This is a genomic window from Streptomyces sp. NBC_01465, assembly GCF_036227325.1.
In the GTDB taxonomy this organism is placed as follows: domain Bacteria; phylum Actinomycetota; class Actinomycetes; order Streptomycetales; family Streptomycetaceae; genus Streptomyces.
Genome location: NZ_CP109467.1, coordinates 7,942,007 through 8,172,692, shown reverse-complemented (window position 1 = coordinate 8,172,692; position 230,686 = coordinate 7,942,007). Strand labels below are relative to the sequence as shown.

Below are 230,686 nucleotides of genomic sequence, written 5' to 3'. Positions count from 1 at the left end.
ACGCGGTGCAGCCCGCGAGACCCGCGGTGCGATAGCCGTCGTTCGTCGGCAGTTGCGCACCGGGAGCCGTGGCGGCCTGCAGGATGACCGCGCTCAGGGCGCTGCCGGTCGAGTATCCGATGTACTTCACGACCTGATTGAAACTCATCGCACTGCCCGTCTCCTGCGCGGGCACTCCGCCGACGATCAGTCCGGGCGTCACGGCGAAGGTGACGCCGACGCCGAGTCCGGCGAGCGCCATCATCGCGCCGATGCCCCACAGGCTGGAGCGGGCGAGCAGGAAACAGACGAGGGAGGCGAGCGAGAGCAGGCAGCCGAGCGGCAGCATGCGGGCGGGCGTCGCCGCGCGGCCCAGCATCCGCACGAGACGGCCGGTGATCAGGCTGGCCGCGGAGAACGGTACGAGCAGCAGACCCGTGACGACGATGGAGGCGCCGAATCCGTATCCGGCGGACGTCGGAGTCTGTACGTACCGGGTCACCAGGGAGATCAGAAGGTACGTGCCGACGCCGCCGACCATCACGGTGAGGTTGGCAAGGAGCACGCCGCGGTCCTTGACGAGCCGGATGCGCACCAGCGGGTGTGTGGAGTGCAGCGAGTGCACGACCCAGCCGGTGAGCAGGACGACGGCCGCGGCGGCGAGCCCGAGGAGCGCCGCGGAGCCCCATCCCCACCGCCCCCCCTCGGCCAGCGCCACCAGGAGCGCCGCCATGCCGCCGGCGAGCAGCAGTCCTCCGGGGGAGTCCATGGGGGTCGAGGGCCGGTGCGGAGGTGCGGGGACGACGAGCACGGTGGCTACGAGCGCGGCGGCAGCCGTGGCGGCCGCGAACCAGAAGCCCGCGTACATGCCGAGATACTCCGCGAACATCCCGGTGATCGGGTACCCGAGACCGATGCCCGCGGCAGTGGTCAGCGAAAGCGTCGCCACCGCCGAACGCGCCCGCTCGGGCGGCAGTGCGTCGCGCGCGGTGGCGATGGCGAGCGGCACGAGTCCCAGCCCCACGCCCTGCAGCGCCCGCCCGGTGAGCAGGCAGGCGAACCCGAAGGGCAGGGCGGCGAGAAGGCTGCCTGCGAGGACGGCGGCGAGGCCGATGAGGATGACGTTCTTGCGGTACGGGCCGTCGCCGAGGCGTCCCATGACGGGCGTGGCGATGGCTCCGACCAGCATCGTCACGGTCAGGGCCCACTGCGCGGTGGAGACCGGAACGTGGTCCTTGGCGGCGATGGTCGGGATGAGGGGTGCGCCGAGGCTGCTGACGACGGCGACGAGCATGCCGAGCGAGACGAGTACGGGCACCAGGGCGCGTGGGTGGCGGAGCGTGGACGCCGGTATGGAGGGTTGCAAGGGGTTTCCCGATCAAGTCATCAAGCGATGTCATTGCATGATGACATGGTGCAGCCCGTGGCCGGACGGCCAGGTGTCTACTCGCAGGCCATCGTGACCTGGGCACGGAACACATGGCCGAAGTACGGGTCGTCGAACGTCTCGAAGACCTCCGGTTCGCCGACGAGTTCGCAGCGGTACTGCCCCGATCCGCTCGCCGAGACCTGGGCGTCGTCGACCGCGCCCTGGATCGCGCTCTGCGCGGTGAGCCCGCGTCCGGCGCCGCACCACAGGGTCGATAGGTCACGTGCCCAACCGCCGTACGGCGGGAGCCAGTTGCACCTTGGGGCATCATTTCCGCCACCGCAAGGCTTCCGCGGGCCAGCGCACCACGCGGTGACGGAGGTAGACGACCTTCTCGAAGGCGCGCATCTCGACCAGGTCGAGATCCACCCGGCGCTCGCCCCGAGGATGGAACGGTGTGCCACCGCCGACGAGCACCGGGTACACCCCGGCCCGGTACTCGTCGATCAGGTCCAGCGCGGCCGCTTCGGCCTCACTTCAGGTGCCGGGTGAAGAACTGCGCCGCAGCATCACCCGCGGACTGCGGGACGCCGGTGTGCCCGCCCATATTCGCGTTGAGGCACTTCTCCTCGGAGCCGAAGGCGTCGAAGAGGTCCAGGGCCGCCTGCCGGTCGTTCCCTTCGTCGTCCCACTGCAGCAGGACATGCAGCGGAATGGTGACCTGGCGGGCCTCCTCGAACATGGCGCGAGGCACGAAGCTCCCGGCGAAGAGGCCTGCGGCCGCGATGCGCGGCTCGACCACCGCAAGTCGGATGCCGATGGAGATCACTCCCCCCGAGTACCCGACCGGGCCGCCGACTTCGGGCAGTGACAGAAGCGCGTCCAGGGCGGACTGCCATTCCGGGACCGCCTGGTCGACGAGCGGGAGGATGAGGGCGTCGATGATCTCGTCACCCACGGGCTCACCGGCCTGCAGCGCCCGGCGCAGGTCGGTGCGCGCCTGATCGACGACGGCCAGACGCGGCCGGTCGCCGCTTCCGGGGAGCTCGATGGTGGCCGTGGCGAAGCCGTCCGCCGCAGCGTGCCGGGCCCGGGCCACCAACCGGGGGTACATCTTGCCCAGTCCGAGCGTCGGATGGCCGAGCAGGATCAGCGGCGCCGGTGCGGAGGCCGACGCGGATGCGGGTGTCCACAGGAAGCCGGGGATCTCGCCGAGGGTGAATTCGCGTTCGAGGACGCCTTCGTCGAGGCGTTGCTCAGAAGTGAAATGCATGGTCGTGCCTTTCGGGAGTGCACAGAGACGGCGCTCCCGGACGACCTATCGCCCGGCCATGACCTCTGAAGGGAGCACCCATGTCGATACTGCGTTCACGGGTACCACCTCCTCTTTCTGTCGCACGGCCTCGGGGAGAGTAACATGCGGGCGCCGGAACGATCATTGGGGGCTGTGTCGTGGGTGAGCCATTGCTGGCCGGGCGCTACCAGCTGAAGCGACTGGTCGGACGCGGCGGGATGGGCGAGGTGTGGGAGGCGTACGACGAGCGCCTGGGACGCACCGTCGCCGTCAAAGTCGTCTCGCTCCTCGCCGGCGGGGGCAGTGCGGCCGGTGAACTGCGGGCGCGGTTCCTGCGGGAGGCCCGGATCACCGCGGCGCTCCAGCATCCGCGCATCGTCGCCGTCCACGACCTCGGCGAGGCGGTCACGGCAGAGGGCAGCGCGCCGTTTCTGGTGATGGAGTTCCTACGGGGCGAGGGGCTGGAGTCGGTCGTACGCCGCGGACCCGTCCCCGGGCCGGAGGCGGCACGGTGGGGTGCGCAGATCTGCGAGGCGCTGGCCGAGGCGCACGCCGGCGGCGTCCTACATCGCGACATCAAACCGGCGAACGTCTTCATCACGGCGAACGGCGGGGTGAAGGTCCTGGACTTCGGGATAGCCCGCGCCGCGGATCCCTCGGGGACCGGGGAGCTGCTGACGCGCACGGGCACGGTGGTCGGTACGGCCGCTTACATGGCGCCGGAGCAGGCCCGCGGTCGCCCCGAGGAGCGCAGCGATCTGTACGCGGTGGGGTGCCTGCTCTTCGAACTGCTCACCGGCACACTGCCGTTCAGCGCTCCGGACACGCTGTCCTATCTCACCGCGCACCTGAACGACACGCCGCCGGCCCCCAGCAGCGTCCTGCCCGGTGTCCCGGCCGCCTGGGACGAGCTCGTGCTGCGGCTGCTGGAGAAGGAGCCCGGCCGGCGTTACGCATCGGCCGCTCAACTGGCCGCAGAACTCACGGCGTTGAGCGGTGGCGCCGGGCAGCACCTACCGTCGCCGCGCACACCGACGGTGCTGGACCGCGGCGGACCGTCTCCCGATGCCACGACGGCCACATCGGATCCGCAGCCGCCTCGCCCGCCCGAGTTCAGCCGGCGCAACGCCCTGCGGTGGGGCGCCGGGGCGCTCGCCCTGGGGGCGGTCGGCACCGCGGCCGCCGTGTATTTCTCCGAGGACCCCGGCAAGGGCCCGGTCGCCTGGTCGCAGCCCGTGGGTGACGCGCAGAAGCTCGACAGGAACAATCCCACGTCCGTGGTGAGCGACGGCCGCTGGTACATGGCCTCCGGCGACAGCCCGGTAATGGTGCACGCCTTCGACGCGGCAAGCGGCAAGCTCCTGTGGAAGGCCACGCAGAACGCGCCGAACTGGAACGTGGGCGGCAGCCCGCAGTTCGCCGTGGCCGGGCCCGCCGCCATCGTCCGGACCAAGCAGACCAGCGACCGCAACCCCTGGCTCGATGCTTACGCCACCGCCGACGGGAGCCGTTTGTGGCGCCTCGAGCTCGACTCGGAGCGCTGGGACGTGCACCGGCCCAGCGGCCTGGTCGTGGTGTCCGGCGAACAGGACGTGATCGGCGTCGACCCCCGCACGGGCCGTGACCGGTGGAGGTTCGAGTCCGATGTGTCGGGCGAGGCGGTGTACGCCGGAGATCTCGTGATCAGCGGCGGCACGGCGCTGCTCGGCAGCACGGGGAAGACCGTGTGGCACCAGCCGGGCCTCACCGCGACGGGCCCCCTGACGCATCCGCTCGGAAAGCTGTTTCTCTGCTACGAGGCCGGCAAGCACGCCGCCACCGATCTCGTGTGCCGCTCGATGCAGACCGGCAAGGAGGTGTGGCGCCAGGCGTTCAACGACACCAAGGAAAGCGCGGCCTCGGCGGGATCCGCCTGGGAGGCCGTTGTTTCGGGCACCACTGTCTTCCTGCCGCTGGCAGCGGGCGGGCGCCGCCGACCCACGGCCTTCGACGCCACCACCGGCACGGTGAAGTGGACGTACGACGGCCCCTACAAGCGGGCCACCGAATTCGGCGACGACGGCTCGGCCAAGCAGATCGAAGGCGTCCGGGGCGTGCTGGGCGTCGAGGGCGGCTTCGTCCTGCCGACCGGAAACGGCACGGTGTGCCTGGACGCCGGCACCGGCCGGGAGCGCTGGCGCTGCTCCGGGGAGAACGCCGGCCTCACCGGCACGTACCTGCTGTTCACCGGTACCAGCGAACGGCTCTTCACCACCTGGGGGCACCTGACCGTCCGCGATGCCGGGACCGGCCGCGAGCTCTGGACCGGGGACTTCACCACGACCCTCGCCACGGACCCACAATCCGGAGACGGCCGCGTCTACGTCGCGGACAAGGAATCCAGATTGTGGGCCCTGCGGATCTAGCCGGTTCAGCGCAGGCCGGCGAAGAGGTCAGTCTCGGGCAGGGCCGCGCCGGTGGTGTCCTGGACTCGTACGAAGGTCTCCGTGCCCATGAACTCGCCGAACCGCTCCTTGCCCATCTTGAGGAAGAAGATGTTCTCGCCCTGGCTGGCGTGCGCGGCCAGGGCATCGAACTTCTGGCCGCTGAATTCGGTGGCGTCCACCCACGTGGTGATCTCGTCGTCGGGGAGGCCGATCTTGGCCATGGCCTCGGCCTCGGCGGGGTCCGGCTCCGGCATGTCCGGGTGAAACTCGCGGATGAGCTCGCCGAACCGCTGCATCCCCGAGCGGGGCATCGTCGTCCAGTACACCTTCGGTGTCAGGTCGGTCATCTCCACCGCTGCCATCGTGATGCGGTGGGCCTGGATGTGGTCGGGGTGTCCGTAGAAACCGTTCTCGTCATAGGTGACGACCACATCGGGCCGGTAGTGCCGCATGAGTTCCGCGAGCCGGGCGGCGCCCTCCTCAACGGGGGTCTGCCAGAAGGATCCGGGGGCGTCGTTGCTCGCCCAGCCCATCATCCCGGAGTCGGCATAGTCCAGCAGCTCCAGATCGCTGATCTTCAGTACGCCACAACTCGCCTCGAGCTCCTCCCGGCGCATCACGGCGACGGCGGCCGGATCGTGGCCGGGATCGCCCGGCTTGATACCCCCCGGTCCGTCGCCACATCCGCCGTCGGTACAGGTCACGAGCACCGTGCGGATTCCTTCCGCCGCGTACCGCGCGAGGACCCCTCCCGTTCCGGTGGCCTCGTCGTCGGGGTGGGCGTGCACTGCCATGAGCGTCAAAGGCCGGTCAGCCATGAAGAGTCCTCCTGCAGAAATACGTCGTGACCAAATGGGCGGCGGCGCACGGCGCCGGACCCCCGGTCGGTGCAACAGTGCCAGACGGACCGACTGTTCCCGCCGCGGCCGACGGACCTTCAGGCGTCGAGGCGGTGTGTGGCGAGCCGGGTCACCATTTCGGGGTCGTGGTGGTCGAAGAACAGGGAGCTGCCGGTGTCGAGGGTGGCGATCTGTGCCATCTGCTCGTCCGTGAGCTCGAAGTCGAAGACGTCGATGTTCTCCGCCATTCGCTCGGCGCGCACCGACTTGGGGATGGCGACGACGCCGCGCTGGGTCAGCCAGCGCAGCACGACCTGCGCGACCGACTTGTCGTACTCCTTGCCGATCTCGGCGAGCAGCGGGTTGGCGAACAGGTCGTTCTTGCCTTCGGCGAAGCCGCCCCAGGACTGGATCTGCACGCCGTGCTCGTTCATCAGGGCCTGGTAGTCGGCGCGCTGGAAGAAGGGGTGGGTTTCGATCTGGTTGACCGCAGGGGTGATCTCGTTGTTGACGATCAGGTCGATCAGGCGGTCGGGGGGCGAACTCCTCCTCAAGAGCCCCGAGTTCGCGGGCCCTTGGGAGCGCTACGAAGTGACCGGGCGCAAGCCCGCCCACAAGACCTTCCAGCACCCTCAGGTCGGAACGCTCACCCTCACGTCCCAGTCCCTGCACGTGGAAGGGACGCCCGGTCAGCGCATCGGCGTCTACACCGCCGAACCCGGCAGCCCCGACCACGACGCCCTGCTCCTCCTCGACATGACCGCACCCCGGCCGGCGTCCACGTCCGCGCCGGCCGGATGAGAGTCAGCGGCCGCGGGTGCGATCGGCCTCGTACTGCCCGTCGGTGACGTGCTCCAGCCAGGTGGTCTCGGGCCGGTCGTCGTCGGGGGCGGTGCCTTCCCACAGGGCGAGGTGCTGCATGAACCGCTCCTCGGTGGCGCCGTGCCAGTGCTCCTCGCCGGGCGGGCAGGTGACGGTCTCGCCCGGGTGGGCCTCGTAGACGGTGCCGTCGCGGGTGCCGATCAGGGCGGTGCCGGCGACGACGTGGAGGGTCTGGCCGACAGCGTGGTGGTGCCAGGCAGTACGGGCGCCGGGGGCGAAGCGCACCATGTTGGCGCGGATACGGGAGGGCTCCTGGCCTGCGTGAATGACGTCGAACCAGACGTCACCGTTGAACCAGTCCTGGGGTCCCTTGCCGGTGGCCTGGGGCTTGACGAATTCCATGGGGGGCTCCTTCGAACGTAGGGGGTGTGCTTCCGGGTCTCAGGCTGCGTCGTGGTGCGAGAGGCCGGTGCCCAGGACACGCGAGGCAGTGGCCTGCTCGGCGATCTCCCTGCCCTTGGCTTCGATGGCAGGGACGGCGTCGTCACCGGCGACGAAACGCAGCGGCGGCTCGTCCAGGTCGATGACCTTCAGCAGCGCGTCGGCGAGCTTGTCGGGGTCGCCGGCCTGCTGACCGTTCATCGACTGCCACATCTTCTTGGTCTCGGCGGTCCGCTCCGCGTAGTCGTCGATCGACAGCTCCGCCCAGCTGGTGGAGGCGTCCACGAGGAGCTCGGTGCGGAAGAAGCCGGGGTCGACGATCGTGGTGCGGATGCCGTACGGCTCGATGTCGTGGCGCAGGGACTCCATCCAGCCCTCGACGCCGAACTTGGCGGCTGCGTAGGCGACGCAGAACTCCTGGCCGATCACGCCGGCCAGCGAGGAGATCGTGACGACATGGCCCGAGCGGCGGGCGCGCATGGCGGGCAGCACGGCGCGGGTGACGTTCATCGGTCCGAAGAGGTTGGTCTCGATCTGCGCGCGCATCTGGGCGTCGGAGATCTCCTCGAAGTACCCGGCCTGGAAGCTGGCCGCGTTGTTGATCAGTACGTCGATACGGCCGAACCGGTCGACGGTGGCCTGCGCCGCGGCGGCGGCCGCGTCCGGGCTGGTGATGTCGAGGGACAGGGCCAGCAAGTTGTCCTGTTCGCCGCCGAGGGCGTCGAGGACCTTCTGCGGGTTGCGGGCGGTGGCCGCGACCCGGTGGCCGGCGGCCAGGGCCTCCCGGGCGATGTTGATGCCCAGGCCGCGGCCCGCGCCGGTGATGAGAAAGACCTTGCTCATGGGGTGCTGCTTCCGTGTGTGGGGAGGGGGTTCAGACGGCGTTGCGCTCGTCGGCGATCTTCTTGAGCCGACTGATCGCCGTCATGGCGCCCGGCCAGCCCGCGTAGAAGGCGAGGTGGGTGATGGCCTCGGACAGCTCCTCGACGCTCAGGCCGTTGTCCAGGGCCACGCCCAGGTGGTGGCCGAGCTGCTCGGTGCGGTAGAGGGAGGCCAGCACGCTCACGGTGACCAGGCTCCGGTCGCGCGGGGACAGTCCGGGGCGCTCCCAGACGTCGGCGAACAGAACCTCGTCGGTGAGTTCCACGAGCTTCGGGGCAATGGTGGCCAGTTCCTGGGGTGCGGCCTGCTTCGGCATACGACGACTCCTCGATCCAGACGGGGTGGGCTAGCTGATATCGATGAAACCGCAGCTCAGTGAGGTGGAGGAGGGCCTGGGCTGCCAGGTACTGACAGGACCCCCCACCCGGGCGCAGTCCGGCTTAGCCTGGAATGCGTGAGTACCGAGAGCGACATCCGCGCATTCCTGGCCTCGCGCCGCGCCAAGATCACCCCGCGCCAGGCCGGGCTGCCCGCGTACGGCGGCAACCGGCGCGTGCCGGGCCTGCGCCGCGAGGAAGTCGCCCTGCTCGCCGGTGTCAGCATCGACTACTACGTCCGTCTGGAGCGCGGCCACATCGCCGGCGCCTCGGAGGAGGTCCTGGACTCCGTCGCGAACGCGCTGCAGCTCGACGACGCCGAACGCGCGCACCTCTACGACCTGGCCCGCGCCGCCGCCAAACGCCCCGCCCGCCGCACCAAGCGCGCCCGCGGTCCCCTGCCGGACAGCGTCCTGCGCATCCTCGACTCCATGACCGACGTCCCGGCCTTCATCCGCAACGGCCGTCTCGACATCCTCGCCGTCAACCGCCTCGGCCGCGCCCTGTACTCACCACTGTTCACGGACGACGTCCCGCGCCCGGTCAACATCGCCCGTTTCCAGTTCCTGAGCCCGGACGGCCCCGACTTCTTCCCGGACTGGGATCAGTCCGTGAACACGACTGTCTCCCTGTTGCGTACGGAGGCCGGCCGGGCCCCCGGCGACAGTGAGCTGACCGGGCTGATCGGTGAACTGGTCACCCGCAGCGAGGAGTTCCGCACCGCGTGGGCCAAGCACAATGTGCGACTGCACCACACCGGACGTAAATCCTTCCGCCACCCCGCCGTCGGCGAGATCACCCTTGACTTCGACGCCCTGGAGCTGCCCGCCCAGCCGGGCGTCACCCTCACCGCGTACAGCGCCCCGCCCCACACCCCCGACCACGACGCGCTGCGCATCCTCGCCAGCTGGGCCGCCCCCGAGAACACCCCCTCCACCAGCCAGTGACCGCAAGGCGGCGACTCGCGCCTGGCGTTCCGGCGGCCAGCAGGCTGCGTTCAGCTGGAGTACACGCCGTTTCAAGATCGTGTCACCAGAGTCTTGTCCCGTGCCTACCTCACACTCGCGTTCCGGCGTCGCTTCCGTATGCGCCGCGGCTCTGACGCTTTCAGGACTACTCGCCACCGGGATGCTGGCCGCCCAGCCCGCGGCTGCCGCAGACCCGGCCGGCTACCCGAACGTCCGGATCAACGAAGTCACTTCGTCGAACAACGACACGGTGGAGCTGTACAACTCCGGGTCGACCGCAGTGAGCCTCAGCGGCTGGAAGATGTCCGACGACGGCTTCTCCCTCCAGACGTTCAGCCCGTCCGCCGGCACGATCCCGGCCGGGGGCTTCGTCACCTTCAACTCGCCCAAGGGGCTGGGTGATTCGGACAAGGTGGTGATCTACACGTCCGGCGGCACCGTGGTCGACCGCGTCGAGTGGGCGACCGACAAGGCGAAGCCCGCGATGGCCCGTTGCGGCGGCGACGGCACCGGGGCCTGGGTGACGACGACTTCGGCGTCCACGTTCGGCGCCGCGAACGCCGCGGGCTGCCCGTCGTCGGTCCCGGCCGCGAGCCGGATACGGATCAACGAGGTCACCTCGGACGGCTCCGACACCGTAGAGCTCTACAACGGCGGGACGAGCACGGTCAGCGTCGGGTCGTGGAAGTACGTCGACAGCGACACCTCCCACTCCCCCGTGTCGGTCTCGTCCTCCTCGCCGAGCGCGACCAGCATCCCCGCGGGTGGCTACCTCACGTTCAACTCCACCATCGGTCTCGGCGACAACGACGCGGTCGCCCTCCTCGACAGCAGCGGCAACACCGTCGACTCGGCGACCTGGGCGACCGACGGCGCCAAGCCGTCGGACGAACGCTGCTCCAACGGCACCGGCTCGTTCCGGACCGCCACGACCGCGACGCTCGGCAGTGTGAACTCCTGCTCGGGCAGCACCGGAGGCGGAACCGGTGGCGGTGGTACCCCGACCGGCCAACTCCTGGGCGGAGGAGGCTCGCTCACCAGCGGCTGCACCCCCGAAGCGGCTTCCGGTACGGGTTCGACCCCGTCGGGCACTCTGGCGTGGCCGGGCGGCCTGGACGTCACCATCGCGGACAACGTCTGCGCATTCACCACGTCCACCGGCCCGGAAGGCCGGGATCTGAGCGGCCTGGCCTTCGACCCGGCGAACCCGTCGGTGCTCTGGGCCGCCAAGAACAAGAACTGGCTCTACAAGCTGGTCAAGAGCAACGGCAAGTGGATCCCGGACGCGACCTGGAGCGCGACCGGAAAGCAGCTCCGCTTCGCGGGCGGCTCCGGCGAGCCGGACTCCGAGGGTCTGACGATCGGCAGCAACGGCCACCTCTACGTCACCTCCGAGCGCGACAACACCAAGAACACGGCGCCTAAGGACACGATCCTGGAGTTCGACCCGGCGGCGACGGGGTCGACGCTGACGCCGGTTCACCAGTGGGACATGACCTCGCAGTTCCCGCAGCTCAACACCGGCGACAAGGACGACGCCAACCTGGGCTTCGAGGGCGTCGGTTACGTACCGGACAGCTGGCTGACCACGAACGGCTGGAGGGACCCGCTCACCGGTGCCGCCTACAACCCGGCGAACTACCCGCTGCACGGGTCGGGCCTGTTCTTCGCCGGCCTGGAGTGGGACGGCTCGCTGCACGTCTACGGTCTGAACTCGGACGGCACGTTCACCACGTTCGGCACCATCGCCACGGGCAAGGCCTCCGTGATGGACGTGACGTTCGACGCCGGCACCCAGCGTCTCGTCGCGACCTGCGACAACACCTGCGGTGAGACGCACACGTTCATGAAGGTCAACACCTCCGGCGCGATCGTCCCGGACGTGACCTACACGAATCCGGCCGTCATGCCGGCCGACAACCTGGAGGGCTTCGCGATCGCGCCGACCTCGACGTGCGTCAACGGATTCCGTGAAGCGGTCTGGAGCGACGACGGCATCTACGGCTTCGGCTCGGGAAGTTCCTCCTACGGACACGCGCTCTACAGCGGCACCTTCCCCTGCTGATCCCACCTGCCACTGATGGGGCGGCCCTCCCGAGGGGCCGCCCCATTCCTGTCCGTACCGGCCTGCGGACCGGGCATCATCCCCGATGATGGAGATCGCACGGAGTAACGGAACGAGCAACGCGGGGAGTACGTGCATGGTGGCCGAGTCACAAACGCAGGAGGAGCGGGTAGCAGGGCGCGTGTGGACAGTGCGCCTGGACCCGTACGGCCGTCTCTCCGCCGGCACGGTCCGGCTCACCTGCTCCCGCCCGGCCTGTGCCGACCAGCACTTCCCGCAAACGGGCGAGGGACGCAAGGCCGCGGTCGGACACGTCAACTCCCATCTGGCACACATCCGTACGGGTGGTGGCCCGCGAGGCGAGGCGTGGTGCAGCTGCCGCGCCGCCGACTGCGCGTGGCACACCCCCGCCCCGGACACGCGCCCACGAAATCGGCCTGCGACGGGACGCTGCGGCGGCCCGGTGGTCCTCGCGGTGTACGCGGACCGGGCCGGACGGCTGTGGCGGATCGCGGAGATGTGCGCGAGCTGCGCGGCCGCCGTCCCCGGCTGCCGCGTCCTGGACACCGCGCCACCGCCCAGCCGCCCCACGCCTGTTCCCTCCCAGGGCGACCACGGGACAGCGGAGGCCGCCTCCAGTGCGGCGCCCCTGTTCTCGGACCAGCAGCCCGCCCCCTCCGCTGCTGTTCCGGTGCCCGCTGCCCGTAGGACCAGGCGGCAGGGCACGATCGCGCAGCGGATCGTCCCGCCCGACCTCCAGCCCGAAGTGCTGCGGGACGAACTCATCGAGCTCGGCGACGCGTTCCGCGCCTACCAGCAGTGCGCCGAACCCGATCTCGCGCGTCTGGCCACGCTCCATGAGCGCAAGGCCCGCGCGTTCGCGCTGTGGGCCGATCTCACCGGGGACCGCACGCTGCGCCAGGAGGCGGAGCGGGCCGAGAGCGCGGTCCTGACCACCCGGGAGATGCACTTCCAGCGCACCGGGCAGTCCGCGGACGGTACGGGTGGAGGCGCACCGGCGGTGGAACGGCTGCTGACCCGGGGGCAGGCGGTGCGCGCGCGCGAGGTGCTCGCCCACGTGCAGGAGCACGCCCCGTACCCCGACGCCGAAATGCGCCTGGCCACGCTCCTGTTCACCTTGCGGGCCGCCCGTACCGGGGCGGGGAACGTGACCGGCCAGGATCTCACCGGCTGGCTGCTCGGCGACACCGAGGATGTACTGGAACGCCTTGTCACGTCCGGCTGGCTGCAGCTCCCCGGCACCATCCCGGAGGCGCTGGCCTCCCGGCCCGAGGAACCCGCCGTGGTCACGGTCCCTCTGCTGCTCCCCGGAAGCCCCACCGAACTGTCCATCGGCAAGACCAACCGGGCCCGCATCTCCGGCTGGGCACAGAAGGTGGTGGGCGACCGGAAGATCCGGAAGAAGAAACTGGGCGCCGCCACCCGGCTCCTGGCCCTCTATACCGCCGTTCACACCCGCCCGGACGGGCGCCTCGGCACTGCCGAGGACAACGGGCTGCCGCTGGACGCGGTCGCCGCGTTCTGCACGCTGCCCCCTGCTGAGGTGGGCGAGCATGCCGATCTGCTGATCGCTGCCGACTGGCTGGCCGAGGCCGACGTCGACGGAGACAAACTCCGCGGACAACTGGCCGAACGTTCCCTGCCGTTGGGCGGCCTGCTGTAGCTTCCACCATTCAGGCGGGCAGCCAGCCCTTCCGCACCGCCTGAATGCCCGCCTGGAAACGGGTGTCGGCGTTCAGGCTCGCCATCAGGCTGGTGATCCTTCGACGGACCGTGCGTACGTGTACGTCGAGGCGCCGGGCGATGGCCTCGTCCTTCAGGCCCGACGCCAGCATGGTCAGGAGTTCCTTGTCCTCCTCCGTCACGGTCCCGGTCTCGCCGAGACCGATCGGCAGAGCACGCTGCCAGACCTCCTCGAAGAGCGGCATCAGCGCGTTGCCCAGCAGCGCGTCCTTGACGACCATGGCAGCGCCCGTCGGGTCGGCGGCGTCGGTGGGCGGGAGCAGCGTGATCTGACGGTCGACGGTGATGAGTTTGGTCGGCAGGTTGGGTGCCAGGCGTATCTCCACGCCCTGTTCCGCCAGTTCTCCCAGTCCGCGCGCACGGCCGGGGAAGTCCAGGCCCGCCCGGTCGACCACCACCCGCACCCGCACGCCCCGCTGGACAAGGTCCGTGACGGCGAGCGGCGCCGGCTTCCCGCCCGCTGCGGTCGAGGCGTAGGGCGGCCGGTCGAGCAGGTTGACCTCACTCTGCGCCGACGCGAGAAGCGCAGTCACCCGCTCCGATATCGCCCCTCGGCCCCGTACGGTCTCGATACCCACGTTCTGCGGATCCGCCCCCGAGCCGAGGACTTGAGAGGCCAGGCGGTCCGCCGAGGCTGTGAGCACCTCGAGCTCCGACGAGGCACCGAGGAGGTACGCGCGCCGCAGGTGGATCCGGTTCCTGATGGCGGTGGCCGGGCTGACGGCGATCGGCAGTCCGCTGTCACCAGCCGGTGCCGGATGGGCGAACCCGAGCTCGCCCAGTGCGTCAAGGGCTGCGGTCACCTGCGGGACGGTCAGGCTCACGTCCAGCGCGAGTGCCGCCCGGCTCTCATACCGGACGGAATTCAACAGCGCCTCGTAAACGAGGAGTTCCCGCTCGCCGAGTCCGAGGACCCGCCACTGTTCGGCCGCCTGTTCCATGCCCATGCCTTTGCACGCTAGTCAGAGGCCGTTACTCGGGAGTTACTCGACGCCGCGGAGCGATCCGCCCGTCGGCGCGGAGAAGTGGACAAAGGCTCAAGTGCACACCCGGAACGCATTGTTCACACACCCGCACCGGTACTTGCATGTCCGTATCCGATATCCGTTCATGCATCAGTGGCACCGGAGGAACACCGTGCGGAATTCAGCGCGCAGGAGAGCAGCCAGAGCAGGAGGGGTGCCCATGGTCGGGCGCCGGGCCGTCGGCCAGGGTGTTGCGGCCCTGCTCGCCGCCGCCGGCCTGCTGGTGACCGGGATACCGGCGGCCCAGGCGGCCACGGACTCGACGGACACCACCGCCGCCGCGTCCGACGTGACGCCGGGCACCGAGACCGACACCCCGTCGCTCGTCACCGACCTGCACGAGGAGGTGGCCGCCACCGGCAGCGCCGCCGATGCGGCGCGTGGCCACCTCAAGGCGAAGAAGAGCCGCTACCACATCGCGGACACCTCCTCGAAGGACCTGTCGACCGTCAGCACGCAGAGCGAGGGCGGCAAGGAGACCGTCCGTCTGCAGCAGAAGTACAAGGGTGTCCAGGTCCTCGGCGGCGAGTACGTCGTCCGTATGGAGAAGAAGAGCGGCAAGCGCTCCGTCACCGGTACCTCCGGCAAGTACTACACCGACCTGAAGCTCGACTCGGTGACGCCCAAGGTCTCGGAGAAGACCGCGATCGAGCGTGCGGTCGCCGCCGTCGGCACACAGCTTTCCGAGGGCCTGCTGAAAGCGCCGGCCAAGGGCGAGAAGCCCGGCGGGCAGCAGCTCACCGGCACGGCCACCGGCGTCACCATCCTCCCGCAGGGCGCAGGCGTGCTCACCCGGCACATCACGGTCACCGGCATCAGCCCGGTCGACGGTTCGCCGGTGCAGCAGGAGGTGTACATCGACGCGAATGCCGGCTTCCCGGTGATGCAGTACAGCGGCATCCAGACGTTCGGCGCGACGGGCACCGCGACCGGCGCCACCGACGAGGCGCGCGCGACGGGCGACGCCGCCACCACGGCCGCCGACCAGCAGGTCGTCAAGGGCACCGGCATTCGCTACAACGGCGAGAAGACCGAGGTGAACCTGTACAAGGACACCAAGGGCATTTACCAGATGATCGACTACAGCAAGCGGTCGGCCGACTCCCCGTACCAGGGCCCGATGCTGTCCACCTACGAGGCCCGCGGCCGCGAGGTCGCCTCCGCGTCCGGCAACTGGCCCTCCGGCATCAAGACGTTCCAGTCGACCACGCCCGACCTCGGCGCCGACTTCACCGACTCCGGTGCGGTCGACGCCCACTGGGCGGCCGGCAAGGTCTACGACTACTACAAGAACCACTTCGGCCGCGCCGGTCTCGACGGCAAGGACGGCTACATCAACTCCCTGGTCGGCGTCGTCCAGAACGGAAAGCCGTACAACAACGCGTTCTGGGACGGCACCAAGATGGTGTACGGCCAGGGCGGCGACGGCTACCGCACGTTCTCCGCGGACACCGACGTCGTCGGCCACGAGATGACGCACGGAGTCGTCGAGCACACCGCGAACCTGGTCTACGCGGGCCAGTCCGGCACCATGAACGAGGCCCTCGCGGACTACTTCGGCAACGCCATCGACCTCGAGGCCAACAACATCTCGATGGACGACCCGGACGCGGGCCTGCTCGGCGAGGACCTGTGCACCACGCTCGGCCCGCGCGAGTGCGCCCTGCGCGACCTCAACGACGGTCACACCACGTCCAAGGACTTCATCGGCGTCACCTACCGCGGCGACAACGGCGGCGTGCACCTCAACTCCACGATCTTCTCCGGCGCGCTGTGGGACATGCGCCAGGACCTCGGCGGCGACCTCGCCGACAAGATCGTCTACCGGGCCCTGTCCGCGTACATGACCCCGCTCGACGGCTTCACCGAGGGCCGCGCCGCGGTCATCGCCGCCGCGCAGGAGCTGGGCGCCACCAAGGCCCAACTGAACATCGTGAAGCGCTCCTTCGCCGCCCACGGCATCGTGCCGGGCTGGGAGCAGGCGCTCGGTGTCGACACCGACACGCTGCTCGCCAAGGACAATGTGGCCGGCACAGGCGTCGGCGCGGGCGGCGGCAAGTACGCCGTCTCCCGCACCAACGAGGACGCCAGTGAGCCGTACTCGGTGTGGATGGGAAACACCAACGGCAAGGGCACGCCGCAGCTGGTGAGCGGCAACACCGGCGACTACGCCGTGTTCGCGGACACGGACGGAAAGACCGTCGCGTGGGCCGAGTACGGCGCCAGCGCCATCACGATCAAGGTCCGTCCGGTCAGCGGTGGGATGACCAAGACCATCGGCGGCGAGGGCTCCGACATCTCGGGCCTGACGGTCGACGGCGACCTCGTCGCCTACACCGTGATCGACCCGACCACCGGCGTCGTGCACGTCCGCTACATCAACATGAAGACCGGTGAGAAGGCCCTGGTCGACCCGGGCCTGCCGTACATCTCCACGGCCGTGCCCTCCGTCAAGGACGGCAAGATCGCCTACGCCAAGCTGTGGTACGAGGCCGACGGCCCCAAGCTCGGCGTCGAGGTCTTCGACACCGCCACGGGCACCAAGACCCTGATGCCGGTCACCGACGGCAACGTCGGCATCGGCCAGACTGCCATGACCGACGACGGTGTCTTCTGGATCGAGGACAACGACGGCACCGACTCCGGCCAGGCCGCGGTGCGCCGCGCGGACTTCGACGGCAAGAACCCCGTCACCGTCACCCCCGAGTCCGGCACCGGCTCCCTGTACGCGTACTCACTGACGGCGTCGGACGACGCGGTCACCGTATCCACCCAGACGCCGGCCACGGACTGGGCCAACGACTCGCTGCCGAAGCTGTTCCAGGTGGCGCCCGACGGCAAGGGCGGCCCGCAGCGGGTGTCCTGCAACCGCGGCGACCAGGTCTACGCCGCCGCGGACGAGGGCAAGCGCGTCCTGTGGCTGGACGGCACCACCGGCTACACGAACCTCGTGAAGCGGGACCGTCCCGCAGGCAACTGCTGACCTCGCTCTGACATCGGCCCCCGGGACTTTTGCCCGGGGGCCGATGTCGTCGTCTGCTTCAGAACGGCCCCGCAGGACCGGTCACTGCACACCCTGCGGCCGGAACTGGATACTGATCCGGCCGCCGGCGGCCCTGGTCGTCTTGGGGACGGCGTGCTCCCACGTCCGCTGGCAGGAGCCGCCCATCACGATCAGGTCGCCATGGCCGAGCGGACGCCGGACGGTCTCGCCGCCGCAGAGTGGACGGAGCAACAGGTCGCGAGGTGTCCCCACGGAGAGGATGGCGACCATCGTGTCCTCCCTGGCGCCCCGTCCGATGCGGTCGCCGTGCCAGGCCACGCTGTCGCGCCCGTCGCGGTAGTGGCACAGCCCGGCTGTCGTGAACGCTTCGCCGAGCTCGGGGGCGTAGTGCGCGGACAGGGCGCGTCTAGCCTCGTCGAGGACGGTGTCGGGCAGCGGTTCACCGGCGCGGTAAAAGGCGAGCAGACGCGGTACGTCCACGGCCCGGTCGTACATCTGCCGCCGCTCGCTCTTCCACGGGACGTCCGCGGCCAGCCGCGCGTACAGCGCATCGGCACCACGGAGCCATCCCGGCAGGAGATCGATCCACGCTCCTTCGCCGAGAACCGTCCTGCGGATGTCGGACAGAGTCCCCAGACGCACGTCGTCACCCTGATCGAAAAGCGATCCCTGGAGCTGGTGCATTGCCATGCCACCAGCGTACCCATAAATCGAACACACATCCTATTCGGCATGTTCGAGCGGCACGTGCGGGGTGACGTTTGAGTGCGGGAGCCGCGGGGACCCGCGAGGCGGCTGAGCGGCCATGAAGACCGCTGGGGCCGCAGACCGATGCGCCTGCTGCTCGTCGTCTTCGCGGGCACGTCGGCCTCGGCCCTGCCCGCCCTCTTCGGCTACCTGGGGCCGAACAGACTTCGGCCCCACCAGCAGGGGGGGGCGCTGGCGGGGCCGAGAGCCTCGGCCGGCCGGGGGGGGTGGCCGGGCGAGCTCGGGTCTTTGCTCTGGTACCCCCGGATTCACATGCCATGCATCGCAGACGGAACAATTCAAGGAGCGCTGTTGCGACCCACCTTCAGAGCCCAGAGGTTCAGTGGCATCTGGAGGGGCAGTCTCGCGAGCGCGGCGGCCTTCAGGCGGCGCCGGCCGGTGCCTCCAGTCGTACGCCATCTGCACATTCGCCGGGAAGACAGCGGCGAAGAAGGCCGCCGCCGTGGACGCGGACCCGGTGAACCCCACCGCCGACTCCGGCTCCGCGGCCAACTGGTACGCCCGCCACCTGCGGTTGCGCGGCCGGATGTCCCTTGACCAGATCGAGGCCGCCGCATCCGCCGTCCTGCGCGGCGACAGCGACCGCGCCTCCATGGTCAAGCAGGGCCGGGCCGGCTCGCTCAGGCCTTGTCCGCGCGCACTCCCTGCTCGATGCGCTGCCCGATCGATTTGTCGATGTTCGACCAGTAGGCGAAGGCACGGGCGAGGACCGGCTCGCTCACGCCGTTGAGCAGATGACCGACGACGTTGTCCACGAGCCGGTCGCGCGCGGCGTCGTCGAGGACCTCGCGGACCATGGTTCCGGCCTGACCCCAGTCGTCGTCCTCGGCGTGGTCGACGTAGGCGGCGCGGGTGATGTCCCCGTCCGCGTACCAGCTGGGCGGGTTCCCGAACCGCTCGGTGTCGGCCGCAGGGCCGCCCTTGGAATTCGGTGCATAGACCGGGTCCGTGGTCTTGCGGTAGGCCATCGCCCCGTCCTTGGAGTACGTGTGGACGGGCGCGACCGGGGCGTTGACCGGGAGCTGCTGGTAGTTGCCGCCGATGCGGTGACGGTGCGCGTCGGCGTACGAGAACAGCCTGCCCAGCAGCATGCGGTCGGGGCTCGGCCCGATGCCGGGGACCAGGTTGTTCGGCTGGAAGGCGGCCTGCTCGATCTCCGCGTGGTTGTCGGTGGGGTTGCGGTTCAGGGTCATCCGACCGACCTCGGTCAGCGGGTAGTCGGAGTGCGGCCAGACCTTGGTGAGGTCGAACGGGTTGAACCGGTAGGTCGCCGCGTCCTCGTACGGCATGATCTGCGCGTGCAGCGTCCAGCTCGGGAATTCGCCGTCACGGATGTGCTCGAAGAGATCACGCGTGTGGTAATCGGTGTCGGCGGCGCACATCTGGTCGCCCTCGTCCTGGGTGAAGAACTCGATCCCCTGGTCGGTCTTGAAGTGGTACTTCACCCAGAAGCGCTCGCCCTGGGCGTTGATCCACATATACGTGTGGGACGAGTAGCCGTTCATATGGCGCCAGCTGCGCGGGATGCCGCGGTCGCCCATCAGCCAGGTGACCTGGTGCGCGGACTCCGGCGAGAGCGTCCAGAAGTCCCACTGCATGTCGTGATCGCGCAGGTTGTTGTCCGCGCGGCGTTTCTGGGACCGGATGAAGTGCTGGAACTTCATCGGGTCCTTGATGAAGAACACCGGCGTATTGTTGCCGACCATGTCGTAGTTGCCTTCGCTGGTGTAGAACTTCACCGCGAAGCCGCGCGGGTCGCGCCAGGTGTCCGGGCTGCCGCGCTCACCCGCGACCGTCGAGAAGCGGATGACCAGGTCGGTGCCGGTGCCCGGCTGGAACAAGGCGGCCTTGGTGTAGGCGCTGACGTCCCCGGTGACCTCGAATCGGCCGAAGGCGCCGCTGCCCTTGGCATGCGGCTGGCGCTCGGGGATGCGCTCCCTGTTGAACTGCGCCATCTGCTCGATCAGATACGAGTCCTGGAGCAGGATCGGGCCGCCCGCGCCGACAGTGAGCGAGTGCTCGTCGCTCTCCACGGGGGCGCCGGAGTCGGTCGTGGTGGCCGGTGAGATGTCCTCGGTCATGACTCTGCCTTTCGTCGTGGCGTGCAGCCGGTCACATGTCCACGTGGATCGGTTGACCCCTTTCGTCCTCGGCAAACACACCCACGGTGTCACCGCACGACCTTGATCGCAGCTTGTGGCATGCCTCGGAATCGCAGGCAACTCGTGGTGTTTGCGAGGCCCGCACCAGGACACCCGCCCTGGGACCGGAACCGAGCAGTCCCGACGAGAGGATCCGTCATGTTCAGGGCCATAGCCGACGTACTGCGTTCCATCGGCGGTGCCATCGCCACCGTCGTCACCCTCCCCTTCCGTGCCGTCGCCCGACTCTTCGGCGGGGCCTCGGACACGGCACACGGTCGCCACTGACTGTGACGGTGAGTGATGCCGGGCCACCCCCTCGTACATCCACATCCGTGTCGATCTTGTGTCTCTTTGCCGTCAGGGCAACGGAAACCGGGTGAGACCTCCCAACTCGCAACGTATCGACTTCGGGCAGCGTGATAGCACGGAGTAATCACATCCGAAGGAGACGACACCACCATGGGCATCTTCAGCCGTCGCCCGACCGCGATCCTCGAGCCGACACCGGCCGTCGGCCCCAGTACGCCGTTTCCGGCGGGCGCCGGTACCTCACTCGACCCGAAGCTTCGCGCGCTGACCGGGCAGTGGACCATCGACCGCCCGCACAGCCGTATCGGATTCTCCGTACGGCACGCGATGGTGACGACGGTGCGAGGTGCCTTCGCCGACTACGACAGCACGCTGTACTTCGACGGCGCACGGCCCGCCGATTCGCGGGCCGAAATCGTCATCCGGGTCGCCAGTGTCGACACGGGTGTCGAACAGCGGGACGGTCACCTGGTCGGGCCCGACTTCTTCGACGCGCGCCGCCACCCGGAGATGGTGTTCCGCAGCACGTCCACGGTCTACGAGGGCGGGGAAACCTTCCGTATGGCGGGGGAACTGAGCATTCGCGGCATCACCCGGCCCGTCCAGCTTCAACTCGAATACCTGGGTTCGGTCGTGGATCCGCTCGGCTTCGAGAGGACCGGCTTCGACGGGACCACGACCATCGACCGCACCGAATGGGGCCTCGTCTACAACCAGCGCCTGGAAGCGGGCGGCGCCATGGTGAGCGAGAGGGTCCGGCTCCAGTTCGACATCTCCGCGATCCGGGCCGCACCCGGGGCATAGCGCCCCGGACCCGGGTTCAGGACGGGACCACGAGCTGGGGAGGATCCTGGAGCAGCCGGGTCGGGGCCGCCTGGCGCCAGGAGTCGGTGACGATCGCGCGGAGCTCGTCCGCATCTTCGAGTGCGGCGAGCCGTACCCTCACCCAGGCGGACGACGCCTCGTGGTCCGCGACCCAGAACTTCTCCGGCTCGGCGAGGACCAGTTCCTCGCGCTCGTCCTTGGGGCAGCGGACGGCCATCGATGTCTCGTCGTCGGGAATTGTCAGGAACATCTTCCCGGCGACCCTGAAGGTGGGCATGGACCAGGCGACCTTCTCGGTCGTCTCCGGCAGGGAGAGGGCGATCTCTCGGACTTCGTCGGACGTGCTCATGGACCGACCGTACGACAGCCCACTGACAACCCCGGTGCCGTCACGCAGCGGAAGCCGATGTTCCCGGCGCTGCTGTCCGGTGTGTTGGAGCTGCGGGCGGCCACGCGATAGCGGAAGCAGTAGCTGTCGTGGCAGAGATAGGAGCCGCCGCGCATCGACTTGCGTCCGGTGCGCCGGGGCCCGGTCGGGTTGGTGCGCGGGCCGGTGCGGTGCCAGGTGGGGTGGAACCAGTCGGCGCACCATTCCCAGACGTTGCCGCAGGTGTTGAACAGTCCGTGGCCGTTGGGCTCGTAGGCGTCGGCCGGGGCCGTGCCGAGGTGGCCGTCCGCGGCCGCCTTCCGAGTGGGGAAGTCTCCCTGCCATACGTTCATCCGGTGGACGCCGGCCGGCTCGCGCTCGTCGCCCCAGGGGTACCGGGCCTGCACGAGTCCTCCGCGTGCGGCGTACTCCCATTGCGCCTCGGTGGGGAGCCGTTTGCCGGCCCACTTCGCATAGGCACGGGCGTCGCGCCAAGTGACGTGAACGACCGGGTGGTTCATACGGTCGTCGATGCCGGTCCCCGGACCCTCGGGGTGGCGCCAGTCGGCACCGGGCACATCGCGCCACCAGGGAGTGCCTGGTACGGCCGGGGCGGTGCGCAGCCGATCGGGCAGCAGGCCCTCGAAGACGAAGGACGTGCCGAAGCGTTCCGCCAGGGTCACCCAGCCGGTCGCGGCGGTGAACGCAGCGAACGCCGCGTTCGTGACCGTCGTGGTGTCGATCCAGAACGGATCGAGTTCGACCTCTCGCACCGGCCCCTCACCATCTGCCGGGTAGCCGTCGTCCGCGTCCGTGCCCATCAGGAACGGACCGCCGGGCAGGCGCACCATTCCGGTGCTGTCCACCGCCTCCGGCTGCCTCGGACGGTCCTTGAGTGTTCCGAGAGGAGCCGGCGCGGCAAGTTCGCGACTCGCCGCGCAACATGGCCGGGGTACTTCCACGAGGTGATTCATCGCGCGCCCGGCGCGACCGCTGCACCGGTGCTCCGGCTGCGCTGGGCGGCCTCCACGATCGCCACGATCTCCAGTACCTCCGCTGCGGGCACGTTGGGGAGGCCACTGCGGCATGAATCGACAATGGAGGCGAGCAGCCCGGTGAGCATGGGCTCCCCGGCCACGATGGAGAACTCCCGCTCTCCGTACGGGCCGTGGACGCGCCCCGTGGTGAGCGGCGACCACGCCTCCTCCCCGCCGAGCACCGCGGTCCGTCCGCCCGGCCAGGTCAGCATCACGCGGTCGCCAGACGAGGCGTCCACCCTCACGCATCCCGGGCCGAGCGCCGCGACGGCCAGGTCGACCAGATGCACTCCGTACCAGGCCAGGAAGGGGTGGCCGGGTTGTGTCGGCAGTGGACCGGTCAGTTCGATGCGGTCGATCCGTGAACCGTCGACGGCGTGCCGGAACTCGGACGTGAACCGCTTCGGTGATCCGGCCAGTGGCAGACATCCGTGGTCCGCGGCCTCGGCCAACATCGTCCGGGCGTCGCCGGTGGCGAGGGCGAAGCGCGTATCGACGTAGACCGGCTTGCCGAACGGAGCCAGCCGACGGAAGTACGCGGGGTGGGTCCGCGCGTCCGACGCCACGACGAGCAGCACGTCGCATCGCACCGCCACCTCTTCCGGCGTCTCGTACGACGGCACCCCGAGGGCCTGTACTTCCTCGGCGAACGCGTCGATGCGGTCGCGGCCGGGCGGGAAGTCCGCCGCCGCCACTCCCTTCCACGCGGCGACGATCGTTCCGCCCGGCACGGTGCCCGACACCCCGTCGCCCAGCAGGCGGGTGAAGGACGGCGCGTGCGGGGAGTCGACGCCGATGAGTCCCAGGCGCAGCGGCGGACGGCCCGTCATCCCTTCACCCCCGAGGAGGTGATGCCGGCGACGATGTGCCGCTGCAGCACGATGAAGATCACCAGGCAGGGGAGGAAGCTGACGAAGGCCGCGGACATGATGCCCGCCGTCGAGACCGTCTCCGTGTGCAGCGTGGCGAGTCCGACGGTGAGGGTGCGGGCGTGGTCGGTCTGGCCCACGATCATCGGCCAGAGCAGATCGTTCCAGTGCCACAGGAAGACGAAGATGGCGAGCGTTGCCAGCACCGGGCGGATCAGCGGCAGCACGATCCGGGCGAAGGTGCGCCACTCCCCCGCTCCGTCGATCCGCGCCGCGTCGAACAGTTCGTCCGGCAGATCCCGGATGAACTGCCGGATGAGGAACACCGCCTGCGCGTTGGCGAGCGTCGGCATGATCAGACCCCAGAGGGTGTTCGTGCCGTGGATGCGGGCGACGAGGATGAACGTGGGGATGAGAGTGGCCTGCATCGGAACCATGAGCGTGGCGACGATCGCCCAGAGCAGCGCGTTGCGACCAGGGAACCGTTTGCGCACCAGGGCGTACGCGGCCATCGAGGCGGTGAGCAGGATGATCACCACGGAGACGGCAGAGTAGACGAAGGAGTTGAAGAGCCAGAGGGGGAATTCGCCCACTGCGAAGATGCTCGTGATGTTGTCGAGGGTCAGCGAGTCCGGGATCGCGTGCGGCAGGGTCGGGGCGTTCTCGGGCGAGAGGGCGAGGACGAGCACCGCCAGCAGCGGCGCGACGGTGAACAGGCTGATGACGAGGAGCGCCACGGTCGGCAGCCAGCCCCGGCGCCGTGTCCGCCGGGGGCTGCGGACCCCGGGTGTGGCAGTTGTGGTGGTCACTTGGACTCCTTTCCTTCGACGAGGCGCCGCTGGACCAGGGAGAGGACGAGCACGATGGCGAACAGGACCATGCCGACCGCCGATGCGTAGCCGAAGTCGAGGAACTTGAAGGCTTCGTCGTAGAGGAAGTAGATGAGGCTGTGGCTGGCCAGGTTGGGGCCGCCTCCGGTCATCACGTAGACGGTGTCGAAGACCTGGAAGCCGGTGATCGTCTCGATGACAAGGACGAAGAACAGTACGGGCTTCAGCAGCGGCAGTGTCACGTAGCGGAACGCCTGCCAGGTGCCGGCGCCGTCGAGGCGGGCCGCTTCGTGCACCTCGGCGGGCTGGGCCTTCAGGCCGGCGAGGAAGACGAGCATCGAGTACCCGAAGCCCTTCCATACGGCGACGAGCGCCAGAGAGGCCAGGACCAGGAGTTGGTCGCCGGACAGGAAGGGGACGGTGCCGAGGCCGAGGCCGCCGAGCGCCGCGTTGAGCGGCCCGTCACTTGCGAAGATCCACGACCACACGATGCCGGCCATGACGAACGAGCTGAGGTAGGGCAGGAAGAGCACGGCCCGGAAGGTGCCGGAGAACCGTACGACCTTGTTCAGGAGCAGTGCTCCGACCAGCGAGACGACGATGATCAGGGGCACGAAGAGGAGCACATAGCTCACCGTCACACCCAGGCTCTGCCAGAAGTGCTCGTCGTCGAACAGGCGGCTGTAGTTGTCGGTCCCGAGCCAGCTGAAGTCGCCGTTGAGGCTGTACCGGGTGAAGCTCATGGCGCCGGCCCCGGCGATGGGGAGGAACTTGAAGACGCCGAAGATAACGAGCGTGGGCAGCACGAAGAGCACGCCCGTGACCGCTTCACGGCGCCGGCGTCGGCGGAGCGCGGCCTGGCCTTTTGCTGGATCCCGGCCGGCGGATACGGTCGCCGGCCGACGGGGCGGCGGGCTGGCCAGGAGTGTGCTCGCAGATGTGCGCACGGGCATAGCAGCCTCTCAACGGGGCGGAATCGGAAGGGCGGTTCTGTGCGGGGGACCGTCCGGTCAGGTGCGGGACAGTTCCCCGCGTGCCTCTTCGGCGGCCTTCTTCAGTGCGTCCTTCGCCGAGAGATCGCCCTTGAGGGCGGCTTGTACGTACGGCGCGAGCGTCGCCATGACCTGGCGGGCGGCGGCTGACGGTTCGCCGGGGTTGGCGTACCGCAGTGCGTCGTTCAGGGCCTTGAAGTCGGGTCCGCTGCCCGGTGCCCTGACGTCCTTGCGGGTCGGGAAGCTGCCGGCGGCGGCGTTGAGCGCCCGCTGCTGCTCGGGGGAGCTCAGATAGTCGAGAACCTCGTAGGCGGCGTCGCGGTTCTCGTTCTTGTTGATGGAGGTCAGCGAGAGCAGTCCTGGATTGCCGTACGTGGCGCGGACCGCGCCTTGCAGGGGGAGACCGAAGGTGGCGTTCTCCTTGCCCAGAGCGGCGCGCATCTGCTGCAGCTCTGGGAGCGAAGTGACGGGCCGCAGGGCGACCTTGCCGTCGGCGATCGGAGCGCCTTCGATCGCGGGGCCCTCAGTGACGGCGTCGGGAGGCAGACCGCCCTGCTTCTTCAGGTCGACGAGGAACTGCAGCGCGGCCACCCCCGCGTCCGAGTCGAACGCGACGTCCTTGCCGTCCTTGCTGAACACGGTGCCACCGGCCTGCCACAGCAGCGGATAGAACGTCATGTTGAGGGTCTGCTCGGGGCTGCCCGCGTAGTCCATGACGGCGACGCCCCTCTTGGCGAGCACGGGGGCCGCCTTCAGCACGTCGTCCCAGGTCCGGGGTATGCCGAGTCCGGCGTCCTCGAAGACCTTCGTGTTGTACGCGGTGGTGTTGATGTTCTGGAAGATCGGTACGCCGTACAACGCGCCGTCGAAGGTGGCGGCCTTGAGCGTCTCGGGGAGGAAGGACGCGCGCCCGCCCGCGATGGCCCTGTCCACGGGCAGGAGTCCCCCGACCTTGCTGTAGGTCGCGGCCTGGTCGGGTGTGATGAGCACGATGTCGGGCCCGGAGCGCGCGGCGAGGGCGGCCGAGATCTGTGCGTCGCGCTTGTCGAAGGTCTGCAGCTGGATGTGCAGGTCGACATCCGGGTGGGTCTTCTCGAACGCGGCTTCGGTGTCGGCCCAGTACTTCTTGCTCGCCGCCGGGTCCTTGATGACGGGGTACATCCACAGGGTCACGTCGGCCCTGCCGTCGTCCGCCGAGGAGGAGCAGGCGGTCAGCACGAGGCCGACCGCGGCAGCGATCGCCGCGAGGCGAAGTGGTCGGGTTCTCATGCTGATTGCCTCTCTCGGGGTGGGGCGGGGGCGGTGCGGGCGGCACGCGTGAGAGCGGTGACGGCATCCTGGTGGCGGGCCAGCAGGGGCTCGGCTACCAGGAGCGGGTCGCCGTTGTCGTGCATCCAGCCGAGGAGGGCGGCCGCCAGGTGGCCCGCCACGGTTTCGTACGCGGGATCCCCGGCCCGGTTGACCCGTTCGCCGGGGTCGGCCTCGAGGTCGTAGAGCTCCAGTACGGGGCTGGTTTCGACGGTGGATCCCGTCAGGTCGGCGGGGAGGCTGCGGCGCACCCAGGACTGGGTGGGGTCCATGGCCCGGGGCGCGTTGCTGAAGTTGGCGACGAGTTTGTGGGTGGCCGAGCGCACCGAGCGCTTGGGGTCGTAGTAGATGTGGTGGTTGAGCTGCCCGAAGGTGTGGGTGCGCGGGGTGCGGCCGTCCTCCACGAGGCCGGACAGGCTGGTGCCCGGGAGGGCCGGGGACGGCCGGTCGGCAAGACCGACGAGATCCAGCAGTGTCGGGATCACGTCGACATGGCTCACCATGGGCGCCATCCGCCTGCCGTGCCAGGCGTCCCGGCCGGGTACGCGCATGATCAGGGCGACTTCGAGTCCGGGATCGTAGAGCGTGCACTTGGCCCGGGGCAGCGCCAGCCCGTGGTCGGTGGTGAACACCACGACGGTCTCGTCGCGCAGGCCCAGCCCGTCGAGGTGGGCCAGGATCTGGCCGACGCCCTCGTCCATGTGCCGTACGGCGCCCTGGAGTTCGGCCATTTCCTCGCGTGCGCCGGCGTCGTCGCGCAGGTACGGGGGCACGGTCAGTCCCCGGGACGTGTCGGGGCGCACGGCGTCGCCGAGGAAGCCCATGACGCCCGGCCGGTCCCGGGCGGACGGGGTGCGGTGCGGCTCGTGGAAGCCGACCTGGAGGTAGAAGGGCTCGTCGCGGCCCGCGACCCGGTCGAGGGCTTCGGTCGTACGCGTCACGACGACATCGCGGTCGCCGCCGGTGCGCACCCGGTCGAAGCCCAGGCGTGCGGCGACCTGTTCGTCCGGGAGAACCCTGGACTCGTGGTGCACGCCGATGAGTTCGGTGTAGTAGCCGGCGGTGCGCAGTCTCCTTGCGAGATGGGAGCCCGGGTCGTCGAGATCCCAGCCGAAGGGGTCGTGGGTGAGCCCGAGCACCCCGCTTCTCTGCGGGTACATGCCGGTGAACAGCGAAGCGCGCGCCGGGCTGCAGTGCGGGGCGGTGGCGAAGGCGTTCTCGAACAAGGCGGACTCCTCCGCCAGTGCGTCGAGGTGCGGAGTCACCACGGTGGGCACGGCGTACGCGCCGAGGAAGCGGCCGAGGTCGTGGCAGTGGAGCAGCAGGATGTTGCGGGGCGTCGGAGCGGTCATCCCATCCTCCCCAACGCCTCGCGGGTCACTGCGTGTTGCAGGGACTGCCCGGCGAGGAATCGGCGGATCTCGTCGACGACGATCCACCCGGCGCGACGCCGCGAGTCCGCGGTGGCACCGGCGATGTGCGGGGTGAGGAGCACGTTGGGCAGGGCGCGCCAGCGATCGTCCACGGGCAGCGGCTCACTGTCGTACACATCGAGCGCCACGTCGATGCGGCCCTGTGCGGCCGCCTCGTACAGAGCGTCCATGTCGATGAGCGCGGGGCGGGCGGTGTTGACGACGAGGGCACCGTCCTTGAGCGCGGCGATCTCTGCCGCACCGATCATTCCCCGGGTCTCGGAGGTGTCGGGGGCGTGCACGGCGACCACATCGCTCCCGGCGAGCAGTTCGGGCAGCCCGCAGGTCAACGCGGCCAGTGGATCACCCGCACCGACATAGGGGTCGAAGACCTGCACGTCGGCGCCGAGCGCCCGGCACATGTCGATGTACTGACGACCTGTGCGGGAAGCGCCGACGACTCCGATACGAGCTCCGCGGATCTCCCGCGCCCGCTCGACGCGCCTCGCCGACTCCCAGTCCTGGCCGACGCGCAGCGCGTGGTCGAAGCGATGGGTGCGGCGCAGCAGGGACAGGGTGAAGGCCAGGGAGAGCTCCGCCACGGCGGGGGCCATGGCCGCTCCGGCCTGGGCAACGGGCAGGCCGCTCGCCCAGAAGTCGTCGCTCACGAGCCCGCGGATCGAGGACGCCGAATGCATCACGAGCCGCAGATCGGGCGCCAGGGCGAGTCGGGCCTCGTCGAGCCGTGGGAAGCCCCAGCCGGTGATCAGCACGTGCACGCCCTGGAGCGCCTCGCCGAACGCCTTCACCGGCTGAAGGACCTGCGGTTCCCACTCGGTGACCCGGCCGATGCTGTCGAGGGCCGCCCTGGTCTCCGGGGGGAAGAAGGCGCCCTTTTCGGCCGGCGGGACGCTCAGCAGGATCCTCGTTCCCCCGGGGCCGGGGACGCCGTCGGGCCATTCATTCGGTTGGCTCATGCAGCGGAAACTAGCCAGCACGGTGTATTTTTGTCAATGACCGAATTAAAGATGGCGTGCCAGAATGCGGACGCCAGATGTCCAGAGCTCGCCCCCCACCACGAAGGGATCCGCACGCGATGAGGCCTCGCGCCGGCAGCAAGGCCCTGATCCGCGAGATCAATGAAGCCCTGATCCTCGACGTCGTACGCGCACACGCCCCCGTGGCGCGGGCCGCGATCTCCACGCGCACCGGTCTCAGCCCGGCCACGGTCACCGGCATCACGACCAGGCTGCTCCAGGCAGGACTGCTCACCGAGACGGACATCGCGCCCAGCCCGCGCGGCCGTCCCGCGCGGCTCCTCGAACTCGGCAGGGACACGGTTCTCGCCGCGGGCGTCAGACTGTCGGCCACCGAGGCCTACGCGGTTCTGGTCAACCTGCGCGGCGAAGTGGTCACCTCCCACCGGGAACCGCTCGCGTCGACGACTCCGCAGGACGCGGTCCGAGCCGTCGTCGCAGCCGTGCGCACGGCTGCAGCGCGCAAGAAGTCCGCGGCCCTGACCGGCGTCGGCGTCGCCGTGTCGGGCGTCGTCGACCACGCCGGGGGCGTCGTACGCCACAGCGGTTCACTGGGCTGGAAGGACGTCCCGTTCCAGGCACAGCTGGCCGCGGCCCTGAACACGCCTGTGTCGGTGGACAGTTACGTCAATTCCGTGGCCTCGGGCCTGCTGCTCTTCGACAGCCGGCTGGCCGGCCGGGACCTGCTGGTGTTCAGCGTCGGGATGAGCCTGGGCGCCTCGATGGTGGTGCGGGGCCGGATTCACCGCGGCTACAACGGCACGGCGGGCGGATTCGCCCACACGCACGTGAACATGGGGGCGGACCGGCCCTGCCACTGCGGCGCCGCGGACTGCCTCGAGACGTGGAGCAGCCGCTGGGGAATCGACCGCGAACGCGAACGCCGCGCCGCCGCGACCGCATCGACATCAACATCGGCATCCGCGCCGGCCTCGGACGACGACCTGACCACAGCGGCAGGCGAGGTACTGGGTACTGGCATGGCGAACGCCGCCAAGACGTTCGGCCCGGAACGAGTCGTGGTCGCCATCGGCCGCGAGATGGACCTCCCGGGCCTCCCCGCCCTGACGGCGGAGGCCTTCCGCCGCCAGTACGCGCACGAGCACTCCCCCGCGCCCGCATTCGAATCGGCTCCGGCCGATGAATCCGCCCTGGCTCAAGGTGCTGCGTACACCGTCCTGGCCCGTATGTTCACGACCGACATCGCACAGCCGGACGATGGAGCTGGGCAGCCAGGTCAGGGTCCGGTGCGATGAACGCTGACGGCGTAGCCACCGCCGTCGTAGACGTCCGCGTCCCACGTGGCGAAACGGTCGACGAAGGCGAGGCCCGCCGCCGTGCAACTCGCGTCGTACTCCGCCAGCGTGATGCCGGGCGGCACAGGCAGGTGGGCGGCGTCCAGGCCGAAGCCCGCGACCAGCAGCCCGCCCGGACGCAGGACCCCGGCGAGGCGCTTGACCACGCCACCCTCGGTCCCGGCTGCCAGCAGTGGGAAGACATTGCCGGCAGCGACGACGAGATCGAAGTCCGCGGCGATGCCGAGCAGCGCCGGATCGAACTCGGCGAGATCGGCACGGAACCACGGCAGATCCGGTGCGTGAGCCCGCGCCACGTCCAGCATCGACGCGTCGAGGTCGATCCCGACGCAGTCGTACCCCAGCTCCGCCAGCCGGATCGCGACCCGCCCGGTACCGCATCCGGCGTCGAGCACCCGCGCGCCGGCGGGCACCAGGGCCGCGCAGAAGCGCGCCTCGCCATGCACGTCCTTCCCGCTGCCGGCCAGTGCGGCGAAGCGCGCGGCGTACTCGTGTCCCGACGTGCCACCGGTCAGTTCCTGCCAACGACTCATGAGATCGACTGTACGGGAGCCCACCTGCGCGAATGCTGGACCGGTTCAGTGCTTGACGGTGAATCCGGCCCGCAACAGCGACTCCTCGCGGGAGGACGGGCCGACCAGGAGCTCGAAGGCGCCGGCCTCGACGACACGCTCGCCTTCCGCGTCCACGAGCGTGCACGCCGCGACCGGCAGATCGATCAGGACTTCGCGTGACTCCCCCGCCGCGATCGCCACCTGCTGGTACGCCTTCAGTTCCTTCTCCGCCCACGTCACCGACGTGACGGTGTCGCTGACGTATGCCTGCACAGTTTCCAGGACGGGACGCGTGCCCGTGTTGGAGACCGTGACCCGTGCGCGGACCGTGTCGTCCACTCCGAGCTGTGCGTCGGGGATGTGAAGGTTCGTGTACTCCACGGTCGTGTAGCTCAGCCCCTCGCCGAAGACGAAGGCGGGATTCTGCGTCAGGTCCGCGTAGCGATGGCCGTGCTGGCCGCGCACCTGGTTGTAGTACGTGGGCTGCTGCCCCGCGTGACGGGCGAAGGAGATGGGCAGCCGGCCGGTGGGCTCGATGAGGCCGAGGACCAGCTCGGCGATCGCCTGCCCGCCGCGCATGCCGGGGTTGAAGGCGTGCACGATCGCCGCTGCACCGTGCGCGGAGGGCGGCAGGACCAGTGGTTTGGAGCTGATGACCACCACCACCAGCGGCTTGCCGGTCGAGGCCAGTGCGTCGAGGAGGGCGACCTGCCCTCCGACCAGTTCCAGGGTTGCCGTCGACCTGCCCTCACCCACCAGTTCGACACGGTCGCCCACGACGGCGACGACGTAGTCCGCTGCCTCCGCGTGCGCCACGGCTTCGGTGATCATCGTCGGGGAGGGTTCCGCGGGGAGCACGACTTCGGGGCGGGGCTGTCCGTCGGGGAAGAACGCGCCCTCCGGGTCGGCCTCGACGGTCAGGATGTCCGCACCCTGGGCGTACGACACGCTCCAGCCCTCGGGAACATGCGCCCGGAACCCTTCGAGCACTGTCGTGATCATCTCGCGGGGCTGGCCGTCGGGGAGCCAGTCGGCCTGGCCCGAGGAGCCGGCCCAGTCGCCGAGCTGGGTCTGCGCGTCATCGGCGTTGGGCCCGATGACGGCGACCGTACGCGGTGCGCTTCCCGCGACGGCAACGGCACGGCCTTCGGCGTCCGCCGCACTGCCGTCCGCCAGGGGCAGGGTGCCGTCGTTGGTGAGCAGGACGAGCGAGCGGCGGGCCGTCTCGAGATTCAGCGCGGCGTGCTCCGCGCTGCCGATCACCTCGGCCTGCCGGGCGGGCTCGGGGCGGCGCGGCCGTTCGAACAGCCCGAGTTCGAACTTCAGGGTCAGTACGCGGCGGACCGCCTCGTCGATGTCCGCCTCGTCGAGCGTTCCCTGCTCGACGGCCTCCTGCGCACCGCCGAAGAATTTCGGCGTCGTCATGACCATGTCGTTGCCGGCGCGGACCGTCGCCGCGGACGCCTGTGCGTAGTCGCTGTGGATCCGCTGCTCCCACACCATGCGGCCGACGTTGTCCCAGTCGGTCACGAGCGTGCCCGTGTATCCCCACTCACCGCGCAGCACGTCGTTGAGCAGCCAGTTGTTGACGGTGATCGGGACGCCGTCCATGGACTGGTAGCCCAGCATGAACGTACGGCACCCTTCGCGGGCGACGCGTTCGAACGGGGGCAGGAACCAGGAGCGGAGTTTGCGCCGCGAGATGTCGGCCTCGCTGGCGTCCCTGCCGCCCTGGGTCTCCGAGTAGCCGGCGAAGTGCTTGGCGCAGGCGAGGATCGCCGTAGGGTCGGAGAGCCCGTCGCCCTGGTAACCGCGGACCATGGCGGAGCCCAACTCGCCGATGAGGAAGGGATCCTCGCCGAAGGTCTCACTGATCCGGCCCCACCGCAGATCCCGTGCGATGCACAGGACAGGCGAGAACGTCCAGTGCACGCCGGTCGCCGACACCTCGACCGCCGTCGCCCGGGCAACCCGCTCGACGAGGTCCGGGTCCCAGGTCGCGGCCATGCCCAGCTGGGTCGGGTAGATCGTCGCACCCTCCCAGAAGGAGTGTCCGTGGATGCAGTCCTCGGCCACCAGCAGCGGGATGCGCAGCCGTGACCGCTCGGTGATTTCGGCCGCCTGGAGGAGCCGCTCGGGCGATGCGTGGAGGATGGAGCCCGCGTGCATGTCCTCGACGAGGTGCACGCCGTCCTTCGCATTCAACTGCAGCATCTGGCCGACCTTCTCGGGCAGCGTCATACGCCGGAGAAGATCCTCGACCCGCTCGGTGACACTCAGAGTGGGATCGAGGTAGGGCGAGAGCGAGGGCACGCGAGTTCCTTTCACAGCATCCGGCCGGATCCGAGGTCGAGGCACATCCGAGGCACACCCTACGCGCGCTCCCACCAGGGGCGGACGGCGTGCAGGGCTGTGATCACTTCCGTACGGGAGCGGCGGGTCCTGCGTGGCGGAGGCAGCGCGGCCATCACATGCCGGCTCCCCTCCGCTCAGAGCTTGTTGCGAAGGGGAGCCGGCATGTCGGGGACGAACGTCAGCCGTCGGAATCCGGCGACGGCAGATAGGCGCCGGGCACGTCATCCGGTCCGTAGAACTTCGTCTCGCCGGGGTACGGCTTCGTGAATCCGTAGGTCTGGTACCACGTGAAGTGGTTCATCTGCGCGGGGTTCGCGTAGTCGGCCTTGGCGTGAATGCCCGTCAGTGGCTGTTGGGACTGCCACTTCTGCCACTGCGCCGCGAGCTGCTTCTTGTCCGCGGGCACCTTGCCCGACGGTACGGCGGCCGCCTTCGGGTCCTGCGGAGCCGGGGTGTCCTCGCCGCAGGACGGCGGGGTCTTCAGGCCTGCGGTGAGCGAGGTGCGGTTGGGCACGGCGTTGAACGGCGTGTAGTCCGGCTTGGACCTGAACGCCCCGGTCATCGGGGTGGCCGCGCTGTCCTTCTGGTTCATCGGGTGGATCCCGAGGATCTGCTCGATGGTGCGGACCATGGTGATCTGCGAGTAGTAGTGGCTGTCGACCTTGCCGTGCTGGGCCCAGGGGCTGATGATCTGGATCGGCGCACGGTGGCCGTCGACGTGGTCGAGTCCGGCCTGGGAGTCGTCCTCGACGACAAAGATCACCGAGTCCTTCCAGTACTTGCTGTGCGAGATCTTGTCGACGATCTTGCCGGTGGCGAGGTCGTTGTCGGCAACCTGGGCAGGGGCGTTGGCCGGGCCGCCGGTGTGGTCGCTGGAGAGCCAGAACATGTTGAGGTCGGCGGGGCCGTTCTTCTCGAAGTCCTGTTTCCAGATCTGGTAGCGGTACTGGTCGGGGATGCTGGTGTCGAATTTCGGGAAGCCGGGCACCGACACGCTGTTGAGCGAGGGGATCGGTGAGGACGAGGTCAGCTTGTAGGCCGTGTCCGTGCCGGTCGTGTCCATGGTCTTGGCGTCGCAGTACAGGTTCTGCCAGCTCGCGTCGGCGGGCTTGGTCAGGAACTGGTGGAACTCGCCGAAGTCGCGCACGGACTTGCCGACCGCCTGGGCGCCGCTCCAGATGAACCCGGTGCGCTGGTGGCCGAGGGCGTCGTCCTCGGTGTCGTAGCTGCGCTGGTACTCACCGGCCGAGGACTCGGTGTACTCGGGGTTGTCCGACTGCATCAGCCAGTTGTGGCCCTCGGCGGAGTTCGTGCCGATGTCGTAGGTGTTGTCGTAGAGCCCGAACTGTTCGGCCATCGCATGCTGATTGGGCGTGACGTTCTCGCCGAACTCGGTCAGCGCCGGGTCGCCGTCGCCCTGCGGCATGTCGCCGAAGAGTTGGTCGTAGGTCCGGTTCTCCTTGACGATCATGAAGACGTGCTTGATCGTCGACGGGTCGCCGAGGCGCGCGGGGACGGGCACCGGCTTGGCGTGTCCCTTGCCCGCCCTGACCGCGCCCTTGGTCCAGCCGTTCTGCTTGAACACCTTGGCCGTCTGCGACTTGACGGTCCTGTCGTCGGGGAGCGTGAAGTGCGTGAGGCTCGACGTGGTGTCGTGGGTGGCGTGCCCGGCCTTGGTCGTGGGGCGGCGGGCGTCGATGCCACGGGTGTTGGAGACGATCACCTGGTCGCCGACGGCTGCGATCTCCGCCGGGAAGTAGTCGGTGGGCAGGAGTCCTACGTAACCGACCGGTTCCTGCGCGGACTTGTAGCGGTAGACGGCGATCGCGTTGGCGCGGCCGAGCGTGACCAGGAGCCGGCCGTCGTCGGTGAGCGTGACCGCGTCGGGCTCGTAGCCGACCTTGGCCTCGGGCCACGGCTGGGTGGCGATGGTCTGTACGACCTTGTCGTTCGCGGTGTTGATGACCGAGACGTTGTTGGATGCGGTGTTCGTGACGAACAGTGCGCCCTTCTTCGCGTACAGAGCCGTCGGGTGCAGACCGACGTCGATGCTCGTGGGCGCGGCGGAGGGCGTGGCCAGGTCGATGACGCTGACGGTGCCTGTCGTGGTGGCACCGGTCTTGGGATCGGCCGGCACCTGCGTGTTGTAGGAGTTGATCGTGGTCTCGCCCGGTCTGGCCGGGCGGCCGCCCTCGTTGCTGACGTAGAGCTTGTCGCCGACCGCGACCATGTCGCGCGGGGCGTTGCCGACGGCCCAGCTCTGTTTGACGGCGCCGGAGGCCGCGTCGAGCGCGACGACCCGGTTCTGGCCGTTGACCGCCGAGTAGACGGTGGAGCCGTCGGGCGAGAACACCGCCTCGCCCGACAGCGCGTGCTTGGCTCCGTCCGCCGGGATCTTGATCGCCGTCGGGTCGGCGACGCTGCCGTCGGGATTGACCGTGAACCGGGTGTAGCCGTCGGTACGGCTGAGCCACAGCTGCTTGCCGTCGGGCGAGTACGTGGGGCCTTCCTGACCCACGTCGTTGCCGTCGAGCTGGAGATTCGCGGCGGCGGACTTGCCGACGAGCTGCTGCACCTTCCAGTTCTTCAGGTCGATGACCGACAGCGCGCCCGGGCCGTCGGTGATGGACGCCGCGAGGTGGGTGCCGTCCGGGCTGACCGTGGACGACATGATCTTGCCGTCGTTGTCGACCAGGCGTTCGCCGTACGGGGCCAGATACTGGTCGCTCGGCAGAACCTGGCCCCGGTCGGTGATGTCGCCGACCTTGTCCGTGCCAAACTGGTGCGTGGCGGCCATCGCGGTGCCGGTGGCGACGAGGACGGCGACTGCGGTGACGCCTGCCGTGATCAGGGGTGTACGGCCGGCGTATCTGCCGAACAGGCCGGTGGGTGCCTGCTTCGCACGCCGGCGGCGTATGACATGCATGGAGAGGGTCATCCTTTCGCGGTGGCAAGGAGCGCGACGTTGCCGTCGAACTGCCAGAGGGGGTTGGGCGTATCCCCTTGGGGGGTGCTCAACAGGAAGTAGCCGTTGACTTCCTTCGGACCGTCGCCGTCGGCGACGTAGCGCCCGTCTGCCGCGAGATCAAGCTGGTAGACGGCCTGTCCGGTGGCAGCGACGCCGGGCAATTGCCAGGAGACGACGCAGCGCCAGCCGTTGCCCGGGCCCACGGGCGAGGCCTTCGCGTCGCCCTTCGTACAGACCGCCGAGGTCTTCAACTGCGCCTCGGTGACGGCAGGACGGTGCAGTTGCTCGGTCTGCATCCGGTACAGGTGAGCGAAGGCCGTTGCCACCGAGCGCTGCACCTTCTCCTGGTCGATGCCGGATCCGGTGGCACCGTGCACCGTGGTGAGTGCCGCGATCGTGACGGCCAACAGCCCGGCCAGGGGCAGGGCGCCGGCGGTGACCGCACGGCGGCCCGTGCCTTCGACGTTCGGGTTGGTGAAGTCGCGCCGCAGGAAGAGCAGATACGCCAGGACCGTCGCGAGCACCGCCCACACCAGGCCCACCGTCACACCGATCAGGAGCGGGCCGAGCTGCGCCGGGGCGGTGAACAGGCCGTTGAAGGAGATGAAGGCGTATCCCGGCAGGGCCAGGCGCACGGCGACCGGCAGCGGCATCAGCTGTACGAGCTGCATCGCGAGCGCGACGAGCGCGGGGAGGAGCAGCCCCATCGGCGACCGGCCGAGGGCGACGGAGCCGAGAAGGCCGATCGCAGCGAGCGCCAAGGTGGGCGCGAGGGCGGCCGCCCAGGCAAGGAGGACACGGACCGCGGTGTCGCCGGGTGTGAGGAGGTGTCCGTCGAGGCCGACGAGCGGCTGGTTGCCGACCGCCAGAAGCCCGCCGACCGTACTGGAGAGGGCAAGGCCCACCACGAGGAGCAGGATGACGCTGAGGCTGGCCAGCGCCTTCGCCACGAAGATCCGCCGTGGTGAACGCATCGCGACGAGCAGGTGGCGCCAGGTGCCGAGCCGGTCCTCTGCGGCGAACGCGTCACCGGCCACCACCGAGGTGAGCAGCGGCAGCGCCCAGGAGCCCGCGAATCCCAGCAGGACGAGCGGTCCGGCCCAGCCGGTGGCGTGCATCCAGCGGCCGAAGAGCGTGTCGGTGGGCAGGGTGCTCTGCTCGCTCACCGCGGCGACGAACAGGCCGGGCGCGAGCCAACAGGCCAGTGCGAGAAGCCGGATCCGCCACTGCGAGACCAGCTTGACCAGCTCGAATCGGTAGCCGCGGAACATCGGGACGGCGGATGCAACGGTGGCGGGGGCGGCAGCGGGAACCACGGGCGAGGGCGCGGTGATCACGATGCCTCCTGATGCTGGGTGAGGGCGAGGAACGCGGCCTCCAAAGGGGAGACGACCGGGGCGAGTTCGCGCAGTGCGATCCCCTCGCCCACCAGGCGCACCACGAGGTCGTCGAGGGCGGGTATCAGCGCGCGCACGACGAGCGCACCGGCGTCTCCCGGCGCACCCGCGTCGTCCACGACACGGATGCCGTCGGTGTCCGCGGCGATCCGGCGGGCGGCATCGGGGTCCGAGGTGCGCAGCCGGTAGTCGAGTTCGCTGCTCTCGGCGGCGAGTTTGCTCAGGGGCCCCGAGAAGACGGCACGCCCTGCGGCGAGGATGGTGACCTCCGAGCACAGCGCCTCGAGGTCGTCCATCCGGTGACTGGAGAGCACCACAGCAGTGCCGTCGGCCGCGAGGCGGGCAAGGACGCCGTGGACGTGCTTCTTGCCTGCCGGATCCAGACCGTTGGCAGGCTCGTCGAGTACGAGCAGCCGGGGCTTGGTGAGCAGCGCCGCGGCAAGCCCGAGCCGCTGGCGCATGCCGAGCGAGAAGCCGCGCACCCGCTCGTCGGCGACGTCGGTGAGCCCCACCTGTTCCAGTACGTCGTCAACGGCCGTTGCGCGCCGGTCCAGACCGCGCAATGAGCCCAGGGCGGCCAGGTTCTTGCGGGCGGTGAGCGAGGGGTAGAGCCCGGGGCCGTCCACGAAACCGGCCACGCCGTCGGGTACGGACGATGCCGTGCCGGACGACGTACCCAGGATCTCCAGGCTGCCCATGTCGGCGACGGCAAGCCCGAGCAGCAGGCCGAGGAGGGTCGTCTTCCCTGCGCCGTTGGGTCCGACCAGACCATGGATCCGCCCCTGCGGCACATCCAGGTCTATGGCATCGAGGGCGACGACGTCGCCGAAACACTTACTGAGCCCGCGCGCCCGGATGGCAAGGAGTGTGTCCATGGGTCCCCAACTCTTGAAGCCTTTGGGGACCCTAGGGACAGAACACTGCGTACGCGTCGACGGTTGATTGAACGTACATGGAACGTCAGGTCATGGAATTGCCATGTCCATGGAGCACCAGACCCACTCCCGGCGCACTCCTGCTTCCGCCGGCCCATCCGCGGTGGAGTGACTGTACGTACGAACTCGCCTCCCTCACCGCCCACGGGGCGGTAACTTCCTGTACTGCACCGACAGTTGTTCCCAACCCATTGCCGTCTCGCGTGTCGCGCCTCCGGCTCACACGCCGTTCTCGGGGAAACCGATGCCGAACAAGATCGTCAGTTACACCCTCGATGACGGCTCCGAGGTCCGGTTCGAGATCGAACCGGATGGCGGACCTCATCAGGTGGGTCATGGAGGCTCGGTGGGCCGCATCGCGGAGGCTGTGCAACCGGCCGTAGCGGCGGCGCAGGTGGTGCTTCAGCAGGTCAGGAGCCTGCAGCCGGGCGAGGTTACGGTGAAGTTCGGCGTGAAGGTCTCCGGCACGGCGAACTGGCTGGTGGCCAAGGCCGCCAGCGAGGCGAATTTCGAGGTCACCATGGCCTGGCGGCCCTCCGGAACAGATGGCGCCGGCAGTCTCAACCGCGCCGCCGACAGCGCGGAAGGCGGTGAGGGAGATACGAGCGGCAACGACCAGGACGAACCACCGCAGTCATGAACAGGGAACCGGCTGACCTGACCTGGCTGGCCGCAGTGCACGAGCAGGCCGAAGGGGCGGATTCGCCTGTCGGATCCGGCTTCCTCATCGATGAGAACCGAGTGCTGACCTGTGCTCACGTCGTGTACAGAACGCTGGACAACACCGACCCCCACGAACAGCTGTGGGTCGCCTTCCCGCGTAACCGTGCCCTGGGAGATCAGCGCCTCCGAACCTCCCGCATCGTCCTGCCGCAGCAACCGATGCCCTACCGCGACCGCAGGAGTGGGCGGGACTTCCTCCTCAACGATGTCGCGGTGCTCTTCCTGGCCGAACCGCTCGACGCGCACTGCGCCGCTCCGCTGCGGCACCCCGAGGACAACGACCTGGCGGGCCGGACCTGGTGGGCGTTCGGGTTCCCCGACATGTTGGGAGACTCAGCCGCCGGGACCGTGGCCAAGGAGCTCGGCCACGACTGGCTGAAGCTGAAAGTGACCGAGGACACAGTCGAGGACGGCTTCAGTGGCACCGCGCTGTGGTCGCAGGAGTACCAGGCCGTCGTCGGCATGATCAGTCACAGCACCGGGCAAGGCGGCACGGCGGACGCGCTCAGCCTGCGCCGCATTGAACAGGCCCTGCCCGAGGAGAAGCTCCATCTGCTCTCGGCCGGCCGCCACTTGGAGGCCGCCGGCACCGATGCCCTTGCGCACTGGGGCTGGCAGCTGACCGACGACCCGGAAACCGGTCGGCACTGGCACCCACGCGCTCGCGGCGTCACCACCGACGCGGACCGCGGCCACCGCTTCCGCGGGCGCAGCAGCGCGCTCACTGCCGTGCGGGACTGGCTGGACGGGCAGGGCGCCGGCCGGCGTGTGCTGGTGGTCACCGGCTCACCGGGAGCGGGCAAGTCCGCACTCCTGGCACGGATCATCACCACCGCCGATCCGCAGCTCGCCGACGAGCTGCCACCCGGCGACGACGCCGTACGCGCCCTTCCCGGATCGGTCGCCTGCGCAGTCCACGCCAAAGGCAAGACCGCCCGTGACGTCGCCCGCGAGATTGCCCGTGCCGCCTCGGCCGAACTCCCCGAACGCCCCGAGGACTTGCCCTCCGCGCTTCGCCGGGCCCTGGAACGCGACCGCCGCGACCACCGGTTCACCGTCATCGTTGACGCCCTGGACGAAGCCGCGACCCCCGCCGAAGCCCGCGCGATCATGCGCCACATTGCCCGCCCCTGCGCCGAAAACCTCGACGCCCTCGGAGTACGCATCGTCGTCGGTACCCGGATCAGCGACAACGCAGGCTCTCTGCTGAACGAGTTCGCGCCCAGCCTCACCATCGATCTCGACGACCCCGCGTACTTCGACCGCGACGACTTGGTCGCCTATGCATGTGCCACCCTGCGTCTCGAGGGCAGCGAGCGCCCAGGAAATCCCTACAACGACGACACGGCCGCCCGCTCGGCCGCCGACCAAGTGGCCAGGGCCGCCGGCCGGAACTTTCTGGTCGCTGGACTGATAGCCCGAGCCCACGGCCTGTACGACACCGAACCGGTAGGCGCTTTCGCCCCCGTGTTCCCCGGCGGACGCGAGAGTATGTCCGGAGTGGACGCTGCGGGCCGTCCGTTCGGCGCACCCGGCGATACCGTCCGCTCCGTGGATTCCGCTCTCGACGCCTACCTGGAGCGGATACCCGCCCAGGACGGCGTTCCTGCCAGAACCCTCCTCACCGCACTGGCCTACGCCGAATCCCCCGGCATTTCGGCCGACTTGTGGTCAGCCTTCATCCAGGCGCTGGGCGACGTGGCCCTTCCGCCCGCACGCATCCGGGACTTCGCCCGTACGGACGCCGCCAACTTCCTCGTCCAGACCAGCGACGACCATGGTCAGGCGTGCTACCGGCTCTTCCACCAGGCACTCAACGACGCCCTGCGCCGCGTCAGCGACGTAACGGACGACCAAGCGCGTCTCGCACGCGACTTGATTGCGCGGGGCAGGGCAGCCGACACATGGCGGAGCGCACCGGGCTACCTGCTGCGCAACTTGCCGACCCACGCCGTCCACGGCAATGCCATGGATCTGCTTCTCGCCGAGGACCACTACCCCCTGTACGCCGACCTGCGCGCCTTGCTGCCCGCTGCACTGACGGCTGCCTCCAGCCCCGAAGCCCGCGAACGCGCCCTCCTGCTGCGCCGCACGCCTCTGGCCATCGACGAGAGCCCGGGCACACGCGCAGCCCTGATCAGCCTCAGTGAAGTGACGTACGGGACGGGGACGTTGTACCAGTCGGACACCTCACCGGCACCTCCGTGGCGGGCCCTGTGGTATCGCGGCGAGCCGCGTACGGAGGTTGCCGTCCTGGACGGCCACACCGGCTCGGTGAATTCGATCTCCGCACTGCCGCAAGCCGACGGCAGCACGCTCCTGGCCACGGCGAGTTCCATGGTCACGGGCGGGGGTGAAGGCGACGGCACCGTTCGGATCTGGGACCCCGCCACCGGGGCGCTCCACCACACCATCGACGGGCACATCGATTTCGTGGCGTCGGTCTGTGTGCTGCCGCAAGCCGACGGTAGTTCCCTCCTTGCCACCGGCCAGGGAGGGCTTGAGGGCAGTTTCGAGGACGAGGGCGAGGGGGTCGTCAGGATCTGGGACCCGGGCACGGGGGAACTCCGTCGGACTCTCGCAGAGGGGACGGGCTGGGCGCGCTCGGTCTGTGCATTGCCGCAAGCCGACGGCAGCACGCTCGTAGCGGTCCTTGCGGGCATCTCCGACACCACCATGACCAGTTCGGTTCGGATCTGGGATCCGGCTACCGGGGAGCACCACACCTTGGAAGGAGACAGCAACGAGTGGGGCTCGATGTACGGGGTGCCGCAGGCCAATGGCGGAACGCTCCTGGCCGTCGGTGGGCCCGAGGGGTTCGTAGAGATCTGGGATCCCGTCACCGGGAAACTCCGCCGCACGCTGGAGGGGACCGGCTGGGCAGAGGCGTTGTGCGTACTGCCGCAGACCAACGGCAGCACACTCCTGGCCGTCAGTGGGCGCGAGGGGATCGTGCGGATCTGGGATCCCGTCACCGGGAAACTCCGCCGCACGCTGGAGGGGACCGGCTGGGCAGAGGCGTTGTGCGTACTGCCGCAGGCCGACGGCAGCACGCTCCTGGCCGTCGTCGTGAACGATGTCCGAGCCACCAATACGAGCACCGTTCGGATCTGGGACCCCTCCTCCGGGGAACTACGCCACACACTGCCGGGCGGCACCCATGCGGAGATCGTGGTGTGCGTAGTGCCGCAGGCCGACGGCAGCACGTTTCTCGCCACCGGCATCGGCAGGGACGAGGACATAATCGACCGTGAGGGCGAGGGGATCGTCCAGATCTGGGATCCGGTCACCGGGGAGCTCCGCCACACGCTGGAGGGGCATATCGGCTCGGTGTGGTCGATGTGCGGGGTGCCGCAGACCGACGGCAGCACGCTCCTCGCCACCGGCGGCGACGATCACACCGTTCGGTTCTGGGACACCGTCACCAGGAGAATTCACCGCCCGGTGGAAGGCCAGGACAGTTCGGCGGTGGTGGTGTGTGCGCTGCCGCAGGCCGACGGCACCTCACTCCTCGCCATCGGCGGATCCGACAAAGTCCGGATCTCGGATGCGGTCACGGGGGAGATCCACCGCACCCTGGAGGTCGACTTCAAGTACTTGGGAGCGCTCTGTGAACTGCCACAGACTGACGGCAGCACGTTCCTCGCAACCGGGGCCCGCGACGGAACGGTTCGGGTCTGGGACCCGCTCACCGGGAAGCCCCGCCACACCCTCAGAAAGAGCACCTGCCCAGTGAGGGTGGTGCTTGTGCTGCCGCAGGCCGACGGCACCACACTCCTCGCCATCAGCGACGAACGCGACAACCACTGGGTCTGGAATCCCGGCACAGGGAGAACCCGCAACCTCAAGCAGGCTCGCTGGGGGAATACGGCGTGTTCGGTGCCGCAGGCGTGCGGAAGCACACTTCTCGCCACCCGTAGGGACGGGGGATCGATCGAGGTATCGGAACCGGTCGCCGGGAAGTTCCGCCACACCCTGGAGGGACGTTTCGATTATGTGGGGACACTTTGCGCGTTGCCGCAGGCCGACGGCACCACGCTCCTCGCAACAAACAGCGACCACCGCACCATTCAGATCTGGGATCCGGTCACCGGGGAACTCCGGCACACGCTGGAGGGTCATCGTGAACGGGTGACAGAGATGTGTGCCGTACCTCGAGCCGACGGCACCACGCTCCTCGCAACGTACGGCAATCGCGCCGTCGTACGGATCTGGGATCTCCACGAGAAGGAATGCGTGATGTGGATACCCGTATCCATGCAAGTGAGGTCCCTGTGCTGGATACCGAACCCGGGCGCTTTGGCGGTGGGCAGCGAGCAAGGAGTACTGGTGATCGACGTGGGGACGGCTGTTACAGGACGGAAGAGGCCCGGCTGATCGAAAGTCCCTACGGCGCACCGGCCCGTCTGACGAGCCATCACCGAATAGCGAACCGCCCTTCAAACACGCGCACGTCGCCGCAAGTCGGGACGGTTCAGATTCTTTTCGCGCATGCCCGTGCGGGTGGGAGCCGGGATGGGAGCAGAAGAAGGGCCGTTCGAGAACGACCCTTCACCTGCGACGTTCGATTGAACGAACTGTCGGGACGACAGGATGTGAACCTGCGACCTCTTGCCCCCAGCGCTGCGGTCGCTCCTAGTTCAGAGTCTCGAACGCCGCATTTCGGGCATCCGCCGGCACGGCGGCAGGCACGATCATCTGCGCCGGAGTTCGTGTCCCGCCTCCGGTGGACGTACTCCAGGTGACAGGAGTCGCTGCGGCGAGTCCCCTCAGGTGCGGGTCCAGTGTTGGTTGCTGCCGTTGGAGCAGGTGTAGAGCTGGATCAGGGTGCCGTTGGCAGTGCCGGCACCGACGGCGTCGAGGCAGAGACCTGACTGGACGCCGGCGATGGAGCCGTCGGAGTTGAGACGCCATTTCTGGTTGTCGGCGCCCCAGCAGCTGTAGATCTGGACCCTGGCACCGTTGCCGGTGCCGCCGGCGTCCAGGCACTTGTTGCCGTACACCCTGAGCTCACCGGCTGCGGTGTACGTCCACTGCTGGTTGGTGGAGCCCGAGCAGTCCCACAACTGGACCTGGGTGCCGTCGGCAGTACTGGCGTTGGGCACGTCCAGGCAGCGGCCCGACCCGGCCCCCTTGACCGTTCCGCCGCCCGTAGGGGGCGTCGTGGTGGAACCGCCGTTGAGCGCGTTGAGGACGGCGGTGTATGCGGGCTTCTTGCTGCCGTCGCCGTTGAACAGCAGCGGCGTGTCTCCCGATCGCCAGGAGTCGGTGTCGCGCACACCCCAGACGGTGATGCCGAGGCAGCGCGAGACGGCCAGGCAGTCGTTGGTCACGCCGGCGTACGTCGTGGACGAGGCGCCCTGGATGTCGAGTTCGGTGATGGCCACGTCGACGCCGAGGGCGGCGAAGTTCTGCAGGGTGGTGCGGAAGTTGCTGTTGTACGGGCTGCCGCTGTTGAAGTGCGACTGGAAGCCGACGCAGTCGATCGGCACGCCGCGCTGCTTGAAGTCCTTGACCATGTTGTACATGGCCTGGGTCTTGGCCCAGGTCCAGTTCTCGACGTTGTAGTCGTTGTAGCAGAGTTTGGCGGCCGGGTCGGCGGCGCGTGCGGTGCGGAAGGCGACCTCGATCCAGTCGTTGCCGGTGCGCTGCAGGTTGGAGTCGCGCCGGGCGCCCGAACTGCCGTCGGCGAAGGCCTCGTTCACGACGTCCCACTGGGCGATCTTGCCCTTGTAGTGGCCCATCACGCCGTTGATGTGACTGATCATCGCCTGGCGCAGATCGCTGCCACTGAGGCTCTGCATCCAGCCGGGCTGCTGGGAGTGCCACGCCAGGGTGTGACCACGCACCTGCTTGCCGTTCTGCACGGCCCAGTTGTAGACCCGGTCACCGGAAGTGAAGTTGAACTGGCCCCGCTGCGGTTCGGTGGCGTCGGGCTTCATCTCGTTCTCGGGCGTCACCATGTTGAACTCACGGCCGGCGATCGACGTGTAAGCCGAATCGCCCAGCCTGCCCGAGGCGATGGCGGTGCCGAAATAACGGCCGCTCTGCGCCGCGGCGGCGCCGAGCGTGCTCTCGGCGGCGTGTACGGGCGGCGGCGCGATCAGCGTGCCGGCGGAAACGAGGATGCCGATGAGCACCGCCGGCAGCAGACTTCGGATCTTCTGGCGGGTAGCAAGTCCGGGAAGGGCATATGAGCCCATGGCTGTGCCTCCTAGGTCGAAATCACGGAAAGACTGAAGCGCGGGAAATCTGCGCCGTTCCCTCCCTCTCGGCAGACGGACGGAGCGGGCCGGAACCCGGGCGGCATGGACCGCCCAGGGTGGACGTCGTTCGGCATCCCGAACTCCGGCCGGTGTCTCAGACAGGGATGATTGAGGCGTTGACGAGGACTCGTCAATACTTCCCGCAGAAATAGTTTCCGTTTCTCATCCGAAAATTTTCGGAACCCCAGCGGGCCGGCCGACGAGCTCGCGGCACCATCACCAACGGATACCACAGGGCCCGGGACGTGCCTTTTCCAGGCGACACGGCAGCCCAACAAGCCCAAGAGGAAGGACTGTTTGCGGACAGATCGGTAACAGGCCTTGACCGAAGGGCTCCGCATTCCTACCTTGTGGCATCGGAGAATCCGGGAAATCTCCGAAAACTTATCGGACTGCTCTCTGCCCCGACAGAGCCGCTCTGCGGTTCACCGGGGCGACCTCACCCTCCGCCCCCACCAAGGAGGCCTCTGATGCAGACGGCGCGAACATCACCTAATGGCTGTCCCGTGACGATCTTGGAGGCGGGGGCAAGGTCTGTTGCCGCACTGTCCGTTCGGCCTGTCCGACGACTGTGAGGAACCTCGCGTGAGACTGGGCCTGGGTTGCGCCATGCTCCTCTGTGGGCTCGTCCTGATAGCTAGATCGCGTTGGACCCGTTGGAACGGAGTGCACCAACGCTGGCAGGGCGGACTCAGCCCGGGATCCACCGACTGGCGTTGGGCGGTGCCAGGGATAGTTGCAGCCCTGGCCGGAATCGTGATCCTTGGTTGAGGGCTGTCCCATGATCGAGCTTCGAATCGATACAGACGTGGGCCGGTCGCGCGAGAAGGCCCCTCGTTCCCGGCCCACGGCCGGACCGGCGGACCGGGGTCTCCCAGGTCGGTGGCCGTGCGGTCACGGAGGTCGTCGGTGAAGCGGGCGACGCTGGGGCGGACGAGGTGCGGAAAGGCGGCCCCGGAGCGGACCGGACTCATATGATCACCGCATGTCTGACATTGCGATCGAGAGTGCGACCGGCTGGCTGTCCGACGACGAGCTGGAGACGACCCGTGAACGTATGCCGATCCTGTACGTGGAGGCCATCCCCGTACGCGTCGACGAGCACGGCGAGGTGACCCACGTCGGGCTGCTGCTGCGCATCGACCCCGAAGGCACGGTGAGCCGCAGCTTCGTCTCCGGCCGGGTCATGCATCACGAGCAGCTGCGCGCCGCGCTCCTGCGCCACCTGGAAAAGGACCTCGGCCCGGTGGCGCTCCCCCGCATCCCGGTCTCGACCCAGCCGTTCACGGTCGCCGAGTACTTTCCGACGCCCGGAGTGACACCGTTCCACGACCCGCGCCAGCACGCGGTGTCCCTGGTCTACGTGGTCCCGGTGAGCGGCGACTGCCGCCCCCGGCAGGACGCCCTCGACCTGGTGTGGTTCACCCCTGGGGAAGCCGCCTCCGCATCGGTCCTCGACGAGATGCAGGGCGGCCGGGGAGCCCTCCTGCGCCAGGCCCTCGCCCACGTCGGCGCGGCGACCTGACCGGCGGTCACAGCCCTCACAGCCGGACCACCCGTGCCCACGAGCTCGAGGACCTGACCGATGACCAGTCGTCGCGGGCATGGGCGTGCCTGTCGTCCTCTCAGCCCGCCCGGCAGAACGGCCTCTTGCCCATGGCGGATTCGATACCGCCGAGGATCAGTTTCTGGAACTGTTCGGCGCCGGCGTATGAACCGTCGGTGGAGAAGTCCTTGGCGTCGTGGCCGAGTGTGGTGAGCCAGGCGCGGCCGCCGTCGTAGTACTGGCACCAGGCGACCGGGTGCACCTTGCCGTGGCCGGGGTGGCCGTAGTTGCCGGTGACCCCCTTGGCGAGCGTCGATTCGTCGACCGTGGCGAGGAGGCGTACCTCGGTGGGTGCGGGGACCAGGTTGTACCACTCGTCGGTGAAGGCCCAGCGGGCCGGGAGGTTCGCGGTGGAGGTGTCCTCACGGTTGGTGGTGACGACGGTGCCGGGCTGTTCGGGGCCGTGGTCGTAGAAGTTGGCGCCGCCGAGGAGGCCCTCGTACCAGGGCCAGTTGTACTCCGTGCCGAATGCGTTGTGGATGCCGACGAAGCCTCCTCCGCCTCGGATGTACTGGCGCAGTGAGGTCTGGGCGGCATCGTCGAGCGCGTCGCGGCTGGTGGAGAAGAAGATGACCGCGTTGTACTTGAACAGCTGGGCGGGGGACGACAGTTGGGCGATGTCCTCGGTCCAGTCGACAGTGAAGCCGTTCGCCTTGCCCATCGCGATGAGGGCGTTCTGTACCACGTTGGCAGCGGTCAGTGCAGGGTCGAGGCCGCCTGCGAGTGCGGGACCGAGGTCGGCGTGACGGGGGCCGGCGGTGCGGGTGTAGAGGAGCACCTTGTAGCCGGTGGCGGACGGGGTGAAGTTGCCCCAGTCGTGGTAGCAGGACGGGCTGGTGCCGCGGCAGACGCCGTAGTCGGGGGCGCCGAGCTGCCTGGCACCGGTGGACTGCGGTCCGGCGTGGGCGGAGGCCTGGAACTGGCCGCCGAAGAAGGCGGCCAGGGCGATGAGCGCGATGGTCATCGCCAGGGCGAGCGGGGCGCGGGTTCGGGGTCTTGGCGTCATGACGGTCGGTCCCTTCACTGGACGACGATCTTGCCGGTGGACTGGGGGAAGACCGGGTCGTTGTAGAAGTACTCGCCGGTCTTGGTGAAGGTGTGTGCGTACGACTGGCCTGGCATCAGCAGTCCGGTGTCGAACTCGGCATCGAAGAAGGCCGCCGCGCCGTGCGCCTGCTGGTTGTCGGCCGGGTTGACGAAGGTGACCGTGGTGCCGGTCGGGACCGTCAGGTTCTGGGGTGCCATGGCCGTCTGGGCGACGGTGTTCTCGGCGGTGCCCGGTGCGCCTGTCCTCGTGTCCCAGATCCGGCCCAGGGTCACGGTGTTGTGCGCGGCCTCGCCCGTGACGGCGGTGGTGCGGATCTGGTTGCGGCGCGAGGGCGGGGTGGGTGCGGTGGCGGGCGGGAGTTTGCCGCCGAGTTTGAAGGCCCAGAGATGGTCGCCCTTGGGGATATCGGGAAAGGGCAGTCCGTTTCCGCCGGCGAGCACGGCGACGTACTGCTCGCCGTCGATCTCGTAGGAGACCGGGATGGTGTTGACTCCGGCCCCGCACTGCCAGGTCCACAGGGTGCTGCCGTCGGTGTCGTCCATCGCTTCGAGTACGCCGTCGGGGCGGCCCTGGAAGAGAACGCGGCCCGCCGTGGTGAGAATGCCGTTGCCGTGCGCCAGCGACCAGTCGCCCTCCTTGCGCCAGGCGACGGTGTTGGTGCGCGGATCCATGGCAACCAGGCCGCCGCCGAAGAGTTCACCGAGCGGGCGGGCGGTGTTGACCCGGCCTCCATGGGTGTTGGAGTACGAGGAGTTGACCAGTCCGTAGCCGATGTAGACGTAGCCGGTCTTCGGGCTGAAGGACGGGAAGCCCCAGTCGCCGCCGCCTCCTGCGCCCGGGAAGATGATGGTGGCGCGGTCCCAGAAGACCGAGTACAGGCCGCCGGCCGGGTAGAAGGGGACCGGCCTGGTGGGTTTGTCGAGCCGGGGGAAGGGGTCGGTGAAGGGCTCGCCGCCGGGGAAGGGCTGAGTGGGAGAGGTTTTCTGCTCGGCCTGCTGGGGAACGTCACGCTCTTCCATGCCGTGGATCGCCTCGCCGGTGCGCCGGTCGAGTATGTAGAAGTGGCAGGTCTTGGAGCCGTAGACGACGACCTTGCGTCTGCGTCCTTCGATCAGGAGATCGGCGAGGACCGGCGCCATGACGTTGTCGGCGTCCCAGATGTCGTGGTGGACGGACTGGAAGTGCCAGCGCCGTGCGCCGGTCTTGGCGTCGATGGCAACGATCGAGTTGGCGAAGAGGTTGTCGCCGCCCCGGGACGATCCGTCGGTACGGGGGTAGGGGTTGCCGAACGTCCAGTAGACCAGGCCGAGTTCGGGGTCGACGGCGGGATGGATCCAGGGGACGGCGCCGCCGGTTTTCCAGGAGTCGCCCTCCCAGGTGTCGTGCCCGTACTCGCCCGGTCCCGGTGGCCCCCAGAAGGTCCAGGCGACGTCTCCGGACTTGGCGTCCAGGGCGTAGCCGCGGCCGCGCGCGCCCGCTGTGGAACCCTCGGTGCCGATATAGATCAGCCCGTCGAAGTGCACGACCGCGCCTGCGAGTCCCCCGCTGTTGCCGCCGCACTGGCCGCTGTTGTCGTCGCAGCCGTCATCGCCTCCGTTGTCCTCGACGATCAGGGGTTTCTGCCAGACGACGGCCCCGGTTCTCTGGTCGAGGGCGTAGACGATGTTGGCGCCCGAGATGGAGAAGACCAGGCCACCGGCGACGGCCACGCCCCGCATGTTGGTCGTCTCGGTGCCGAGGCTGGTCTTCCAGATGACCTCACCGGTGCGCCCGTCGACGGCGAAGACGTTCTGCTGCGTGGTCTCCACATACAGCACGCCGTGCTGCACGACGATCGTGCACTGCTGGTACTGGGCGGTGGAGCCGCCCTCCAGGTTGAGGTGCCAGGCCCCGCCGAGTTTGGCGATGTTCTTGGGTGTGACGGCGGAGAGTGCGGAGTGGTTCTGGTTGCCGTAGTTGCCGCCGGCTTTGGGCCAGTCACGGGCGCTCACGCCCAGGGCCGCCGACTGTGGTGGTACGGGAAGCGCGAGGCCGGGAGTCCTGCCGGAGGCCTCTGCGGGGCCGGCCAGGGAGGTGGCCGCGGTGGTGCCGGTCGCTGCGGCTGTCAGGAGGAAAGTACGCCGTTCCATCGATCCCTCGATTCGATCAAGGTCCGCCAGGTGGTTCGTACGATCCGCAGAATGGTCACGCGGACAGGGGGTCACGCTAGGGACGCCGCTACGCCCGTGGCAAGACCTGCGGCAAAGGAAACTTGTCCGGGCGACAGTTCAACTTCGGGTCAGGAATGCCCAGTTGGTACCACCAGGTGGACCGGCACCATGCTGGGCGGCATGGGGCTCTTGTTGCGGCGCCCCTGACCGCTCTCCTCCCAGGCGTGCGCCAGGATGCCGACGCTGCGGCTGAGCACGAACAGGCCGCGGGCGAGCGGCGCCTCGAAGCCCAGCTCGGCATAGATGACGGCGGTGGCACCGTCGATGTTCATCGGGACGGGCTTCTTCCCCTCGCGCCCCTGGTTGAGCTGCGCCTCCACGGCGAGCGCTGCCCGCAGGTGTGCGCCCTCCACCAGCCCGTCGGCCACGGCACGGTCCACCAGGGCGAGCAGCGGATCACGGCGTGGATCACGGGGATGGAAACGGTGCCCGAAGCCCGGCAGGTAGCGGGAACGGGTTCGCCATTCGCCGATGACCTCGGTGACGACTGCATCGAAGTCGCGGCCCTCCCGGTGGCGTTCGCCGATGTCGCTGAGCAGTTGTACGCACTGCTGCCCGGCCCCGCCGTGGACGTCACCGAGCATGTTCACGCCGGTCGCCATCGCACTGTTGAGACCGATCCCGCAGGTGGCGGCCATCCGGGCGGCGGCGATGGAGGGCGCCTGCGGTCCGTGGTCGACGCCGGCGACCAGGGCCGCCTCCAGGAGCCGGGCCTGCTCGGCCCTGGGCAGGGTGCCGCGGAGCATCAGCCAGATCGTCTCGGCGAAGGTCGCGCGGCCGATGAGGTCCTGGACGGGGTGTTCCCGCAGTTCGATGATGCCGGGCTCGACACGGCTCACCGCGGTGGCCCACCACTGAGCGACCAGGCCGTCCTGCGGTCCGGTGTTCTGCCCGTCGCTCATGACCCCAGCACCCCGGAAGCCCGGCTCTCCGCGCGCCAGCGGGCAATCAGCCGGTGACGCTCCTCGTTGTGCTCGCCCAGCAGCGGCGGTGGCTGGTCCGGGTGCGGGGGCCGTCCGTCGACGAGCACGCCGTTCCCACTGATGCGCAGGGTGCGGCCGGATCCGTCCGGGTAGGGCAGATCGGTGAAGAAGCCGCGATGGCCGAGCTGTTCCAGCTCCACGGCCTCGGGAACGCTCAGTACGCGGGCGGCGGGGACCCCGGCGGCGGAGAGCGTCGTCTCCCACTCGGCGGCGGTCTTCTGCCGCAGCGCAGCGTTCAGCTCGGCGTTCAGCTCGGCGCGGTGGATCTTGCGTGCCTCGCGCTCGGCGAAGCGCGGGTCCTCCAGCAGGTGCGGCAGCCCGGCCAGTCTGCAGAGCGTCTCGAACTGCTCCTGCCGGTTGGCCGCGATGTTGAGCCCGCCGTCGGCCGCCTCGAAGGTTCCCGAGGGCGCCGCGGTCGCGTTCTGGTCGCCCATCGGCTCCGGATCCACCCCGCTGATCAGGTAGTTGGACACGGCCCACCCCATGGCGGAGAGGGACACCTCCAGCATGGAGACATCCAGGTGGGCCCCCTCCCCCGTCCTTTCCCGCCCGAGCAGGGCCGCGCTGATGGCGAGCGCCGCCCCGAGCCCGCCGAGCGAGTCGCTGACGGGAAATCCCACCCTGAGCGGCGCGGTGTCGGTGGTGCCGGTAATGCTCATCATTCCGGACAGACCCTGGATGATCTGGTCGTAGGCGGGGGCCGAACTCATCGGTCCCGACTGCCCGAAGCCGGTGATGGCGCAGGACACCAGCCGGCCGTTGAGCTCCCGCAGCCGCTCGGGCCCGTATCCGATACGGTCCAGGACCCCGGCCCGGAAGTTCTCCAGGAGCACATCGGCGCCGCGCACAAGGTCCTCGAAGTCCGCACGGTCCGCAGGGTCCTTGAGATCGAGTACGAGAGACTTCTTGCCGGCGTTCTGGGCGAGGAAGGAGGCGCCGATACCGGCCCGGTTCAGCTCGGGGTCGGGCCCGAGGCTGCGGGCGAGGTCGCCCCGGCCCGGCTGTTCGACCTTGACGACCTCGGCGCCGAGGAGCATGAGGTGATAGCTGCAGTACGGTCCTGCGAGCACATTGGTGAGATCGAGTACGCGGATTCCTGAGAGCGGTCGTTCCGTCATGCACCGGCTCCTTCTGCGGTCGGATCACATCGTGGGGCTGAGGGGGTGGGCGAAGCCCTGGTCCGACATCCGCCGGGCGACCTCCTGCAGAGCTCCGGCGAACCGCTGGACGGTCTCCTCGGGAAAGCGGTGGCTCGGCCCGCTGAGCGAGAGCGCGGCCACCACGGCTCCGCTCCGGCCCAGGACCGGTACGGCAACGGCCGTCAGGCCCTCGTCGCGCTCGCCCCGGCTGACCGCGAAGCCGTGTTCGGCGGCCGTGTCCGCCCACACCCGCAGCTGCCGCGCGTGCAGTTCGCCGTACGGGGAGCCCTGTGCGATCCGGTGGAGCAGGCTGTCCGGGGCCGTACCGAGAAGGATCTTCGACGAGGCACCGGCCCACAGCGGCAGTTCGTCGCCCACGCCCACAACATGGCGCAGCGCCTGAGGGCTCTCCTGCTGCGCCACGCAGACGCGGTGCTCGCCGCGCAGCATGAACAAGTTGACAGTTTCCCGCTGTTCCTCGGCGAGTTCCCGCATCAACTTGCGTGTCTCGCGCGGAAGTTCCCAGCTGGTGTGGGCCAGATGCGCCCAGCGCCACAGGCCGGGGCCCGCGGTGTAGCCGGCCGGGGTGTCCCAGAGCAGGCCGCACTGTTCGAGCGTCTGCACGAGCCGGACGGCCGTCGTCTTGGCGAGACCGGTTGCGTCGACGATCTCCCGCAGAGTGACGGTCGGCCGGTCCTCGCTCAGCAGCCCCAGGATGTCCAGCGCCCTGCGCACACTGCGCACCCCCGTCGCCTCTGCGGACCGCTCCTGCTCGGACCGTTCCATCGGCTTCCCCCTTCGCTTGAAAACTTCCTCGAACTGCCCTCTTGCCAGGGCGAGTTCGGCGCCCGTACGTTACACGCCGACCCACAGAGCAGTCCACCGGTACCACTGAGCGGTTCTTCGGGAGATCTCATGCTGGAATCCCTCCTCAAAGCGGGCACCGAGGCCACGGTCGCCGAAGCTCCCGCATTCATCGCCGGCGCGTGGGGTGGCGAGGGTCCTCCCCTCATACGAACAGGGCCGTATCTGCGCCGTGTTGTCAGCCGGACGACCACCGCGACCGGCGAGGAGGTAGCCCGGGCTCTGGCCTACGCCCGTCCCGCTGCCCGGGCCGTGGCCCGTCTGACTCCCGCCGCCCGTGCGGAGATCCTCGAGCGCGCCTCCCGCGCGGCTTCCGAGAACCGCGAGGGCCTGGCCAGGCTGCTCGCCCTGGAACTGGGCAAGCCGCTCAAGGACGGCCGCGGCGAGATCGACCGGGTGGCGGACACCTTCGCGGTGTGTGCGGCCGAGGCCCGCCAGATCGGTGGTGAGATGCTGCCCGTCGCCGGCTGGGCGCGCGGGGCCGGAAACACAGCGCTCACCTACCGTGCACCGGCCGGAGTGGCCCTCGCCATCACCCCCTTCAACGCCCCGGCCAATCTCCTTGCGCACAAACTCGGCGCGTCCTTCGCCGCCGGCAACACCACCCTCGTCAAGGCACCACCGCAGGCCCCGGCCTCCAGTGCCGCGATCGTCGCCCTGCTTCTGGAGGCCGGACTGCCGCCGCAGGCGGTGCAGTTGCTGCACGGAGGCGGCGAGGTCGGTGCGCTGCTGTGCGCGGCCGACGAGGTAGCCGTCATCAGCTTCACCGGCAGCGGGGCCACCGGCCAGGCGGTGGCCCGCGCCGCCGGCGCCAAGCGACTGGTGCTGGAGCTCGGCGGGAACGCCGCCACCGTCGTCTGCGAGGACGCCGACATCGCGCAGGCCGCGAAAGAGTGCGCCCGTACCGGATACAGCAACTCCGGGCAGAGCTGCATCTCCGTCCAACGGGTCTACGTCCACCACTCCCGCTACGAGGACTTCCTCACCGCCTTCGCCCAGGGCGTCGACGCCCTGAAGGTCGGCGATCCGCTCGACGCCGCCACCGACGTGGGTTCGATGGTCGACGACGACGCGGCCGAACGCGTGGTCCGCTGGTCGGCCGAGGCGGCTGCCGCGGGCGCTCGTGTCCTGCGCGGCGGCACCCGCGAAGGCGCCACCGCCGCGCCCACGATTGTGGCCGGCCCCACCCGCGACGCCCAGGTCGTGGTGCAGGAGATCTTCGGCGCACTGGTCACCGTGCTCCCCTACGACGACTTCGACGCCGTCATCGCCGAGTGCAACACCAGCCGCTACGGCCTCCAGGCCGGGCTCTTCACCCGGGACATGGGGCGCATCATCACCGCCTGGCGGGACCTGGAGACCGGTGCGCTGATCGCCGGAGGTACCTCCAACTACCGCCTGGACCATGTTCCGTTCGGCGGAGTCAAGGACTCCGGGTTCGGCCGCGAGACACCCCGGTCGATGATCGAGGACTACACGGTCGTCAAGACGCTGATGCTCCGCGGCATGTCCGTATGGGGCGCATCGGCCTCGCTCGACGAGGAGTCGGACCGATGACCGTGACTGCCGCGGAAGCCCTGGTCAGCCAGCTCGAGTCGTACGGAGTCGACCACGTCTTCGGTACGTGCGGACACACCAACATCGCCCTCCTCGATGCGTTGGGCCCTTCCTCCATCACGTTCGTGATCGCCCGTCACGAGCAGGCCGCCGCACATGCCGCCGACGGCTACGCCCGCGTCTCCGGCAAACCCGGCGTCCTCCTCACCCACGTCGGCCCCGGCATGATGAACGCGGTCACCGGGGTGGCCACCGCCGCCCTCGACTCGATCCCGTTGGTCGTCATCTCCGGCGACATCCCCTCCTATTACTACGGGCGCCACCCGCACCAGGAGGTCAACCTCCACGCCGACGCCGACCAGAGCGCCGTCTACCGGCCGTTCACCAAGCGCGCCTGGAACGTGCACCGGGTCCAGGACCTGGCCCGCACCTGCGAGCGCGCCTTCTGGACCGCGACCTCCGGCCGCCCGGGAGCCGTCCTGATCAATGTCCCCATGGACCTCTTCAACCGGCAGACCGACCCGTACGAAGGCCAGAACCCCCTGCCCGGCGGCTCGGCAACACCCGGCCTCGACGAGGTCACCGCCGAGCGCGTCGCCCAGGCGCTCCTCGCCGCCGAGCGCCCGCTGATCTACTTCGGCGGAGGACTGCGCGAACCGGCCGCCAGGGAAGCGTTGTTGGAGCTCGCGGAACATCTGGACATTCCCCTCACCCACTCCCTGATGGGCAAGGGCCTCCTGCCCGACAGCCACCCCCTCCTTCTCGGCATGCCGGGCTTCTGGGGCCTGGAGACCACCCACGCGTACACCAAGGGCGCCGATGTGGTCCTCGCCCTGGCCACCCGCTTCGCCGAGACCGACGCCAGTTCGTGGGATCCCGCCTACACCTGGACCTTCGGCGACCGGCACAGCCCGCCGAGCCGGCTCATCCAGATCGACATCGACCCGGCCGAGATCGGCCGCAACTACCCCGCCGACATCGGTGCCGTGGCCGATGTGGGCCTCGCGGTGCGGGCCATCGGCGCTGCTGTCAGGGCCGTGCGGCCCGAGCCGCTGGTGCGTTCCGGACTGCGCGACACCATCACCACCGCCCGCAGGAGCGTTTTCGACTCCGCCCGCGAGGCCGGGCTCAGCGACAGCTTCCCGCTCCGCCCGCAGCGCATCCTCGCCGATCTGCGGGACGCGATTCCCGACGACGCGATCCTGGTGACCGACGTCGGCTGGAACAAGAACGGTGTGGCCCAGTGCTACGAACTCCCCGAGACCGGACGGTTCATCACCCCCGGCGGAGCCTCCACCATGGGCTTCGGCCCCGCCGCGGCCATCGGCGTGCAGATCGCGCAGCCCGAGCGCGTCGTGGTCGCACTGGTCGGCGACGGCGGGATGAGCGCCCAGCTGCCCGCGCTCCCCATGGCCGTGGAACAGGGCCTGCCCGTGGTCTTCGTGGTGATGAACAACCGCGCCCACGGCACCATCGCCGACCTCCAGACCTCCTCCTTCGGACGCTCGTACGGCTGCGAGTTCACCGACCCCGAAGGCAGGCCCTACAGCCCCGACTTCGCGGCCCTCGCCCAGTCCTGCGGCGCCGAAGGACACACCGTCACCACCCCTGCCGATCTGCCCAAAGCACTCGCCGAAGCGATCGCGCGGCGCAGGCCCGCGGTGATCGACGTACCCATGGTCAACGAGCCTGTGCCGACCCCCGGCCACTGGAACATCAAGGACATCTACCGCGGGTCATTCACCGACTGACGGCACGGAACGCATCCGACCTTCCTTCTCCCTACGAGGTGACCCCATGCCCCGCACTCCGCGACCAAGCATCCTCACTCTCTGCGTGACCTCCGCACTAGCCACGGCCCTGGCCGCGTGCAGCGCCCCCGGTGACTCCGGAGACAACGACAAGGCCACCACCGGCCCCATCAAGGTCGCGGTGGTGAACGCGCAGAGCGGACAGCTCAGTTCGCTCGGCGACTGGGAATACAAGGGCGCCAAGCTCGCCGTCGCCGAATGGAACAAGAAGGGCGGCATCGACGGCCGCAAGATCGAGCTGAAGCTCTTCGACGACCAGGGCGATCCGACCACCGGCACCAATATCGCCCGCAAGCTCGCCAGCGAGAAGTACGTGGCCATGCTCGGCACCGCCGAGAGCGCGGTGACCGTCGCCATGGGGCCCGTGCTCCAGCAGGAGAAGATCCCCAACATCACCTCGGGCCAGTCCAACGCGTTGGTCGCGCTGAAGAGCCCGTTCCTCTTCCTCAACGGGCCGACCTCCACCACCTACGACACGACGCTCGCCCAGTACCTGGTGACAGCCAAGGGCCACAAGAAGATCGCCATGATCACCAACAACGGCTCGTTCGGGAAGGGCGAACACGACGCCTTCCTCAAGGCCGCCAAGGACCTCGGTGTCACCCCCTCCACCGACCAGGTCGTCACCACCGACCAGAAGGACTTCAGCGCCGCACTCACCACCATCCGCGCCAAGAAGCCCGACGTGATCTTCATCGGCTCGGAGGAGGTGGAGGCCGGACTGATCGTCAAGCAGGCCCGGGACCTCGGCATCACCGCACCGTTCGCGGGCGCCGCACCGCAGGGCACCCCCGTCTTCATCGACACCGCGGGCAAGGCCGCCGTCGAGGGCACGATCGTCAGCTCGCCGTACCTGAGCAACGACACCAGCGACGCCTCGAAGGCCTTCGCCGCCGCCTACAAGGCCGCGTACGGCAAAGAGGCCGAACTGCACGGCGCGAAGGCCTACGACGGGGCGAACATCCTGCTCACCGCCCTCAAGACCAGCAAGGGAGCGACCGGCCAGAAGCTCGCGGACGCGATCCGCGCCACCGCGTACCAGGGCCTGCTCGGCACTTTCCAGTACGGCGAGGACGGCGTGGGAATCACCAAGACCACCATCGGCGTGATCCGCGACGGCAAGCTCGTCCCGCAGAATTAGGCCCCGGGGAGAACACCGTGCAAGAGACACTGCAGACACTCGTCGGAGGCCTCAGTCTCGGGGCCGTCTACGCCCTGGTCGCCATGGGATTCTCCCTCGTCTACCGCACCATGGGCCTGGTCAACTTCGCCCACGCCGACATCGCCATGATCGGCGCCTACGCCGCCTCCACCTTCTACCTCACCTCGAAGCTCCCCTTCGCCGTCGCCATGCTGGTGGCGATCGCGGTCACCGCGGCCATCGGGCTGGTCATCGAGCGGGTCCTGCGCCCGCTGGAGAACAAGGACTTCGACCTGATGCTGATCGGCACCATCGGCTTCGGCATCGTCCTCCAGGCCGTCGCCATCCTCATCTGGGGCACCACCGGAAGGGCGGTTCCCTCCCCGCTGCGCTCCGCCCCCCTCGATCTCTTCGGGGTGCGTGTGCGCACATACGACCTCCTCGTCATGGGCGTCGCCGCACTCGCCGTCATCACGCTCGCCTGGTTCCTGGCGCGCACCAAGCGCGGGGCCGCCATGCAGGCCGTCGCCATGGACCACGAGGCCGCCACCGCGGTGGGCATCAACGTCGGCCGCAGCAACGCGCTCGCCTTCGCCATCGGCGCGGGACTTGCCGCGCTGGCCGGCGGTCTGGTCGGACCGATGCTGTACGTCGACGCCTCGCTCGGCGGCGCCCTGGGCATCAAGGGATTCGCCGCGGCCATGCTCGGCGGCTTCGGATCCATCCCCGGCGCCGTCGTCGGGGGCCTCGCCATCGGCGTCCTCGACTCGTACGCCGCAGGGCACTTCCAGGGCTACTCGGTGCTGGTGACGTTCCTCGTCTTCACCGTCGCCATCATGATCCGCCCGACGGGCGTCTTCGGCGAGAGGACGGTGAGCCGCGCATGAGCAGGCGCTACCGGCTCTCCGGACTCGGCGCACTCGCGGTGGCCGGCTGGCTGCTGCCGTACGGTCTGGGCAGCTACACCATCCACGTGGTCAACATCGCAGTGATCTATGCCCTGTTGGCGATGGGAATGGGCCTGGCCATGGGGGTGTCCGGGCAGATCAACCTCGCCCAGGTCGCCTTCTTCGGCGCGGGCGCGTACACCGTCGCCATCCTCACCACCCACTACGGCTACGGATTCTGGGCCGCCGCCGCCCTCGCCCTGCTCGTCACCACGGCCGTAGGACTCCTCGTCGGCATCCCCGCCCTGCGCATGCAGTCCCACTACCTGGGCATCGTCACGCTCGGCCTGGCGCTCGGCTTCATCAACTGGATCACCAACGCCACGATCACCGGCGGCGCCGACGGCATCTCCGGCATTCCGCAGCCCACCCTCCCCGGCATCGACCTCTCCAGCGAATACCTCTACTACTACCTGGAGCTGGTCCTCTTCGCGGTCAGTCTCGGCTTCGGCCTCTTCGTCGTCCGCACCTCACTGGGCAGGCGGCTGCGCGCCATGCGCGACGACCCCCTGGCAGCGGGCGCCATGGGCGCGGAGATCCCGCTGCTGCGCATGACAGCCTTCCTGCTCTCCAGCCTCTACGGGGGACTCGCCGGAGTGCTGTACGCGGGACTCATCCGCTACGTCGCCCCCGAGACCTTCTCCATCGCCAACATGTTCATCCTGCTCGCCATGGTCGTCATCGGCGGCCGGCGTTCACTGGTGGGCTGCGTCGTGGGCGCAGTCGGACTGACCCTGATCCGTGAATGGCTCTCCGACTTCTCCACGTACGCACAGCTCGGATACGGCGTCGTGGTCGTCCTCATGGTCGTCTTCGCGCCCACCGGACTCGCCGGAATCCCCTCCCGTACCGCTGAGTTCGTGAGCCGCCGGCGCGGCCGTGTCGGCGACCGCGCCGAACTCCGCCCCTTCCAGCCCTACGACAGGGCGCCGGCCGCCACCGGCGGCGATCCGCTGCTCGACATCCGCTCCGTGACCAAGGACTTCCGCGGCCTGCGCGCCCTGGACGGTGTCTCGCTCAGCGTCGCCTCCGGAGAGATCCGCGGCATCGTGGGCCCCAACGGCTCAGGGAAAACCACCCTGTTCAACGTGATCAGCGGCTTCAACCGGGCCACCTCAGGCGGGGTGCGCTTCACCGGTACCGACACCACGGCCACCCGCACCTACACACTGAGCCGCCTCGGCATGGCGCGCACCTTCCAGAACCTGCGCCTGTTCGGCCAGTTGACGGTCCGCGAGAACATCCTTGTCGCTCTCGACCGCACCCGCACCCATACGATCTGGCAGTACGCCCTGTGGCAGCCCGGCGTCGTACGCCGCGAGCGCCGGCTGCACCGCGAGGCCCGGGAGACCCTGGAGCGTTTCGGCCTCACCGACTTCGCGGAAGCCGCCCCGAGCTCGCTCCCGTACGGCATCCAGCGCCGCATCGAGATCGCCCGCGCCATGGCCTCACACCCCCGGCTCCTGCTCCTCGACGAGCCGGCCGCCGGACTGAACGGCGAGGAGGTGCAACAACTCGCCCGCATCGTGCGCTCCATCCGCGACAGCGGCACCACGGTGATCCTCATCGAGCACAACATGGGCCTGGTCATGTCCCTGTGCGAGCGCGTCACCGTGCTCTCCAGCGGAAAGATCATCGCGGAGGGCGCCCCGGCCGAGGTGGTCACCGTTCCCGAGGTGATCGAGGCCTATCTCGGCGACTCCGCCCTGTCCCACGTCCCGCTCCCGGAGCCCACCGCCCCGGCCCCGGCGCCCAAGGAGGCAACCCGGTGAACCAGGCGCCCACCGTACGAACAGTCTCCGCGGCTGCGCTCGCCGTCGACGGCCTCTCGGTCCACTACGGAGGCATCTGCGCGGTCCGCTCGATCAGCTTCGACGTGGCCCCCGGCGACTCGGTCGGCATCATCGGAGCGAACGGCGCGGGGAAGACCTCCACGCTCAAAGCGCTGATGGGCCTGGTGCAGCGCAGCGGCGGGCGCGTCACCCTGGGCGAGCACGACCTCACCAGAGTCCGGGCCCGCGACATGGTGCGCCACGGCATCGGCTACGTACCCGAAGGCCGCCATGTCTTCCCCGGCCTGTCCGTGGAGAAGAACCTTCTCCTCGGTGCGTACGCCCGCCGCTGGAACGCCGAGACCCGCGCCACGCTGGAACAGGAGGTGTATGCGCTCTTCCCCGTACTGCGCGAGATGAGCGGACGTCTGGCCGGCGCGCTCTCCGGAGGCCAGCAGCAGATGCTCGCCATCGGCCGCGCCCTGATGGCCAGACCCCGCATTCTGCTGCTGGACGAGCCCTCCATGGGGCTGTCGCCCAAGCTGGTCGGAGAGATCCTCGAAGTGCTGCGACGGCTGCGCGAGGAAGGCCTCAGCCTCCTCCTCGTGGAACAGAACGCCACCCTCACGTTCGGCGCGACCAGCCACTGCCTGGTGATGGAGAACGGCTCCGTCGCCATGACCGGCACCTCGGAGGAACTCAGCAACGACGCCCGCGTCCGCCGTATCTACCTGGGCCTGTGAAGGGAGGTACGGCCATGCCCCAGCCCTCGTATCTCGTCGGTCTGATCGGCTCAGGTATCGGCACGTCCTTCAGCCCCGCGCTCCACGAGCGGGAGGCGGACCGCCAGAACCTGCGCTATCTCTACCGGCTGATCGACATCGAAACCCTGGGTGTCGCCCCCGGCAGAGTCGGTGAACTGGTCCGCTGTGCAAGGGACATGGGCTTCGACGGCCTGAACATCACCCACCCCTGCAAACAGCTCGTCCTGAAGCACCTGGATGCGCTCGCCCCGCAGGCGGAAGAGCTGGGAGCAGTCAACACGGTGGTGTTCGAGGGCGCGCGGTCAGTGGGCCACAACACCGATGTCACCGGATTCGCGGCCTCATTCGACCGATTCCTGCCCGACGCCCGAATTCAGCGGGTCGTTCAGCTCGGAGCAGGCGGAGCGGGCGCGGCCGTCGCCCATGCCCTGCTCGCCCGGGGCTGCGGGCACCTCACCGTCCTGGACACGCTGCCCGGGAAGGCGGCCGGGCTCGCAGCATCCCTCACCCGGCACTTCGGGACAGGGCGTGTGTCCACCGCGGAACCACACCAGCTGACAGCCCTCCTGGCCCACGCCGACGGCCTGGTCCATGCCACACCCACCGGGATGGCCACCCACCCCGGCCTCCCCCTCCGGGCCGAACTGCTCCGACCCCCGCTGTGGGTCGCCGACATCGTGTACCGGCCACTGGAGACGGAACTGCTGCGCACCGCCCGCGCGCACGGCTGCGCCACCCTCGACGGTGTCGGCATGGTCGTCCTCCAGGCTGCCGACGCCTTCAGGCTCTTCACCGGCCACGAACCGGACCGTACGCGGATGTTCACCGACGCCGCCGAGCTCGCCCACGCCACCGAAGGGGAACCCCTGTGCGTACGTCCATCGCCACCGTCTCGCTCAGCGGAACACTGACCGAGAAGCTGTCCGCAGCGGCCCGGGCGGGCTTCGACGGCATCGAGATCTTCGAGAACGACCTCCTCGCCAGCCCCTGCACCCCGGAGGAGATCCGGGAACGCACCGCAGATCTCGGCCTGACCATCGACCTCTACCAACCGCTGCGGGACATCGAAGCCGTGCCCGAGGACGAGTTCGCGCGCAGCCTGCGCCGCGCCGAGCACAAGTTCCGTCTGATGGGGCGGCTGGGAACGGACCTGGCCCTGGTGTGTTCCAACGTCTCACCGCTCGCCGTGGACGATGACGCTCTCGCGGCCCGCCAACTGCACCAACTCGCCGAACTGGCAGCCCAGTACGGCATCCGCATCGCCTACGAAGCACTCGCCTGGGGCCGCCACGTCAGCACGTACGACCATGCCTGGCACATCGTCGAAGCCGCCGACCACCCCGCCCTCGGAGTCTGTCTCGACAGCTTCCACATCCTCGCCCGGGGCAGCGACCCCAAGGGCATCGAGTCGATCCCCGGCGAGAAGATCTTCTTCCTGCAACTGGCAGACGCCCCGCTGATGCAGATGGACGTACTCCAGTGGAGCAGGCACCACCGCTGCTTCCCCGGCCAGGGCGGCCTCGACCTCACCGGATTCCTCACCCATGTACGGGGCGCCGGATACCGCGGGCCTCTCTCCCTCGAGGTGTTCAACGATGTCTTCCGACAGACCGACGCGGGTCCCACCGCAGTCGATGCCCAGCGCTCGCTGCGCCTGCTTCAGGAGAGCACCGGGGTCCGGCCACCGTCCGCTGCCGCGGTGGAGCCCACCGGGTTCGCCTTCGCCGAACTCCTCACCGGCGATGCCGAACCGGCATCAGCACTTCTTCACGCGCTCGGCTTCGCCCGCACTGCCAGGCATCGCGGCAAGCCGGTGGACCTCTGGGAACAGGGCGGGGCCCGCATCCTGCTCAACACCGCCTCCGACAGCGGGCGCGCCACGCTCTCCCTGACAGCGATCGGCCTGGAATCCCCGGATCCTGCCGCAGCGGCGCTGCGCGCCGAATCCCTGCTGGCGCCCGTACTGCCACGCCGCCGCGCCCCCGGCGACGCCCCCCTCGACGCGGTCGCGGCACCCGACGGCACCGAGATCTTCTTCTGCGCGCCTCCCGAGCCCGAAACCCCAGGCTGGACGGACGACTTCGCGCCGGTCCCGCATGAAAGCCCCGCAGGAACGGACGTCCACGGCATCGACCACATCGCCCTCACCCAGCCCTGGCTCAGGTTCGACGAAGCAACGCTCTTCCAGAGCGGCGTGCTCGGGCTGCTCCCGCACGAGAGCGTGGACGTCGCCGACCCCTACGGCCTGCTCCGCAGCCGCGCCGTGACCAACACCGACGGCAGCGTGCGCATCGCCCTCGCCGTCGGACCCGCCCCGGAGCACGAAACCGGCGGAGCACAGCACGTCGCGCTCGCCACCGCCGACATCCTCGCGGCCGCACGCCGTTTCCGTGACGCGGGAGGCGAGTTGCTGACCGTACCCGCGAACTACTACGACGACCTCGCCGCACGCCATGAGTTCGGCGACGCCGAGCTGGAGACCCTTCGCGAGCTCGGCATCCTGTACGACGAGGACACCAGCGGCACTTTCCGGCACTGCTACACGCGGACAGTCGGCCGCGTGTTCTTCGAACTCGTCCAGCGCGACGGCGACTACCGCGGCTACGGCGCCCGAAACGCACCCGTACGACTCGCCGCGCAGCACGCACAGCATTGAATCGTTGCTGGGCTGCGCGCCACCGCTCCGATTTGACCGGAGGGTACCTCCGTTTTATGCTCGAGAGCATACGGAGGCAGCATCCGTTTTGATGCGTGCCCGTACTCACCGGAGAGCAGGAGGACGCATGGCCGCCGGCGGACACCAGGGGCGCAAGCCCCGTGCGGACGTCCAGCGCAACCGCGCGACTCTCCTCGAGACCGCGCAGCGCCACTTCCTGCGGCACGGGGTCGGCACCTCCCTGGAGGCGGTGGCCAAGGAGGCGGGAGTCGGGCCCGGCACCCTGTACCGGCACTTCCCCACCCGGGAAGCACTGCTCGCGGCCGTGCTGCAGACCCGCTCCGAGGAACTCGTCGCCCGCCAGGCGGACATCGAGCAACTCGGCGACCCGGCCGAGGCGTTGGAACAGTGGCTGCGGGCAATGGAGGAGTACCTCAGCGCCTACAGCGGCCTTCCGGAACCGCTCATGGCCGCGACCCGGGCGCAGGATCCGGACAGCCCACTCACGATTCCCTGCGACACCCTCATCACCGCCACCGACCAATACGTGCGAGCGGCGCAGCGCGCCGGGCACGTGCGGGCATCGGTGCAGGGGTACGACCTGTTCCTCGCGGCCTGTTCCGTTGCCTGGATCAAGGGCACCGGCACCGACGAGGAGTCGCTCGGCCGGCTCCGCACGCTCCTCGCGAGCGGCTACCGCGAACACAACGCCCAGGCGTAACCGCCGCACGATCCGGTCCGGCCGCAGCCATCACATGGCGCCACCTTCACAGGTGGCGCAGCACAACCCAGCAAAGGACACATCATGAAAATAACGGTCATAGGCGCCGGTGCCATCGGCGGGAACCTCGCCTCCAAGCTCAGCACGGCCGGTCACGAGGTCCTGGTGGCCAACGCCCGTGGCCCCGAGACCGTGGCGGCCGAGGTGCTGGAGTCCGGAGCCCGCGCGGTGGCCCTTGAGGACTCGGTCCAGGGCAGGGACGTGATCGTCCTCTCGATCCCGTTCGGCGTGGCGGGCCAGCTGTCAGACCTGTTCGCATCGGTGCCCGACGAGACCGTGGTCATCGACACCTCGAACTACTACCCGGGCATGCTCAGCGAGCCGATCGAGGCGGTGGACAACGGCCAGGTCGAGAGCGTGTACACCGCCGAGCTGCTCGGCCGCCCCGTCGTCAAGGCATGGAACGCCGCACTGGCCGAAACCCAGCGCACGAAGGGCGTCCCGGCGGGAACCCCCGGCCGGATCGCCATCCCCGTCGCCGGTGACTCCGACGCGGCGCGGAAGGTGGCCATGAGCCTGGTGGACGACACCGGCTTCAACCCCTACGACGCCGGCGCACTGGCCGAATCCTGGCGCCAGCAGCCCAACGGCCCCGCCTACTGCACCGAGTTGACCATCGACGAGCTGCCCGCGGCCCTGGCAGCAGCCGACCGCGACAAGGACACAGCCATCCGCGACAGCCTCCCGCAACGCTTCGCCGCCCTCCCGGCCAACCCCACCGTCGACGACGTCGTCGAGATGAATCGCGCAGCCCACCGCTGAACCACGCCCTGGCGAGGCCACCGGGCAGTCACGCAATGTCCTACCCCTGCCGCTTCCCTCTGCGCCGCTCAGCCACCGCCACGGCGGTGGACATGGACGGCCAGCAGCCATCTTCTGTCGCCAACAGGGCAGGAGATCTCGCCGGCGGTGCCGAGCCGGTCGATGGCCCGGCCCGTTGCGGCCTGGCCGCGGTCGAGTCCTCCGGGGGCACGTTGGCTCCCCCATGGCTGCTCCGGAGCGGGGATACGCATGGCTCGTCACTCGTTCGAGTCTGAGATCCCACAAGCCACTTCGCTTCAGTGCATGGCGGCGTAGCTTCGGGTGGTTGGCTCGGGCCCCGGTCCCTGGTGAGGGCTTTCACGTCCCACCCATTCGTGCACCTCTCCAGGGATCGAGGGCGTCATGCCCAACCCTCCGCGCACATCACTACTCGACACCCAAAGTCGTGGACCCGGTGTCGTCGCCACGCTGCACGGCGAGATTGATCTGCTGACGGCGCCGGCGCTCGGCGCCCTTCTGGCGCCACTGACCGCGTGCGTTCGGCCGGATGTTCTGGTCGACCTGAGGCAGGTCGCCTTCATCGACGGAACGGGCCTCGCGGTCCTCGCGGTTGCCCGCAATGCCGCTTCGGCGCACGACGGGCGCCTTCGTTTGATCTGCACGCACCCCCTCACCCTGTGGATCTTGCATCATCCTGCGCTGGGACTCGACTTCGATGTCCTCGAGGGCCTCCCTGCAGCAGCTTGATCAGGCAGGGAAGGAGTGCCGTGGGAAGGGGTCCTGCTCAAGGGGCGGGCAGGGGCCGAGGGCACGAGGTCAGACCAAAGCCGGGCGCCTTGCCCACGACTGGGCGCACCACGCCTCGCTCGACGCGGGAGGTGATCTGGCGGAGCGGGTCTATGCCGGCGCGCCCGCCCTACGCCATCGAGACGACGACCTTGCCGGCCTTCGCCCGGCCCTTCTCGACGTACTCCATGGCCTGGAGGGTCTCGTCGAACGGGAAGACGCGATCGACGAGGGGGCGGATCTTCCCGGTGTCGATGAGGGGGGTGAGTTCGCGCAGCTGGACGCCGCTGGCCTTCATGAACAGGAAGGAGTACGTCACGCCGAGGCGCTTGGCCTGACGCCGGGTCCTGGCACTGAGCGCGGTCATGGCCAGGCGAAGAACCGGGTTCGCGCCGAGTTCGCGGGCGAAGGCCGGGTCGGGCGGGCCCGCGACGCTGATGGCGATGCCGCTGGGCTTGAGTACACGCAGGGATTTGGCGAGATTGTCGCCGCCGAGGCTGTCGAGGACGACGTCGTACCCGTCGAGGAGCTCCTCGAAGTCCTGGGTGCGGTAGTCGATGACCTCGTCCGCGCCGAGGTCCCTGACCAGGTCGACCTTGGCGGTGCTCACGGTGGTGGCCACGTGCGCGCCCAGCGCCTTGGCCAGCTGGACGGCGATGGAACCGAGGCCGCCGGCACCCGCATGGATGAGGACTTTCTGGCCCGACTGTACGTGGGCCCGCTCGGCCAGGGCCTGCCACGCGGTCAGGGCGACCAGGGGAAGGGAGGCGGCCTCGGGCATGGTGAGCGTGGCCGGTTTGAGTGCCAGGTCGTCCTGGTGGACAGAGACGAGTTCGGCGAAGGTGCCGATGCGGTCCTTGTCGGGCCGGGCGTAGACATCGTCGCCGACCGCGAAGCGGGTGACGGACGCTCCGACTTGGGCGACCGTACCGGCGAGGTCGTTGCCCAGGACGAGCGGGAGACGGTAGGGCATGAACGCCTTGAAGTCGCCATTGCGGATCCTGATGTCCAGCGGGTTGACGCCCGCCGCGTGGATCTTGACCAGGACGTCGTCGGGCCCCACCTGCGGGTCGGGTACCTCGGCGGCGCGCATGGTGGTCGCGTCACCGTACTTCTCGACCAGGAAAGCCCTCATCGTCGTCTCCGTTCCATGTCCCGTCCGTGGAAGGACGAGGTCTCCGCTCACCCCGGGCTTCTCCCAGTACGAGCTAGTTTGTGTTGTTCTTCTGGGTGCGGCGCGGGCGCACTGCACCCTCGTCCGCGTCCGGCGATCAGGCCACTGGCACGATCCGGTCGGCCGCGCCTCCCTGCAGGGTCGCGCTGGGGTGGAGAGAGGTGAGCGTCAGCCCGCGTTCGGCTGGGGTGCCCCGGACAGGCTCTGCTTGACGTACCGGCTGGTCTCGTCGGCGAGGATCTCGGGCAGGCCGGTCTCGATGCCGTGCAGGGCCTGGGCTGCGACGTCGGCGGCGGCGACCTTCTGTTCGGCGGGCACGCCGGCGGCCATGTCGGTGTCCATGTAGCCGACGTGCAGCGCCGAGACGGCGATGCCGCGCGGTGCCAGCTCCTCACGGGTCGCGTCGCTCAACGCCCAGGCGGCGGCCTTGGAGGCCGCGTAGGAGCCGAGGCCGGCCGGGTGGAACCAGGACAGGGCGGACAGGACGTTGAGTACGGAGCCGCCGCCGTTGCTCTCGATGACGGGGGCGAAGGCCCGGGTGGCGGCAAGCGGGCCGAAGAAGTTGGTCTCCATCTCGCGACGTACCTCGTCCAGGTCGCCGCCGATCAGCGTTGCGCCGGTGGAGATGCCCGCGTTGTTGATCAGCAGCGTCGCATCGGAGGCGATGCGGGCGGCCTCCCGTATCGACTCCGGGTCCGTCACGTCGAGGCGCAGCGGGGTGACGCCCGGCAGGTCGACCGTCTCGGGGCGGCGGGCCGCCGCATAGACCTTCGCGCCGCGCTCGACGAGCTGGGCGGCCAGGTGCCTTCCGAGTCCCCGATTGGCTCCGGTGACGACCGCGACCGCGTTCTTGAGTTCCATGCCTGCTCCTGGTCCTGGCGGGTGCCGTCGGCCGCCCGCAACACGTTAGATTACGACTCCAATCTAAACACGGGCCTATGATAGATGCCAGTCGACATCCAAACGGGAGGTGGTCATGAGCCGCGTATCGCAGGCACAGGCGGAGGAGAACCGAAGGCGGGTGGTGGATACGGCATCGCGGCTGTTCCGGGAGCAGGGCACCCACGTCAGCGTCGCCGACCTGATGAAGGCGGCCGGTCTGACCCACGGCGGCTTCTACAAACAGTTCGCCTCCAAGGAGGCGCTCGTCGACGAAGCCACGGCCCATGCCTTCGATGAGCGCGCTCGGCGCTACGCGGTCGAGCTCCAGCGGTACGACGGGCGGCGGGATGCCGCTCAGCGGACCCTGATCGACGCCTACCTCTCCGTCGAACACCGTGACGACGCGGCGGACGGCTGCCCGGTCGCAGCCCTCGCCGTCGACGTCGCACGCGGGGGTGAGGATCGCGAGGCCCGCCGCGTCTACACGCAGGGCGTGGTCGACTTCGCCGCGTTCCTCGCCTCCGTCGGGGACGAGGAAGGGGACGCGGGCGGGGACGGTACCGCCCGGCTGTGCACTTTGTTCGGCGCGCTGGTCCTGTCCCGGGCCACCAAGGGCTCCCCGCTCTCCGAGGAGATCCTCGCCGCCGCGCACGCGGCCCTGACGGAAGCCGGCTGACCGCGCCCCGCCGGCCGTAGCGCTGCCGATGGGGGCGTCGCCACCCTTGTGGCCCACCCCGACAGTCAAAACAGTAGATCAGGCCCGGCACTGAGAAATCAGTACCGGGCCCGATACGCGTCAGGGGCCGTTCTGGGAGCGGCCAGGCTCTTGGCGAGGCCATCGAGGACGTCTGGTCCGCAAACGCGTGTCGAGACGGGTTACGGCTCACGGAAACGCTCCCCGTCTCGTTTCCTCAGGACAAGAACGGCAGGGGGAATGGTGCGGCAGCAGGTAAGCGTGGTGCTCAGCGCGTGGTGGGACACCTGGGGCAGAACCAGCCGAGGCAGACGACCAGTTCGTCGTCGGTTGCACTGTCGCCCCGATGTTCGGCCAGTTCGCGCAGGACAGCGCGCGGGACTGCTGCGGCCGACAACAAGCTGGCTGCCTGGATGCCCTCGCCCATGCCATTGGTGACCCCCGCACGGGTGCCGTATGGCGGAGTTAGACCCCGGCCGACGGGGCAGAAGTACGGTTCACGAGACCAGAACTTGTCCTCGACGGGAGTTCAGCACATGGGTCAGCTCTATGTCATGGAACGGCGAACCGACCGCGTGCAGCGGACGACCCACCCAGCCACGGCGACCCAGGCGCGCGAGGACATGCGTGAGTTCTTCGCCGAGCTGTCACCCGCCCCCACGCCCGAGTGCCTGGACAACGCCGTTCTGGTGGTCTCCGAGCTGGTCACGAACGCACTGCGGCACGCGGGAGGGCTCACCGCTCTGCGACTGGCCGCGGACCGCACCACGCTGGAGATCACCGTGCGCGACCCCAGCCGCGCCACGCCGCGCGAGCGCTCGCCGGACCTCACCGGGGCCAGGGGCGGATTCGGCTGGCCCCTGGTCCGCTTCCTCGCACGTACGGTTACGATCAGCCGCTGCCCCCAAGGCGGAAAGAACGTACGCGCCGTCCTCACCCGCTGACGCGGCCGGGCGGCCACACGGGGCGGCACGCAGCGGGTACGGCGGTGACAGCCAGAGAGCCTGTGTGCGGCATCGCTCCGCCATGGGGTCCGTCGGCCGACGGCTCCACCCACCGGCCGGAGCCGGCGCGGCTGGCCGAGTTCCCCCTTCGGGCCGGCCCACCCCCACGCGCTTCGACCGAGAGATGCCCCAGAGTCAGATCGGCGAGGAACTCGGCGTCTCTCGGATGCAGATCTCCCGGCTCCTCTCCATGCCGTGACCAAGCTCCGCACCGGAACGTCAACGGAGGACAGCACCCCAGCCCAGTCCTGAACCGCCTCAGCCGCAACGTACAGAGCGCTCCCCTCGACCCGCATCACCCGGCCCCGGCGACACTCGTATGGGCGCGCGTCCGAGCCTCCATGGCGGGAAGGGGACGCTGATGAAGATGCTCACCACCCTGGAATGCGCCATGGAGCGTTGGACCGATGCCCTGTGGGCGCTGATGATGCCGCCCGTACGGAAACAAGCGGAAGTGGCGGACGCGCTCCGTCGGCAATGCGATGACCGCGCCCTGATCCTGGACCGCCGGCGCACTGTGGTGCCCAATGCCTTCGTCGTCGAGCTTCCTGCCGAAACGCACAGCCAACTCGGGCCGAGCGAAAGCCAAGTGGTGATCCAACTCGCGCGAGGGGTGCGCCGCTACGCGGCAGAGCAGGGGTACACCTTCGCCGGACCCGTGGCAGTGCGTCTCGCCGCAGCCCACGGCGCCGACGTCGGCCGCTTCCGCGTACGAAGCCGCATCGCACCCGCACAAGGTGAGCCGCGGGTCCGGGCCGTTTCAGGTTGAGGTCGTGGGTTTTGCCGCTTCGGCGGTGCGGTGATGTTCGGCGTTGATACGCCGTGCTTCCTCGAGCTGGTCCTCGAGGATGACGATCCGGCAGGCGGCCTCGATAGGCGTGCCCTGGTCCACGAGTTCCCGGGCGCGGGCAGCGATGCGCAACTGGTAGCGGGAGTAGCGGCGGTGGCCGCCCTCGGAGCGGAGCGGGGTGATGAGGCGGGCTTCGCCGATGGCGCGGAGGAAGCCCTGGGTGGCGCCGATCATCTCGGCGGCCCGGCCCATGGTGTAGGCGGGGTAATCGTCGTCATCGAGACGGCCGAACGAATCGTCTGCTGTCATTTGCACCTCTCTGTGGAACGCGTGGAGGGGCCTTGGTGCCATATGGCACCAAGGCCCCGAAGGAACTGCTACACCATCTGCCGGCCCTCGTACTGCACCGGCCTTCTGTATCCGCATGCCCACCCGGGAGAGGGCGGGAACTGCGGGGATCGCGGTTGCTTGACCGGAGACCACCTCACTATCGATGTCCTGCGGTACCCGGGCTCAGCGATTCCGCCCGGGCGATCCTGATGGCGCTCAACTCCTCCGTTCTTCCCTCTTGATCAACATTTACCGAAGGGGTACTGCGCACTGCTGGTGATGCGAACTGCTGGTGACCTGAGAAAGCGCCACGCTCCGGCAGCCAGCCCCGTCGCCGCTCCTGCATCCGCTCTGGCTTAGAACCCCACTGCCGAACTTCCCGGTGCGCGCGCCCGCAGCCGACGCCTTCACCGAGGTGCTGCTCACTCAACTTCACTGCCGGGTAATGCACTTGCGGTACTGCGGTACTGCTCGCGGCGGCCCCTGATCACTGCGGGCCACCCGGTCCGGTCGTCAGCCCCGTCGCCGTCCTGCAACAACCCTGGCTTCGAAACTCCACCACCGCACCGCACTGCCAACTTCATCTACTGCGTGTACTGCTGCCTGGCAGTTCGTGTCTGCCAGGCCCTGCGGTCCTTCTTGGCTACGAGAGAAACCATAACCACACCACCGCCCAATGTCTACTCCGGCCGACACAGGTTTCCGCGTGTCCGACAGAGAGGTAATCCAGCCGCGTCGAGCCAAGAGGGCGGGAGGTGGGGCGGACGGCCAGGCAGGAGCGTGACGGAGCGGCTCGATCAGTGCCATCCGGCGTCGGGTCATGCCGGAGGGACAGCGGGCCTGCGGCCTTGACCCCTCCCCGCAGGCCCGTGACATAAGCCGGGAAAGACGCAGGCGCACGTGTCCGTACGGCCCGGGAGCCTCGGCCTCGCAGGCCAGAAAGTCGGTTTCGGAGTCACCCCACCCGCCCATGCGGCGCCCGCCGTCATCACCGACGCGATCTTGCCGTGCCTCGCCTCAACCTCCTCCCGAACGCCGAAGGGGCAAGTCCAGGAGAAGGACAACGACAGAAGGATGACTCAGGAGGCGGACGGCTCGATCTCCCCCGCGAAGACGATGACCTGGTCGATGAGACTCCGTCGCAGATGGACGACATCTGTTCCCGCCAGGCGGGGGCCTCCATCAGGCGTCGTGAAGACCCACTGGTACCGGGCCCACTCGTCAGGCATGTCCACCGCTGAGCAGCGCACCATCGTGCCGGTCCCCGCCGGGTGGCGCCGGATGTCCAGCACGAACCGCTCGACCGCCTCGATCCCCTCACTGCGGCCCAACGGTCCCCAGAAAACCACGTCTGAGGTCAGGGCTTGGGAGAGCAGCGCAGTCACATAGCTGTCGTCCGAGGCGTTGAACGCGGAAATGAACGTGTCGATCGCGGAGCGTGCCGTCTCTTCCTGCATGCCCCAGTAATATCAGTCGTTTCGCGTGCGCTCGTCCTTCCGATCACGGTGAACCATCCCGGTCACAGCACTGGACGCCCAACATGGCACGCATGGCCGCAAGTTCCCTTCCCCCAATGACCGAACCTCACTGCCACAGCACCGGGTCGAGCCGTCAACTCGCTCTCGGATGCAGGCCGTTCGGGAACGGGCGAAACAACTAGCCGGGTGATCCGGCGATGCAGATACGGGTGCACGGGGCCCTCCCCGCCATCAGCCGCGCGTCCTCCAGCCGGTAGCTGCGCTCGTCAGCGGCATGGGCCACGGTCCTGATCCGGCCCGAGGTGATCAGGCCGACTCCCAGGCCATCCGCGCCCACATCCTCCACACACGCCGTCACAGCAGGCGGCAATACCACCGCACGATCGGCGGCACTGGGTCACCCGCCGGGCCGTCGGCCGCAAGACGGTGAGCGCCCGACTTCTCCGGTAGCACCGCAGCACGCTGCCCCAGCAGCTGGCCGGTCGGCGAATATAATCTTCCGCATGTCGAAGCCTGACGAGTTGCTCGTTGACGTCGCCGCCCTGGTGGAATCCGAGCAGAGCAACCAGATGTCCCTGACCGTGGTCACCGGTGGTGCTGTCATCACCGGCCGTCTTGCCCCCGAAGCGGTGTGGAGGCAGAGGGTGTCGGAGGTGCTGACGGACTCGGACCGCCTGGCAGAGTTCTCCGCCGTCTTCGATGCTCCCGTGAAGAGGGACGGGCCGCCTACGCATCTGCACTTCCACGTCGCCCGGATCCTGCAGGGCACGGTGGGGATTCCCGAGACGGGTGGGATGTACCGCGTGGCGATCGAGGACATCAGCACCTGGACCGTGGGCGATTTCAGCTATTCCGACCACTGAGCAGCCACTCGGCACCAACCCTGTTGAGCGCAGTGTGGGCCCGACCGGCATCTACCGGTCGGGCCCACATGACGGTCCAGTCGCCGCGCTGTTCGTGCTTCCCAGCTCAGGCGGGTACGGGAGCGCCGAGCATCGCGGAAGCCTGCTCGAGCGAGGTGAGGTTGTGCACAGGTACGGCAGTGGGGAGGTCGCGGCAGGTGAAGCCGAGTTGCGCCATGGCCCGAAGGACTTCGGCGGCGCTGAAGTCACGGCGGTCCTGGCGCGTGATGACCTGGCCGACTTGCTTGACCGGGTAAAGGCGGCGGCCGATGATCACCGATGCGCCGCTGCCCGGTTCGGGTTTGATGCCCTTCATCGCTTCCAGCACGCCGTTCTTGGTGAGGTCGAAGGGGAAGCGGGCGATGACACAACGCATGTGGCCTCACAGAGACAAGGAGTGAACGGTCCGACCTGGGTGAGCGGCTCAGTGGGAGAGGGAAGGGACGCCAAGGCCGCTTCCTCGCCCCTCGATCGCCGGCAAGATGCCAAGCCGGCGGGAGCGCATCGAGTGGTCGGCATCGGGGGCGACGCTCATGGGCGAGATGGGCGCCCCGTGGTCGCCGATGATGTCGCGCAGGCGGACATGGTCCGTGTAGGCGGAGTGCTCGCGAGCGGCGGTCAGTTCGGCCCGGGTGACCAGGCCGGTGCGCCGGCCGTCCTGGTCGCAGACGACCAGCCGGCCCGTGCGGGCGGCGGTCATGACGGCGAGCGCCACTTCCACGCTCATGTCGTCCCAGACTTGCGGTCCGCCCACGACCCTGGTCTCGGCCGTGTTGTGCGCGGGGCCGGCGCTCGCCGTACGGGGCCGCATCTGAACCAGCGTCAAAAGGTGCCTCCTGCAGAGATGGGTCAGCTTCCTGGTCACGAAGGTTCTAGGCCGCCGCGTCGCTGACGGGCCGGCGTGCGGGTGCGCGCCGCGTTGCCGAAGCGGGGCGGCGTCGGCCTCGGGACGAGGAGGCGCTGCGCTGGGGGCGTTCGGTTACCGGTGCGGTGATGACGACCGGGATGCCGGAGGGGGTCTGGGCGCCGGTGATCCGGCTCAGCGCCTCCTCGCCCGAGCGGACTTGTGTGGTCTGCGGCCGGATTCCGGCGTCCGTCATGAGGCGGACCATGCTCCGGCGCTGGCTGGGTGTGACGAGGGTGACAACGCTGCCGGACTCGCCGGCGCGGGCGGTACGGCCACCGCGGTGGAGGTAGTCCTTGTGGTCGGTGGGCGGGTCTACGTTGACGACGAGGTCGAGGTTGTCGACGTGGATGCCGCGCGCCGCGACGTTGGTCGCCACCAGCACGTTGACGTGGCCCGTCTTGAACTGCGCCAGTGTGCGGGTGCGTTGCGGCTGGGACTTGCCACCGTGCAATGCGGCGGCTCGGACCCCGCTGTTGAGCAGGTCCTGGGTGAGCCGGTCGACGGCGTGCTTGGTGTCCAGGAACATGATCACGCGGCCGTCGCGAGCGGCGATCTCGGTCGTGGCGGCGTGCTTGTCGGCGCCGTGGACGTGCAGGACGTGATGCTCCATCGTGGTGACCGCACCGGCCGACGGGTCGACCGAGTGCACGACGGGGTCGGTCAGGTAGCGGCGTACGAGCAGGTCGACGTTACGGTCCAAGGTGGCGGAGAACAGCATCCGCTGGCCCTCCGGGCGCACCTGGTCGAGCAGCGCGGTGACCTGCGGCATGAAGCCCATGTCCGCCATCTGGTCGGCCTCGTCCAGGACCGTGATGCCCACCTGGTCCAGCCGGCAGTCACCGCGGTCGATGAGGTCCTTGAGCCTGCCGGGCGTGGCGACGATGACCTCGGCCCCGCCTCGCAGCGCGCCGGCCTGGCGGCCGATCGGCATCCCGCCCACCACCGTGGCCAGCCGCAGCTTGACGGAGCGGGCGTACGGCGTGAGCGCATCCGTTACCTGCTGGGCCAGTTCACGCGTCGGTACGAGGATCAGTCCCAGCGGCTGGCGGGGCTCAGCACGCCGCCCAGCAGTGCGGGCCAGCAGAGCGAGGCCGAAGGCGAGGGTTTTCCCGGAGCCGGTGCGTCCGCGGCCCAGGACGTCACGGCCCGCCAGCGAGTTCGGCAGCGTTGCGCCCTGGATGGGAAACGGTGCACTCACGCCCTGCCTGCCGAGTTCGGCCAGCAACTGCGAGGGCATGCCGAGATCGGCGAAGCCCTCAACGGCGGGCAGCGCGGGGGTGATCGTCCTGGGGAGCGCGAACTCACCCTGCACCGCGGCGGGCCGACGGCCGTAACCGCCGGATCGGCGCGGCGCCTGTGAACCGAAGCGGCTGCCACCCCTCCCTGCGTTGGCAGTGCCGTTACTGGTGCGGGCAGAGCGGTCGTTCGTGCGTGTGCGGTTCATGCGGAACCTTCCTCGATGCGGCACATATCAAGGAATTCCCGCAGCAATGAGCCGCGTGGAGAATTACAAGTATGGACCGAAGAAAAAACAAAGCACATCTGGCCGACAGAAAACCATGCGGGCACGGGTGCCGAAATGTGTGACGCAGTAGGGACGTAATATCCGGGCGTCGACTGCGGAGTTGCTTTCAGGATGCGTCTGCACTGCCGAGGGAGAACCCGCACGGGGTGAGACCGCGGATTCCTCCGCGTCGTCCCGCAGGTGAAAGCACCGCGGGAAATGCGTGTAGCTGGGGCCCGCACCCCGAGGGATGCGGGCCCCAGCTACACAGTCAGCGTCAGGCCGGAACGATGTTCTCGGCCGTCGGGCCCTTCTGGCCCTGCGCGATGTCGAAGGTCACCTTCTGGCCTTCGAGCAGCTCGCGGAATCCCTGGGCGGCGATGTTCGAGTAGTGGGCGAACACGTCAGCGCCGCCACCGTCCTGCTCGATGAAGCCGAATCCCTTTTCCGCGTTGAACCACTTCACGGTACCAGCAGCCATGTCATATCTCCTTTGGGGCAGTACATCGGAACCCACACTGCGCGGACACCGTGTCGCCGCGATGATTACCCCGCCCGGAAAATGACCGGAAATACAAAGTGCTCCCACCGGAAAAAACCGGGTGGGGGCACTTGAAGCTTTGGGAACCACAACTGCAACTGAGATGGACAGTAGCACGCTGCAACGACCTGCGTGCGTTGCGCAATTCCATTCCGCTCACCACGGCATAAACTCTCACTGCGCGTTCCATCAAACCTTGATCTCTCGGGCACAGATATTGGTTCACCCGGAGTGCAATGTTTCCGAAGAGTCGCACGTCCCGGTTCATCCGCCGAGCGGTGGGGGCAGTCTCGACCCGACGCGCGCTGCGGTCTCCCGCAGCCAGATATGAGCGGCGTCGTGCGTGTGGACCGGGTGCCACCACAGGGCCTCCTGCAGGGGCACAGCCTCGTAGGGAGGTTCCACGACGCGGACGGCGGCGATGGGTGCGAGCAGTCGGGCGAGCCGGGCCTGGACCATGGCGATGCGCCGGGTGCCGGCCACCAGCTGCGGCAGCAGCTGGAAGCTGTCGACGGACACCTCCACGCGCGGCTCGACGCCAAGCATCCCGAGCTGGCGCACGGCGGGCGCGTCGTAGGTGCGTTGGTAGGTGACCCAGGGCAGTTCCGCGAGGTCTTGTCGAGTGAGTCCGTCCGAGATGGTCGGATGGTCGTCGGCGACCACGAAGACCCAGCGGTCGTCGTAGAGATCGGTGGCGGGGAAGTCGCTGATGACACCGTGCGGCATGAGCAGTCCGTCGACGGTGCTGAGCAGCGTGGCGGTGTCGTCCACCACGGTGGGCGGCGTCTGCGCGAACCGCAGCCGAATGCCAGGGGCCTCCTCGTGGACAACGCGGGCGAGTTCGGCGCCGAAGACGGCGACGGCGTAGTCGGAAGCCACCAGCTTGAACTCGCGGCTCTCATGTGCCGGGTCGAACGTGGCCTGGCTGGAGAAGAGCCGTTCGATGACGTCGTAGGCGGTGGAGGTGCGGTCGAGGAGAACCTGCCCGAGGGCGGTGAGTTCGTAGTGTCCACCGACGCGGGCGAGCAGGTCGTCGTCGAAGTGGCGGCGCAGCCGGGAGAGGGCGGCGCTCATGGCGGGTTGGCTCAGTCCGACGCGCTGCCCGGCACGGGTGACGTTGCGCTCCTCCAGCAGGGCACGCAGGGCCACGACGAGGTTGAGGTCCAGGCGGGCCAGATTCACGTTCTTCCCCCTTGCTGTACGGCGCCGGTACGGCGCTGACCAGGAGAAATCCATCGAGTGGATAGCTTCCATCCATGCAATCTATTTCCCTGATCGTTGGTGGCGGGTCCAGATTAGTCCCACCGCAATCAGGAGGACATGTCCGTGAAACCCGCTCCCGCATCCGCGCCCTTCGCCGGCCCGTTCGCCCTCGCGACACTCTCGGCCCCGGACAGCCCGGCGTTCCCCGCCCTGGTCACGGCCGACGAGCGCGTCGTCGACCTGCGCGACGCCCTCGGCGACGAGCAGTTGACCGTCCGCCGCCTCCTGGAGGACTGGCCGGCGGTACTGCCCCGCCTGCGGTCGCTGGCCGACGACGATTCCGTAGAACGCAGCCCGCTGGCGCAGTTCCGGGTACACGCTCCCGTCGAACCGCGGCAGGTCTTCCAGTCCGGCGCCAACTACCGGCAGCACGTCATCGATCTGCATGTGGCACACCGCGCGCCCGGTGACGACCGGCCGGAGGACGAACGGCGCGCCGAGGCGGCGGAGATCATGGACCGGCGGGCGCAGGAGGACCTGCCGTACGTCTTCATCGGCCTGCCGAGCGCGATCACCGGACCCTACGACGACGTCGTACTCCCCGAATGGGCCGAAAAGCCGGACTGGGAACTGGAGTTGGCGGCCGTGATCGGCCGCCCCGCGCACCAGATCTCCATCGACGCGGCGCTGGAGTACGTCGCCGGGTACACGATCGCCAACGATCTCACCGACCGCGCGACCGTCTTCCGCCGGGACATGCCGCAGATCGGCACCGACTGGCTGCGCAGCAAGAACGCGCCGGGGTTCACCCCGCTCGGCCCGTGGATCGTGCCCGCCGAGTCGATCGCCGGCCCCGGCGACCTGCGCCTGGTGCTGAAGCTGAACGGCGAGACCATGCAGGACGAGTCCACCAAGGACATGATCTTCAACGTGGCGCGGATGGTGTCCTACGCCTCACAGTCCGCTCAACTCCTCCCCGGCGACCTCGTGTTGACGGGTTCCCCGGCCGGGAACGGCATGCACTGGGGGCGCCTGCTGCGCGACGGAGACGTGATGGACGGCTCTGTCACCGGGCTCGGTGCACAGCGCACCCGCTGCGTGGCTGAGGTGGCGTCGTGACGGCTCCGGACCGGACCGACCCGGAAGGCGCGATCGCCGAGGCCGCCAAGGCGTACTCGAACTGGGGGCGTTGGGGCGAGGACGACCGTATCGGCACCCTCAACTTCATCGACGAGGCCAAGCGCCGCGAGGGCGCCGCGCTGGTGCGGCGGGGCGTCAGCTTCTCCCTCTCGCAGCGCTTCGACATGGACGGGCCACAGAAGGGCTGGCGGCGCCGGACCAACCCCGTGCACACGATGCTCGACACCGGCACCGATGCCGCCCTCGGCAACCAGGGCTTCCCGCACGGGATCGGCGGCGCCGACGACGTGATCGCCATGCCGCTGCAGTGCTCGACGCAGTGGGACGGGCTCGGCCACATCTTCGACCACGGCAGGGCGTGGAACGGCCGCCCGGCCGAAACGGTCGTCACCTCCGACGGTGACCTGGTCACCGGCATCGAGCACATGGCCCCGTACGTCGCCGGGCGCGGCGTCCTTCTCGACGTGGGTCAAGTGGTGGGCGAGGACGGCGAGTTGCCGGACGGTTTCGCGATCACCGAGGAGCATCTGAGCGCGACCGCCGACGCCCACGGGGTGCGGATCGGGCGCGGCGACATCGTGGTGGTACGCACCGGTCAGCTCGCGCGGGCCCGGCGCGACGGCTGGGGCGAGTACGCAGGCGGCTCGGCCCCCGGCCTCTCCTTCACCACCGCCGGCTGGCTGCACCGCACCGAGATCGCCGCGATCGCCACCGACACCTGGGGCTTCGAGGTCCGCCCGAACGAGTTCGAGCACGCCTTTCAGCCGCTGCACCAGGTCGCCATCCCCAACATGGGCCTGCTCATCGGCGAGATGTGGGACCTGGACGCGCTCGCCGCCGACTGCGCACGCGACGGTGCGTACGACTTCTGGCTCACCGCCGCTCCCCTGCCGATCACCGGCGCCGTCGGCTCCCCGGTCAATCCGATCGCCGTCAAGTAGCACGCCCCCAACCTGCCAAGTCACCAGCGGAACGAAGGAGTTCCCCTCATGAGCACACCCAGCACGGTTCTCGTCATCGGCGGCGGCGCGGCCGGCAACGCCGCGACGATCCTGCTGCGCCGCGCCGGGATCGCGGTCGACCTGATCGAAGTCAAGGACGACTGGAACGCCACCGCAGGATCCGGCATCACGCTCCAGGGCAACGCCCTGCGTGTGCTGCGCGAGCTCGGCGTGTGGGAGAAGGTGGAGAGGTCCGGCTACGGCTTCGGCGCGGTCGGCATCACCGCGCCCGACGGCACCGTCCTGCACGTCGCCGAGGATCTGCGCACCGGCGGCGACGACCTGCCGGCCACCGTCGGCATGCAGCGCCCACAGCTCCAGCGCATTCTGATCGACACGGTCCGCGCGAGCGGTGCCACCGTACGGCTGGGTGTTCGCGCGGAGTCCCTGCAACAAGACGGTACTGGCGTCACCGTCGCCTTCGACGACGGTAGCCAGGGCCGCTACAATCTGGTGATCGCCGCCGACGGCCTGGGCTCCACGACGCGCGCGGCCATCGGCATCATGGACAGACCGGAACCCACCGGCATGGCCATCTGGCGGATCGCCGCCCCACGCCCGGCCGGCCTGACCCGCACGGACCTCGCCTTCGGCGGCCCCGCCTACATCGCCGGCTACTGCCCGACCAGCGAGAGCACGCTCTACGCGTACGTCGTCGAGGCCAAACGCGACCGTGCCTCCATCCCCACCGCCTCCTACGCCGACGAGATGCGTGCCCTCGCACAGCACTACGGCGGCCACTGGCCCGAGATCACCCGGCACATCACCGACCCGACGCAGGTCAACTACACCTGGTTCGACCGGATGCTGGTCGAGGGCTCCTGGCACCGCGGCCGCGTCGTCCTGGTCGGCGACGCCGCGCACTGCTGCCCGCCCACCCTCGCCCAAGGCGCGGCCCTGTCGATGGAGGACGCCTGGGTCCTCGCCCAGATGCTGACCGCCTCCGACACCTGGGACGACGCCCTGTTCCAGGCGTACTACGAACGGCGGATCCACCGCGTGCGTCCCGTCGTCGAAGCGTCCGTACAGATCGGCCAGTGGCAGCTCGACGGAGTCCGCGACGCGGACATACCCGGGCTGATGGGCCGCACCATGACCATGCTGCGGGAACTGCCGTGACGACACCGCCCACCGTCGACGTGCACGCCCACGTCCTGCTGCCCGAGGTCGAGGCGCTGGTGGACGGCCTGCCGGGCCTTGCCGAGGCGAAGGGCCTGGACGCCCGCCGCAACGGACCGGCTGCCCTGAAGGTCAACGGCCCGATGATCGGCGAACGCATTCCTCGCCTCACCGATCCGGCCGTCCGGCTCGCTGCGATGGACGCCGCGGGCGTGGACGTCCAACTCGTCAGCCCCTCCCCCTCGCACTACCACTACTGGGCCGACGAGGAGACGGCCGAGAAGGTGTACCGGCTCGCCAACGAGGCGACCGCCGCGCACTGTTCGGCCGCCCCCGACCGGCTGCGCGGCCTCGGCCTCGTACCCCTGCAACATCCACAACAGGCGGTGCGCGCGATCGACCACGCGCTTGAGCACGGCCTCTCCGGGGTGGAGATCTCCAGCCACGCCCCGGGGCGCGAACTGTCCGACCCGGCCTACGAACCCTTCTGGTCGCGCGCCGAAGAGACAGGAGCGCTCGTCTTCCTGCACCCCTTCGGCTGCACCCTCGACGAACGCCTCGACCAGTGGTACCTGTCCAACTCCGTCGGCCAGCCCACCGAGAACGCCGTCGCCCTCTCCCACCTCATCTTCTCCGGCGTCCTGGACCGCCACCCCGACCTGAAGATCATCGCGGCGCACGGCGGCGGCTACCTGCCCACCCACATCGGCCGCGCCGACCACGCCTGGGCAGCCCGCTCGGACGCGGGCGCCGGCTGCACCCAGCCGCCCAGCAGCTACCTCAAGCACCTCTACTTCGACTCACTGGTCCACGACCCGCACGTGCTGCGGGAGTTGGTGCGCGTGGCCGGAGCAGACCGGGTGCTGCTCGGCTCCGACTTCCCCTTCGACATGGGCACCGACGACCCACTCGGCGCCCTGCGCTCCGCGCACCTGCCGGCCGCCGACTTCGACGCCATCCGCGGCGGCACCGCTGCCGCACTCCTCCGCCTCCAGAAGGGCTGACCACCATGAACGGACGTCTGCTCACCCACCTGCGGCACGTCGACCTGGCCGTGCCCGACTACGACAAGCAGCTCGACTTCTACGCCGGTGTCTGGGGCCTGACCAAGGTCGCCGAGGACTCCGGCATCTCCTTCCTCGCCGCCGAGGGTTCCCCCGAGCAGTACGTCATACGGCTGCGGAAGGCCGGCGAGAAGCGCCTCGACCTCGTCTCCTACGGAGCGGCCTCACCGCAGGACGTCGACACCCTCGCCGAGCAACTCCTCGCCGGAGACGTGCAGTTGATATCACGTCCGGGCAAGGTCGACACCCCTGGCGGCGGCTACGGCTTCCGCTTCTTCGACATCGACGGCCGCACCATCGAGGTCTCCGCCGACGTCGAGGTACGACAGCACCGCAAGATCGAGGAGAAGGAGGCCATCCCGGTCAAGCTCTCCCACGTCGTCCTCAACTCCCCCGATCTCAACCGAACCCGGCAGTGGTACGAGCGCCACCTCGGCTTCGCCCTGTCCGACACGCTCTCCTCCCCGCACATGGGCGAGGTCATGCACTTCATGCGGATCTCCAACCAGCACCACTCGATGGCGATCGCACAGGGCCCGCACACCGCACTGCACCATGTCTCCTTCGAGATGCGCGGCATCGACGAGTACATGCGCGGCTCCGGCCGGGTGATGCGGGCCGGCTTCAAGAAGGTCTGGGGGCCGGGCCGGCACATGGCGGGCGACAACACGTTCACGTACTTCCTCGACCCGCACGGCAACACCGTGGAATACACCACCGAGCTGGAGTGCCTGGACGAGGACACCTGGCATCCGCACGTCTACGACTTCTCCAAGCCCGAGGTCACCGACCAGTGGGGCACGGCGAACGCGATGAACGAACTCGTCGCCAAGGAGTCCTTCAACGACCCCGACCGCGGCGTGTTCGTCGCCCCGCCGGTCTGACCACCCCGAGTCCCGGGGGCGCGACGGCCCTGTCCATGCCCTGACTCCGCCCTCCGCGCCCCCGGCCCCTGTTCGCGCCAGGAGCCCCCATGCGATTCGCCACCTACGCACACCAGCACCGCACCCGCGTCGCCGTCGTCGAGGCGGACGGCACCCTCTACCCGCTGCCCGGCACCACATCTCTCACCGAGCTGATCCACACCTGCGGCGGTCTGCCCGCCCTCCTGGATGCCGGGGCATCCGCGCTCGACGTACCACCGGGACCGCACGTCTCCCAGGTCCGGCTGCTGCCCCCGCTCCAGCCGTCCTCCGTACGGGACTTCGTCACCTTCGAGGAACACGTCGAAGGCGTACGCAAGGCCGTGGACGGCGTCGCAGGAGTGCCCGAGCAGTGGTACGCCGCGCCCACCTTCTACTTCACCAACCCGCACGCCCTATTCGGCGCGCACGACGACATCCCCATGCCCCCGGGCTCGACCGCCCTCGACTACGAACTCGAAGTCGCCGCTGTCATCGGCCGCGAGGGCAGCGACCTCACGCCCGAGCAGGCCCGCGACCACATCATCGGCTACACCGTCTTCAACGACTGGTCCGCCCGGGACCTCCAGTCCGCCGAGATGAAGGTCGGCCTCGGCCCCTGCAAGGGCAAGGACACCGCCACCACCCTCGGCCCCTACCTCGTCACCGCGGACGAACTGGAGCGGTACCGCGACACCGACGGTTTCCTGCGCCTGGCGCTGACCGCCGAGGTCAACGGTGAAACGATCGGCAAAGACCTTCTCTCCAACATGAGCTGGACCTTCGAGGAGATGGCCGCCTACGCCTCGCGCGGCACACGCGTCGTCCCCGGCGATGTCCTGGGCTCCGGCACCTGCGGCAACGGCGGCTGCCTCGCCGAACTGTGGGGCCTTCGCGGCGAGCAGACCCCACCGCCGCTGAAGCCGGGCGACACCGTCACCCTCACCGTCGAAGGCATCGGCACGGTCTCCAACACCGTGATCACCGGCGCCGCCCCGACCGCCCTGCCCTCCGGCCGGCGCCGCTCCCGGGAACGGCCGTGAACTGAGGGAGTCGTACGGGCCTCGCCCGACGCACGAGACACGGGTCCCGCGATGCCTGTTCGCATCGCGGGACCCACTGGAATGCTCGTCGCGTCCCTCAGTGGCCGGCCGCCTCCGGGTTGCGCCGTATACCGGCCGCGGCGAGCAGGACGCCATCACCATGCCGACCCCCGGTCAGCAACAGATCGGCGCTACACCGTGCCGCTCGCGGTGGAGGGGATGACGACGACAGGGCAGGGTGCGTGCTGCACGCAGTGCTGGCTGACCGAGCCGAGCATGATGCCGGTGAAGGTGCCGTGGCCACGGCTGCCCAGGACCAGGACCTGCGCGTTGCGGGCCGCGTCCATCAGCACTTTCACGGGGTGGCCCTCTGCCACGCGGAGGGTCACTGCGGCGGGTCGGTCGAGCTGGTCCCGTACGTTGGCCACGGTTTCCTGCAGGGCCCGCTCGGCGGCTTTGGCGAAGACACCGCCCTCGGGCATCGACGGCACCCACCCGTAGGTGTATCCGTACACCTCGGGGTACTGCCACGCGGCAACGGCTTCAATGGTGCTGCCGGTCAGTCCGGCCTGGGCCAGGCCCCACCGCAGCGCTTGTTGTGAGCAGGTCGAGCCGTCCACGCCCACGACGACGGGCCGGGGCTTCGAATCGTTGTGCTGAGCCATGTCGTTGTTCTCCTGCCGATCGGTTGTGAACGGGGAGCCGACTTCACGCTATGCACCCGCGCCCAAGCCGTGACCGGGCCATCCGGCCCTGGCTTCACGGCCCGATCGGCCCCTGCCCGCGCCGCGCGCAGCGGGCCATGCTCGGGGGACGGTACGAACTGCGGAGCCCGGCCGGGCCCGCCACTGCGGGTCTCCACTGTCCGCTTTGGTACAGGGGTTCAGTCCGGCTCCTGTGCCCGTCGTGCTCCGGCTGGAGTGCGCAGGGCCGGAGGCCTCGTGCCCTAGCTGAGGAGCAGCACATGGGCGTGCTCATTTTCCTGATCGTCGTGGTGGCCCTGCTGGTCGTCGTGGCGTTCGCCATGGCCATCAAGGTCGTCAAGCAGTTCGAGAAGGGGGTGCTGTTCCGGTTCGGCCGGCTGGTGGGTCCCCGCTCCCCCGGCCTGCGATTCATCGTTCCGTTCGTCGATGTCCTGCACCGGGTCTCGCTGCGGATCGTCACGATGCCCATCCAGTCGCAGGGGATCATCACCCGGGACAACGTCAGCGTCGATGTGTCGGCGGTGGCGTACTTCCGTGTCGTGGACGCCGTGAAATCGGTCATCGCGATCGAGAACGTGCATGCCGCGATCAACCAGATCGCGCAGACCACGCTGCGCAAGGTCGTCGGACAGCACACGCTGGACGAGACGCTGTCGGAGACCGACCGCATCAACCTGGACATCCGCGAGATCCTCGACGTCGCCACCGTCGAGTGGGGCGTGGAGGTCACCCTCGTCGAACTCAAGGACATCCAGCTGCCCGACAGCATGAAGCGTGCGATGGCCCGCCAGGCTGAGGCCGAGCGCGAGAAGCGCGCAAAGATCATCAACGCTCAGGGGGAATCACTGGCCGCAGCGGCGCTCGGGGAAGCGTCCGACATCATGATGGAGCATCCGCTTGCGCTCCAACTGCGCAATCTGCAGAGCCTGGTGGAGATCGGCGTCGACAAGAACACCACCGTCGTCTTCCCCGCCCCGCTGATGAGCACGATCGGCGAGCTCGGCTCCTTCCTCGCCCGCGAGACCGCGGCCGCCGCGTCCAAACAGCGGCCCGGCGAGGTCGCCAAGCCGGAGATCCTCCCGCTGGCGAACGGAGCACGGGAGAACGTCTGAGCCCGCAACGACGTGCCCGGCCCCCTCCACGGAGGGGGCCGGGCACGTCGTTGCGGGCTTACGAGTGCCGTACGGGAGGCGTGGCGGCTGCATCGGCGGGCAGTTCGTGGACGGCGACGACGCCGTCGACCGACTGGCACAGCCGCAGCACGGTGGAGTGCAGTGCGGGCTGCTCGATGCGGCCCCTGAGTGTCACGATCCCGTCGGACACCGCGACATGCAGCGTCTCCGGGCTGATGGCGAGGGTTCGGTGCAGGACGTCGTAGGTGATCTCCTCGCGGATCACTGCGTCACGGCGAAGGAAGATTCGCAGGAGGTCGCTTCGGCTGACGATGCCGACGAGTTTCCCGGTCTCGTCGACGACGGGGAGACGTTTGACCTGGTGCCGGTCCATGGTCCGCGCCGCCTCGACGACATTCCACTGCGGCTGTGCGCAGACGGCTGGTGAGGACATGAGCTCGCCCGCCGTCTCGCCCTGCCCGCCTCCCCCATCGTGCGGCCTGCCCGCCGTGGCGGAGTGGCCGTCGGGATCGGGCTGGACTGCTTCACGGCGGAGCAGGTCTGCCTCCGAGACCACGCCGAGGGGGCAGTTCTGGTCGTCGACGACCGGCACGGCGGCGATCGAGTTCTCGGCCAGTTTCGCGGCGACGTCCTTGAAGGTGGTGTCGGTGCGGACGCTGATGACGGCGTGCGTCATCAGGTCGGCAACAGTGCGGTGTCGCATGGTCATTGACCCCTTCCGGGCGGAGCACGGGCAAAGCGCACAGTGGCCCCGCCACCCCCACCTTCGCTCCGATCGCGAACCCCGGGGCAGGGGACAAAGGTCCCTCGTTTCAGATAAGAATCCGCACGTCAGGTGTCATGGAGAAGGCCGGAGCTTCAGGGGCGGCCTTGTGCCCTGTGCGGCACGGCGCCCGAGGGTGCCGCGGAGCACTCCCTCCAGGCTGCCGGGGCATGGGACAGTCCGGCGTCGGTCTGCTCCGAGGGACTGCCCCGCTTCGAAGTCCCCTCTCCCTGGCGTTGAGTTCAGCCGGTCCAGGTCCAGTCGGCGACCTCTGGGAGGTCGGTGCCGTGTTCGCGGATCCAGTCGTGGTGGCGCAGGCGGGTGTCCGACAGTTCCTGGCGGATCGTGGCGGCTCGCTCGGCGAGGCCGGGGACTCGGTCGATGACGTCCATGGCCAGGCGGTACCGGTCGAGGTCATTGCGTACGACCATGTCGAAGGGCGTCGTCGTGGTGCCCTCCTCCTTGTAGCCGCGGACATGGAGATGGGCGTGGCCGGAGCGCCGGTAGGCGAGGCGGTGGATCAGCCACGGGTAGCCGTGGTACGCGAAAATGACCGGTTTGTCCGGGGTGAACAAGGCGTCGTACTCGGCATCGGGCATGCCGTGCGGATGCTCCGCCGTGGGGAGGAGGCGGGCGAGGTCCACCACGTTCACCACGCGCACCGCCAGCTCGGGAAGGTGGCGGCGCAGCAACTGGGCCGCGGCCAGTACCTCCAGCGTGGGAACGTCACCGGCGCACGCCAGAACCACGTCCGGGTCCCGGCCGCCGTTTTCCGTGCTTGCCCAGTCCCAGATCCCGGCTCCGCGGGCGCAGTGGCCGCGGGCCTCCTCCAGGGTCAGCCAGTCGAAGCACGGCTGCTTGCCGGCGACGACGACGTTCACGTAGTCGCGCGAGCGCAGGACATGGTCGGCCACCGCGAGCAGCGTGTTGGCGTCCGGGGGGAGGTAGACCCGGACGACTTCGGGGGATTTGTTGAGGACGTGATCGATGAAGCCCGGGTCCTGGTGGGAGAAGCCGTTGTTGTCCTGGCGCCAGACGTGCGAGGTGAGGAGGTAGTTGAGGGAGGCGACGGGACGGCGCCAGGGCAGGCGGCGGGCGGTGCGCAGCCACTTGATGTGCTGGTTGACCATGGAGTCGACGATGTGGACGAACGCCTCGTAGCAGGAGAACATCCCGTGCCGGCCGGTGAGCAGGTAGCCCTCCAGCCAGCCCTGGCAGGTGTGTTCGGAGAGGATTTCCATGACCCGTCCGTGCCGGTCGAGGTGCTCGTCCACCGGCAGGGTCTGCGCCTGCCACGCCTTTCCGGTGGCGCGGTAGACGGATTGCAGGCGGTTGGAGGCGGTCTCGTCCGGGCCGAAGAGGCGGAAGTCGCGCCGCTCGGCGGTGTTCTCCATGAGGGTTTCCAGGAGATCGCCCAGTACCCGGGTGGGTTCGTGCATCGTCGTGCCGGGCTTGTCGACCTGCACTGCGTAGCGTTCGAGCGGCGGGAGCGGCAGGGCACGGACCAGGAGTCCACCGTTCGCGTGCTCGCTCGCGCCGAGGCGCCGCACGCCCTGTGGCACGCACTCCAGGACCTGGGCGCTCGGCCTGCCCCGGTCGTCGAACAACTCCCGCGGCCGGTAGGAGCGCATCCACTGCTCCAACTGGCGCAGGTGGTCCGGGTTTTCGCGTACGCCGGCCAGCGGGACCTGATGGGCGCGCCAGGTCCCCTCGACCGCAATCCCGTCCACCTCGGCCGGTCCGGTCCAGCCCTTGGGCGTACGGAGCACGATCACCGGCCAGGGGCGCCGCTCGGTGACGCCCTCCTCGCGCGCGCCGCGCTGGATGGCGCCGATCAGGTCCAGGGCCGTGTCCATGGCGTGCGCCATCGCGTCGTGCACCTGGAGCGGATCGTCGCCCTCGACATGGATCGGTTCGTGGCCCAACCCGCGCAGGAAGTCGTCGAGTTCGGTCTCGGGGAGCCGGGCGAGCACGGCCGGGTTGGCGATCTTGTAGCCGTTGAGGTGCAGGATCGGCAGGACCGCTCCGTCGCGGACGGGGTCGAGGAACTTGTTGGAGTGCCAGGAAGCGGCCAGCGGTCCCGTCTCGGCCTCGCCGTCGCCGATCACGCAGGCGACCAGCAGATCGGGGTTGTCGAACGCGGCGCCGTAGGCATGGGAGAGGGAGTAGCCGAGTTCGCCGCCCTCGTGGATCGAACCGGGCGTCTCCGGGGCCACATGGCTGGGCACCCCGCCGGGGAAGGAGAACTGCCGGAAGAGACGAGCCATACCGTCTGCATCCCGGCTCACGTCCGGGTACGTCTCGGAGTACGTGCCCTCGATCCAGGAGTTGGCGAGTACCGCGGGCCCTCCGTGGCCGGGACCCCAGATGCACAGGATGTCCTTGCCGCGGTCTGTGATCACACGGTTGAGGTGGGTGTGGACGAGGTTCAGCCCGGGCGACGTCCCCCAGTGACCCAGCAGCCGGGGTTTGATGTGCTCGGGGCGCAGCGCCTCGTCGAGCAGCGGGTTGGCCATCAGATAGATCTGGCCGACCGCCAGGTAGTTCGCCGCCCTCCAGTGCGCATCGAGCGCGGCCAGTTCCTGCGCGCGAAGATAACGTGCCGATTCCTGCTGGATGTCGGGCATCTCGCACTCCCTGCATAGACCGCCGAGCGGGCGTCATCGCCGGCATGGGGTCCGGCCGTCTGGGGCCGGAGCCTCGTTTCGCAGCCTAGGACCACGCCCGAGCAAGCAGCAGGTGCCGGATGGCCCTGTCCCCGGACCGGCCTGATGCCTGTCCCGGGCCGACTGGCGCTGTGCAAGGCCGTATCCGGGGACTAGCGTGGGTGATGCCGCCCTGGCCCCCGGCCGCGCCGCTTTCACCGCGATGTCGCACCGGAGCACTCCGCACCATCTGCCGCAGGGTCCGCGTCTCCCTATCTCCACACGGGCTCCTGAGCACCCCCGGTGCGTCCAGCGGGGCATGTCGTCCGGCCCCGCGCCCCTTGACAGTGCACCGAGATCCCGGCGGTAGGTCATGTACGCACTGTTCCTCCCCGCTGCGCTCCCACTGGCCCTGCCCGGCACGGTGATGGGGCTCTCCTGCCCGGAGGACCTCCTACTCCCACCCCGCCGTATCCGACAACACCCCAGAGAGCCGAGGGAATCATGAACTGTTACGACTGCCTCCAGCGCGGCATCACCACCGCTGCCACCGCCGTGTGCACGCGCTGCGGCGCCGCCACCTGCCTTGAGCACACCAAGACCGGCGCCGCCGAAATCCACCGCGAGGAGGGCACGGGACTCACCACCCTCAAGATTCCCGCTCGCCGCCTCACCTGCCTCACCTGTCATGACGCGGAGCACCAGTTCTGACGTGGCGGCACCGCCCTTCCAGGCCGGCCGAGCGAGCGGAGACCACAGTTGAACGCCGAGGAACCCGCACTGTCCGAAACCGTGCCACGGCTGCGCCTGGATGTGCTGCTCGAAGAACTCCAGGCGCAGATCCGGGCGGTCCTCAGCACTCGAGGGCGTCTGCACAGCCTGTTGGAGGCGGTCCTGTCGGTGGGACGCGAGCTCGATCTCTCACAGGTGCTGCGGCACATCACCGAGGCCGCGGCCATCCTGGTCGATGCCGAATACGGCGCACTGGGAGTGATAGGGCCGGATCAACGCCTCGCCCAGTTCGTCACGGTGGGTATCAGCGACGCCGAGCACACGCAGATCGGGGCACTGCCCGCCGGCCACGGGCTCCTCGGCGAGCTGATCAGCCATCCCGAGCCGCTGCGGCTGAGAGAACTGTCCGAGCACCCGGCCTCCTACGGTTTCCCCCCGCACCATCCACCGATGCACTCCTTCCTGGGCGTGCCCGTGAGCGTGCGCGGAGTGGTGTTCGGCAACCTCTACCTCACACAGAAACGAGGGGGTGCGCAGTTCGACGCGGAGGACGAGGCCGTCCTGTCGACCCTGGCGGTTGCGGCCGGGGTGGCGATCGACAACGCCCGCCTGTACGCGGAGGCACAGGTGCGGGGGCGTTGGCTGGCGGCCGGCGCCGAGCTCACCAGCGGTCTGCTCTCCGGCGCCCCGGAGACGACAGTCCTGGAGCTGATGCTGGACCGGGCGCGGGCCATCACCTCGGCCGACCTGGGCGTGGTCGACCTCTTGACCCCCGATACCCAGGAGTTGCGCGGGGTACTCGCGCTCGGTGAGGGGGCCGCGGTGCACCGTGGGATGCGGATGCCGCGCGAGGGAACCCTGACGGGGTCAGCGCTGGTCGCAGGACAGCTGATTGTCACCGCGGATGTGGCGACGGACCCGCGGGTGACCTACCGTCCCGAGCGCTGGAAGGGGCTGGGGCCCGCGCTCGCTGTTCCGCTGAGTACGAGGGACGGAGCTCGTGGGGTCCTCCTGCTGGCCCGCGCCGCGGGACGCACACCCTTCACCCCGGAGGAGATCGCACCGCTGCCCGGCTTCGCCGGACAGGCCGCCCTCGCGCTGGAACTCGCCGACCGGCGCAAGGCCGCGGAGCAGGTGAGCGTACTGGAGGACCGCGACCGGATAGCGCGCGATCTCCACGACCTGGCCATCCAGAGGCTGTTCGCCACTGGACTGACCCTGCAGAGCGCGCAGCGTTTCGTCGAAAACCCGGAAGCAACCGAACGGATCGGCAGGGCGGTCGACGACCTCGACACCACCATCAAGATCATCCGCTCCACGATTTTCGGACTGCGGGCCCACGGCGCGACCGCAGTCGGTCCCGGCCTGCGGGCCAACGCCTCCCGGACCGCCGAAGAAGCCGTCCCCGCACTCGGATTCACCCCGTCCCTGCGCATGGAGGGACTGCTCGACAACGACGTCCCGCACACCATGGCCGACGAGGTGGTGGCCGTACTCAGCGAGGCGCTGGCGAACGTCGTCCGCCACGCACACGCGTCGTCCGCGGAGATCGCGCTCATCGTCCGCAAGGAGCAACTCACCCTCACGGTCACCGACGACGGAGTTGGCATCGGCGCAGGCGGACACCGCAGCGGGCTGCGCAACCTCAGCGAGCGGGCGCTGAACCTGGGCGGCGACCTCACGCTGACCGCGCCGACCGAGGGCGGCACCCTTCTGTGCTGGACCGTACCGCTTCCCGATCGCCGCTAGCGGTTCCGTGCCAGCCCTCACGATGAGCGCGCACGTGGGGGCGACTGTTCCCCCCGGATACGTCGCCCCCACGTGCGGTGTCCTCAATCGACCACAGGGGTGCGGGAGTTCCCCCTGCCTCGAGCGGCCGCGAGGACGGAGGCTGGAGCCGTGATGTCGGCGATACGGCTCCGGCCGGCCTCGATCAGCTCAGGGGCAGGGAGCCTCGCTCTACGGAAAGGGAGGAGATCCCTTCCCTTCACCTTGAGCGTAGAGCGTCTCCACACCGGGCGGTAGGGCGCGTTGGACCACACCATCCACCCTCTCACACCACGGTGCCGGGTCCGTGATTGCGATACCCGCCAGGGCAGGGCTCCGTCGGCTCTGCCGAGTCACGCATCCCTGCGAGGCAGAGGTTCCATCCGGACGGCCAGGACCGCCGCCTGCACCCGGCGTTCGACGCCGAGCTTCGCCAAGAGCCGCGAGATGTGGTTCTTGACGGTCTTCTCCGACAGATAGAGGCGTTTGCCGATCTGCCGATTGGTGGGCCCCTCGCCGATCAGATCCAGTATCTCCCGTTCGCGCACACTCAGCGCATCCAACTGCCCTGCCTCTGAGGGAGGTTGCACGGGAACGGCGGGTCCGCGGAGACTACTCATCAGGCGCCCGGTGGTCGCCGGGTCGAGCATCGACTGCCCCGCCGCCACCGTCCGCACCGCCGTGACCAGATCCGAGCCCTTGATCTGCTTCAGGACATACCCGGCGGCCCCAGCCATGATCGCGTCCAGCAGGGCGTCGTCATCGTCGAACGACGTCAACATCAGACAGGCCAACTCCGGCATGCGGTCTCGGAGTTCGCGGCAGACGGTGATGCCGTCGCTGTCCGGGAGCCGGATGTCCAGGATCGCGACATCAGGGCGCAGCGCCGGACCACGGACCAGGGCCTGCGCGCTGGTTCCCGCTTCGCCGATCACGGTGATGTCCGGTTCCGAGTCGAGGAGGTCGTGCACGCCTCGTCGTACGACCTCGTGATCGTCGAGCAGGAAGACCCGGATCGGCGATTCCGCTGAGAAGACGCGTTCCTGGCTCACATTGCCCTCCGGGCGTCGAGTGTCGTCAGCGCGGTGGTCCACTGCCGGCGGGCCCGTAAAGATCCAGCAGGCGGATTCTGGTGGAGTGGAGCCGGTGGGCGAGCACCTGGGCAACCCACAGCCCCACCGCCGCTCCCAGTTCCGGTTCGCTCCGGCACAACTCCCGCACGGCAGCGGCGTCGAACTCCGCAGCACCCACCGGCCGCAGCGCCGTTGCCCCCAACTGCCACACATACGGCGCGAACAGCCATGACCATCCTACGAGTCGACCTGGCCCCAGAGTCTCGATGACTGCTGGAGACCGCCCGGGAACATGCAGGTCGAGAGCGACCGTACCGAACCGAACGACCCAGAACCGGTCGGCATGCTGCCCCTCGTTGAACAGGCGTGCCTGGGCAGGGAAGGACACCTCGTGCGCAAGATCCGCCACTCGCGTACGGTGCTCGGTGGGAAGCCCGCTGAGGATGCTGGTCAGGACAGACATGGATTCTTCCCTTCATCGCAACTGTGCCTCTGCGGCGCACTCCTCGGCGATACCCGTGGCCCACGCGGCGATCCGGTCGAAGTCCCGGTAGTCCCCGCCGCGTCCGGACTCGACGATCATGCGTGCCATGCGGCCTTGCGCCCCGGCTTCGAGCCGGCCGCCGAAGGTCACATGCCGGCGGGCGTCGAGATGCGCCGCCGCCCGGCGGGCGCCCCGTACCGGAGGGATGTCCCGCTGTGTCGCCGACGCGTCGAGCGGACCGCTGCTGAAGAGCCACACCGCCCGCTCCAGCAGCGCGGCACGATGCCGGCGTGCGAACCGCACGGCATCCCGGTGCCAGCGCCCCGCGTACAGGGCGCCGCCCAGCACCACCAGGTCGTACGGGCTCACGTCCTCGACTTCGGATGCCGGATGTACCTCGGTCTCAACCGTGTGGGTTCGCAAGGCGGCTGCGACAGCCTCGGCTATCCCCTGGGTCGAACCGTTCTTCGTTCCGTACGCAACAAGTGCTCGCCGTGCCATGGCCGGTCCCCTGCCGTCAGAGTTTGTCGATCCAGGCATCCGCGACGTCCTTGAGTTCCGCGTCCACCGTTTCGCCGACGCTGTCGTCGATACGCCAGGTCAGTTCGGAGACGACATCGATGACACCGTCGATCTGCTGGGCCATCCGCTGAGCGACCGTGGCCTCGATGCGCCGCTCCACCTCACCCGCGAGGCTCACCACCCCGTCGTGGACATCGACGGAGACAGCCGTGAGCGGCAGGCGCAGCGCCCCGTCCAGGACGTCTTCCACAACGTCACGGTGCAGGTCCGCGTCCGGACGCAGGAAGAGCTGGAGAAGATCCCGCCGGGTCACGATGCCCACCAGGCGGTCCTCCTCGTCGACGACCGGCAGCCGCTCCACCCCGTGCTGCGCCATCATCCGCGCAGCCACAGCGACGGTGTCCTCGGCATGCACCGTCACGGCCGGCCTCGACATCAGCTGACCGGCCGAATGCGCCTGAACGCTGACGTTCCTGTCCCACTGGCTCCGCCCCTGGGGCAGGAGCCGCAGCCGTGGCCGCTGCCGCGGCTCGGGGGATGGTGCGGTGCGGGCCTGGTCGCGCATCAAGTCGCTGCCGGAGACGACCCCCATCACTCGCTCGTCGCCGTCCACGACGGGCAGACCACCGATCCGATGGTGGGCGAGGAGACGGGCCACTTCCTTGAACGGGGTGCCGAACTCGGCGCACACCACGTCACCCGTCATCACCGAGCCGATCTTGCTGTGCCGCATGAGGAGTGCCCTCTCAGCTCAGCCAGCGGTTGTCGCGCACGATCGCTATGCGCTCCCAGCCGCGGCCCAGGCCCCAGACGCGGCCGGCGTGGCCGAGTGCGAGCGCGATGAGGATCGCGGCGTACAGGACGTGATAGTCGACCAACGGATTGGACGACATGCTCGGCTGACCGTTCGAGAGGTGCTGGGCCGGCGGCCACTCGGCAGCCCACATCAGCGCCATCATCACGGTGCCGGCCACCGCGGCGAAACGCAGCGCCAGACCGGACATCACGGCGACGCCGATGGCCAACAGCCCCAGCATGAACAACCAGTTCACCCAGGCATCTCCGGCCATGCTGTGGAAAGTGGACTGGAGCGGACCTGCGGCAACTCCGCTGAGGAAGCCCTTGGTCGGCGAACCGCCGTCGATCCAGCCCTTGCCCGAAGCCGTCGCGTAACCCCAGCCGAACGTCTTGTCGAGGAAGGCCCAGAGGAAGACGAACCCGGTCAGAATCCGCACGCCCGCGAAGACCGTGGCGAAAGCCGTCGAGCGGGTGGTGTCACGCGCGGCAACCGATGCCGCTGAGGCCGGTGCCTTGCGGTGCGAGGGGAACCGTAGGCCGGCCCGCCCGCTCGAATGATCGTGAACTGCCATGGCGAACCCGTCTTGCCGACACTGCTACCGCGAATGCGGTGGCTTCTTCAATGTCGCGCGCCCACAGTGGTGGCGCTGTGGGCCGAAGGACCGTACAGAGGGCCAACCGGCCCTAAAACGTGGCCTTTCAGGTTCCGAACCGAAGCGGCGGGTGCGGTGGACTCCTGAAGTGCCACCCTGCAGCATCTACCGCACAGTGACGGCCCTCCATGGAAGCAGGCGCGTTCAGATGAACGACCGAGCGGACCCGCAGCAGCACCATCCCGTCGTTGCTGCACACCGGTCCAAGCGCGCGGGCGACGTCCAGTTGCGCATCGCTGACGGGCTTCCTGCTCTGGATGCTGTTCGTGGAGTCCAACCCGTGGCCCATGCTGACCCTGGTCGTATCCCTTGAGGCGATCTTCCTGTCGACCTTCGTCATGATCGGGCAGAACCGGCAAGCAGAGTTCCAGCAGGCGAAGGCCGACCACGACTTCGTCGAGCAGGAACTGGAGCTCAAGACGAACACCGAACTCACCCGGGCCATCCACGCCATGACCACGGAACTCCACCACCGGCTGATGGAAAATCCTGACCCGCGGTAGCGCGCCCGGTACGGCAGGAGAGCGGCAGCTCGCCCGACGAAGGACAGCGGCCTTTGAGAGCTGTGATTCTGACGGGGGACGAGGCTCTCGCGGCCGAGGTCCTCGAACTGCGGGCCGAGAAGGACCAGTTGCTCAGGACGCTGTCGACCCGCGCGGTGATCGACCGGGCGCGCGGCATGGTGATGGTCCTGGGGCCGTGCTCCAGCGAGACGGCTCTGGTCGGCTCGGCGCAAGATCAGCCGCTCCCCGAGCAGATGCACCGCGAGCTGCGCCGCGCACTGAAACTGCGGACGGCACCGGGAGCTGTGACCTCAACTCGCCGGTGCCTTCGTCCGAGCCGACCGTCGGACGCTCCTGTCGAGTAGCCGGCCACGCGGAACCCAAACACAGGCCCAACGGCGACTTGGCCCTTCTTACTGGTCAAGGGTCATGGATGGTGGAGGAACAAGTCGATGAGCAGGGTGAGGTCGTCGATCGGGCGCCGTCGAATCCATCCCACCAGGAGCCGTCGCGCGCCACCGGGGCTCCGTATACGCACCCGGTGAGCGCCTCCGATTCGGCGACCAGCATGTCGAAACCCGGCAGCTGTACGTCATCCGCCAAGCGGTGCAGAAACTCCTCCCGCCCGTGGAAATCCTCACCGGGCGGAGCAGGGGAGGATTCGACGTACAAATCCGCCAGATCCTCTGACCTGGAGACGAGCCGGCAGTGCACCGCCGGGTTCTGGGACGTCTCCCCGCAGCATAGTCCCGGATCGGCATGGGGTTGCCGTCCGTCGGCGGCACGAGAACACTGCGCTCAGCGGGCCCGCTTGTGCGTGGGGCGGTCACGGCGGCGGCGCGCCCGGAAGCGTCCGCGACCCCCGTCGCGATGGTCGTGCCGGTCGGCCGGGGAGGCCGGCGGGAGAGACCCAGGAAGCGGCGTGCCGGCGCCCCTCAGCTCTTCGGCGGCCCAGCGTCCTGTAGGGGGACGAATGTAGGTGCGCAAGGTGGTCCTTTCGGCGTGCTGGGTACTGCGGCGGTGGGTCACATACGCGGCGATGGTGATCAAGAGCAGGACGGCGGCGGTGAGTGCGGCGCCCATGGCGGTTACCGCCCCGCGGCCGTCGCAACGGCACGAGTGGAGGCCGCACCGCCCTCGTACTCCCACCATGCCTGCGCACTCTGCAGCCGGTCGCCCTCGGCGACATCGTGGTGACGTGCGGTCTCAGCGGCGATGAAATCCGTGGCAGTCAGCGCGGGCCCGTCCACGGCGCAGGCGGCGGCCATGAGCCGGGCTGCAGCCGCGGCACCCGTCTCGGGCGGGATCACCAAGAGGTCCCACCGGCCGGTCGAGTAGGACAGCAACAGCAGCTTGTGCGGGTCGAGTTCAGGAGTGAACCAGCCGACCTTGAGCACGCGGTCGCGGATGGCCACCTTGCGCGGGACGACGGGCCAGAACATGGGATTGACGGCGACGCGGGTGATGCGCCCCCACAGCGGATCCAGCACGTCTGCCAGGGCGGGGAGTTCGGCGGCCAGGTCGCGCGAGCGGGGCCACCAGGCGCCGTCGAGCAGGCCGCTTCCCGTCAGAGACTTCAGCGCCAAGCGGGCGACGGGAGTCACAGGAGGAAGGGTGGTGCGGGTGGACGTGGTGGTCGCGGTCATGATGCGATCCCGCCTTCGGAGCGACGCGGCGGCCGCCCCCGATGCCAATGCTCGCCGAGGACGAGACCCGCGTGGATGCCGGAGTACGAAGTGCCCTTGGTGCCTTCACGGTACTCCTGCGGAGGAGATCGGCCACGAGCATCGCCGTACCTCTCGGTGGCCCGTACAGGCCACCACCCCCAGGTGCTCCGACGGTCACCTCACCCGGCCTGAACCTCGTCCACACCCACCTCAACCGCGTCATCCAGGAGCGCGGCATCGACGCGCTCTCCGTGTGGGGCCCCGGCCATGTCGCCCCCGAGACGCCCGGCTCGATCCACGAGGGCGGCGAACTCGGCTACTCCCTCGCCCACGCCTACGGCGCCGCGCTCGACAACCCGGACCTGCTGGTCGCCTGCGTGATCGGCGACGGCGAGGCCGAGACAGGACCGCTCGCCGCTTCCTGGCATTCCAACAAGTTCCTCGACCCCGTGCACGACGGCGCCGTCCTGCCGATCCTCCACCTCAACGGCTACAAGATCGCCAACCCCACGGTGCTATCCCGCATCCCCGAGGGGGAACTCGACGCTTCCGTGCACCTGCGGACGGACACACTCAGCAGACGAGGACTCCTCATCAGCTCCCTAAGAGCCTTCAGGTCCGGGCCAGATGCCGTCCGGTTCATATCGCCTACCAGCGGTGCAGCCTCGCGACCTGCAGCACGTCAAAGCCGGGCCGCGGAGCGCCAAGTCAGCGTGATGCTTCCTCCCGTGCCCCCTCATCGTCGGCCGTGGCGGGGATGGCGTTGTCGATGAGGACGGCGGCGATGGCGGCGGCGGTGGGGAAGGCGTCGGCGTTGAGGACGCGGGTGCGAGCCGCGGCGCCGTCGATGAGCAGGGCGAGCTGCTCGCCGAGCTGTGCGGGTGCGATGCGGCTTCGTACGCGGAAGCGGCCGACGTCGGCGCCGTGGGCTGCGGCGAGACGCACTGCCACGGGTCCGGCGAATGTGTAGCCGCGGGTCCGGGCCGTCTCAGGTTGAGGTCGTGGGTTTTGCCGCTTCGGCGGCGCGGTGATGTTCGGCATTGATACGCCGGGCTTCCTCGAGCTGGTCCTCGAGGATGACGATCCGGCAGGCGGCCTCGATAGGCGTGCCCTGGTCCACGAGTTCCCGGGCGCGGGCAGCGATGCGCAACTGGTAGCGGGAGTAGCGGCGGTGTCCACCCTCGGAGCGGAGCGGGGTGATGAGGCGGGCCTCGCCGATGGCCCGGAGGAAACCCTGGGTGGCGCCAATCATCTCGGCGGCCCGGCCCATGGTGTAGGCGGGGTAATCGTCGTCATCGAGACGGCCGAACGAATCGTCTGCTGTCATTTGCACCTCTCTGTGGAACGCGTGGAGGGGCCTTGGTGCCATATGGCACCAAGGCCCCGAAGGAACTGCTACACCATCTGCCGACCCTCGTACTGCGTCGGCCTTCTGTATCCGCATGCCCACCCGGGAGAGGGCGGGAACTGCGGGGATCGCGGTTGCTTGACCGGAGACCACCTCACTATCGATGTCCTGCGGTACCCGGGCTCAGCGATTCCACCCGGGCGATCCTGATGGCGCTCAACTCCTCCGTTCTTCCCTCTTGATCAACATTTACCGAAGGGGTACTGCGCACTGCTGGTAATGCGAACTGCCGGTGACCTGAGAAAGCGCCACCCTCCGGCAGCCAGCCCCGTCGCCACTCCTGCATCCACTCTGGCTTAGAACCCCACTGCCGAACTTCCCGGTGCGCGCGCCCGCAGCCGACGCCTTCACCGAGGTACTGCTCACTCAACTTCACTGCCGGGTAATGCACTTGCGGTACTGCGGTACTGCTCGCGGCGGCCCCTGATCACTGCGGGCCACCCGGTCCGGTCGTCAGCCCCGTCGCCGTCCTGCAACAACCCTGGCTTCGAAACTCCACCACCGCACCGCACTGCCAACTTCATCTACTGCTGCCCGGCAGTTCGTGTCTGCCAGGCCCTGCGGTCCTTCTTGGCTACGAGAGAAACCATAACCACACCACCGCCCAATGTCTACTCCGGCCGACACAGGTTTTCGCTTGTCCGACAGAGAGGTAATCGAACCCCGGCACGTGAACAGGGTGGGACGCGGGACGAATGGCCAGGCAGCACGCCCCGCATCGAGCGACCTCTGTCGAGACTGTCCCTCTCGCGCTCGCCAAACCAGGCTCAGCCCGCTGCGGAGGGTTCGGTAGTTTCGGCATCTCGGGTGGCGGCCCAGGACGCGAGGAGGCGCAGCCCCTCTTCGGAGGGTGAGCCGGGTTCGGCGGTGTAGACGGTGAGGGTGAGGCCGGGTTCGGCGGCCATTTCCAGTCCTTCGTAGGCGAGGGTCATCTCGCCGACGGCGTGGTGGTGGAAGCGTTTGGTGCCGGTGCCGTGGTGGCGGACGTTGTGGGCGCCCCAGCGGGTGCGGAAGTCGTCGCTGCAGGTGGAGAGTTCGCCAACGAGGTCGTGCAGGCCCTTGTCGTGGGGGTTGCGGCCGGCTTCTGTGCGCAAGATCGACACTGCGATGTCGGCGGCCTGGTCCCAGTCGGGGTAGAAGCGCCGTGAGGCGGGGTCCAGGAAGTTGTAGCGGGCCAGGTTGGCCTGGTTGTGGGGCGTGGCGTAGACGTCGTCATAGAAAGCACGGGCGAGCTGGTTGGTGGCGAGGAGGTCCATGCGGCCGTTGCGCACGAAGGCCGGGCCGGCGGTGACGGCGTCCAGGACCCACTGCAGGCTGCGGTGCGCCTTCCACTGCGGGGGACGCCGCCGGGGGCGGGTGAGGGCGCCGGAGCCGTCGGCTGCCTGGGCGAGGTTCAGCAGGTGAGCGCGTTCGGCGTCATCCATCTGGAGTGCGCGGGCGAGGGCGTCCAGGACGGCCGGGGAGGCGCCGGCGAGGTTGCCTCGTTCGAGTTTGGAGTAGTACTCCACACTCATGTCGGCCAGGGCGGCGACCTCGCTCCTGCGCAGGCCGGGAACCCGGCGTCGGCTGCCGGAGGGCAGGCCCGCCTGCTCTGGGGTGATCTTCGCTCGCCGCGAGGTCAGGAACTCGCGGACCTCTGCTTGGTTGTCCACGCCTTCGACGGTACGTCCCGCCCGCGACGGAAGGGATGTACGGGCAGTACACCCTTTGACCGTGCCTCGCTCCGCGCGCCCGGAGCGGGTTACCTGGATGACGTGGTGCTTTTCGCCCGGCTGTGAGTCGGCTGGGTGGAAATCCACCTGGCCCTGCACTCGGCGACGGCCGCTCCCCTGGTACGGCGCCTCGGCTCGCAAAGGAACCCCTCATGCGCGGCGCAATGATCTATGCCCCCGGCGACATCCGCTTCGAGACCCTGGACGACCCCAAGGTCCTCCACCCCACCGACGCAATCATCCGCACGGCGGTGACGTGTGTGTGCGGCTCGGATCTGTGGCCCTACCGCGGCGCCGAGCCGACCGATGAGCCGCATCCGATGGGCCACGAGTACGTCGGCTTCGTCGAGGAAGTCGGCTCCGAGGTCACCTCGGTCAAGCCGGGCCAGTTCGTGATCGGCTCGTTCGCCACCTCGGACAACACCTGCGTGAACTGCCGAAACGGCTTCCAGTCCAACTGCCTGCACCGCGAATTCATGTCCACCTGCCAGGCCGACTACGTCCGCATCCCCAACGCCCAGGGCACCCTGGTCGCCACCGACCAGGTACCGGGCGAGGAACTGTGGCCGAGCCTGCTAGCGGTCTCCGACGTCATGGGCACCGGCTGGTGGGCCGCGGACGCGGCCGAGGTGAAGCCAGGCTCGACCGCCGTGGTCGTCGGCGACGGCGCGGTCGGCCTCTGCGCGGTGATCGCCGCCAAGGAGATGGGCGCGGAGCGCATCATCGCCATGTCCCGCCACGCCTCCCGGCAGCAGTTGGCCCGCGAGTTCGGTGCCACCGACATCGTCGCCGAACGCGGCGAGGAAGGCATCGAGCGGATCAAGGAGCTGACCGGCGGAATCGGCGCCGACAGTGTGCTGGAGTGCGTCGGTACCGGTGAGGCCATGCGGCAGGCCCTGAACTCCGCCCGGCCGGGCGGAAACGTCGGCTTCGTCGGCGTCCCCCACGAGGTCGCCGTGGACGGGCAGGAGCTGTTCTTCTCCCACGTCGGCCTGCGCGGCGGTCCTGCCCCCGTACGCCGCTACCTGCCCGACCTCATCGGCCTCGTCCAGTCAGGCCGTATCGACCCGGGCAAGGTCTTCGACCTCACCCTGCCGCTCGACGAGGTCGCCGAGGGCTACCGGGCGATGGACGAGCGCCGTGCCATCAAGGCCCTCCTGAAGCCCTGACCCACACCTCACCACCGCACACGGGACCGCGCCTCGCCCTCGGGGCGGTCCCACGAAGGATTCGTCATGACCACATTCGCTCTCATCGGTGCCGGCCCCGGCCTGGGGCTGGCCACCGCTCACCGCTTCGGCAGGGCCGGGCACAGCGTCGCACTCATCGCGCGCAACGCCGATCGCCTATGCCACCTCGGCGGCAAGCTGCACGGGGACGGGATTCAGGCCCGCGGCTACACCGCCGACGTCCTGGACGCCGCCTCACTCACCCTGGCCCTGAAGACGGCAGCCGCCGAGCTGGGGCCGATCGAGGTCCTGCAGTACAGCCCGGTACCGCAAGCCGACTTCATGAAGCCCGTCCTGGACACCACCGCCACCGGCCTCGACGCCCCACTGGCCTTCTCGGTCAAAGCCCCGGTCGCCTGCGTGAACGCGGTCCTGCCCGGCATGCGGGCCCTGGGCCGCGGCACCCTGCTGTTCGTCAACGGCTCCAGCGCAGTGCGCCCGAACCCTGCGGTGGCCGGCACCTCGATCGCGTTCGCCGCCGAGAGCGCGTACGCGGCGATGCTGCACGACGCACTCGCGCCGGAAAACATCCACACGGCCCAGCTGATCATCCCCGGTGCGATCCGCCCCGACGCCGAGCACTCCAGCCCCGCCGTCCTGGCCGAGCGCCTGTACGCGATGCACACCGAACGCGACGGGTTCCGGCACTACGCCGAATCCCTGCCCGAGTGAAGGGACGGACCACGCCGATGCCCTCCACACTCCGGCGGACTCTGCTTCGCGCCGCCCCGGCCGCCGCCCTGCTGCTGGCGCTCGCCGCGTGTTCCAACGACGCACCGGACGCGACCTCGCCGTCCGAGTCCTCCTCTACGGCTACGGCGGGACGGCAGGAGACCACGGCGTTGCGCGCCCCCTCCGGATCCGACAGGAACACTGCCATGGACATCCGTGTCACCCTCGACGGCCAGCCCGTCGACGCGACCTTGAACGACAGCCCCGCCGCCCACGACCTGGCCACCTTGCTCCCGCTCACCGTAGATCTGAAGGACTTCCACGGCACCGAGCGGATCGGCGACCCGCCACGCAAGCTCACTACCGACGACGCCCCCGAGCCGTCTGCGCCCAGGGTCGGCGACATCGCCTACTACGCGCCGTGGGGCAACCTCGCCCTCTTCTACCAGGACGGCCCCTCCGCCTCCTCGGACCTGCTCGTCCTCGGTCATATCGACGCCGACGCCGGACAGCTGGCCAGGGCCGAGCGGATCACCATCGAGATCGCCTCCTGACCGCACCCACCACTCGTACGGAAAGAAGTCTTCGATGCCCGCCGCAGCCAAGGCCGCCCCCACCAAGCTGCCCTTCGTCGTGTGGGTGCTCGCCGCCGGCACCTTCCTGATGGGCACCACCGAGTTCGTCATCGCCGGCATCCTCCCGGACATCGCCCCCGACCTCGGCGTCAGCGTCTCCCACGCCGGACTGCTGATCACGGCCTTCGCCGTCGGCATGATCGTCGGCGGTCCGACCATGGCCCTGGCCACCCTTCGCATGCCCCAGCGCCTCACTCTCGTCCTCGCCCTGGCCGTGTTCGCCGCCGGGCACGTCGTGGCAGCCCTCACCAGTTCCTTCACCGTCGTCTTGGCCGCGCGGTTCGTCACCGCGCTGGCCACCGGCGCGTTCTGGGCCGTCGGCTTCGTCATCGCCACCGCCGCTGCCGGGCCCGCGAACGCCACCCGGGCGGTCAGCGTGATGATGGGCGGCCTGACGCTGGCCAACGTCGTCGGCGTCCCCGCCGGGTCCCTCGTCGGACACGCCACCGGCTGGCGCGGACTGTTCTGGGCCCTGGCCGTGCTCGCCGCCCTTGCCGCCGCCGTGATCGGGCGCTTCATCCCCCGAACGGAGCAACCCACCCAGGTTTCCGTACGGGACGAAATCCGGGCACTGCGGCAGAGCCGCCTGTGGCTGGCACTGGCCTCGGCCGTGCTGATCATGGGCGGTGTGCTGGCCGTCTACACCTACATCACGCCGCTGCTGACCGACCGTGCGGGCATCCCGACCGGTGCCGTGCCGCTGGTGCTGGTCGCGTTCGGCGCCGGCGCGCTGGGCGGCACCGCGATCGGCGGCCGGTTCGGCGACCGCCGCCCGATGGCCACCACGATCCCTGCCGCCGCAGCAACCACGCTGATCCTGCTCGCGCTGATCCCGCTGTCCACCACCCCGGTCGCCGCCATCACCCTGATCTTCCTCATGGCCCTGGCCGGGTTCACGATCAACCCGGTCGTCACCGCCCTCGCCGTCCGCGTGGCCGGCGACGCCCCCACCCTGGCCTCCGCGCTGACCACCTCCGCCTACAACACCGGCATCGCCGCCGGCTCCGCGCTCGCCGGGCAGGCCCTCGCCTCCCCTCTCGGTGTCACCGGCCCCGCCCTGGTCGGTGCCGTCTTCGCGGGCCTGACCCTGCTGCCGCTGATCACCCTGGCCGTCACAGCCAAGCGCGGCACGACGCGCACCGTCGCACTGGGCGGCGCCGACACGCCCATCCCGACAGCACGCAAAACCGCTGAAGCGACGTCGGCGCGGAGCTGAGCCGGTCCGGCCTCCCGGGCCACCCCCATGGTCGACGCCATGGTCGAAGGCGGTGAACTCGACCGCACCCAGGCCGAGACCGGCCAGGCCATCCACCGGCTCGGCACCGCCGACGAGATCGCCCAGGCCGTCCTGTGGCTGTCCAGCCCCGGCGCCGGCTACGTCACCGGCATCGCCCTGCCCGTCGACGGCGGCTACACCGCCCAGGAGCCGTCCCGTTTCCACCGCACTATCAGACCGTCGCAGAACCAGGAGACCCTCCATGCCCGAGCAGTCCGCCCCCGAAGAACTAGAGACATCGCCCCCAAGCTCGTCGAAGTCACCAACGACGTCCTCTTCGGTCACATCTGGAAGCGCCCCGGTCTTACGCCCCGCGACCGGAGCCTGGTGACCGTGAGCACGCTGGCCGCCCTCTACCGCAGCGAGCAACTCGACTACCACCTGGGCGTTGCACTGGACAACGGGCTGAGCGTGCAGGAGCTGTCTGAAGCCATCACCCATCTCGCCTTCTATGCGGGCTGGCCCAACGCCATGACCGCGATCAACAAACTCAAGAAGATCGCCGACCAGCGCGACTCCTCCTGAACCTGCCTCCTCTCTCCCCCTAACGCCCCCACCTGACAAGGATGACGACCATGGAGCACATCACCTCGACCCCGACGGCCAAGGCGCCCGCCGAGCGGTTCACCGGCGACGTCTACCTCAACATGATCGAGGCCCCTACCGACCCTGCCCGCCTCGCCGCCGCTCTGGTCCGCTTCACCCCTGGCGCCCGCACCAACTGGCACAGCCACGCCAACGGCCAGACCCTCTACATCACCGACGGCATCGGCCTGGTCGGCACCCGCGATGGCAACGTCGTACGCGTCAGCGCAGGACAGATCATCAAGTGCCCGGCCGGTGAAGAGCACTGGCACGGCGCCACCGACACCAATCTCATGGCACACATCGCCATGGTCGTCGGCGGCGGAACTGGCGACGGCACCACCTGGCTGGAGCCCGTCACCGACGAGCAGTACACCCACGCTCTCAACAGCACCAGCTGATTCCGAGACCTACCCAGTCCTGAACCACAGCGGGTCTGGGTGCATTCACCGAACGGACACTCCCACTCGCTCTGCCCACAGGGGGCGAAACTGAACTCCAAGTGCTCGCCGCCGGGGCCGCCACCGAGGCCCCGTCCGCATGCGCCGAGCACACCCGAAACCCCTGAACGCCCTCCGACCCAAACCCAACCTCCCCATCCCGCACAAGGAGCCTCCACGATGCACACGCGTACCCTCGGCCAGGGTCTTCAGGTCTCCGCGATCGGCCTGGGCTGCATGGGCATGTCCCAGAGCTACGGCCCCAACCCCGGCGACCGCGGCGACATGATCAGCGTGATTCGCACGGCCGTGGACCGAGGCGTCACGTTCTTCGACACCGCCGAGGTCTACGGCCCGTACGCCAACGAGGAATTGGTGGGTCAGGCGCTGGCGCCCGTACGCGACCAGGTTGTCCTCGCGACCAAGTTCGGCTGGCGCATCGAAAACGGCACACCGGTCGGCCTCGACAGCCGGCCCGAACAGATCAAGCGGGTCGCGGACGCCTCGCTGCGCCGCCTGCGCTCGGACACGATCGATCTCTTCTACCAGCACAGGGTCGACCCGGACGTCCCGATCGAGGACGTCGCGGGCGCGGTCGCAGAGCTCGTACAGGCAGGAAAGGTACGGCACTTCGGCCTGTCCGAGCCGGGCGCGGCGACCATCCGCAGGGCGCACGCCGTGCACCCCGTCAGCGCCGTCCAAAGCGAGTACTCCCTGTGGACCCGCGACCCCGAGCCCGAGGTGCTGCCCACGCTCGCCGAACTAGGCATCGGATTCGTGCCCTTCAGCCCGCTCGGCAAGGGCTTCCTCACCGGCACCGTCGACACCACGACGGCGTTCGCCAAGGGTGACATCCGTTCCACCATCCCGCGGTTCGACGAGGACAATCTCGCCGCCAACCAGGCCCTGGTCGACCACGTCGCCGCGCTCGCCCGCGCCCATGGCGCCACCCCCGGCCAGGTCGCCCTGGCCTGGCTCCTCGCCCAGCAGACCTGGATCGCGCCGATCCCCGGAACCCGCAGGGCCGAGCGTTTGGAAGAGAACGCCGATGCCACGCAGGTCGCCCTGTCCGCCGACGACGTCGCGGACCTCGACGCCACCGCGGCCCGCATCGGCGTGCACGGCGACCGCTACAACGAGATACACCTGGGCCTAGTGGGCAAGTGAGCCGACCTCCTCTACCCGAACACTCCGCGCGGCTCCCGATACCAGCAGAGGAGCATCGACCCGCCCCACCGCGCAGCCCAGGATCGCGCGGGCGGACGGGCTCCTGGGACGGCTTGCTGCCACGACGGACGCGCTGGGCGAACACCGCACAGACCAGAGGGAACCGACCGGCCAGTGGAAGCACTTCTAGGCGTGCGGGAGGAAGGTGAAGACATGATCGAGGCCCGCGATTCTCAGGATCCTGAGAAGGTTCGCGGGGACCGCGGCCAGGGCGGTGTCTGCACTGTGCGCTCTGGCCACACTGCGCACCCCGAGAAGAGCATTGATCCCGCTGGAGTCACAGAATTCAAGGCCGGCCAGATCCATGACCAACAACTGCCCGGTCCGCAGGGTGAGTTCGCTTGCAGACTCCCGGAGTTCGGGGGCAGTGAAGTAGTCGAGGTCACCGACAATCTGCAGGACGGGTCCGGTGGACGTGTTCTGAGTGACGATGTTCAGCGGGCTCATGTCTGTTCTTCACGCGTCGAGTGGGGAACGCCCAGGGCGAGCAGCGCGGTGTCGTCGTCGAGGCCGGTGCCGAAGCGGGCGAGGAGTTCGGTCAGGGCGCCTATGAGGGCTTGCGGGCCCGCTGCGGGACGGCCGTTGACGAAGGTGCGCAGGGCGTCCTCTCCGTACAGGTCGCGTGCGGGTCCGGTGCGGGCCTCGGTCAGGCCGTCGGTGTAGAGCAGCAGGGTGTCGCCGGGCAGGAGCCGGGTGTGGGCGGTGGTGAACTGTGCGTCTGGCAGTACGCCGATGAGCATGCCCCCGGGGGTGGGCAGGTAGTCGGCGGTGCCGTCGGCACGCTGGATGAGTGCGGAGGGTGCCCGCCGGAAGCGAGGTCCACGCCCACATGGTCGTCTCTGAGTGTCAGGACACCATAGATGGCGGTGCAGTAGCGGGCGTTGCCGCTGGTGTATCGCTGGTTCAGTACGGTATTCAGGGTGTTGAGCACGGTGACGGGGTCGGAATCGTTCACGGCTGCGGCGCGCAGCGTGTAGCGGGTGAGCGAGGTGACCGCGGCGGCCTGGGGGCCTTTGCCGCAGACGTCGCCGAGGAAGAACGCCCACCGGTCGGCGTCAAGGGGGAAGAGGTCGTAGAAGTCTCCGCCGAGGAGGTCGGGCGAGGCCGTGTGGTAGTGCGAGGAGGCTTCCAACCCTGGGACGGGAGGGAGTTCGGCGGGAAGCAGGCTCTGCTGGAGGACGGTGAGGGCTTCTTGGAGACGTGCCCGGTCGGCCTCGGCCTGCTGGCGCGCCTCGTCGGCTTCCCGGCGTTCACGCAGCAGTTCGGTCTCGTAGGAGCGGCGGGCTCGGGCGTCGAAGACGGTAGTGCGGATCAGCAGCGGTTCACCGGCGTCGCTGGTCTTCACCTTCGAGGTGACGAGCACAGGTATCCGTTGACCCGCTGCTTTGATGTCCAGAGCAACGCCGCTGACCTCACCGTGCATCTGCAGTACCGGGGCGAAGTGCGTCTCGTGGTAAAGCTTGCCGCCCACGGTGAGCAGATCGGTGAACCGCATGCGGCCCACGACCTGCTGGCGGTCCAGGCCCAGCCAGTCCAGCAGCGTCGTGTTGATCTTCGCGATGGTGCCGTCCAGCAGGGTCGAAAGGTATCCGCACGGAGCCTGTTCGTACAGTTCCTCCGCGCTGTCTTCCAGCAGTGCGCTGAAATCCGCCCCGGTGCCGTCTTCGGGGTGCTCCACGCCAGGGAGCGGGCTTGCCGGTGAGCCTTGTTCCCGGTGCGGGTCCTGGCTGGTGCACATCACCTGGGCGTCCCGAGGAAGTCAGTGATTGCCTCGGCCGTGGCTTCCGGTGCGCTCAGCTGTGGGCAGTGTCCGGTCGCGTTCAGCGTGATCAGACGGCTGCCGGGGATCGACGCGTGGACGTATGCGCCTACTTCAGGAGGCGCGATGACATCCTGTCGGCACTCCAGGATCAGGGTGGGGACCTTGACTGTCTTGAGGTCCTCGCGGCTGTCGGAGAGGAACGTCGTGCGGGCGAATACCCGGGCCATGGCCGGATCCGTCGCGCAGAACGACAGGGTGAGTTCCTGGCCGAGCTCGGGCCGTTCCGCGTTGCCCATGATCACCGGGGCCATCGCCGCCGACCAACCCAGGTAATTCGATTCCAGCGACTCCAGCAGTTCACCGATGTCCTCCGCGCTGAAGCCGCCCCGGTAGCCGTCCTCGTCGACATAGCGGGGTGAGGGAGCCACCATCACCAGGTGCGAAATGCGCTGCGGTTCCCGGGCCGCGGCGAGAACACCGACCATGGCACTGACGGAATGCCCCACGAAGGCCACATCATGCAGGTCCAGCTCCGCACAGACCTCCAGCACGTCATCGGCGTAGCCATCCAGCGAGCTGTAGCGCTGCTCATCCCAGGCTCCGGGGTCCGCCTTGCCGGAGCCGACGTAGTCGAGGAGGACCACCCGGAAGTCCTTGGTCAGCAGGGGAAGCACCAGACGCCACATGTTCTGGTCACAGCCGAACCCGTGCGCCAGCAGGAGCACCGGTCCGTCTGCCCGTCCGGTGACAGTGACGTTGTTCCTCCGCCGGATGTCCATGATCTCCCATTTCTCGGCCCAGAATAAGTACTTCCGCTCTCACGGAGATACCTGACGAAGCAACCGCTTCTCCAGGCATACACAGTGTCGGATACTTAGACATCTAAACCGTCAGTCGATATCCGCTTCCGGAACAGTAGCGATATTTTCAGCGATAGGACTCTTGGGTCCGTGCGCGATATCGAAAGTGACTTTCTGACCTTCGATCAGCGCCCCGGCCGCATCGTTGGCGATGTTGGAGAAGTGGGCGAACACGTCGGAACCTCCGTCATCCTGTTCGATGAATCCAAAACCCCTCGCCGCGTTAAACCACTTCACGGTGCCGGTTGCCATGTCTCATCCTTTCTGGGCCGCAAACCGGCCCGCAGGAAAACCCGCTACGGAAAACGCATGTAGCTGGGGCCCGCACCCCGAAGGATGCGGGCCCCAGCTACAAGGTGTGCGTGAGCGTCAGGCGGGAACGATGTTCTCGGCCTGCGGGCCCTTCTGTCCCTGCGTGACATCGAAGGTGACCTTCTGGCCTTCCTGAAGCTCACGGAAGCCCTGGGTGGCGATGTTCGAGTAGTGGGCGAACACGTCAGCGCCGCCACCCTCCTGCTCGATGAAGCCGAAGCCCTTTTCTGCGTTGAACCACTTCACGGTACCAGCAGCCATGTCATATCTCCTTTGGGGCAGTGCACCGGAATGCGCGCTATACGAATTCCGTGTCGCCGCGATGATTACCCCGCCCGGATATAACCGGAAATAAAAAAGCGCTCCCACCCGGATGAAACCGAGTGAGGGCACTTGAAGTTTCGGGAACCACAACTGCAACTGAGGTCGACAGTAGCATGAACGCAACGGACCGCGTGCTCTGGATAATCGCGCCTTCCTCACCGCAGCAAAAACCCTCACCGCACGATCCGCCAAACCCTCACCTCACGGGAATAGATATTGATTCGCTTGGAGTGCAACATTCCACCCATCGCATGCTGCAACCCGTCGCCACATGCAGACCCTGTCGGCCACGGGGTTGGCGCAACTACAGCCCGCGGCCCTGGACGTACGGATCGCCGAGCTCCTGCGCAACGCCGTAACGGAACCGGCCGTCGAGGAGCGGGCGCTTGGCTGGCGACCGAGATCAGCCCATCCGGGCTACTGTGCATGCAGGCCAAGTTGGAGCTGGCGCGCGCCTTCCACCGCGCGGTCCGCGACGAACAGGCAGCCGTTGTCGCGTGCATCACCGCACGCCAGAGCCTGCTGCGCTCCGGGCAGTAGGGCAGCGCCCCTCCCCCGCTGGCGCCCATGCGCGAGCGGCTGCTCAGATCTGGCGTCCTTCCGTACTGCAGGAGCGAACCGCGGGCACCTCGAGCGAAGCCGCGCCACCGGCTCGTGGGTGACTCGTTGGTCGTATCGAGGTGCCGCCCGCACCGGATGCAGCGCGCGCGGCGAAGGTGCCGGCCGTGTTCTCCCAAGCTGCGCCCGGGGAGCTGCTTGCACTGGTCGAGGAGCACGCGCGGCGCGGCGGGTGTTTCCTGCACGAGGCGTTGATGCTCCGTCACCGGACCCACCGGTATCTGAGGACGCCCGATGCTGACCGCTACATAACGCAGGAGGCGCTCGATCTCCTGGCCGGTCTCCTGGGCGACCCCATCTCCAAGCGAGCATGATGCCCGCCTCGGTAAACCGAGGCGGGCGTCACGGAGTTGGACAACTCAGGCGGGAGTGATGTTCTCCGCCTGCGGGCCCTTCTGGCCCTGGGTGATGTCGAAGTTCACCTTCTGGCCTTCCTGCAGCTCACGGAAGCCGGAGGCGTTGATGTTCGAGTAGTGGGCGAAGACGTCCGGGCCGCCGCCGTCCTGCTCGATGAAGCCGAAGCCCTTTTCCGCGTTGAACCACTTGACGGTTCCGCTGGCCATGTTGTCCTCCAAGGGACTCGAAGTCGCCTCCCGCACTTTGCGGGAGGCGGAGGTGGTCGTCCTGGTCCTCAGAGGCGCTGAACAGCAAGCTGCCCGTGAACTCGCGTCCACGGGCGGTACTTCGGAACCACGACTGCCGGCCCGGACGCTACACGGCCCCGTGCGGTCGAAGCTACGGACAACAGGAGTGCCCTGCCCATAGCTTCGACAGACCACGACCGGAACGGACAGTCAGGCTGTGTGCACGTCGTCCCCCGCAATCTCCTTCGCGGTCCCGCAAGAGGGCTGCTGGCCTAAATCTGGCTCTGCTGGTCAGGGGGCAGCCCCGCGTCGCACACGAGGAGACCACGCCAAGCACGCCGCGACCTGGCCGCGCACTTGCCTCGCCGCCGCGCACCGGGCGGCGAGCCCCTGGGGCATCGGGCCCGCTGGCAGCCCCCGTCACCGCACCGTCCCTGCGGCCGGAGTTGTACGCGAACACCGGCATCACGCCCCTCGACGCCAGGGCGCCCCGGACTTGTGGCGCGCCTCCCCTTATCAGGACATGTGCAGTGCGGGGGTGGTGCGGTCGGCCTCGTCCCGAGCGAGCAGGGCCAGCAATGACGCCACGCTCACGTCGGCCTCGGCGGGGTGCCGCAGGATCTTCGAGGGATCGATCTCGTAGACGTTGCCGCGACCCTGGCGCATATGGGAGAGGTAGCCGGCCTCTTCGAGGTCGGTGATGATGCGCTGCACGGCCCGCTCGGTCAGCCGGCAGTGCGCGGCCAGATCCCGCATACGGGCGTGCCGGTTGTCGGCGATCGCGGCCAGGACCCGGGCGTGGTTGGTCAAGAACGTCCATCCAGCGGGGGACGTGGTCTGTTCCTCCATGCGACCAGTCTAGAACGTGATCCACCACATGAAACACGAATCGTGTTTCTGGTATCAGTTGACGTGATTCAAAGTTCGTATCAAGCTATGGGGCGCCAAAGGACCGAGCGGGAGGTGGGGGCAATGCTCGACGGCACGGAGCCTGCGATCTGGACTGCGCTGTGGATGAACGGGGATGCCCGGTCCCTGCGCATCGCCCCCTGGGCCCCTCTCATCGAGACCTACGAGCGCGGTGAGCGCACCCGGGTAGTGGTGCACGGTGACATTGACATCGATGTCACCTGCGCTTTCCACGAGGCACTGCGCGCAACCCTGGACCGGTCGGTCGCAGGGCTGGATCTGGAACTTGCGCCCCTACGGTTCTGCGACGGTGCCGGCCTCAGAGTGCTGCTCACGGTTCGCGAAGCAGCGCTGGAAGCGGGCAAGACCGTGCACAGCTCGGCCAGTTCCCTCGTCGCGCGGCTGCTGCACATCACACGCACCGACACCCTGTTCAGCGCGACGGCAGCCACCGGGACGGCAACAGGCCGCTCACCCATCGAGGCGGGCGTGCCCGCCCACCGCCGTGCCACCCCGTGTGCGGCCAACTCCCGCACCGACAGAGCACCTTGAGGCAGCACGCAAGAGCCGGCAGTCCCAACGCAGTCCGATTAACACTGCACTCCACCACCACGACCGCCCAAGGGGGACATCCTCATGAACACCGTGACGGCACCCGAGCACACCCATCACTCGGCGGCACGGACCCAGCACGACCTGTTCGAGCGCGCCTACGCGGACCCCGCCTCGATCGCTCCGCGCGACGCCCGCGACGTGGGCAAGCACTTCTTCGACCGTCTCGCCCGGCTCGAGGAGGGAACCCACGAGTACCAGTACGTGCGCAACGCGCTGATCGAGATGAACCTCTCCCTCGTCAAGTACGCCGCCTCCCGGTTCAAGCTCCGCGGGCCGCAGGAGATGGAGGACATCGTCCAGGTCGGCACCATCGGCCTGATCAAGGCGATCGACCGCTTCGAGCTGTCCCGCGAGGTCGCGTTCACCTCCTTCGCCGTCCCTTACATCACCGGCGAGATCAAGCGGTTCTTCCGCGACACCACCTGGGCCGTCCACGTACCGCGGCGCTTGCAGGAAGCCCGCGTCGAACTGTCCAAGGCCACCGAGGAGTTGCGCACCCGCCTGGGCCGCTCCCCCTCCACGGCCGAGCTCGCGGAACTGATGCAGCTCGACCCGGCAGAGGTCACCGAGGCTCAGAAGGCGTCCAACGGCTACAACAGCATCTCCCTCGACGCCGCGATCAACGGGGCCGACGACGAGTCCGAGACACCACTCACCGACTTCATCGGCATAGACGAAGACCGCTTCGAACTCGTGGAGAACTTCCACTCCCTCGCCCCGTTGATCGCCGAGCTGGAAGATCGCGACCGTCGCCTCATCCACCTGCGGTTCGTGGAGGAGCGCACCCAGCAGGACATCGCCGACGAACTCGGCTGCTCGCAAATGCACGTCTCCCGCCTCATCGCCCGCGTCGTAACCAAGCTCCGCACCGGGCTGATGGCAACCGAATAGCCCTCCTCCGCCCCTGTCACCGAGTACGGGACCAACTCACCAAGACACTGAAGTCGATGACCGTCGCGTCCAGGGGAATTGAGCCCGACGCGATCGGCACCGTCGCCCTGCTCAACGCGACGCCCAGGGCAAAGACTTCAAGAAGAAGCTCTGAACTGTCCCGGGTGAAGGCTGTGCCGGGAGTCAGGCGGCGGGTATCCAGATACGGGCTTCATGACCTCCTACTCGAGGAGAGCCACACCCCTCTCCACAGGGGAACGGGTAGGTGGCGTGGGCCGGATCCGGTCGAGACTTCGCTCGACGGGTCCCCCGTGGACGCCCAGCCCCGGCGCGACGCCGCACTGGCCGCCGCACGGCCGACCCGACCGGCTTGGGAGGGGCGCTCGCGGCTGCGTCGCATAGGCTCACACCCACGATGAACAGCAGCGATCCATCCGCCACCCCGCTCAAAGCCGACAAGGCGACGGTACGCAGACACAACCTCAGCCTTGTTCTGCGCACCGTTCACAGCGAGGGCGAGGCGACCCGGGCCGGGGTCGCGGGTCGGGTCGGGCTGACCCGGGCCGCCGTCTCCTCACTCGTCGACCAACTCATCGCCGATGGCTTCCTCACCGAATGGGGCAAGACCTTGAGCGGTCAGGTGGGCCGCCCCGGTACAGCCCTGAAGGTGGCGCGTACCGGTCCTGCCGGGCTCGGCATCGAGATCAACATCGATTACGTCACCGTGTGCGTGGTCGATCTGGCGGGCACCGACCGCGTACGCCTCGTGGAGCGGAAGGACAACCGGGGTGCCGCGCCCTCCACGGTCCTCGCCCAGGCGGCACAGATCGCGGCGCGCGCCTTGGAGTCGGCGGCCGAGCAGGAACTGCACCCGGTCGCCGCCGAGTTGGCGCTGCCCGGACTCGTGTCGGGCGGCACGATGCGGCAGGCTCCGAACCTCGGGTGGAGCCGGGTGCCGGTCGAGGGGCTTTTCGCTCAGGCGCTCACCGCGCTGCGGCCCGCGCACCGTGCACTGCCGGTCAGCGCGGACAACGAGGCGAACCTGGCGGCGATGGCCGAGCTGTGGTTCGGCGGCTGCGCGGGCGACGGCGGACGGGACCGGGTGAACAGCTTCATCTATCTCACCGGCGAGATCGGCATCGGTGGCGCGCTCGTTCTCAACGGTCAACTGCTGCGCGGAGCCCATGGATTCGCCGGTGAGATCGGGCATGTTGTGGTTGATCCGGACGGTCCTGACTGCCGGTGCGGCGCACGTGGATGCCTGGAACAGTACGCAGGGCAGGCCGCCCTTCTGCGCGCGGCGGGACTCGACGAGGCAGCGGGGGCCGCAGGCATCGATGAGCTGGAGACCCGGGCACGCGCGGGCGACGATCGCGCCCTGAGCACGTTGGAGAGCGCCGGACGGCGTCTTGGCCAGGTACTGTCCGGCGCGGTGAATCTGGTCGATCCGGACGCGGTGATGCTCGGCGGAGTCTTCCGCCGCCTGACACCATGGATGGCGCCCGCCGCGGACGAGGAGCTGACAGGCCGTGTGGTCTCGGGCCTGTGGTCACCCGGCAACGGCCGGCTGCGCGCGTCGTCCTCGTCAGGCGACGCGGCGCGCGGCGCGGCCGCCCGGGTCGTCCGCGAGGTCCTGGCCGACCCGGCGCCGTACGCCAAACACCGGGTGGTCTGAAGGCAGCGGTGCGTCACACCCGGTGCGCCGCGATCAGCTTCCGGTACCAGTGGTAGCTGTCCTTCGGCGTGCGCCGCAGCGTGTCGTAGTCGACGCGGATGATGCCGAACCGCTTCGCGTAGCCGAGGGCCCACTCGAAGTTGTCCAGGAGCGACCAGACGTAATAGCCGCGCACGTCGACGCCCGCGTCCATGGCGGCGCGCAGGGCCGTGAGGTGCTCGTGCAGGTAGGCGACGCGGTCGGCGTCGTGCACCGCGCCGTCCGCGGCGACCTCGTCGTGCTCCGCCGATCCGTTCTCCGTGATGTGGATCGGCGGCAGCGCGTCGCCGTACGTCTCCTTGAGCGAGGTCAGCAGGTCCGTGAAGGTCTCGGGGACTACCGGCCAGCCCATTGCCGTGTGGCGCACGCCCGGATACTTCCCCTCCGCGTACCGGTTGTCGGTGGCGACACGCAGCGCGGGGTCGGGTTCACGGTGCGGGGCGTCGGCGATGACGATCGGCCGGTAGTAGTTGACGCCGAGGAAGTCCATTGGCTGGGCGATGAGTTCGAGGTCGCCGTCGCGCCGGAAGTCCTGCCGGGTGATGAGCTCGCCCCAGGTGTCCTCGTCGGTGGACGGGTAGCGGCCCGCGAGGAGCGGCTCGGTCCACACGAGGTTGTGCTGGGTGTCGGCGCGGACGACTGCGGCGCGGTCGGCGGCGGAGTCGGTGGCGGGGACGTTCCGGTCGAGGTTGAGGGTGATGCCCGCCTCGCGCACACCGGCCGCCCGCAGCGCCTTCATGGCCAGGCCGTGGCCGACCAGAAGATGGTGTGCGGCGGCGAGCGCACCGGTTCCCTCCTTCGCGCCGGGCGCATGGCGGCCCACGGAGTAGCCGAGGAAGGCGCTGCACCAGGGCTCGTTGAGGGTGATCCAGCGCGGGACCCGGTCGGCGAGGTGCTCGGCGACGATCGCGGTGTACTCGCCGAATCGCTCGGCGGTCTCACGGACCCGCCAGCCGCCCCGGTCCTCCAGCGCCTGCGGCAGGTCCCAGTGGTAGAGAGTGGCGGCCGGTTCGATGCCCGCCTCCAGCAACTCGTCGACCAGACGGGAGTAGAAGTCGAGGCCCTTCGGGTTCGCGGGCCCCTGCCCGGTCGGCTGGATGCGCGGCCAGGCGATCGAGAAGCGGTACGAGTCGACGCCGAGTCCGCGCAGGAGTGCCACGTCCTCGGGGTAGCGGTGGTAGTGGTCGCAGGCCACGTCACCGGTGTCACCGCTGTCGGTGCGTCCGGGGGTGTGACTGTAGGTGTCCCAGATGGAGGGTCCGCGTCCGTCCTCGTCCGCGGCTCCCTCGATCTGGTACGAGGCGGTGGCCGCGCCGAACACGAAGCCGGACGGGAACGAGGGGAAGGGGGTCGAGTCGCTCATGAGCAGCCTTACTTGACGGATCCGCCGGTGATGCCGGCGGCGATGTACTTCTGGGCGAGGACGAGCAGTACGGCGGCCGGGATCGCCGACAGGACGGCGGCAGCCATGACCGAGCCCCAGTCGCCGACGTGGGCGCCGATGTACTGGTAGATGCCGAGCGTGACGGGCTTGACGTCGTCGGTGGTGTTGAGGGTGAGCGCGAACATGAAGTCGCTCCACGCGTACAGGAACGAGAACAGCCCAGCGGTGATCAGGGAGTTGCGGCTCATCGGCAGCACGACCTGGACGAAGGTGCGCAGCTTGCTCGCGCCGTCGACCTCGGCCGCCTCGATGACTTCCTTGGGGATGGCCACCATGAAGGAGCGCATGAGAACGATGGCGAAGGGGATGCCGAGCGAGGCGTCGGCGAGCATCAGGCCGAAGTAGGAGTTGACCAGGCCGAGATCGACGTACGCGCTGTAGAGGGCGTTGGCGATGACGATGCCCGGCACCATCTGGGTGATGAGGGTGCCGAAGACGATGGACTTGGTGCCGGGCAGCTTGAACTGGGCGAGCCCGTACGCGGCGGGCGCGGCGATCGCCAGACAGATGACGACGGCACCGAGCGCGACGGCGAGGGAGGTCAGCAGATGGCCGCCCTGCTCGCTGAGGGCGGAGGTGAAGCCCGACAGGTCCAACGAGTGCGGTACGGGCGAGACTTCGAGGAGCCCGGACTCGGGCTGCAGTGCCGTATTGATCATCCAGTACAGCGGGAACAGCATGACGCACAGGATGACCGCGCCGGCGACGGTGGCGCCCCAGCGGCGCCTCGGCTTCTGCGCGACGGACGGGTGGGTGGTCGTCATGCCGGTCACTTCCCCTCGGAGCGGTTGGCCCGCAGGTAGAACACTGCGAAGACGGCGGAGATCAGGATCAGGACGTTGCCGACGACGGCGCCCGCACCGAAGTCCAGCTGCACGAAGGAGTTCTGGTAGGTGAGCGTGCCGAGCGTCTGCGTGGAGTCGGCCGGGCCGCCGTCGGTCAGGGCGAGGATCAGGTCGAGGATCTTGATCGTCGACATGAAGCCCAGCACGAGGACGACGGTGATGACCGGCTTGAGCAGCGGCAGCGTGATGGAACGGAAGGTGCGCCAGGCGGAGGCTCCGTCCAGGGACGCGGCCTCGTACAGCTCCTTGGGGATCTCCTGGAGTCCGCCGTAGAGGATCACCATGTTGAACGGGATGCCGATCCAGATGTTCACCAGGATCACGGAGAACAGGGCCATGCCGGGGCTGGTCAGCCACGGGGTGTGACCGCCGAGGCCGAGGGTGTCGGCGAAGGAGTTGAGAACGCCGGTGTCCTGGTCGAGGATGCGGCGCCACACGATGCCGGAGACGACCATCGGGACGAGCCAGGGCAGCAGGATGAGGGAGCGCAGGAACCCGTTGAGCGGGAACCTCTTCGTGAAGAAGACGGCGAGCGCGAGGCCGACGCCGAACTGACCTATCAGGGAGCCGATCGTGAAGACGATGGTGTGCCACAGCGCCTTGCCGAAGAGGTCGTCCTTGAAGACCTTGCTCCAGTTGTCGGTGCCGTTGAAGGGGGCCTTGCCGTCGAAGAAGGTGGACGGCGAGTAGTGCTGGAAGCTCATCACGACGTTGCGGACGAGCGGGTAGCCGAAGAACAGCAGCATGAAGACGACGGCGGGGGCAATGAAGCCCCACTGCGAGAGCCTGCGGCGGCGCCGGGCGCGCAGCGGGTCGGTCTTCTTGCCGCTTACGGCCCGCCGGGCAGCGGGAGCGGTGACGGTGGTGGTCGACATGGTCGTGGTTCCCCTCAGTTCCCGCTCGTGGCGCGGGCCTGCGCCTTCTTCAGCGCGGCCTCGCTGTTCTGTCCGGTGAGTGCGGACTGGAAGGCGCTCTGCAGGGCCAGTGACACGGAAGTCCAGCGGGCACCGACCTTGGTCGTACGCGAGCGGGCGGTGGCCACCTGGTCGGCGAGCGCGTCCAGTTCGGGCACTTCCTTGCGCCAGATCGCGGCGGCCTTCTCGTTGGCCGGGACCATCCAGCTGTTGCGCGCGTAGCTGATCTGTTCCTTCTCGGAGGACATGCACTGGACGATCTTCGCGGCGGTCTTCTCGCGGGCCGTGTCACCGGTGTTGGGGATGGTGAGGATGGCGCCGCCGAGTGGGCCGACGGAGGCGTCGCCCGCCTTCGGGACGGGGATCCGGGCGATCTGCCAGTGCAGATTCTTCTTGGTGTTGAGAGTCTCCACCTGCCACGGCCCGTTGATCATCATCGCGGCGTTGCCGGCCATGAACTGGTCGTTGACGTCGGCCTGCGTCCAGTTGACGGTCGACTTGGACAGCGAGCCGTCCTTGAGGAGGCCCTTCCAGTAGTCGAGCGCCCCGGCGACGTTCTTGGTGGCGAGGTCGGTCTCGTCACCACCGTTGGACCACATGAACGGGGTGAACTGGAAGACGCCGTCCTCGGCGCCGCCCGCGCTCAGGGCGATGCCGTACTGCTTGCCCCGAGTGAGCTTCTTCGCGGTCTCCTTCATCTCGGCCCACGTGGTGGGGACCTGAAGGCCGGCTTTGTCGAGGATGTCCTTGTTGTAGAAGAGGGCGAGGGTGTTCACCGTGCGCGCGGCGCCGTAGTACGTGCCCTTGTACGAGCCGAAGTCGACGATGCCCTTGGGGATGTCCCTGGTGGACAGGCCGAGGGAGCGCAGGTCGACGAGGCCACCCGCCTCGGCGAACGTCGGCATCTCGGAGGCGTCGAACTGGATGACGTCCGGGAGTGACTTCGACGATGCCATGCGCAGCGACTTGGTCATCACCTGCGCGGCGGGGACGCTCTGCTGCTCGATGCTGATGCCGAGTTGCTTGCTGCAGCGCCCCAGCGTGGCGGCGTCCCAGCCGTGGTACGAGTCGTCCGTCGAGGAGTTGAGGACGGTGTAGACGTTCGCGTCGCGCTGCTGGCCGCAGCCCGCAAGGGCGGCGCCTGCGACGAGTACGGAGACGACGGTCAGCGGGGCCATGGCCCGCCGGCCGGAACGTGGACGCCTGGCGCGCGTCGCGTCCGGAGGGGAAGCTGCTGTCACGGTGGTTGCCCTTGACTGGGAGGGGTGGCCGGTCCCGGCGGAACGCCTGTGTCCCGTCGGGGTGTTCGCGGTGGCCCGTACGGCGCCGGCCTGCGCCGTACGGTCTGATGCGCGAAGGGGCCGGCGTCAGCGGACGCCGAGCAGGTGCTCCATGGCGAGCTGGTCGAGGCGCTCGAACGCCATGGACTTCTCGGCGGCTGCGGTCACGTCGAAGTCCTCGAACGCATCCTTGTCGGCGAGGAGTCCTGCCAGGCCATCGGCTGCAGTGGGCTGCGCGAGCTGGTCGAGCCGGGAATCGAGCAGCGCCTGCTGCACCTGGGGGTCGGCGCGGAAAGCGGCCGCACGCTCCTTGAGGATCAGGTAGTTTCGCATGCAGTTCTTGGCGGACTCCCACACCCCGTCGAAGCCGTCGGTGCGCACCGGCTTGAAGTCGAAGTGGCGCGGGCCCTCGTATCCGGCGCTCTCCAGGAGGTCGACGAGCCAGAAGGCCTGGCGCAGGTCACCGGCGCCGAAGCGCAGGTCCTGGTCGTACTTGATACCGCTCTGGCCGTTGAGGTCGATGTGGAAGAGCTTGTCCGCCCACAGGGCCTGCGCGATGCCGTGCGCGAAGTTGAGCCCGGCCATCTGCTCGTGGCCCACCTCCGGGTTGACGCCCACGAGTTCGGGTCGCTCCAGACGCTCGATGAAGGCGAGAGCGTGGCCGATGGTCGGCAGGAGGATGTCGCCGCGCGGCTCGTTCGGCTTGGGCTCGATCGCGAACTTGAGGTCGTAGCCCTGCTCGGTCACGTAGTCGCCGAGGAGGTCGAAGGCCTCCTTCATACGGTCGAGCGCGTCGCGCACGTCCTTGGCGGCGCCGGACTCCGCACCCTCGCGCCCGCCCCACGCCACATAGGTCTGGGCGCCCAGCTCGACGGCGAGGTCGATGTTGCGGATGGTCTTGCGCAGGGCGAAGCGGCGCACGTCACGGTCGTTGGCGGTGAAACCGCCGTCCTTGAAGACCGGGTGCGTGAACAGGTTCGTCGTCGCCATCGGCACGACGAGGCCCGTCTCGTCGAGGGCGGCACGGAACCGCTTGACGATGGCCTCGCGCTCGCTGTCGCCCGCCCCGAAGGGGATCAGGTCGTCGTCGTGGAACGTGACGCCGTGCGCACCGAGCTCGGCCAGGCGGCGCACCGACTCGACGGGGTCCAGGGCGGGGCGGGTGGCATCGCCGAAGGGGTCGTTGCCTCGCCAGCCGACGGTCCACAGACCGAAGGTGAACTTGTCGTCGAAGGCGGGAGTGAAGCGATCGGACATGGTGCGACCCTTTGCTGCTTGCTGCGGGTGGCGGCTACTGCGGCTGCTTGAGGCTGCGTGCACGCGCAGCCGCGTGCCGACCCGGCGTCCACCGGGTGGTTTGTTTTCTGACATGACTAATACGCCATGCATCGTCGATGCGCTAGCCCCCCAGACGTAGACACCCTTTAGGAAATGCCCTCCCACCTGGTGTTATAGAAATCGAAGCGCTTCGACAGATGACCGTCTTGCACCCCTTGCCCTTTTGTTTTTCATGCGATCAAATGGCGGCATGAAGTTCACCGACGGCTTCTGGCTGATGAGCGACGGGGTCCAGGCCTCGTACGCCACCGAAGCCCGAGACATCCGTACAAGCACCGACCGATTCACCGCGTACGCCGCAACCAAGCGCGTCGAGCGGCGCGGCGACACTCTCAACTCACCCCTGCTGACCGCAGATTGCTTCTCCCCCGCCGAGGGCGTCATCGGCGTCCGCATCACGCACCACTCGGGCAAGCGCCGCCCCGGCCCCGACTTCGTACTGCCCGGAGCGCACGCCCCCGCCGGGCAGGTGCGCCGCGATGGCAACGTTGTCGAGCTGACGAGCGGCGCCCTGTCCGTCCGCCTGGACGCGGCCGAGCCCTGGACGCTTTCATTCCGCGACGAGCACGGACGTGAGGTGACGCAGGCGGGCCGCAAGGGCACGGCCTTCTTCACCACCGCCGACGGCACCCACCACATGGCCGGACAGCTCGCGCTCGGCGTCGGCGAGCAGGTGTACGGCCTCGGCGAGCGCTTCACGCCGTTCGTGAAGAACGGCCAGGTCGTCGACATGTGGCAGGCCGACGGCGGCACCAGTAGCGAACAGGCCTACAAGAACGTGCCGTTCAGCCTCCACCTCTCCCCCGCCGGCGCGTACGGAGTATTCGTCAACCACCCCGGCAGGGTCGGCTACGAGATCGGCTCCGAGTCGGTCGGTCACATGCAGTTCAGCGTCGAGGACCAGACACTCGAGTACTACGTCGTCGCAGGCCCCACCCCCAAGGACGTACTGCGCCGCTACACCGCGCTCACCGGCCGCCCGGCTCTGCCGCCGGCCTGGTCCTTCGGTCTGTGGCTGACCACGTCGTTCACCACGCAGTACGACGAGGAGACCGTCACGTCCTTCGTCGACGGCATGGCCGAACGGGACATCCCGCTGAGCGTCTTCCACTTCGACTGCTTCTGGATGCGCGAGTACCAGTGGTCGGACTTCCAATGGGACCCGGCAGTCTTCCCCGACCCGGAGGGCATGCTGGCCCGCCTCAAGGAGCGCGGCCTGCGAATCTCCGTCTGGATCAACCCGTACATCGCTCAGAAGTCCGCCCTGTTCGACGAGGCCGCGCAGCAGGGGTATCTGGTGCGGCGGCCGAACGGCGACATCTGGCAGTGGGACCTGTGGCAGGCCGGCATGGGCCTGGTCGACTTCACGAACCCCGACGCCTGCGCCTGGTTCCAGGGCAAGTTGAAGGTGCTCCTCGACCAGGGGGTCGACTGTTTCAAGACGGACTTCGGCGAACGCATCCCCACCGATGTCGTGTGGCACGACGGCTCCGACCCGGAGCGTATGCACAACTACTACACACACCTGTACAACCAGGTCGTCTTCGAGCTGCTGCAGAAGGAACGCGGCACCGGCGAGGCGGTGCTGTTCGCGCGCTCGGCCACGGCGGGCGGCCAGCAGTTCCCGGTGCACTGGGGCGGCGACTGCTGGTCGTCGTTCGGTGCGATGGCGGAGTCCTTGCGCGGCGGGCTCTCTCTGTCTCTGTCCGGTTTCGGCTTCTGGTCGCACGACATCGGCGGCTTCGAAGGCACGCCCGACGCGGCCGTCTTCAAGCGCTGGCTCGCCTTCGGCCTGCTGTCGTCGCACAGCCGCCTGCACGGTTCCAGCTCGTACCGGGTGCCGTGGGAGTTCGGCGATGAAGCAGTCGATGTGACACGGAAGTTCACTCGGCTCAAGCACCGCCTGATGCCGTATCTGTACGGAGCCGCGGCCGAGGCCCACCGTGACGGTGTGCCTCTGATGCGGCCGATGCTCCTGGAGTTCCCCGAGGACCCGACGTCCCGCACGCTCGACCGGCAGTACATGCTCGGCCCGGACCTGCTCGTGGCGCCGGTGTTCACCGAGGACGGCGACGTCGAGTTCTACCTCCCCGAAGGCACCTGGACGCATCTGCTGACGGGCGAACGGGTGCAGGGTCCGGCCTGGCGCCGTGAGACCCATGGCTTCGACAGCCTGCCGCTGTACGTCCGCCCGGGCGCAGTGATCCCCCTCGGCGCACACGAGCAGCGCCCCGACGGCGACTGGGCCGACGGCCTCACCCTGCTCGTCGCGCCCGGAGTGCACGACGCGACCGTCAGGCTTCCCGACCATGAAGGCTGCACGGCCGCGACCTACCAGGTGAGCCGGGACACGGGAGGCGGCGTCGTGACGGTGACGGCGCCGGACGGGGGCGCGGTGCCGCACGTCAGGGAGCTGTGAGCAGCTGATCCGAAACGCCGGGGGTGGCTCGGGGGGCGACCGAGCAGCGTTGGCCTGCCTGATCGGCGCTGATCGCGATGCGGTCGGTGCACCTGTCCGCCCTCCTCAACCGGCAGTTGAGGAGGGCGGAGCTGTGACCGAGTGGTTCCCGAGTTCACTGTGATTCGGTGGCGGGGGCCGCCGGGGCGTTCGGTCAGGAGACGGTCCACGTCTCGGTGTTGGCGCTCGCGCTGCCGCCGAGTTCCTGGTCCACCGCAGCTCCCTGGACGGTGGAGCCCGCGACGCCGATGTGCAGCCCGCTGCCGATGCCCACCAGCATGTAGTTACTGCCGGTGTAGCTTCCGGTCAGGTCGAGCGCCCACTGCTGGTTCGGCTGGCCGTTGCAGGTCCACTGGTGCAACTGGACGCCGGTGGTGGTCGACTTGCTCGGGACGTCCAGGCACAGGCCGCTCTTGACGCTCTTGAGCGTGTAGATGTTGTCCGCCACCCGCGTGAGGGTCCACTGCTGGTTCGCAGCGCCGTTGGACGCCCACTGGATGATCTTGGAGCCGGTTGTCGTGGAGCCACCGGCGACGTCCATCAGCATCGAGCTGCTGACGTTCTTCAGAGTGTGGACGCCTTCCGACGGGATCCCGCTGCCGGCCGTCCACGTGCCCGCATCCACGTCGAGGGACCAGGTCGGGTACTGGCCGAGGTTCACCGTCGTGCCCCGGATGGTCAGCGGCAGCCAGATCAGCTTCGACGCACCCAGGTTGGTGGTGTCCCAGCGGTCACCGGCGTAGATGTACGTGGTGCCGGAGGTGCCCTGGACCGTGATGACGTTCGCCGTCTGGCTGCCGTAGGTGCGGGTGCCGGGGGCGGCGAAGTTCCGGAACGCCGACCACGGGCCGCTCAGTGACGTGGCGGTGGCGTAGACGTTGTCGTTCAGGCTCCAGCCCGTCAGGTGGGAGCCGAAGACGTAATACATCCCGCCGATCTTCACCATGGCGGGCGACTCGACACTGCCACTGCTGCCGGCGCTGCCCAGCACCGCCACCGCGCTGTCCACGGAGAGGTAGTCGGCGGACAGCTTGTAGATGCGCAGGCCGTTGTTGCGGTCTTCGCTCAGCAGGTAGCCGGTGCCGTCGGTGTCCTGGAACAGGCCGATGTCCCGGCTGAGATTGCCCTGCGGCCGGAAGCTTCCCCGGTACGTGTACGGGCCGCACGGGGTGCTGCTGGTGGCCACACCGACCTTGGCCTCGGCGTAGTTGGTGCTGTCGATGTGCAGGTACATCACGTACGTACTGGTCGACTTGTTGTAGATGACCTTCGGACGCTCCACGATGCGGCTGGGGCCCAGGTCACCGTCGGCTTGCAGACTCAGGGCCTGGCCCCGGTGGGTCCAGTTCGCCAGGTCGGTCGAGGAGTAGCAGGCGATGTCCTGGAACGACGTGTCGCCCCCCGTCCTGCCGGTCTTGTCCTCGCCGAAGCCGAACCAGGTACTGCCCACCTTGACAATGCCCAGACCGTGCAACTGCAGGGTGTTGCCGTTCTGGTCGGTGCGGTCGGCGCCCGTCGTGAACGCCACCGGGGCCGCTTGTGCCGGTGTGGCGGGGACCAGCAGGGCGGCGAGGCCGCCGAGCAGGGTCAGGAGCGTGACGAGGGCAGTCCGCCACCGGGCGCGCGCCGGCGGTGTGCTGTGCGATGTGGTGCCTGGCATGGTCTTGCCTTTCCGTTGAGGTCCGGGGACGGAGCGGGGGCACATCCTGGAGCCGCTCACGGGGCGAGCGGGATGGTGATGGTGTTCCAGGACATCGGTGGCAGCAGCGCGGCCAGCCGTCCGCCGTCCACGACGGTGCCGGTCATCTGCTTCGGCGTCACGCGGTCCTGATGGTGGAGCGTGTTGGCCGCGTGGCGGTCGGAGTCGGCCAGAGCGGTGTGCGTCACCTGCCCGGCCACCGGGCCGAATGCCCGCAGGTCTGCGGTGAGTTCGAGCGGTCTCGTGGTGTCCCGGTTGACGGCGAAGACGGTGAGCGTCCCGTCCTCCTGCTGGACGGCGGTCGCGTGCAGCAGGGGCACCTCGCCGTAACGGACGGTGTCGTGGACGGGGCTGTCCAGGGCGAGCCGGAGCACCTGGCCGCGGCCATAGCGGGCCGCTTCGGCGAAGGGGTGGAAGATGGTCTGCCGCCAGGCCGGGCCGCCGGGCTCGGTCATGATGGGAGCGATGACGTTCACCAGCTGGGCGAGGCAGGCCGCGGTGACGCGGTCGCAGTGGCGCAGCAGGGTGATCAGGAGGCTGCCGACCACGACGGCGTCGGTGACGGTGTAGACGTCCTCGAGCTGGCGCGGGGCCACGCTCCAGTCGGGGGTGTCGGTGTTGTTGACCGGCCGGCTCTGGTACCAGACGTTCCACTCGTCGAAGGAGAGGTTGATCCGCTTGCCGGAGTGACGCTTGGCTCCGATGTGGTCGGCGGTGGCGACCACCCCGTCGATGAAGGCTTCCATGTCTGCGGCCGAGGCGAGGAAGCTGTCGACGTCGCCGTCGCTTTCCTCGTAGTAGGCGTGGCAGGAGATGAAGTCGACGAGGTCGTAGGTGTGTTCCAGGACCGTCGCCTCCCAGGCGCCGAAGGTCGGCATGGAGCGGTTGGAGCTTCCGCAGGCGACCAGCTCCAGACCGGGGTCGACATCGCGCATGGCCTTTGCGGTGACGGCGGCGAGGCGTCCGTATTCCTCGGCGCTCTTGTGGCCGAGCTGCCAGGGGCCGTCCATCTCGTTGCCCAGGCACCACAGCCGGATGCCATGCGGTTTGTCCACGCCATGCGCGCGGCGCAGCTCGGAGATGGCCGTGCCGCCGGGGTGGTTGGTGTACTCCAGGAGGTCGAGTGCTTCCTGGAGCCCGCGGGTGCCGAGGTTGACTGCCTGCATTGGTTCGACGGCGGCCTTGGCCGCAAAGCGCATGAACTCGTTCAGCCCGAACTGGTTCGTCTCGACGGTCTGCCAGGCGCCGTCCAGTCGGCGCGGCCGCTGCTCCGCCGGGCCGACTCCGTCTTCCCAGCGGTAGCCGGAGACGAAGTTGCCCCCGGGGTAGCGGACCATGGTGACGCCCAGTTCCCGGATCAGGGCCAGGACGTCGGTGCGCAGTCCGTCCTCGTCGGCGCTGGGGTGGTCCGGTTCGAAGACGCCGGTGTAGACGCAGCGGCCGAGGTGCTCGACGAAGGAACCGAACAGTCGCGGATTCACCTCGCCGACGGTGAAGTTCGGGTCCAGATGTATGGCCGCTGCGAGCGGCGGGTGGCTGACGGGGTTGGTCATGGGTCACTCCGAGGTGGATCGGTGCGAAGAGTGGCGTTCGGTACGGCTACCGGGACGCTCTGCGGTCAGCCCTTGATGCCGGTCTGTGCGACGCCTTGGACCAGGTATCGCTGGAGGAAAAGGAAGACGAACACCAGCGGCAGGATGGACACGGTGGCGGCGAGGAACAGCTCGTGGATGTTGACGGTCTGTGCGGTGGTGAAGGTCGACAGGGCCACCTGCACCGTCCAGCTGGACTGGTCCTGGCCGATGACCAGCGGCCACAGGAAGGCGTTCCAGTTGGTGATGAAGGTGATCACCGCGATGGCCGCGAAGAAGCCGGTGGAGTTGGGGACGACGATCCGCCAGTACGTGCCCCAGCTGCCGAGACCGTCGATCCGGGCGGCCTCCTCCAGTTCCTTGGGGAAGCCGAGGAAGTACTGGCGGAAGAGGAAGGCGGTGAAGCCGCTGAACAGGCCGGGCACGATCAGACCCTGCAGGCTGGAGACCCAGCCCAGTGACGACACGAGGACGAAGCTGGGCACGAAGGTGACCGCGCTGGGGATCATGAGGGTGGTCAGCACCGCGTAGAAGATCTTGTTGGCGTGCCGGTACGGGATGCGGGCCATTGCGTAGCCGGCCAGGGAGCAGACCAGCAGCTGCCCGGCGGTGCCGAGCACTCCGACGACGAGCGAGTTCCACATGCTGTGCGCCATGGGTACCGCGGGGTCGTTGAACAACTCGGAGATGTTCTCCCAGTGCAGCGAGGTCGGAAAGAACTTCCACTTCGCCCCCGTGAGGTCGGCGTCGCTGGCCAGGCTGTTGCGGATCAGCAGATAGAACGGGACCAGGAACAGCAGCGCCGCGACGGCGGCGACGGTGTAGACGGCGACGCTGCCGCCCCGTCCGCGCCTCGCGCGTGAACGGCTGGGGGCATGGGTGGTGGTGGAGGAGGTGGCCATCAGCTGTCCGCCTTTCCGAAGCCGAAGATCCTGCCCTGCAGCAGCGTCACCATCGTGATGAGCGCCGACAGCACCAGCGCCCCGGCGCTGCCGTGGCCGAAGTCCTGCCCCTGTCCGAGTGCCGTGTAGTAGAGGTAGACCAACGGCGGCCGTGCGTAAGGGGTGTTGGGCAGCAGGTTGTAGAACTCGTCGAACGCCTGGTAGGCCGCGATCAGCAGGAGGAGCACCACGGCGACCGAGGTCGTGCGCAGTTGCGGCAGGGTGATGTGCCGGAAGGTCTGCCAGCCGGGCCGGGCACCGTCCGTCCAGGCAGCTTCGTACAGCTCTTTGGGGATCTGCTGGAGGGCGGCCAGGAAGAGGATCATGTAGAAGCCGAGCTGGAGCCAGAGCCGTACGGTGACCAGCACCAGCCAGTACCAGGGCGGGGAGACGGTGCCGATCCAGGCGACGGGTTCGATCCCGAACCAGCTCAGGACGGTGTTGGCGAGACCGAAGCGCACCCCGTTGAAGATCGACAGCTTCCACACCATCGAGGCCACGACGTACGAGCAGGCGGTGGGTATGAAGAACACCGAGCGGAAGAAGGCGCGGGCGACGCGGATGCGGTGGACGAGCAGCGCGAGCGCCAACGCCAGGGCGTAGGTGAGAGGGACGACGATCAGTGCGAAGAGCGTGAAGGTCCACAGGCTGTCGGTGAACGGTCCCTCGGTGAGGATGTCCTTGTAGTTGTCCAGGCCGACGAACTTCGTCGGGGCGACCGTGTTCTGGGCCTGGAAGAGGCTCAGGTAAAAGCTCCAGCCGACCGGAACGTAGACGAACAGCAGGAGACCGGCGAGGAAGGGACCCGCGAAGAGCCAGAAGGTGAGGGTGCTGCCTCGCGCCCCGTGCCTGGCACGTATCGCCTTTGCCGCAGGGGCGGTTGGCGCGGTGGCGCCCGGCCGGGTGCCACCGGTGGTGGTGGTTGTCATGCTGGTCGGGGCCCCTCAGGCGATCTTCTTGAGTTCGGCCTCGACCCGGGTGCGGGCCTTGGCCACTTCGGACTCGGGGTTCTTGCCGCTGACCACGGCGTTGTTCACCATGTCCTGGGAGATCGTGGCCATGCCCTGGGTCCAGTACGGGTCGTCGTAGTGCCCGTTGGAACCGAAGAGCTGCACCGCCTGGGCGGCGGTGCCGCTCTGCAGCTTGGTGGCCTTCGCCGCCAGGCTCTTGCGCGGGGGGATGTGGAAGCCGTAGGAGGTGCACCAGTCCTCCTGGAGCTTCGTCTGCTCGATCCACAGCCACTTCACGAACGCCTTGGCCGCGTCGACGTCCTTGGCCTTGGCGCTGACGTACGTGGACCAGCCGCCGTTGTAGACCACCGGGCGGCCGGCGCTGCCGATGCCGGGCAGTGGGACGATGCCGAAGTCGTCGCCCAGCGCCTTCTGGATGCCGGGCATCGCCCACAGGCCGCACCACTGCATCGCCGTCAGGCCCTGAATGAACGCCGACGGGTCCCACCAGTCGGTGGGGGCGCCGAGCAGCAGTGTCTTGCTGGTGTAGAGCTCGCGCATCTTCTTCAGGCCCTCGACAGTCGCCGGGGTGTCGAAGGCGACCTTGTGGTCGGCGGTCAGCAGTTCGCTGCCGGTGGCCCAGACCAGGGGGCTGGCCAGGATGTCGCTGCCGGCCTTCAGGCCGAGGTACAGGCCCTTGACCCCGTCCTTGTTGAGCTTGCGTGAGGCGTCCATCAGCTCGTCGAAGGTGGTCGGGGGCTGGACGCCTGCCTTTTCCAGCAGGCTCTTGCGGTAGTACAGGAACTGCGGATCGTCGATCATGCGGATGCCGTAGACCTTGCCGTCGACCGAGTTGGCGGCCAGGTCCTTGTCCGTGAAGTCGGACTTGACGTCCGCGATGATGTCGTCGAGGGGCACGATCTGCCCGGACTTGGCCATCTGGACGTCGGGGTGGAACTCGAAGACGTCGGGGCCGCTGCTGGAGACCAGGCCGCTGGAAAGCTTGGAGGCGTAGTCACCGGGGATCCACTGCACCGACACGTCGGCCTTGGTGTACGCCTTCGCGTACCGCAGCGCCGCCTGCTGGGTGCCTGCCTCGCCGTACTGGTGGTACCACTGGCTCATCGCCGCCTTGCCGCCGCCGCGACCGGTGTTCCCGCCGCACGCGGCGAGGAATCCCGCCGCCGCCACGGTGCCGGAGGCGCGCAGGAAGGACCTGCGGCCGAGGGATCTGCTGGGGTTCAGCTCAGGAGACATGGGCTTCCTCTGCTGTGAAGGTACGGGTGTGGGTCCGGCCGTTGGGGACGAGGCCGCGACCGGCGGGTGATGGCGCTGAGCACGGCCGCACAGTGCGGCCGGTAGGAGCGCGACGCGAAGCCCGCGGGGTGGGGGCACGCGGTCGGAGGGGGGAAACCCTGCCGCTGACGGGGTCGTAGCGAGCCGAGCGAGACGCAGGTTATGCGCGCTACACCCCTTCGTCAACAAGTCAGAAAAAGTCTGTGCACGACAGTTCCGGCGGCGTGCAACCCGTGGATACGATCGGGCGCCCCAGCCCCATCGAGCACAGGACAACGTCGTTGAAGCGGACGTACCAGGACATTCGACGGACCAACCGTTTCGCGGTGATGCGGCATCTCATCGCCTCGGCGCCCGTCGTCAGACGCGACATCGCCGCCGCTACGGGCCTGTCGGTGGCCACCGCCTCCGACATCGTCAGCGAGCTGCACGAGCTGGGGCTGCTGGCCGAGATCGGACAGCAGGCTTCGGGAGGCGGACGCCCTCGGAACCTTCTCGCGCCCGCCCCCGAGGGCCCCCGGCTCATCGGCGTCGACATCGCCGAGACCTACGTCCACGTCGAGGTCTTCGATCCCGCTCTGCGGGTTCTGGCCAGAGCCGAGTACGAACTGCATCCGCACGCCAACTCGCCGGAGTACGTCGTGGGCCGCATCGTCCGCGGAGTCGACGACGCGATCGCGCAGGCCCAGGTGGAGCGCGGCAGGATTCTCGGGATCGGCGTCAGCATTCCCGGCCAGGTTCGGCCGGACGGCACGGCTTCCGTCTTCGCCGCCAACTGGCGGTGGAGTGACGTGCCACTGCTGGCCCTGCTCACCGAGCGGCTCCCCGATGTGCCGGTCATCCTGGACAACCCGCTGCGTGCGAGTACCGTCGCCGAACTGTGGTTCGGTGCCGCTCGCGGCCACGACGACGTCGCCGTTCTCACCCTGGGAACCGGCGTCGGCGCGGGCCTTGCCGTCCAGGGGACGCTCTACCGCGGGGCCACGAACACGGCCGGCGAGTGGGGCCACACCAACCTGGTCATCGACGGCCGTACGTGCCGCCGCGGATGCGTCGGATGCGTGGAGACCTACGTGGGCGCACCCGGCATCATGCAGCACCTCGCGGAGACCGACGCGGACAGCCCGCTCCTGCACCCCGACGACCAGATGGCGACCATCAACGCCCTGGCCACCGCCCACGCGGCCGGCGACCCCGCCGCACAGCAGGTGATCGCCACGACCGGCCGCTACCTCGGCATCGCCGTCGCCAACCTGATCAACATGTGCAACCCACAGATCATCGTGCTCACCGGCTGGGTCGCCGACAGCCTGGGAAGCACCGTCCTGCCGCACGTACGGGCCACCGCCGCCCGCTACGCACTCACCGAAGCCTGGGAAGGCACCGAGATCAGTCTCTGCCCCATCGACCGCAACCCGGTCAGCCTCGGCGCGGCGACCCTCGTCCTGGAAGGTTTCCTTTCCTGACCTTCCCCGGCGTTCCCAACTGCATCTGACACCAGGCGCGTTGGGTCTTGTTGTGCTGCGCTCAAGTCGAACTACCCGCAACGGAAAGGTATACGTGTCATGGCAGATTCAGCGAGCCACGCCCTGCCCGAACAGCCGTCGGCCGGTGCTCCGGGAGGGCTCTCACGGCGCGGACTCCTCAAGGGCGCCGCGGTCACCGTGGGAGCCGCGGCGCTGGGTGCGGGCGCCGCCGGGACGGCCGCGGCGGCCGACGCCTCGGTCACCGCGACGGCCCCCGACGGCAGCAACACCCTCACGATGTCGCTCACTTCGGGCACGCTCAGCTGGTCGGCGAAGCGAAGGGGCCTGACCGTGGTCGGCCCTTCGGCTCTCGGGCTCGAGCTGAGCGACGGGACGTCCCTCGGGACCGCCGGCACGGTGATCACCAACTACCAGCACTGGACCGTCGACCACACCTGGACTCCGGTGTACGGCCGCAACGCGACCGTCCGCGACCGGTACCAGGAGATGCGCTGGAACCTCCGGGACACCGCCTCGCACATCAACTTCAGCATCCAGATCCGTGCGTACCCGACGGGCGTCGCCTTCCGGTACGTACTGCTCGACAAGGGCACCGCCACCATCTCCGACGAGCTGACCACATTCGCCTTCCCCGACAGCACCCTGGTCTACAGCGCGCGCGACGAGGACCCCTACAACCCGGTCGCGCCCGGCTCGATCCCCTCCACGGGCACTGCGACCACGGACACCGGTCCGCTGACCGACCTGCCACTGACCGCCACGTACGCGAGCGGCAGCCTGATAGCCAGCATCTGCGAGTCCTCCCGTCTCAACTTCCCGCGGCTGATGCTCAGTTCGGTGTCCGGGCAGCCGGGCACCCTCGCCGCCCACCTGATGGAGTACACCGCCCGCGGCGCGGACACGGTCCAGACGATCTCAACGGTCACCACGCCGTTCGCCACACCCTGGCGGGCGGTGGTGACCGGCTCCACCCACGCCGAACTGGTCGACAACGCCGAGCTGGTGCTCAACCTGGCCCCCGCGAGCGCGCTGACCGACACCTCGTGGATCAAGCCCGGCAAGGCCTTCCGCGTACAGCTGACCACCGCCGCCGGGATGGCGGGCGTCGACTTCGCCGTGGCGCGCGGCCTGCAGTTCATCGAGTACGACGGCGGCTGGTACGGCGACCCCGACCACAGCACCGACGCGACGAAGCCGATACCGGGCATCGACCTGTCCTCGGTCATCTCCTACGCCACGAGCAAGGGCATCGGCGTGATCCTCTACGTCGACCGCAGAGCGGCCACCGCCGACCCCGAGGGCCTGTTCAGCCTCTACAAGAGCTGGGGCGCCGAAGGCGTCAAGCTCGGATTCATCAGTGACGGCACCCAGGCGATGACGAACCGGATCGCGAACTGGGCCAGAACGGCGGCCAAGCACCACCTGCTGATCGATATGCACGACGACGTGCGCCCGTTCGGCCACGAACGGACGTACCCGAACTGGGTCAGCATGGAGGGCGTGCGGGGCAACGAACAGTTCCCGACCGCGAGCCACAACGTGACCCTGCCGTTCGCCCGCAACATCGGCGGGCCGATGGACTACACGATCTGCTACGGCCAGTCGCGGGACCGGACCACCAACGTCCACCAGATGGCCATGGCGGCGGTCTTCTACCAGCCGCTGAACTTCCTCTACTGGTACGACTCACCGTCCAAGTACGCCAACGCGTCGAACTGGCCGGGACTGCCCTGGTTCGATGCCGTCCCCACCTCCTGGGACGAGAGCCGCACCCTCGCCGGATCGATCGGCCAGTACGTCGCCGTCGCACGCCGCCACGGCGACACCTGGTACCTCGGGGCGATGACCGACGAGACGCCCCGGACCCTCTCGCTCCCGCTGACGTTCCTGGGCGGCGGCACCTACACGGCGACCGTCTACGCCGACGGCACCCCGGGCACCAGCCCCTTCCGGACGCCGGTCGTGGTCAGCACCCGGACGGTCACCGCAGCCACCACGCTGGACGTGGCGATGGCTCCCGCGGGCGGCCAGGCGATCATCCTCAAGCAGACCTGACAGGCGTGGCTGCCATGACGGTTGCAGCCCCCGTCTCACCGACGCTGGCGAACCCAGCCCGCCCGAGGCGATGGCGGTGCCGAAGCAGCGCCCGGTCCGTGCCGCGGCGGCGCCGAGCGCGCTCTCGGTCGACTGTGCCTCCAAGGTAGAAATCGCGGAAGGACTGACGCGCAGCTCAGATGACTCACCGCCACCGTGGTTCGACATCTCGAACCACAACCGGCTGTTCAGACAGTGATGATTGAGGGCTTGACGGTGAATCGTCAATAGTCCTCACAGAAGAAATTCCCGTTTCCCGTCCGACACTTCTCGGAACCCCGATCTGGCGGGCCACTGAACTCCGCCGCTGCTGACGGCAGTTGAGAGACGCTGTTTATGGACAGGTCAGTGAAAGACCTTGACCGGAACGCCTTGCCTTCCTAGCTTGTGGCGTCAGAGATTCCGGGAATCTTCCGAAAAGTTTTCGAGATGGATCTCTTCGGCGTGTGCGGCCGCCTCACACTTCTCTTCCCCCAAAAAAGGAGACCCTCTGATGTGGTTTCGCCATCCGTCCCCCGTCCGGCTGAGACGCTTGCTCGCCGCCCTCGCACCTTTCCTGCTCGTGGCGACCTTCCTCGGCGCCCAGCCCGCCGCCGCGGCGACCGTCGACCCCAACGCGTCGTATGTGCTGGTCAATCGCGGCAGCGGCAAGGCGCTGGACGTGTCCGGTGCGGACACCGGCAACGGCGCTGCTGTCCAGCAGTGGAGCCGTACCGACGCCGCCAACCAGCGGTTTCAGTTCGTGGATTCCGGCGGCGGCTACTACCGGCTCAAGGCACAGCACTCGGGCAAGGTGCTGGACGTCTACAACTACTCCACCGCCGACGGGGCAGCCATCGTCCAGTGGAGCGACCTCAACGGCACCAACCAGCAGTTCAAGCTCACCGATTCCTCTGACGGGTACGTCAGGTTGATCAACCGCAACAGCGGCAAGGCCGTCGAGGTACAGGGCGCTTCCACCGCGGACGGCGGCAAGGTCGTGCAGTACGCCGACTGGGGTGGCGCGAACCAGCAATGGCAGCTCGTCAAGGTCGACAGCGGCACCCCCGGCGCGTGCGATCTTCCGTCGGCATACCGCTGGACATCGACGGGCGCGCTGGCACAGCCCAAGCCTGGGTGGGCCTCGCTCAAGGACTTCACCGTCGTCCCCTACAACGGCAAGCAGCTCGTCTACGCGACGACGCACGACACGGGGACGAGCTGGGGTTCGATGAACTTCAGCCCGTTCGGCAACTGGTCGGAGATGGCGTCGGCCGGCCAGAACACGATGTCGTCCGGCACCGTCGCGCCCACCCTCTTCTACTTCGCGCCGAAGAACATCTGGGTGCTCACCTACCAGTGGGGCGCGACCGCCTTCTCCTACCGGACGTCGAGCGACCCCACCAACGCCAACGGCTGGTCCGCACCGCACGAACTCTTCTCCGGAAGCATCGGCAGCAGCGGGACCGGACCCATCGACCAGACGGTCATCGGCGACGGGACGAACATGTACCTGTTCTTCGCCGGCGACAACGGCAAGATCTACCGGGCGAGCATGCCGATCGGGAACTTCCCCGGCAGCTTCGGCACGTCCTCGACCGTGGTCATGAGCGACACGACGAACAACCTGTTCGAAGCCCCGCAGGTCTACAAGCTCCAGGGCCAGAACCGCTACCTCATGCTCGTCGAGGCGATCGGCTCGCAGGGCCGCTACTTCCGCTCGTTCACGGCCACCAGTCTCAACGACTCATGGACACCCCAGGCCGCGACCGAGAGCAATCCGTTCGCCGGCAAGGCCAACAGTGGCGCCACCTGGACCAATGACATCAGCCATGGCGAACTGATCCGCACGAGCGCCGATCAGAACATGACCGTCGACCCCTGCAATCTGCAGCTGCTCTACCAGGGACGCAGCCCCAGCTCCGGCGGCGACTACGGCCTTCTGCCCTACCGTCCGGGCCTGCTGACACTTCAGCACTGACGGCGTGCCCGCGTCCGGCTCCGGCGGGAGCCGGACGCGGGCTGCCCGGCGAAAGCCCGGCCGACTCCCCCCGCTGACCACCTCGACACCTTGGAGCCGCTCATGCCCCCCACCTCTTCGTTACGCCGCCACAGACGCCTCTCCGCCGCTCTGCTGACGGGATCCCTCCTCGCCGGCGGCCTCCTTGCCGTGCCGGCCGCGGCAGCTGTCACCTCCGCGGCGGCGACCACGGCCGTACGCGTCAACCAGGTCGGCTATCTGCCGGACGGTCCCAAACGCGCAACCGTGGTCACCACGGCGACGCAGTCCCTCACCTGGCAGTTGCGCGACGCGTCCGGGACGGCGGTCGCTTCCGGTGCGACCGCCCCGCACGGCGCGGATGCCCCCTCCGGACAGTCCGTCCAGGTGGCCGACTTCTCCTCGTACAAAGGATCCGGCTCGGGATACGTCCTGTCGGTGGACGGCCAAGGCAGTGCGCCCTTCGACATCCGCGCGAACCTGTACGACACCCTGCGCTCCGACTCGATGGCGTTCTTCTACCACCAGCGCAGCGGCATCCCCATCGACGCCTCCCTGGCGGGCGCGGCCTACGCTCGCCCGGCCGGACACCTCGGCGTCGCACCCAACAAGGGCGACACCTCCGTCCCCTGCCAGGCCACCGTGTGCGACTACACCCAGGACGTACGGGGCGGCTGGTACGACGCGGGCGACCACGGCAAGTACGTGGTGAACGGCGGCATTTCCACCTGGCTGATGGTCAACTCCTTCGAGCGGGCCAAGCGCGCGGGCAAGGATTCGGCGCTGGGCGACTCGACCCTGCGCGTCCCCGAGCGCGGCAACGGCACACCCGACGTCCTCGACGAGGCGCGCTGGGAGCTCGACTTCCTGATGCGGATGCAGGTGCCCGAGGGCAAGCCGTACGCGGGCATGGCGTTCCACAAGGTCCATGACGCGGCCTGGACCGGAATGCCGCTCCGCCCCGACCAGGACCCCCAGCCCCGCGAGCTGCACCGCCCGTCCACTGCGGCCACCCTCAACCTCGCGGCAGCCGCCGCGCAATGCGCCCGGGTCTTCCGGCCGTACGACGCCGCGTTCGCCGACCGCTGCCAGTCGGCCGCCCGCCGGGCCTGGACGGCAGCCCGGGCCAACCCCGCCCTGTACGCGTCCGCTTCGGACAGCACGGGCGGCGGTGCGTACGAAGACGCCCAGGTCACCGACGAGTTCTACTGGGCGGCGGCCGAGCTGTACGCCACCACCGGCGAGAGCGGCTACCGGGACGCAGTCACCTCCTCGCCCTGGCACACCTCCGCAACCGCCTTCTCCCCCTACGGGTTCGGCTGGGCGGACACGGCCGCGCTCGGCCGGCTCACCCTGGCCACCGTCCCCAACGGGCTCCCGGCCGCGGATCTGGCCCGTGTCCGTTCCTCGGTGACCTCGGCCGCCGACGGTTATCTGTCCCGGATGGCCGGCCAGGGCTACGCGGTGCCCGTCCCGGCGGACGGCTACTTCTGGGGCTCCAACGGCGAAGTGGCCAACGACGCGATCGTCATGGCCGTCGCCGGGGAACTGACCGGCGACGGGCGCTACCGCACGGGCGCGCTGGAGACGATGGACTATCTGCTCGGTCGCAACGCCATCGGCCAGTCCTACGTAACCGGCTACGGCAGGACGTTCTCGCAGAACCAGCACCACCGCTTCTGGGCCCACCAGTTGGACGCCTCGCTGCCCCACCCCCCGGCGGGGTCACTGGCGGGCGGCCCCGACAGCGGGCTCGACGACCCGGTCGCGAAGGAGAAGCTCCCGGGCTGTGCGCCCGCCGCCTGCTACATCGACGACATCGGCTCCTACTCCACCAACGAGGTGGCGGTCAACTGGAACGCCCCGCTGGCCTGGCTCTCCGCCTACGCCGCCGAGCGGACCACCACCGGCGAACCGCCGGCCGCCGGTGCCTGCGCGGTGACGTACAAGACCGACAACGTCTGGAGCAATGGCTTCACCGCGACGGTCACCGTCAAGAACACGGGCACGGCCGCCGTGGACGGATGGCAGCTGAAGTGGGCCTACCCGGGCGGCCAGCACGTCACGAGCGCCTGGAACGCGACCGTCACCCAGAACGGCACCGACGTCGTCGCCCGCGATGCCGGCTGGAACGGGACCGTCGCCCCCGGTGCGACCGCGAGCTTCGGAGTCCAGGGGACGCACAGCGGCACCAACCCCTCGCCCACGGCCTTCACTCTCAACGGCAGCACCTGCACCTGAGCTACGGGCGGCCGGGTCCGGGGCGCACGATCCACCCCGGGCCCGGCCGCCCCTCACCTCCCAAAAAGGATCGCGTTGACCCTCGCACCCTCCGGTGTCACAATCGGGGACTTCGACCAGCCGTACGACGTTTGGCATTTCGAACCAGTCGGCGTCGTGTGCGCACCTCCCGCCCCCCGGAGTCGTACACATGCGTCACCAGCGCACCATCCGTTACCGCTCAGCCCGCCACGCGACTCTCCCCGCCGTCCTCGGGCTCCTGGTCTCACTGACGCCGTGGCACAGCGCGTACGCCGCGTCCGGCAGCGGCGACATCACCGCCGAGATCGTGGCGGGCCGCGATGTGACGCTGACCGGCGACGCGGTGGTGCGCGTCCCGGCGGGGACCACCACGTACGGGGGCGTCATCCACGGCGAGGGCACCCTGCGGATCGCCGGCAGCGGCACCCTTGTCCTCACGAAGGACAGCGACTTCACCCTGCCCAAGGCGCGGCAGCGGCAGTCCGTGAAGACGCTGGGCGGGAACCATCCCTACGTCACCGTCAGCAACCCCGATCAGCCCGCCGTCACCGTCGATCGGGGCGCCACGCTGCAGTACGGGACGGGCGGCGGCGCCGGGCTGATCGGCCGATTCCCGTACAACACCCCCGGCTTCGCGCTCAATCAGGACAATATCCGCGTCGACGGCACCCTGCGCCTCTCGCTGCAGCGGACCTTCAACCTGGGCACCCTCAGCGGCGCCGGCCTGATCACCCAGCCCCGCGCCATGTGGGGGACGCTCCAGCTGGCCGGGACCCACCCGTTCTCCGGTGTGATCGACAACGGCACGGGGGCGGCCGCCGGGGCGCCGGAGTTCCCCGTGGCGCTGCCGAACGCCCGCGCCGTCCTCAACCAGGGCACCTGGACCGTCGACACTCCGCTGAACCAGACCATCACGCTGCGGCAGAACTTCTACCAGCGCGAGTACGGCAGCGACATCAACGTCCAGTCCCGGCCCGGCAGCAAGGTGATCCTGACCGGCCAGTACAGCTATACCGACCAGGGCGGCGACACCCACCCCACGCTCAGCGACCCGGACATCAACTGGCATCCGGTACCGAAGAACGTCAACAAGCGCGGCACCAACATCAAGGGCGCGAACGTCCAGTGGGGCGACGGCACCACGGACAAGATCTTCATGCCCGGCACCGCGCAGACCGTCTACATCAATCTGCTGGCGGCCAGGTCCCGTTCCACCCTCGCCTTCGCCTACAACGGCCCGGTGACGCTGGGTGCCCCGATCGGCGGCGGCGTATTCCACGACACACTGTCCGCGCCGGGGCAGGGCGACATCGTCATCAAGGGCGTACACGGGAACGACGTGACCTTCGCGGCCGTCCAGTACTACAACGGCTCCACGACGATCGAGAAGGGCGCCACCCTGCGGCTCGGCAGCGGGAAGGCGAGCGGGGACGGCGCTCTGCTGACTGACGCGCCCCTCTACCAGGTCGTCGACAACGGCGCCCTGATATCCCGGAACACCGCAAAACCCCTCTCCCTGTCGAAGATCAGCGGCAGCGGCTCCTTCACCCAGGCCGGCGCAGCCACCACCAGCCTGACCGGAGCGCTCTCCTACACCGGGCCGACGAAGGTCACCAAGGGCACCCTCGCTCTCACCGGCGGCAGCCTGAAGTCGTCCAGCGCGGTGTCGCTCACCGCGGCAGGCACCGCGCTGGACCTGGCCAAGGCCGGTGACCAGACGCTGCGGAACGTCGGCCTGGTGAAGGGCGCCACGATCCGCTACGGGAGCAAGGCGACGCTCACCCTCTCCGGCACCTCTGACGCCGACGGACTGTCCGGCACTTTTCAGGGCGGCGAACTTCGGTCCACCGGAAGCACGGCGGGAGCCTTCACGGTCAAGGGCGACTACACCCAGACCCGCGAGGCCGGGCTCACCGTCCGGGCCGACGGCAAGCCGCTGCACGTCACCGGCAAGGTGACACTCGCCGGACAACTGCGCATCGACCCGAAGGCGACGCCGCCCACCGGCGGCACAGAGACGGTCATCCTCGCCAACTCCGGCACCGACAAGATCTCCGGCACCTTCACCGGGCTCGAAGAAGGCGCGAAGGTCACGGTGCACGGCACCGAGTACGCCCTCACCTACAAGGGCGGCGACGGCAACGACGCGGCCCTGGTCGCCACCCATTCCTCCGGGGCACCCGCTGCCGCAGCCAAGGGAGCGCCGAAGGCAGCCGGCGGCTCCTCCGGAGGCTCTTCCTTCCCCTGGTTCGCCACCGCCACCGCCGTCACGGCCCTCGCGGCCGCGGCATGCGCCCTGCTCTTCGCCGGCCGCCGCCGTCGCGGCCGGCGCCGTCGCGGCAGCCATCGCGCCGGCTGACGACTCGGCAGCGGACCGCGGCGGCTCATCTCGACCGTACGCTCGAGGACTACCGGCGGGAGATCCGGCGCCGTCTGTTCGGACAGCCCTCCGCGAATCCATCCCATGCAAGCGCTTCGACAGTCAGTACGCCGGCCCAGGCAGCAACCTAAAACTCATCGCCAGGAGAAGGTGGCACCGCTGCGTGGATCGAAGGCCCACACTGTGGTCTACGCGCGCCGAACTGCCCTCATGGCACCCAGACTTGGCGCATCAACCCTGTTCAGGGGCGCGCCTCCCGGGAGTCCAAGCGGTCCCGACCCGGCTCGGCACGAGGGAGCGCCGGCCCTGCTCCACCGCGCCGGTCTACGAGAATCAGCCATTGAAGCGATTCCGCGCCAAGGTTGCGGCAACCGCGATCCGGCCCTTGACGCCCCGCAGAGATGGGACCACCGTCTCCTCCGAAACCTCTCTGCAACCCCACTGCAATAGCGGCACCTCCAAGCGCTTCCGACTCCTCAGCGCTACCCGCAGGACCCGACTGGGTTACGCCGGCAAGGGAGATCCGATGGGAATCACACATGCAAGACACCGCCAGCTCTTCGGGCGTGATGGCATCAGAGCCCTGCTCGCGGCGGTCGTTCTGATCGCCGGTGCACTGATCGGTACCAGCGCCACGACCGGCACGGCCCAGGCCGCAGGGTCCGGGCCGTGCGACCTCTACGCGGCAGGCGGTACGTCCTGCGTGGCGGCACACAGCACGACGCGCGCGTTGTACGCCTCGTACAGCGGGCCGCTCTACCAGGTCCGGCGCGCCTCGGACCAGTCCACCCGGGACATCGGCGTCCTCAGCGCGGGCGGGTACGCGGACGCGGCCGCACAGGACTCGTTCTGCTCTGGAACGAGCTGTGTGATCACGATCATCTACGACCAGTCCGACCGCCACAACAATCTCACCCAAGCGCCCGCAGGCGGCGCCGCGGGCGGCCCCGACGATCTCGCGAGCGCGACCGCCGCGCCCACAACAGTGGGCGGTCACAAGGCCTACGGGGTCTTCGTGGCACCCGGCACGGGCTACCGCAACAACCACACCAACGGCATCGCGACCGGGGACAACCCCGAGGGCATGTACGCGATCTTCGACGGCACGCACTACAACGGCGGCTGCTGCTTCGACTACGGCAACGCCGAAACGGACAGCAACGACGACGGCAACGGCACCATGGAGGCCATCTACTTCGGCAACATCAAGGTCTGGGGCTACGGCGCGGGAAACGGTCCATGGATCATGGCCGACCTGGAGAACGGCCTGTTCTCCGGGGTGAACCAGCACTACAACGCCAATGACCCGACGATCAACTTCCGGTACACGACCGCCATCGTCAAGGGCGGCCCGAACCACTGGGCGATCCGCGGCGGCAACGCGCAGTCGGGCGGCCTGTCGACCTTCTACGACGGAGTCCGGCCCAATGTCGCGGGCTACAACCCGATGCGCAAGCAGGGCGCCATCATCCTGGGTATCGGCGGCGACAACAGCAAGGGCGCCCAGGGCACCTTCTACGAGGGCGTGATGACCTCCGGCTACCCGTCGGACGCCACCGAGAACGCCGTCCAGGCCAACATCACGGCGGCCGGATACAGCAATTCCTCCGGCGGTACGAGCACCGGTGCCCTGCACGCGGTCGGCGCCGGCAAGTGCCTGGACGTACCCAGCGCTTCCACCACAGCCGGTACGCAACTGCAGATCTGGGCCTGCAGCGGCGCCGCCAACCAGACCTGGACCAGCACGTCGTCCCAGCAGCTGACCGTCTACAGCGGCAACAGCCAGCTGTGCGCGGACGCGTACAACAACCAGACCACCGCCGGCGCCAAGGTCGTGACCTGGCCCTGCAACGGCGGAGCCAACCAGCAATGGCAGCTGAACTCCAACGGCACCATCACCGGCACCCAGTCCGGACTCTGCCTCGACGTCACCGGCGCCTCCACCGCCAACGGCGCCCTGGCCGAACTCTGGCCGTGCAACGGCGGAACCAACCAGCAATGGAACCTCAGCTGACCTGAGCGGCTCACGGCCGCGGCCGGCCCTCTCCACGCCACCCCCCAAGGATGACGATGTCCAGACCCAGAGTGCTCCGCGGCCGCTGGGCCGCACCCCTGGCACTGCTCGCCCTTCTCGCCGGCAGCGTCGCCGCGGCCGGGTCCGCGAACGCCGTTCCGCCCGTACACCGAGCGGCGGCAGCGGTCGCCGACCTGTACGTGACGCCGGGTGCGGCTCCCGGCGGGAACGGCTCGGCCACGCAGCCGTACGCCACCATCGACCAGGCGCAGCAGCCCGCGCACCGTCTTTCGGCCGACTCGGACGTCGTGGTCCACCTGGCTGGTGGCACCTTCCGGCTGTCCAAGCCGCTGGCCTTCGGCACCGACGACGGCGGCCAGAACGGCCACACCATCACCTACCAGGCCGCGTCCGGGCAGCAGCCGGTCGTGTCCGGCGCCCAGCAGATCACTGGTTGGCAGGTGCATGACCAGTCCAAGAGCATCTGGTCGGTCCACGTCGGCACGGGCATCAACACGCGCCAGCTCTACGTGAACGGCAAGGACGCACCGCGGGCGGCGATCCAGGTCCCCCGCTCCGGCTTCACCTTCACCCAGACCGGCCTGACCGTGAACGACTCCTCCCTCGACTACCTGGCCGGCCTCTCGGACCTGAACCACATGGAAGTCGAGAGCCTCAACTCCTTCACCGACCGCTACGCACCGGTCCAGTCGATCAGCGGCAGGACCATCACCATGCGGCAGCCCGCGTGGAACAACAACTCCTGGGGCTACGACACCATCAACGCGCCGTTCGCCGGCGGGACGATGTACCTGGAGAACAACTACGCGTTCCTGCAGCAGGCCGGACAGTGGTATCTCGACTCCTCCGCCGGCGACCTGTACTACCGGGCGCAGACGGGGCAGAACCCGAACAGCCTGGACGTCGAACTGCCCCGACTGCAGAGCCTGTTGGGAGTCAGCGGCAGCTACGGCTCACCGGCGTCCAACCTGGGCTTCGCCGGCATCCGGTTCACCGGAACGTCCTGGCTCGGCCCGAGCGGACCCGACGGCTACGCGGACCAGCAGAGCGGCGCACACATCACCGGTGCCTACTCGATGCCCGCCAACTGGCTGAGCACCTGCAAGTCGGGGTGCACACAGTTCGAGGCAACCCGTAATCACTGGACGCAGATGCCCGCGGCCGTGCAGGTCTCCGCCGCCCGCGGCATCACCTTCTCCGGCGACACATTCTCCGAACTCGGCCAGGCCGGCCTCGGCGTGGGCAACGACGGTGTCGCCACAGCCTCCGGGACCGGACTCGGCGCCAACGGCGTCACCGTCACGGGCAATACGTTCACCGACCTCGCAGGCAGCGGCATCCAGGTCGGCGGGATCCAGCCGGACGCGCACCACCCCGGTGACCCGCAGATGACCAACCAGAACATCACCATCAGCAACAACAGGGTCAGCGGGGTGGGCACCGGCTACAAGGAGACCGCCGCGATCCTGTCCACGTACGTCACCAACGCGACGATCACCCACAACCAGTGCGACCACCTGCCCTACGACGGGATCGACATCGGATGGGGCTGGGGCGTCAACGACCCCGGCGGCAGCCAGGACTACGTCAACCGGGGCACGTACAACTACCAGCCCGTCTACAGCACCCCCACGACGCTGAAGAACACCACCGTCACGCACAACCTGATCTACGACACCAAGAACGCGATGTTCGACGGCGGCAGCATCTACAACCTGTCCGCGAACCCCGGCTCGGTGATCTCCGACAACTACATGTACGGCAACCACCGCACCACCGCGCTGTACCTCGACGAGGGCTCCCGGTACCTGACGGTGTCGCACAACGTGGTGCAGGACGCGGGCAACTGGGCCCTCACCAACGCCGGCGCCAACAACCACACCGACGACAGCACGTTCTCCGGCAACTGGTACAACGGCGGCAACACCTACGTGGCCACCGGACCTCCCCACAACAACGTACTGACGGGCAACGTCCAGGTCAGCGGCACCAGTTGGCCGCAGGGCGCCCAACAGGTCATCCAGCAGGCCGGCGTCCAGACGTCGGGCGGTGCCGGATTCCCCGCCGGCTACCACCACTTGGTGATCGGCAACGACAGCCTGTGCCTGGATGTGTACGGCGCCTCCGGCAGCGCGGGCGCCGCGATCGACCAGTGGACCTGCAACGGGCAGAACAACCAGCAGTTCCAGTTCGTGCCGGTCGCCGGGGGTTACGGGCAGCTGCAGGCACAGAACTCCGGCCTGGTCGTGGCGGTGGCGGGCGGCTCAACGACCGCCGGCACCCCCGACATTGTGCAGCAGGCCCCGGGCGGGGCCGCCGCCGGGCTGTGGCTGCCGGTCGAGCAGTCCGACGGCTCGTACTCCTTCCAGAACCAGAACAGCGGCCTGTGCCTGGACGTCTACGGCGGCAGCAGCAACGCGGGGCAGCAACTCGACCAATGGCCCTGCAAGAACACGGCCGGCAGCAACCAGGACTTCACTCCGCGCTGACCGGCTCACGCTCTCGTTCTCCCCCACCCACTGTCCCGCACCAGTGAGGAACACCGATGAAAAAGTACGCGTTACCCCTGGCCGCAGCGCTCACGGCCGCACTCGGCATCGGCACCGCGTCACCCGCGGCGGCCTCCCCCGCCACCGCGCCGGAGCAGACCGCCGTACGGACCGCCGCCGCGCCCACCGCTCTGCGGCTGATGCCCTTGGGCAATTCGATCACCTGGGGGGTGGGCAGCCCGTCCGGGAACAGCTATCGGAGCTTCCTGGGGAACCAGTTGTCGGCCGAGGGACACTCTCTGGACTTCGTCGGCTCGGGCCGCAACGGCACCATGTCCGACCCGGACAACGAAGGTCACTCCGGCTGGCGGATCGACCAGATCGCGGGCATCGCCGACTCCGTTCTGGCCCGCTACCGCCCGAACGTGATCACCCTGGAGATCGGCACCAACGACCTCAACGGCAACTACCAGATCCCCACCGCCCCCGACCGGCTCCGCGCACTCATCGACCAGATCACCCGCGACGCCCCGGACGCGACCGTCCTCGTCGGCACCGTGATCGTCTCCACCAGCGCCACCGAGGAGGCCAACCGGCCGGCGTTCAACGCCAGACTCCCCGGAATCGTCCAGGCCGCGCAGGACGCGGGCAAACACGTACGCCTGGTGGACATGAGCGCCCTGACCGCCGCGGACCTGTCCGACGCCCTGCACCCCAACGACAACGGCTTCCGCAAGATGGCGGACGCCTTCAACGCCGGTGTCCAGGCGGCGGACGCGGCAGGCTGGATCAAGCCTCCGGTCTCCACGGGCGGCCAGGTGCGCTCCGGCATCGCGGGGAAGTGCCTGGACGTCAACGGCGGCAACAGCGCCAACGGGACCGCCGCGCAGCTCTGGGACTGCAACGGAGCCGACGCGCAGGTGTGGTCCGCGCGCTCCGACGGCACCCTGAGGGCGCTCGGGAAGTGCCTCGACGCCACCGGCCCCGGCACCGCCAACGGCACCAAGATCGAGATCTGGGACTGCAACGGCGGCAGCAACCAGACGTGGCAGGCCTACAACGGCGGCTATCGCAACCCGGTCTCCGGCCGCTGCCTCGACGACCCCGGCTCATCCACCACCAACGGCACCCAGTTGATCCTGTGGGACTGCAACGGCGGCGTCAACCAGAAGTGGACCCCGCTGCCGGTCGCCTAGCCCATGCCTCAGCCCCTCCCCCGTCTGCACAAGGAGATCGATCCCGCATGCCCTGGCACAACGCAACGCACCGTCCGCGCAAGGTCCTGACTCTGGTCGCCGGTCTGACAGCCGGCACGGCACTGGCCCTGGTCGGCCCGGCGAGCCCCGCCGCTCACGCGGCCTCCGGCACGCTGGGCGCGGCCGCGGCCGACAGCGGCCGCTACTTCGGCACCGCCGTGGCCGCCGGGAAACTCGGTGACTCGACGTACTCGACCATCCTCGACCGGGAATTCAACATGATCACCCCGGAGAACGAGATGAAGTGGGACGCCACCGAACCGTCCCGCGGCAACTTCAACTTCGCCCCCGCCGACCAGATCGTCAATCACGCCACCGCGCACGGGCAGCGGATGCGCGGCCACACCCTGGTCTGGCACTCCCAACTGCCCAGCTGGGTCAGCTCCATCAACGACGCGAACACCCTGCGCAGCGTGATGAACAACCACATCACCACCGAGATGAACCACTACAAGGGCAAGATCTACGCCTGGGACGTGGTCAACGAGGCGTTCGCCGACGGCGGCAGCGGCCAGCACCGCAGCTCCGTCTTCCAGAACGTCCTCGGCAACGGCTTCATCGAAGATGCCTTCCGCACCGCCCGCGCCACCGACTCCTCGGCCAAGCTCTGCTACAACGACTACAACATCGAGAACTGGACCGACGCCAAAACCCAAGGCGTCTACAACATGGTCAAGGACTTCAGGGCACGCGGCGTCCCCATCGACTGCGTCGGCTTCCAGTCCCACTTCGGCGCCGGCGGCCCGCCCTCCAGCTTCCAGACCACCCTGTCGAACTTCGCCGCACTGGGCGTCGACGTCCAGAGCACGGAGCTGGACATCGCGCAGGCGTCACCGACGGCATACGCGAACACGGTCAAGGCCTGCATGAACGTGGCCCGCTGCACCGGCATCACGACGTGGGGGATCAGGGACAGCGACTCCTGGCGGACGGGCGAGAATCCGCTGCTGTTCGACAACAACGGCAACAAGAAGTCCGCCTACGACGCGACTCTGTCCGCTCTCGGCGGAGGGACGGGGAACCCGGGAGGCGGCATCGTCTCGGGGACGGTGTATTCGCTGACCGATGTCGCCGCGGGCCGGGTCCTCGACGTACCGGCAGGACAGACGGGGAACGGCACACCCGTGCAGGTCTGGGACGCCAACGGCACCGCGGGCAACCAGCAGTGGCGGGCGAACCAGAACAGCGACGGCTCCTACACCCTGACCAACATCGCCGACGGGCGCGTTCTGGACGAGCCGGGCGGTCAGACGGGCAACGGCACGCGGATGGAGATCTGGGACTCCAACGGCGGCGCCAACCAGCACTGGCGGGCGAGCCGGAACGGCGACGGTTCGTACACCCTGATCAACGTCGCGTCCGGCCGGGCGCTGGAGATCCCCGGCGGCCAGACCGCCAACGGCTCTCCCGCCCAGGTGTGGGACTCCAACGGCGGCGCCAACCAGCACTGGAACCTCAAGTGAGGTGACCGACGCCCGGCACCGGCGTCCGCCGCTCCCCCAACTCGGCTCAGGAGTCGATGACTTATGCCCACGTCCACCAAAGCCCTGCGCAGAACCCTGGCGCTCGGCTTCTCGGCCGCGCTGCTCACCGCGGCTCTCCCCCTCCTCTCTCTCGGTACGGCGCAGCCCGCCATGGCGCTGGGCAACGGGCTCGCGCCGACCCCGCAGATGGGCTTCAACGACTGGAACGCGTACGGCTGCGATGTCTCGGAGTCGCTCATCAAATCCACCGCCCAGGCGATGCACACCAACGGCATGCAGGCGGCGGGTTATTCGTACGTCAACATCGACGACTGCTGGATGACCCACAACCGCGACTCCAGCGGCCGCCTGGTGCCCGACCCGGCGAAGTTCCCCGACGGCATCAAGGGCACCGCCGACTATGTGCACTCGCTGGGTCTGAAGCTGGGGATCTACGAGGACGCGGGCACCGCGACCTGCGCCGGATACCCGGGCAGCCTGGGGCACGAGACCACCGACGCGCAGTCCTTCGCGTCGTGGGGCGTGGACTATCTGAAGTACGACAACTGCAACAACACAGGGGCGCCCGCGCGGTCCCGGTACACCGCGATGCGTGACGCCCTCGCGGCCACCGGCCGGCCGATCCTGTACAGCCTGTGCAACTGGGGCCAGGACAACGTGTGGACCTGGGGCGCCGATGTGGGCAACAGCTGGCGCACCACCGGAGACATCAGCCCGACCTTCTCCAGCATGCTGTCGATCTTCCACAGCAACGTGGGACTGGCCTCCTACGCCGGCCCCGGCCACTGGAACGACCCGGACATGCTGGAGGTCGGCAACGGCTCGATGACGACGACCGAGAGCCGCAGCGAGTTCAGTCTGTGGGCCGAGATGGCCGCGCCGCTGATCGCGGGCACCAACATCCCCCAGGCGAGCGCGGACACCTTGTCCACGCTCACCAACTCCCGGGTGATCGCCGTGGACCAGGACCCCTTGGGCCGACAGGGCACCATGGTGTCGTCCTCGGGCGGCCTGGACGTACTGGCCAAGCCACTCGCCAACGGGGACGTGTCGGTGGCGCTGTTCAACGAGACGGGTTCGACGGCGACCATCTCCACCACAGCGGCCGCGATCGGCAAGTCGGGCGCGTCCTCCTACGCCCTGACCGACCTGTGGTCGGGCGCGTCCTCCACCACCTCCGGCACGATCAGCGCCTCGGTCCCCGCGCACGGCACGGTGATGTACCGGGTCGCGGGCGGCACCAGCGGCGGCACCGGTGCGACCGGCGCGCTGCACGCGGTCGGCGCGGGCAAGTGCCTGGACGTACCGGACAACACAAAGACCGCGGGCACCCAGGTGGAGATCTGGAGCTGCAACGGCGGTGCCAACCAGACCTGGACGCACACCGACGACCAGCTCTCCGTCTACGCCGGCAGCAGCCGGATGTGCCTGGACGCCTACAACAACCAGACCACGCCGGGGACGAAGGTGGTGATCTGGCCGTGCAACGGCCAGCGGAACCAGCAGTGGTCGCTGAACTCCAACGGAACGCTCACCGGCGTGCAGTCCGGTCTGTGTCTGGACGTCACAGGTGCGGCCACGGCCGACGGAACCCTCGCCCAGCTGTGGACCTGCAACGGCAGCAGCAACCAGCAGTGGGCCCTGAGATGAGGCGGCCCTCCCTCGACTCCCCCGAGAGGCTCATATGACTTCCTCTTCACTCCCGATCAGCCGGCGCCGGCTGCTGGCGGCGACCGGCGCTGCCACGGCCCTGGGCCTGCTGCGGTTCGCCCCCGAGGCGGCCGCCGCGACCGACGGCCCCGGAAGCTACACCGCGAGCTGGCCCTCCGTGGACCAGCACCCTCCGGCCCCGGCCTGGTTCCAGGACGCCAAGTTCGGCATCTACTACCACTGGGGCGTCTTCAGCGTCCCCGCGTTCGGCAACGAGTGGTATCCGCGCAACATGTACATAGGCGGCTCGTCCGAGAACCAGCACCACACCGCCACCTATGGCGACCCCTCGGCCTGGCCGTACAACAACTTCATCGACGGCGCCCGCGACAAGGCCGGCAACCATGTGCAGTTCGCCCCCAAACCGGTCTCCCAGGGCGGCAGTTGGGACCCGAACGCGTGGGCCCGGCTGTTCAAGGCGGCGGGCGCCAGATTCGCAGGACCGGTCGCCGAGCACCACGACGGCTTCTCCATGTGGAACAGCCGCGCCAACCCGTGGAATTCGGTCCAGCACGGCCCGAAGCTCGACCTGGTGGGAGCGCAGGCGCAGGCCATCCGCGGGCAGGGGCTGAAGTTCATGGCCTCCCTGCACCACGCCTATCACTTCAACGGCTTCTACGACCATGTGCCGTCCCAGTCGGACCCGGCGCTCCGCGCGCTCTACGGTCAGCAGGGCTCGGCCGCCGAGAACAAGCTCTGGTTCGACAAGCTGGTCGAGGTCATCGACGGCTACCAACCGGACCTGGTCTGGCAGGACTTCGACCTCGGCCTGGTGCAGGAGTCGTACCGGCTGCAGTTCCTCGCGCACTACTACAACCAGGCGGTCGCGTGGAACAAGGACGTGGTCGCGACCTACAAGGACGGCCTCAACAACAAGGGTGAGGTCTTCGACTTCGAGCGCGGCGGCCCTGCAGGGCTGCTCACCCCGTACTGGCTGACCGACGACAGCATCTCCTCCTCCAGCTGGTGCTACACGGAGGGCATCGGCTACTACTCGACGCAGGCCCTGCTCCACTCGCTGATCGACCGGGTCAGCAAGGGCGGCAGCATGCTGCTGAACATCGCCCCGATGGCCGACGGCACCATCCCCTCCGGCCAGCAGTCCATCCTGCTCGCCATGGGCGACTGGCTAGGCCGCTTCGGAGAGGCGGTCTACGCCACCCGCTCCTGGAGCAGTTACGGCGAGGGCCCCACCAAGATGGGCGGCGGCTCGTTCAGCGGACCGGTGGCAGGCAAGCCGCAGGACGTCCGGTTCACTCGCAGCCGGGACAACAAGGTGCTCTACGCGACCGCGCTGGGCTGGCAGGGCGGCACCATGACCGTCACGACGCTGAACTCGAACCAGATCAACCTCAGCAGCCTGACCGGCGCGCAACTGCTGAACAACACGGCCGGCACCTACACCAACCTGCCCGCACCGACCCAGGATTCCTCCGGCCTGCACTTCACCATGCCCTCGTCCAATCCGCCGTTCAGTGCCCTGGCGTACACGGTCAAGCTCACCTTCTCCGGTGAGATACCCGTCCTGGGCCCGCCGGGCGGCTCCACGACCTGGGTGAAGATCGCCAACGTGGCCAGCGGGCTGGTGCTCGACAGCGGAGGCAACGTCGCTTCCGGCTCCGACCTCAAGCAGTGGAACTACGACGGCAGCTCCAACCTGCAGTGGCAGCTGATCGACGTCGGCAACGGCTACTACCGCCTCATGAACCGCACCAACGGCATGGCCGCCGACAGCTGGGGCAACTCCGCCAACGGCGCTCCCGCCCGCCAGACGGCGTGGAACGGCGGCAACAACCAGCAGTGGTCGCTCACCAGCCTCGGCGCCAACCGCTACCAGATCGTCAACCGGGGCACCGGCACCGCGCTCGACGGCAGCGGCAGCACCGCAGCGGGCTCGACGACCGTGATGTGGACGCCGAACTCCAGCACCAACAACGAATGGACGATCACCGGCGTGTGAACCACCCGGTCACCAACGCTCCGTCCCCATCCCCACGCACGGAAGAAGGAGTGCATGAGACGCACACCGCTCTTGATGTCCATCGCAGCCGCGCTGATTCTCGTCCTGTCAGCCGCGGGCTCCTCGTTCAGCAGCGGCCTCGGCGCGAAAGCGTCGGCCACCACCACAGCAGCAGCCGGGCCGACAGCCGGCTGTGGCAAAGCCCCGACGCTGACAAGTGGGACACACACGATCCAGAGCGGCGGCCAGAACCGGAGTTACATACTGCGGGTCCCCGTCGGCTACGACAGCAACCACCCCTACCGGCTGGTCTTCGGATTCCACTGGCGGGGCGGTACGGCAAACGACGTCGATTCAGGTGGAACGGACGGCTACAACTGGTCCTACTACGGCCTCCGACGCCTGGCGGACAGCGCGAACAACGGCACGATCTTCGTCGCACCCCAGGGCATCGGCAACGGCTGGGCCAACTCCGGCGGTCAGGACGTCGCCTTCGTCGACGCGATGGTCAGCCAGATCGAAGCAGGTCTGTGCGTCGACACCACCCAGCTGTTCTCCGCGGGCTTCAGCTACGGCGGTGCGATGTCGTACGCCCTCGCCTGCTCCCGGGCGACGGTCTTCCGCGCGGTAGCGGTCTACTCCGGCGCGAATCTCAGCGGCTGTAACGGCGGCACTCAGCCCATCGCCTACATGGGTCTGCACGGCTTGAGGGACAACGTGCTGCCCATCGCGTCGGGACGTGAACTGCGCGACACCTTCGTCCGGGCGAACGGCTGCACCCCACAGAACCCGCCCGAGCCGGCCAACGGAAGCCTGACGCACATCATCACCACCTACTCCGGATGCAAGTCCGGATACCCCGTCGTCTGGGCCGCGTTCGACGGAGCGGGACACGACCCCGGTCCCATAGACGGCTCGACCGGCGACGGCTGGCAGACCTGGACATCGGCAGCGGTGTGGCAGTTCTTCAGCCAGTTCGGCTCGAGTACGCCGCCGCCCTCCGGCAACCAGGAGATCGTCGGCCAGCAGTCGGGGCGCTGCCTGGACATCAACAACTCCAGCGCGGCCAACGGCACGCAGGCACAGCTGTGGGACTGCAACGGCGGCTCCAACCAGCGGTGGACCTACACCGCGGGAAAGCAGCTCGTCGTCTACGGCAACAAGTGCCTGGGCGCCTCCGGCCAGTCGGCGGGCAACGGCACTCCTGCGGCGATCTGGGACTGCAGCGGGCAGGCGGACCAGCAGTGGAACGTCAATCCCGACGGCACGATCACAGGAGTGCAGACGGGGCTCTGTCTGGACGCCAACGGCCGGGGAACGGCCAACGGCACGAAGGTCCAGCTGTGGAGCTGCACGAGCGGGGCGAACCAGCACTGGAGCCTGCAGAACTGACACCGACCAGACCTGGACAACGTCTTTTTCACCCCGCACATGGCCCGCTCCGTCGGCAACGACCTGCACCGGTCTACCGAAGGGGCGGGACCGCGCCGGAGCGCAGGTGTTCTCTGAGCCACTGTTCCGTGGTGTTCACATGCAGCAGTGCGGCGGCCTGGCTGAGGGCCGCGTCGCGGGCGGACAGCGCGTGGAAGATCGCCTCGTGTTCGGCGAGGGTCCGGCCCGAGGCCTGGGTGTCGACCAGACCGCGCCAGATCCGGGCGCGCAGAGTACGGCCGGAGATGCCCTCCAGGAGGGTGAGCAGGGTCTCGTTGCCCGTGGCCGAAATGACGGCACGGTGGAAGGCGGCGTCGTGAAGGTTCAGCAGCTCGACGTCTTCGCGAGCCTCGCGCATGGAGTCCAGATGCCACTTCACCTCGGCGAGCTGCTCGGTGGAGATCCGGGTGGCAGCCAGGGCAGTGGCGACCGGTTCGAGGAGACGCCGCACCTCCATGAGGTCACGCAGGGCCGCGGAGTCGCCCTGCAGCAACTCCACCGCTCCGCCGAGACCTTCCAGGAGCAGGCTCGGCTGCAGACTGGTCACATAGGTGCCGTCACCCCGCCGGATCTCCAGAATCCGCGCGACGGCCAGCGCCTTGACCGCCTCACGGGCCAAGTTGCGGGACAGACCCAACTGGGCTGCCAGCTCCGGCTCCGGCGGCAGCTTGGAACCCGGAGGCAGCGCACCGCTGCGGATCAGCTCGCGGATCTGCGCTATGGCCTTGTCCGTCAGAGACACTGCGAACTCCTTCCAGGATGGTGCTCCATGGGCCCGTCCGACCTGATCGGTCCTCGGGCACGGAGATGATCGCAGAGATCTTCAGCCGGCAGGTTCGTGCCGTGCGCCGCGTCGCGTGGCCACGGCCAGGTCGGCGCCTTTCATCGGCCGGGCCATCCGCCGTCGACGGCGGATGGCCCGGATGCGCTCCAGGATCTCCTTACTGGCGTACGCCTCAGCCGGGCGGCAACACCGCGGCCAAGGCGGTCGACGGAGCCACCGCCACCCCCAGTACGCGCCAGGTCCGGACGGCCGTGTTCCAGGCCTAGGCACGGTACGTCCGCGTCACCGGGCTGCCCGCCGGGGTGTACGCGTCGATCCGCAACCTGGAGGTCTACGACCGCCCCCTCACCGCGGACCTGGGCACCTACAAGGTGGTCAACCGCAAGAGCGGCAAGGCGCTGGACGTCGCCGACGCCTCGACCGCAGACGGTGCTGTTCGGCTGAAGGCCGGACTGAATAGGACGGTCAGGGCGTGCTCAACTCGAAGCTTTCCACCAGCACTTCGCCGCCGAGAGCCCGGGTGGCGTGATTGAAGACGGCGAAACGGTAGCCCAGGAAGAACTCCCACGCGTTGGTCATGGTGAAGGCCGGGCCGAGCGGGGTGAAGGTGGTGCCGTCGGTGCTGTAGGAGAACGTCGCCTGGCGGCCCGGCCCCGGGCTGATGTCGGCGGCGGCGCGCAGCCAGACGCGGCTTCCGGATGCGGGGAGGTCTGCGCCGGCCTGTTCGGTGCCGGTGCCGCTGGTGTTCCAGGCGGTGTCCATGGTCAGGCCGTCGAACATCACCAGCCTGCTGACCCCGTCCTGCCGCGTGACGCCGATCCAGGCCGAGGAGTCCCGCAGCATCGCCAGTCCGGCCCGGTCGCCGTCCGCCATCCCGGAGCAGTCGAGTACGACGGTCGCGGTGGAGGCGGGGCCCTGGATGCGGCGGGTGAGGGTGTTCCGGGCGTTGTACAGGTCCTCGGTGACGGTGGCGGCTCTGAGGGTGAGCCCGTTGTCGACGGTGAACGCGGCGGTGTCAGGGTTGTGGTTCCACTCCCAGTACGGCGCCAGCGCCGTCCCCTCGAAGGTGTCGGCTCCGGTCATGGGCGGGAGCGGGTGCGGGGTGACCGGGTAGGGGTATGTCTTGCCCCACGCGCCGTCGACGGTCTGGAGCTCGGGCCACCCCTCGGCGTTCCAGGTGACCGGGGCCAGGGCGGGGACGCGGCCGCCGGGATAGGCGTCGATGAAGCCCATGTAGTACCAGTCGCCGTTCGGGGTGTCGACCAGCGCGCCCTGGTGCGGCACACCGCCGCCGGGGATCGGGCGGGGCAGGTCCCACAGGACCTCCCGCATCTCGTACGGGCCGAAGGGGCCCGAGGTGGACTTCCAGATGTACTGCCCGGCGGTGCCGTCGGCCGGGCGGGTGACGAAGATGTAGTAGTTCCCGTTGATCTTGTAGAAGCGGGAGCCCTCCATCAGGCCGAACTCGTCGGGCTTGGTGAGCACATGCTCGGACCTGACCTCGGTGCGCATGTCCGGGGCGAGCTGCGCGACGTGGATTTCGTTGCTGCCGTACGCCACGTACGGGGTGTCGTCGTCGTCGAAAAGCAGCCCTGCGTCGTAGTAGATGCTGCCGATCTCGGCGTGCCGGGTCCAGGGGCCCGCCGCGGCGGGGGCGCTGTACACGTACGACCGCTGGAAGCCGATCTGGCCCACCCAGTAGAAGGTCTCGTCGCTGGGGCGGTGGCGCATCGAGGACGCCCAGATACCCCCGACGTACGCCCGTCCGCCGTTGAGGTCGTACGCGTCGCCGAAGTCGAGGACCGGTACCGAGTGGCCGATGAACTCCCAGTTGACCAGGTCGTAGGAGCGCAGGACGGGCGCGCCCGGCGAGTAGTGCATGGTCGAGCCGGTGTAGTAGTAGGTGTCGCCGACGCGGATGACCTCGAGGTCGGCGAAGTCCTGCCAGATCACCGGGTTGGTGAACCGCTCGTGCGGGGCTGTCGTGCTCGCCGCTGCGCGCGTCGCCGGCAGCGTGGCGGCCGCAGCCAGGCCGGCGGTGGCCGCCATGACTTCCCGGCGGCTGTGGGGCTGTTGGAACCAGGACATTCGGGATCAGCTTCCTCACGTGTGGGGGACCGAGAGACGGAGTTCGAAATATCGGACAGAATTCCGAATGTCAGACGGGGATATAGAGCCCGCGTCACACCATCGGCTAGTGCTGCAGTGTCAGCACGCCCGGCCGGTAGGGCAGGAGGCCGTAGTCCGTGCCGTCGGTGCCGGGGTCGCGCCCCTGGTAGAGGAACTGCAGGTTGCAGGGGTCAATGGTCTTGGTCTGGTCGGGGTTGGTGCGGACCAGATCGCCGTGGCTGATGTCGTTGGTCCAGGTCGCGCCGCTGTTGGCCTTGCCGGCAAAGGGGTTGGTCACGGTGTCGGCCTGCGGTGTCCAGGTGCCGTCGAGGCTGGTGGCCGTGAACGAGCGGAAGTAGCGGCCGTACCCCGTGTAATTCTGGGCCTCGACGATCATGAGGTACTGGCTCTGTCCCTGGACCTTGTAGACCTCGACGGCCTCGAACAGGTTGAGCGGCGTGTCGCTCATGATCTTCGTGAACGAACCGAAGGTGCCCGGGAAGTTGCCGATGGGCATGCTGGCGCGCCAGATGCTGCCCTCGTCGTCAGCGAAGAACATGTACATGTTCGTGTCGTCGCCGATGAGGGTCACGTCGAGGGGCCCGCCCTTCGGGAGGGTGCCCGTGAACAGCTCCTGCTGCGCGGACCAGCCGTTGGGATCGGTGGGGTCGCTCGAGGTGCGGTAGCCGAAGCTGTATGGCCAGGCCCCGTTGTAGGCGAGCACCCAGAGGTTCTTCGGGGCGAAGTAGAACAGTGTCGGCGCGATGCCGTCGAAGGGAATCGTGTTCTGGGTGGCGGTGGCCATGTCGGACCAGTTCGTGAAGGGGCTGAAGGTCGTCAATCCCCAGCGCCCATCGTCACCGGCGAGGGTGTTGTGCGTCGTGGCATAGACGACGTGCTTGCCGTTGGAGACGACGCTGGTGAAGTCCTTCAGCGAGGCCCACCCCGCCTTCGGCTCCGCCAGCGGGGCCGACGAGGTCCAGTGGTAGGTGGACGGGAGAGCACATGCGTTGCTCGCCCCGGAGAGGCCGGTCCACTTCTGGTTGGCGCCGCCCTGGCATGACCAGAGCCGTGCCTGCGTGCCGTTGGCCTTGCCCCAGCCTGAGGCCTCCAGGCACAGTCCGGACCGCACGCCGACGATCGTGCCGTCGGGGTTTGCCCGCCACTGCTGGTTGTCGCTGCCGTTGCACGTCCAGATCTGCACCGGGGTCCCGGGCGTGGTGGCGGCGCCCCGGGCATCCAGGCACTTGTCGCCGTACACGGTCAGCTGGCTGCTGTCCGTCAACGTCCACTGCTGGTTGGTCCCGCCGTGGCAGTCCCAGATGTGCACGTTCGCGCCGTCGGTCCGACTGAAGCCCTCCACATCGAGACACCGGCCGGAATCCACACCGCGCACCTCGCTGGTGGTGGCCGCCTGAGCCGGGCCGGCGACAAGCAGCGACACCAACGCGACCAGGGCCGCGGCCGCGGCGGCGAGCACCACCGACGGGCGTCTGAGGCTGAAACTACGTCTGCGCATAAGGACCTCGTCATCCTTGAGTTAGCGACTCCGGTCTGGCCCGTCAGAGGCTGCCCGGATGCCGGTTTGGTACGACCCTGACCGTCCGACTTGTCGAACAAGGGTCGAAGTATCGAGCAAGTGGATAACCTCGCCGGCGATTCCCTCCAGAGCGATCAGTTCGCGATTCCCAATTGGCAGCCGAGTCGTCGTGGGGTGTCAGGCGGCCAATCCACGGAAGCCATAGACGGCAGAAGACGTAGAGCCACACCCGACACCCCTGGGCGGGTCAACCGAACGAGTTCGGCGTCATTGTTCAACCCTTCGTGACGCGACGCTTCGAAGCGCTTCGATGTTGCAGCGAGGTTAAGGGACCGCCTGTGGGGCCACAAGGCTCGCGTCAATTTCCCCTGAGGCCATTGGAGAGTGGCAGGTTGACGGGGTCTGCTGCGGATCGGTGTGAGCTTGGGTGAACGCCTTGACGTCTGGGTCGGGGCGACGGAACATCGAAGCGCTTCGAACCTCGACTCATCTGCTCCTGCACCACCTCCAGCTCGGCCTCCAGGTCTTCTTCCTGCTTCGCATCCTGCTTCTCCTCTTCAAGGGATCTGAGTACGTGACCGAAAGCTCGCCGCCCTCCGCTCCGTGCAGGAGGCCCTGCACGGAGCGGCCTGGATGGGGCCCGGCGGCCGTCTTCCCGCAGGCGGTGGGGCTCAACGTGTGGGCGCCGACGGTCAGTCTGCTGCGGCACCCGTTGCGGGGCAGGAACGAGGAGGGCTGCGCCGAGAACCCGCACCTGACGGCGGCGAACGCCACGGCGTACACCTGCGGCCTACGCGGCGACGACCCGGCGTACTGGATGACGGCCCCGTCCTCAAGCGCCGGCCGGCCCACAACAACGAAACGGACAGATCGACTTCGTCCTCCTCGGTACGGCCGAGGGTCCTCCACTAGTCCGACATGCTCGTCAACGGGCGGCCGAACAATGTCTCGCCGTACCTGCGGGAACACCTTCGGACCTGGACGGACCAGGAAACTGCAGCCTCTGGGCAGACGTGGCCCTCCGATCAACACAGGCATCCACGGCAACCTCATCCGCGACAGCGGGGGCAAGCCGGCCTGGTAACCGGCCTCGGACGGCGTGCCCATGTTTGCCAATGAGCACGGGTCGGTCGCGTCAACCAGTTCCTCGACAGCTGTCTCGAAGGCTCTGTACGGGGAGGTGCTCAGCCGCCCTTCACCCCGGTCTCTTGACGGCCTCCCCTCCAGGCACCCCTCAACTCTCTTACCGGTACAGAATTCTCCCGAGCCTCTTGGAGCCCCCATGTCCACCGTTACCGCCATCGTCGACCTCGACATCGAGGGCCCGACGATCAGCCGACATCTCTACGGTCACTTTGCCGAGCACCTCGGCCGCTGCATCTACGACGGCTTCTGGGTCGGGGAGGACTCGACGATCCCGAACGAGGGTGGCATCCGCCTTGACGTCGTCCAGGCGCTGCGTGCCCTGAACATCCCCAACCTCCGCTGGCCCGGCGGCTGTTTCGCCGACGAGTACCACTGGAAGGACGGCATCGGCCCGCGCGAGGAGCGCGCCCGGATGGTCAACACCCACTGGGGCGACGTCGAGGAGAACAACCACTTCGGCACCCACGAGTTCATGGCGCTGTGTGAACTCCTGGGCACCGAGCCCTACATCAGCGGCAACGTCGGCTCGGGCACCGTGCAGGAGATGAGCGAGTGGGTCGAGTATCTGACCCGCGACGGCGACAGCCCCATGGCCAGGCTGCGCAGGGCCAACGGCCGCGACGAGCCCTGGCGGGTGAAGTTCTGGGGTATCGGCAACGAGACCTGGGGGTGCGGCGGCAACATGCGTGCCGAGTACTCCGCGGACCTGGCCCGGCAGTACGCCACGTACTGCCGCGACCACGGCGACAACAAGCTGTACCGCATCGCCTCGGGCGCGGCCGGCGACGACTACAAGTGGACGCGCACCCTGATGGAGCAGATCAACTGCTTCGGCTGCGTGGCCACTCCACGCACGTTCTTCCAGGCCATATCCGTGCACCACTACACGATGATCGGCACCTGGGAGTCGAAGGGCAGTGCCACCGGCTTCGACATCGAGGGCTACTACCGCACCATGGCCTCGGCACAGCAGATCGACCGTATCCTCACCGGTCACTCCACCGTCATGGACATCTACGACCCGGGCCGGAAGGTCGGCCTGGTCCTGGACGAGTGGGGCACCTGGTGGGACGTGGAACCGGGTACCAACCCGGGCTTCCTGTTCCAGCAGAACACCATGCGCGACGCGCTGGTGGCCAGCACCCACTTCGACATCTTCCACAAGCACGCGGCACGCCTGTACATGGCGAACATCGCGCAGACCGTCAACGTCCTGCAGGCCATGATCCTCACCGACGGCGACGCGCTGGTCCTCACCCCCACCTACCACGTCTTCGAGATGAACAAGGGCCACCAGGACGCCACCTCCCTCGCCGTGCACCTGCGCACCGAGGATGCCCGGCGCCGGGTGGGCGACGCCGAGCTCGACACGCTGTCCGCCTCGGCCAGCGTCAAGGACGGCGAGGTGCTGATCTCAGTGTCCAATCTGGACGCCGAGGAACCGGTCGAGGTGACACTCGACCTGCGCGGGGGAACGGTCGGCGAGCCGACCGCTCGTCTGCTGACCGCGGACAGGCTCCAGGTCCACAACTCCCCGGACTCGCCCGAGGCGGTGGTTCCGCGCCCGTTCGACGGCGTGAAGCCGACAGGTCAGGGGCTCGTTCTGACGCTGCCTCCCCACTCGTTCGTCACCGTCGAGGCCCCCGTGGACCGCGCGCACTGAGGCGCCGTCATGACGTGCCGGACGCCCGACACCGCCGTGGGGACGGTGATCCACGGCGACACCGTGGCGTCCGGCACCGCCAACTCGTCCCTGGACACGAACTCCGAGCGCATCCTGCGCTACGACATCGACATCTCCGCCGCCCCCTGGCTGACCTGGAACGGCTCGCCGTCGCTTCCCGAGATCGCACCGAAGCTGGGCTGGATGATGGAGTCCGTCCAGATCGACCCCTTCGACTCCGGTCACTTCATGGGAGACCTCGATCGGCTGCGTGATCAGCCCGCCCGCCGGTCCGGCGCACCTCTTCTCGGGCGTGGGGGACGTCGGCGGCTTCCGGCACACGGATCTGAACAAGGCCACGCAGATGTACGACAATCCGACCTTCGTGACCACGCCTGCCCTGGACTACGCGGAGCTGGCGCCCCACACCATCGTGCGGGTCGGCAACCCCGCCGGCGGCTGGACCCAGCACTTCGGCATCTCCACCGACGGCGGCGACACCTGGACGCCCTCGCGCAGTGAGCCGTCCGGCGTCACCGGACCCGGAGTCGACGACCAGGCCGTCGCCATCAGCGCCGACGGCAGGCGGATCGTCTGGTCACCGGCGGGAGCTCCGGCGGGCTGGTCCGACGACCACGGAGCCACCTGGACGGCGTCGGAGGGGCTACCGGCCGGGGTTTCGGTGCGCTCCGACCGGGTGAACCCCGCGAAGTTCTACGCCTACGGATCCGGCGTCTTCTACCTCAGCACGGACGGCGGCAAGAGCTTCAAAGCCACGGCGGCTTCCGGCCTGCCCACTGCGGGGAACGTCCGGTTCAAGGCGGTGCCGGGCCAGGAGGGCGGCATCTTCCGGTCCGACGACGCGGGCCGGACGGGGATCCGTATCAACGACGACCGCCACCAGTACGCCTGGACGGGCAACACCATCAGCGGAGACCCCCGGATCTACGGCCGCGTCTACTTCGGGCCCAACGGACGGGGAGTCATGTACGGAGACCCGAAGTGACGTCCGACTCCGGTCACAGCGATCCGCACCTGCCGTGACCGGATGGTCCGTACCGAGAATGAATGGCTCCGCACCTCCCCGGTGCGGAGCCGTCGCTCTTTGTTCTCTCGGTTCACTCCGGGCGGGTGGAGAGACGGAGCAGCACCGCCGAAGGGGCCGACGGGAGGGAGACGTCGAGCGTTGCGGCCTCCGGGTCCCACGTGGCTTGCGCCTTCGTGGTGGAGGGGTACAGCACGTCGACGCCGGCCCGGGCGCCGCGAAGGGTCGGGAACGGGAGAACGGCCGACTCGTCGGAGTCGTCACCGGGACGGCGCCACACGGTGACGTACGTGGTGTCGGGTGTGTGCAGAGCCAGGGCGATCCACGGGTCGTACCAGCCGGGGAGGCCCAGTGGCCAGGCGGGGACAGCGGTGGCCAGGTCACTGCGGATCGCCTTGTGGACGGCGACCGCCTCGTGCGTCAACGCGAGGGCATCGGGGGCGAGTTCGGGGAGGAGGCCGGAGAGGTGAATGCGGCCGAGAAGGGCGCTGGCCATGGTGAAGGCGACCTCGTCGAGGGAGTCGTCGGGCAGCGGGTAGGCCCACACCGCCCCTTGTTCCGGGGTGACCGCGGTGGGTGCGGCCGCCGCGATCGGGGCGTACAACTCCAGGTTCTGCTGGTCGCTGGTGGAGTGCAGCTGGACGCGCGAGAGCAGGGCGTAATCGGCGCGCTTGCCGCCGGAGGCGCAGCTCTCCAGGACGAGGCCCGGGTGGCGGTCCAACACACCGTCCAGCCAGTCGAGGAAGGCGCGGTTGTGGCCGAGCAGGCCGTCCGCCGGGGCCTCACCGGGGTGACTGCTGGTGCCGGAACCAGCGTCCACGTTGTAATCGAGCTTGAAGTAGCCGACGCCGAAGTCGGCTACGAGCCGGTCCACCACCGCGTCCAGGTGGGCGCGGGCGGCGGGATGGCGCAGGTCGAGGTGGAAGCGTCCGTTCGCGTTGACACGAGCGCCGTTGCGGCGGAAGAACACCTCGTCGGGCAGGGTGTCGGCGATCGGGCTGTGCACGCCCACCACTTCGGGTTCCAGCCACAGTCCCGGCACCATGCCGCGCTCCCGTATCCGGTCCATGACCTCCCCCAGGCCGCCCTCGCCGGGAAAGCGGGAGGGGGCGGGCTCCCACGCGCCGACGGTGGTCCACCAGCCGCCGTCCCCGTCGTCGTACCAGCCGGCGTCGATGACGAAATACTCGGCGCCCGCCTCGGCGGCGGCATCGATGTGCGGCAGCAGGCGGGCCGTGGTCGGGTCGCCCATCAGGCAGTTCATGTAGTCGTTGAAGATGACGGGGAGGTTCTGGTGGTCGGGGTGCGGGCGGCGGATCGCCCGCCGGTAGCTGGTGAGCGCGGCGAACGCCCCGTCGATGCCGCCGGTCTCGGCGAGGGCGAGGGCCACGGGGACGGTCGTGAAACCCGCCCCCGGCTCAAGACGGTGCGACCAGCCGTGCCGGACGTTGGTGGGGCCGGACAGGGACAGGAATCCCGTGTCCATGTTCTCCCCGCAATCCCACTGCCAGCCGCCGCCGTTGGTCTCCAGCTGCCACAGCCAGGTCCGCCCCGTCTCGCGGTCGCTCAGCGCGCCCATCGGCAGGTGACCGCCGCTGGAGCAGGAACCCTTCCCGGCGACGGTGAAGGTCCCCATGCGGTAGGACTGGTGGACGCGGCCGCTGATGTGCGGGACGGCCTCGCGCAACGGGCGCCGCTGCCAGCGGTGCTCGTCCATCCAGTCGCTCTCCGCCCACAGCAGGTCCGCGGTCGCCAACTGAGCCGGGTCCGTGGTCAGTACGCCGAGGACGAGGGAGGTGACCGACTCCAGGTCGAGCGGGTTGCTGCCTCCGTTGCGCAGCTCCACGTGTGCGCGCAGGACCGGGATGCCGTCGGGCGAGCGGTAGACCACGTCAGCGGCGAGGTCCGTCTCGGGGTCGTGCAGGCGGACGGTCAGCTGGTGCCAGTCCCCGTCGCGCCGGGCGTCGTGGCTGAGGTAGCGCAGCCGTTCGCCAACACTGTCGACCAGGCGCCGGCTCGACGGATCCGGACCCCGGGCACCCACGACGGACCCGACCAGCGGCAGCGACTCCCTCGAACCGGCCGGCCTGGGCACGGCATCGGGGGCGCCCAGGTGACGGAGTCGCGGACGGCCGTCCTGGTCGGCGTCGATGATCAGGCGCAGGGCGTCGTGGCCCCAGTCGAGGAGAACGCGGGTGTCCATCATAATGCGTGTTCCTTCGCTTCTTCGGTGTCAGCGGCCGGTGTGCGCGGCGAACGCCCGGCCCGCGTGCGCCGGTACGGCAGCGGGCCGCACGGGGGTGCTGGTGATGTGGACCGACTGTCCGGCTTCGGCACCCGCACGGGTACGTCCTCCCAGTCCTTGGTCTCCGCGCCGGCCCGGAAGAGGCGCACCGGGCCGTCGAAGTGGTTGGGGTCGGGGACGGACAGCGAGCCTTCCGTTCCGTAGATCTCGATGTGCGGCAGGCCCGCTGCCCAGACGTCGAACGACATCACCAGCGTCGACAGCGCCCCACTCGCGTGCTCCAGAACGCCGGCGACGTGGGTGGCCACCTCCACCGGGAATGTGGTGCCCGCGCGCGGACCGTGGCCGACGGTGCGCTCAGACCGCGAGGCGGACGTCATGCCGACCACCTTGCGCACCGGACCGAGCAGGGTGACGAGCGCGGTGATGTGCGAGCGGCGGCCGGCCAGCGCCTTGGCGCCGGCGTTGGGGTGGTAGCCGAGCTCGACCATGGAGCGCTGCACACGGCGCCGGGCCACGTCGGCGATGGTCGCCATGGTGGTATCTCGGCTTCCTTCCTGTCGGCCGGGGCGGCCCTTCCCCGAGGGAGAGCGCGAGAGTGTCGAAGCGCTTCACTTCACAATGCAAGCTAATGAGGTCTTTCCAGCGAGACAAGGGGTTGGGCTAAAAGAAGCTTTCTTCATTTCGGGCATTGACACCCGATCAGGGGCGATGGCAGCGTCGAAGCGCTTCACCACTGCTTTGGTGCAGCGCGTCGACGAGTGGGTTGGCAAGATCGGGCCGTCGAGAGATTCGGCCTTCGCCGAGAGAACGGATCCGAACCCCGTGACCGAGCCGCACACCCCCTGGTCCCCGGTGGACATCGCGTTCGAAGCCGCGAAGGACCACCAATTCCCGTACACCGAGGTCGAGTTGGAGGCCGAGTTCAGACACCCCGCCAGCGGAACGGTCGTCCGCAGGCCGGCCTTCTGGGACGGCGGCCGCCGCTGGGCCGTCCGCTTCGCCTCACCAGGACTGGCCGGTGAGTGGACCTGGCGGACCGTCAGCAGCGTGGCGGATCCGGGACTTCACGGCCGTACGGGAACCCTGACCATCGGCGAGACGGACCCCGCCGCCGCCTCCCCCTTCCGCCGCCACGGCTTCTGGCGGATGTCACCGGGCGGCCGCAGCCTCGTGCACGCCGACGGCGCGCCCGCCCTCATCGTCGCCGACACAGCTTGGGGCCTGCCCTGGCGCGCCACGGCCGAGCAGGCCCGCACGTACGCCGCCGACCGCGCCGCCAAGGGCTTCAACGCGGCGCTCCTGATGAGCGTCATGCCCGACATGGACGCCCGCGGCCCGCGCGACCGCACTGCCGACGGCGGCTTCGACATCGCCTTCGAGGACCTGCGGGACGGGGGGCTCGACCGAATGGTCCCGGCGTACTTCCAACGCCTGGACGAACTCCTCGGCATCCTCGACGCGCACGGGATCGTGCCCGTCCTCCAGCCCGTCTTCCACGGCTTCGGCTGGAAGGGCCTGCGGGTCGCCGGCCCTGTCGTGCCGCCCGCCTCGTACGCCCGCTACTGCCGGTATCTCGTCGCGCGGTACGGTGCCTCGCCCGCCGTCTGGCTGGTCGGCGCGGACGGGCGCGGCGACGAACCACAGATCGCCGCCGGTGGCCGCGAGATCGAAGCCTGGGACGGCTACCACCAGCCCACCGGCATCCACTACCGCCCGCACGGCCCCAACAACGCCTCGCAGGAGGCCAGTTGGCTGGACTTCCAGTGGTGCCAGACCGGTCACCGCGGCGAGCATCTGCCCGAGCGCGTCGCCGACATGTGGCGCAACCTCCCCGTCAAGGCCGTCGCCAACGGCGAGCCCAGCTACGAACACACCGGTGGGCGAGGCGTGGCGGCCGGCTGGTGGCAGGGGCACGAGGCGTGGAGCAACCTGTGCGCGGGCGGCACGATGGGCGTCGTGTACGGGGCGGGCAGCCTGTGGCAGTGGGTGCAGCGCGTGGACGAGCCTGGCCAGGCCCCGTTCTTCATGGCGCCGGGTGCGAGTTGGCGCGAGGCCCTGGACTTCGAGGGGTCCACGTACGTCGGCCTGCTGCGCCGCATCCTCGACGGCGTCCCGACCACCGACATGGCCCCCGACTGGCAGACCTGCCTCGCCACCCGCGGGCTCCTCTCCCCCGGCCGCCTCTTCCTCGCCTACAGCGAGCACGGCGGGACGCTGCAGTTCAGCCCCGACGCGGGTGACACGGTGCCGCTGCCGTACCGCGTGATGGACCCGCGCACGGGCAAAACGATCGCCTCCGGCGCACGCACCGGACCGCTCGCCCCCGTCGAAGCGCCGGAGGGGGAGCCGCTGGTCTATCTGTGCTTCGAGGGGGCGGACGCGTAGGGGGCTGCGTCAGGTTGCGGCCGGCGGGAGAGCGACTGTACGGAACCGGGCGTTGCCCGTGCCGGACGCTCGCCGCCGGCGTCGCGTTGTCGCGCCGGTCCCGTGACGTGATCACGGGAGTCGGCAGGGAGAACAGGACCGTCGCGGCCGCGTCTCGGAGAAAAATGATTGAGGCGGCAACCTTTCTGCTCCGGGTGGCCACTTGGGGGTGTACCGACGAGGGCGAGCCGTGGTCAGCGGCGCTACGCCCTCTGTGTCAACACCCGATCGGAGCCCCCCACATGTCACCAAACGACCCGAGAACCGCCGAGCAGCCGATGCCCTGGCGCCGCACGCCTCGCCGTAGCCGGTTGCGTCGGCGCTTTGTCGCGGGGGCGGTGGCGGTGCTCGCCGCCTCGGCCGGTGTCGGCGTCCTGGCGCCGAGCGCGGGCGCCGCGCCGACCGTCGACATCCGTGTGAATGCCGGTACCTCCCTGGGCACCGTGCCCAGCAGTGGTACCGGCCTCAACACGGGCGTGGGCGACGATCACATGGGCACCGCCAAGGTGTCATCGCTGATGAAGGCCGCGGGAGTTCGGCAGCTGCGCTATCCCGGCGGCTCCGGCGCGGACGTATACCACTGGAAGACCCACACCATGGACGACGGCTACAGGAACCCGTCCAACACCGACTTCGACCACTTCATGGCCACCGCGAAGACGGTCGGCGCCCGGCCGATCGTGACCGCGAACTACGGTTCCGGCACCCCTCAGGAGGCCGCCGACTGGGTCAAGTACGCCAACGTCACCAAGGGTTACGGCGTGAAGTACTGGGAGATCGGCAACGAGGTCTACGGCAACGGGTACTACGGCGACGGCAAGGGCTGGGAAACAGACAAGCACGCCGACAAGAGCCCGAGGGAGTACGCGAAGAACCTGGTCGCCTACGCGAAGGCGATGAAGGCCGTGGACCCGAAGGCGAAGATCGGAGCGGTGCTCACCACCCCCGGCGGCTGGCCGGACAAGGAGAAGGCTCCCGGTGACAGCGCCGACTGGAACAACACGGTGCTCTCCATCGCGGGAAGCTCGATCGACTTCGCCATCGTCCACTGGTATCCGGGCGGCACCACCACGGACGACCTGCTGAAGACCCCCTCCCGGATCGCCGGTGTCACGTCCGAGCTGCGCTCACTGATCGCCAAGTACACGGGCTCGCACGCCGCTTCGGTGGAGATCGCGGTCACCGAGAACGGCGCCGTCGGCTCACCCGCCCAGACCAGCCAGGCCGCGGCCCTGTTCGCGTCGGACACCTACATGACCTGGTTCGAGCAGGGTGCCACCCACGTGGACTGGTGGAACCTGCACAACGGCACGGACCAAGCACCCACCACCGTCAACGGCCAGATCGACTACCAGGACGGGGGCATCCTCTCCGCCGGCACCTGCGCCGGGGGGAAGTGCGAACCGGCACGCGACACCCCCTTCCCCATCTACTGGGGCATCCGCTCGCTGACCGCACTGGCAAAGCCCGGCGACACCATGGTCAAGGCGTCCTCGGGCAACACGTCGGTCGCTGTGCACGCGGTGCGCAGCAGCAACGGCGCTCTGAACGTCATGCTGATCAACAAGAGCCCGCAGAACGCGGCGCCGGTATCGCTCTCCTACGCCGGATACACCCCGGCCGCAGGAGCGGTCACGACCGTTTCCTACGCCCAGGGAGACACCGCCCTGACCACGACGAAGAGGGGCACGGCGGCCGCACAGACGCTGCCGCCGTACTCGATCACGACCCTTCAGCTGAAGCCCGCGCCGGGGACCGCCGGCGCCGCCAAGCCGACACCCGCCCCCACTCCGACCGTCGCCGCGCCGGTCGTCTCCGGCACGACCGGCACCCGCGCGCAGGGTGAGATCGGCGCACGCGTCGACGGGACGACCCCGAGCAGCACGTCCGGCGACCTGGCTTCCACCGGGGCGAGCACCACTGTCACGTACAGCGCCGTCGGTGGCCTGCTGGTCATCGCTGCCGGCGGCATGCTGCTGCTTCGCGGACGTCGCAGCAGGGCTCTGCACAGGAAGTGAGACCGCGTAAGTGACTGACGGCCCGGCAGCAACGCCACCCACCGTGACATGCGCGCCGGGCCGTCGGCCTCCGCCGTGGTCGACGAGTTCGGCAAGCTCCACCACGGCGTCCGACCGGCTTCCGCAGGTGCCGACCGTCTCGCTCCCACGCGGTATCCGAAGGTTGTGGTCGAGCCACCCCGCCGTTCCACCCCAAGGGCCCCGACCTTCCCTGGCCGGGGCCTCAAGAGATCACAACTCCACGCAGACCCTAATGCCCCACTGCCTTAAGTGGGTTGGCCCTGTCACTGGATCGTCCAGGCCTGGTTGGACTGGTTCAGGGCCATCCACTGTGCGATGGCGGCTCCGTTCGCCGTCGATCCGCTGCCCACCTCCAGGACCTGTCTGCTCTCGAAGTTGCGGATGAGATACCCGCCGCTGGTCGGCTCGAAGTACCACAGCTGGTTGTTGCCACCGCCGTAGGTCCGCTGCAGCGCCGCGGTCCCCTTCCAGTGGCTGGAGAAGTTCATCTCGAGGGCCTTGCCGCTGTTCCTGTTCACGATCCTGTAGAGCTGCCCGGTGACCGGAACGACGGTCCACTGCTGGTTGGCGCCACCGGTGCTCGGCCACTGGACGACGCTGCCGCCGTCGGCGGTGGACCCTCCGTAGACGTCCATCATCTGACCGCTGTTGACGTTCTTGATCGTGTAGAACGTCGACGGGTTGATGGTCGGCCTACCGGTCGCGTCCTCCAGCGCCCCGTCGGCCCGCTGCACACTGAAGTCCGTGATGTAGAAGTAGGCGCCGTCGGTCTTGGCGACCCGCACGTAGCGGAACTGCTGGCGGACGTCGACGTTGCTCGTGAGCGTCGCGGCGAACGGCAGGGTGTCCGTCTGACGTCCCAGGACGGTGTAGCTGCCGAAGGAGGGGTCGTTGGAGGCCCGGATCTCGAAGTTGCCGCGGGTCTCGGACTGGTCCAGGTTCTGGCGGGTTGTCAGTGAGAACTGACCGAGCTGGTAGGCCTGCCCCAGGTCGACCTGCCACCACGCCGACGAGTCGCTTCCGGTGGGCGACCAGCCGGTTGAGTTGTTGTTGTCGACGGCGTTCGTGGCCGGCGTGCCGGAATCGTAGACCGACGAGGCGGACGCCGACTTGTTGTAGGCGAGGTCGAGCTTCGTCGCCAGCCCCTGGTAAGCGGACTCAAGACCGGAGGCCTTGATCACCGAGTCGCCGGATGTCGTGTTGTTGGTGAGCGTGACATTGGAGCCGTTGCGGTTCTGGTTGATGAATCCGTCGGTACGCGACAGCACGTTGTTCGAAAGGGTCATGTTGTCCGACCCCTCGTCCAGGTAGACACCGTGCACGGCGTTGCCGCAGGCGGACGGGGCTCGTATCGCGTCGTGGACGTAGTTGCCGCTGATGACCGTGCCCGGGTCGTTCGAGAGGTGGTAGATACCGGCGGAGTCGCACAGCCGGTTCATCACGTTGCCGATGCGGTTGTAGCTGATGCTGTTGTTGCCTTCGGCGTTGGCCGCCGACTGCCAGCCCCAGCCGAGCGAGATGCCGGCCCACGGAGTGTCGGAGATGTCGTTGTGGTCGATGGTGGTGCTGTTGACGAAACCCGCGTTGATGCCCGCGGTTCCCAGGTAGTCCTCCCCGATCCGGGTGATCAGGTTGTTCTTGACGGTGACGTTCTTGACCACCTCCCGGGCGTCCTCACCAGGCGGCGAGCTGGGCGGGTTGTAGACGGTGTGGTACTCCACGGTCGGGTCGGAGAACTTGCCGACCATGATGCCGTTGCCGGCGATGTCGTGGATCAGGTTTCCGGTCACGGTGCTGTCGTGCACGCCGTGGTGCAGGTCGAGCGCGGTGGCGCCCATCTGCGTGAAGGTGTTGCCAGTGAAGGAGACGCGGTCGGCGTACGAGGCCTGGACCCCGGCCGGCGGACGGTCGACGTACTGGTTGTTGGAGTTGTCGGCCGAGAGGTTGTAGTTGCCGCCCTGGGCGTCGAGGTAGCCGTTGTCGGTCGCTTCCATCCAGGTGGTCTGGGTGAAGGCGATCCCGGAGAAGCGCAGGTCGTGGACGGGACTGCCGAGGTTCGTGCCCTTGATGTCGAACAGTGTCCTGAGCGTCGGCGCCTGCACGGTGGCCGTGGACATGTCCTCGCCGGGACGGGGTTTGTAGTAGACGGTCTGCGCGGCTGTGTCGACGTAGAACTCGCCCGGCTCGTTGAGGAACTCGTGGGCGTTCTCGAAGTGCAGGGGAACGCCGTCGGAGAGCACCGGGAAGGGGCGCTGGAAGAGGATGCCTGCCTCGTGGTCCTGGATCGACACGTTGGCGGTGCCGTTGCTGGAGCTGATCGACTTCAGCCGCAGGAAGCTCTCGCCCCACTGCGTTTCCAGCATCATCTCGACCTTGCTGAGCTGGTTCCAGTCGGAGACCTGTGAACTGAGCACCTTCAGCAGCTTGTTGGGCTTGTCACTGCCCTGGAGCTGGAAGTCCGAGCCGATGTCGGGGAAGCGGGACCGGGTGGCGCGGACCCCGTTGACGTACAGCTGCCGGAAGTTGAAGGCGCCCACGGGCGCCTTGTACTCGCCGTTGGCAGCCGCGGTCCAGCCGGCGATCGCCTTGCCGCTGGTGATCACGGGCTTCTCGCCGTTGTAGGCCTGGTAGACGACCGTGTGGCCGTTCGTGCCCGAGTCGCTGGCGCCGAAGGTGATCGGGGCAGTGAGGGGGTAGGTGCCTCCGCGCAGGTTCACGACGATGTCGTCGGACATGCTCGCGTTGACGGCTCGGACCGCGGCCTTCGCGGCCTGGACGGTCTTGAACGCCGCGGCGGTGCTGGTTCCCGAGTTGCTGTCACTGCCATTGACAGGGTCGACGTAGAAGTTCGTCGTGGCCGCGTAGGCGGGTTGAACGGGCAGCACGGCCGCAAAGACGACAACTGCCGCTGCGAGCGCCTTGACCGTCCCCGCGCAGATGCGCATGGGTCTCATCTGGTGGTGTCCTCCTCCATACCCCCGCTGCTTATGAGTTGCATTTATCGAGGCATGAGGACATCTACGTCAAGACGATAGGCGTACTTATTTTTCATTGGTGCAACATCGATGACATGCGGACGCATCAAGGATCGATGCCCTGAGCGCCACCCGCAGCCAAGAAAAGTGCCAGGTCGGGACACCATCGGCTTTGCCGATCGGCACCCTTACCGCGCCCGTCCAACCCGTCCAGCGAAACCACCACCTCGAAATGAATACTACTTATTTCAGGGTGAGTTATCGCCGTCTATGCGGCTCAGTACCAGACGGAGAACGTGGCGTCAGCCCTGCCGCCGGCGGTGGAGATCGGGTCGATGCGCAGCACGTAGTCGTAGTGCCGGATGTAGCGGTCCGGGTAGTTGTACGAGCGGAACGACGACCAGGAGGGGTCGGCGAGCCCGGCGGTCTTGTAGAAGGTGGCGTCCTTGGCGAACGTCGTGGTGCCGTCGTTGACGTCCAGTCGCAGCTGGTAGTAGGAGTGCCGCAGGTAGCGGGGCGAGTTGTCGACGGACTGGAAGGAGACGCCGGAGGGGTCGGCCAGCCCCGGCACCACCTTCCATTCGGAGTCGGTGTACGGGTCGAACGGGTACGGGTCGATGCGGCCGATGTCATCGGCGTGCCGCCAGTATCTGTCCGGGAAGTTGTAGGACTTCAGCCGGTTCCAGGCGGGCTTGCCCCACTTGGCGACCATGTTGTCGTACACCGCCTGGGGCATCGACTGGATGGTGGCGTGTTTGGAGTTCAGCGGCTGGGTGTAGGTGCGCCGGTCGGTGGCGGTCCAGGTGCCGGTGGACAGGTCGCTGGTCTGCCAGGCGTAGAACACCGCGTTGGCGTCGCCCCACAGGTACCAGGTGCCGGAAGGCTGGGACTTGACGAGGATCGGTGCCTCGATGCCTCCTTGCGGCGCCAACCCCGAGGTGAAGACGGTGAAGCTCCCGGGATCGAGCGAGGTGGACTTCGCGCCCACGAGGCTGTTGCGCGCCTTGAAATACAGGTAGTTGACGCCGTTCACGTTCATGGCCAGGGATCCGTCGATGATGTCGTAGCCCGGGTCGAAGAAGACCTGCGGCGACGTCACCGTCTTGAAATCCGTGGTGTAGTTCACCATGATCACGTTGTGTCCGCTGCTGTTGACGGACGAGTAGATGATGGCGTACTGGCCGCGGGAGGCGTCCCAGAAGGCTTCGGGCGCCCAACTGTGGGTGGCCATCGAGTGCAGCTTCAGCAGGCGGTAGTTGTCGAAGGAGCGCAGGTCGGCGGAGTCCCAGACGTGGATGTACTGGCTCCGCAGATTCCAGTTGGTTCCCTTCAGGTCGGTCGCCATGACGACGTAGGTGCCGTCCTGCTTGGGCAAGATGAAGGGGTCGCGCAGACCGCCCGTGCCCCCGGTCGGGGTCACGACGGGGCTGTTCTGATTCAGCGGCATCCATTGCAGCGCGTCGGTGCTGACGGCCAGGTGCAGGCCGTAGTCGGTACCGAGGCCGTTCCGCGACTCGGTGAAGTAGCCCATGACGAACGGGGAGCCGGTCGCGGCCGCCGCGGACTGGCTACCGATGGTCGACGCGCCGGTCACGGACAGCGGCATGGCAGCGGCCATGCCGAGGAACAACCGGCGTGACGGGAGGGGGGTTGCGCTCATCTGGTGTCTCCAGGGGGTACGCAGAGCCGGGGTAGTGGTCGCATCGAACGAGTTGTCGGCGGGGATTGCTTTGACGCCTCAGCGCCCCGGCGCCGACCGCGGCGTCTTGCAGTTGCTCGCCCTGTGATGCGGGCTACGACAGAGCCCACTTCTGACTGTTGCTGCCGTTGCAGGTCCACAGGACCAGCTTGGTGCCGTTGGCGGTTCCCCCGCCGGTGGCGTCAAGGCAGAGGCCGGCGTTCACGTTGGTGATGGTGCCGTCCGCGTTGACGTTCCACTGCTGGTTGTTCTGGCCGTTGCAGTCCCAGATGACGACCCTGGTGCCGTTGGTCGTGCCACGGTTGTAGGCGTCCAGGCACTTGTTGCCGTAGACCACGAGCTGCTTGCGTGAGGTGTTGTTCCACGACTGGTTCTCACCGCCGTTGCAGGTCCACAACTGCGCGTCGGTGCCGTTGGTGATGGTGTTGTTGTTGATGTCGAGGCAGCGGTTCGACTGCGCTCCGACCGCCTGGGCGCCGTTCGCGCCGGGCAGCGGGCGGACCTCGATGGCGTCGAAGTCCGGTGTCCAGGCAGATGAGTTGGAGAACGTCAGCGTGTTCGACGAGCCCTTGGCCAGGGACACCTCGACCGAAACGGTGCCGGGCGTGGTCCACGAGCCGGTCGGCGGGAAGGACACCGTGGTGGCCTGCTGCCCGTTGACCTGGAGGACGGCCGTACGGGCCGCGTTGCTGCCGTTGGTGTAGGCGACGTCGACGACCTTGGCGCCCGTGGCGTCGGCCGTGACGTTGTTGAAGCGGAGGGTGTTGGCGGCGCCGTCGCCGACATTGCCCACCTTGGTGGCGCCGGAGCAGTTGGCGCAGGTGGCGTTGGCCGCGGAGCCGCCCTTGGTGTTGGCGGTGGCCTCGGCCTCGTACGTGGAGCTCGCCGCCTCGGTGCCGCCGGTGACCGTGAGCATCACGGAGTCCTTGGCGGGGACGGAGACGGTGTAACTGGTGCTGAAACTGCCCGCGTTGGAGCGCGTCCAGAGGTTGCGGACCGTGGCGGAGGCGCCGGTCAGGCCGAGGTCGGACCAGCGGACGGTCATGTTCTGCGCGGTGGAGGTGCGGTTGAGCAGGACGACGGCCCGTTTGCCGGTGCCGGACAGGACCTTGCCGTAGACCTGCAGTCCGGTGGTGTCCTCGGCGACCTTGACGCCCTGGAGGCCGCGCGGGTCCTGGTCGACCGCGACGACCTCGGGGTTCGTGAGGATGTCACGCGTCTGCGTGCTCATCGTGGCTATGTTGTTGCCGGCGAGGAGCGGGGCGCCCGAGATGGCCCACAGGTTCATGTGGCTGCGGTTCTGGGCGGCGGTGAAGCCGTCCATGCCGACCATGAGCATGTCCGGGTCGTCGTAGTAGCCGGTGTGCTGGGCCGAGGGGTGCACGTTCGTGTCGAAGTTGGCGAGCATGCTGTCCCACGACGGCGACTGGCCGTAGAAAATGATGTCGGTGTTGGTACGCCACAGGGACGACATGCCTGCGCCCCAGTTCCAGGGGTTCTGCTTGCCCCAGTTGCAGATGGACAGTTTCAGCTCGCGGCCGGTGGTCGCCGAAGCCTTGGCGGCGGCGTCGCCAATGGCCTGGTACGTCGTCTTCGCGTCGAGGCCCTCGACGTCGCCGCCGCACCAGTCGACCTTGACGTAGTCGAAGCCCCACTGGGAGAACTGGAGCATGTCCCGCTCGTAGTGGCCCTCGCTGCCGCTGCCGGGCGCGGCCGGGCGGCCCGTCGGGTAGTAGTAGCCGCAGCCGTCCTTGCCCGCGTCGGTGTAGATGCCCGCCTTGAGGCCCTTGCTGTGGATGTAGTCGGCGATGGCGCTCATACCGCCGGGCCACTCGGACTCGTCGATGGTGATGTTGCCCTGGCTGTCGCGGGTGCCTTGCCACCAGCCCTCGTCGAGGTTGATGTACTTGTACCCGGCCTGCGGCAGTCCGGCCGCGACGAACGCGTCGACCTGCGCCTTGATCACGTTGTAGTCGATTTTCGCGGCGAAGGTGTTCCACGAGGCCCAGCCCATCGGCGCCGGGGGTACCGCGACCTGATGGGACGTCACCGCGACCGGTTCCGCCCGGCCCAGTTCGGTGGCCTGCTGGTTCTGGAGGCCGACCAGGGCACCGGCGGCCATCGCGAGCACCGCGGTACGGACGAGGACGGCTCTGCACAGGCGCCTTGTTCGGGGGGCGAAACGCTGAAGGGGCATACGGGTTCCTTCCAGGGCGTACCAATCGAACACCGAAGATTGTTCGAGATGTCGAACAATGCACGGGTTTCCGAACAGGTCTCGCCGAAGCTAGGGTTCCCGTTGCGCAGAAGTCAACGGATCGTTCTGGCTTTTCTGAGGCGTCTTGGCGGCACGGGACATCCGCGACGCACCGAAGGGTGCGTCCGCGTCGATGCGCCGGCAAGACGAGCCCGGGGCGTGCGCTGGCGCGGCGGCGCTACCCGAACAGGCGCCGCTGGATCTCGCGCCGGTAGTCCTCCAGGGTTCTGTCGAGGTGTGCCGCGGTGGCCTGCGCCGCCTCCTCGGGGCGGCCGTCACGGATCGCCCGGTAGATCGACTCGTGCTCCTCGACGGCCGCCGCCGTGTTCTCTCCGAGCGTGTCGTGGATACCGATGGCGCTGGACTGGCGCTGCAGTCGTCGCGCGTCCCGCACGGCGCTCACGAGGAAGGTGTTGTGCGAGGCCGCGGACACGGCCGCGTGGAAGTCCTCGTCAGCCTGATTGAACACGTCGACCTGGTCATGGACGAACCCATGCCGGCACTCCTCCATGGCCACCTCGATGGTGCGCAGTTCCGAAGGAGTGGCGCGGGTGGCCGCCAGACTGCTGGCGGACATCTCCTGGACCCTGCGGAACTCGAACAGCATCAGCACGTGGTCGATGTCGACGGGACGGAAGAAACCTCCCCACCGGCTGGTGACGAGCATGCCCTCGTCGTCCGCGACGAACAGGCCCCTCCCCTTGTGGGCCCGTACCCGGCCCAGTGCCGAAAGGATCTTCACGGCTTCCCGCACCACCGCCCTGCTGGTACTCAGAATCTGGGCCAGGTCAATCTCGGTGGGCAGCCGGTCACCCGCCACCAGCCGCTCCTCGGCGATGTATTCGAGGATCCGCTCCGCCACGATTTCGTACCCGGGACGGTAGTCGCGCCGCTCGTCCGAGCCGCTCACTGCCGCCGGCGCAGTGGGAGGGACCTGAACCGGCAAGGCCCCTTCGATCGCTGGCGTGTCGTCCATCTGTGCTGCCTCCCGGGTAACTGCGGCGTACGCGACTGACGTGCTGTGGAGCCGACAGGATCGTAGCGCAGGCGAACTATAAGTCCTACTCATTCCGACCAGGCCCTACGACGCATGCTCGGGATTTCCAGGCACACAAATGCCCTTTAACGGCCATAACCGCGCGTGAACGCTCTGTCATCGCCCCCAAATTCCGCAAGTAACGCCGTACACACCCTTGACGGATCCCTTGATGAGGCGGCTAATTTCTTCCACATCGGTAGCAGTACAGCCACCTCAATTTCCGACGCTCGCCCGGGACGGCCCGGCGTCGACCCATCCCCGCTCCCCCCGACCCGCTCGGGGCACCTGCAAACCCAGTGGAGTCATTCATGACCGTCAACAAGCCTTCGTCCAGTCCGAAGAGAGCGCTCGGCAAGAAGCGTTCGGCGTTGCTGACCGGGTGTGCTGCCACGGTGCTGCTGACCGTTTCCGCCTGTGGCGGCGGCACCGCCGCCACGACCGACAAGGACGGCTTCGCCCAGGCACCGCAGAAGGACGGCGCGTTGACCGTCTGGGTGGACGCGACCCGCATGGACGCCGCGAAGCTGTACCAGCGGCAGCACCCGGACGTGAAGATGCACATCGTCAGCTACGACGGCGACGCCAACGGCTCGAACTACCTCCAGACCAAGGTCCAGTTGTTCAACCGCACGCACAAGGGCTGGCCGGACGTCGTGTTCAGCTCCCAGAACAACGAGGCCAGTTGGGCGGTCGACGCCGGCTTCGCCGCACCGCTCAACAAGGGTCTGATCCCGGACGCGACCCTCGGCGGGTTCGCCAAGGGTGCCAACGACGTCTGCACGGTCAACGGCAAGCTCTACTGCCTGCGCAACGACCTCTCCCAGGCCGTGCTCTGGTACAACGCACCATTGCTGAAGCAGTTCGGCTACACGGCGCCGACGACCTGGGAGGAGTACCAGCAGCTCGGTGAGAAGGTGGCCAGCGAGCACCCGGGCTATCTCGTGGGTGACGCCGGTGACTCCTTCGCCCCCGAGATCTACCTGTGGGCGAGCAAGTGCGGCGCCAACCACATCACCGGTCCGAAGGCCGTCTCGGTGAACACCACCAGCGAGGCCTGCACCAAGATGGCCAAGCTCATGGACGTACTGATCAAGAACAAGTCCATGTCCATCACCGGGGTCTTCAGCACCGACTTCGGCAAGAACAAGGCCAAGAAGGTCCTTCTCATGCCTGGCCCTGCCTGGTTCGGCGGCGCCGTGTTCAGGGACACTTTCAAGACCCCGGCCAAGCAGATCGCGGCGGCTCCGATACCGCAGTGGCAGGGAGACAGCGCGACCTCCACCGGCAACGTCGGCGGCGGTACCTGGCTGCTGTCCCAGCACTCCACCCACATCAAGGCGGCGACCGACTTCCTGAAGTGGGTCACCACCGACAACGCCTACCAGGGTGGGAAGGCTCCGGGCTACCCGGCCTACGCGCCCGCGGCAGAGGTCTGGCTGAAGGGCCAGGACACCTCCGGCTACTTCGCCAGCGACCTGAGCGCGCTCAAGACCGCCTCCTCCCAGGTCTGGTCGGAGTGGGGTTCGGGCCAGTTCAGCCAGGAGGCGATCTGGGCCGCCACCGTCAAGCCCGGCATCACCCAGGGCAAGTCCATCGAGTCCCTGCTGCCCGCCTGGCAGGACTCCATCGTCAAGTACGCCAAGTCCAACGGATACAAGGTCTCCCCGTGACCCTCACGCGCTCATCAGCCGGCTCCACCACCCGGCGCTCTCGCGGCGGCTCCCGGCAGAGCCGGGCCGGCGTCGCCTTCGTCGCCGGCTACGTTGTCCTGCTGATCGCGTTCGGCATCCTGCCCACCGGGTACGCCGTGTACTTCGCGTTCACCGACGCCGGCGGCACATTCAGCGGCTTCAGCAACTTCATCACCACGGCACAGGACTTCCGCTTCATGGACGCCGTGGGCCATGTCGCGCTGTACCTGCTGTTCTGGCTGGTCTCACTCGTGGTGTTCGTGGTCGGCCTGTCGCTGCTGCTGCACCGCATCTCCTCGGGCACCGTCAGCAAGAGCCTTCGCTTCTTCTACTACATCCCCGGAGCCCTCGCCGGCGCCGCGAGTGTGCTGGTGTGGCTGTTCATGCTCGATCCTTCGGTGAGCCCGGTCAGTTCCCTGCTGGGCACCCTGGGATTCCACACCTTCGGTGAGGTCATCGCGCCGGGCAACCTGGCCCTGCTGTTCACGATCATCGCGTTCTGGACCGGGGCGGGCGGCTGGATCGTCGTCATGTACGGCGCCCTCAACAACATCCCCAAGGACGTCATGGAAGCCGCGCGCATCGACGGCGCGAACGCCTGGCAGACCGCATGGCGCGTGCAGATCCCGATGCTCCGCAAGTGGATCGTGTACATGGTGATCCTGGCCTTCGCGGCCGGTGCCCAGCTGTTCGTGGAGCCGCAGTTGCTCTCGCTCGCCAGCGTGGGCGTCGCCGGACGCGACTACTCGCTGAACCAGCTGACGTACGACTTCGCCTTCCAGATGAACAACATCAACGGCGCCGCCGCGGTCTCGGTGGAGCTGCTGGTCGTCAGCGTGTCGGTCGCCGGGGTCTTCGTCGCACGGTCGGGGTTCTTCGATGCCGACTGAGACCGCTGCCGGACCGGCCGCCGCCACACCATCCACGAAACAGGGACCGAGCTTCATGAGCCGAACACACCTCCAGGCCCCTGCGCGGCGAAGTCCCTCGCATCATCTGGTGCCACGCCTGCTGACCGGCTCCGTACTGGTCGTCTTCCTGGTCTTCTTCGTGCTGCCGGTACTCTGGCTCGTCCTCGCGGCGACCAAGACCGACCAGCAGCTCGTCCATGGAAACCCGCTGTCGATCGGCTCCTGGCACGCCTTCAAGGCCAACTGGGACGCTCTCACCGCGTTCCAGGACAACACCATCATGCAGTGGCTGGGCAACTCCACGCTCTACGCGGTGATCTCGCTGGTCATCACCCTGTGCGTGACCATCCCCGCGGGGTACGCCCTGGCGATGACGGAGTTCCGTGGGCGGCACAGCCTGCTCGTCGCGACGCTGGTCGTGATGCTCATGCCGACCGCCACGCTGGTGGTGCCGCTGTTTCTCGAGGTCAACGCGGTGCGTCTGATCGGCTCGATGTGGTCGATCATCCTGCCGTACTCGTTCTACCCGTTCGGCGTGTACCTGACGTACATCTACTTCAGCACCGCCGTACCGAAGGACCTGTTGGCGGCGGCACGGATTGACGGTTGCTCGGAGCTCGGCGTCTTCCGGCACATCGCGCTGCCGCTGGCGACACCTGTCATCGCGCTCGTGGGCTTCTTCAGCTTCGTCGCCAACTGGACGAACTACTTCCTGCCCTACGTGATGCTCCCCGAGAGCGACCAGATGCCCATCCAGGTCGGTGTCGGCAGCCTGCTCAGCAACGTGCCGTCCTTCAACCCGGCCGTCGGCACGACCGCGATCGAGCGGCCGCAACTGGCGCTGGCCACGCTGCTTGCCATCACACCGGTCCTCGTCGTCTTTCTCTTCGCCCAGCGCTTCCTGGTCAGCGGGATGCTCGCCGGAGCCACCAAGGAGTAGGCCGGTCCGACGGCCCGCGGCAGCCCGCGCTCGGCCGACGCCCGTCCACCCGCCCGCTGTACCCGGCGTGCGCTCCGCGCCGCCGCCCCGAACGGAGATCTTCGCCATGCCCTTCAGCCCTCCCGGCAGCACGCCGGGCGACGATGCCGCGGCCGCCGCCCGGCCGGCACCGCCCGAGGTCCAGGCCCAGGTTCCGGTGCTCGAACCACCGGGCTGGGCTGTGTCCCAACGAGCCCTGTTCGACCTGCTCGACCACGCGTGGCGCCGCTTCGACCGTGACTTCACCGGCCCGGACGGACGCCTGAATTACACCCAGCCGCTCACGTCCCGCGATGGTGTGGACGACTTCTACGAAGTGTTCTTCAACTGGCCCCAGTTGTACCTCCTCGGCGGCGCCGACGATCTGCTGCCCGCCAGCGAGAAACACTGGGAAGGCGTGACCCGGCAACTGACCGAGCTGGACATGCTGCGCGACGAGTACGAGCGCGGCTACGACTGGTTCCACCAGGGCGAGAGCCTGCTCCTGCTCTTCTTCCTGTGCATGGCCGCCCCCGACCGCTGGTCCGAACGCGCCCTGCGCTTCGCGGAGTTGTACGTCGACCCGGCCAAGGGCAACTACGACCCCGAGCACCGCATCATCACCAGCCCCCACAACGGCAGCGACCCCGACCGCACGGGCCTCTTCGACGGCGACGTCTACCCCTGGCTGCAGAAGGAGGCCGACACCTACGGGTACCCGCTCGAGTGGATCCCCGAGGCCGCGGGCGGTCCGTTCCCGCTCTCCGCGGATCCGCGTCTGGGGGCGCAGATGCGGGACCGGATGGGCGTCGGTGACACCGCGCTGAACCTCGGTGCGGCCGGACTGGTCCTCAACGCCTGGATCCTGTCCGGCGAGGAGCGCTACCGCGACTGGATCGTCGAGTACGTGGGCGCGTGGCGTGAGCGTACGGAGGCGAACGACGGTCTCATCCCCGACAACGTCGGCCCGGACGGGGTCGTCGGCGGTCTGCTGGAGGGCCGTTGGTACGGCGGCCACTACGGCTGGTCGTGGCCGCACGGCTGGCACAGCATAGGGAGCGCGGCCTGCGTGGCGGCGCTCGCGGCGGCGACGGTCACCGGGGACGACGACTACCTGTCCATGGTCCGTACCTCCCTCGACGCCCTCATTGCCCGCGGCAAGGTGATGCCCCACACCGCGGCCGACTCCAGTCTCCCCTCCAAGTGGCGAGCCGAGCTCGGCCCCGACGCCACCACGCCCACGCTCCACCTTCCGTTCCGGCACAACGACACGGGCTGGTTCGACTACAACCCCGCCACCCCGCCCGTTCCGGTGGCCCTGTGGCACCACTCGTCCTCCGACGCCGACCGCAAGCGGCTGGAGGAACTGCGCGAAGCCGAGGCAATCGACTGGCGCACCGTCCGGCCGTTCCGTGCCAAGGAGGAGTCCGGGCACGAGAAGGCGTGGTTCGCCTTCCTCGCCGGCGACGACCCCGAATACCCGGAACGCATCCTCGCCACCGCCCAGGCCCAGATCCGACACCGGCTGCGGCGCATCGACCGCTACCGCGAACTGGACGTCCCCGAGGCCGACATCCACGTGTGGCAGCAGTCCAACCCCGTCGCCACCGAGGCCCTCGTCCAGCTCACGTGGGGCGGCCCCCAGGTGCTGTACAACGGCGGCCTGCAGCAGGCCCGGCTGCGCTACCACGACGCCGAGGCCCGCCGCGCCGGCCTGCCCCCGGAAGTGGCCGCGCTGGTCACCTCCATCGACCCCGAAGCGACCACCGTGGAACTGGTCAACCTCTCCCCCGAGGCCGAGCACACAGTGATCGTCCAGGCGGGCGCCTTCGCCGAGCACACCATCTCCGCCGTCCGCTACACCACCTGCCAGGACGACACCTGGATCGGGGACATGTACGACTACGGCCACACCGAGCCCGTCGTCACCGAGTCGGAGCAGGTCTGCGACAGCACTTTTCTGACGGTACGGCTGCCCGCGTCCACCCGCATCCGGCTCATCCTGCGGCTCCGTCTGCGCACCAACACGCCCAGCTACCGCACCCCGTTCGACACCCGGGACGACGAGCTCTCCCCGGACACGGAGGAGAACACGGCATGAAACGCATGGCCCAGACGATCAGACTCCGCCCCGAACACCGCGAGGAGTACCTCAGACTCCACTCCGCCGTCTGGACCGGCGTCGAAGCGGCTCTGCACCGGGCGAACATCGGCAACTACAGCATCTTCCTCCACGGCGATGCGCTGTTCGCCTACTTCGAATACCTCGGCGACGACTTCGAGGCCGACATGGCCACCCTCGAAGCCGACCCCGAAACCCAGGAATGGTGGAAACTCACCGACCCCTGCCAGGAACCCTGGCCCGACCGGGGCGACTCACGCCAGTGGACGGAACTGACCGAGATCTGGCACCTCGACCCGACGTGGAACCTGCCATGACCCCCGCCCCCGCCCGCGTCCTCATCGATGCGCACCACCATCTCTGGGACCTGGACCGGCGTCCGCAGCCCTGGCTCGACGACCCCGGCCTGGCATCGATCAGCCGTACCTTCACCCCCGGCGACCTGCGCTCCACCGCGACCCGTCCCATCGCGGGCCGTCACCTGCACAGCACGGTGACCGTGCAGTGCATGCCGGACGTGCCCGAGACCGAGGACCTGCTCGCCCTCGCGGAGCAGGAGCCACTGATCGAGGCCGTGGTCGGCTGGGCAGACCTGACGTCGCCGGCGATCGGTGAGGTGCTGGACCGGATGATCGCCGGACCGGGCGGCGCGTATCTGCGCTCCCTGCGCCATCTCGTCCAGGGCGAGACGGACCCGGGCTGGCTGCAACGCCCGGATGTTGAGCGGGGGTTGGCTGCGGCCAGAGACCGCGGGCTCTCCTACGACGTACTGGTCCGCAGCCACCAGCTCGACCAGGCGATCAACCTGGCCGAACGCTTCCCCGACCTGCCCCAGGTCCTCAACCACGCCGGCAAGCCGGACATCGCCCGGCGCGAACTGGCGGACTGGCGACGTCAGGTGCACCGGCTGGCCGCGCACCCACAGGTGGTCTGCAAGCTGTCGGGACTGATCACCGAGGCCGACCACGACCACTGGACCACCGCCGACATCCGCCCGGTCTGGGACATCCTGCTCACCGCCTTCGGCCCCGACCGGCTGATGTTCGGCTCCGACTGGCCGGTCGCCAACCTCGCCGGCGGCTGGAACCGCTGGGCCGCCACCGTCGACGAACTGCTCGACGGCTGTGCCGAACACGAGATCCACGCGCTCCTCGCCGGCACCGCGACCACCTTCTACCGCCTCCCCGCCCGCAGCTGACCGTCGGCGCCCGGGCTGAAGGAACTCTGGAGAACACGATGACACTCGCCGTCCGCTATACGGCCGCCCGCGCCCTGGACACGGCTCCCGCCGAGACCCGCTCCCCCGGTCCCGGTGAGGTGGAGCTGGCCCCCGCCTATGTCGGTATCTGCGGCACTGATCTGCACATCTTCCACGGCGACATGGACGCCCGGGTACGTATGCCCGCAGTCCTGGGGCACGAGATGTCCGGCCGTGTCCTCCGCGTCGGCGGGGGCGTGGACGGCTGGCAGCCAGGCGATGCGGTCACCGTGATGCCGCTGCGCTGGGACGACACCTGCCCGGCCTGTCTCCAAGGCCATCAACACATCTGCCAGCACCTCGACTTCATCGGTATCGACTCCCCGGGCGCCATGCAGCAGCGCTGGATCGTGCCCGCCTCGACGCTCGTCCGCCTGCCCGAGACCCTGCCCCTGGACCGCGCCGCGCTCGTCGAGCCGACGGCGGTCGCCGTGCACGACGTGGGCCGGGCCCAGGTCACCGAGGGCGAGAAGGTCGTCGTGGTCGGCGGCGGCCCCGTCGGCATCCTCATCGCGCTGGTCGCGCGGGCCGCGGGCGCCGAGGTCCGAGTGGTGGAACTGAGCGCCCACCGAAGGCTGCTCGCCGAGGAGTTGGGGCTGACGGCCTGGAATCCGGCCGACGTCGACGTGCCGGCACTGGTGGGGCAGTGGACCGGGAACGCGGGGGCGGACGTCGCCTTCGAGGTGTCCGGCGCGGCGGGCGGCGTGGAGACCGCGGTCGACGTGCTGGGTGTACGCGGCCGTCTGTGCCTCGTCGCCATCCACCCCCGCCCCCGCGAGGTGAACCTGCACCGCTTCTTCTGGCGCGAACTCACCCTGGTGGGAGCCCGGTTGTACGACCGCTACGACTTCGAGCGGGCCGTGGCCCTGGTCGCCGACGGCACCATCCCGGCCGAGCGGCTGATCAGCAAGGTCGTCCCCCTCACGCAGGCGCCCGCCGCTTTCGAGGCGCTGGAGGGCGGCGGTGACGTCATGAAGATCCTCGTGGACTGCACCGACACCACCAGCACCACTGACGACACTCAGGGAGTCACCGTATGACCGCCTTCGACCTCACCGGGAAGCTCGCCGTCGTCACCGGGGCCCGGCGCGGAATCGGCCGGGCCATGGCCCGCGCGCTCGCCGAGGCCGGAGCGGACGTCATCGGCGTCAGCGCGAACCTGGAGGGGGCCGGCAGCGATGTGGAGAAGGACGTGCGTGCCACGGGCCGCAGCTTCGAGGCGATCCGGACCGACTTCGCCGACCCCGCAGCCGTACGGGCTCTGGGCGCGGACCTCGCCGGGCGTGAGCGGGCGGTGGACATCCTGGTCAACAACGCGGGCACGATCCGCCGCGCCCCCGCCGCCGAACATACGGACTCCGACTGGGAGTTGGTGCTCCAGGTCAACCTCAACGCGCAGTTCACGCTGACCCGTGCGGTCGGCGGGGCGATGGTGACCCGCGGCCAGGGAAAGGTCATCTTCACGGCGTCGCTGCTCAGCTTCCAGGGCGGCATCACCGTCCCCGGCTACACCGCCGCCAAGCACGGCATCGCCGGACTGACCAAGGCGCTGGCCAATGAGTGGGCCCCGCACGGCGTCAACGTCAACGCCATCGCCCCGGGCTACATAGCCACCGACAACACCCAGGCCCTCCAGGACGACCCTGCCCGCAGCAAAGCCATCTTGGACCGCATCCCGGCCGGCTGCTGGGGCCAGGCCGACGACCTGGCGGGTGCCACGGTCTTCCTCGCCTCCGACGCCGCCGCCTACGTCCACGGCGTCGTCCTGCCCGTCGACGGCGGATGGCTGGGCCGATGACCGTCGGCATCCACGAGGAGGACGTCATGCAACGCCGGAACATCCACCACACCTCCGTCGAACTCACCGAACTCGGATTCGGCGCGTCGGTCATCGGCAACCTCTACCGGACCACCTCGGCGGCCGACGCGTCGGCCGCCGTCGACGCGGCCTGGGACGCGGGCATCCGGTACTTCGACACCGCACCGCACTACGGCCTCGGACTCTCCGAACAGCGCCTCGGGGCGGCCCTGCGGCAGCGCCCCCGGGACGAGTACGTCGTCTCCTCCAAGGTCGGCCGGCTCCTCGTCCCCAACGAACGTCCGCAGGGCGTCGACAGTGAGGGCTTCGTCGTACGGGACGACCTGCGCAGACAGTGGGACTTCAGCCGCGACGGCGTCCTGCGGTCCATCGAGAACACCCTGGAGCGCACCGGCCTGGACCGGCTGGACGTCGTCTACCTGCACGACCCCGACGACCACTGGCGGCAGGCCGCCGACGAGGCCATGCCCGCCCTCGCCGACCTGCGCGACCAAGGAGTCGTCGGCGCGATAGGCGCCGGCATGAACCAGTCCGCCATGCTCGCCCGCTTCCTGCGCGAGACCGCCGCCGACGTGGTCATGCTCGCCGGGCGCTACACCCTCCTCGACCAGTCCGCCTTGGACGACGTCCTGCCCGCCGCGCAGGAATCGGGCAAGAGCGTTGTCGCAGTCGGCGTCTTCAACTCCGGCCTGCTCTCTCGTGAGTGGCCCGACGAAGGCATGAAGTACGACTACCAGGACGCCCCACCGGAACTGGTCGCCCGTGCACGGGCGATCGCAGACGTCTGCAAAGAACACGGCACCAGCATTCCCGCCGCCGCCATCGCCTTCCCTGCCACCCACCCCAGCACCGTCAATGTCACGCTGGGCATGCGCGATCGCTCACAAGTGACACGGAATGCGGAGCTCCAGCGAAACGCCGTACCCGGGGCGCTCTGGGACGATCTCCTGCACCAGGGGCTGATCAGGTCCGACGTAGTGATCACCAGCGGTACTCAGGGGACGGCTGACCTCCCCGCACCCGATGGACGGTCCGCGGCACACGATGGCGGCACTCGCGGGGGTGGTCCCCGATGCCCCTGATCGACAAGGTGACCACCACGGGCAGCCACCTGAGCGAACTGCTCCACAACCTCGCAGAGGACAAGATCAACGCGCTCACCACCGGCGCCGCGACCGCCTTCTGTCGCCCCCATACGCGAGGTTGTGCCACTCACCGACGCTCCTGAGTCCTCGGGCCACCCAAGGGCTCGGGCCGATGAAGATGCACGTCAACCACACTGACAACACACCCTGGAGCCGCCCCGTGAACGCGTTCCCGACCGCCCGGACCAGCAGGAGGGGCAGACGATGAAGCCCGTCACCTCCACCATCGGCAAGTTGCCAGCGGTGCTTGCGATGGCTCTCTCCACCGCGCTGCTGACCTCCCTCACGACACCGACCCCGGCTTCGGCCGCGACCCAGGCGACCTACTACGTCGCCCCCGGCGGAAACGACGCCAACGCCGGGACGATCACCGCGCCGTTCAAGACCCTGCAGCACGCCCGGGACGTCGTGCGCACGGTCAACAGCAACATGACCGGAGACATCAACGTCTATCTCCGCGGCGGCAACTACCCGGTGAGCAGCACCATCACCTTCACGCCGGCCGACTCCGGAACGAACGGCCACCATGTCGTGTACGCCGCCTACCAGAGCGAGAAGCCGGTGCTGAACGGAGGCGTTCAGGTGACCGGCTGGACACAGCACAGCGGGAACATCTGGAAGGCCCCGCTGGACCGCGACAACAAGCTCCGCGCTCTCTACATCAACGGCAAGCGCGCCCAGATGGCCTCGAAATCGATCAACTCGGCCGGGTGCTACGGCAACTACAGCATCACGGCCGGCCAGGCTCCCTGGGCCTGGGAGTCGGGATCGCAGTGCGACGGAGCCAAGTACAGCCTCTCCGATCTGCCCGCTGTCGCCTCCAACCAGGACGACGTCGAGATCAAGTCGGCAACGACCTGGACCACGGCCATCGTGGGAGTCCGTCAGATCACAACGAGTTCGGACGGCGCCAATCGCGTCGCCCTGTTCCAGCAGCCGGGTGCGGCCATCGCCCAGGGGCCGCCGAACGGCAACTTCAACGCCGCCGGCGGCACGCACACCTTCATGAACGCGTACGAATTCCTGGACCAGCCGGGCGAGTTCTATTTCAACAAGACGAACCACACGCTGTACTACTACAAGTCCGGCTCCGAGGACATGACGTCGGCGCAGGTCTTCGCACCGAACAACGTGTCCACCCTCATCAAGATCGCCGGAACGTCCACGACCGACCACGCGCGGAACATCACGTTCTCCGGGCTCACGGTCGAGCACTCCGACTGGAACCTGACCAATGTCGCGGGCTCCGTCTTCCGGCAGGGCCAGCAGGGCAACTCCAGCTCGACCGTGTACGCGAAGAAGAACTTCCACGCGTACACCTACCGCAACGTCGACCTGCCGCCGGGGATCATCCACATCGAGAACGCCGACGGGATCGTCCTCCGGCGCAACACGGTGCAGCATTCCGGCGCCGACGGAATCAACATGGTCAACGACGTGACGGACTCGCAGTTGACCGGCAACGTCACGAATGACATAGCCGGATCCGCCATCACCGTGGGGCACCCCCAGCACGTGTACATCGGGGACTACACCTCGACGAACAACGAGAAGTACCCGGTAAACGTCGAGGGCGTCTGCAAGAACATCTCGATAACGGACAACTACCTCTACGACAGCGCAGTGCTGTTCCAGGGGTCCAGCGCCGTGTCGGCATACTTCGTCGATTCCCTGTCCGTGCAGCACAACCGGGTCGAGAAGTCCCCGTGGGCGGGCATCACCCTCGGTTGGGGATGGTGGAACTTCGACGGTTCGGCGAACTCGATCCGACCGGGTGTGCCGACCACCACAGCGAAGAACAACACCATCAGTCACAACCAGCTCGTCGACACGATGCAGGTGCTCGGCGACTCCGCCCCCATCTACACGCTGGGCAGCCAGCCGGGAACCGAGATCAGCAACAACTACATCCAGGGCGTTCCGGCCGGCCACAAGTACGGACTCCACCCCGATGAAGGCTCCGCCTACATCAAATTCCACGACAACGTTCTCGACGTCGACCCGAACGTGGCCTACACCATCAACTCCGGCACCTGGGGCCGACAGCACGACCTGAGCATCACCAACACCTACGGCACCGTCAACAAGATCGCCGACAAGAACGTCCCGAGCAGCACCATCGAGGACGTGCACGCGTACGCGGACAACGTGTGGCCGTCACAGGCGTACAGCATCGCCATGAACTCCGGCCTGGAATCCGCCTACAAGGACATCGTCCCCTGGAGCCACCTGAGCCGGCAGGACTACGCCCTGCCCGCCGGCACCTTCACCGACAAGGGCGAATCGTCCATCCCCGTCCGCACCATCGGTGACGCGACCAGGACTCTCTGGCTGGCTCCCTCCGGTACAACGACGTTCACCGTCGGCCCCACGATGACGAAGGCAGCCGGAACCGCGACGACCATCAATGTCCCGCCGACGGTCGGCGACTACCGTCTCTACGTCGTGGACGCGCAGGGGAACGCTTCCGCCGCGTCGAAGTCGCTCGTACGCCGGCTTTGGGCCTACGTCGACGACAAGGACGCCGGTCTCACCTATTCCTCAGGCTGGTCGAACTGGAACGACTCGCAGGACTTCAAAGGGTCTGAGAACTACACCGCCAGGGCGGGCGACTACGTCCAGTACTCGTTCACCGGCCAGGGCATTCGGTATCTCGGCATGAAGCAGCCGAACATGGGGAAGGTCGACGTCTACATCGACGGCGCCCTGACCCAGACGGGCATCGACGCCTATGCCTCGACGGTGACGAAGCAGGTGCCGCTGTTCGAGAGTACGGAGCTCGCTACGGGTCCTCACACGATCAAGGTCGTGTGCGCCGGGACGAAGAACCCGGCCTCCTCCAACACGGTCTGTGCGCTGGACGCGTTCGCCTCCAACCCCTTCTCGGCCACGAACACGATCTCCAAGGTCCTCAACAAGAACAGCGGCAAGGTGATCGACGTCTCGGGCGGATCGACGAGGTTGTCCCGCAGGACCGGGTAACGCAACTCCACGCTCCGGGCCCTGCGCCAAATTCAAGCGCACCCGCCCGGGGCGTGGGTCCTATCTGTTGGATGCCGTGCCGACCGGGTGCCCTCTTCGCGGCAGCGGGGGCGTCCGGCAGACCGCCGGCGCGCAGGCCCCGCAAGAAGATGGAAGCCGTCCACCGGGCGTGGACCTCGAAGCCGTCCGGAGCGGGCTCCACGGTCGATTCGGCCTGTACGGGAACTTCCCGGACACCGCCAAGTCCCTCGGCCGCACCGAACTAGACGCTCTGCGCGGCTCGTTGCTGCCTGCGCCCTTCGGACCGCGGCCGGATCAGCGATCACGGGGTTCAGCGCTACCGCCCATCCGGCGCCGCTGAGCTGGGCGCCTTGGTGCGCCCGGCTCACCGAAGGCCGCCCCTCAGGCAACGAGATTCCCGGTCACGGCATGGTCCCCGGACACCGCGATGGACTCCGTCTGCGGCCTGCGCCGGCGCAGGTACGCGATCAGGATGAGCGCGGCCCCGATGACGACCAGAACGAGCGGCGCGATGTCGCTCATGAGTGTCAGCATCAAGCCGGCTGATGCCGCTTTGTCACCGAGCTCGCTCATGCTCGCGGGCGTGATCTTGAAGTTGAAGGCGGACACCGGCAGCAGAGCGGTCCGGCTCCCTCCGAGGACGGTGTTGGCGATGACCTGCTGGTCGATCGTCTGGTCGATGGCGATGCCGGTCTGCTGGTCGACATAGGCCAGGATCGTCGTCCGCCCCGAGTAGGTGAGCGGCACCGGATCCGGCAGAGCGGCGACCGCGGCAGGCGTGAACTTGGCCTGGGTGGCCGCAGGCAGGCTCGGTGCCAGGCCGGCGGCGAGCTTCTTCGGGAGGGCCTTCGGCAGTGTCCTCAGCATCGTGGGGTCCTTGACCGGACCAGTGGCCGTGATCTTGTACACGTTCACCGAGCGTCCCGCCCGCTTCGCGCTCCCCGCGTAGTGGGTGGGCACGATGGCGCGGGTGGTCGAGTCGTAGAACGAGTAGGAGTCGTCCCTCTTGCCGTCGGCAGGGAAGGCGGAACTCAGGGCCCCCCTTGACGGCTCCACGCTTGTCCCGGACGGCGGCTTCGAACCGTTCATGTCTTTCCGGTCGATGGCGTACGTATGGGAGCTGGCGAGGTTCTGATTACTGGCATGTACTGTCAGATCGTCCTTGATGATTGCCGTGTCACCGTGTGTCGAGGTGACCCGGAGTCGCCGGTCGACGGTGATGGGCACGTTCGAGTTGATGGCGTGCGCGGTGTCTCCTGATTGCAGGGCCTGGCCGTTGAGCATCGTCGCCTTGCCGGAATAGCGCACAGTTTCATCCGTGTCGCCAGGCAATTTTGTGGCGATCGGAACGACGACGTAGCGGACCAGCACCCCCAGGACGACCAGGACGAGACCCACGGCTGCGAGCACGATGGATGAGCGGCGAATGGACATGATGTCCTCCTCCGTAAGGTGGGAAGCTGCACGCCGATTGCATGACATGGAAGTCAGGAGACCGGCGGTTCGGAGTGTGGAGCGCTGAGGACGGATCGGGAGCGGTATGCGCGGCATCGGCCGTCGATTGCTCGGGTTCGACACAAGCAGGTCCTACGGTTGACGCTTTTTGCCCAACCCTCGGGACCGGTGCATTCAGCACCTTCCGCACCCCCGGTCACACAGCCGGGTCGAGCCCGGGGCACAACTGGCAGCACGGTGATGTCGTGATGGCCCAGCTCCCGAACGGCTTGGAGAGCCTGGCCGCCCACGCCACCGTTCTGTTGCGAGGCGCCGTCCTGCGACCCGCCGTGAGCATCCCGATTGGCGATCGCGACAAGAACACGGAGATACTCGCCCTACGCCACCAGATCACCGTCCTGGAACAACAACTCGGCACGGATCGCATCAAGTTCACGCCCGCAGACCGGGCGTTCCTCGCCGCTCTGCTGATCCCCCTGCCACACCAGGCCCTGCGTCGGCTCCGGTTACTGGCCCGGCCGGACACCGTGCTGCGCTGGCACCGCAACCTGACCAAGCGACGTCACGCCCCGCGCTCACCCAGGCGTTTCGCCTTCGAGCGCACTCCCTCGACCTGTGACGGCACCAACGAGTCGAGCCCAAGAGCCGCCGCGATGCCCTTGGCCCGCACCGGCTCGCCGCCTGGCCGGTCCTGCAGCACGTTCAGGATCCGCTGATTGTCCAACGAGAGCAGTGACACCGGCAGTTCCTCCCGCCAGGTGGCACGGTCACACCCGGAACCGGCACGGACACCGGCCCGGGAAGAACGATGGGCGCTACATCTTCTCCGCCCTCGGCTTCCGTCGCGGCAGTACTCTCGGTGGCGGACGCGGCCAGGGCCTCGACGAGCTCCTCTCGTGCGATCACCCGCCGCTCCAGCTCGACCTCGCGGGCCTCCAGGGCCGCGGCCGCGCGGGCCCGACGGTTCAAGCCGAGAGGAAAGGTGCCTGCCCGAGCGCCCGCGCGCGGAATGCGGCCGGAGTCGTACCCGTCCGGCGGCGGAAGAACTTCGTGAAATCGCTCGCGTCCTCGAAGCCGGCCTTCCCTGCGATGTCCTTTGCCGGCAGGGTGCTGTGCTGCAGGAGGCGCTTGGCCTCGAGAAGAACCCGCTCGTCGATGAACTTCTTCGCGCTCGCGCCGGTGACTGCCAGCGTCGCCCGCGACAGCGTGCGAGGGCTGTAACCGAGCGCGGCCGCGTAGTCCTCCACCCTCCGAGTCACCGCGTGGTCCCGCTCCACCGCGTCGTGAAACCGGCGGAACACCTCGCTCACCGGGCCCTGACGCGGCGCCGAGCCCCGCTCCGACGCCAGACGCAGCAGTAGTACGGACACCAGGTGCCGCAGCACCTCCACGTGCGACTCGAGCGGCAGTGAGGCCATTTCGCTGTATTCGTAAGCGAGATGGTCGAGGGCCCGTTGCAGCGCCTGAGCGTTCTCCCCTTCCGGCAGCAGCGGCTCCTGCTGGTACGGGGGGTCCATATGCGCCGCCGCCACGGTCGCGGGCGGCAGGAATCCGGGCTGGAACAGGACGATCACCCCGTCCGCGGCCACCAGATCCCGTCCGAAGCGCTGCACCTGCCCCGGCCGGATCCACAGCCAGGAGCCGGGCGGCAGTTCGTACTCGACGAAGTCCACTGCCATTCGCAAGGGCCTCGAACGCGCTGCGATCAGCTGGTGGAAGGCGGGACGCAGAGGCGCGTACGGGTCGTTGCCGTGCCGTCGCGAGCGATCGAAAAGGCTGCCCAGCTCGACCACCTCGACGCCGGTGGGCGCACCCACCGCCGCCGTGTACTCCAGGTCCCTGACATCAAGGTGTCCGTTTTTCCCCATCGCAAGTCCCAAGCGTACCCCTGCCCCTCGCGATCATCCTCTTAGCGTGGAATCAGCAGCGCGCAGCACAAAGGCGCAGGTGATCCAGGTGCGAGGAGTGGGCAAGTGCGACTGATCGTGGGCATGACCGGAGCTACAGGGGCACCCATCGGAGTGCGGCTCCTGCAGAATTTGGCGCAGCTTCCGGGCATCGAGACCCACCTCGTCCTGTCCCGCTGGGCCCGCACCACCATTGAGCTGGAGACCGGCCTCTCGGCCGCCGAGGTGAGCGCGCTCGCCGATGTCACCCATCATCCCGACGACCAGGGCGCCACCATCGCCTCCGGTTCGTTCCGCACGGACGGCATGGTGATCGTCCCCTGCTCCATGAAGACGCTGGCCGGGATTCGTGCCGGATACGCGGAGGGGCTCGTGGCTCGCGCCGCCGACGTCGTCCTCAAGGAGCGACGCAAACTCGTCCTCGTACCGCGCGAGACACCGCTGAGCGAGATCCACCTGGAGAACATGCTCGCCCTGGCCAGGCAGGGCGTGCGGCTGGTGCCGCCGATGCCCGCTTTCTACAACCACCCGGCGAGCGTCGACGACATCGTCGACCACATCACCGCCCGCGTCCTCGACCAGTTCGACCTGCCCGCGCCTGCCGCCAAGCGCTGGGAGGGCATGCGCGCCGCCCGTGCCTCCGCACTACGGACCGCCTCCTGAAGGCTATTGCCCCATGTCCACTGCACCATAAAGGAGTTACTCATGGCCCACGACGATCTGCGCAGTTTCCTCGACACCCTGGAGAAGGAGGGACAACTGCTGCGCATCACCGAAGAGGTCCTTCCCGAGCCCGACCTGGCAGCGGCCGCCAACGCGACCGGACGCATCGGCGAAAACGCCCCCGCCCTGTACTTCGACAACGTCAAGGGCTTCACCGACGCCCGCATCGCCATGAATGTGCACGGCTCATGGGCCAACCACGCCCTTGCCCTCGGCCTGCCCAGGAACACTCCGGTCAAGGAGCAGGTGGAAGCCTTCGCCGCCCGCTGGGACGCCTTCCCCGTCGCCCCCGAGCGCCGCGAGGACGCCCCCTGGCGACAGAACTCCCAGGAGGGCGCCGAAGTGGACCTCTTCTCCATGCTGCCCCTTTTCCGTCTGAACGACGGTGACGGTGGCTTCTACCTGGACAAGGCCGCAGTCGTCTCCCGCGACCCCGAGGACCCGGAGAACTTCGGCAAGCAGAACGTCGGTACGTACCGCATCCAGGTCATCGGCAGCAATCGTCTGGCCTTCCAGCCCGTCCCCATGCATGACATCGCCCAACACCTGCGCAAGGCCGAGGAGAAGGGCGAGGACCTGCCCATCGCCATCACTCTCGGCAACGACCCGGTGATCACGATCGTGGCCGGTATGCCGATGGCGTACGACCAGAGCGAATACGAAATGGCGGGAGCTCTGCGCGGGGCGCCCGCGCCCATCGCCACCGCGCCGCTGACCGGCTTCGACGTGCCGTGGGGCAGCGAGGTCGTCCTCGAGGGCGTCATCGAGTCCCGCAAGCGTCAGATCGAGGGCCCCTTCGGCGAGTTCACGGGCCACTACTCCGGCGGTCGCCGCATGCCTGTCATCCGGGTCGACCGGGTCTCGTACCGCACCGACCCCGTCTTCGAGTCTCTCTACCTGGGCATGCCGTGGACCGAGGTCGACTACCTCGTGGGTCCCAACACCTGCGTCCCCTTGCTCAAGCAACTGCGTGCCGAATATCCCGAGGTGCAGGCTGTCAACGCCATGTACACGCACGGTCTGATGGTCATCATTTCCACAGCCAAGCGCTACGGCGGCTTCGCCAAGGCAGTCGGCATGCGCGCGATGACCACCCCGCACGGCCTCGGTTACGTATCCCAGGTGATCCTTGTCGACGAGGACGTCGACCCCTTCAATCTGCCGCAGGTCCTGTGGGCCATGTCCGCCAAGGTCAACCCCAAGGACGATGTCGTCATCATCCCCAACCTGTCGGTCCTGGAGCTCGCTCCCGCCGCGCAACCGGCAGGTATCACCAGCAAGATGATCATCGATGCGACGACCCCGGTCGCCCCCGACGTACGCGGCAACTTCTCGACGCCGGCCAAGGATCTGCCCGAGACGAAGGAGTGGACGGCAAAGCTCCAACAGCTCATCGCGGGCCGCCAGTGACCTGCCAGCCCCGCCCGTTCCCTGCTTCCCGGAAGGAAGTCCCGTCGTGACTGACGACCTCACCATCTGCCCGCGCTGTGCCTTCAAGACCATCGACAAGCTCGCCACCTCGCCCGTGCCCGGCGTCTGGGACGTTCTCCAGTGCCGTCAGTGCCTCTACACCTGGCGCACCATCGAACCCGCCCGCCGCACGCAACGCGATGCCTACCCCGAGCAGTTCAAGTTGACCGTCGCGGACATCGAGAACGCGATCGAGGTCCCGGCCGTCCCGCCGCTGCGCAACGTCGGCTGATCCCGGTTCTCCTGAGGCGCCCAGCGTGGTCTCGCCAGTAGGGGCCGGTCTTCGAGCAGCCGGTGTGCCGGGGCTGCCTCACAGGATTCTCCGGGAATCTGCCCAATATCAGCGACCAGAGGCCTGCTCTGTCGCGTCAACCCGCCCCACCCGCACGGAAACCGTCGTTGACGCCCTGCCTTCCGTCTAGACCGGCGGCTGGAATGCCCAGACCAGCGGCACCAGCGCCATCGCGACGACCAGGTACCAGAGAAGGATCGGGGCGCCGAACTTCCAGTAGTCGCCGAAGCGGTAGCCTCCCGGTCCCATGACCATCATGTTGGCGGCCGTCGCCACGGGGGTCAGCAGCGCGGCCGCCGCGGCCACGGCCACACACATCAGGACCGGTAGCACCGAGATCCCCGCGTCGTGGGCGGCGGAGACCGCGACGGGGGTGACGATCAGGGCCGTGGCCATGTTGCTGATGAACTGTCCGAGCACCGAGGTGAGCACGAAGACCGCGAGCAGGAGCAGATAGGCGTTGCCGCTCGCGGCGGAGACGACCACATGCGCGATGTCGTCGGCGGCACCGGACTCCTGGATGGCGACGGAGAGCGGGAACATGCCGCCGACGATCACCAGGGTGGTCCAGGAGATCCCGTCGTACGCCTCGGTGACGGTCACCACCCGGCAGGCCACGATGGCCAGCGCGGCGAGCAGCCCGGAGACGGGCGGCGGGACCAGTCCGGTGGCCAGCAGCACGACCATGGCGGTGAGGATCATGGCGGTCCGCCAGGCGTCCGGGCCCAGTCCGGTTGCTTCGCGCCGGATCTCGGTCGGATGGTCGACTGCCAAGAGGTCCCTGCGGGCCTGGGTGCGCTGCACGGCCTGCCAGGGACCCTGCAGCAGCAGGCTGTCTCCGGACTGCACGACGGTGGGTCCGGGGCCGGTGTCTCGTCCGCTGCGGCGAGCGGTGATGATCACGAGTTCGCCGTCGGCACTGTTCATGCCGGGGAAAACGGTGGTGCCGATCAGGGGTGAGCGCGGGCTGACGACCACTTCGACCAGTCCGGTGTCGCTGTTCAGTACGGCGTCGGCCAGGTGGGCCCGCAACGGCGGCGGCAGCGCCACGAGGCCGGTGGCGCGGGCGAAATCCTCGACCCGCGCGAGGTCCCCGCGCACGATCAGGACATCGCCGGGCTGCAGCGGCGCGTCCCCGCGGGAGTCGTGGCCGTCCGCGGTGAGCGCGCCGACGACCAGGAGCCCGGCAGGAGCCAGGGCGGTGACGTCCGGCGGCGGGGTACCAACGAGCGAGGAGTCCGGGCCGAGTTGCAGGCTCGCCGCGTCCCGCTCCAGGCCGTAGTAGGTGACGAGGGTGTGCGCATGGCGGCTGAGGTCGGGCGGGATGGCTTCGGGTTCGCGCCGGGGCAGCAGCCGGGGCCCGAGGAGCAGTGCGATCGCCACGGTTCCGGCCAGGATCGGCACTCCGATCAGGGCGAACTGAAAGAACCCGAAGGGCCCAGCCCCGCTCTCGTCGGCCGCCTCGGAGACGATGAGGTTGATCGGCGAGCCGATCAGCAGGAGCAGTGATCCGGCGTGGCCGGCGAAGGCCAGCGGCATCACCAGGCGGGATGGTGTCTGGCCCGACCGGATGCCGAGCATGACGACCAGGGGCAGCAGGGCGGCGACGGCTCCGTTCACGGTGATCAGCGCGGCCAGCGCCCCGGCCAGGAGCATGGTCGCCGTGGTCAAGCTGCGCGGTCCCGTCCCGACCTGTGCGGACAGTCTCCGTCCGGCCCACGCGGTCAGGCCGGTCGCCTGCAGCGCGGTGCTGACCACGAACAGCGAGGCGACGAAGACGACGACCGGGTCGCCGAAGCCCGCGAAGACCTGATCGGCCGTCAGCAGGCCGGTGGCGTAGAGGACGACCGCAGATCCCAGTGCCACCAGCTCCACAGGGAGCCTGTTCCACACGAAGAGGCCCACCACCACACCCAGCAAAGTCAGGCACAGCGCCGCGTCGCTCACCTGTGAGCCTCCTCGCTGGTCGTACGGGACAGTCCGGGGTCAATGAAGTTGGACGGGTGCTCCCGGGCCCAACGGGATGCCGATCAGGTACCAGGCGATGAAGAAGATCAGCCAGGTCACGGCGACGATCAGGGTGTAGGGCAGCATCATGGACACGACCGTGCCGACGCCCGCTTCCTTCTTGTACTTCTGGGTGAGCAGCACGATGAAGGGGATGTAGACCATCAGCGGGGTGACGATGTTCATCGGTCCGTCGCCGACGCGGTAGGCGGCCAGGATGGTCTGCGGAGCGACCCCGAGCCGGATGAACAGCGGGACGAAGATCGGCGCGAAGATCGCCCACTTGGGGATGACGCCGGGGATGATGATGTCCAGCACCAGGGTGACCAGGACGAACCCGATCAGCAACCAGACCGCCCCGACGTTCGCCTGTTCCAGCGCATCGGCGAGCTTCACCGCGATGACCGTGGCCATATTGGTGTAGTTGAAGTAGGCAATGAACTGGGCGATGATCAACAACAGGAAGATCAGCCCGCCCAGACCGGAGAAGGTCTTGGTGATGGCAGCCATCGCGGCGGCGCTGCCTTTGAGGGTTTTCGCCCCGGCCCCGTAGCACAGCCCGGTGACCAGGAAGAGCAGCATGATGATGAAGATCAGGCTGTCCATGAACGGGGAGTCGTCGAAGACGCTGCCGGTGTCCGGGTTGCGAAGCACCGCGCCGGACGGGGCGGTGAGCAACACCAGCAGCACGAGGACGGCGAGCAGGCCGTAGACCGCGAAGCGCAGGCCACGGGCCTCGGCATCGGGGCTGAGAGCTTCCTTCTCCGCGTCCGCGTCCTCGCCCTTCCCGTGCGGGACGTAGACGCCGAGGCTGGGTTCGATCAATTTCTCAGTGACGACGGTGATGACGATCGCCAGGAAGAACGTCGAGGCGATACCGAAGTAGAGGTTGGACGTCAGGTCGATGGTGCGGGTCGGGTCGACCAGGTGGATCGCCTCGTTGGTGATCTCGGTGACGATCCCGTCCACCGGGGTGATCAGCACGTTCACCCCGAAGGTGGCCCCGACCGCGGCGAAGCCTGCCGCGAGTCCGGCCAGCGGGTGCCGCCCGACGCTCTTGAACGCGACCGCCCCCAGCGGGATCAGTACCAGGTAGCCGGCGTCGGAGGCGATGCTCGAGAGGATGCCGATCAGCACGATGATGAAGGTCAGTGTCGCCGGTGGTGAGACGGCCACGAGTTTTCGGATCAGCGCGCCGACCAGTCCGGCCTCCTCGGCCAGCCCGACGCCGACCATGGCCACCAGGATCACTCCCACCACGCCGAAGTTGGTGAAGTTGTCGACGGCGGAGGTGAAGATGAAACGGATGCCCTCGGTCGTCAGCAGCGACTCGACGTGTGTGGTCACCTCGTGCATCTCCACCGGGGGGTGGTGCAGCGCGTCGGGCGGGTAGCTGACGGAGGGTTCGGTCGTGCCCTGCGCGTACTCGATCTCCCCGACGACCGGTCCCGGGGCGGCCGACTCGTAGGTGACGTGGATGTCGATGGCCGACAGGATCGCCGACAGGACGATCACTACGGCGATCAGCAGCAGAAAGATGACGGCCGGGTGCGGGACCTTGTTTCCCGCCTTCTCGATCCCGTCGAGCAGCCGCTGGGTGAAGCCGCGTTTGGCGGGCACGGGAGCGTCGGTGGCGGTGCTCATGCGGAGGCTCCCAGGCCGGAGGGACGGGTGAAACCGAGTGCGAGTTCGGTGAGCAGGCGCGCGCCGAAACCGGTGCAGCCGCGGGGACGCCAGGAGGCGGATACGTCGTTCTGGGCGGGGCCCGCGATGTCGATGTGCGCCCAGGGGCGGCCGGCGACGAAGTCCTCCAGGAACAGGGCCGCGTGGATCGCGCCCCCGTTGGGGCCGCCCATGTTCTTGATGTCGGCGATGTCGGAGTCCAACTCGGCGCGGTAGCGCCGGGCCAGCGGCAGCTGCCAGGCGGGCTCGTCCGTGAGCCGCGCGGCGGCGAGAACCTGGTCGATCAGCGGCTGCGCGTTGCCGAACAGCCCGGCGATCTCCGCGCCGAGCGCACGCAGGCTCGCCCCGGTGAGAGTGGCGATGTCCACGATCGCGTCGCAGGACTCCTCGGTGGCCAGGACCAGAGCGTCCGCCATGACCAGGCGCCCCTCGGCGTCGGTGTTGATGACCTCGACGGTGGTGCCGCCGCGGATCGTGAGCACATCACCGAGTTTGGTGGCGCTTCCTGACGGCATGTTGTCGGTGCACATCAGCCAGCCGGTCACCGCAGTGGGGCAGTCCAGTGCCTTCAACGCGGTCATCGCCGCCAGGATCGCCCCGGCGCCGGACATGTCGTTCTTCATGGTGGCGTGCACCGCGTCGCTCGGCTTGAGGCTGATGCCACCCGAGTCGTACATGATGCCCTTGCCCACCAGGGCGAGGCGGGCGGCCTGGGCTCCTGCCGGCGGGGCATAGCCGACCTTGATCATCCGCGGTTCGTCCACACTGCCCGCGTTGACCCCGAGCAGGCCGCCGCAGCCCAGCTCTCGCAGCGCCGCCCGATCGAACACCTCGACCTCAAAGCCGGCCTCCCCGGCCAGCGCCAGGGCACAGTCCGCCATCACCGCGGCGGTCATCAAGCTTGGTGGACAGTTCGCCAGATCACGGGCCAGGCACTGGGTCCGGGCCAGGATCCTCCCGCGCTCCGCTCCGCGCTCCACCTCGGCCAGCCGGGCCGCAGGCGCCAGCAGCACCAACTCCTCCAGCGCGGGCCGGCCCTCCGGATCGTCTTTGAGTACCGGATACCGGTAGCGGGCCAGCAACACCCCCTCGACGAGGGCCTGCGCGGCCGACTCCGGCGGCACCGCAGTGTCCTCGGGCAGAACCAGGACGAGCCGGGAGTGCCGGGCGGCGGCTGCGAAAGCGGCGGCCGCGTCGCGCACCCCCGCGGCGTCAACTCCGGCCTCGGCGCACGCCGCTCCCACTCCGTACAGGACGACCGTGGCGCCGGCCGGTCCCGGGTGGACCAGCGTCTGACCCACTGTGCCGTCAAGCCCCGCCGCTCGCAGGGACTCCGCGGTCAGACCAAGCCCGTCAACGGACTCCGCGGGGCTCAGAACCGGGATGCCCAGCGCGACACCCTCCTGCGCGGCCTGCTGCCAGTCCCCAGGCAGGACCGACACCGACACCCGCACCTCCCGCCCCCAGGACGGAATCAAGTCGAGCACGTCATCACTGACAGCCGTCATGCGGTGGGCTCCTCACAGCCAGGGGCACAGGGCATCGGCGCTACCGCCACACCCTCACAAGTGGCCCCTGTATCGCATATCGCACCTCCCACCGGCATGCGGGCACGCCCCACAATCACCCACACGGCTGGAGGGGTAGGACCGAATGGGCAACGGCTCAGCAGCGCCTGACCCGGACGACCGAGGGCGCCGGGCCGGGGGTGTCGAAGGATGAGGCCAACCCGCACTGGCGCTCGCGCCCGCTGGAGGCCGCGGTCGCACAGGCGCGGATCCGGTGACCCGGCACCGGTGGGCAGCCATACGGTCAGCGAGTTTCCTGCTGGGGCAGGTGCTGATCAGCGGAGCGTACGAAACGTGACAACTTTCGTGCCCACCGAGAGCGACTCGACCGCGGGTCGTCGGCTGTGACGATGTGGCCCTCGGAACGGAGGAATCCACCCTGTCACGTCCAGCGCGGGTTGCTTGTCCCATGGGCGTCACCGACACCGAAGTCGGTGCCCAACCTTGGGAGATCGAGATGAGCAAGGGCCACGGCGCCGACGTTGATCCCGCACACCACGAGCAGCCGCCCGTGCGCCCTCGCCAGGTCTCCGCGAGCGCCTGCCCACCCTCCCAGAACAGCGAGCCGCCCGCATGGCCGCGCTCGACCTGGCCCATCACGAGGCGCACACCGACGTTGCCCCAGCGGTCGAGCATGCGCGGCACGAGCGCGGGACGGCGGCTCTTGGCCGGAGCCTTAGAGGACGCGGCCGCGCCGAGCCGCACCGCACGAAAGAAGGGCCCGCGACCGTGCACCTGATATTCGGCCTCGGGGCTGAACAGGTCGAGAACCGCGTCGCATCCGAGACGGTCACAGGGGTGGAAGGAGCCGGCACTGAGCCGGGCCGGCGACCAGGCCGGGCTGCCGTCAAGAGCCCTCCGCCACACCGGAAGCCACAGGGGCCCCGCACCCTTCACTGTCCCCGCCGGCCCGGGCGTGCGGCATGATCAGTGGGCATGGCCGTGGGCCGACGATGATGGGTGGCGGGACCGTGGATGAGCAGGTGGAGATCACGACGGCGAAAGACGCCGCCGACCATGAACTGGTGCTTGCCTTCGGCCGGTTGCAGGGAGCGGCTAACCGGCTGGAGTACATCCTGGGGCGTTCCCTGGAGCGGGAGTGCGGCATCAGTCACCTCACGTACGAGGTACTGCTCATCCTGGGCCGGGCCGATGAGCCGGGCCTGTCGATGCGGGCCATCGCGCAGGAGCAGGTGCTCACCACGGGCGGTGTGACGCGCCTGGTGGACCGGATGGCGGCAGCTGGGCTCGTCGAGCGGGTCGAGGACCCCGGCGACCGGCGTGGACGACTCGTACGCCTCACCCGGAAGGGAGCGGAGACCGCGGTCGCTGCGTCGCGCGTGCATGTGGAGAACATCCGGCGCTTCTTCCTGGAGCCGATTCCGCCGAAGGACCGGGAGCGGTTCGCCGAGGATCTGCGGATCCTGAGCCACTCGGCGCGGGATGAGCTGCCTCGCCTGCCCTGACGTCGAGTCGCGGCCCGACGGCACCGCGGCTGTAATGGCAGGAAGGCGCATGTCCGGACGCGAGCGCGAGGACATTCGCCCACAGGGAAATATCTGACACGTCAGATACTGTTGTGTCAGATGAACCGCTTGCATCCGGCGAGCGCCGCATCCCATCGAGGTCCCCCGATGAAGCTCGTCCATGTCTTCGACGCCTACTGCGGCTGGTCGCACGGGTTCTCCGACACCCTGCGCGAGGTCGTCGCCCGCCACCCGGAGCTGGAGGTGGAGGTGGTCTCCGGCGGGCTGTTCACCGGGGAGCGCCGGGTGCCGGTCCGAGAATTCGGCTACGTCCAGGGCGCCAACGCCAAGATCAGCGAACTGACCGGTGCCGCGTTCGGCGACGCGTACGACCGGCTGATCGCCGACGGGTCGTTCGTGATGGACTCCGAGGACGCCGCCCGCGGCATAGCCGCCCTGCGCCAGGCAGCCCCGGACCGGGTGGCAGAGCTGGCCCCCGCCCTCCAGCGCGCCTTCTACGTCGACGGGCTGAGCCTGTCCGAGCCCGCGACGTACCGGAAGGTCGCCGAGGCGGCCGGCCTGGACGCCGACGCGGTCGTCGCCGCCTTCGAGGCACCCGGGTCGCGGGCCGCCGCCGAAGCCGACTTCCGCCGCTCCGCCCAGCTGGGCGTGACCGCCTTCCCCACCCTGCTCGCCGTCGACGACGACCGGGTCACCGTCCTGGCGCGCGGCCATGCCACTGCCAACGAAGTCGACCGGCGTCTCGCCAGTCTCGTTGCCTGATCCCCCTCGCCCCCACTGCGCAAGGAATCCCCATGAGCACCCTGTCCTTCAAGATCCTCGACCTGGACTTCCCCGCCGGGTCGAAGAACAAGACCGCCACCCTGGTCACCGGCGAGAACGAAGCGCTGCTGGTCGACGCTGCCTTCACCCGCGCCGACGGCCACCGCCTGGCCGCCGAGATCCTCGACTCCGGCAAGACACTGACCACCGTGTTCGTCAGCCACGCCGACCCCGACTTCTACTTCGGCGCCGAAGCGATCGCCGACGCCTTCCCGGACGCGACCTTCGTCGCCACCCCGATCATCATCGACCACATCAAGGCGTCCTACGAGGGCAAGCTCAAGGCCTGGGAGGCCCTCGGCCCCAACCTGCCCACCCGCCTGGTCGACCTCAATCCGCTGACCGGCGACCTCACCCTGGAAGACCACCGTTTCGAGCTCAAGGGCGGCCCGGCCGCCCTGCCCGACCGCCACTACCTGTGGCAGGCCGAGCACCGCGCCCTGCTCGGCGGCGTCCTGCTCTTCCAGCAGGAACACGTCTGGGTCGCCGACACCGCCACCCCCGAGTCCCGCTCTGCCTGGGTGAAGCTGCTCGACGAAATGACCGCGCTGAGCCCGGAGTTGGTCGTGCCCGGCCACCGTCTGCCCGACACCGCGGCCGACGCCACCGCCATCACCGCCACCCGCGACTATCTGATCGCCTTCGAGGAAGAGCTGGGCAAGGCCGCCGACGGCGCCGCCCTCACCGAGGCGATGGTCAAGCGATACCCGGACAACGGCATGCTGATCGCCGCCCAGCTCGGCGCGAAGGTCGCCAAAGGTGAAATGAAGTGGGGCTGACCCGTCCCGGCCACGGCCCGGTGGGCGCCTCTCTCGCCGGGCGCCGACCGGACGGTGCACGCCGAGCCTTGCGAGAGCCCGATGAGCGCCACCGCCCGCGACACCCGGACCCGCCGACGCCGGATCCTCCGTCCAACGCGCCTACCCGCTCTACGAGTTCGCCCTGACGACGGCGCTGCTGACCGTGTTCGGCGTGATGGTGGGCGTGGTGGTGTTCGATGGCGCGACGAACCCGGCGCACCAGTTCAACCCCGCGCTGCTGTGCTGTCCGGGACCTACGGATACCTCGCGGTGCATCCCATCAGCGCCATCCTCGCTGTCCCCCAGCACCAGATCCGAACCCACTTGGAACCCAAGAAGGGCCCCATCACATGTGCGAGACCACCGACTTCGCCACCTCCACCGCCCCCGCTGACGTTGTACGCCGCCAGTACCTCGCCTCCGCCGCCGGCGACCTCGAAGCCCTGCGCGCCACCCTCGCCGACGACGTCGAGTGGACCGAGATGGCCGGCTTCCCGCTGGCCGGCACCTACCGCACCCCCACCGGCGTCACCTCCGCCGTCATGGAGAACCTCGGCAAGGACTGGGACGGCTGGACCGCCCACGACGACACCTACGTCGTAAACGGCGAGAACATCGTCGTCCTCGCCCGCTACACCGCCACCAACAAGGCCACCGGCAAGGACATCAACGTACGCGTGGCGCATCACTTCGTCGTACGTGGCGGCCGCATCGTCCGTTTCGAACAGTTCGTCGACACGGCACTGGTCCGCGACGCCATGCAGCCCTGACACCGCCTCGTCGCGCACATGCTCCGCTCCTTCGCCGCCCCGCTGCCCGAGGCACCCGGGCGCAATGCGGTTACCGAGGGGCAAGAGCGCAACCGGGAGCGGATCATCGCAACCGCACGCACGGTATTCGGGCGCGACGGACTGAGCGCGTCAATGGCCTCGATCACGCGGCAGGCCGGGATCGGGATCGCCACCCTCTTTCGCCACTTCCCCGGCAAGGAGGAAACTGGTCGCCGCAGTCTTCGCGGACCGCATGGAGGCGTACGCACGGGCCACCGCCCAGGCCCTGGCCGACCCGGACCCGTGGATCGGCTTCGCCGGCTACATCGAGAAGCTCTGCGCGATGCAGGCCGCCGACCGCGGCTTCGCCGACATTCTGACCGTGAGCTTCCCCTGCGCCGAGGCCATGGAGACCCGGCGCACCGAGGCGTTCCACGGCTTCCTCGAACTCATCGGCCGCGCCAACGACAGCGGGCATCTGCGCGAGGACTTCACCAGTCGGGATCTCGTCCTGCTGCTGATGGCCAACGCCGGCGTCCTCAGCGCCACCGGTGACGCCGCCCCGGACACCTCCCGCCGCCTCGTGGCATGGATGGTGCAGTCCTTTCAGGCCCCCACCCGCGGCCCGCTCCCGGATCCGCCCGACGACGCCGCACTGTACGAGGCCATGCGCCGCGCCAGCCACAGCGTCAACTCCTCCGAGACCGGGAAGCGGCACTGAGCGACCGGCCGGTGGCCCAGCGATTGCCACGGTGTCCCGCCGACCAGCCGACGCGGTCTGCGTCAGGCTTACGCGCGGCCGCCACCTCCTCTGCCAGACGCCGGGCCCGCCACAGCGTGCGCCAAGACGACGGCCGACCCGACACCAGCCGCACCGTCACCGTCCTCGAACCCGCAGCCAACCAGCCCCCGCTGCCCACCACTTCGCGAGACGACCGGCACACCCACCGCACACCGCACAGCCGCCGCGAACACGTCCTGGCCCTGCTCCTGGCGGACCCGCAGCGACACTGGCGCAGCCACGAACTCGCCCACCACCTCGGCGATATCACCCTCGCCACCATGTACCGACAACTCACCAGCTGGGCCCGGGCCGGACTACTCCGCAAATGCGGACCCGGCGTCTACACCGCCAGCACACGCTCCGGTTGCGCTTGCGTACGCGGACACCCAGCTACCGCAGCACCACAGAAGGCACCGCGCCCCACGTACCCAACTGCATTACCCCGGCGAGGACTTCGATGTCGCCATGACGGCGGTCGCGGCCGCCCTCCACGGCGACACCATCGGCATGGCCCCCTCCGCGCCACCCCCTGCGCGGGGTCCGCGCCCCCTCAGGGTTCGTGTCACACAGGGGGTGGCAAGGTCGCCAAGCACCAGCGGCGTCATCTGATTGTTATGGGCGATAACAAATGGAACCTTCCCGCATCTGGCACTCGAGCCGAGGGGCGCCGTAAGTTGCCGCTCACAACATTCAGCCGGTGGGCAGACGACAACCGGCGGTCTCCCGAGTGCGCACTCGCCCCCTCTCGTCAGCTTCGTGCGTCCGGTCGTCCGGCCGTAACACCAGAAAGGACCCTGCACATGCGCAAGGGACTCCTCCTCACCACGATCTCGGTGGCCCTGGTCAGTTCGCTCACCGCCTGTGGCAACTCTTCCTCGAGCGGCAACGACTCCGCTTCCAAAACCACGCCGAAGGTCGGCGTGATCCTCCCGGACAGCAAGTCCTCGGCCCGCTGGGAGACCGCGGACCGCAAGTACCTCTCCGAGGCGTTCAAAGCGGCGGGCGTCAAGTACGACATCCAGAACGCACAGAACGACAAGCAGGAATTCCAGACGATCGCGGACCAGATGATCACCAGTGGCGTGAACGTACTGGTGATCGTGAACCTGGACAGTGGCACCGGCAAGGCCGTTCTCGACAAGGCGAAGGCGCAGGGCGTGGCCACCATCGACTACGACCGGCTCACCCTCGGCGGCTCCGCCCAGTACTACGTGAGCTTCGACAACACCGAGGTCGGCAAGTTGCAGGGCGAGGGCCTGAGCAAGTGTCTGAGCGACATGAAAGCCAAGAAGCCGATCGTCGCCACGCTGAACGGGTCCCCGACGGACAACAACGCCACCCTCTTCGCCAAGGGTTACAACAGCGTCCTGGACCCGAAGTACAAGTCGGGTGAGTACGTCAAGGGCCCCAACCAGTCCGTCCCCGACTGGGACAACACCCAGGCCGGCACCATCTTCGAGCAGATGCTCACCGGCGAGCCCAAGATCGGCGGCGTGCTCGCCGCCAACGACGGCCTCGGCAACGCCGCCATAGCCGTCCTGCGCAAGCAGAACCGCAACGGCGAGGTCCCGGTCACCGGCCAGGACGCCACCGTGCAGGGCCTGCAGAACATCCTCGCGGGCGACCAGTGCATGACCGTCTACAAGGCGGTCAAGAAGGAGGCGGATGCCACCGCCAAGCTCGCCATCGCACTCGCCAAGGGCCAGAAGAGCGAGACGAACACGACCGTCGATGACCCCGTGGGCAAGCGCCAGGTGGCGTCCGTGCTGGAGACCCCAGTGGCCATCTACAAGGACAACGTGAAGGACGTCGTGGACGACGGCTTCGTCACCAAGGAAGATCTGTGCGCAGGAAACTACGCCGCCCTGTGCGCCAAAGCCGGCATCAAATAACTCCCCCGACCGGCCCGTTGGAACGATCCTGACTGTTTCCAACAGGCCAACCGCGGGCCCTGTGGCCCTGACGCCCTGGGGCCCGCGGCCCCACGGTCCGAAAGGATCCGTCTTTCATGACAACGAAGCCGATCCTCCGACTGCGCGGGATCGACAAGAGTTTCGGCCCGGTGCAGGTACTGCACGACGTGTCCCTCGACGTCCACCCGGGTGAGGTGACCGCTCTCGTCGGCGACAACGGCGCCGGCAAGTCCACCCTGGTCAAGTGCATCGGCGGGATCCACCCGACCGACGCCGGCGAGTACTGGTTCGAAGGTGAGCAGGTCCAGGTGCACAGCCCTCGTGACGCGGCAGCTCTGGGCGTCGAGATCGTCTATCAGGACCTGGCGCTCTGCGACAACCTCGACATCGTCCAGAACATGTTCCTCGGCCGGGAGAAGCGCCGGGGTCTCGTGCTCGACAATGCGACGATGGAGGAGATGGCCGCCAACACCCTCGAAGGGTTGTCCGTCCGCACTGTCAAGTCCATCCGCCAGCAGGTCTCCAGTCTCTCCGGCGGCCAGCGGCAGACCGTGGCCATCGCCAAGGCCGTTCTGTGGAACAGCAAGGTGGTCGTCCTCGACGAGCCGACCGCTGCGCTCGGTGTCGCCCAGACGGCGCAGGTCCTCGAACTGGTCCGGCGACTGGCAGACAACGGCCTCGCCGTGGTCCTGATCTCACACAACATGAACGACGTCTTCGCGGTGTCCGACCGGATCTCCGCCCTCTACCTGGGCCGAATGGCCGCCCAGGTCAGCACGTCGAACGTCACGTACTCCCAGGTCGTCGAGCTCATCACCGCAGGCCGCAGCGGGAACCTCGGCCTCGCACACAGCAACGGAGACACCGTATGACCGCCGCCGTCGCGCACGAAAAGCCGGGCGACCGCGGTGGATCGAAGAAGAACGGAACCGCCGGGGTCAAGAGTCTGCGTTCCGTCGCCCGTCTATACGTCGAACGCGTACGTGGGGGCGAGTTGGGCGCCCTCCCCGCTGTCCTCGGCCTGATCGTCCTGTGTGTGTTCTTCGCTGCCCTGCGCCCGGTCTTCCTGTCCGAGCTGAACTTCGCCAACCTGCTCACCCAGGGCGCGGGCAGCATCGCCATCGCCATGGGGCTCGTCTTCGTGCTCCTCCTCGGCGAGATCGACCTGTCCGCCGGGTACGCCAGCGGAGTCTGCGCCGCCGTCCTGGCCATCTTGCTCACCGATCACGGATGGCCCTGGTACGGCGCGGCCGCCGCTGCGATTCTCACCGGCACGGTGATCGGCTTACTGCTCGGCCTGCTGGTGGCGAAGGTCGGCATCCCCTCCTTCGTGGTCACCCTGGCCGCCTTTCTGGGGTTCCAGGGAATCGTGCTGATGCTGCTCAAGGAAGGCACGAACATATCCATCCAGGATCGGACGATCCTGGCCGTCGCCAACAACAACCTCTCCCCCGCGCTGGGTTGGGTGCTGCTCGCTGCCGCTGTCGCGGTGTACGCCGCGACACAGTTGCGGCAGAACCGCAACCGGCGGCAGCGCGGGCTCGTCACCGCTCCGTTCACCCTGCTCGCCGTAAGGATCGGCGGGCTGGCGGTGCTCGGCGCACTCGCGGTCCACCTGCTCAACCAGCAGCGCAGCCGCAACGTCATCGTCGACTCGCTCAAGGGCGTACCGATCGTCGTGCCCGTCATCGCCGTCCTGCTCGTCGCGGGTACCTTCCTGCTCCAGCGCACCTCATTCGGTCTGCACATCTATGCAGTCGGCGGCAACGCCGAGGCGGCCCGCCGGGCCGGCATCAACGTGGCGGCCATCCGTATCTCCGCGTTCGTCATCTGCTCGTCCCTGGCCGCGGTCGGCGGCATCATCGCCGCCTCGCGCGGCAACTCGGTGGACCCCAACACCGGTGGCAGCAATGTGCTTCTGCTGGCGGTCGGCGCTGCGGTGATCGGCGGGACGAGTCTGTTCGGCGGGCGCGGCAGGGTCGTCGACGCGGTCCTCGGAGGCATGGTGGTCGCGGTCATCCAGAACGGTATGGGCCTGATGGGGTACAGCTCAGGGGTCAAGTACGCTGTCACGGGTTCGGTCCTGCTGGTGGCCGCAGGCGTGGACGCGCTCTCCCGTCGCCGGGCCGTACAACGATGAGGTCTTTGGCTCCATGAAAGCCGGTCCCTCGCAGGAGGAGATTCGTCGGCACAACCTCGGCACCCTGCTCCGTCATCTGCACATCGGCGGCGCCATGTCGCGGGCCGTCCTGGCCGAGCGCATGGGTCTCAACCGCAGCACCATCCTGGGTCTGGTCAGCGAGTTGGCCTCGGTCGGCCTGGTCCGTGAGGAACTGCCCCGTGACACCGGCCGGGCGGGCCGCCCGTCCCTGGTCGTACGGCCCGAGTCCGACCGTGTGTACGTCCTCGCCTTCGACGTGGGCGTGGACCGGCTGGCCGCCGCGCGCATCGGTTTGGGCGGGGTCTTCCTCGACCGCAGGGAGATCCCCCTGCCTCCCGGCTCGCGCGATGCGGACACCGTGGCCGGGCTCCTCGCCGGATCCGCGCTGGAGATGGTGGACACGGCGCCGGAAGGAACGTACTGCGTCGGCGTGGCCGCCGCCGTCCGCGGGATGGTGCGCCGCCCCGACGGTCTGGTACGCGCCGCCCCCTACATCGGATGGCAGGATGAGGAGTTCGGCGGGGACCTCATGCGCCGACTGGACCTCGGCCTTCCCGTCTCGGTCGAGAACGAGGCCAGCCTGGGTGCGCTCGCGGAGCATCTGCGCGGGGCGGGGACCGGCTGCCAGGACCTCGTGTACCTGCACGGCGACATCGGTATCGGCGGAGGTGTCATCACCGGCGGCCAACTGCTGGGCGGCGACCAGGGATACGGCGGGGAGATCGGGCACATGCTCGTCAACCCGCACGGCGGCCGGGCCTGTGGCTGCGGGGCGCGCGGCTGCCTCGAAGCCGAGGCCGGCGAGCGGGCCCTGCTGGAGACTGCGCACCGCGATCCCTCGGCCACCGGCCGAGACGCCGTACGCGCCGTCGTCGAGGCAGCCGACCGGGGCGATATTGCCGCCCGCGCCGCCCTGCACGACGTCGGCGACTGGCTCGGCATCGGCGTCGCCAACCTGGTCAACGTCCTCAACCCTCGCGCCGTCATCTTCGGCGGAACGCTCCGCGAGGTGTTCCTCGGCTCGGCGGCCCAGATCCGCAGCCGTATCAACCTCCATGCCCTCGCCGCCTCCCGCGAGAGCCTGCGGCTGCGCGTGGGGGAACTCGGCGACGACGCGGTGCTCATCGGCGCCGCCGAACTCGCCTTCTCCGAGATCCTGGTCGGCCCTCTGGAGACACTGGCCCGCGCCGGTTCACGGGGCGCTACGGCGACGCGAACGGTACGAAGGCAGGACCGCGGCGAGTACGTGGGCGACGCGATGAGCCATGGACTGACATCGCGGTCATGAGAGCGTCGGCCGACGGGGGTGCCCTGCCGCAGGTCACGGACCTGTCGTTGATGTCCGGCCTATCTATTCCCGGCCTCGGAACGGCACCCGGACGGGCCCGCCGGCACCCTGATACGCCTAATAGGCGCTGTGGGTTGGCCGTTTGGCCCGCTCTGGCAGGGGCCGGGTCAGACGTCTGGTCGATACGCAGCGCCTGGAGCGCTTCGACAAGAGGGACGCAGACCGGCCCCTCGAAGTGTTCCGCCAGGTTCGGTTCTGCCAACCAACCCTGGTGGAAACCGCGATGGGGCGCCAGACACTCGCCCTGCTCGCCCAGCTCGACGCCGCATGCCGAGCCTGCGAGGACCTCGCACGCAACACTGAAGAGCTCTTCCTCCAGCATCCCGACGCCGAGATCATCACGAGCTTCCCCGGCCTGGCCACACTCACCGGCGCCCGGATACTCGCCGAGATCGGGGACGACCGCACCAGGTTCGAAACGGGCCGGGACCTCAAGGCTTACGCCGGAAGCGCCCCGGTCACCCGTGAATCCGGCAAGAGCAGACGCGTCAGCCACCGCCGGATCAAGAACAGCCGCCTGGCCGCGACCGGACGACACTGGGCATTCGCCGCACTCACTGCCTCACCCGGAGCCCATGCCCACTACAACCAGCGACGAGACACCGGCGATCGGTACCACGCAGCCCTCCGCCGCCTGTTCAACCGCATGCTCGGCCAGCTGCACCACTGCCTGGCAACCCGCCAGAAGTTTGACGAATCGATCGCCTTCGCACCACCCGCACCGCCCCCTCTCACAGCAGCTGCTTGACCCGATAGCTGCATGGGATGTCTTGTCGGCCCAGCATTTGAGGTCTGCTTCGGCGAGGGCTTCGATGATCCGTGCCGCCGCGCGGCGGTGAGGTCGTGGCTCGATCCGGGCAAGGCGGGCGAGGGCGGCCAGTACCTCGACAGCCTCGCGTATGCAGCGGAAGACGGTCGCAATCCCGACACCGAACCCTGCTGCGAGCTGCGCATAGACGTCACCGCACCGCAGGTGGGCCAGGGCAAGCAGGGCTTGGCGGCCAGCCGTCAGCCGACGCCACCGCGTCCCGATCTTCTACGACGGGTAGACAAGCACGCGAAGCTCCTGGCAGACACGGGTGATCTTGGTCGAGAACCCATCTACCAGGAGCATCGTCGTTGCGCAGGACCGTCCAACTTGCCATCAGCACCAGCAGGCTGGAAATGGCTCACGGAATCGAGTCTCGACCTCACCCGGGGCGGTTCACCAATCCCTGCCCGGTGCCGTGAAGTGCCACAATGGCCCAGGCAGACAGGCCGGGCCTGTCCGGCAAGGGCGGCGGTCGTGGACGCACCGGCGTGAACCAGGAGGCGAATGTGACGGACAAAGGCGAGGGCGAGAACCCGGCCGCTCCGGGCGACACCCTGAGCTCCATCACGATCGCCTGCATGACCGATCCCGCCGACCTCCCGGCTCCGACCCCGGCCCCGCAGCCGCCGACGCCGACACCGTCGGACGACCACCACGCCCTGCCGGAGCGCACCCGCGCCTGCGTGGAGGAACTGCTGCGGCACCACGGCGCCGACCAGCCGGGTGACAACAGCGAGCTCGTCGAGCTGGTCTTCCACGAGCTGACGAACATGTGGAGCGAGGAGATCCTGCACGGTATCGAAGCCGTCGCGCGGGAGCAGCGGGTCGGGCTCGTGGTGAGCGGATTCGCGGCCCGTTCCGGTGAGCTGCTGCCCCTGCGCGCCGGAGCCCCCTGCCTGTCGGTGCGGCCCCTCCCGGCCTGGGCGCTCGAGCGGCTGACGGCGCGGGGCATCCCCTTCGTCGTCTACGACCCGATCACCGAGCTGTCGCAGGGCACGCCCTATGTCGGCTCCACGAACTTCCGCGGCGGCCAGGCGGCGACGCGGCACCTGCTGGGGCTCGGGCACCGCCGCATCGCCATGATCAACGGCCCTGACCACCCCTACTGTGTGGCCCGGCAGGCCGGCCACCTCGCCGCGCTGGCCGAGGCCGGCCTGTCCCCGGAGCCCGGGCTGACGCCCCAGACGCCCATCACCTTCGAGGACGGCCATGCGACCGCACGGCAGCTGCTCTCGCTCCCCGACCCGCCGACCGCGATCTTCGCCGCTTCCGACATGCAGGCGCTCGGCGTCTACCAGGCCGCCAGGGAGCTGGGGCTGTCCATTCCCGGCGATCTGAGCGTCGTAGGCTTTGACGATCTGCCGGTCGCGGCGCTGCTCGATCCTCCGCTGACCACGGTGTACCAGCCGCTGCGGGAGATGGCAGCCACCGCCGCCGGCCTGGCGCTCGCGCTGGGCCGGGGCGGGGAACTGCCCCAGACCGGGGTGGAGATCGCCACCGCACTGGTGGTCCGCCAGAGCACCGCGCCTCCGCGGCAGCACGGCGGCACGACGAACGGGGCGGCATGAAGGCGACGGACGACCGGGCGGAAGCGGGCGCGGAAGCGGGCGCCGTCACGATCGCATACATCGCGGAATCGGCGGGCGTCTCCATTCCGACCGTGTCCAAGGTGCTCAACCGGCGCGGCGGCGTCTCGGACCAGACCCGCGCGCGCATCGAGGAACTCATCACCCTCCACGGCTACCGCAAGCCGATCGGCAATCGCAGCAACGTCGTGGAGCTGGTCTTCCGTGAGCTCGACAGCCTGTGGGCGGTTGAGGTCATCCGCGGGGTGGAGCGGGCAGCGCGCAAGCACAGGGTCTTGGTGATGGTCTCCGAGGTCCGCAGTGACGGCCCACCGGGGCGCTCGATCGAGGAGACAGCCGGCCGCAGGCCGAACTGCGTCCTGGCGGTGAACCGGCTCTCGCCGGAGGAACGCGAGCAGCTGACCGCGGCGGGCATTCCCTTCGTCATCATCGATCCGCTCGACGACCTCCCCGACGAGGTGCCGTTCGTCGGTTCCACCGGCTTCCGCGGCGGGCAGGCCGCGATGCGGCACCTGCTGGACCTGGGGCACCGCCGCATCGCCATGATCAGCGGCACCGGCCAGCCCGTCATCGTGCCCCGGCAGTCGGGCTTCCTCGCGGCGCTCGCCCAGGACGGACTGGCGCACGATCCCGAGCTGCTGGCCGTCTCCCCCTTCACTCGCGAGGGCGGCCGGGCCGCCGCGCTCGAGCTGCTCGCCCTCCCCGAGCGGCCCACCGCCTTCGTCACCGTCTCCGACCCGCAGGCGCTCGGCGTCTACCAGGCCGCCGGAGAACTCGGGCTGTCCGTCCCCCGCGACCTGAGCGTGGTCGGCTTCGACGACCTGCCGATCGCCTCATGGGCCGAGCCGCCGCTGACCACGGTGCACCAGCCCCTCAACGAGATGGCAGCCGCCGCGACCGAACTGGCGCTCGCCCTCGGCCGTCGCGAGGAGGTCCAGCAGGGCGGCACCGAGATCGCCACGACGCTCACCGTCCGCGGCAGCACGGCCCGGCCGAAGCGCTGAGCATGTCGTAGTGGTCCTCCCAGCCATGTGCCGGGAAGGCGGGGGCGTCAGGCCGGTCCGGCCAGCACCCGCACGTCCCAGGCGTCCAGACGCAGGGCCGTGCCGAGGGCTACCTCGGCCCCGGAGAGGACGTCCGTCAGGTCGGCCGGAACCTGGACCTCCACGGGCTGCCAGCCCCAGTTGTGGACCACGTGCACGCGGCGGCCGTCGGTTGCGGTGCCGGTCGTCGCGGTGGCGGAGACGGGCAGACCCGTCCATCCGCTGCGGGGGACGGGCGCGAGCCAGGCGGCCAGCGCGCGGGCGAGTTCGCGGTCGGGGACGGTCCCGACACAGGTCACCCGGCCCGTTCCGTGCCGACGGGTGGTGACGGCGGGCCAGCGGCCGAAGTGCGGGTGGTTGTAGCCGGCAAGCACCTCGGTGTTCTCGGCGTCAGTGACGGTCAGTCCGTCCACCCAGCGGGTCGCGGTCGCGGATCCGGAGAGCGTCAGCGGGCCGTCGGTCGCCGCGTGCACCGGCAGGGCAGTGGGGAGGTTGCTGAACTCCTCGTAGTGGACGCCCGCAGCCTCGGCCAGACGGGCAGGTGCGGGCTGGTGGCGGGCCCGTGCCTCCTGGTCCGCGTAGCCGGTGCGGGGACCGAGCACCAGATGTCCCCCGGCCTGCGCGTAGGCGGCGAACCAGTCGAGCAGGGAGTCCTCGGCAAGGTACAGGCCGGGCACGACCAGCACCGGGTGCCGCTGCGCGGCGGCCTCTGGCGCCATGCCCTCCCGCTCGCCCCTGGCGTCGTGCAGCTGGCGGGCGTGCAGGATGCGCAGCTGGCGCCCCGCCTCGAACGCGCCCCGGTAGAAGGGGTCGAAGAGCCCGTGGTACGAGCTGCCGTCCGCTCCCCCGCCGGGCGTCGCCAGCGGCGGATACTTCTGCATCAGCCATTTGCTGGGCATCGAGTACACCATCGTGATGTCGGCGTCGGGCTCTATCCCGGCGACCAGCTCTCCCGCTGTCGCGAACTCCGCTCCCAGTCGCGCGATCTCGGCGTACATCCGTCCTGGCCGACCGCTGTGCGGCAGGACGCCGCCCCAGTAGGTCTCGGTGCCGAAGTGCAGGGTGTGCCAGTGCCAGTACTCGACCATGCGCGCGCCCCGGGAGACCAGCGCCCAGGCGGCCTGCCGCCACTGGCCGTCGAAGGCGGGGCGGTTCTCCTCCGTGCCGCCGATGGCCTGGGCGTTGGTCTCGGTGACCAGGAACGACTCCTGCCGGGAGGAGAACATCCGGTCGGCACTCTGGTACAGGGCCCAGACTCCGGCGGTCTTCCAGCCCTGTGCATGGCCGTCGGGCGTGGGGTCGGGCAGCGCGAGGGCGTCCTGCATGTCGTAGTAGGGGTTGCCCGACGTGACATCCAGCCTGTCCGTCAGTTCGTCGTCCTCGACCGCCGGGTGGCCGTAGTGGAGGCAGGTGGTGACGAACTGCTCAGGACGGGCGTACTCACGCACGATCTCGGCCTGCCAGGCGATGAACTCGGTGGTCTGCCGGGCCTGGAAGGCCCGCCAGGCGACGTCGTACTGCGGCTGGGCATTGCCGTCGGGGGTCCACAGGTCCTCCCAGGCGGTGAGCCGGTGGGACCAGTAGACCAGGCCCCATTCCCGGTTGAGCGTCTCCACGTCGCCGTACTTCTGCCGCAGGTCGTCGACGAAGCGCTGGAAGACGCCCCGGTTGTACGGCAGCCGGCAGCCCGGCTCGTTGTCGACCTGGTAGCCGATCACCGCCGGGTGCCCGGCGTAGCGCTCGACGATGCGCCTGACCACCCGTTCGGCGTGGAACCGGAAGCCGGGGTGGGTGAAGTCGACCTCCTGCCGGCCGCCCCAGTGGGCGCGCTGTCCGGTGCCGGTGTCGGCGACGATCTCCGGGTACAGCCGGGCGAGCCACGGCGGCACGGCGTAGGTCGGCGTGCCGAGCACCACCGAGATGCCGCGCTCGTGAGCGGCGTCCAGCACCGGCTGCAGCCAATCCAGGTCGAACGTGCCGTTGGACGGCTCCCAGGTGGACCAGACCGACTCGCCGACCCTGATAACGGTGAACTTCGCTCCCGCCATCAGGTCGAGGTCTGCCTTGAGCCGGTCGTACGGCTGGTACTCGGGATAGTAGGCGGCGCCGAAGAGGACGCGCGGGGGCAGGGCGAACATGGGAACTCCTCGGGACATGGGGAGTCCCGGCCGCCGGGAGTTACCGGCGGCCGGGACGGTGAGGACGAATCGATCAGCCGACGGTGCCGGTAACCGTGCTGCCGTTCTTGGTGACCTTGTAGGTGGCGGTCTGGCCGCTGTAGAAGTAGAAGACCAGCGTGGCCGTGTCGCCGTCACGCAGCGAGTTGAGGAACAGGGGGGTCAGCACGATCGTGCTGTTGGGGTAGTCGGGCGAGAACGACTCGTTGAACGCCTGGTAGGGGGTCCAGTTGATCGGGCCGGCGTTGGTGCCGTCGGCGTAGGTGGCGTGCATGGTCGCCAGGTTGTTGCCCCGGTACTGGGTGGGGATGGTCAGGCCGTCGGTGGTGCCGGTGGCCGCCGCCACCGTCGGGTTGTCGTTGGTGACGATGTCGATGTTCCACGGCACCCCGGTGGAGAACCGGGCCTGGAGCGTGGCGTCGGTACCGTAGGCGCGGTCGCCGACCAGGCGGGTCAGCGCACTGGCGGTGAAGGTCAGCGTGGTTCCGGAGACGGTGTAGTCCCGCCCCGGGAGCAGCTTGGTGTTGCCCTGCCACACGCCCAGGAAGTGGGTGCCGTTGAGGTTCAGGGTGAGCGACTCGGCAGTGATCGGGGCGGACTTGGAGACGAAGACCTTGTCGAAGGAGGCCGTGCCCGAGCGGGTGGTCCAGCTCGACTTGATCACCGCGAAGAGGCCCGGGTCACGCCACTGGAGCGTTTCACGGTTCAGGTAGTTGAAGGCGTCCCACAGGGCGGTGGTGACGCCGTACTTGCGCGCCGCGTATCCCAGCTGCTCGTAGTACTTCAACTCCTCGCCCCGCTCGACGGTCTCGGGCCAGAAGTAGTTGGGGCTGGTCATCAGGCCGTACTCACCGAGGTAGACCGGGATGCCCTTGGCGACGAAGGTGTCGTGCATCCACTTGAAGGAGTCGTCCGTGTACTTCTGGGCGATGTCGCCGTACAGGGTGCCTCCGGCGAGGTTCATGCTGAACGGGTAGTAGCTGTAGAAGTGCACGGTCGCCACCAGCTGGCTGTCGTGCAGGGAGTTGATGGTGGTGGACAGGTCGTCCAGGAGGGGCTGGGCGCCATCGCCGCCCTGGGTCGGCAGGACGAGCATCCTGGTCGCGTTCGCCCCGCCCGAGGCACGGACCACGGTGTGGAAGGAGACGTTCAACTCGTTCAGGAGCGCGGTCTTCTGCGCGGCCGTGACGTCGTTGAACCGCGGTTCGTTGACGCTCTCGAAGAGCAGCGTGCGCGGCTCGGACTTGAATGCCTCGGAGATCTGCGACCAGGTGGAGTCGAAGCGGGCCATGATGTTGTCATGGTCCGTGACGATGTTCGAGACCCATACCTCCGAGTCGTGGTGGATGTTGATCACGACGTACAGACCGTCGGCCTGCGCCCAGTCCACGACCTGCTTGACCCGGGCCATGTAGGTGGCGTCGATGGTGTACGGCGCGGTGGCGGACTGGTGGTCATTCCAGGTCACCGGGATGCGGACACTGCGGAAGCCAGCCGCGGCGATGGTGTCGAAGGTCGCCTTGGTGGTCAGGGCGTTGCCCCAGGCGGTTTCGTCGGGGATGGCGTCCAGGGTGTTGCCCAGGTTCCAGCTGGGCTGCATCTGCGCCACGGCGTCGATGGCCTTGGCCGGGACGCTGACGACCGGGTGCAGTGCCTTGCCGTGGACGTCGGTGGCGCCGAACGCGGCGGTGCCGGACAGCCCCAGCATGACGGCCAGGGCCGTCAGCAGGGCGGCCAGGCGGCCGAGGCCGCGGCCTCTGGCGCGCCGGTGCGCGGGTGGCTGGATGTCGCTCATGCCATGTGCCTTTCTCGAGATGAGTGGATCTCTGGCGCAGTGCTGGTCAGGAAGTCTGTGCGGGGCGGGCCGGCTGCCGGAGGCGCAACAGCACGGCGGACGGTGCCGCCGGCAGGGTCACGGTGAGCTCGGCCGCATCCGGATCCCAGGCGCAGTGCGGTCGCCCGCTGCTGGGGTAGAGCAGGTCGGTGCTGACATCGGCTCCCCGCAGCCGGGGCAGCCGCAGGACTGCGGTGTCCTCCGCTCCGGGGCGGCGCCAGACCGTGAGGTAGGTGGTGGCCGGGGTGTGCAGGGCCAGGGCGATCCATGGGTCCTCCCAGGCCGGCAGGCCGAGCGGCCAGGCGGGGACGGCCTGCGGCAGGTCGGCGCGGATGGACTTGTACACCGCCACCCCCTCATGGACCAGCGCTCGTTCTCCGGCCCCGAGCTCGGTGATCTTCCCCGAGAGGTGGATGCGGCCCAGGAGGGCGTTGGCCATGGTGAAGGCGACCTCGTCGGGGGAGTCCTTGGCCTGCGGGTAGGCCCAGACCGCACCCTGTTCGGGGGTGACGGCGGTGGGCGCGGAGGCGGCGATCGGCGCATAGAGCAGCAGGTCCTCCTGGTCGCTGGTGGAGTGGAGCTGCAGCCGCGAGAGCATGGCGTGGTCGGTGCGCATGCCGCCCGAGGCGCAGCTCTCGATCACCAGGTCCGGGTAGCGGTCCAGGACGCCGTCCAGCCAGTCGAGCAGGGCCCGGTTGTGGCCCAGCAGCCCGTCGGCCGGGGCCTCCCCGGGGTGGCTGCTGGTGCCGCGGGCGAAGTCGGTGTTGTGGTCGAGCTTGAGGTAGCCGACGCCCCACTCGCCGACCAGGCGGTCCACGACCTGGTCGAGGTGGGCCCGGGCGGCGGGATGGCGCAGGTCGAGGTGGTACCGGTTGCCGCCATCCCCCTCACGCTGCCCGTCGCGGCAGAAGAACGCCTCCTCCGGCAGGGACTTGGCGACCGGGCTGGACACGCCGACCCCCTCCGGTTCCAGCCAGATGCCGGGCACCATCCCCCGCTCCCGGATGCGGTCCAGGACCTCGTGGATCCCGCGCGGCCCGGGGAAGCGGCTGGCGGCCGGTTCCCAGGTGCCGACGGTGCTCCACCAGTGGCCGTTGTCCTCGTCGTACCAGCCGGCGTCGATGACGAAGTACTCCGACCCCGCCTCGGCCGCAGCATCGACCAGCGGCAGCAGCTTGGCCGTGGTGGGGTCGCCCATCAGGCAGTTCATGTAGTCGTTGAAGATCACCGGCAGGTGGAGGTGGTCCCGGTGCGGGCGGCGGGTGATCCGGCGGTATCGGGTGAGCACGGCGAACGCCTCGTCGGGGCCGCCGTCCGCAGCGAAAGCGAGCGCCACCGGCACCGTGCGGAACTCGGCCCCCGGCTCCAGCAGGTGCCGCCAGCTGTGATTGGCGTCGGTGGGACCGAACAGCGCCACGTAGGCCGTCTCGTCGCGGACGCCGCACTCCGAGCGCCAGCCTCCGCCGTTGTGCTCGATCTGCCACAGCCAGGTGCGACCCGATTCACGGTCGGTCAGGCCCCCCATGGGGAGGAACCGGCTGCTGGACCGGACGCCCCGGCCGGTCATGACCCGGCCGTTGAGGGCGGGCGAGGAATCCCGCAGCTGCTCCCGCTTCCAGCGGAGCTCGGTGAACCACTCGTTATCCGCCCACATCAGGTCGGCGGAGTCCAGGCCCGCTGGTCCGTCCTGGGTGAGGCCGCCGGTCACCAGCGAGCTGACCGACTCCAGTTGCAGCGCAACCGGCCCATCGTTGCGCAGGAGCACCTCGCTGCGCAGCACCGGCAGGCCGTCCGGGGAGCGGTAGCGGACCTCGGCGGTGAGCCCGGTGCCGGGGTCGTGGAGTTCGACGCTCAGCGTGTGCCAGTCGCCGTCACGGCCCGCGCGGTGGGAGCGGTGCCGCAGCCGCGAGGCGAGGTCGGTGCCGATGAGGTGCCGGCCCTGGCCCCCCGCCGTCACCTCGACCAGCGGCAGCGGTGCGCCGGGGCGCCTCGCGCCGACCGCCTCCCCGGGTGTCCCGAGGTGGCCGAGTCGGGCGGCGCCGTCCTCGTCCAGGGCGATCTCCATGGCCAGGGCCGGGTGGCCCCAGCGGATCGTCTGCGCTGTGCCGTGCATCACTGGGATATGTCCTCTCGGGTAGCCCCGGGCGCCAGTCCGCGCTCGCGCAGCCAGGCCAGTTGGATCCCGGGGGTGGAGCCGTAGCCGCCGCCGTGGTCGGCGAACGGCCAGACGGTGATGGTGCGGTCCACGCCTGCGTAGTGGTTGAAGGCGGCGTAGACGGTGGACGGCGGGCAGATGGGGTCCATCAGGCCGACGCTGAACAGCGCAGGGGCGGTGGCCCGCTGGGCGAAATGCACACCGTCGAAGTAGTCGAGGGTGGCAAAGGTCGGCTGCACCTTGTGGCGGCTGTGCCAGCGCAGGTACTTGACGAGCTCCTGGTAGGGCCCTTCGAAGGCGATCCGGGCGCCCTGGCGGAAGTGGCACAGGAAGGGCACGTCAGGGAGTACAGCGGCAATGTGATCAGTCATCAGACCGGCCACGGCGAGGGAGAGTCCGCCGCCCTGGCTGCCGCCGGCCACGATGATCCGGCCGCCGTCGATCCCGGGAAGCTCGGCGACCGCGTCCACCGCGCGCACGCAGTCGGTCATCAGCCGCCGGTAGTAGTAGTTCTCGGGCGAGTCGATGCCCTTGGTCATGAAGCCCTCGGACCACTGCGTGCCGTCGCCCATCCCCCGGTCCGGGGTGTCGTGGCCCTGACCTCGGGTGTCGACGACCAGCTGGGCGTACCCGGCAGCCGACCAGAACAGGTGCTCGGTGGGCAGTCCGCGGCCGCCGCTGTAGCCCTGGTAGGTGACGACCACGGGCAGCGGGCCCTCCACCCCGCGCGGGCGTAGCAGCCAGGCGGCGACCGGCTCGCCGTTCCAGCCGGGGAAGTGCACGTCGTCGACCTCGACGGTGCGCAGTCCGTACTGCTCGGTGACCCGCTCGGTCTTCACCGCGCCGCCCTGGGCGCGGGCCTCGGCGAGGGTGCGCTGCCAGAAGGCGTCGAAGTCGTCGGGGGCGGGCGACTTCGGACGGTAGCCGACCAGGTCTTCGGGGCCGAGGTCAGTCAGGGGCATGTCGTGTTCCTCACGTCCTGGATCGGGGGTGGGCCGGTGTGAGTCGCTGCGCTTCACGGCAGCCGGAGCACCGCAACGCCGCCCGGAGGCAGCGTCACGCCACCGTCCGCTGCCTGACGATCCGTCAACAGCTCCCAGCCGACGACCGGGACGTGCCAGGGCTCACGGCCGTGGTTGAGCAGGAAGAGCCAGGAGCGGCCGTCGTCGGCGCTGCGGCGGACCGCCTCCACGCCGGGCGGCAGACCGGGAACGACGGGTCGGACCTCGGCTTCGGACAGCAGGCGGCGCACCAGTGCGGAGTAGCCGGCATCGTCCAGCCTGGTCGAGAGGTACCAACCGGCGCCCTCGCCGTAGGCGGCGCGGGTCAGTGCGGGGCGTCCGTCGGCGTAGGCGGCGATGGTGTCCGCGCCCTCGGTGCGGAGGTACTCGCTCCAGGCGCCTGCCGCCATGCCGTCGGACAGGTTCAGCACAGCCCCCGCCGCCAGCGGGCGGTGCTCCTCGACCCGGATGCCCAGCGCCTCACGCAGCGGCTCGGCCGGGTAACCGCCGGTCCTGGCCCGGTAGTTCTCGTCGACGACGCCGCTGAAGTACTGCAACAGCAGGGTGCCGCCCTGCTGGACGTAGCCGCGCAGGTTCTCGGCCGCGGCGTCGGAGAGCAGGTGCAGTGCGGGCGCCATGACCAGCCGGTACGCGGACAGGTCGGATTCGGGGTGGGCGAAGTCGGCAGTGACGCCGGCGTCCCACAGGGCGCGGTGGGCGCGGCGCAGGGTGCCGGGATAGTCGAGATCCTTGGACGGCAGGCCCTGGCTCTCGAGTCCCCACCAGGAGTCGGTGTCGTGCAGCACGGCGGCCTCGGCGACGACCTTGGAGCCGGCCAGCTCGGCCAGTCGCGCGACGGCCTCCCCGGTTTCGCAGACCTCGCGGAAGATCCGCGAGTCCGCCCCGGCGTGCGGGACCATCGCCGAGTGCCAGATCTCGGCCCCCGAGCGGGACTGGCGCCACTGGAAGAACAGCGCGCCGTCGGCGCCGTGGGCCAGGTGCTGCACCGAGTGCCGCAGGATCTCGCCCGGCTCCTTGGGCAGGGTGGCGTTCTCCCCGTACACCGTGGAGGTTCCCTGCTCCATCAGCAGCCAGGGCTTTCCGCCGCCGAAGGAACGCGCCCGGTCGCCGCCGAAGGCGGTGTCGGCGGCGGCGTCCACGCCCGGCGCGATCGGGTAGTGGTCGATGCTGACGAAGTCCAGCTCACGGCCGAAGGCCCACAGGTCCAGGTTCTGGTAACCGGGCAGCATGAGGTTGGTGGTGACCGGCAGGTCGCTGTGGACACGGATGGCGTCACGTTGCTCGCGGTAGGCGGCGAGCGCCTCGTCGGACCAGTAGCGGCGGAAGTCGAGCACCTGGGCCGGATTGTGGTGCCACTGGGTGGCCCGGGGCGGCAGGATCTCCTCCCAGCTGCCGTAGCGCTGGCTCCAGAAGGCGGTCCCCCAGGCCGCGTTGACGGCATCCAGGCTGCCGTGGCGCTCGCGGAGCCAGCGCCGGAAGCCGGCGGCGGCGTGATCGCAGTAGCAGACCGTGGCGTACTCGTTGTGGACGTGCCACAGGGCGAGCGCCGGGTGCTCGCCGTAGCGGGCGGCCAGGGCGGTGGCGATCCCGCGCGCGGCCCGCCGGTAGGCGGGAGCGGCCAGGCAGTAGGTGTCCCGGCTGCCGTGGACGAGCCCGGCTCCCTCGGCGGTGACCGGCATCGCATCCGGGTGCGCCAGGGTGAACCAGGGCGGCGGGGAGGCGGTGGGGGTGGCCAGGTCCACGGCGACGCCGTAGCTGTGCAGCCGGTCCAGTTGCTGGTCCAGCCAGGCGAACTCGTACCGGCCCTCCTCGGGTTCCAGTAGCGCCCAGGAGAAGACGCCGAGGGTGGCGAGGTTAACCCGCGCCCGGCTCATCAGGGCGTCGTCCTCCTTCCAGGTCTCCTGGTCCCACTGCTCCGGGTTGTAGTCGCCACCGAAGGCGAGGCCGCCCAGCCGGGCGGTGAGTCTGCTGGTGCTCACTTCACACTCTTTCGGGTAGGGGCGAGGCCGGGGACGGGCTGCGTGCGCGGTGCCGGACCGGTGACCGCGGTGAGCCGCGGTGAGCACTGCTCGGCCAGGGCCTCGGGGCACAGCGCCACCACCGAGACGTCCTCGGGGACGACCCGCCCGGAGGCCCGCAGCAACGAGAGCAGCGGCTGGATCGCGCCCTCGTTCTGGACGACGAATCCGGTGGTGTCGGGACGGTCGGCCAGGATCCGGCTGACCACCCCGGCCACGAACTCGAAGGTGCCCTCGCAGGGACGGTGCAGGACCCGCAGGCCGAGGGCCGCGCCGCGTCCTGGAAGCCGGTCAGGGTCCGTTCCGCGTAGCCGATGAACGCAACGTCGTGATGCCCCAGCTCGGCCAGTGCTCGTCGCAGAGCGCGCCGGCGTGGGCGAAGTCGTGGTCCACGCAGGCGAGTCCGACGGGGTCGCTGGGCAGGCCGATCAGGGCGGCGGGGATGCCGGTCTCGCACAGGACGGCGATGCGGCGGTCGTCGAGCTGGACGTCCATGAGGATGACGCCGTCGGCGAGACCGCTGGCGGCGACGCTGCGCACCCCTGCCGATCCCTCGTCATGGGTGAGTAACAGGACGTCGTAGCCGAAGCGGCGGGCCGCCGTGGTGACCGAGATGGCGATCTCCATCATCACCGGCGCGTAGATGTCGGTGCGCAGCGGGACCACCAGCGCGAGGATGTGCGAGCGTCGTCCGGCCAGCACCCTGGCACCGGCGTTGGGGTGGTAGTCGAGGCGGGCGATCGCCTCCTCGACCCGCTTCTTGGTGGGGGTGGAGATCGCCCGCTTGCCACTGAGGACTTCTGCCAGTGTCACCATGCCGGTCAGCCCTTGATCGCGCCGGTGAGCATGCCGGTCTTGAAGTGCTTCTGCATGAAGGGGTAGACCATCAGGATCGGCACCAGGGTCAGCACGACCACCGCCATCTGCAGGGAGAGCGGCGCGGTCTGGGTGTGCAGGGAGCCGAAGCCGCCGTTGGTGGCGCCTGGCATGGTCATCCCGTTGTTGACGTACTGGAGCAGCACGTACTGCAGTGGCCATTTGGTGCTGTCGGTGGGCATGTAGAGCATCACGTTGAAGAAGGAGTTCCAGTAGCCCACCGCGTAGAAGAGCGCCACCACCGCGGTGACCGCGCGGGAGGTCGGCAGCACGATCGACCACAGGATGCGCCACTCGGTGCAGCCGTCCATGCGGGCGGCGTCGATGAGGTCGGAGGCGGTTCCGGAGTAGAAGGAGCGCAGCACCAGGATGTTGAAGACGGAGACCGAGCTGGGCAGGATCAGCGCCCAGTACTGTCCGTAGCCGCCGAGGGTGGTGACGACCAGGTAGGTGGGGATGAGGCCGCCGCCGACGAACATGGTGATGACGAGCACCAGCAGGATGGTGCGGTGGCCGAAGGAGCGGGAGCGGGACAGCCCGTAGGCGCACAGCACCGAGACCACCATGGAGAGCAGGGTGCCGACGACGGTGATGCCCAGGCTGACCAGGACGGCCCGGGTGACCGGCCCGTCGACGAGCATCTGGTGGTAGGCAGCCGTGGTCAGTCCGTCGGGCCAGATGACCAGGCCGCCGGCCCGGTTGATGGCGCCGGGGGTGGAGAAGCTGGTGACCACGACGATCCACAGCGGCACCAGGACCGCTGCGAGCACCAGCAGCAGCACACCGCCCTTGAGGCCCTGCCCGACGGCCGTGGGCGGTTCCTCCCACACCGGGCGGTTGCGGTGCCGGTCAGGACGGAGTGTCAGGGCCGGGGTCGGGGTGTCACTGAGTGTCTGGCTCATTTGCGGTACAACCCGTCCTCACCGAAGGCGTGTGCGAGCCTGTTGGCTCCCCAGATCAGCAGGAGCGAGATCACGCTCTTGAAGAGTCCGGCCGCCGCGCCGTAGCTGTAGTTGTTGGTGGCGATGCCGTAGTAGAAGGAGAAGGTGTCCAGGACGTCGGCGGTGTCGTGGCCGACGGCGTTGCGCTGGATCAGGAACTGCTCGAAGCCGACGCTGAGCGCGTTGCCGAGCCGCAGTACCAGCATCAGCACGATGACGCCGCGCATGCCGGGCAGGGTGATGTGCCACATCCGCCGCCACCGGCCGGCCCCGTCCACCGCGGCGGCCTCGTAGAGGTTCTGGTCCACCGCGGCCAGCGCGGCGAGGAAGACGATGATCCCCCAGCCCGCTTCCTTCCACACCGCTTGGCCGGAGATCAGCAGCGCGAAGGTGTGAGGGTTGGTCATGATGTCCCAGCTGCCCAGGTTGTGCTGGGCGAGCAGGTGGTTGAGCACGCCGGCCCCACCGAGCATCTGCTGGAAGACGGTGATGGCCAGCACCCAGGAGAAGAAGTGCGGCAGATAGACCACGGACTGGATGAAGTTGCGGATCCGGGGGCTCATCACCGAGTTGAGCATCAGCGCGAGGGCGACCGGAACCGGGAAGAAGAGGACCAGCTGGACGAAGCTCAGCCACACGGTGTTGCGCAGCGCCGCCCAGAACACCGGGTCGTTGAACAACTGCTGGAACTGGTCGAGACCGGCCCAGTCGCTGTGCATCACCCCGACCAGCGGGTCGTAGTACTCGAAGGCGGTGATCAGACCGAACAGCGGCGCGTAGTTGAAGACCAGCAGCAGTGCCACGACCGGGAGGGTCATGATGATCAGTGACTTGTCCCGGCGCAGCCGGATCCGCCAGGTCATCCTGGTCCCCGGGAGGCTCTTGTCTGCCCGGCCGCTCCGCGCGCCGGCCGCTCGCTCGGCTCTGCGGCTCCCCTGGGTCTTCTTGGGTTTGATGGTGGATGTCACGGTCACGGTTTCTCCTTGCGTGGCGCCGCCTGCTGGTGCGGACTACTGACCCGTGCCGAGCTTGTCGAGGATCTCGGTCTGGTACCACGCCTTGAGCCGGTCGCCGCCGCTGCTCTTCCAACTGGCCAGTACCGCCTGGTAGTCGGAGACCTTCTTCAGGCCGTGGGTGACGTCCCTGATGGTGTCCTGGACGGACTGGGCGTTGGCGATGGTGCTGTAGCGCGCCGGCAAGGTGATGTTCATGCCGTAGAAGACCGGCTTGTAGGCGTGCTTGCTCGCAGCAGTGCACCAGGCGAGGGAGTCGCGGGTGACCTGTTCGGCACCCGGATTGAACACCACCGAGGGACCCGCGCCCAGGAACGGGAGGGTCTTCGGCAGAGCGGTCTTCTTGCCCTCGGCGGTGTACGTGGGCAGACCGTTCTGCAGGGTGTAGTGGACGCCCTCGACGCCGTAGGTGGCCATCGTGTACTCGGCCGAGCCGAAGGGAGCGGACAGGTAGTCGGCGACCGCGAGCAGTTCCTGGATCTGGTCGCCGGAGAGCTTGGCGTTGAAGTAGCTCAGCATGCTGGTGGAGGCGCCGAGGAAGATCTTCGGGTCGGACTTGCCGTCGGCGGCGATGATGTTGAAGGCGTCCCGGCGGTAGTTCTTGTTCGCGGCGGTTCCGGACTGGTAGTCACTGAGGCTCCAGGCCCCGGTGCCGCCACCCTGGATCAGGCACTTGCCCGAGAAGAAGCGGGTGCCGGCGTTGTTCGTGTTGCCGGCCAGTGCGTCGGGGTCCACGTATCCCGCCTTGGCCAGCCGGTAGTGCCAGTCCAGGGCCTCCAGCATTTCGGGCATCTCGTAGAAGTGGACCAACTTGCCGTCCACCACCGTGTACTTGTCCGGGAGTCCCCATGCCTGGTACAGGGAGGTCCAGACCTCGCCGAACGCCCAGACTCCGCCCTTGGCATTGGTCAGCTCCTTGCCCAGGTTCATGTAGTCCTCGGCGGACTTGACCTGGTCGGCGGTGATCCCCTTGGCCTCCAGGATGTCCCGGCGGTAGAACACCGATCCGGACAGCGGCATCCCGCTGGCGAAGGTGGGAATGCCGTAGATCTTGTCTTCCCAGGCGCTGACCTGCCAGGCGAGGGTCGGGATCGCCGCCAGGTTGGGGTACTTCTTGATCTTCTCCCCGGCCAGGTAGGGCGTGAGGTCCGCCAGCTGGTTGCCGACCAGCCCACCCATGTTGAAGTTGTTGTTCCACCAGCTGGGCAGGTTGATCCAGTCCGGCAGCTTCTTCGCCGCGGTCATCGTCGGGATGATGGTCGCGTAGTCGTTGCCGTTCGCCGGCTTCATGGTGAGGTTGATGCCCAGCGCCTTGTTCATGGCCTTGTAGAACGAGTTGCCCGCCGGCGGGAGGGCGTCCCACATGGGGGTCACCGCGGTGTAGCTGCCACCCTTGCCTGGTATGCCGGAGACGGTGGCCACCGGGTGGGCCGGGTAGGTCAGGTAGCCCGGGTCGGTGAAGGAACCTGCGGCCCCGGTCACCGAGGGGATGTCCGGCTTGACCGCCGTGCTCGCCACGTAGGCGGGAAGCACCGATGCCAGACCGGTCTTGCTGTTGGCGCCGCCCTTGCTGCTGGACTTGCCCCCGCCGCAGGCGGAGAGCACCGGGGACAGGGCGGCTGCTCCCGCCACAGCGACCGCGCCGTTCACGAAAGTTCTACGACTCATGGCGATGCTCATGGGCTGCCCTTCGAGGGTGGGATGAGGAGTCGAGCGTCGTGCAGATGCGCTGTAGTGCAGCCGGACCCTTGCAGGGAACTGACGGCCTGCCCGCCGGAAGCCGTCGAAGCGCTTCGATGTTGCCGAGAGGTTAAGCGCCACTTTCCCCGGAGGGCAAGGCATGTACAGAGAAACGGCAACTTAAAGTTTCCGGCCGCTACCTACGAAACTTTCTCTTGACGCTGGCGTGATCGCCTGTCAGCGTCGAAGGGCTTCACCACCGGCAGGGTTGCGCGACCGCGCCTGTCGGCCCGACTGCCCGTTCTGCAAGGGATCCTCACCTGTGAGCACTGCCGCCGTGTCCGCCACGCCCCATTTCCGCGATCCCGGGCTTCCCCTGGCCGAGCGCGTCGACGAGCTGCTCTCCCAGCTCACGGCCGAGGAGCGAATCGCCATGCTGCACCAGTACTCCCCGGCGATCCCCCGGCTGGGAGTCGGCGAGTTCCGTACCGGCACCGAGACCCTGCACGGCGTCGCCCGGCTGGGCGAGGCCACCACCTTCCCGCAGGCCGTGGGCCTCGGCGCGAGCTGGGACGAGAGCCTGGTCCGCGAGGTCGCCGAGGCCGTCTCGGTCGAACAGCGCGCCTTCCACCACCACCGCCCGCCGGCAGTCGGCACCGGCCGCACCAGCCTGCAGGGCTGGGCACCGGTGGTGAACCTGCTGCGCGACCCCCGCTGGGGACGCAACGAGGAGGGCTACTCCGAGGACCCCGCGCACTCCGCCCGGCTCGGCGACGCCTTCTGCCGGGGCATGTCCGGCGACGACCCGGAGCATCTGCGCACCGCCCCCGTCCTCAAGCACTTCCTCGGCTACAACAACGAGGACGAGCGCTGCACCACCTCCTCCGGGCTGCGCCCCCGGGTGCTGCACGAGTACGACCTGGCCGCCTTCAGGCTCGCCATCGCCACCGGCGCCGCCACCGGCGTCATGGCCGCGTACAACCTCGTCAACGGCCGTCCCTGCCACGTCAGTCCGCTGATCGAGCAGCAGCTGCGGCGCTGGGCCGAACCCACCGGGCACGAGCTGTTCGTGGTCAGCGACGCCGAGGCCCCGTCCAACCTGGTCGACCCCGAGCACTACTACGAGGACCACGCGGAGTCGCACGCTGCCGCCCTCAGGGCCGGCATCGACTCCTTCACCGACCACGGCGAGGACTCGTCCGTCACCATCGGCCGGATCACCGAGGCCCTCGAACGCGGCCTGCTCACCATGGACGACGTGGACCTGGCCGTGCGCCGTCAGCTGGCGATCCGCTTCCGCCTGGGCGAGTTCGACCCCGAGCACGATCCCTACGCCGGCCTCGGCTGGGAGGTCGTCAACTCCCCCGCCCACCAGGAGCTCGCTCTGCGCGCAGCCACCGAGTCCGTGGTGCTGCTGAAGAACGAGGGGCTGCTCCCACTGCCCGCCGACCGCCGGGTCGCCGTCGTCGGCCCACTGGCCTGCACCCTGTTCGAGGACTGGTACAGCGGCAGCCACCCCTACCGGATCACCGTCGCCGACGGCCTCGGCGTCCAGGGCGTGGAGGGCGTGGACCGGATCGTGCTGCGCACGGCGGACGGCCGGGCGCTGACCGCCACAGGCCCGGAAGGGATGCTGACCGTGGCGGATACCCAGGACAGCGACCCGTCCGCACAGTTCGACCTCTTCGACTGGGATCTCGGGGTGCTCACCCTGCGCTCGGCCGCCACCGGCCGCTACGCCTCCCTGCGCGACGCCGACCGCCGGGTAGCCGCCGACCGGGACCAGCCCGGCGACTGGTACGTCCGCGAGACCTTCCGGCTCGAACCCGACGGCGACGGGGGCGAGTTGCTGCGGAGCGTCCTCACCGGCCGGTACGCGCAGGTCCACGCCGCCACCGGCGTTGTCACCATGTCCGGAGAGTCGCCGGCGGTGGCAGCGGTCCTCACCCGCACCGTCGTCCATGACGGCATCGCCGAGGCCGTCGCCGCCGCAGCCGCGGCGGACACCGCGGTCGTCGTCCTGGGCAACGACCCGCACATCAACGGCCGGGAGACCCAGGACCGGGCCGGACTGAACCTCCCGCCGAACCAGGACCGCCTGCTGCGCGCGGTCCTCGCCGCCCAGCCGGACACCGTCCTGATCGTCATGTCCAGCTACCCCTACGCGGTGGACTGGGCCGCCGAGCACGTCCCCGCGATCCTGTGGACCTCCCACGCCGGCCAGGAGACCGGCCGCGCCCTCGCCCGCGTGCTGCGCGGGGACGCCGACGCCTCAGGCCGCCTCCCGCAGACCTGGTACCAGGGCGACGACCACCTGCCCGAACGCCTCGACTACGACATCATCAAGGCCGGCTGGACCTACCAGTACCACCGCACCCCCGCCCTCTACCCCTTCGGCCACGGGCTCTCCTACGCCGACTTCAGCTACTCCCGACTCGCCCTCGACGCCGACCGCCTGCCCCAGGACGGAACGGTCACGGCCCGGGTCTCCCTGGGTAACCGGGGCGAGCGGGCCGGAATGGAGACCGTCCAGCTCTACGTCCGCGCACTGGACGCACGCTACGAGGCACCACTGCTGCGCCTCGCCGACTTCCGCAAGGTCCGGCTGCAACCCGGCGAATGGGCCGAGCTGGAGTTCCGGCTGCCCGTCGAGCAGGCACTGGCCCACTGGGACGTCGCCACCGGCGACTTCACCGTGGACCCCGGCCGCTACGAACTGCTCGTCGCCCGCAGCGCCGCCGACCCCGTGCACACCGCCCGGTTCACCGTGGACGGACCGGCTCCCGCTCCCCGCCGGGCCGTCGGCCGGCCACTGCGTGCCGTGGACTTCGACGACTACCGCGACGCCGTCATCGTCGACGCCGGCCACACCGACGGGGACGCGGTGACGCCTGCCGCGAACCAAGCCGCGCGACTGGTCTTCCGCAACGTGGACCTCACCGGCGCGGCCACGCTGACCGCCGAGGTCTCCCGCACCGCGCCCGGCCCGGCCGGCCTGGACGTCTACGCGAACGGACTGCTGCTCGCTGCACTGCCGGTGGACTCGACCGGCGACCGGTACACCTGGACCACCGTCAGCGCCGCCCTGAGCCACCAGCACGGCACGGTCGGCGAACTGACGGTCGTACTCACCGGTGAACAGCGCCTCGCCACGCTGACGTTCGCGCTCTGAACTGCGCTCACTCACCCGCCCACCACGCCGCCAAGGACTTCACACCGATGACCTCCGCCACCAGCCCGGTGATCCCGGGCTTCCATCCCGACCCCAGCGTCTGCCGGGTCGGCGAGGACTACTACCTCGTCTGCTCCAGCTTCGAGTACTTCCCCGGCCTGCCCGTCTTCCACAGCCGCGACCTGGTCAACTGGACCCAGATCGGCAATGCCCTGGACCGCCCCAGCCAGCTCGACCTCCCTCCGGACACCCCCTCCTCCGGAGGCCTCTACGCCCCTACCCTGCGCCACCACGACGGTCGCTTCTGGCTGATCGTCACCAATGTCGCCTCCGGCGGCGGCAACATGGTCTACACGGCGGCCGACCCGGCAGGCCCCTGGTCCGATCCCGTCCGCGTCCCCGGCGTCCCCAGCATCGACCCCGACCTCGCCTGGGACGAGGACGGCACCTGCTGGTGCACCTACGCCGGGGTCGCCCAGGTCCGCCTCGACCCCTCTACCGGCGAAATCCTCGGCGAGCCCTACCCTGTCTGGTCCGGCACCCCCGGCTCCATCGCGCCCGAGGCGCCGCACCTCTACCGC

Annotated in this window: 182 protein-coding genes and 12 pseudogenes (2 of these 194 cut by a window edge); 101 read left to right on the top strand and 93 right to left on the bottom strand. The window is 68.7% G+C overall.

All coding sequences use genetic code 11. The features are described 5' to 3' along the window. Positions 1-1,345 carry the 5' portion of an MFS transporter gene (locus tag OG707_RS37870; protein WP_329126408.1) on the bottom strand. Its footprint begins 131 nt before the window's first position, so 1,345 of the gene's 1,476 nt are visible here — the first part of the coding sequence; it begins with the start codon at positions 1,343-1,345; its stop codon lies off the left edge, out of view. 113 nt (positions 1,346-1,458) lie between these two features. Between OG707_RS37870 and OG707_RS37865 the strand changes: the two genes are divergently transcribed. Continuing rightward, positions 1,459-1,626: a hypothetical protein gene (locus OG707_RS37865; RefSeq protein WP_329126407.1), complete on the top strand. Its 168-nt coding sequence runs from the start codon at positions 1,459-1,461 to the stop codon at positions 1,624-1,626. Positions 1,627-1,675: 49 nt separating this feature from the next. Here the strand turns inward: OG707_RS37865 and OG707_RS37860 are convergent. Both OG707_RS37860 and OG707_RS37855 read right to left on the bottom strand, forming a co-directional pair. Next, a pseudogene (locus OG707_RS37860) lies at positions 1,676-1,879 on the bottom strand (hypothetical protein); the annotation flags it as partial. A gap of 1 nt (position 1,880) precedes the next feature. After that, positions 1,881-2,621, bottom strand: coding sequence for an alpha/beta hydrolase (locus OG707_RS37855; protein WP_329126406.1), 741 nt, complete (start codon positions 2,619-2,621; stop codon positions 1,881-1,883). Positions 2,622-2,800: 179 nt separating this feature from the next. Between OG707_RS37855 and OG707_RS37850 the strand changes: the two genes are divergently transcribed. Next, positions 2,801-5,047, top strand: a complete 2,247-nt coding sequence (locus tag OG707_RS37850) for a protein kinase domain-containing protein (RefSeq protein WP_329126405.1) — start codon at positions 2,801-2,803, stop codon at positions 5,045-5,047. Between the two features lie 5 nt (positions 5,048-5,052). Here OG707_RS37850 and OG707_RS37845 read toward each other — a convergent pair whose 3' ends face one another. Both OG707_RS37845 and OG707_RS37840 read right to left on the bottom strand, forming a co-directional pair. Then, positions 5,053-5,886, bottom strand: a complete 834-nt coding sequence (locus OG707_RS37845; protein WP_329126404.1) for a PIG-L family deacetylase — start codon at positions 5,884-5,886, stop codon at positions 5,053-5,055. 119 nt (positions 5,887-6,005) lie between these two features. After that, a pseudogene (locus OG707_RS37840) lies at positions 6,006-6,443 on the bottom strand (aldo/keto reductase); the annotation flags it as partial. Between the two features lies 1 nt (position 6,444). On the opposite strand from OG707_RS37840, the pseudogene OG707_RS37835 reads away from it, so the two are divergent. After that, positions 6,445-6,708, top strand: a pseudogene (locus OG707_RS37835) (MmyB family transcriptional regulator); the annotation flags it as partial. Positions 6,709-6,711: 3 nt separating this feature from the next. Here OG707_RS37835 and OG707_RS37830 read toward each other — a convergent pair. From OG707_RS37830 to OG707_RS37820, 3 genes are read right to left on the bottom strand one after another with little or no spacing between them, the layout of a single operon-like run. Then, positions 6,712-7,131, bottom strand: a complete 420-nt coding sequence (locus OG707_RS37830) for a (R)-mandelonitrile lyase (protein ID WP_329126403.1) — start codon at positions 7,129-7,131, stop codon at positions 6,712-6,714. Positions 7,132-7,170: 39 nt separating this feature from the next. Further along, entirely contained in the window at positions 7,171-8,013 is an 843-nt protein-coding gene (locus tag OG707_RS37825) for an SDR family oxidoreductase (protein ID WP_329126402.1), read from the bottom strand. A 31-nt stretch (positions 8,014-8,044) separates the two neighbouring features. Beyond that, positions 8,045-8,368, bottom strand: a complete 324-nt coding sequence (locus tag OG707_RS37820) for a carboxymuconolactone decarboxylase family protein (protein WP_329126401.1) — start codon at positions 8,366-8,368, stop codon at positions 8,045-8,047. Positions 8,369-8,506: 138 nt separating this feature from the next. On the opposite strand from OG707_RS37820, the gene OG707_RS37815 reads away from it, so the two are divergent. From OG707_RS37815 to OG707_RS37805, 3 genes are all read left to right on the top strand, one after another. Further along, entirely contained in the window at positions 8,507-9,376 is an 870-nt protein-coding gene (locus tag OG707_RS37815) for a helix-turn-helix transcriptional regulator (RefSeq protein ID WP_329126400.1), read from the top strand. Positions 9,377-9,476: 100 nt separating this feature from the next. After that, on the top strand, positions 9,477-11,462 hold the full coding sequence (locus OG707_RS37810) for a lamin tail domain-containing protein (protein ID WP_329126399.1): 1,986 nt from the start codon (positions 9,477-9,479) through the stop codon (positions 11,460-11,462). A 181-nt stretch (positions 11,463-11,643) separates the two neighbouring features. Beyond that, a complete protein-coding gene (locus tag OG707_RS37805) occupies positions 11,644-13,146 on the top strand; it encodes a hypothetical protein (RefSeq protein ID WP_329126398.1) in 1,503 nt (500 codons plus the stop codon). A gap of 10 nt (positions 13,147-13,156) precedes the next feature. Here OG707_RS37805 and OG707_RS37800 read toward each other — a convergent pair whose 3' ends face one another. Continuing rightward, positions 13,157-14,173: a helix-turn-helix transcriptional regulator gene (locus OG707_RS37800; RefSeq protein ID WP_329126397.1), complete on the bottom strand. Its 1,017-nt coding sequence runs from the start codon at positions 14,171-14,173 to the stop codon at positions 13,157-13,159. A gap of 238 nt (positions 14,174-14,411) precedes the next feature. On the opposite strand from OG707_RS37800, the gene OG707_RS37795 reads away from it, so the two are divergent. Then, positions 14,412-17,234: a M4 family metallopeptidase gene (locus OG707_RS37795; protein ID WP_329126396.1), complete on the top strand. Its 2,823-nt coding sequence runs from the start codon at positions 14,412-14,414 to the stop codon at positions 17,232-17,234. Between the two features lie 81 nt (positions 17,235-17,315). Here the strand turns inward: OG707_RS37795 and OG707_RS37790 are convergent, their stop codons facing one another. After that, on the bottom strand, positions 17,316-17,945 hold the full coding sequence (locus tag OG707_RS37790; RefSeq protein ID WP_329126395.1) for an alpha-ketoglutarate-dependent dioxygenase AlkB: 630 nt from the start codon (positions 17,943-17,945) through the stop codon (positions 17,316-17,318). Between the two features lie 698 nt (positions 17,946-18,643). Then, entirely contained in the window at positions 18,644-20,104 is a 1,461-nt protein-coding gene (locus tag OG707_RS37785) for a catalase (RefSeq protein ID WP_329126394.1), read from the bottom strand. A gap of 219 nt (positions 20,105-20,323) precedes the next feature. Here OG707_RS37785 and OG707_RS37780 point away from each other — a divergent pair, with 219 nt between their 5' ends. Next, positions 20,324-20,452 (top strand): LPFR motif small protein, encoded by a 129-nt coding sequence (locus OG707_RS37780; protein WP_329126393.1) that lies wholly within the window; start codon positions 20,324-20,326, stop codon positions 20,450-20,452. A gap of 174 nt (positions 20,453-20,626) precedes the next feature. Beyond that, positions 20,627-21,280, top strand: a complete 654-nt coding sequence (locus tag OG707_RS37775) for a YceI family protein (RefSeq protein ID WP_329126392.1) — start codon at positions 20,627-20,629, stop codon at positions 21,278-21,280. A gap of 16 nt (positions 21,281-21,296) precedes the next feature. On the opposite strand, the gene OG707_RS37770 is transcribed toward OG707_RS37775, so the two are convergent. The 8 genes from OG707_RS37770 to OG707_RS37735 form a co-directional block, all read right to left on the bottom strand. Then, the gene (locus OG707_RS37770; protein WP_329126391.1) at positions 21,297-21,650 is read right to left on the bottom strand and encodes an MmcQ/YjbR family DNA-binding protein; all 354 of its coding nucleotides are present in this window, start codon (positions 21,648-21,650) and stop codon (positions 21,297-21,299) included. Continuing rightward, on the bottom strand, positions 21,647-22,642 hold the full coding sequence (locus OG707_RS37765; protein WP_443071443.1) for a formylglycine-generating enzyme family protein: 996 nt from the start codon (positions 22,640-22,642) through the stop codon (positions 21,647-21,649). Before OG707_RS37765 ends, OG707_RS37770 begins: the two co-directional genes overlap by 4 nt. Further along, positions 22,639-23,535: a Gfo/Idh/MocA family protein gene (locus OG707_RS37760; protein WP_329126390.1), complete on the bottom strand. Its 897-nt coding sequence runs from the start codon at positions 23,533-23,535 to the stop codon at positions 22,639-22,641. The genes OG707_RS37765 and OG707_RS37760 overlap by 4 nt, the downstream gene beginning before the upstream one ends. Further along, positions 23,532-24,383, bottom strand: a complete 852-nt coding sequence (locus OG707_RS37755) for a carbohydrate ABC transporter permease (RefSeq protein ID WP_329126389.1) — start codon at positions 24,381-24,383, stop codon at positions 23,532-23,534. Before OG707_RS37755 ends, OG707_RS37760 begins: the two co-directional genes overlap by 4 nt. Further along, the gene (locus OG707_RS37750; RefSeq protein WP_329126388.1) at positions 24,380-25,219 is read right to left on the bottom strand and encodes a carbohydrate ABC transporter permease; all 840 of its coding nucleotides are present in this window, start codon (positions 25,217-25,219) and stop codon (positions 24,380-24,382) included. Before OG707_RS37750 ends, OG707_RS37755 begins: the two co-directional genes overlap by 4 nt. Positions 25,220-25,414: 195 nt before the next feature. Then, positions 25,415-26,665, bottom strand: coding sequence for a sugar ABC transporter substrate-binding protein (locus tag OG707_RS37745; protein WP_329126387.1), 1,251 nt, complete (start codon positions 26,663-26,665; stop codon positions 25,415-25,417). Continuing rightward, positions 26,662-28,056, bottom strand: coding sequence for a sulfatase family protein (locus tag OG707_RS37740; RefSeq protein WP_329126386.1), 1,395 nt, complete (start codon positions 28,054-28,056; stop codon positions 26,662-26,664). The genes OG707_RS37745 and OG707_RS37740 overlap by 4 nt, the downstream gene beginning before the upstream one ends. After that, positions 28,053-29,093, bottom strand: coding sequence for a hydroxyacid dehydrogenase (locus OG707_RS37735; protein ID WP_329126385.1), 1,041 nt, complete (start codon positions 29,091-29,093; stop codon positions 28,053-28,055). The genes OG707_RS37740 and OG707_RS37735 overlap by 4 nt, the downstream gene beginning before the upstream one ends. A gap of 119 nt (positions 29,094-29,212) precedes the next feature. On the opposite strand from OG707_RS37735, the gene OG707_RS37730 reads away from it, so the two are divergent. Then, a complete protein-coding gene (locus OG707_RS37730) occupies positions 29,213-30,409 on the top strand; it encodes an ROK family transcriptional regulator (RefSeq protein WP_329126384.1) in 1,197 nt (398 codons plus the stop codon). Here OG707_RS37730 and OG707_RS37725 read toward each other — a convergent pair. The 5 genes from OG707_RS37725 to OG707_RS37705 all read right to left on the bottom strand — a co-directional run bounded on the left by OG707_RS37725 (position 30,391) and on the right by OG707_RS37705 (position 38,618). Further along, positions 30,391-31,002 carry a class I SAM-dependent methyltransferase gene (locus tag OG707_RS37725; RefSeq protein WP_329126383.1) on the bottom strand — a complete coding sequence of 204 codons (612 nt, stop codon included), beginning with the start codon at positions 31,000-31,002 and terminating at the stop codon, positions 30,391-30,393. The two genes, OG707_RS37730 and OG707_RS37725, sit on opposite strands and share 19 nt — an antisense overlap. Positions 31,003-31,047: 45 nt before the next feature. Then, complete coding sequence (locus tag OG707_RS37720) at positions 31,048-33,336, bottom strand: glycoside hydrolase family 3 N-terminal domain-containing protein (protein ID WP_329126382.1); 2,289 nt, start codon at positions 33,334-33,336, stop codon at positions 31,048-31,050. A gap of 220 nt (positions 33,337-33,556) precedes the next feature. Next, entirely contained in the window at positions 33,557-36,304 is a 2,748-nt protein-coding gene (locus OG707_RS37715) for a bifunctional YncE family protein/alkaline phosphatase family protein (protein ID WP_329126381.1), read from the bottom strand. Positions 36,305-36,312: 8 nt separating this feature from the next. Continuing rightward, positions 36,313-37,617, bottom strand: coding sequence for an ABC transporter permease (locus OG707_RS37710; RefSeq protein ID WP_329128188.1), 1,305 nt, complete (start codon positions 37,615-37,617; stop codon positions 36,313-36,315). 62 nt (positions 37,618-37,679) lie between these two features. Beyond that, positions 37,680-38,618: an ABC transporter ATP-binding protein gene (locus OG707_RS37705; protein ID WP_329126380.1), complete on the bottom strand. Its 939-nt coding sequence runs from the start codon at positions 38,616-38,618 to the stop codon at positions 37,680-37,682. 304 nt (positions 38,619-38,922) lie between these two features. On the opposite strand from OG707_RS37705, the gene OG707_RS37700 reads away from it, so the two are divergent. Together OG707_RS37700 and OG707_RS37695 are read left to right on the top strand one after the other, a co-directional pair. After that, positions 38,923-39,318 carry a CU044_2847 family protein gene (locus OG707_RS37700; RefSeq protein ID WP_329126379.1) on the top strand — a complete coding sequence of 132 codons (396 nt, stop codon included), beginning with the start codon at positions 38,923-38,925 and terminating at the stop codon, positions 39,316-39,318. Then, positions 39,315-43,778 (top strand): AAA family ATPase, encoded by a 4,464-nt coding sequence (locus tag OG707_RS37695; protein WP_329126378.1) that lies wholly within the window; start codon positions 39,315-39,317, stop codon positions 43,776-43,778. The genes OG707_RS37700 and OG707_RS37695 overlap by 4 nt, the downstream gene beginning before the upstream one ends. A 392-nt stretch (positions 43,779-44,170) precedes the next feature. Here the strand turns inward: OG707_RS37695 and OG707_RS37690 are convergent, their stop codons facing one another. Further along, positions 44,171-45,604, bottom strand: a complete 1,434-nt coding sequence (locus OG707_RS37690) for an endo-1,4-beta-xylanase (protein WP_329126377.1) — start codon at positions 45,602-45,604, stop codon at positions 44,171-44,173. Positions 45,605-46,652: 1,048 nt separating this feature from the next. Between OG707_RS37690 and OG707_RS37685 the strand changes: the two genes are divergently transcribed. After that, complete coding sequence (locus tag OG707_RS37685) at positions 46,653-47,192, top strand: NUDIX hydrolase family protein (RefSeq protein ID WP_329126376.1); 540 nt, start codon at positions 46,653-46,655, stop codon at positions 47,190-47,192. Between the two features lie 100 nt (positions 47,193-47,292). Here the strand turns inward: OG707_RS37685 and OG707_RS37680 are convergent, their stop codons facing one another. From OG707_RS37680 to OG707_RS37660, 5 genes are all read right to left on the bottom strand, one after another. Beyond that, on the bottom strand, positions 47,293-48,279 hold the full coding sequence (locus tag OG707_RS37680; RefSeq protein ID WP_329126375.1) for a ThuA domain-containing protein: 987 nt from the start codon (positions 48,277-48,279) through the stop codon (positions 47,293-47,295). Between the two features lie 14 nt (positions 48,280-48,293). Then, entirely contained in the window at positions 48,294-50,450 is a 2,157-nt protein-coding gene (locus tag OG707_RS37675) for an outer membrane protein assembly factor BamB family protein (RefSeq protein ID WP_329126374.1), read from the bottom strand. Between the two features lie 149 nt (positions 50,451-50,599). Then, complete coding sequence (locus OG707_RS37670; RefSeq protein ID WP_329126373.1) at positions 50,600-51,433, bottom strand: citryl-CoA lyase; 834 nt, start codon at positions 51,431-51,433, stop codon at positions 50,600-50,602. Continuing rightward, positions 51,430-52,632: a CaiB/BaiF CoA transferase family protein gene (locus OG707_RS37665; RefSeq protein WP_329126372.1), complete on the bottom strand. Its 1,203-nt coding sequence runs from the start codon at positions 52,630-52,632 to the stop codon at positions 51,430-51,432. Before OG707_RS37665 ends, OG707_RS37670 begins: the two co-directional genes overlap by 4 nt. 24 nt (positions 52,633-52,656) lie before the next feature. Next, positions 52,657-53,439: an IclR family transcriptional regulator gene (locus tag OG707_RS37660; protein WP_329126371.1), complete on the bottom strand. Its 783-nt coding sequence runs from the start codon at positions 53,437-53,439 to the stop codon at positions 52,657-52,659. Positions 53,440-53,568: 129 nt separating this feature from the next. Here OG707_RS37660 and OG707_RS37655 point away from each other — a divergent pair, with 129 nt between their 5' ends. From OG707_RS37655 to OG707_RS37605, 11 genes are all read left to right on the top strand, one after another. Then, entirely contained in the window at positions 53,569-55,074 is a 1,506-nt protein-coding gene (locus OG707_RS37655) for an aldehyde dehydrogenase family protein (RefSeq protein WP_329126370.1), read from the top strand. Next, positions 55,071-56,825, top strand: a complete 1,755-nt coding sequence (locus tag OG707_RS37650; RefSeq protein WP_329126369.1) for a thiamine pyrophosphate-binding protein — start codon at positions 55,071-55,073, stop codon at positions 56,823-56,825. Before OG707_RS37655 ends, OG707_RS37650 begins: the two co-directional genes overlap by 4 nt. 85 nt (positions 56,826-56,910) lie before the next feature. Continuing rightward, positions 56,911-58,026: an ABC transporter substrate-binding protein gene (locus tag OG707_RS37645; RefSeq protein WP_329126368.1), complete on the top strand. Its 1,116-nt coding sequence runs from the start codon at positions 56,911-56,913 to the stop codon at positions 58,024-58,026. Between the two features lie 17 nt (positions 58,027-58,043). Further along, on the top strand, positions 58,044-58,913 hold the full coding sequence (locus OG707_RS37640; protein ID WP_329126367.1) for a branched-chain amino acid ABC transporter permease: 870 nt from the start codon (positions 58,044-58,046) through the stop codon (positions 58,911-58,913). Continuing rightward, positions 58,910-60,745 carry a branched-chain amino acid ABC transporter ATP-binding protein/permease gene (locus OG707_RS37635; RefSeq protein ID WP_329126366.1) on the top strand — a complete coding sequence of 612 codons (1,836 nt, stop codon included), beginning with the start codon at positions 58,910-58,912 and terminating at the stop codon, positions 60,743-60,745. Before OG707_RS37640 ends, OG707_RS37635 begins: the two co-directional genes overlap by 4 nt. Next, positions 60,742-61,488, top strand: a complete 747-nt coding sequence (locus OG707_RS37630; RefSeq protein WP_329126365.1) for an ABC transporter ATP-binding protein — start codon at positions 60,742-60,744, stop codon at positions 61,486-61,488. Before OG707_RS37635 ends, OG707_RS37630 begins: the two co-directional genes overlap by 4 nt. Positions 61,489-61,502: 14 nt before the next feature. Next, positions 61,503-62,420, top strand: a complete 918-nt coding sequence (locus OG707_RS37625; protein WP_329126364.1) for a shikimate dehydrogenase — start codon at positions 61,503-61,505, stop codon at positions 62,418-62,420. Next, a complete protein-coding gene (locus OG707_RS37620) occupies positions 62,378-64,165 on the top strand; it encodes a bifunctional sugar phosphate isomerase/epimerase/4-hydroxyphenylpyruvate dioxygenase family protein (RefSeq protein WP_329126363.1) in 1,788 nt (595 codons plus the stop codon). The genes OG707_RS37625 and OG707_RS37620 overlap by 43 nt, the downstream gene beginning before the upstream one ends. A 127-nt stretch (positions 64,166-64,292) precedes the next feature. Then, positions 64,293-64,886, top strand: coding sequence for a TetR/AcrR family transcriptional regulator (locus tag OG707_RS37615; RefSeq protein WP_329126362.1), 594 nt, complete (start codon positions 64,293-64,295; stop codon positions 64,884-64,886). An 84-nt stretch (positions 64,887-64,970) separates the two neighbouring features. After that, on the top strand, positions 64,971-65,708 hold the full coding sequence (locus tag OG707_RS37610; protein ID WP_329126361.1) for an NADPH-dependent F420 reductase: 738 nt from the start codon (positions 64,971-64,973) through the stop codon (positions 65,706-65,708). A gap of 402 nt (positions 65,709-66,110) precedes the next feature. Beyond that, positions 66,111-66,455: an STAS domain-containing protein gene (locus OG707_RS37605; RefSeq protein ID WP_329126360.1), complete on the top strand. Its 345-nt coding sequence runs from the start codon at positions 66,111-66,113 to the stop codon at positions 66,453-66,455. A gap of 169 nt (positions 66,456-66,624) precedes the next feature. On the opposite strand, the gene OG707_RS37600 is transcribed toward OG707_RS37605, so the two are convergent. Both OG707_RS37600 and OG707_RS37595 read right to left on the bottom strand, forming a co-directional pair. Continuing rightward, complete coding sequence (locus OG707_RS37600; RefSeq protein WP_329126359.1) at positions 66,625-67,629, bottom strand: NADP-dependent oxidoreductase; 1,005 nt, start codon at positions 67,627-67,629, stop codon at positions 66,625-66,627. Between the two features lie 207 nt (positions 67,630-67,836). Continuing rightward, positions 67,837-68,529, bottom strand: a complete 693-nt coding sequence (locus tag OG707_RS37595) for an SDR family oxidoreductase (protein WP_329126358.1) — start codon at positions 68,527-68,529, stop codon at positions 67,837-67,839. A 115-nt stretch (positions 68,530-68,644) separates the two neighbouring features. On the opposite strand from OG707_RS37595, the gene OG707_RS37590 reads away from it, so the two are divergent. From OG707_RS37590 to OG707_RS37575, 4 genes are all read left to right on the top strand, one after another. After that, entirely contained in the window at positions 68,645-69,226 is a 582-nt protein-coding gene (locus tag OG707_RS37590; RefSeq protein ID WP_329126357.1) for a TetR/AcrR family transcriptional regulator, read from the top strand. 554 nt (positions 69,227-69,780) lie between these two features. Next, a complete protein-coding gene (locus tag OG707_RS37585; RefSeq protein ID WP_329126356.1) occupies positions 69,781-70,188 on the top strand; it encodes an ATP-binding protein in 408 nt (135 codons plus the stop codon). Positions 70,189-70,270: 82 nt separating this feature from the next. Beyond that, entirely contained in the window at positions 70,271-70,447 is a 177-nt protein-coding gene (locus OG707_RS37580) for a sigma factor-like helix-turn-helix DNA-binding protein (protein WP_329128186.1), read from the top strand. A gap of 162 nt (positions 70,448-70,609) precedes the next feature. Beyond that, positions 70,610-71,017 (top strand): DUF3662 domain-containing protein, encoded by a 408-nt coding sequence (locus OG707_RS37575; protein WP_329126355.1) that lies wholly within the window; start codon positions 70,610-70,612, stop codon positions 71,015-71,017. On the opposite strand, the gene OG707_RS37570 is transcribed toward OG707_RS37575, so the two are convergent. From OG707_RS37570 to OG707_RS37560, 3 genes are all read right to left on the bottom strand, one after another. Then, on the bottom strand, positions 71,009-71,347 hold the full coding sequence (locus OG707_RS37570; RefSeq protein WP_329126354.1) for a helix-turn-helix domain-containing protein: 339 nt from the start codon (positions 71,345-71,347) through the stop codon (positions 71,009-71,011). The genes OG707_RS37575 and OG707_RS37570 overlap by 9 nt on opposite strands. A 1,100-nt stretch (positions 71,348-72,447) precedes the next feature. Then, positions 72,448-72,825, bottom strand: a complete 378-nt coding sequence (locus OG707_RS37565; RefSeq protein WP_024757633.1) for a nuclear transport factor 2 family protein — start codon at positions 72,823-72,825, stop codon at positions 72,448-72,450. A gap of 199 nt (positions 72,826-73,024) precedes the next feature. Next, on the bottom strand, positions 73,025-73,183 hold the full coding sequence (locus tag OG707_RS37560) for a hypothetical protein (protein WP_329126353.1): 159 nt from the start codon (positions 73,181-73,183) through the stop codon (positions 73,025-73,027). Between the two features lie 166 nt (positions 73,184-73,349). Here OG707_RS37560 and OG707_RS37555 point away from each other — a divergent pair, with 166 nt between their 5' ends. Then, positions 73,350-73,709 carry a hypothetical protein gene (locus OG707_RS37555; protein WP_329126352.1) on the top strand — a complete coding sequence of 120 codons (360 nt, stop codon included), beginning with the start codon at positions 73,350-73,352 and terminating at the stop codon, positions 73,707-73,709. 106 nt (positions 73,710-73,815) lie between these two features. On the opposite strand, the gene OG707_RS37550 is transcribed toward OG707_RS37555, so the two are convergent. The 5 genes from OG707_RS37550 to OG707_RS37530 all read right to left on the bottom strand — a co-directional run bounded on the left by OG707_RS37550 (position 73,816) and on the right by OG707_RS37530 (position 77,882). Continuing rightward, positions 73,816-74,124, bottom strand: coding sequence for an SCO5918 family protein (locus OG707_RS37550; protein WP_329126351.1), 309 nt, complete (start codon positions 74,122-74,124; stop codon positions 73,816-73,818). 48 nt (positions 74,125-74,172) lie between these two features. Continuing rightward, positions 74,173-74,574 carry a CBS domain-containing protein gene (locus OG707_RS37545; protein ID WP_329126350.1) on the bottom strand — a complete coding sequence of 134 codons (402 nt, stop codon included), beginning with the start codon at positions 74,572-74,574 and terminating at the stop codon, positions 74,173-74,175. A gap of 46 nt (positions 74,575-74,620) precedes the next feature. Next, positions 74,621-76,099: a DEAD/DEAH box helicase gene (locus tag OG707_RS37540; protein WP_329126349.1), complete on the bottom strand. Its 1,479-nt coding sequence runs from the start codon at positions 76,097-76,099 to the stop codon at positions 74,621-74,623. 337 nt (positions 76,100-76,436) lie between these two features. Next, complete coding sequence (locus tag OG707_RS37535; RefSeq protein ID WP_023586116.1) at positions 76,437-76,640, bottom strand: cold-shock protein; 204 nt, start codon at positions 76,638-76,640, stop codon at positions 76,437-76,439. Positions 76,641-76,964: 324 nt separating this feature from the next. Continuing rightward, positions 76,965-77,882 carry a LysR family transcriptional regulator gene (locus OG707_RS37530; protein WP_329126348.1) on the bottom strand — a complete coding sequence of 306 codons (918 nt, stop codon included), beginning with the start codon at positions 77,880-77,882 and terminating at the stop codon, positions 76,965-76,967. Positions 77,883-78,020: 138 nt separating this feature from the next. Here OG707_RS37530 and OG707_RS37525 point away from each other — a divergent pair, with 138 nt between their 5' ends. The 6 genes from OG707_RS37525 to OG707_RS37500 all read left to right on the top strand — a co-directional run bounded on the left by OG707_RS37525 (position 78,021) and on the right by OG707_RS37500 (position 84,172). After that, positions 78,021-79,022 carry a fumarylacetoacetate hydrolase family protein gene (locus tag OG707_RS37525; protein WP_329126347.1) on the top strand — a complete coding sequence of 334 codons (1,002 nt, stop codon included), beginning with the start codon at positions 78,021-78,023 and terminating at the stop codon, positions 79,020-79,022. After that, a complete protein-coding gene (locus tag OG707_RS37520; RefSeq protein ID WP_329126346.1) occupies positions 79,019-79,984 on the top strand; it encodes a cyclase family protein in 966 nt (321 codons plus the stop codon). Before OG707_RS37525 ends, OG707_RS37520 begins: the two co-directional genes overlap by 4 nt. Before the next feature lie 48 nt (positions 79,985-80,032). Beyond that, on the top strand, positions 80,033-81,163 hold the full coding sequence (locus OG707_RS37515) for an FAD-dependent oxidoreductase (RefSeq protein ID WP_329126345.1): 1,131 nt from the start codon (positions 80,033-80,035) through the stop codon (positions 81,161-81,163). Further along, a complete protein-coding gene (locus OG707_RS37510; protein WP_329126344.1) occupies positions 81,160-82,167 on the top strand; it encodes an amidohydrolase family protein in 1,008 nt (335 codons plus the stop codon). The genes OG707_RS37515 and OG707_RS37510 overlap by 4 nt, the downstream gene beginning before the upstream one ends. Before the next feature lie 5 nt (positions 82,168-82,172). Next, on the top strand, positions 82,173-83,111 hold the full coding sequence (locus OG707_RS37505) for a VOC family protein (protein ID WP_329126343.1): 939 nt from the start codon (positions 82,173-82,175) through the stop codon (positions 83,109-83,111). An 89-nt stretch (positions 83,112-83,200) separates the two neighbouring features. Next, the gene (locus OG707_RS37500) at positions 83,201-84,172 is read left to right on the top strand and encodes a fumarylacetoacetate hydrolase family protein (RefSeq protein WP_329126342.1); all 972 of its coding nucleotides are present in this window, start codon (positions 83,201-83,203) and stop codon (positions 84,170-84,172) included. A gap of 191 nt (positions 84,173-84,363) precedes the next feature. On the opposite strand, the gene OG707_RS37495 is transcribed toward OG707_RS37500, so the two are convergent. Continuing rightward, on the bottom strand, positions 84,364-84,837 hold the full coding sequence (locus OG707_RS37495) for a universal stress protein (protein ID WP_329126341.1): 474 nt from the start codon (positions 84,835-84,837) through the stop codon (positions 84,364-84,366). Between the two features lie 299 nt (positions 84,838-85,136). Here OG707_RS37495 and OG707_RS37490 point away from each other — a divergent pair, with 299 nt between their 5' ends. After that, positions 85,137-85,988 (top strand): slipin family protein, encoded by an 852-nt coding sequence (locus OG707_RS37490; RefSeq protein WP_329126340.1) that lies wholly within the window; start codon positions 85,137-85,139, stop codon positions 85,986-85,988. Positions 85,989-86,046: 58 nt separating this feature from the next. Here OG707_RS37490 and OG707_RS37485 read toward each other — a convergent pair whose 3' ends face one another. Both OG707_RS37485 and OG707_RS37480 read right to left on the bottom strand, forming a co-directional pair. Beyond that, positions 86,047-86,712 carry a CBS domain-containing protein gene (locus OG707_RS37485; protein ID WP_329126339.1) on the bottom strand — a complete coding sequence of 222 codons (666 nt, stop codon included), beginning with the start codon at positions 86,710-86,712 and terminating at the stop codon, positions 86,047-86,049. A gap of 302 nt (positions 86,713-87,014) precedes the next feature. Next, on the bottom strand, positions 87,015-89,399 hold the full coding sequence (locus OG707_RS37480; protein ID WP_329126338.1) for a phosphoketolase family protein: 2,385 nt from the start codon (positions 89,397-89,399) through the stop codon (positions 87,015-87,017). 522 nt (positions 89,400-89,921) lie between these two features. On the opposite strand from OG707_RS37480, the gene OG707_RS37475 reads away from it, so the two are divergent. Next, complete coding sequence (locus OG707_RS37475) at positions 89,922-90,128, top strand: DUF2180 family protein (RefSeq protein ID WP_329126337.1); 207 nt, start codon at positions 89,922-89,924, stop codon at positions 90,126-90,128. A 48-nt stretch (positions 90,129-90,176) separates the two neighbouring features. Further along, entirely contained in the window at positions 90,177-91,898 is a 1,722-nt protein-coding gene (locus OG707_RS37470) for a sensor histidine kinase (protein ID WP_329126336.1), read from the top strand. A 371-nt stretch (positions 91,899-92,269) separates the two neighbouring features. On the opposite strand, the gene OG707_RS37465 is transcribed toward OG707_RS37470, so the two are convergent. From OG707_RS37465 to OG707_RS37445, 5 genes are read right to left on the bottom strand one after another with little or no spacing between them, the layout of a single operon-like run. Continuing rightward, positions 92,270-92,968 carry a response regulator transcription factor gene (locus tag OG707_RS37465; protein ID WP_329126335.1) on the bottom strand — a complete coding sequence of 233 codons (699 nt, stop codon included), beginning with the start codon at positions 92,966-92,968 and terminating at the stop codon, positions 92,270-92,272. 25 nt (positions 92,969-92,993) lie between these two features. Continuing rightward, positions 92,994-93,452, bottom strand: coding sequence for a cyclic nucleotide-binding domain-containing protein (locus tag OG707_RS37460; protein ID WP_329126334.1), 459 nt, complete (start codon positions 93,450-93,452; stop codon positions 92,994-92,996). A gap of 12 nt (positions 93,453-93,464) precedes the next feature. After that, positions 93,465-93,974: a flavodoxin domain-containing protein gene (locus OG707_RS37455; RefSeq protein ID WP_329126333.1), complete on the bottom strand. Its 510-nt coding sequence runs from the start codon at positions 93,972-93,974 to the stop codon at positions 93,465-93,467. Positions 93,975-93,990: 16 nt separating this feature from the next. Next, the gene (locus tag OG707_RS37450; protein WP_329126332.1) at positions 93,991-94,728 is read right to left on the bottom strand and encodes a CBS domain-containing protein; all 738 of its coding nucleotides are present in this window, start codon (positions 94,726-94,728) and stop codon (positions 93,991-93,993) included. Positions 94,729-94,741: 13 nt separating this feature from the next. Continuing rightward, a complete protein-coding gene (locus tag OG707_RS37445) occupies positions 94,742-95,365 on the bottom strand; it encodes a hypothetical protein (protein ID WP_329126331.1) in 624 nt (207 codons plus the stop codon). A gap of 269 nt (positions 95,366-95,634) precedes the next feature. On the opposite strand from OG707_RS37445, the gene OG707_RS37440 reads away from it, so the two are divergent. Both OG707_RS37440 and OG707_RS37435 read left to right on the top strand, forming a co-directional pair. Then, positions 95,635-95,949, top strand: coding sequence for a DUF1003 domain-containing protein (locus tag OG707_RS37440; protein WP_329126330.1), 315 nt, complete (start codon positions 95,635-95,637; stop codon positions 95,947-95,949). A 62-nt stretch (positions 95,950-96,011) separates the two neighbouring features. Beyond that, the gene (locus OG707_RS37435) at positions 96,012-96,314 is read left to right on the top strand and encodes a hypothetical protein (protein ID WP_443071512.1); all 303 of its coding nucleotides are present in this window, start codon (positions 96,012-96,014) and stop codon (positions 96,312-96,314) included. Positions 96,315-97,037: 723 nt separating this feature from the next. Here OG707_RS37435 and OG707_RS37430 read toward each other — a convergent pair. Continuing rightward, positions 97,038-97,595: a DUF5994 family protein gene (locus tag OG707_RS37430; protein WP_329126328.1), complete on the bottom strand. Its 558-nt coding sequence runs from the start codon at positions 97,593-97,595 to the stop codon at positions 97,038-97,040. Positions 97,596-97,642: 47 nt separating this feature from the next. Between OG707_RS37430 and OG707_RS37425 the strand changes: the two are divergent. After that, positions 97,643-98,161: pseudogene (locus tag OG707_RS37425) on the top strand (phosphoketolase); the annotation flags it as partial. Positions 98,162-98,324: 163 nt separating this feature from the next. Here the strand turns inward: OG707_RS37425 and OG707_RS37420 are convergent. From OG707_RS37420 to OG707_RS37410, 3 genes are all read right to left on the bottom strand, one after another. Then, positions 98,325-98,567, bottom strand: a complete 243-nt coding sequence (locus tag OG707_RS37420) for a hypothetical protein (RefSeq protein ID WP_329126327.1) — start codon at positions 98,565-98,567, stop codon at positions 98,325-98,327. Between the two features lie 37 nt (positions 98,568-98,604). Further along, on the bottom strand, positions 98,605-98,943 hold the full coding sequence (locus tag OG707_RS37415; RefSeq protein WP_329126326.1) for a MerR family transcriptional regulator: 339 nt from the start codon (positions 98,941-98,943) through the stop codon (positions 98,605-98,607). A gap of 848 nt (positions 98,944-99,791) precedes the next feature. Further along, positions 99,792-100,676, bottom strand: a complete 885-nt coding sequence (locus OG707_RS37410; protein ID WP_329126325.1) for a helix-turn-helix transcriptional regulator — start codon at positions 100,674-100,676, stop codon at positions 99,792-99,794. A gap of 212 nt (positions 100,677-100,888) precedes the next feature. Between OG707_RS37410 and OG707_RS37405 the strand changes: the two genes are divergently transcribed. The 8 genes and pseudogenes from OG707_RS37405 (at position 100,889) to OG707_RS37370 (ending at position 106,740) form a co-directional block, all read left to right on the top strand. After that, positions 100,889-101,905: a zinc-dependent alcohol dehydrogenase family protein gene (locus OG707_RS37405; protein ID WP_329126324.1), complete on the top strand. Its 1,017-nt coding sequence runs from the start codon at positions 100,889-100,891 to the stop codon at positions 101,903-101,905. Between the two features lie 66 nt (positions 101,906-101,971). Continuing rightward, a complete protein-coding gene (locus OG707_RS37400) occupies positions 101,972-102,637 on the top strand; it encodes an SDR family NAD(P)-dependent oxidoreductase (RefSeq protein WP_329126323.1) in 666 nt (221 codons plus the stop codon). A gap of 17 nt (positions 102,638-102,654) precedes the next feature. Next, positions 102,655-103,191: a cyclophilin-like fold protein gene (locus tag OG707_RS37395; protein WP_329126322.1), complete on the top strand. Its 537-nt coding sequence runs from the start codon at positions 102,655-102,657 to the stop codon at positions 103,189-103,191. Between the two features lie 34 nt (positions 103,192-103,225). After that, positions 103,226-104,488: an MFS transporter gene (locus OG707_RS37390; RefSeq protein ID WP_329126321.1), complete on the top strand. Its 1,263-nt coding sequence runs from the start codon at positions 103,226-103,228 to the stop codon at positions 104,486-104,488. A gap of 6 nt (positions 104,489-104,494) precedes the next feature. Next, positions 104,495-104,695 (top strand): annotated as a pseudogene (locus tag OG707_RS37385) (SDR family oxidoreductase); the annotation flags it as partial. 55 nt (positions 104,696-104,750) lie between these two features. Beyond that, positions 104,751-105,073: pseudogene (locus OG707_RS37380) on the top strand (carboxymuconolactone decarboxylase family protein). A 50-nt stretch (positions 105,074-105,123) separates the two neighbouring features. Then, positions 105,124-105,534 (top strand): (R)-mandelonitrile lyase, encoded by a 411-nt coding sequence (locus tag OG707_RS37375; protein ID WP_329126320.1) that lies wholly within the window; start codon positions 105,124-105,126, stop codon positions 105,532-105,534. Positions 105,535-105,753: 219 nt separating this feature from the next. Then, complete coding sequence (locus OG707_RS37370) at positions 105,754-106,740, top strand: aldo/keto reductase (RefSeq protein ID WP_329126319.1); 987 nt, start codon at positions 105,754-105,756, stop codon at positions 106,738-106,740. Positions 106,741-106,926: 186 nt separating this feature from the next. Here OG707_RS37370 and OG707_RS37365 read toward each other — a convergent pair whose 3' ends face one another. From OG707_RS37365 to OG707_RS37345, 5 genes and pseudogenes are all read right to left on the bottom strand, one after another. Beyond that, positions 106,927-107,247, bottom strand: a complete 321-nt coding sequence (locus OG707_RS37365; protein WP_329126318.1) for an STAS domain-containing protein — start codon at positions 107,245-107,247, stop codon at positions 106,927-106,929. Then, positions 107,244-108,538, bottom strand: a pseudogene (locus tag OG707_RS37360) (PP2C family protein-serine/threonine phosphatase). The gene OG707_RS37365 and the pseudogene OG707_RS37360 overlap by 4 nt, the downstream one beginning before the upstream one ends. Next, complete coding sequence (locus tag OG707_RS37355) at positions 108,538-109,341, bottom strand: alpha/beta fold hydrolase (protein ID WP_329126317.1); 804 nt, start codon at positions 109,339-109,341, stop codon at positions 108,538-108,540. The pseudogene OG707_RS37360 and the gene OG707_RS37355 overlap by 1 nt, the downstream one beginning before the upstream one ends. Before the next feature lie 111 nt (positions 109,342-109,452). Continuing rightward, on the bottom strand, positions 109,453-109,674 hold the full coding sequence (locus OG707_RS37350; RefSeq protein WP_329126316.1) for a cold-shock protein: 222 nt from the start codon (positions 109,672-109,674) through the stop codon (positions 109,453-109,455). A gap of 117 nt (positions 109,675-109,791) precedes the next feature. Then, positions 109,792-109,995, bottom strand: coding sequence for a cold-shock protein (locus OG707_RS37345; RefSeq protein ID WP_329126315.1), 204 nt, complete (start codon positions 109,993-109,995; stop codon positions 109,792-109,794). Between the two features lie 788 nt (positions 109,996-110,783). Between OG707_RS37345 and OG707_RS37340 the strand changes: the two genes are divergently transcribed. Further along, positions 110,784-110,990, top strand: a complete 207-nt coding sequence (locus OG707_RS37340) for a hypothetical protein (protein ID WP_329126314.1) — start codon at positions 110,784-110,786, stop codon at positions 110,988-110,990. Positions 110,991-111,035: 45 nt separating this feature from the next. Here the strand turns inward: OG707_RS37340 and OG707_RS37335 are convergent, their stop codons facing one another. Beyond that, entirely contained in the window at positions 111,036-111,239 is a 204-nt protein-coding gene (locus OG707_RS37335; protein WP_098750155.1) for a cold-shock protein, read from the bottom strand. 537 nt (positions 111,240-111,776) lie between these two features. Then, entirely contained in the window at positions 111,777-112,109 is a 333-nt protein-coding gene (locus OG707_RS37330; RefSeq protein WP_329126313.1) for a helix-turn-helix transcriptional regulator, read from the bottom strand. Between the two features lie 123 nt (positions 112,110-112,232). Here OG707_RS37330 and OG707_RS37325 point away from each other — a divergent pair, with 123 nt between their 5' ends. The 3 genes from OG707_RS37325 (at position 112,233) to OG707_RS37315 (ending at position 115,350) form a co-directional block, all read left to right on the top strand. After that, complete coding sequence (locus tag OG707_RS37325; protein ID WP_329126312.1) at positions 112,233-112,721, top strand: STAS domain-containing protein; 489 nt, start codon at positions 112,233-112,235, stop codon at positions 112,719-112,721. Between the two features lie 84 nt (positions 112,722-112,805). After that, the gene (locus OG707_RS37320) at positions 112,806-113,675 is read left to right on the top strand and encodes a SigB/SigF/SigG family RNA polymerase sigma factor (RefSeq protein WP_329126311.1); all 870 of its coding nucleotides are present in this window, start codon (positions 112,806-112,808) and stop codon (positions 113,673-113,675) included. A 415-nt stretch (positions 113,676-114,090) separates the two neighbouring features. Next, positions 114,091-115,350: an ROK family transcriptional regulator gene (locus tag OG707_RS37315; protein WP_329126310.1), complete on the top strand. Its 1,260-nt coding sequence runs from the start codon at positions 114,091-114,093 to the stop codon at positions 115,348-115,350. 13 nt (positions 115,351-115,363) lie between these two features. Here OG707_RS37315 and OG707_RS37310 read toward each other — a convergent pair whose 3' ends face one another. From OG707_RS37310 to xylA, 5 genes are all read right to left on the bottom strand, one after another. Then, on the bottom strand, positions 115,364-116,752 hold the full coding sequence (locus OG707_RS37310) for a GH1 family beta-glucosidase (protein ID WP_329126309.1): 1,389 nt from the start codon (positions 116,750-116,752) through the stop codon (positions 115,364-115,366). A gap of 8 nt (positions 116,753-116,760) precedes the next feature. Next, positions 116,761-117,597, bottom strand: coding sequence for a carbohydrate ABC transporter permease (locus OG707_RS37305; protein WP_329126308.1), 837 nt, complete (start codon positions 117,595-117,597; stop codon positions 116,761-116,763). 5 nt (positions 117,598-117,602) lie between these two features. Further along, entirely contained in the window at positions 117,603-118,553 is a 951-nt protein-coding gene (locus OG707_RS37300; RefSeq protein WP_329126307.1) for a carbohydrate ABC transporter permease, read from the bottom strand. Positions 118,554-118,567: 14 nt separating this feature from the next. Next, positions 118,568-119,770: an ABC transporter substrate-binding protein gene (locus OG707_RS37295; protein WP_329128184.1), complete on the bottom strand. Its 1,203-nt coding sequence runs from the start codon at positions 119,768-119,770 to the stop codon at positions 118,568-118,570. Positions 119,771-119,959: 189 nt separating this feature from the next. Next, positions 119,960-121,129 (bottom strand): xylose isomerase, encoded by a 1,170-nt coding sequence (gene xylA, locus OG707_RS37290; protein WP_329126306.1) that lies wholly within the window; start codon positions 121,127-121,129, stop codon positions 119,960-119,962. Between the two features lie 271 nt (positions 121,130-121,400). Here xylA and yicI point away from each other — a divergent pair, with 271 nt between their 5' ends. Beyond that, positions 121,401-123,629 carry an alpha-xylosidase gene (gene yicI / locus OG707_RS37285; RefSeq protein ID WP_329126305.1) on the top strand — a complete coding sequence of 743 codons (2,229 nt, stop codon included), beginning with the start codon at positions 121,401-121,403 and terminating at the stop codon, positions 123,627-123,629. Between the two features lie 193 nt (positions 123,630-123,822). Here the strand turns inward: yicI and OG707_RS37280 are convergent, their stop codons facing one another. From OG707_RS37280 to OG707_RS37260, 5 genes are all read right to left on the bottom strand, one after another. Continuing rightward, the gene (locus OG707_RS37280) at positions 123,823-125,328 is read right to left on the bottom strand and encodes an RICIN domain-containing protein (protein ID WP_329126304.1); all 1,506 of its coding nucleotides are present in this window, start codon (positions 125,326-125,328) and stop codon (positions 123,823-123,825) included. Between the two features lie 56 nt (positions 125,329-125,384). Beyond that, positions 125,385-126,920: an arabinosylfuranosidase ArfA gene (gene arfA, locus OG707_RS37275; protein WP_329126303.1), complete on the bottom strand. Its 1,536-nt coding sequence runs from the start codon at positions 126,918-126,920 to the stop codon at positions 125,385-125,387. A 65-nt stretch (positions 126,921-126,985) separates the two neighbouring features. Further along, a complete protein-coding gene (locus tag OG707_RS37270) occupies positions 126,986-127,861 on the bottom strand; it encodes a carbohydrate ABC transporter permease (RefSeq protein WP_329126302.1) in 876 nt (291 codons plus the stop codon). Continuing rightward, the gene (locus OG707_RS37265; protein ID WP_329126301.1) at positions 127,861-128,829 is read right to left on the bottom strand and encodes a carbohydrate ABC transporter permease; all 969 of its coding nucleotides are present in this window, start codon (positions 128,827-128,829) and stop codon (positions 127,861-127,863) included. Before OG707_RS37265 ends, OG707_RS37270 begins: the two co-directional genes overlap by 1 nt. 15 nt (positions 128,830-128,844) lie before the next feature. Further along, positions 128,845-130,107 (bottom strand): ABC transporter substrate-binding protein, encoded by a 1,263-nt coding sequence (locus tag OG707_RS37260; protein ID WP_329126300.1) that lies wholly within the window; start codon positions 130,105-130,107, stop codon positions 128,845-128,847. A 263-nt stretch (positions 130,108-130,370) separates the two neighbouring features. Here OG707_RS37260 and OG707_RS37255 point away from each other — a divergent pair, with 263 nt between their 5' ends. The 12 genes and pseudogenes from OG707_RS37255 to OG707_RS37200 all read left to right on the top strand — a co-directional run bounded on the left by OG707_RS37255 (position 130,371) and on the right by OG707_RS37200 (position 152,673). Beyond that, positions 130,371-131,612 (top strand): ROK family transcriptional regulator, encoded by a 1,242-nt coding sequence (locus tag OG707_RS37255; protein ID WP_329126299.1) that lies wholly within the window; start codon positions 130,371-130,373, stop codon positions 131,610-131,612. 99 nt (positions 131,613-131,711) lie between these two features. Further along, on the top strand, positions 131,712-133,688 hold the full coding sequence (locus OG707_RS37250; protein ID WP_329126298.1) for a glycoside hydrolase family 97 protein: 1,977 nt from the start codon (positions 131,712-131,714) through the stop codon (positions 133,686-133,688). A 532-nt stretch (positions 133,689-134,220) separates the two neighbouring features. Beyond that, positions 134,221-135,687 (top strand): non-reducing end alpha-L-arabinofuranosidase family hydrolase, encoded by a 1,467-nt coding sequence (locus tag OG707_RS37245; RefSeq protein WP_329126297.1) that lies wholly within the window; start codon positions 134,221-134,223, stop codon positions 135,685-135,687. 102 nt (positions 135,688-135,789) lie between these two features. Next, positions 135,790-137,946, top strand: coding sequence for a glycoside hydrolase family 9 protein (locus tag OG707_RS37240; RefSeq protein ID WP_329126296.1), 2,157 nt, complete (start codon positions 135,790-135,792; stop codon positions 137,944-137,946). A gap of 190 nt (positions 137,947-138,136) precedes the next feature. Next, a complete protein-coding gene (locus OG707_RS37235; protein ID WP_329126295.1) occupies positions 138,137-140,326 on the top strand; it encodes an autotransporter in 2,190 nt (729 codons plus the stop codon). A gap of 547 nt (positions 140,327-140,873) precedes the next feature. Beyond that, positions 140,874-142,361, top strand: coding sequence for an arabinofuranosidase catalytic domain-containing protein (locus tag OG707_RS37230; RefSeq protein ID WP_329126294.1), 1,488 nt, complete (start codon positions 140,874-140,876; stop codon positions 142,359-142,361). A 56-nt stretch (positions 142,362-142,417) separates the two neighbouring features. Beyond that, positions 142,418-144,871 (top strand): RICIN domain-containing protein, encoded by a 2,454-nt coding sequence (locus OG707_RS37225; protein WP_329126293.1) that lies wholly within the window; start codon positions 142,418-142,420, stop codon positions 144,869-144,871. A gap of 56 nt (positions 144,872-144,927) precedes the next feature. Beyond that, positions 144,928-146,067 (top strand): ricin-type beta-trefoil lectin domain protein, encoded by a 1,140-nt coding sequence (locus OG707_RS37220; RefSeq protein ID WP_329126292.1) that lies wholly within the window; start codon positions 144,928-144,930, stop codon positions 146,065-146,067. Positions 146,068-146,114: 47 nt separating this feature from the next. Next, positions 146,115-147,587, top strand: a pseudogene (locus tag OG707_RS37215) (endo-1,4-beta-xylanase); the annotation flags it as partial. A gap of 66 nt (positions 147,588-147,653) precedes the next feature. Then, positions 147,654-149,261 (top strand): glycoside hydrolase family 27 protein, encoded by a 1,608-nt coding sequence (locus OG707_RS37210; protein WP_329126290.1) that lies wholly within the window; start codon positions 147,654-147,656, stop codon positions 149,259-149,261. Positions 149,262-149,295: 34 nt separating this feature from the next. Continuing rightward, positions 149,296-151,281 carry an alpha-L-fucosidase gene (locus OG707_RS37205; RefSeq protein ID WP_329126289.1) on the top strand — a complete coding sequence of 662 codons (1,986 nt, stop codon included), beginning with the start codon at positions 149,296-149,298 and terminating at the stop codon, positions 151,279-151,281. A gap of 75 nt (positions 151,282-151,356) precedes the next feature. Next, positions 151,357-152,673 carry a ricin-type beta-trefoil lectin domain protein gene (locus OG707_RS37200; protein ID WP_329128182.1) on the top strand — a complete coding sequence of 439 codons (1,317 nt, stop codon included), beginning with the start codon at positions 151,357-151,359 and terminating at the stop codon, positions 152,671-152,673. 73 nt (positions 152,674-152,746) lie between these two features. Here the strand turns inward: OG707_RS37200 and OG707_RS37195 are convergent, their stop codons facing one another. The 3 genes from OG707_RS37195 to OG707_RS37185 form a co-directional block, all read right to left on the bottom strand. After that, positions 152,747-153,454: a FadR/GntR family transcriptional regulator gene (locus OG707_RS37195; protein WP_329126288.1), complete on the bottom strand. Its 708-nt coding sequence runs from the start codon at positions 153,452-153,454 to the stop codon at positions 152,747-152,749. A gap of 507 nt (positions 153,455-153,961) precedes the next feature. Then, positions 153,962-155,584, bottom strand: a complete 1,623-nt coding sequence (locus OG707_RS37190; RefSeq protein ID WP_329126287.1) for a glycoside hydrolase family 43 protein — start codon at positions 155,582-155,584, stop codon at positions 153,962-153,964. Between the two features lie 106 nt (positions 155,585-155,690). Beyond that, entirely contained in the window at positions 155,691-157,124 is a 1,434-nt protein-coding gene (locus OG707_RS37185; protein ID WP_329126286.1) for a non-reducing end alpha-L-arabinofuranosidase family hydrolase, read from the bottom strand. Positions 157,125-157,730: 606 nt separating this feature from the next. On the opposite strand from OG707_RS37185, the pseudogene OG707_RS37180 reads away from it, so the two are divergent. From OG707_RS37180 to OG707_RS37170, 3 genes and pseudogenes are all read left to right on the top strand, one after another. Then, positions 157,731-158,138, top strand: a pseudogene (locus OG707_RS37180) (sugar hydrolase); the annotation flags it as partial. A 289-nt stretch (positions 158,139-158,427) separates the two neighbouring features. Then, positions 158,428-159,954 carry an alpha-N-arabinofuranosidase gene (locus OG707_RS37175; protein WP_329126285.1) on the top strand — a complete coding sequence of 509 codons (1,527 nt, stop codon included), beginning with the start codon at positions 158,428-158,430 and terminating at the stop codon, positions 159,952-159,954. Between the two features lie 271 nt (positions 159,955-160,225). Further along, the gene (locus OG707_RS37170) at positions 160,226-160,960 is read left to right on the top strand and encodes a WD40/YVTN/BNR-like repeat-containing protein (protein WP_329126284.1); all 735 of its coding nucleotides are present in this window, start codon (positions 160,226-160,228) and stop codon (positions 160,958-160,960) included. A 112-nt stretch (positions 160,961-161,072) separates the two neighbouring features. On the opposite strand, the gene OG707_RS37165 is transcribed toward OG707_RS37170, so the two are convergent. Next, entirely contained in the window at positions 161,073-163,205 is a 2,133-nt protein-coding gene (locus tag OG707_RS37165; RefSeq protein ID WP_329126283.1) for an alpha-galactosidase, read from the bottom strand. After that, positions 163,202-163,780, bottom strand: a complete 579-nt coding sequence (locus tag OG707_RS42480) for a Gfo/Idh/MocA family protein (protein ID WP_443071442.1) — start codon at positions 163,778-163,780, stop codon at positions 163,202-163,204. The genes OG707_RS37165 and OG707_RS42480 overlap by 4 nt, the downstream gene beginning before the upstream one ends. A 289-nt stretch (positions 163,781-164,069) precedes the next feature. On the opposite strand from OG707_RS42480, the gene OG707_RS37155 reads away from it, so the two are divergent. After that, the gene (locus tag OG707_RS37155; RefSeq protein WP_329126282.1) at positions 164,070-165,632 is read left to right on the top strand and encodes an apiosidase-like domain-containing protein; all 1,563 of its coding nucleotides are present in this window, start codon (positions 164,070-164,072) and stop codon (positions 165,630-165,632) included. Positions 165,633-165,913: 281 nt separating this feature from the next. After that, complete coding sequence (locus tag OG707_RS37150; protein ID WP_329126281.1) at positions 165,914-167,689, top strand: LPXTG cell wall anchor domain-containing protein; 1,776 nt, start codon at positions 165,914-165,916, stop codon at positions 167,687-167,689. 284 nt (positions 167,690-167,973) lie between these two features. Here OG707_RS37150 and OG707_RS37145 read toward each other — a convergent pair whose 3' ends face one another. The 4 genes from OG707_RS37145 to OG707_RS37130 form a co-directional block, all read right to left on the bottom strand. Then, on the bottom strand, positions 167,974-170,664 hold the full coding sequence (locus OG707_RS37145; RefSeq protein WP_329126280.1) for an RICIN domain-containing protein: 2,691 nt from the start codon (positions 170,662-170,664) through the stop codon (positions 167,974-167,976). Between the two features lie 298 nt (positions 170,665-170,962). Further along, on the bottom strand, positions 170,963-172,345 hold the full coding sequence (locus OG707_RS37140; RefSeq protein WP_329126279.1) for a glycoside hydrolase family 43 protein: 1,383 nt from the start codon (positions 172,343-172,345) through the stop codon (positions 170,963-170,965). A gap of 133 nt (positions 172,346-172,478) precedes the next feature. Next, positions 172,479-174,581, bottom strand: a complete 2,103-nt coding sequence (locus OG707_RS37135; protein ID WP_329126278.1) for a ricin-type beta-trefoil lectin domain protein — start codon at positions 174,579-174,581, stop codon at positions 172,479-172,481. Positions 174,582-174,819: 238 nt separating this feature from the next. Further along, a complete protein-coding gene (locus OG707_RS37130) occupies positions 174,820-175,617 on the bottom strand; it encodes a FadR/GntR family transcriptional regulator (protein WP_329126277.1) in 798 nt (265 codons plus the stop codon). A 371-nt stretch (positions 175,618-175,988) separates the two neighbouring features. On the opposite strand from OG707_RS37130, the gene OG707_RS37125 reads away from it, so the two are divergent. The 11 genes from OG707_RS37125 to OG707_RS37075 all read left to right on the top strand — a co-directional run bounded on the left by OG707_RS37125 (position 175,989) and on the right by OG707_RS37075 (position 188,566). Next, positions 175,989-177,350: an ABC transporter substrate-binding protein gene (locus tag OG707_RS37125; protein WP_329126276.1), complete on the top strand. Its 1,362-nt coding sequence runs from the start codon at positions 175,989-175,991 to the stop codon at positions 177,348-177,350. Next, positions 177,347-178,261: a carbohydrate ABC transporter permease gene (locus OG707_RS37120; RefSeq protein WP_329126275.1), complete on the top strand. Its 915-nt coding sequence runs from the start codon at positions 177,347-177,349 to the stop codon at positions 178,259-178,261. The genes OG707_RS37125 and OG707_RS37120 overlap by 4 nt, the downstream gene beginning before the upstream one ends. A gap of 106 nt (positions 178,262-178,367) precedes the next feature. Next, on the top strand, positions 178,368-179,222 hold the full coding sequence (locus OG707_RS37115; RefSeq protein WP_329128181.1) for a carbohydrate ABC transporter permease: 855 nt from the start codon (positions 178,368-178,370) through the stop codon (positions 179,220-179,222). Between the two features lie 106 nt (positions 179,223-179,328). Continuing rightward, the gene (locus OG707_RS37110; protein ID WP_329126274.1) at positions 179,329-181,341 is read left to right on the top strand and encodes a hypothetical protein; all 2,013 of its coding nucleotides are present in this window, start codon (positions 179,329-179,331) and stop codon (positions 181,339-181,341) included. Further along, entirely contained in the window at positions 181,338-181,679 is a 342-nt protein-coding gene (locus tag OG707_RS37105) for an L-rhamnose mutarotase (protein ID WP_329126273.1), read from the top strand. The genes OG707_RS37110 and OG707_RS37105 overlap by 4 nt, the downstream gene beginning before the upstream one ends. Next, the gene (locus OG707_RS37100) at positions 181,676-182,560 is read left to right on the top strand and encodes an amidohydrolase family protein (RefSeq protein ID WP_329126272.1); all 885 of its coding nucleotides are present in this window, start codon (positions 181,676-181,678) and stop codon (positions 182,558-182,560) included. The genes OG707_RS37105 and OG707_RS37100 overlap by 4 nt, the downstream gene beginning before the upstream one ends. A 38-nt stretch (positions 182,561-182,598) precedes the next feature. Next, entirely contained in the window at positions 182,599-183,660 is a 1,062-nt protein-coding gene (locus OG707_RS37095; RefSeq protein ID WP_329126271.1) for a zinc-dependent alcohol dehydrogenase, read from the top strand. Beyond that, a complete protein-coding gene (locus OG707_RS37090) occupies positions 183,657-184,418 on the top strand; it encodes an SDR family oxidoreductase (protein ID WP_329126270.1) in 762 nt (253 codons plus the stop codon). Before OG707_RS37095 ends, OG707_RS37090 begins: the two co-directional genes overlap by 4 nt. Then, complete coding sequence (locus OG707_RS37085; protein WP_443071441.1) at positions 184,415-185,521, top strand: aldo/keto reductase; 1,107 nt, start codon at positions 184,415-184,417, stop codon at positions 185,519-185,521. The genes OG707_RS37090 and OG707_RS37085 overlap by 4 nt, the downstream gene beginning before the upstream one ends. Further along, on the top strand, positions 185,512-185,667 hold the full coding sequence (locus OG707_RS37080) for a hypothetical protein (protein WP_329126269.1): 156 nt from the start codon (positions 185,512-185,514) through the stop codon (positions 185,665-185,667). Before OG707_RS37085 ends, OG707_RS37080 begins: the two co-directional genes overlap by 10 nt. Before the next feature lie 121 nt (positions 185,668-185,788). Next, a complete protein-coding gene (locus OG707_RS37075; RefSeq protein ID WP_329126268.1) occupies positions 185,789-188,566 on the top strand; it encodes a right-handed parallel beta-helix repeat-containing protein in 2,778 nt (925 codons plus the stop codon). Between the two features lie 402 nt (positions 188,567-188,968). Here the strand turns inward: OG707_RS37075 and OG707_RS37070 are convergent, their stop codons facing one another. After that, a complete protein-coding gene (locus tag OG707_RS37070; protein ID WP_329126267.1) occupies positions 188,969-190,021 on the bottom strand; it encodes a porin PorA family protein in 1,053 nt (350 codons plus the stop codon). A 269-nt stretch (positions 190,022-190,290) separates the two neighbouring features. Here OG707_RS37070 and OG707_RS37065 point away from each other — a divergent pair, with 269 nt between their 5' ends. Continuing rightward, positions 190,291-190,758, top strand: coding sequence for a hypothetical protein (locus OG707_RS37065; RefSeq protein WP_329128179.1), 468 nt, complete (start codon positions 190,291-190,293; stop codon positions 190,756-190,758). Positions 190,759-191,007: 249 nt separating this feature from the next. On the opposite strand, the gene OG707_RS37060 is transcribed toward OG707_RS37065, so the two are convergent. Next, entirely contained in the window at positions 191,008-191,922 is a 915-nt protein-coding gene (locus OG707_RS37060; RefSeq protein ID WP_329126266.1) for an AraC family transcriptional regulator, read from the bottom strand. A gap of 93 nt (positions 191,923-192,015) precedes the next feature. Between OG707_RS37060 and OG707_RS37055 the strand changes: the two genes are divergently transcribed. From OG707_RS37055 to OG707_RS37045, 3 genes are read left to right on the top strand one after another with little or no spacing between them, the layout of a single operon-like run. Continuing rightward, positions 192,016-192,612 carry a non-oxidative hydroxyarylic acid decarboxylases subunit B gene (locus tag OG707_RS37055; protein ID WP_329126265.1) on the top strand — a complete coding sequence of 199 codons (597 nt, stop codon included), beginning with the start codon at positions 192,016-192,018 and terminating at the stop codon, positions 192,610-192,612. Positions 192,613-192,654: 42 nt separating this feature from the next. After that, a complete protein-coding gene (locus OG707_RS37050) occupies positions 192,655-194,082 on the top strand; it encodes a non-oxidative hydroxyarylic acid decarboxylases subunit C (RefSeq protein ID WP_329126264.1) in 1,428 nt (475 codons plus the stop codon). 46 nt (positions 194,083-194,128) lie between these two features. Beyond that, positions 194,129-194,374 (top strand): non-oxidative hydroxyarylic acid decarboxylases subunit D, encoded by a 246-nt coding sequence (locus OG707_RS37045; RefSeq protein ID WP_329126263.1) that lies wholly within the window; start codon positions 194,129-194,131, stop codon positions 194,372-194,374. A 186-nt stretch (positions 194,375-194,560) separates the two neighbouring features. Here OG707_RS37045 and OG707_RS37040 read toward each other — a convergent pair whose 3' ends face one another. From OG707_RS37040 to OG707_RS37030, 3 genes are read right to left on the bottom strand one after another with little or no spacing between them, the layout of a single operon-like run. After that, positions 194,561-196,381, bottom strand: a complete 1,821-nt coding sequence (locus OG707_RS37040) for an SLC13 family permease (protein ID WP_329126262.1) — start codon at positions 196,379-196,381, stop codon at positions 194,561-194,563. Positions 196,382-196,420: 39 nt separating this feature from the next. Next, complete coding sequence (locus tag OG707_RS37035; protein WP_329126261.1) at positions 196,421-198,085, bottom strand: AbgT family transporter; 1,665 nt, start codon at positions 198,083-198,085, stop codon at positions 196,421-196,423. Beyond that, positions 198,082-199,632, bottom strand: coding sequence for a leucyl aminopeptidase family protein (locus tag OG707_RS37030; protein WP_329126260.1), 1,551 nt, complete (start codon positions 199,630-199,632; stop codon positions 198,082-198,084). The genes OG707_RS37035 and OG707_RS37030 overlap by 4 nt, the downstream gene beginning before the upstream one ends. A gap of 1,031 nt (positions 199,633-200,663) precedes the next feature. Between OG707_RS37030 and OG707_RS37020 the strand changes: the two genes are divergently transcribed. The 11 genes and pseudogenes from OG707_RS37020 (at position 200,664) to OG707_RS36970 (ending at position 210,525) form a co-directional block, all read left to right on the top strand. Beyond that, positions 200,664-201,158 carry a MarR family winged helix-turn-helix transcriptional regulator gene (locus tag OG707_RS37020; RefSeq protein WP_329126259.1) on the top strand — a complete coding sequence of 165 codons (495 nt, stop codon included), beginning with the start codon at positions 200,664-200,666 and terminating at the stop codon, positions 201,156-201,158. 168 nt (positions 201,159-201,326) lie between these two features. Further along, the gene (locus OG707_RS37015) at positions 201,327-201,941 is read left to right on the top strand and encodes a DsbA family protein (RefSeq protein ID WP_329126258.1); all 615 of its coding nucleotides are present in this window, start codon (positions 201,327-201,329) and stop codon (positions 201,939-201,941) included. A 32-nt stretch (positions 201,942-201,973) separates the two neighbouring features. Further along, positions 201,974-202,780: an MBL fold metallo-hydrolase gene (locus tag OG707_RS37010; RefSeq protein WP_329126257.1), complete on the top strand. Its 807-nt coding sequence runs from the start codon at positions 201,974-201,976 to the stop codon at positions 202,778-202,780. Positions 202,781-203,151: 371 nt separating this feature from the next. Beyond that, a complete protein-coding gene (locus tag OG707_RS37005; RefSeq protein WP_329126256.1) occupies positions 203,152-203,571 on the top strand; it encodes a nuclear transport factor 2 family protein in 420 nt (139 codons plus the stop codon). A gap of 18 nt (positions 203,572-203,589) precedes the next feature. Further along, positions 203,590-203,739: pseudogene (locus tag OG707_RS37000) on the top strand (hypothetical protein); the annotation flags it as partial. An 85-nt stretch (positions 203,740-203,824) separates the two neighbouring features. Continuing rightward, entirely contained in the window at positions 203,825-204,292 is a 468-nt protein-coding gene (locus OG707_RS36995) for an SbtR family transcriptional regulator (protein WP_329126255.1), read from the top strand. Positions 204,293-205,155: 863 nt separating this feature from the next. Next, positions 205,156-206,247, top strand: a complete 1,092-nt coding sequence (locus OG707_RS36990) for a sugar ABC transporter substrate-binding protein (protein WP_329126254.1) — start codon at positions 205,156-205,158, stop codon at positions 206,245-206,247. A 116-nt stretch (positions 206,248-206,363) separates the two neighbouring features. Beyond that, a complete protein-coding gene (locus tag OG707_RS36985; RefSeq protein ID WP_329126253.1) occupies positions 206,364-207,140 on the top strand; it encodes an ATP-binding cassette domain-containing protein in 777 nt (258 codons plus the stop codon). Continuing rightward, positions 207,137-208,408 (top strand): sugar ABC transporter permease, encoded by a 1,272-nt coding sequence (locus OG707_RS36980; RefSeq protein WP_329126252.1) that lies wholly within the window; start codon positions 207,137-207,139, stop codon positions 208,406-208,408. Before OG707_RS36985 ends, OG707_RS36980 begins: the two co-directional genes overlap by 4 nt. Positions 208,409-208,421: 13 nt before the next feature. Then, complete coding sequence (locus OG707_RS36975) at positions 208,422-209,717, top strand: ROK family transcriptional regulator (protein ID WP_329126251.1); 1,296 nt, start codon at positions 208,422-208,424, stop codon at positions 209,715-209,717. Between the two features lie 283 nt (positions 209,718-210,000). Beyond that, on the top strand, positions 210,001-210,525 hold the full coding sequence (locus tag OG707_RS36970) for a transposase (RefSeq protein ID WP_443071440.1): 525 nt from the start codon (positions 210,001-210,003) through the stop codon (positions 210,523-210,525). On the opposite strand, the pseudogene OG707_RS42475 reads toward OG707_RS36970, so the two are convergent. After that, positions 210,523-210,807, bottom strand: a pseudogene (locus OG707_RS42475) (helix-turn-helix domain-containing protein); the annotation flags it as partial. The gene OG707_RS36970 and the pseudogene OG707_RS42475 overlap by 3 nt on opposite strands. 209 nt (positions 210,808-211,016) lie before the next feature. On the opposite strand from OG707_RS42475, the gene OG707_RS36960 reads away from it, so the two are divergent. Next, complete coding sequence (locus OG707_RS36960) at positions 211,017-212,156, top strand: substrate-binding domain-containing protein (protein ID WP_329126250.1); 1,140 nt, start codon at positions 211,017-211,019, stop codon at positions 212,154-212,156. Next, complete coding sequence (locus OG707_RS36955; RefSeq protein WP_329126249.1) at positions 212,153-213,178, top strand: LacI family DNA-binding transcriptional regulator; 1,026 nt, start codon at positions 212,153-212,155, stop codon at positions 213,176-213,178. The genes OG707_RS36960 and OG707_RS36955 overlap by 4 nt, the downstream gene beginning before the upstream one ends. A gap of 47 nt (positions 213,179-213,225) precedes the next feature. Here OG707_RS36955 and OG707_RS36950 read toward each other — a convergent pair whose 3' ends face one another. From OG707_RS36950 to OG707_RS36910, 9 genes and pseudogenes are all read right to left on the bottom strand, one after another. Further along, the gene (locus OG707_RS36950) at positions 213,226-215,355 is read right to left on the bottom strand and encodes a beta-galactosidase (protein ID WP_329126248.1); all 2,130 of its coding nucleotides are present in this window, start codon (positions 215,353-215,355) and stop codon (positions 213,226-213,228) included. Positions 215,356-215,428: 73 nt separating this feature from the next. Further along, positions 215,429-217,189: a cellulase family glycosylhydrolase gene (locus OG707_RS36945; protein WP_329126247.1), complete on the bottom strand. Its 1,761-nt coding sequence runs from the start codon at positions 217,187-217,189 to the stop codon at positions 215,429-215,431. Positions 217,190-217,235: 46 nt separating this feature from the next. Then, on the bottom strand, positions 217,236-219,341 hold the full coding sequence (locus tag OG707_RS36940; protein ID WP_329126246.1) for a glycoside hydrolase family 36 protein: 2,106 nt from the start codon (positions 219,339-219,341) through the stop codon (positions 217,236-217,238). After that, a complete protein-coding gene (locus tag OG707_RS36935; RefSeq protein WP_329126245.1) occupies positions 219,341-220,345 on the bottom strand; it encodes an acetylxylan esterase in 1,005 nt (334 codons plus the stop codon). Before OG707_RS36935 ends, OG707_RS36940 begins: the two co-directional genes overlap by 1 nt. A gap of 53 nt (positions 220,346-220,398) precedes the next feature. Continuing rightward, on the bottom strand, positions 220,399-222,384 hold the full coding sequence (locus OG707_RS36930; RefSeq protein WP_329126244.1) for a beta-galactosidase: 1,986 nt from the start codon (positions 222,382-222,384) through the stop codon (positions 220,399-220,401). Positions 222,385-222,434: 50 nt separating this feature from the next. Then, positions 222,435-223,239, bottom strand: a pseudogene (locus OG707_RS36925) (LacI family DNA-binding transcriptional regulator); the annotation flags it as partial. 5 nt (positions 223,240-223,244) lie between these two features. Then, entirely contained in the window at positions 223,245-224,201 is a 957-nt protein-coding gene (locus OG707_RS36920) for a carbohydrate ABC transporter permease (RefSeq protein WP_329126243.1), read from the bottom strand. Continuing rightward, on the bottom strand, positions 224,198-225,214 hold the full coding sequence (locus tag OG707_RS36915; protein ID WP_329126242.1) for an ABC transporter permease: 1,017 nt from the start codon (positions 225,212-225,214) through the stop codon (positions 224,198-224,200). Before OG707_RS36915 ends, OG707_RS36920 begins: the two co-directional genes overlap by 4 nt. Positions 225,215-225,250: 36 nt before the next feature. Beyond that, positions 225,251-226,921 (bottom strand): ABC transporter substrate-binding protein, encoded by a 1,671-nt coding sequence (locus OG707_RS36910; RefSeq protein WP_329126241.1) that lies wholly within the window; start codon positions 226,919-226,921, stop codon positions 225,251-225,253. 334 nt (positions 226,922-227,255) lie between these two features. Between OG707_RS36910 and OG707_RS36905 the strand changes: the two genes are divergently transcribed. After that, positions 227,256-230,105: a glycoside hydrolase family 3 C-terminal domain-containing protein gene (locus tag OG707_RS36905; protein WP_329126240.1), complete on the top strand. Its 2,850-nt coding sequence runs from the start codon at positions 227,256-227,258 to the stop codon at positions 230,103-230,105. A gap of 47 nt (positions 230,106-230,152) precedes the next feature. Further along, positions 230,153-230,686: the 5' end (the start) of a glycoside hydrolase family 43 protein gene (locus OG707_RS36900; RefSeq protein WP_329126239.1), read on the top strand. The gene runs 963 nt beyond the window's last position; 534 of the gene's 1,497 nt are visible here — the first part of the coding sequence; it begins with the start codon at positions 230,153-230,155; its stop codon lies beyond the right edge, outside the window.

What these genes read in the sequence shown, in the direction of transcription:
- OG707_RS37865 (WP_329126407.1), top strand. Translation starts at nt 1,459, where the DNA reads ATGGCCGAAGTACGGGTCGTCGAACGTCTCGAAGACCTCCGGTTCGCC.
- OG707_RS37855 (WP_329126406.1), bottom strand. Translation starts at nt 2,621, where the DNA reads ATGCATTTCACTTCTGAGCAACGCCTCGACGAAGGCGTCCTCGAACGC.
- OG707_RS37845 (WP_329126404.1), bottom strand. Translation starts at nt 5,886, where the DNA reads ATGGCTGACCGGCCTTTGACGCTCATGGCAGTGCACGCCCACCCCGAC.
- OG707_RS37830 (WP_329126403.1), bottom strand. Translation starts at nt 7,131, where the DNA reads ATGGAATTCGTCAAGCCCCAGGCCACCGGCAAGGGACCCCAGGACTGG.
- OG707_RS37825 (WP_329126402.1), bottom strand. Translation starts at nt 8,013, where the DNA reads ATGAGCAAGGTCTTTCTCATCACCGGCGCGGGCCGCGGCCTGGGCATC.
- OG707_RS37820 (WP_329126401.1), bottom strand. Translation starts at nt 8,368, where the DNA reads ATGCCGAAGCAGGCCGCACCCCAGGAACTGGCCACCATTGCCCCGAAG.
- OG707_RS37800 (WP_329126397.1), bottom strand. Translation starts at nt 14,173, where the DNA reads ATGGGCATGGAACAGGCGGCCGAACAGTGGCGGGTCCTCGGACTCGGC.
- OG707_RS37795 (WP_329126396.1), top strand. Translation starts at nt 14,412, where the DNA reads ATGGTCGGGCGCCGGGCCGTCGGCCAGGGTGTTGCGGCCCTGCTCGCC.
- OG707_RS37790 (WP_329126395.1), bottom strand. Translation starts at nt 17,945, where the DNA reads ATGGCAATGCACCAGCTCCAGGGATCGCTTTTCGATCAGGGTGACGAC.
- OG707_RS37785 (WP_329126394.1), bottom strand. Translation starts at nt 20,104, where the DNA reads ATGACCGAGGACATCTCACCGGCCACCACGACCGACTCCGGCGCCCCC.
- OG707_RS37780 (WP_329126393.1), top strand. Translation starts at nt 20,324, where the DNA reads ATGTTCAGGGCCATAGCCGACGTACTGCGTTCCATCGGCGGTGCCATC.
- OG707_RS37775 (WP_329126392.1), top strand. Translation starts at nt 20,627, where the DNA reads ATGGGCATCTTCAGCCGTCGCCCGACCGCGATCCTCGAGCCGACACCG.
- OG707_RS37770 (WP_329126391.1), bottom strand. Translation starts at nt 21,650, where the DNA reads ATGAGCACGTCCGACGAAGTCCGAGAGATCGCCCTCTCCCTGCCGGAG.
- OG707_RS37765 (WP_443071443.1), bottom strand. Translation starts at nt 22,642, where the DNA reads ATGAATCACCTCGTGGAAGTACCCCGGCCATGTTGCGCGGCGAGTCGC.
- OG707_RS37760 (WP_329126390.1), bottom strand. Translation starts at nt 23,535, where the DNA reads ATGACGGGCCGTCCGCCGCTGCGCCTGGGACTCATCGGCGTCGACTCC.
- OG707_RS37745 (WP_329126387.1), bottom strand. Translation starts at nt 26,665, where the DNA reads ATGAGAACCCGACCACTTCGCCTCGCGGCGATCGCTGCCGCGGTCGGC.
- OG707_RS37740 (WP_329126386.1), bottom strand. Translation starts at nt 28,056, where the DNA reads ATGACCGCTCCGACGCCCCGCAACATCCTGCTGCTCCACTGCCACGAC.
- OG707_RS37735 (WP_329126385.1), bottom strand. Translation starts at nt 29,093, where the DNA reads ATGAGCCAACCGAATGAATGGCCCGACGGCGTCCCCGGCCCCGGGGGA.
- OG707_RS37730 (WP_329126384.1), top strand. Translation starts at nt 29,213, where the DNA reads ATGAGGCCTCGCGCCGGCAGCAAGGCCCTGATCCGCGAGATCAATGAA.
- OG707_RS37725 (WP_329126383.1), bottom strand. Translation starts at nt 31,002, where the DNA reads ATGAGTCGTTGGCAGGAACTGACCGGTGGCACGTCGGGACACGAGTAC.
- OG707_RS37715 (WP_329126381.1), bottom strand. Translation starts at nt 36,304, where the DNA reads ATGCATGTCATACGCCGCCGGCGTGCGAAGCAGGCACCCACCGGCCTG.
- OG707_RS37710 (WP_329128188.1), bottom strand. Translation starts at nt 37,617, where the DNA reads ATGTTCCGCGGCTACCGATTCGAGCTGGTCAAGCTGGTCTCGCAGTGG.
- OG707_RS37705 (WP_329126380.1), bottom strand. Translation starts at nt 38,618, where the DNA reads ATGGACACACTCCTTGCCATCCGGGCGCGCGGGCTCAGTAAGTGTTTC.
- OG707_RS37700 (WP_329126379.1), top strand. Translation starts at nt 38,923, where the DNA reads ATGCCGAACAAGATCGTCAGTTACACCCTCGATGACGGCTCCGAGGTC.
- OG707_RS37695 (WP_329126378.1), top strand. Translation starts at nt 39,315, where the DNA reads ATGAACAGGGAACCGGCTGACCTGACCTGGCTGGCCGCAGTGCACGAG.
- OG707_RS37690 (WP_329126377.1), bottom strand. Translation starts at nt 45,604, where the DNA reads ATGGGCTCATATGCCCTTCCCGGACTTGCTACCCGCCAGAAGATCCGA.
- OG707_RS37685 (WP_329126376.1), top strand. Translation starts at nt 46,653, where the DNA reads ATGTCTGACATTGCGATCGAGAGTGCGACCGGCTGGCTGTCCGACGAC.
- OG707_RS37680 (WP_329126375.1), bottom strand. Translation starts at nt 48,279, where the DNA reads ATGACGCCAAGACCCCGAACCCGCGCCCCGCTCGCCCTGGCGATGACC.
- OG707_RS37675 (WP_329126374.1), bottom strand. Translation starts at nt 50,450, where the DNA reads ATGGAACGGCGTACTTTCCTCCTGACAGCCGCAGCGACCGGCACCACC.
- OG707_RS37670 (WP_329126373.1), bottom strand. Translation starts at nt 51,433, where the DNA reads ATGAGCGACGGGCAGAACACCGGACCGCAGGACGGCCTGGTCGCTCAG.
- OG707_RS37665 (WP_329126372.1), bottom strand. Translation starts at nt 52,632, where the DNA reads ATGACGGAACGACCGCTCTCAGGAATCCGCGTACTCGATCTCACCAAT.
- OG707_RS37660 (WP_329126371.1), bottom strand. Translation starts at nt 53,439, where the DNA reads ATGGAACGGTCCGAGCAGGAGCGGTCCGCAGAGGCGACGGGGGTGCGC.
- OG707_RS37655 (WP_329126370.1), top strand. Translation starts at nt 53,569, where the DNA reads ATGCTGGAATCCCTCCTCAAAGCGGGCACCGAGGCCACGGTCGCCGAA.
- OG707_RS37650 (WP_329126369.1), top strand. Translation starts at nt 55,071, where the DNA reads ATGACCGTGACTGCCGCGGAAGCCCTGGTCAGCCAGCTCGAGTCGTAC.
- OG707_RS37635 (WP_329126366.1), top strand. Translation starts at nt 58,910, where the DNA reads ATGAGCAGGCGCTACCGGCTCTCCGGACTCGGCGCACTCGCGGTGGCC.
- OG707_RS37625 (WP_329126364.1), top strand. Translation starts at nt 61,503, where the DNA reads ATGCCCCAGCCCTCGTATCTCGTCGGTCTGATCGGCTCAGGTATCGGC.
- OG707_RS37615 (WP_329126362.1), top strand. Translation starts at nt 64,293, where the DNA reads ATGGCCGCCGGCGGACACCAGGGGCGCAAGCCCCGTGCGGACGTCCAG.
- OG707_RS37610 (WP_329126361.1), top strand. Translation starts at nt 64,971, where the DNA reads ATGAAAATAACGGTCATAGGCGCCGGTGCCATCGGCGGGAACCTCGCC.
- OG707_RS37605 (WP_329126360.1), top strand. Translation starts at nt 66,111, where the DNA reads ATGCCCAACCCTCCGCGCACATCACTACTCGACACCCAAAGTCGTGGA.
- OG707_RS37600 (WP_329126359.1), bottom strand. Translation starts at nt 67,629, where the DNA reads ATGAGGGCTTTCCTGGTCGAGAAGTACGGTGACGCGACCACCATGCGC.
- OG707_RS37595 (WP_329126358.1), bottom strand. Translation starts at nt 68,529, where the DNA reads ATGGAACTCAAGAACGCGGTCGCGGTCGTCACCGGAGCCAATCGGGGA.
- OG707_RS37590 (WP_329126357.1), top strand. Translation starts at nt 68,645, where the DNA reads ATGAGCCGCGTATCGCAGGCACAGGCGGAGGAGAACCGAAGGCGGGTG.
- OG707_RS37585 (WP_329126356.1), top strand. Translation starts at nt 69,781, where the DNA reads ATGGGTCAGCTCTATGTCATGGAACGGCGAACCGACCGCGTGCAGCGG.
- OG707_RS37580 (WP_329128186.1), top strand. Translation starts at nt 70,271, where the DNA reads ATGGGGTCCGTCGGCCGACGGCTCCACCCACCGGCCGGAGCCGGCGCG.
- OG707_RS37575 (WP_329126355.1), top strand. Translation starts at nt 70,610, where the DNA reads ATGAAGATGCTCACCACCCTGGAATGCGCCATGGAGCGTTGGACCGAT.
- OG707_RS37570 (WP_329126354.1), bottom strand. Translation starts at nt 71,347, where the DNA reads ATGACAGCAGACGATTCGTTCGGCCGTCTCGATGACGACGATTACCCC.
- OG707_RS37565 (WP_024757633.1), bottom strand. Translation starts at nt 72,825, where the DNA reads ATGCAGGAAGAGACGGCACGCTCCGCGATCGACACGTTCATTTCCGCG.
- OG707_RS37555 (WP_329126352.1), top strand. Translation starts at nt 73,350, where the DNA reads ATGTCGAAGCCTGACGAGTTGCTCGTTGACGTCGCCGCCCTGGTGGAA.
- OG707_RS37550 (WP_329126351.1), bottom strand. Translation starts at nt 74,124, where the DNA reads ATGCGTTGTGTCATCGCCCGCTTCCCCTTCGACCTCACCAAGAACGGC.
- OG707_RS37540 (WP_329126349.1), bottom strand. Translation starts at nt 76,099, where the DNA reads ATGAACCGCACACGCACGAACGACCGCTCTGCCCGCACCAGTAACGGC.
- OG707_RS37535 (WP_023586116.1), bottom strand. Translation starts at nt 76,640, where the DNA reads ATGGCTGCTGGTACCGTGAAGTGGTTCAACGCGGAAAAGGGATTCGGC.
- OG707_RS37525 (WP_329126347.1), top strand. Translation starts at nt 78,021, where the DNA reads ATGTCCGTGAAACCCGCTCCCGCATCCGCGCCCTTCGCCGGCCCGTTC.
- OG707_RS37515 (WP_329126345.1), top strand. Translation starts at nt 80,033, where the DNA reads ATGAGCACACCCAGCACGGTTCTCGTCATCGGCGGCGGCGCGGCCGGC.
- OG707_RS37505 (WP_329126343.1), top strand. Translation starts at nt 82,173, where the DNA reads ATGAACGGACGTCTGCTCACCCACCTGCGGCACGTCGACCTGGCCGTG.
- OG707_RS37500 (WP_329126342.1), top strand. Translation starts at nt 83,201, where the DNA reads ATGCGATTCGCCACCTACGCACACCAGCACCGCACCCGCGTCGCCGTC.
- OG707_RS37495 (WP_329126341.1), bottom strand. Translation starts at nt 84,837, where the DNA reads ATGGCTCAGCACAACGATTCGAAGCCCCGGCCCGTCGTCGTGGGCGTG.
- OG707_RS37490 (WP_329126340.1), top strand. Translation starts at nt 85,137, where the DNA reads ATGGGCGTGCTCATTTTCCTGATCGTCGTGGTGGCCCTGCTGGTCGTC.
- OG707_RS37485 (WP_329126339.1), bottom strand. Translation starts at nt 86,712, where the DNA reads ATGCGACACCGCACTGTTGCCGACCTGATGACGCACGCCGTCATCAGC.
- OG707_RS37480 (WP_329126338.1), bottom strand. Translation starts at nt 89,399, where the DNA reads ATGCCCGACATCCAGCAGGAATCGGCACGTTATCTTCGCGCGCAGGAA.
- OG707_RS37475 (WP_329126337.1), top strand. Translation starts at nt 89,922, where the DNA reads ATGAACTGTTACGACTGCCTCCAGCGCGGCATCACCACCGCTGCCACC.
- OG707_RS37460 (WP_329126334.1), bottom strand. Translation starts at nt 93,452, where the DNA reads ATGTCTGTCCTGACCAGCATCCTCAGCGGGCTTCCCACCGAGCACCGT.
- OG707_RS37455 (WP_329126333.1), bottom strand. Translation starts at nt 93,974, where the DNA reads ATGGCACGGCGAGCACTTGTTGCGTACGGAACGAAGAACGGTTCGACC.
- OG707_RS37450 (WP_329126332.1), bottom strand. Translation starts at nt 94,728, where the DNA reads ATGCGGCACAGCAAGATCGGCTCGGTGATGACGGGTGACGTGGTGTGC.
- OG707_RS37445 (WP_329126331.1), bottom strand. Translation starts at nt 95,365, where the DNA reads ATGGCAGTTCACGATCATTCGAGCGGGCGGGCCGGCCTACGGTTCCCC.
- OG707_RS37430 (WP_329126328.1), bottom strand. Translation starts at nt 97,595, where the DNA reads ATGACCGCGACCACCACGTCCACCCGCACCACCCTTCCTCCTGTGACT.
- OG707_RS37415 (WP_329126326.1), bottom strand. Translation starts at nt 98,943, where the DNA reads ATGACAGCAGACGATTCGTTCGGCCGTCTCGATGACGACGATTACCCC.
- OG707_RS37405 (WP_329126324.1), top strand. Translation starts at nt 100,889, where the DNA reads ATGCGCGGCGCAATGATCTATGCCCCCGGCGACATCCGCTTCGAGACC.
- OG707_RS37400 (WP_329126323.1), top strand. Translation starts at nt 101,972, where the DNA reads ATGACCACATTCGCTCTCATCGGTGCCGGCCCCGGCCTGGGGCTGGCC.
- OG707_RS37395 (WP_329126322.1), top strand. Translation starts at nt 102,655, where the DNA reads ATGCCCTCCACACTCCGGCGGACTCTGCTTCGCGCCGCCCCGGCCGCC.
- OG707_RS37390 (WP_329126321.1), top strand. Translation starts at nt 103,226, where the DNA reads ATGCCCGCCGCAGCCAAGGCCGCCCCCACCAAGCTGCCCTTCGTCGTG.
- OG707_RS37375 (WP_329126320.1), top strand. Translation starts at nt 105,124, where the DNA reads ATGGAGCACATCACCTCGACCCCGACGGCCAAGGCGCCCGCCGAGCGG.
- OG707_RS37370 (WP_329126319.1), top strand. Translation starts at nt 105,754, where the DNA reads ATGCACACGCGTACCCTCGGCCAGGGTCTTCAGGTCTCCGCGATCGGC.
- OG707_RS37365 (WP_329126318.1), bottom strand. Translation starts at nt 107,247, where the DNA reads ATGAGCCCGCTGAACATCGTCACTCAGAACACGTCCACCGGACCCGTC.
- OG707_RS37355 (WP_329126317.1), bottom strand. Translation starts at nt 109,341, where the DNA reads ATGGACATCCGGCGGAGGAACAACGTCACTGTCACCGGACGGGCAGAC.
- OG707_RS37350 (WP_329126316.1), bottom strand. Translation starts at nt 109,674, where the DNA reads ATGGCAACCGGCACCGTGAAGTGGTTTAACGCGGCGAGGGGTTTTGGA.
- OG707_RS37345 (WP_329126315.1), bottom strand. Translation starts at nt 109,995, where the DNA reads ATGGCTGCTGGTACCGTGAAGTGGTTCAACGCAGAAAAGGGCTTCGGC.
- OG707_RS37335 (WP_098750155.1), bottom strand. Translation starts at nt 111,239, where the DNA reads ATGGCCAGCGGAACCGTCAAGTGGTTCAACGCGGAAAAGGGCTTCGGC.
- OG707_RS37330 (WP_329126313.1), bottom strand. Translation starts at nt 112,109, where the DNA reads ATGGAGGAACAGACCACGTCCCCCGCTGGATGGACGTTCTTGACCAAC.
- OG707_RS37325 (WP_329126312.1), top strand. Translation starts at nt 112,233, where the DNA reads ATGCTCGACGGCACGGAGCCTGCGATCTGGACTGCGCTGTGGATGAAC.
- OG707_RS37320 (WP_329126311.1), top strand. Translation starts at nt 112,806, where the DNA reads ATGAACACCGTGACGGCACCCGAGCACACCCATCACTCGGCGGCACGG.
- OG707_RS37315 (WP_329126310.1), top strand. Translation starts at nt 114,091, where the DNA reads ATGAACAGCAGCGATCCATCCGCCACCCCGCTCAAAGCCGACAAGGCG.
- OG707_RS37310 (WP_329126309.1), bottom strand. Translation starts at nt 116,752, where the DNA reads ATGAGCGACTCGACCCCCTTCCCCTCGTTCCCGTCCGGCTTCGTGTTC.
- OG707_RS37305 (WP_329126308.1), bottom strand. Translation starts at nt 117,597, where the DNA reads ATGACGACCACCCACCCGTCCGTCGCGCAGAAGCCGAGGCGCCGCTGG.
- OG707_RS37300 (WP_329126307.1), bottom strand. Translation starts at nt 118,553, where the DNA reads ATGTCGACCACCACCGTCACCGCTCCCGCTGCCCGGCGGGCCGTAAGC.
- OG707_RS37295 (WP_329128184.1), bottom strand. Translation starts at nt 119,770, where the DNA reads ATGGCCCCGCTGACCGTCGTCTCCGTACTCGTCGCAGGCGCCGCCCTT.
- xylA (WP_329126306.1), bottom strand. Translation starts at nt 121,129, where the DNA reads ATGTCCGATCGCTTCACTCCCGCCTTCGACGACAAGTTCACCTTCGGT.
- yicI (WP_329126305.1), top strand. Translation starts at nt 121,401, where the DNA reads ATGAAGTTCACCGACGGCTTCTGGCTGATGAGCGACGGGGTCCAGGCC.
- OG707_RS37280 (WP_329126304.1), bottom strand. Translation starts at nt 125,328, where the DNA reads ATGCCAGGCACCACATCGCACAGCACACCGCCGGCGCGCGCCCGGTGG.
- arfA (WP_329126303.1), bottom strand. Translation starts at nt 126,920, where the DNA reads ATGACCAACCCCGTCAGCCACCCGCCGCTCGCAGCGGCCATACATCTG.
- OG707_RS37270 (WP_329126302.1), bottom strand. Translation starts at nt 127,861, where the DNA reads ATGGCCACCTCCTCCACCACCACCCATGCCCCCAGCCGTTCACGCGCG.
- OG707_RS37265 (WP_329126301.1), bottom strand. Translation starts at nt 128,829, where the DNA reads ATGACAACCACCACCACCGGTGGCACCCGGCCGGGCGCCACCGCGCCA.
- OG707_RS37260 (WP_329126300.1), bottom strand. Translation starts at nt 130,107, where the DNA reads ATGTCTCCTGAGCTGAACCCCAGCAGATCCCTCGGCCGCAGGTCCTTC.
- OG707_RS37250 (WP_329126298.1), top strand. Translation starts at nt 131,712, where the DNA reads ATGGCAGATTCAGCGAGCCACGCCCTGCCCGAACAGCCGTCGGCCGGT.
- OG707_RS37245 (WP_329126297.1), top strand. Translation starts at nt 134,221, where the DNA reads ATGTGGTTTCGCCATCCGTCCCCCGTCCGGCTGAGACGCTTGCTCGCC.
- OG707_RS37240 (WP_329126296.1), top strand. Translation starts at nt 135,790, where the DNA reads ATGCCCCCCACCTCTTCGTTACGCCGCCACAGACGCCTCTCCGCCGCT.
- OG707_RS37235 (WP_329126295.1), top strand. Translation starts at nt 138,137, where the DNA reads ATGCGTCACCAGCGCACCATCCGTTACCGCTCAGCCCGCCACGCGACT.
- OG707_RS37230 (WP_329126294.1), top strand. Translation starts at nt 140,874, where the DNA reads ATGGGAATCACACATGCAAGACACCGCCAGCTCTTCGGGCGTGATGGC.
- OG707_RS37225 (WP_329126293.1), top strand. Translation starts at nt 142,418, where the DNA reads ATGTCCAGACCCAGAGTGCTCCGCGGCCGCTGGGCCGCACCCCTGGCA.
- OG707_RS37220 (WP_329126292.1), top strand. Translation starts at nt 144,928, where the DNA reads ATGAAAAAGTACGCGTTACCCCTGGCCGCAGCGCTCACGGCCGCACTC.
- OG707_RS37210 (WP_329126290.1), top strand. Translation starts at nt 147,654, where the DNA reads ATGCCCACGTCCACCAAAGCCCTGCGCAGAACCCTGGCGCTCGGCTTC.
- OG707_RS37205 (WP_329126289.1), top strand. Translation starts at nt 149,296, where the DNA reads ATGACTTCCTCTTCACTCCCGATCAGCCGGCGCCGGCTGCTGGCGGCG.
- OG707_RS37200 (WP_329128182.1), top strand. Translation starts at nt 151,357, where the DNA reads ATGTCCATCGCAGCCGCGCTGATTCTCGTCCTGTCAGCCGCGGGCTCC.
- OG707_RS37190 (WP_329126287.1), bottom strand. Translation starts at nt 155,584, where the DNA reads ATGTCCTGGTTCCAACAGCCCCACAGCCGCCGGGAAGTCATGGCGGCC.
- OG707_RS37185 (WP_329126286.1), bottom strand. Translation starts at nt 157,124, where the DNA reads ATGCGCAGACGTAGTTTCAGCCTCAGACGCCCGTCGGTGGTGCTCGCC.
- OG707_RS37175 (WP_329126285.1), top strand. Translation starts at nt 158,428, where the DNA reads ATGTCCACCGTTACCGCCATCGTCGACCTCGACATCGAGGGCCCGACG.
- OG707_RS37165 (WP_329126283.1), bottom strand. Translation starts at nt 163,205, where the DNA reads ATGATGGACACCCGCGTTCTCCTCGACTGGGGCCACGACGCCCTGCGC.
- OG707_RS42480 (WP_443071442.1), bottom strand. Translation starts at nt 163,780, where the DNA reads ATGGCGACCATCGCCGACGTGGCCCGGCGCCGTGTGCAGCGCTCCATG.
- OG707_RS37150 (WP_329126281.1), top strand. Translation starts at nt 165,914, where the DNA reads ATGTCACCAAACGACCCGAGAACCGCCGAGCAGCCGATGCCCTGGCGC.
- OG707_RS37145 (WP_329126280.1), bottom strand. Translation starts at nt 170,664, where the DNA reads ATGAGACCCATGCGCATCTGCGCGGGGACGGTCAAGGCGCTCGCAGCG.
- OG707_RS37140 (WP_329126279.1), bottom strand. Translation starts at nt 172,345, where the DNA reads ATGAGCGCAACCCCCCTCCCGTCACGCCGGTTGTTCCTCGGCATGGCC.
- OG707_RS37135 (WP_329126278.1), bottom strand. Translation starts at nt 174,581, where the DNA reads ATGCCCCTTCAGCGTTTCGCCCCCCGAACAAGGCGCCTGTGCAGAGCC.
- OG707_RS37130 (WP_329126277.1), bottom strand. Translation starts at nt 175,617, where the DNA reads ATGGACGACACGCCAGCGATCGAAGGGGCCTTGCCGGTTCAGGTCCCT.
- OG707_RS37125 (WP_329126276.1), top strand. Translation starts at nt 175,989, where the DNA reads ATGACCGTCAACAAGCCTTCGTCCAGTCCGAAGAGAGCGCTCGGCAAG.
- OG707_RS37110 (WP_329126274.1), top strand. Translation starts at nt 179,329, where the DNA reads ATGCCCTTCAGCCCTCCCGGCAGCACGCCGGGCGACGATGCCGCGGCC.
- OG707_RS37105 (WP_329126273.1), top strand. Translation starts at nt 181,338, where the DNA reads ATGAAACGCATGGCCCAGACGATCAGACTCCGCCCCGAACACCGCGAG.
- OG707_RS37100 (WP_329126272.1), top strand. Translation starts at nt 181,676, where the DNA reads ATGACCCCCGCCCCCGCCCGCGTCCTCATCGATGCGCACCACCATCTC.
- OG707_RS37095 (WP_329126271.1), top strand. Translation starts at nt 182,599, where the DNA reads ATGACACTCGCCGTCCGCTATACGGCCGCCCGCGCCCTGGACACGGCT.
- OG707_RS37090 (WP_329126270.1), top strand. Translation starts at nt 183,657, where the DNA reads ATGACCGCCTTCGACCTCACCGGGAAGCTCGCCGTCGTCACCGGGGCC.
- OG707_RS37085 (WP_443071441.1), top strand. Translation starts at nt 184,415, where the DNA reads ATGACCGTCGGCATCCACGAGGAGGACGTCATGCAACGCCGGAACATC.
- OG707_RS37080 (WP_329126269.1), top strand. Translation starts at nt 185,512, where the DNA reads ATGCCCCTGATCGACAAGGTGACCACCACGGGCAGCCACCTGAGCGAA.
- OG707_RS37075 (WP_329126268.1), top strand. Translation starts at nt 185,789, where the DNA reads ATGAAGCCCGTCACCTCCACCATCGGCAAGTTGCCAGCGGTGCTTGCG.
- OG707_RS37070 (WP_329126267.1), bottom strand. Translation starts at nt 190,021, where the DNA reads ATGTCCATTCGCCGCTCATCCATCGTGCTCGCAGCCGTGGGTCTCGTC.
- OG707_RS37065 (WP_329128179.1), top strand. Translation starts at nt 190,291, where the DNA reads ATGGCCCAGCTCCCGAACGGCTTGGAGAGCCTGGCCGCCCACGCCACC.
- OG707_RS37050 (WP_329126264.1), top strand. Translation starts at nt 192,655, where the DNA reads ATGGCCCACGACGATCTGCGCAGTTTCCTCGACACCCTGGAGAAGGAG.
- OG707_RS37035 (WP_329126261.1), bottom strand. Translation starts at nt 198,085, where the DNA reads ATGAGCACCGCCACCGACGCTCCCGTGCCCGCCAAACGCGGCTTCACC.
- OG707_RS37030 (WP_329126260.1), bottom strand. Translation starts at nt 199,632, where the DNA reads ATGACGGCTGTCAGTGATGACGTGCTCGACTTGATTCCGTCCTGGGGG.
- OG707_RS37015 (WP_329126258.1), top strand. Translation starts at nt 201,327, where the DNA reads ATGAAGCTCGTCCATGTCTTCGACGCCTACTGCGGCTGGTCGCACGGG.
- OG707_RS37010 (WP_329126257.1), top strand. Translation starts at nt 201,974, where the DNA reads ATGAGCACCCTGTCCTTCAAGATCCTCGACCTGGACTTCCCCGCCGGG.
- OG707_RS37005 (WP_329126256.1), top strand. Translation starts at nt 203,152, where the DNA reads ATGTGCGAGACCACCGACTTCGCCACCTCCACCGCCCCCGCTGACGTT.
- OG707_RS36995 (WP_329126255.1), top strand. Translation starts at nt 203,825, where the DNA reads ATGGAGGCGTACGCACGGGCCACCGCCCAGGCCCTGGCCGACCCGGAC.
- OG707_RS36990 (WP_329126254.1), top strand. Translation starts at nt 205,156, where the DNA reads ATGCGCAAGGGACTCCTCCTCACCACGATCTCGGTGGCCCTGGTCAGT.
- OG707_RS36985 (WP_329126253.1), top strand. Translation starts at nt 206,364, where the DNA reads ATGACAACGAAGCCGATCCTCCGACTGCGCGGGATCGACAAGAGTTTC.
- OG707_RS36980 (WP_329126252.1), top strand. Translation starts at nt 207,137, where the DNA reads ATGACCGCCGCCGTCGCGCACGAAAAGCCGGGCGACCGCGGTGGATCG.
- OG707_RS36975 (WP_329126251.1), top strand. Translation starts at nt 208,422, where the DNA reads ATGAAAGCCGGTCCCTCGCAGGAGGAGATTCGTCGGCACAACCTCGGC.
- OG707_RS36970 (WP_443071440.1), top strand. Translation starts at nt 210,001, where the DNA reads ATGGGGCGCCAGACACTCGCCCTGCTCGCCCAGCTCGACGCCGCATGC.
- OG707_RS36960 (WP_329126250.1), top strand. Translation starts at nt 211,017, where the DNA reads ATGGCCCAGGCAGACAGGCCGGGCCTGTCCGGCAAGGGCGGCGGTCGT.
- OG707_RS36955 (WP_329126249.1), top strand. Translation starts at nt 212,153, where the DNA reads ATGAAGGCGACGGACGACCGGGCGGAAGCGGGCGCGGAAGCGGGCGCC.
- OG707_RS36950 (WP_329126248.1), bottom strand. Translation starts at nt 215,355, where the DNA reads ATGTTCGCCCTGCCCCCGCGCGTCCTCTTCGGCGCCGCCTACTATCCC.
- OG707_RS36945 (WP_329126247.1), bottom strand. Translation starts at nt 217,189, where the DNA reads ATGAGCGACATCCAGCCACCCGCGCACCGGCGCGCCAGAGGCCGCGGC.
- OG707_RS36940 (WP_329126246.1), bottom strand. Translation starts at nt 219,341, where the DNA reads ATGCACGGCACAGCGCAGACGATCCGCTGGGGCCACCCGGCCCTGGCC.
- OG707_RS36935 (WP_329126245.1), bottom strand. Translation starts at nt 220,345, where the DNA reads ATGCCCCTGACTGACCTCGGCCCCGAAGACCTGGTCGGCTACCGTCCG.
- OG707_RS36920 (WP_329126243.1), bottom strand. Translation starts at nt 224,201, where the DNA reads ATGAGCCAGACACTCAGTGACACCCCGACCCCGGCCCTGACACTCCGT.
- OG707_RS36910 (WP_329126241.1), bottom strand. Translation starts at nt 226,921, where the DNA reads ATGAGTCGTAGAACTTTCGTGAACGGCGCGGTCGCTGTGGCGGGAGCA.